203 protein-coding genes and 10 pseudogenes (1 of these 213 running past the window's edge) are annotated in these 225,956 nt (G+C 62.4%); 88 read left to right on the plus strand and 125 right to left on the minus strand.

Annotated elements, in window-relative coordinates; translation table 11 throughout:
• From AC3WWH_RS19285 to AC3WWH_RS19320, 8 genes are all read right to left on the minus strand, one after another.
• Positions 1 to 215 (minus strand): transposase (locus tag AC3WWH_RS19285; protein WP_492377170.1); only part of this gene is annotated, 215 nt, incomplete at its 3' end.
• A gap of 158 nt (positions 216 to 373) precedes the next feature.
• Positions 374 to 1,891: an FAD-dependent monooxygenase gene (locus AC3WWH_RS19290; RefSeq protein ID WP_492377171.1), complete on the minus strand. Its 1,518-nt coding sequence runs from the start codon at positions 1,889 to 1,891 to the stop codon at positions 374 to 376.
• Between the two features lie 144 nt (positions 1,892 to 2,035).
• Positions 2,036 to 2,764: a FadR/GntR family transcriptional regulator gene (locus AC3WWH_RS19295; RefSeq protein ID WP_492377172.1), complete on the minus strand. Its 729-nt coding sequence runs from the start codon at positions 2,762 to 2,764 to the stop codon at positions 2,036 to 2,038.
• Positions 2,765 to 2,782: 18 nt separating this feature from the next.
• Complete coding sequence (gene yjfF, locus AC3WWH_RS19300; protein WP_058324423.1) at positions 2,783 to 3,751, minus strand: galactofuranose ABC transporter, permease protein YjfF; 969 nt, start codon at positions 3,749 to 3,751, stop codon at positions 2,783 to 2,785.
• Positions 3,748 to 4,773: an ABC transporter permease gene (locus AC3WWH_RS19305; protein WP_058324424.1), complete on the minus strand. Its 1,026-nt coding sequence runs from the start codon at positions 4,771 to 4,773 to the stop codon at positions 3,748 to 3,750. Before AC3WWH_RS19305 ends, yjfF begins: the two co-directional genes overlap by 4 nt.
• The gene (ytfR, locus tag AC3WWH_RS19310; RefSeq protein ID WP_058324425.1) at positions 4,770 to 6,284 is read right to left on the minus strand and encodes a galactofuranose ABC transporter, ATP-binding protein YtfR; all 1,515 of its coding nucleotides are present in this window, start codon (positions 6,282 to 6,284) and stop codon (positions 4,770 to 4,772) included. Before ytfR ends, AC3WWH_RS19305 begins: the two co-directional genes overlap by 4 nt.
• Positions 6,285 to 6,419: 135 nt before the next feature.
• Positions 6,420 to 7,382, minus strand: a complete 963-nt coding sequence (gene ytfQ, locus AC3WWH_RS19315; protein ID WP_058324426.1) for a galactofuranose ABC transporter, galactofuranose-binding protein YtfQ — start codon at positions 7,380 to 7,382, stop codon at positions 6,420 to 6,422.
• A gap of 215 nt (positions 7,383 to 7,597) precedes the next feature.
• Complete coding sequence (locus tag AC3WWH_RS19320; protein ID WP_058324427.1) at positions 7,598 to 8,497, minus strand: EamA family transporter; 900 nt, start codon at positions 8,495 to 8,497, stop codon at positions 7,598 to 7,600.
• A 91-nt stretch (positions 8,498 to 8,588) separates the two neighbouring features.
• Here AC3WWH_RS19320 and AC3WWH_RS19325 point away from each other — a divergent pair, with 91 nt between their 5' ends.
• The 7 genes from AC3WWH_RS19325 to AC3WWH_RS19355 all read left to right on the plus strand — a co-directional run bounded on the left by AC3WWH_RS19325 (position 8,589) and on the right by AC3WWH_RS19355 (position 17,173).
• Positions 8,589 to 9,476 carry a LysR family transcriptional regulator gene (locus AC3WWH_RS19325; protein WP_162752549.1) on the plus strand — a complete coding sequence of 296 codons (888 nt, stop codon included), beginning with the start codon at positions 8,589 to 8,591 and terminating at the stop codon, positions 9,474 to 9,476.
• A 136-nt stretch (positions 9,477 to 9,612) separates the two neighbouring features.
• Positions 9,613 to 10,641: a LacI family DNA-binding transcriptional regulator gene (locus AC3WWH_RS19330; protein WP_058324429.1), complete on the plus strand. Its 1,029-nt coding sequence runs from the start codon at positions 9,613 to 9,615 to the stop codon at positions 10,639 to 10,641.
• A gap of 126 nt (positions 10,642 to 10,767) precedes the next feature.
• Complete coding sequence (locus AC3WWH_RS19335) at positions 10,768 to 12,036, plus strand: ABC transporter substrate-binding protein (protein ID WP_058324430.1); 1,269 nt, start codon at positions 10,768 to 10,770, stop codon at positions 12,034 to 12,036.
• 82 nt (positions 12,037 to 12,118) lie between these two features.
• Positions 12,119 to 13,018, plus strand: coding sequence for a carbohydrate ABC transporter permease (locus tag AC3WWH_RS19340; RefSeq protein ID WP_057255556.1), 900 nt, complete (start codon positions 12,119 to 12,121; stop codon positions 13,016 to 13,018).
• A complete protein-coding gene (locus tag AC3WWH_RS19345; RefSeq protein WP_058324431.1) occupies positions 13,015 to 13,836 on the plus strand; it encodes a carbohydrate ABC transporter permease in 822 nt (273 codons plus the stop codon). Before AC3WWH_RS19340 ends, AC3WWH_RS19345 begins: the two co-directional genes overlap by 4 nt.
• 8 nt (positions 13,837 to 13,844) lie before the next feature.
• Complete coding sequence (locus AC3WWH_RS19350) at positions 13,845 to 16,109, plus strand: glycoside hydrolase family 2 protein (RefSeq protein ID WP_058324433.1); 2,265 nt, start codon at positions 13,845 to 13,847, stop codon at positions 16,107 to 16,109.
• Positions 16,106 to 17,173 (plus strand): ABC transporter ATP-binding protein, encoded by a 1,068-nt coding sequence (locus AC3WWH_RS19355; RefSeq protein ID WP_058324432.1) that lies wholly within the window; start codon positions 16,106 to 16,108, stop codon positions 17,171 to 17,173. Before AC3WWH_RS19350 ends, AC3WWH_RS19355 begins: the two co-directional genes overlap by 4 nt.
• A gap of 161 nt (positions 17,174 to 17,334) precedes the next feature.
• Here AC3WWH_RS19355 and AC3WWH_RS19360 read toward each other — a convergent pair whose 3' ends face one another.
• From AC3WWH_RS19360 to AC3WWH_RS19370, 3 genes are all read right to left on the minus strand, one after another.
• On the minus strand, positions 17,335 to 18,198 hold the full coding sequence (locus AC3WWH_RS19360) for an alpha/beta fold hydrolase (protein WP_058323107.1): 864 nt from the start codon (positions 18,196 to 18,198) through the stop codon (positions 17,335 to 17,337).
• A gap of 152 nt (positions 18,199 to 18,350) precedes the next feature.
• Positions 18,351 to 19,238, minus strand: coding sequence for a LysR family transcriptional regulator (locus tag AC3WWH_RS19365; RefSeq protein ID WP_058323106.1), 888 nt, complete (start codon positions 19,236 to 19,238; stop codon positions 18,351 to 18,353).
• A gap of 7 nt (positions 19,239 to 19,245) precedes the next feature.
• Positions 19,246 to 20,037, minus strand: a complete 792-nt coding sequence (locus AC3WWH_RS19370; protein ID WP_492377173.1) for an SDR family NAD(P)-dependent oxidoreductase — start codon at positions 20,035 to 20,037, stop codon at positions 19,246 to 19,248.
• 197 nt (positions 20,038 to 20,234) lie between these two features.
• On the opposite strand from AC3WWH_RS19370, the gene AC3WWH_RS19375 reads away from it, so the two are divergent.
• The 3 genes from AC3WWH_RS19375 to AC3WWH_RS19385 are packed head-to-tail and all read left to right on the plus strand — an operon-like array spanning position 20,235 to position 22,236.
• Positions 20,235 to 20,825 carry a serine hydrolase domain-containing protein gene (locus tag AC3WWH_RS19375; RefSeq protein WP_197417366.1) on the plus strand — a complete coding sequence of 197 codons (591 nt, stop codon included), beginning with the start codon at positions 20,235 to 20,237 and terminating at the stop codon, positions 20,823 to 20,825.
• The gene (locus AC3WWH_RS19380; protein WP_197417365.1) at positions 20,822 to 21,388 is read left to right on the plus strand and encodes a serine hydrolase; all 567 of its coding nucleotides are present in this window, start codon (positions 20,822 to 20,824) and stop codon (positions 21,386 to 21,388) included. The genes AC3WWH_RS19375 and AC3WWH_RS19380 overlap by 4 nt, the downstream gene beginning before the upstream one ends.
• A 2-nt stretch (positions 21,389 to 21,390) precedes the next feature.
• Positions 21,391 to 22,236 (plus strand): arylamine N-acetyltransferase family protein, encoded by an 846-nt coding sequence (locus AC3WWH_RS19385; RefSeq protein WP_058323104.1) that lies wholly within the window; start codon positions 21,391 to 21,393, stop codon positions 22,234 to 22,236.
• A 20-nt stretch (positions 22,237 to 22,256) separates the two neighbouring features.
• On the opposite strand, the gene AC3WWH_RS19390 is transcribed toward AC3WWH_RS19385, so the two are convergent.
• From AC3WWH_RS19390 to queC, 4 genes are all read right to left on the minus strand, one after another.
• Positions 22,257 to 22,607 carry a DUF488 domain-containing protein gene (locus tag AC3WWH_RS19390; RefSeq protein ID WP_058323103.1) on the minus strand — a complete coding sequence of 117 codons (351 nt, stop codon included), beginning with the start codon at positions 22,605 to 22,607 and terminating at the stop codon, positions 22,257 to 22,259.
• Between the two features lie 98 nt (positions 22,608 to 22,705).
• Entirely contained in the window at positions 22,706 to 23,443 is a 738-nt protein-coding gene (gene queE / locus AC3WWH_RS19395) for a 7-carboxy-7-deazaguanine synthase QueE (protein WP_058323102.1), read from the minus strand.
• Complete coding sequence (gene queD, locus AC3WWH_RS19400; protein WP_058323101.1) at positions 23,440 to 23,796, minus strand: 6-carboxytetrahydropterin synthase QueD; 357 nt, start codon at positions 23,794 to 23,796, stop codon at positions 23,440 to 23,442. Before queD ends, queE begins: the two co-directional genes overlap by 4 nt.
• Positions 23,796 to 24,506: a 7-cyano-7-deazaguanine synthase QueC gene (queC, locus tag AC3WWH_RS19405; RefSeq protein WP_058323100.1), complete on the minus strand. Its 711-nt coding sequence runs from the start codon at positions 24,504 to 24,506 to the stop codon at positions 23,796 to 23,798. The genes queD and queC overlap by 1 nt, the downstream gene beginning before the upstream one ends.
• A gap of 598 nt (positions 24,507 to 25,104) precedes the next feature.
• Here queC and AC3WWH_RS19410 point away from each other — a divergent pair.
• The 4 genes from AC3WWH_RS19410 (at position 25,105) to AC3WWH_RS19425 (ending at position 28,502) form a co-directional block, all read left to right on the plus strand.
• Positions 25,105 to 26,217 carry an ISL3 family transposase gene (locus AC3WWH_RS19410; protein WP_210173017.1) on the plus strand — a complete coding sequence of 371 codons (1,113 nt, stop codon included), beginning with the start codon at positions 25,105 to 25,107 and terminating at the stop codon, positions 26,215 to 26,217.
• 134 nt (positions 26,218 to 26,351) lie between these two features.
• Positions 26,352 to 26,708: a transposase gene (locus tag AC3WWH_RS19415; RefSeq protein ID WP_492377217.1), complete on the plus strand. Its 357-nt coding sequence runs from the start codon at positions 26,352 to 26,354 to the stop codon at positions 26,706 to 26,708.
• Between the two features lie 95 nt (positions 26,709 to 26,803).
• Positions 26,804 to 27,478, plus strand: coding sequence for a YecA/YgfB family protein (locus AC3WWH_RS19420; protein WP_058323099.1), 675 nt, complete (start codon positions 26,804 to 26,806; stop codon positions 27,476 to 27,478).
• A gap of 325 nt (positions 27,479 to 27,803) precedes the next feature.
• Positions 27,804 to 28,502 carry a hypothetical protein gene (locus AC3WWH_RS19425; RefSeq protein WP_156433132.1) on the plus strand — a complete coding sequence of 233 codons (699 nt, stop codon included), beginning with the start codon at positions 27,804 to 27,806 and terminating at the stop codon, positions 28,500 to 28,502.
• Positions 28,503 to 28,531: 29 nt separating this feature from the next.
• Here AC3WWH_RS19425 and AC3WWH_RS19430 read toward each other — a convergent pair whose 3' ends face one another.
• Positions 28,532 to 29,014, minus strand: coding sequence for a hypothetical protein (locus AC3WWH_RS19430; RefSeq protein ID WP_058323097.1), 483 nt, complete (start codon positions 29,012 to 29,014; stop codon positions 28,532 to 28,534).
• 87 nt (positions 29,015 to 29,101) lie between these two features.
• Positions 29,102 to 29,523 (minus strand): annotated as a pseudogene (locus AC3WWH_RS19435) (hypothetical protein).
• A 395-nt stretch (positions 29,524 to 29,918) separates the two neighbouring features.
• Between AC3WWH_RS19435 and AC3WWH_RS19440 the strand changes: the two are divergent.
• A complete protein-coding gene (locus AC3WWH_RS19440; protein ID WP_058323096.1) occupies positions 29,919 to 30,278 on the plus strand; it encodes a helix-turn-helix domain-containing protein in 360 nt (119 codons plus the stop codon).
• On the opposite strand, the gene AC3WWH_RS19445 is transcribed toward AC3WWH_RS19440, so the two are convergent.
• The 20 genes and pseudogenes from AC3WWH_RS19445 to AC3WWH_RS19540 form a co-directional block, all read right to left on the minus strand.
• Complete coding sequence (locus AC3WWH_RS19445; protein ID WP_058323095.1) at positions 30,275 to 31,309, minus strand: hypothetical protein; 1,035 nt, start codon at positions 31,307 to 31,309, stop codon at positions 30,275 to 30,277. The two genes, AC3WWH_RS19440 and AC3WWH_RS19445, sit on opposite strands and share 4 nt — an antisense overlap.
• A 281-nt stretch (positions 31,310 to 31,590) precedes the next feature.
• Positions 31,591 to 31,848 carry a hypothetical protein gene (locus AC3WWH_RS19450; RefSeq protein WP_156433131.1) on the minus strand — a complete coding sequence of 86 codons (258 nt, stop codon included), beginning with the start codon at positions 31,846 to 31,848 and terminating at the stop codon, positions 31,591 to 31,593.
• Between the two features lie 501 nt (positions 31,849 to 32,349).
• Positions 32,350 to 32,660: pseudogene (locus AC3WWH_RS19455) on the minus strand (hypothetical protein).
• Positions 32,661 to 32,678: 18 nt separating this feature from the next.
• Positions 32,679 to 32,798, minus strand: a pseudogene (locus AC3WWH_RS19460) (transposase domain-containing protein); the annotation flags it as partial.
• A 463-nt stretch (positions 32,799 to 33,261) separates the two neighbouring features.
• A complete protein-coding gene (locus AC3WWH_RS19465; RefSeq protein WP_082640897.1) occupies positions 33,262 to 34,398 on the minus strand; it encodes a YdcF family protein in 1,137 nt (378 codons plus the stop codon).
• 297 nt (positions 34,399 to 34,695) lie between these two features.
• On the minus strand, positions 34,696 to 35,442 hold the full coding sequence (locus AC3WWH_RS19470; RefSeq protein WP_058323093.1) for a sensor histidine kinase: 747 nt from the start codon (positions 35,440 to 35,442) through the stop codon (positions 34,696 to 34,698).
• Between the two features lie 381 nt (positions 35,443 to 35,823).
• On the minus strand, positions 35,824 to 36,180 hold the full coding sequence (locus tag AC3WWH_RS19475) for an SPW repeat protein (protein ID WP_058323092.1): 357 nt from the start codon (positions 36,178 to 36,180) through the stop codon (positions 35,824 to 35,826).
• A 310-nt stretch (positions 36,181 to 36,490) separates the two neighbouring features.
• The gene (gene ggt / locus AC3WWH_RS19480) at positions 36,491 to 38,233 is read right to left on the minus strand and encodes a gamma-glutamyltransferase (RefSeq protein WP_058323091.1); all 1,743 of its coding nucleotides are present in this window, start codon (positions 38,231 to 38,233) and stop codon (positions 36,491 to 36,493) included.
• A 259-nt stretch (positions 38,234 to 38,492) separates the two neighbouring features.
• Positions 38,493 to 40,106 (minus strand): GMC family oxidoreductase, encoded by a 1,614-nt coding sequence (locus AC3WWH_RS19485; protein ID WP_058323110.1) that lies wholly within the window; start codon positions 40,104 to 40,106, stop codon positions 38,493 to 38,495.
• A 22-nt stretch (positions 40,107 to 40,128) separates the two neighbouring features.
• The gene (locus tag AC3WWH_RS19490) at positions 40,129 to 41,346 is read right to left on the minus strand and encodes a mandelate racemase/muconate lactonizing enzyme family protein (RefSeq protein ID WP_058323090.1); all 1,218 of its coding nucleotides are present in this window, start codon (positions 41,344 to 41,346) and stop codon (positions 40,129 to 40,131) included.
• 5 nt (positions 41,347 to 41,351) lie between these two features.
• On the minus strand, positions 41,352 to 42,629 hold the full coding sequence (locus AC3WWH_RS19495; protein WP_197417364.1) for an MFS transporter: 1,278 nt from the start codon (positions 42,627 to 42,629) through the stop codon (positions 41,352 to 41,354).
• 112 nt (positions 42,630 to 42,741) lie between these two features.
• Positions 42,742 to 44,166 (minus strand): aldehyde dehydrogenase, encoded by a 1,425-nt coding sequence (gene aldA, locus AC3WWH_RS19500; protein WP_058323088.1) that lies wholly within the window; start codon positions 44,164 to 44,166, stop codon positions 42,742 to 42,744.
• A 194-nt stretch (positions 44,167 to 44,360) separates the two neighbouring features.
• On the minus strand, positions 44,361 to 45,239 hold the full coding sequence (locus AC3WWH_RS19505) for a LysR substrate-binding domain-containing protein (RefSeq protein WP_113398733.1): 879 nt from the start codon (positions 45,237 to 45,239) through the stop codon (positions 44,361 to 44,363).
• 265 nt (positions 45,240 to 45,504) lie between these two features.
• Entirely contained in the window at positions 45,505 to 47,529 is a 2,025-nt protein-coding gene (locus AC3WWH_RS19510) for a beta-N-acetylhexosaminidase (protein WP_058323086.1), read from the minus strand.
• 82 nt (positions 47,530 to 47,611) lie between these two features.
• On the minus strand, positions 47,612 to 48,553 hold the full coding sequence (locus AC3WWH_RS19515; RefSeq protein ID WP_058323085.1) for an ABC transporter ATP-binding protein: 942 nt from the start codon (positions 48,551 to 48,553) through the stop codon (positions 47,612 to 47,614).
• A complete protein-coding gene (locus tag AC3WWH_RS19520; protein WP_058323084.1) occupies positions 48,550 to 49,365 on the minus strand; it encodes an ABC transporter ATP-binding protein in 816 nt (271 codons plus the stop codon). Before AC3WWH_RS19520 ends, AC3WWH_RS19515 begins: the two co-directional genes overlap by 4 nt.
• On the minus strand, positions 49,362 to 50,264 hold the full coding sequence (locus AC3WWH_RS19525; protein ID WP_058323083.1) for an ABC transporter permease: 903 nt from the start codon (positions 50,262 to 50,264) through the stop codon (positions 49,362 to 49,364). The genes AC3WWH_RS19520 and AC3WWH_RS19525 overlap by 4 nt, the downstream gene beginning before the upstream one ends.
• A complete protein-coding gene (locus AC3WWH_RS19530; RefSeq protein WP_058323082.1) occupies positions 50,261 to 51,244 on the minus strand; it encodes an ABC transporter permease in 984 nt (327 codons plus the stop codon). The genes AC3WWH_RS19525 and AC3WWH_RS19530 overlap by 4 nt, the downstream gene beginning before the upstream one ends.
• 19 nt (positions 51,245 to 51,263) lie before the next feature.
• The gene (locus AC3WWH_RS19535) at positions 51,264 to 52,877 is read right to left on the minus strand and encodes an ABC transporter substrate-binding protein (RefSeq protein WP_492377218.1); all 1,614 of its coding nucleotides are present in this window, start codon (positions 52,875 to 52,877) and stop codon (positions 51,264 to 51,266) included.
• Between the two features lie 289 nt (positions 52,878 to 53,166).
• The gene (locus AC3WWH_RS19540; RefSeq protein ID WP_492377219.1) at positions 53,167 to 53,394 is read right to left on the minus strand and encodes an EamA family transporter; all 228 of its coding nucleotides are present in this window, start codon (positions 53,392 to 53,394) and stop codon (positions 53,167 to 53,169) included.
• 188 nt (positions 53,395 to 53,582) lie between these two features.
• On the opposite strand from AC3WWH_RS19540, the gene AC3WWH_RS19545 reads away from it, so the two are divergent.
• Positions 53,583 to 54,380 (plus strand): C1 family peptidase, encoded by a 798-nt coding sequence (locus tag AC3WWH_RS19545; RefSeq protein ID WP_058323080.1) that lies wholly within the window; start codon positions 53,583 to 53,585, stop codon positions 54,378 to 54,380.
• 45 nt (positions 54,381 to 54,425) lie between these two features.
• Here AC3WWH_RS19545 and AC3WWH_RS19550 read toward each other — a convergent pair whose 3' ends face one another.
• The 3 genes from AC3WWH_RS19550 to AC3WWH_RS19560 all read right to left on the minus strand — a co-directional run bounded on the left by AC3WWH_RS19550 (position 54,426) and on the right by AC3WWH_RS19560 (position 59,501).
• Positions 54,426 to 57,584 carry an efflux RND transporter permease subunit gene (locus AC3WWH_RS19550; RefSeq protein WP_058323109.1) on the minus strand — a complete coding sequence of 1,053 codons (3,159 nt, stop codon included), beginning with the start codon at positions 57,582 to 57,584 and terminating at the stop codon, positions 54,426 to 54,428.
• 30 nt (positions 57,585 to 57,614) lie between these two features.
• On the minus strand, positions 57,615 to 58,760 hold the full coding sequence (locus AC3WWH_RS19555; protein ID WP_492377174.1) for an efflux RND transporter periplasmic adaptor subunit: 1,146 nt from the start codon (positions 58,758 to 58,760) through the stop codon (positions 57,615 to 57,617).
• Positions 58,761 to 58,916: 156 nt separating this feature from the next.
• The gene (locus AC3WWH_RS19560; RefSeq protein WP_286161463.1) at positions 58,917 to 59,501 is read right to left on the minus strand and encodes a TetR/AcrR family transcriptional regulator; all 585 of its coding nucleotides are present in this window, start codon (positions 59,499 to 59,501) and stop codon (positions 58,917 to 58,919) included.
• A 266-nt stretch (positions 59,502 to 59,767) separates the two neighbouring features.
• On the opposite strand from AC3WWH_RS19560, the gene AC3WWH_RS19565 reads away from it, so the two are divergent.
• On the plus strand, positions 59,768 to 60,736 hold the full coding sequence (locus AC3WWH_RS19565) for a DUF808 domain-containing protein (protein WP_058323078.1): 969 nt from the start codon (positions 59,768 to 59,770) through the stop codon (positions 60,734 to 60,736).
• A gap of 212 nt (positions 60,737 to 60,948) precedes the next feature.
• Positions 60,949 to 61,140 (plus strand): hypothetical protein, encoded by a 192-nt coding sequence (locus AC3WWH_RS19570; protein WP_156433130.1) that lies wholly within the window; start codon positions 60,949 to 60,951, stop codon positions 61,138 to 61,140.
• A gap of 104 nt (positions 61,141 to 61,244) precedes the next feature.
• On the opposite strand, the gene speB is transcribed toward AC3WWH_RS19570, so the two are convergent.
• The gene (speB, locus tag AC3WWH_RS19575) at positions 61,245 to 62,198 is read right to left on the minus strand and encodes an agmatinase (protein WP_058323076.1); all 954 of its coding nucleotides are present in this window, start codon (positions 62,196 to 62,198) and stop codon (positions 61,245 to 61,247) included.
• A gap of 241 nt (positions 62,199 to 62,439) precedes the next feature.
• Here speB and AC3WWH_RS19580 point away from each other — a divergent pair, with 241 nt between their 5' ends.
• Genes AC3WWH_RS19580 through AC3WWH_RS19595 form a run of 4 tightly spaced genes read left to right on the plus strand, consistent with a single transcriptional unit; the run spans position 62,440 to position 66,363 of the window.
• Entirely contained in the window at positions 62,440 to 63,546 is a 1,107-nt protein-coding gene (locus tag AC3WWH_RS19580) for an extracellular solute-binding protein (RefSeq protein ID WP_492377175.1), read from the plus strand.
• Positions 63,519 to 64,643: an ABC transporter ATP-binding protein gene (locus tag AC3WWH_RS19585; protein ID WP_063891502.1), complete on the plus strand. Its 1,125-nt coding sequence runs from the start codon at positions 63,519 to 63,521 to the stop codon at positions 64,641 to 64,643. The genes AC3WWH_RS19580 and AC3WWH_RS19585 overlap by 28 nt, the downstream gene beginning before the upstream one ends.
• Positions 64,644 to 64,652: 9 nt before the next feature.
• Positions 64,653 to 65,555, plus strand: coding sequence for an ABC transporter permease subunit (locus AC3WWH_RS19590; RefSeq protein ID WP_058323073.1), 903 nt, complete (start codon positions 64,653 to 64,655; stop codon positions 65,553 to 65,555).
• Positions 65,556 to 65,565: 10 nt separating this feature from the next.
• The gene (locus AC3WWH_RS19595) at positions 65,566 to 66,363 is read left to right on the plus strand and encodes an ABC transporter permease (protein WP_058323072.1); all 798 of its coding nucleotides are present in this window, start codon (positions 65,566 to 65,568) and stop codon (positions 66,361 to 66,363) included.
• A gap of 57 nt (positions 66,364 to 66,420) precedes the next feature.
• Here the strand turns inward: AC3WWH_RS19595 and AC3WWH_RS19600 are convergent, their stop codons facing one another.
• Positions 66,421 to 67,305 (minus strand): helix-turn-helix transcriptional regulator, encoded by an 885-nt coding sequence (locus AC3WWH_RS19600; RefSeq protein ID WP_492377176.1) that lies wholly within the window; start codon positions 67,303 to 67,305, stop codon positions 66,421 to 66,423.
• A gap of 384 nt (positions 67,306 to 67,689) precedes the next feature.
• Between AC3WWH_RS19600 and AC3WWH_RS19605 the strand changes: the two genes are divergently transcribed.
• Together AC3WWH_RS19605 and AC3WWH_RS19610 are read left to right on the plus strand one after the other, a co-directional pair.
• Positions 67,690 to 68,067, plus strand: a complete 378-nt coding sequence (locus AC3WWH_RS19605) for a cupin domain-containing protein (protein ID WP_057255390.1) — start codon at positions 67,690 to 67,692, stop codon at positions 68,065 to 68,067.
• A 14-nt stretch (positions 68,068 to 68,081) separates the two neighbouring features.
• Positions 68,082 to 69,476, plus strand: coding sequence for an NAD(P)/FAD-dependent oxidoreductase (locus AC3WWH_RS19610; RefSeq protein WP_058323070.1), 1,395 nt, complete (start codon positions 68,082 to 68,084; stop codon positions 69,474 to 69,476).
• A 108-nt stretch (positions 69,477 to 69,584) separates the two neighbouring features.
• Here the strand turns inward: AC3WWH_RS19610 and AC3WWH_RS19615 are convergent, their stop codons facing one another.
• The 8 genes and pseudogenes from AC3WWH_RS19615 to AC3WWH_RS19650 form a co-directional block, all read right to left on the minus strand.
• Positions 69,585 to 70,523: a LysR family transcriptional regulator gene (locus AC3WWH_RS19615; RefSeq protein ID WP_058323069.1), complete on the minus strand. Its 939-nt coding sequence runs from the start codon at positions 70,521 to 70,523 to the stop codon at positions 69,585 to 69,587.
• A 100-nt stretch (positions 70,524 to 70,623) separates the two neighbouring features.
• Positions 70,624 to 71,340: a GntR family transcriptional regulator gene (locus AC3WWH_RS19620; protein WP_058323108.1), complete on the minus strand. Its 717-nt coding sequence runs from the start codon at positions 71,338 to 71,340 to the stop codon at positions 70,624 to 70,626.
• A gap of 109 nt (positions 71,341 to 71,449) precedes the next feature.
• On the minus strand, positions 71,450 to 72,064 hold the full coding sequence (locus tag AC3WWH_RS19625; protein WP_058323068.1) for a serine hydrolase domain-containing protein: 615 nt from the start codon (positions 72,062 to 72,064) through the stop codon (positions 71,450 to 71,452).
• Positions 72,009 to 72,440, minus strand: a pseudogene (locus AC3WWH_RS19630) (ABC transporter ATP-binding protein); the annotation flags it as partial. The gene AC3WWH_RS19625 and the pseudogene AC3WWH_RS19630, both read right to left, overlap by 56 nt.
• 450 nt (positions 72,441 to 72,890) lie before the next feature.
• A complete protein-coding gene (locus tag AC3WWH_RS19635; protein ID WP_058323067.1) occupies positions 72,891 to 74,594 on the minus strand; it encodes an amidohydrolase in 1,704 nt (567 codons plus the stop codon).
• 108 nt (positions 74,595 to 74,702) lie between these two features.
• On the minus strand, positions 74,703 to 75,470 hold the full coding sequence (locus AC3WWH_RS19640) for a DUF899 family protein (protein ID WP_058323066.1): 768 nt from the start codon (positions 75,468 to 75,470) through the stop codon (positions 74,703 to 74,705).
• A 116-nt stretch (positions 75,471 to 75,586) separates the two neighbouring features.
• Positions 75,587 to 77,059, minus strand: coding sequence for a ComEC/Rec2 family competence protein (locus AC3WWH_RS19645; RefSeq protein ID WP_156433129.1), 1,473 nt, complete (start codon positions 77,057 to 77,059; stop codon positions 75,587 to 75,589).
• 235 nt (positions 77,060 to 77,294) lie between these two features.
• Positions 77,295 to 77,705: a hypothetical protein gene (locus AC3WWH_RS19650; RefSeq protein WP_057255380.1), complete on the minus strand. Its 411-nt coding sequence runs from the start codon at positions 77,703 to 77,705 to the stop codon at positions 77,295 to 77,297.
• 340 nt (positions 77,706 to 78,045) lie between these two features.
• Here AC3WWH_RS19650 and AC3WWH_RS19655 point away from each other — a divergent pair, with 340 nt between their 5' ends.
• The 5 genes from AC3WWH_RS19655 to AC3WWH_RS19675 all read left to right on the plus strand — a co-directional run bounded on the left by AC3WWH_RS19655 (position 78,046) and on the right by AC3WWH_RS19675 (position 82,758).
• Complete coding sequence (locus AC3WWH_RS19655; protein ID WP_082640892.1) at positions 78,046 to 78,747, plus strand: RNA polymerase sigma factor; 702 nt, start codon at positions 78,046 to 78,048, stop codon at positions 78,745 to 78,747.
• Positions 78,748 to 78,836: 89 nt separating this feature from the next.
• Entirely contained in the window at positions 78,837 to 79,358 is a 522-nt protein-coding gene (locus AC3WWH_RS19660) for a DUF4142 domain-containing protein (protein WP_058323063.1), read from the plus strand.
• Between the two features lie 53 nt (positions 79,359 to 79,411).
• Positions 79,412 to 79,681 carry a cupredoxin domain-containing protein gene (locus AC3WWH_RS19665; protein WP_058323062.1) on the plus strand — a complete coding sequence of 90 codons (270 nt, stop codon included), beginning with the start codon at positions 79,412 to 79,414 and terminating at the stop codon, positions 79,679 to 79,681.
• Between the two features lie 175 nt (positions 79,682 to 79,856).
• Complete coding sequence (locus tag AC3WWH_RS19670) at positions 79,857 to 80,879, plus strand: LLM class flavin-dependent oxidoreductase (protein ID WP_058323061.1); 1,023 nt, start codon at positions 79,857 to 79,859, stop codon at positions 80,877 to 80,879.
• Between the two features lie 148 nt (positions 80,880 to 81,027).
• Complete coding sequence (locus AC3WWH_RS19675) at positions 81,028 to 82,758, plus strand: adenylate/guanylate cyclase domain-containing protein (RefSeq protein ID WP_058323060.1); 1,731 nt, start codon at positions 81,028 to 81,030, stop codon at positions 82,756 to 82,758.
• Between the two features lie 98 nt (positions 82,759 to 82,856).
• Here the strand turns inward: AC3WWH_RS19675 and AC3WWH_RS19680 are convergent, their stop codons facing one another.
• From AC3WWH_RS19680 to AC3WWH_RS19700, 5 genes are all read right to left on the minus strand, one after another.
• Positions 82,857 to 83,234, minus strand: a complete 378-nt coding sequence (locus AC3WWH_RS19680) for a hypothetical protein (RefSeq protein ID WP_057255374.1) — start codon at positions 83,232 to 83,234, stop codon at positions 82,857 to 82,859.
• Between the two features lie 121 nt (positions 83,235 to 83,355).
• Entirely contained in the window at positions 83,356 to 84,126 is a 771-nt protein-coding gene (locus tag AC3WWH_RS19685) for an ABC transporter ATP-binding protein (protein ID WP_057255373.1), read from the minus strand.
• A gap of 9 nt (positions 84,127 to 84,135) precedes the next feature.
• The gene (locus tag AC3WWH_RS19690) at positions 84,136 to 85,119 is read right to left on the minus strand and encodes an ABC transporter substrate-binding protein (RefSeq protein WP_492377177.1); all 984 of its coding nucleotides are present in this window, start codon (positions 85,117 to 85,119) and stop codon (positions 84,136 to 84,138) included.
• 40 nt (positions 85,120 to 85,159) lie between these two features.
• On the minus strand, positions 85,160 to 86,023 hold the full coding sequence (locus AC3WWH_RS19695; RefSeq protein WP_058323057.1) for an ABC transporter permease: 864 nt from the start codon (positions 86,021 to 86,023) through the stop codon (positions 85,160 to 85,162).
• A gap of 9 nt (positions 86,024 to 86,032) precedes the next feature.
• A complete protein-coding gene (locus AC3WWH_RS19700) occupies positions 86,033 to 87,385 on the minus strand; it encodes an LLM class flavin-dependent oxidoreductase (protein ID WP_058323056.1) in 1,353 nt (450 codons plus the stop codon).
• A gap of 562 nt (positions 87,386 to 87,947) precedes the next feature.
• Here AC3WWH_RS19700 and AC3WWH_RS19705 point away from each other — a divergent pair.
• From AC3WWH_RS19705 to AC3WWH_RS19715, 3 genes are all read left to right on the plus strand, one after another.
• Entirely contained in the window at positions 87,948 to 89,309 is a 1,362-nt protein-coding gene (locus AC3WWH_RS19705; protein ID WP_058323055.1) for a dicarboxylate/amino acid:cation symporter, read from the plus strand.
• A gap of 269 nt (positions 89,310 to 89,578) precedes the next feature.
• Positions 89,579 to 90,043: an SRPBCC family protein gene (locus AC3WWH_RS19710; protein ID WP_058323054.1), complete on the plus strand. Its 465-nt coding sequence runs from the start codon at positions 89,579 to 89,581 to the stop codon at positions 90,041 to 90,043.
• Positions 90,044 to 90,521: 478 nt separating this feature from the next.
• Positions 90,522 to 91,520 carry a YeeE/YedE thiosulfate transporter family protein gene (locus tag AC3WWH_RS19715; protein WP_492377178.1) on the plus strand — a complete coding sequence of 333 codons (999 nt, stop codon included), beginning with the start codon at positions 90,522 to 90,524 and terminating at the stop codon, positions 91,518 to 91,520.
• Between the two features lie 321 nt (positions 91,521 to 91,841).
• Here AC3WWH_RS19715 and AC3WWH_RS19720 read toward each other — a convergent pair whose 3' ends face one another.
• From AC3WWH_RS19720 to AC3WWH_RS19740, 5 genes are read right to left on the minus strand one after another with little or no spacing between them, the layout of a single operon-like run.
• Entirely contained in the window at positions 91,842 to 92,858 is a 1,017-nt protein-coding gene (locus AC3WWH_RS19720; RefSeq protein ID WP_113398736.1) for an ABC transporter ATP-binding protein, read from the minus strand.
• Complete coding sequence (locus AC3WWH_RS19725; RefSeq protein ID WP_058321455.1) at positions 92,855 to 93,850, minus strand: ABC transporter ATP-binding protein; 996 nt, start codon at positions 93,848 to 93,850, stop codon at positions 92,855 to 92,857. Before AC3WWH_RS19725 ends, AC3WWH_RS19720 begins: the two co-directional genes overlap by 4 nt.
• A complete protein-coding gene (locus AC3WWH_RS19730; protein WP_113398737.1) occupies positions 93,843 to 94,751 on the minus strand; it encodes an ABC transporter permease in 909 nt (302 codons plus the stop codon). Before AC3WWH_RS19730 ends, AC3WWH_RS19725 begins: the two co-directional genes overlap by 8 nt.
• A complete protein-coding gene (locus AC3WWH_RS19735; protein WP_058321216.1) occupies positions 94,742 to 95,677 on the minus strand; it encodes an ABC transporter permease in 936 nt (311 codons plus the stop codon). Before AC3WWH_RS19735 ends, AC3WWH_RS19730 begins: the two co-directional genes overlap by 10 nt.
• 12 nt (positions 95,678 to 95,689) lie before the next feature.
• A complete protein-coding gene (locus AC3WWH_RS19740) occupies positions 95,690 to 97,267 on the minus strand; it encodes a nickel ABC transporter substrate-binding protein (RefSeq protein ID WP_492377179.1) in 1,578 nt (525 codons plus the stop codon).
• A 457-nt stretch (positions 97,268 to 97,724) separates the two neighbouring features.
• Between AC3WWH_RS19740 and AC3WWH_RS19745 the strand changes: the two genes are divergently transcribed.
• Both AC3WWH_RS19745 and AC3WWH_RS19750 read left to right on the plus strand, forming a co-directional pair.
• Positions 97,725 to 98,000, plus strand: a complete 276-nt coding sequence (locus AC3WWH_RS19745) for a metal-sensing transcriptional repressor (RefSeq protein WP_058322157.1) — start codon at positions 97,725 to 97,727, stop codon at positions 97,998 to 98,000.
• 54 nt (positions 98,001 to 98,054) lie between these two features.
• Positions 98,055 to 99,377 (plus strand): MFS transporter, encoded by a 1,323-nt coding sequence (locus AC3WWH_RS19750; protein ID WP_058322156.1) that lies wholly within the window; start codon positions 98,055 to 98,057, stop codon positions 99,375 to 99,377.
• Positions 99,378 to 99,388: 11 nt separating this feature from the next.
• On the opposite strand, the gene AC3WWH_RS19755 is transcribed toward AC3WWH_RS19750, so the two are convergent.
• Positions 99,389 to 100,369 carry a TetR/AcrR family transcriptional regulator gene (locus tag AC3WWH_RS19755; RefSeq protein ID WP_306341291.1) on the minus strand — a complete coding sequence of 327 codons (981 nt, stop codon included), beginning with the start codon at positions 100,367 to 100,369 and terminating at the stop codon, positions 99,389 to 99,391.
• Positions 100,370 to 100,438: 69 nt separating this feature from the next.
• On the opposite strand from AC3WWH_RS19755, the gene AC3WWH_RS19760 reads away from it, so the two are divergent.
• Together AC3WWH_RS19760 and AC3WWH_RS19765 are read left to right on the plus strand one after the other, a co-directional pair.
• Positions 100,439 to 103,582 carry an efflux RND transporter permease subunit gene (locus AC3WWH_RS19760; protein ID WP_058322154.1) on the plus strand — a complete coding sequence of 1,048 codons (3,144 nt, stop codon included), beginning with the start codon at positions 100,439 to 100,441 and terminating at the stop codon, positions 103,580 to 103,582.
• 15 nt (positions 103,583 to 103,597) lie between these two features.
• On the plus strand, positions 103,598 to 104,749 hold the full coding sequence (locus AC3WWH_RS19765) for an efflux RND transporter periplasmic adaptor subunit (protein WP_058322153.1): 1,152 nt from the start codon (positions 103,598 to 103,600) through the stop codon (positions 104,747 to 104,749).
• A gap of 53 nt (positions 104,750 to 104,802) precedes the next feature.
• Here AC3WWH_RS19765 and AC3WWH_RS19770 read toward each other — a convergent pair whose 3' ends face one another.
• The gene (locus AC3WWH_RS19770; protein WP_492377180.1) at positions 104,803 to 105,699 is read right to left on the minus strand and encodes a DMT family transporter; all 897 of its coding nucleotides are present in this window, start codon (positions 105,697 to 105,699) and stop codon (positions 104,803 to 104,805) included.
• A 157-nt stretch (positions 105,700 to 105,856) separates the two neighbouring features.
• On the opposite strand from AC3WWH_RS19770, the gene AC3WWH_RS19775 reads away from it, so the two are divergent.
• Complete coding sequence (locus AC3WWH_RS19775) at positions 105,857 to 106,318, plus strand: Lrp/AsnC family transcriptional regulator (RefSeq protein WP_492377220.1); 462 nt, start codon at positions 105,857 to 105,859, stop codon at positions 106,316 to 106,318.
• Positions 106,319 to 106,335: 17 nt separating this feature from the next.
• Here AC3WWH_RS19775 and AC3WWH_RS19780 read toward each other — a convergent pair whose 3' ends face one another.
• Positions 106,336 to 106,794, minus strand: coding sequence for an SRPBCC family protein (locus AC3WWH_RS19780; protein ID WP_058322151.1), 459 nt, complete (start codon positions 106,792 to 106,794; stop codon positions 106,336 to 106,338).
• Between the two features lie 152 nt (positions 106,795 to 106,946).
• Between AC3WWH_RS19780 and AC3WWH_RS19785 the strand changes: the two genes are divergently transcribed.
• Positions 106,947 to 108,005, plus strand: coding sequence for an adenylate/guanylate cyclase domain-containing protein (locus AC3WWH_RS19785; protein WP_113398767.1), 1,059 nt, complete (start codon positions 106,947 to 106,949; stop codon positions 108,003 to 108,005).
• An 18-nt stretch (positions 108,006 to 108,023) separates the two neighbouring features.
• On the opposite strand, the gene AC3WWH_RS19790 is transcribed toward AC3WWH_RS19785, so the two are convergent.
• Positions 108,024 to 108,971 (minus strand): AraC family transcriptional regulator, encoded by a 948-nt coding sequence (locus AC3WWH_RS19790; RefSeq protein ID WP_113398742.1) that lies wholly within the window; start codon positions 108,969 to 108,971, stop codon positions 108,024 to 108,026.
• A gap of 94 nt (positions 108,972 to 109,065) precedes the next feature.
• Between AC3WWH_RS19790 and AC3WWH_RS19795 the strand changes: the two genes are divergently transcribed.
• The 4 genes from AC3WWH_RS19795 (at position 109,066) to fabF (ending at position 113,551) form a co-directional block, all read left to right on the plus strand.
• Positions 109,066 to 110,091, plus strand: a complete 1,026-nt coding sequence (locus AC3WWH_RS19795; RefSeq protein ID WP_113398743.1) for an oxidoreductase — start codon at positions 109,066 to 109,068, stop codon at positions 110,089 to 110,091.
• A 208-nt stretch (positions 110,092 to 110,299) separates the two neighbouring features.
• Entirely contained in the window at positions 110,300 to 110,899 is a 600-nt protein-coding gene (locus AC3WWH_RS19800; RefSeq protein ID WP_113398744.1) for a TetR/AcrR family transcriptional regulator, read from the plus strand.
• A gap of 59 nt (positions 110,900 to 110,958) precedes the next feature.
• The gene (locus AC3WWH_RS19805; RefSeq protein ID WP_058322147.1) at positions 110,959 to 112,152 is read left to right on the plus strand and encodes an acetyl-CoA C-acyltransferase; all 1,194 of its coding nucleotides are present in this window, start codon (positions 110,959 to 110,961) and stop codon (positions 112,150 to 112,152) included.
• A gap of 130 nt (positions 112,153 to 112,282) precedes the next feature.
• Positions 112,283 to 113,551, plus strand: coding sequence for a beta-ketoacyl-ACP synthase II (gene fabF / locus AC3WWH_RS19810; protein WP_058322146.1), 1,269 nt, complete (start codon positions 112,283 to 112,285; stop codon positions 113,549 to 113,551).
• A 24-nt stretch (positions 113,552 to 113,575) separates the two neighbouring features.
• Here the strand turns inward: fabF and AC3WWH_RS19815 are convergent, their stop codons facing one another.
• Positions 113,576 to 114,031: an Lrp/AsnC family transcriptional regulator gene (locus AC3WWH_RS19815; RefSeq protein ID WP_058322145.1), complete on the minus strand. Its 456-nt coding sequence runs from the start codon at positions 114,029 to 114,031 to the stop codon at positions 113,576 to 113,578.
• Positions 114,032 to 114,147: 116 nt separating this feature from the next.
• On the opposite strand from AC3WWH_RS19815, the gene AC3WWH_RS19820 reads away from it, so the two are divergent.
• Positions 114,148 to 115,059 (plus strand): DMT family transporter, encoded by a 912-nt coding sequence (locus AC3WWH_RS19820; RefSeq protein WP_058322144.1) that lies wholly within the window; start codon positions 114,148 to 114,150, stop codon positions 115,057 to 115,059.
• A gap of 25 nt (positions 115,060 to 115,084) precedes the next feature.
• Positions 115,085 to 116,296 (plus strand): amino acid aminotransferase, encoded by a 1,212-nt coding sequence (locus AC3WWH_RS19825; RefSeq protein WP_058322143.1) that lies wholly within the window; start codon positions 115,085 to 115,087, stop codon positions 116,294 to 116,296.
• Here AC3WWH_RS19825 and AC3WWH_RS19830 read toward each other — a convergent pair.
• On the minus strand, positions 116,280 to 116,762 hold the full coding sequence (locus tag AC3WWH_RS19830; RefSeq protein ID WP_058322142.1) for a methyltransferase family protein: 483 nt from the start codon (positions 116,760 to 116,762) through the stop codon (positions 116,280 to 116,282). The two genes, AC3WWH_RS19825 and AC3WWH_RS19830, sit on opposite strands and share 17 nt — an antisense overlap.
• Positions 116,763 to 116,919: 157 nt before the next feature.
• Here AC3WWH_RS19830 and AC3WWH_RS19835 point away from each other — a divergent pair, with 157 nt between their 5' ends.
• A complete protein-coding gene (locus AC3WWH_RS19835) occupies positions 116,920 to 117,345 on the plus strand; it encodes an OsmC family protein (protein ID WP_058322141.1) in 426 nt (141 codons plus the stop codon).
• 67 nt (positions 117,346 to 117,412) lie between these two features.
• On the opposite strand, the gene AC3WWH_RS19840 is transcribed toward AC3WWH_RS19835, so the two are convergent.
• The 5 genes from AC3WWH_RS19840 to AC3WWH_RS19860 all read right to left on the minus strand — a co-directional run bounded on the left by AC3WWH_RS19840 (position 117,413) and on the right by AC3WWH_RS19860 (position 121,472).
• Positions 117,413 to 117,793, minus strand: a complete 381-nt coding sequence (locus AC3WWH_RS19840) for a VOC family protein (protein ID WP_058322140.1) — start codon at positions 117,791 to 117,793, stop codon at positions 117,413 to 117,415.
• 53 nt (positions 117,794 to 117,846) lie between these two features.
• Positions 117,847 to 119,409 (minus strand): adenylate/guanylate cyclase domain-containing protein, encoded by a 1,563-nt coding sequence (locus AC3WWH_RS19845; protein ID WP_058322139.1) that lies wholly within the window; start codon positions 119,407 to 119,409, stop codon positions 117,847 to 117,849.
• Between the two features lie 137 nt (positions 119,410 to 119,546).
• The gene (locus AC3WWH_RS19850; protein WP_058322138.1) at positions 119,547 to 120,518 is read right to left on the minus strand and encodes an aldo/keto reductase; all 972 of its coding nucleotides are present in this window, start codon (positions 120,516 to 120,518) and stop codon (positions 119,547 to 119,549) included.
• Between the two features lie 129 nt (positions 120,519 to 120,647).
• Positions 120,648 to 121,064 (minus strand): hypothetical protein, encoded by a 417-nt coding sequence (locus tag AC3WWH_RS19855; protein WP_058322137.1) that lies wholly within the window; start codon positions 121,062 to 121,064, stop codon positions 120,648 to 120,650.
• Positions 121,065 to 121,196: 132 nt separating this feature from the next.
• Positions 121,197 to 121,472 carry a hypothetical protein gene (locus AC3WWH_RS19860; RefSeq protein WP_058322136.1) on the minus strand — a complete coding sequence of 92 codons (276 nt, stop codon included), beginning with the start codon at positions 121,470 to 121,472 and terminating at the stop codon, positions 121,197 to 121,199.
• A 559-nt stretch (positions 121,473 to 122,031) separates the two neighbouring features.
• Here AC3WWH_RS19860 and AC3WWH_RS19865 point away from each other — a divergent pair.
• A complete protein-coding gene (locus AC3WWH_RS19865; protein WP_058322135.1) occupies positions 122,032 to 122,655 on the plus strand; it encodes a hypothetical protein in 624 nt (207 codons plus the stop codon).
• Positions 122,656 to 122,759: 104 nt separating this feature from the next.
• Here the strand turns inward: AC3WWH_RS19865 and AC3WWH_RS19870 are convergent, their stop codons facing one another.
• The 4 genes from AC3WWH_RS19870 to AC3WWH_RS19885 form a co-directional block, all read right to left on the minus strand.
• On the minus strand, positions 122,760 to 124,100 hold the full coding sequence (locus AC3WWH_RS19870; RefSeq protein WP_058322164.1) for an HlyD family type I secretion periplasmic adaptor subunit: 1,341 nt from the start codon (positions 124,098 to 124,100) through the stop codon (positions 122,760 to 122,762).
• 6 nt (positions 124,101 to 124,106) lie between these two features.
• Positions 124,107 to 126,569: a type I secretion system permease/ATPase gene (locus tag AC3WWH_RS19875; protein ID WP_058322134.1), complete on the minus strand. Its 2,463-nt coding sequence runs from the start codon at positions 126,567 to 126,569 to the stop codon at positions 124,107 to 124,109.
• Between the two features lie 20 nt (positions 126,570 to 126,589).
• Positions 126,590 to 128,626 carry a type I secretion protein gene (locus AC3WWH_RS19880; protein ID WP_245299109.1) on the minus strand — a complete coding sequence of 679 codons (2,037 nt, stop codon included), beginning with the start codon at positions 128,624 to 128,626 and terminating at the stop codon, positions 126,590 to 126,592.
• Positions 128,627 to 128,756: 130 nt separating this feature from the next.
• Positions 128,757 to 130,511 (minus strand): hypothetical protein, encoded by a 1,755-nt coding sequence (locus tag AC3WWH_RS19885; RefSeq protein WP_058322132.1) that lies wholly within the window; start codon positions 130,509 to 130,511, stop codon positions 128,757 to 128,759.
• Positions 130,512 to 131,041: 530 nt separating this feature from the next.
• On the opposite strand from AC3WWH_RS19885, the gene AC3WWH_RS19890 reads away from it, so the two are divergent.
• From AC3WWH_RS19890 to AC3WWH_RS19900, 3 genes are all read left to right on the plus strand, one after another.
• Entirely contained in the window at positions 131,042 to 131,524 is a 483-nt protein-coding gene (locus AC3WWH_RS19890; protein ID WP_058322131.1) for a hypothetical protein, read from the plus strand.
• 165 nt (positions 131,525 to 131,689) lie between these two features.
• Complete coding sequence (locus AC3WWH_RS19895) at positions 131,690 to 132,637, plus strand: DUF817 domain-containing protein (RefSeq protein WP_082640775.1); 948 nt, start codon at positions 131,690 to 131,692, stop codon at positions 132,635 to 132,637.
• Between the two features lie 76 nt (positions 132,638 to 132,713).
• Positions 132,714 to 135,752 carry an AsmA family protein gene (locus AC3WWH_RS19900; RefSeq protein ID WP_058322130.1) on the plus strand — a complete coding sequence of 1,013 codons (3,039 nt, stop codon included), beginning with the start codon at positions 132,714 to 132,716 and terminating at the stop codon, positions 135,750 to 135,752.
• Between the two features lie 63 nt (positions 135,753 to 135,815).
• Here the strand turns inward: AC3WWH_RS19900 and AC3WWH_RS19905 are convergent.
• Positions 135,816 to 136,254, minus strand: a pseudogene (locus AC3WWH_RS19905) (dihydrodipicolinate synthase family protein); the annotation flags it as partial.
• Between the two features lie 317 nt (positions 136,255 to 136,571).
• Here AC3WWH_RS19905 and AC3WWH_RS19910 point away from each other — a divergent pair.
• The 6 genes from AC3WWH_RS19910 to AC3WWH_RS19935 all read left to right on the plus strand — a co-directional run bounded on the left by AC3WWH_RS19910 (position 136,572) and on the right by AC3WWH_RS19935 (position 143,388).
• Positions 136,572 to 137,561, plus strand: a complete 990-nt coding sequence (locus AC3WWH_RS19910) for a GlxA family transcriptional regulator (RefSeq protein WP_058322163.1) — start codon at positions 136,572 to 136,574, stop codon at positions 137,559 to 137,561.
• A gap of 161 nt (positions 137,562 to 137,722) precedes the next feature.
• Entirely contained in the window at positions 137,723 to 138,787 is a 1,065-nt protein-coding gene (locus AC3WWH_RS19915; RefSeq protein ID WP_058322162.1) for a hypothetical protein, read from the plus strand.
• Positions 138,788 to 139,078: 291 nt separating this feature from the next.
• Positions 139,079 to 139,675 (plus strand): hypothetical protein, encoded by a 597-nt coding sequence (locus tag AC3WWH_RS19920; RefSeq protein WP_058330014.1) that lies wholly within the window; start codon positions 139,079 to 139,081, stop codon positions 139,673 to 139,675.
• A gap of 184 nt (positions 139,676 to 139,859) precedes the next feature.
• Complete coding sequence (locus AC3WWH_RS19925; protein ID WP_058322128.1) at positions 139,860 to 141,575, plus strand: type I secretion system permease/ATPase; 1,716 nt, start codon at positions 139,860 to 139,862, stop codon at positions 141,573 to 141,575.
• Between the two features lie 19 nt (positions 141,576 to 141,594).
• A complete protein-coding gene (locus tag AC3WWH_RS19930) occupies positions 141,595 to 143,022 on the plus strand; it encodes an HlyD family type I secretion periplasmic adaptor subunit (RefSeq protein ID WP_058322127.1) in 1,428 nt (475 codons plus the stop codon).
• Between the two features lie 96 nt (positions 143,023 to 143,118).
• Positions 143,119 to 143,388 (plus strand): transposase, encoded by a 270-nt coding sequence (locus tag AC3WWH_RS19935; protein WP_058322126.1) that lies wholly within the window; start codon positions 143,119 to 143,121, stop codon positions 143,386 to 143,388.
• On the opposite strand, the gene AC3WWH_RS19940 is transcribed toward AC3WWH_RS19935, so the two are convergent.
• Both AC3WWH_RS19940 and AC3WWH_RS19945 read right to left on the minus strand, forming a co-directional pair.
• Entirely contained in the window at positions 143,357 to 144,130 is a 774-nt protein-coding gene (locus tag AC3WWH_RS19940; RefSeq protein WP_058322125.1) for a LuxR C-terminal-related transcriptional regulator, read from the minus strand. The two genes, AC3WWH_RS19935 and AC3WWH_RS19940, sit on opposite strands and share 32 nt — an antisense overlap.
• Before the next feature lie 312 nt (positions 144,131 to 144,442).
• The gene (locus AC3WWH_RS19945; protein WP_113398752.1) at positions 144,443 to 145,009 is read right to left on the minus strand and encodes a methylated-DNA--[protein]-cysteine S-methyltransferase; all 567 of its coding nucleotides are present in this window, start codon (positions 145,007 to 145,009) and stop codon (positions 144,443 to 144,445) included.
• Between the two features lie 185 nt (positions 145,010 to 145,194).
• Here AC3WWH_RS19945 and AC3WWH_RS19950 point away from each other — a divergent pair, with 185 nt between their 5' ends.
• Positions 145,195 to 145,380, plus strand: coding sequence for a hypothetical protein (locus tag AC3WWH_RS19950; RefSeq protein ID WP_492377181.1), 186 nt, complete (start codon positions 145,195 to 145,197; stop codon positions 145,378 to 145,380).
• A gap of 102 nt (positions 145,381 to 145,482) precedes the next feature.
• On the plus strand, positions 145,483 to 145,971 hold the full coding sequence (locus tag AC3WWH_RS19955) for an RrF2 family transcriptional regulator (RefSeq protein WP_058322122.1): 489 nt from the start codon (positions 145,483 to 145,485) through the stop codon (positions 145,969 to 145,971).
• Here AC3WWH_RS19955 and AC3WWH_RS19960 read toward each other — a convergent pair.
• The 4 genes from AC3WWH_RS19960 to AC3WWH_RS19975 form a co-directional block, all read right to left on the minus strand.
• Positions 145,954 to 146,964 (minus strand): mechanosensitive ion channel family protein, encoded by a 1,011-nt coding sequence (locus tag AC3WWH_RS19960; RefSeq protein WP_058322121.1) that lies wholly within the window; start codon positions 146,962 to 146,964, stop codon positions 145,954 to 145,956. The two genes, AC3WWH_RS19955 and AC3WWH_RS19960, sit on opposite strands and share 18 nt — an antisense overlap.
• A gap of 74 nt (positions 146,965 to 147,038) precedes the next feature.
• Positions 147,039 to 147,443 carry a cupin domain-containing protein gene (locus tag AC3WWH_RS19965; protein WP_058322120.1) on the minus strand — a complete coding sequence of 135 codons (405 nt, stop codon included), beginning with the start codon at positions 147,441 to 147,443 and terminating at the stop codon, positions 147,039 to 147,041.
• Positions 147,444 to 147,497: 54 nt separating this feature from the next.
• Positions 147,498 to 148,250 carry an SDR family oxidoreductase gene (locus AC3WWH_RS19970; RefSeq protein ID WP_057255313.1) on the minus strand — a complete coding sequence of 251 codons (753 nt, stop codon included), beginning with the start codon at positions 148,248 to 148,250 and terminating at the stop codon, positions 147,498 to 147,500.
• Between the two features lie 58 nt (positions 148,251 to 148,308).
• Positions 148,309 to 148,788 carry a carboxymuconolactone decarboxylase family protein gene (locus AC3WWH_RS19975; protein ID WP_492377182.1) on the minus strand — a complete coding sequence of 160 codons (480 nt, stop codon included), beginning with the start codon at positions 148,786 to 148,788 and terminating at the stop codon, positions 148,309 to 148,311.
• A 129-nt stretch (positions 148,789 to 148,917) separates the two neighbouring features.
• On the opposite strand from AC3WWH_RS19975, the gene AC3WWH_RS19980 reads away from it, so the two are divergent.
• The gene (locus AC3WWH_RS19980; RefSeq protein WP_113398756.1) at positions 148,918 to 149,826 is read left to right on the plus strand and encodes a LysR family transcriptional regulator; all 909 of its coding nucleotides are present in this window, start codon (positions 148,918 to 148,920) and stop codon (positions 149,824 to 149,826) included.
• 14 nt (positions 149,827 to 149,840) lie between these two features.
• On the opposite strand, the gene AC3WWH_RS19985 is transcribed toward AC3WWH_RS19980, so the two are convergent.
• Positions 149,841 to 150,326 (minus strand): Lrp/AsnC family transcriptional regulator, encoded by a 486-nt coding sequence (locus AC3WWH_RS19985; RefSeq protein WP_492377183.1) that lies wholly within the window; start codon positions 150,324 to 150,326, stop codon positions 149,841 to 149,843.
• Between the two features lie 130 nt (positions 150,327 to 150,456).
• On the opposite strand from AC3WWH_RS19985, the gene AC3WWH_RS19990 reads away from it, so the two are divergent.
• A complete protein-coding gene (locus AC3WWH_RS19990; RefSeq protein WP_058322117.1) occupies positions 150,457 to 150,873 on the plus strand; it encodes a DUF2000 domain-containing protein in 417 nt (138 codons plus the stop codon).
• 307 nt (positions 150,874 to 151,180) lie between these two features.
• Complete coding sequence (locus AC3WWH_RS19995) at positions 151,181 to 152,359, plus strand: MFS transporter (RefSeq protein ID WP_058322116.1); 1,179 nt, start codon at positions 151,181 to 151,183, stop codon at positions 152,357 to 152,359.
• 84 nt (positions 152,360 to 152,443) lie between these two features.
• Here AC3WWH_RS19995 and ycaC read toward each other — a convergent pair whose 3' ends face one another.
• The gene (gene ycaC, locus AC3WWH_RS20000) at positions 152,444 to 153,070 is read right to left on the minus strand and encodes an isochorismate family cysteine hydrolase YcaC (RefSeq protein WP_492377184.1); all 627 of its coding nucleotides are present in this window, start codon (positions 153,068 to 153,070) and stop codon (positions 152,444 to 152,446) included.
• Between the two features lie 145 nt (positions 153,071 to 153,215).
• Between ycaC and AC3WWH_RS20005 the strand changes: the two genes are divergently transcribed.
• Both AC3WWH_RS20005 and AC3WWH_RS20010 read left to right on the plus strand, forming a co-directional pair.
• Positions 153,216 to 154,133: a LysR substrate-binding domain-containing protein gene (locus AC3WWH_RS20005; protein WP_058322114.1), complete on the plus strand. Its 918-nt coding sequence runs from the start codon at positions 153,216 to 153,218 to the stop codon at positions 154,131 to 154,133.
• A 244-nt stretch (positions 154,134 to 154,377) separates the two neighbouring features.
• Positions 154,378 to 154,671, plus strand: a complete 294-nt coding sequence (locus AC3WWH_RS20010) for a hypothetical protein (RefSeq protein ID WP_057255307.1) — start codon at positions 154,378 to 154,380, stop codon at positions 154,669 to 154,671.
• Positions 154,672 to 154,778: 107 nt separating this feature from the next.
• On the opposite strand, the gene AC3WWH_RS20015 is transcribed toward AC3WWH_RS20010, so the two are convergent.
• On the minus strand, positions 154,779 to 155,477 hold the full coding sequence (locus tag AC3WWH_RS20015; protein ID WP_058322113.1) for an aspartate/glutamate racemase family protein: 699 nt from the start codon (positions 155,475 to 155,477) through the stop codon (positions 154,779 to 154,781).
• A gap of 272 nt (positions 155,478 to 155,749) precedes the next feature.
• On the opposite strand from AC3WWH_RS20015, the gene AC3WWH_RS20020 reads away from it, so the two are divergent.
• From AC3WWH_RS20020 to AC3WWH_RS20040, 5 genes are all read left to right on the plus strand, one after another.
• Positions 155,750 to 157,279 carry an ABC transporter substrate-binding protein gene (locus tag AC3WWH_RS20020; protein WP_492377185.1) on the plus strand — a complete coding sequence of 510 codons (1,530 nt, stop codon included), beginning with the start codon at positions 155,750 to 155,752 and terminating at the stop codon, positions 157,277 to 157,279.
• A 121-nt stretch (positions 157,280 to 157,400) separates the two neighbouring features.
• Positions 157,401 to 158,342, plus strand: a complete 942-nt coding sequence (locus tag AC3WWH_RS20025) for an ABC transporter permease (RefSeq protein ID WP_058322111.1) — start codon at positions 157,401 to 157,403, stop codon at positions 158,340 to 158,342.
• Entirely contained in the window at positions 158,342 to 159,211 is an 870-nt protein-coding gene (locus tag AC3WWH_RS20030; protein WP_058322110.1) for an ABC transporter permease, read from the plus strand. Before AC3WWH_RS20025 ends, AC3WWH_RS20030 begins: the two co-directional genes overlap by 1 nt.
• 3 nt (positions 159,212 to 159,214) lie before the next feature.
• Entirely contained in the window at positions 159,215 to 160,426 is a 1,212-nt protein-coding gene (locus tag AC3WWH_RS20035) for an amidohydrolase/deacetylase family metallohydrolase (RefSeq protein WP_058322109.1), read from the plus strand.
• A gap of 22 nt (positions 160,427 to 160,448) precedes the next feature.
• The gene (locus AC3WWH_RS20040; RefSeq protein ID WP_058322108.1) at positions 160,449 to 160,964 is read left to right on the plus strand and encodes a RidA family protein; all 516 of its coding nucleotides are present in this window, start codon (positions 160,449 to 160,451) and stop codon (positions 160,962 to 160,964) included.
• 15 nt (positions 160,965 to 160,979) lie between these two features.
• Here AC3WWH_RS20040 and AC3WWH_RS20045 read toward each other — a convergent pair whose 3' ends face one another.
• On the minus strand, positions 160,980 to 161,786 hold the full coding sequence (locus AC3WWH_RS20045; protein WP_058322161.1) for an IclR family transcriptional regulator: 807 nt from the start codon (positions 161,784 to 161,786) through the stop codon (positions 160,980 to 160,982).
• Positions 161,787 to 162,003: 217 nt separating this feature from the next.
• Between AC3WWH_RS20045 and AC3WWH_RS20050 the strand changes: the two genes are divergently transcribed.
• Together AC3WWH_RS20050 and AC3WWH_RS20055 are read left to right on the plus strand one after the other, a co-directional pair.
• Complete coding sequence (locus AC3WWH_RS20050; protein WP_492377186.1) at positions 162,004 to 163,203, plus strand: aminotransferase class V-fold PLP-dependent enzyme; 1,200 nt, start codon at positions 162,004 to 162,006, stop codon at positions 163,201 to 163,203.
• 49 nt (positions 163,204 to 163,252) lie between these two features.
• Positions 163,253 to 165,088, plus strand: coding sequence for an ABC transporter ATP-binding protein (locus tag AC3WWH_RS20055; protein WP_492377187.1), 1,836 nt, complete (start codon positions 163,253 to 163,255; stop codon positions 165,086 to 165,088).
• A gap of 92 nt (positions 165,089 to 165,180) precedes the next feature.
• On the opposite strand, the gene AC3WWH_RS20060 is transcribed toward AC3WWH_RS20055, so the two are convergent.
• Positions 165,181 to 165,657: an Lrp/AsnC family transcriptional regulator gene (locus AC3WWH_RS20060; RefSeq protein ID WP_057255298.1), complete on the minus strand. Its 477-nt coding sequence runs from the start codon at positions 165,655 to 165,657 to the stop codon at positions 165,181 to 165,183.
• Between the two features lie 143 nt (positions 165,658 to 165,800).
• On the opposite strand from AC3WWH_RS20060, the gene AC3WWH_RS20065 reads away from it, so the two are divergent.
• From AC3WWH_RS20065 to AC3WWH_RS20075, 3 genes are all read left to right on the plus strand, one after another.
• The gene (locus AC3WWH_RS20065; protein ID WP_058322105.1) at positions 165,801 to 166,820 is read left to right on the plus strand and encodes a 1-aminocyclopropane-1-carboxylate deaminase; all 1,020 of its coding nucleotides are present in this window, start codon (positions 165,801 to 165,803) and stop codon (positions 166,818 to 166,820) included.
• A gap of 49 nt (positions 166,821 to 166,869) precedes the next feature.
• Positions 166,870 to 169,257: a thiamine pyrophosphate-binding protein gene (locus tag AC3WWH_RS20070; protein WP_058322104.1), complete on the plus strand. Its 2,388-nt coding sequence runs from the start codon at positions 166,870 to 166,872 to the stop codon at positions 169,255 to 169,257.
• Between the two features lie 195 nt (positions 169,258 to 169,452).
• The gene (locus AC3WWH_RS20075) at positions 169,453 to 170,169 is read left to right on the plus strand and encodes an alpha/beta fold hydrolase (protein WP_245299112.1); all 717 of its coding nucleotides are present in this window, start codon (positions 169,453 to 169,455) and stop codon (positions 170,167 to 170,169) included.
• A gap of 58 nt (positions 170,170 to 170,227) precedes the next feature.
• On the opposite strand, the gene AC3WWH_RS20080 is transcribed toward AC3WWH_RS20075, so the two are convergent.
• The 10 genes from AC3WWH_RS20080 to AC3WWH_RS20125 form a co-directional block, all read right to left on the minus strand.
• Entirely contained in the window at positions 170,228 to 171,073 is an 846-nt protein-coding gene (locus AC3WWH_RS20080; RefSeq protein ID WP_113398757.1) for a sugar phosphate isomerase/epimerase family protein, read from the minus strand.
• Positions 171,070 to 172,380: a DUF6005 family protein gene (locus AC3WWH_RS20085; protein ID WP_113398758.1), complete on the minus strand. Its 1,311-nt coding sequence runs from the start codon at positions 172,378 to 172,380 to the stop codon at positions 171,070 to 171,072. Before AC3WWH_RS20085 ends, AC3WWH_RS20080 begins: the two co-directional genes overlap by 4 nt.
• Complete coding sequence (locus AC3WWH_RS20090; protein ID WP_058322101.1) at positions 172,377 to 173,657, minus strand: AMP-binding protein; 1,281 nt, start codon at positions 173,655 to 173,657, stop codon at positions 172,377 to 172,379. Before AC3WWH_RS20090 ends, AC3WWH_RS20085 begins: the two co-directional genes overlap by 4 nt.
• A complete protein-coding gene (locus AC3WWH_RS20095) occupies positions 173,654 to 175,390 on the minus strand; it encodes an IucA/IucC family protein (protein WP_492377188.1) in 1,737 nt (578 codons plus the stop codon). The genes AC3WWH_RS20090 and AC3WWH_RS20095 overlap by 4 nt, the downstream gene beginning before the upstream one ends.
• Positions 175,374 to 177,068, minus strand: a complete 1,695-nt coding sequence (locus tag AC3WWH_RS20100; protein WP_492377189.1) for an IucA/IucC family protein — start codon at positions 177,066 to 177,068, stop codon at positions 175,374 to 175,376. The genes AC3WWH_RS20095 and AC3WWH_RS20100 overlap by 17 nt, the downstream gene beginning before the upstream one ends.
• 193 nt (positions 177,069 to 177,261) lie before the next feature.
• Entirely contained in the window at positions 177,262 to 177,552 is a 291-nt protein-coding gene (locus tag AC3WWH_RS20105) for a DUF2218 domain-containing protein (RefSeq protein WP_058322099.1), read from the minus strand.
• Positions 177,553 to 177,666: 114 nt separating this feature from the next.
• Positions 177,667 to 179,976: a TonB-dependent receptor gene (locus AC3WWH_RS20110; protein WP_058322098.1), complete on the minus strand. Its 2,310-nt coding sequence runs from the start codon at positions 179,974 to 179,976 to the stop codon at positions 177,667 to 177,669.
• A 119-nt stretch (positions 179,977 to 180,095) separates the two neighbouring features.
• Positions 180,096 to 181,097, minus strand: a complete 1,002-nt coding sequence (locus AC3WWH_RS20115; protein WP_058322097.1) for a FecR family protein — start codon at positions 181,095 to 181,097, stop codon at positions 180,096 to 180,098.
• A gap of 206 nt (positions 181,098 to 181,303) precedes the next feature.
• Positions 181,304 to 181,807, minus strand: coding sequence for an RNA polymerase sigma factor (locus AC3WWH_RS20120; RefSeq protein ID WP_058322159.1), 504 nt, complete (start codon positions 181,805 to 181,807; stop codon positions 181,304 to 181,306).
• 398 nt (positions 181,808 to 182,205) lie between these two features.
• The gene (locus AC3WWH_RS20125; protein WP_058322096.1) at positions 182,206 to 183,123 is read right to left on the minus strand and encodes a LysR family transcriptional regulator; all 918 of its coding nucleotides are present in this window, start codon (positions 183,121 to 183,123) and stop codon (positions 182,206 to 182,208) included.
• Positions 183,124 to 183,219: 96 nt separating this feature from the next.
• Between AC3WWH_RS20125 and AC3WWH_RS20130 the strand changes: the two genes are divergently transcribed.
• Positions 183,220 to 184,635 carry an aldehyde dehydrogenase family protein gene (locus AC3WWH_RS20130; RefSeq protein WP_058322095.1) on the plus strand — a complete coding sequence of 472 codons (1,416 nt, stop codon included), beginning with the start codon at positions 183,220 to 183,222 and terminating at the stop codon, positions 184,633 to 184,635.
• A 17-nt stretch (positions 184,636 to 184,652) separates the two neighbouring features.
• Here the strand turns inward: AC3WWH_RS20130 and AC3WWH_RS20135 are convergent, their stop codons facing one another.
• Together AC3WWH_RS20135 and AC3WWH_RS20140 are read right to left on the minus strand one after the other, a co-directional pair.
• Positions 184,653 to 185,837, minus strand: coding sequence for a GGDEF domain-containing protein (locus AC3WWH_RS20135; protein WP_058322094.1), 1,185 nt, complete (start codon positions 185,835 to 185,837; stop codon positions 184,653 to 184,655).
• Positions 185,838 to 185,904: 67 nt separating this feature from the next.
• Positions 185,905 to 186,369, minus strand: coding sequence for a winged helix-turn-helix transcriptional regulator (locus tag AC3WWH_RS20140; protein ID WP_058322093.1), 465 nt, complete (start codon positions 186,367 to 186,369; stop codon positions 185,905 to 185,907).
• A gap of 106 nt (positions 186,370 to 186,475) precedes the next feature.
• On the opposite strand from AC3WWH_RS20140, the gene AC3WWH_RS20145 reads away from it, so the two are divergent.
• Complete coding sequence (locus tag AC3WWH_RS20145) at positions 186,476 to 187,741, plus strand: MFS transporter (RefSeq protein ID WP_058322092.1); 1,266 nt, start codon at positions 186,476 to 186,478, stop codon at positions 187,739 to 187,741.
• 109 nt (positions 187,742 to 187,850) lie between these two features.
• On the opposite strand, the gene AC3WWH_RS20150 is transcribed toward AC3WWH_RS20145, so the two are convergent.
• Positions 187,851 to 188,687 carry an oxidoreductase gene (locus tag AC3WWH_RS20150; protein WP_058322158.1) on the minus strand — a complete coding sequence of 279 codons (837 nt, stop codon included), beginning with the start codon at positions 188,685 to 188,687 and terminating at the stop codon, positions 187,851 to 187,853.
• A gap of 116 nt (positions 188,688 to 188,803) precedes the next feature.
• Between AC3WWH_RS20150 and AC3WWH_RS20155 the strand changes: the two genes are divergently transcribed.
• On the plus strand, positions 188,804 to 189,775 hold the full coding sequence (locus AC3WWH_RS20155; RefSeq protein WP_063891466.1) for a LysR family transcriptional regulator: 972 nt from the start codon (positions 188,804 to 188,806) through the stop codon (positions 189,773 to 189,775).
• Between the two features lie 43 nt (positions 189,776 to 189,818).
• On the opposite strand, the gene AC3WWH_RS20160 is transcribed toward AC3WWH_RS20155, so the two are convergent.
• The 3 genes from AC3WWH_RS20160 to AC3WWH_RS20170 all read right to left on the minus strand — a co-directional run bounded on the left by AC3WWH_RS20160 (position 189,819) and on the right by AC3WWH_RS20170 (position 192,744).
• Positions 189,819 to 190,760 carry an MYG1 family protein gene (locus AC3WWH_RS20160; RefSeq protein ID WP_492377190.1) on the minus strand — a complete coding sequence of 314 codons (942 nt, stop codon included), beginning with the start codon at positions 190,758 to 190,760 and terminating at the stop codon, positions 189,819 to 189,821.
• 145 nt (positions 190,761 to 190,905) lie between these two features.
• Entirely contained in the window at positions 190,906 to 191,688 is a 783-nt protein-coding gene (locus tag AC3WWH_RS20165; protein ID WP_156433071.1) for a hypothetical protein, read from the minus strand.
• 27 nt (positions 191,689 to 191,715) lie between these two features.
• A complete protein-coding gene (locus AC3WWH_RS20170; RefSeq protein WP_156433070.1) occupies positions 191,716 to 192,744 on the minus strand; it encodes a COG3904 family protein in 1,029 nt (342 codons plus the stop codon).
• A 293-nt stretch (positions 192,745 to 193,037) separates the two neighbouring features.
• On the opposite strand from AC3WWH_RS20170, the gene AC3WWH_RS20175 reads away from it, so the two are divergent.
• Positions 193,038 to 193,481, plus strand: a complete 444-nt coding sequence (locus AC3WWH_RS20175) for a hypothetical protein (RefSeq protein WP_057255277.1) — start codon at positions 193,038 to 193,040, stop codon at positions 193,479 to 193,481.
• Positions 193,482 to 193,569: 88 nt separating this feature from the next.
• Here the strand turns inward: AC3WWH_RS20175 and AC3WWH_RS20180 are convergent, their stop codons facing one another.
• The 12 genes and pseudogenes from AC3WWH_RS20180 to AC3WWH_RS20235 all read right to left on the minus strand — a co-directional run bounded on the left by AC3WWH_RS20180 (position 193,570) and on the right by AC3WWH_RS20235 (position 208,044).
• The gene (locus AC3WWH_RS20180; RefSeq protein ID WP_058322088.1) at positions 193,570 to 194,682 is read right to left on the minus strand and encodes an ABC transporter permease; all 1,113 of its coding nucleotides are present in this window, start codon (positions 194,680 to 194,682) and stop codon (positions 193,570 to 193,572) included.
• 2 nt (positions 194,683 to 194,684) lie between these two features.
• Positions 194,685 to 197,471: a ribosome-associated ATPase/putative transporter RbbA gene (rbbA, locus tag AC3WWH_RS20185; protein ID WP_058322087.1), complete on the minus strand. Its 2,787-nt coding sequence runs from the start codon at positions 197,469 to 197,471 to the stop codon at positions 194,685 to 194,687.
• A complete protein-coding gene (locus AC3WWH_RS20190) occupies positions 197,471 to 198,541 on the minus strand; it encodes an HlyD family secretion protein (protein WP_058322086.1) in 1,071 nt (356 codons plus the stop codon). The genes rbbA and AC3WWH_RS20190 overlap by 1 nt, the downstream gene beginning before the upstream one ends.
• Before the next feature lie 267 nt (positions 198,542 to 198,808).
• A complete protein-coding gene (locus tag AC3WWH_RS20195; protein ID WP_058322085.1) occupies positions 198,809 to 199,624 on the minus strand; it encodes an ATP-binding cassette domain-containing protein in 816 nt (271 codons plus the stop codon).
• 53 nt (positions 199,625 to 199,677) lie between these two features.
• Positions 199,678 to 200,397 (minus strand): siderophore-iron reductase FhuF, encoded by a 720-nt coding sequence (gene fhuF / locus AC3WWH_RS20200; protein WP_082640772.1) that lies wholly within the window; start codon positions 200,395 to 200,397, stop codon positions 199,678 to 199,680.
• Positions 200,394 to 202,358: a Fe(3+)-hydroxamate ABC transporter permease FhuB gene (fhuB, locus tag AC3WWH_RS20205; protein ID WP_058322083.1), complete on the minus strand. Its 1,965-nt coding sequence runs from the start codon at positions 202,356 to 202,358 to the stop codon at positions 200,394 to 200,396. Before fhuB ends, fhuF begins: the two co-directional genes overlap by 4 nt.
• Positions 202,355 to 203,236, minus strand: coding sequence for an iron-siderophore ABC transporter substrate-binding protein (locus AC3WWH_RS20210; protein ID WP_373419863.1), 882 nt, complete (start codon positions 203,234 to 203,236; stop codon positions 202,355 to 202,357). Before AC3WWH_RS20210 ends, fhuB begins: the two co-directional genes overlap by 4 nt.
• A gap of 19 nt (positions 203,237 to 203,255) precedes the next feature.
• A complete protein-coding gene (locus tag AC3WWH_RS20215) occupies positions 203,256 to 204,242 on the minus strand; it encodes a TonB-dependent siderophore receptor (protein WP_058322081.1) in 987 nt (328 codons plus the stop codon).
• Positions 204,243 to 204,402: 160 nt separating this feature from the next.
• A pseudogene (locus tag AC3WWH_RS20220) lies at positions 204,403 to 205,328 on the minus strand (fatty acid desaturase).
• 207 nt (positions 205,329 to 205,535) lie between these two features.
• Entirely contained in the window at positions 205,536 to 206,342 is an 807-nt protein-coding gene (locus tag AC3WWH_RS20225) for a phosphate/phosphite/phosphonate ABC transporter substrate-binding protein (RefSeq protein WP_058322347.1), read from the minus strand.
• 111 nt (positions 206,343 to 206,453) lie between these two features.
• Entirely contained in the window at positions 206,454 to 207,296 is an 843-nt protein-coding gene (locus AC3WWH_RS20230; protein ID WP_058322346.1) for a type 1 glutamine amidotransferase domain-containing protein, read from the minus strand.
• 49 nt (positions 207,297 to 207,345) lie between these two features.
• Complete coding sequence (locus AC3WWH_RS20235; RefSeq protein WP_058322345.1) at positions 207,346 to 208,044, minus strand: type 1 glutamine amidotransferase domain-containing protein; 699 nt, start codon at positions 208,042 to 208,044, stop codon at positions 207,346 to 207,348.
• Between the two features lie 119 nt (positions 208,045 to 208,163).
• On the opposite strand from AC3WWH_RS20235, the gene AC3WWH_RS20240 reads away from it, so the two are divergent.
• Positions 208,164 to 209,051 carry a LysR family transcriptional regulator gene (locus tag AC3WWH_RS20240; RefSeq protein WP_058322344.1) on the plus strand — a complete coding sequence of 296 codons (888 nt, stop codon included), beginning with the start codon at positions 208,164 to 208,166 and terminating at the stop codon, positions 209,049 to 209,051.
• Positions 209,052 to 209,106: 55 nt separating this feature from the next.
• Here AC3WWH_RS20240 and AC3WWH_RS20245 read toward each other — a convergent pair.
• Positions 209,107 to 209,421 (minus strand): annotated as a pseudogene (locus tag AC3WWH_RS20245) (phosphohydrolase); the annotation flags it as partial.
• Here AC3WWH_RS20245 and AC3WWH_RS20250 point away from each other — a divergent pair.
• A pseudogene (locus AC3WWH_RS20250) lies at positions 209,401 to 209,733 on the plus strand (helix-turn-helix domain-containing protein); the annotation flags it as partial. The pseudogenes AC3WWH_RS20245 and AC3WWH_RS20250 overlap by 21 nt on opposite strands.
• An 18-nt stretch (positions 209,734 to 209,751) precedes the next feature.
• On the opposite strand, the gene AC3WWH_RS20255 reads toward AC3WWH_RS20250, so the two are convergent.
• The 3 genes from AC3WWH_RS20255 to AC3WWH_RS20265 are packed head-to-tail and all read right to left on the minus strand — an operon-like array spanning position 209,752 to position 210,744.
• The gene (locus AC3WWH_RS20255) at positions 209,752 to 209,967 is read right to left on the minus strand and encodes a hypothetical protein (protein WP_058322342.1); all 216 of its coding nucleotides are present in this window, start codon (positions 209,965 to 209,967) and stop codon (positions 209,752 to 209,754) included.
• Positions 209,968 to 210,013: 46 nt separating this feature from the next.
• The gene (locus tag AC3WWH_RS20260; RefSeq protein ID WP_058322341.1) at positions 210,014 to 210,424 is read right to left on the minus strand and encodes an SRPBCC family protein; all 411 of its coding nucleotides are present in this window, start codon (positions 210,422 to 210,424) and stop codon (positions 210,014 to 210,016) included.
• Positions 210,421 to 210,744 carry an ArsR/SmtB family transcription factor gene (locus tag AC3WWH_RS20265; RefSeq protein WP_058322340.1) on the minus strand — a complete coding sequence of 108 codons (324 nt, stop codon included), beginning with the start codon at positions 210,742 to 210,744 and terminating at the stop codon, positions 210,421 to 210,423. The genes AC3WWH_RS20260 and AC3WWH_RS20265 overlap by 4 nt, the downstream gene beginning before the upstream one ends.
• A 303-nt stretch (positions 210,745 to 211,047) precedes the next feature.
• Here AC3WWH_RS20265 and AC3WWH_RS20270 point away from each other — a divergent pair.
• Positions 211,048 to 211,801 (plus strand): annotated as a pseudogene (locus AC3WWH_RS20270) (glycine cleavage T C-terminal barrel domain-containing protein); the annotation flags it as partial.
• Between the two features lie 152 nt (positions 211,802 to 211,953).
• On the opposite strand, the gene AC3WWH_RS20275 reads toward AC3WWH_RS20270, so the two are convergent.
• From AC3WWH_RS20275 to AC3WWH_RS20290, 4 genes are all read right to left on the minus strand, one after another.
• The gene (locus tag AC3WWH_RS20275; RefSeq protein WP_373419869.1) at positions 211,954 to 214,155 is read right to left on the minus strand and encodes a TonB-dependent siderophore receptor; all 2,202 of its coding nucleotides are present in this window, start codon (positions 214,153 to 214,155) and stop codon (positions 211,954 to 211,956) included.
• Between the two features lie 185 nt (positions 214,156 to 214,340).
• A complete protein-coding gene (locus AC3WWH_RS20280) occupies positions 214,341 to 215,225 on the minus strand; it encodes a helix-turn-helix domain-containing protein (protein ID WP_058322338.1) in 885 nt (294 codons plus the stop codon).
• Positions 215,226 to 215,332: 107 nt separating this feature from the next.
• Positions 215,333 to 215,755 carry a GNAT family N-acetyltransferase gene (locus AC3WWH_RS20285; protein WP_058322337.1) on the minus strand — a complete coding sequence of 141 codons (423 nt, stop codon included), beginning with the start codon at positions 215,753 to 215,755 and terminating at the stop codon, positions 215,333 to 215,335.
• Positions 215,748 to 216,206, minus strand: coding sequence for an Rrf2 family transcriptional regulator (locus AC3WWH_RS20290; RefSeq protein ID WP_058322336.1), 459 nt, complete (start codon positions 216,204 to 216,206; stop codon positions 215,748 to 215,750). The genes AC3WWH_RS20285 and AC3WWH_RS20290 overlap by 8 nt, the downstream gene beginning before the upstream one ends.
• 124 nt (positions 216,207 to 216,330) lie before the next feature.
• On the opposite strand from AC3WWH_RS20290, the pseudogene AC3WWH_RS20295 reads away from it, so the two are divergent.
• Positions 216,331 to 217,303, plus strand: a pseudogene (locus AC3WWH_RS20295) (alpha/beta fold hydrolase).
• 51 nt (positions 217,304 to 217,354) lie between these two features.
• Here AC3WWH_RS20295 and AC3WWH_RS20300 read toward each other — a convergent pair.
• Positions 217,355 to 218,092 carry a glutathione S-transferase family protein gene (locus tag AC3WWH_RS20300; protein WP_058322335.1) on the minus strand — a complete coding sequence of 246 codons (738 nt, stop codon included), beginning with the start codon at positions 218,090 to 218,092 and terminating at the stop codon, positions 217,355 to 217,357.
• A gap of 293 nt (positions 218,093 to 218,385) precedes the next feature.
• On the opposite strand from AC3WWH_RS20300, the gene AC3WWH_RS20305 reads away from it, so the two are divergent.
• The 7 genes from AC3WWH_RS20305 to AC3WWH_RS20335 all read left to right on the plus strand — a co-directional run bounded on the left by AC3WWH_RS20305 (position 218,386) and on the right by AC3WWH_RS20335 (position 225,054).
• Entirely contained in the window at positions 218,386 to 218,859 is a 474-nt protein-coding gene (locus AC3WWH_RS20305) for a VOC family protein (protein ID WP_058322334.1), read from the plus strand.
• Between the two features lie 242 nt (positions 218,860 to 219,101).
• Positions 219,102 to 220,016 carry a glutathione-dependent disulfide-bond oxidoreductase gene (gene yghU, locus AC3WWH_RS20310; protein ID WP_058322333.1) on the plus strand — a complete coding sequence of 305 codons (915 nt, stop codon included), beginning with the start codon at positions 219,102 to 219,104 and terminating at the stop codon, positions 220,014 to 220,016.
• A 10-nt stretch (positions 220,017 to 220,026) separates the two neighbouring features.
• Complete coding sequence (locus AC3WWH_RS20315) at positions 220,027 to 220,404, plus strand: hypothetical protein (protein ID WP_057255252.1); 378 nt, start codon at positions 220,027 to 220,029, stop codon at positions 220,402 to 220,404.
• Positions 220,405 to 220,863: 459 nt separating this feature from the next.
• On the plus strand, positions 220,864 to 222,204 hold the full coding sequence (locus tag AC3WWH_RS20320; protein WP_492377191.1) for an ABC transporter substrate-binding protein: 1,341 nt from the start codon (positions 220,864 to 220,866) through the stop codon (positions 222,202 to 222,204).
• Positions 222,205 to 222,272: 68 nt separating this feature from the next.
• The gene (locus AC3WWH_RS20325) at positions 222,273 to 223,304 is read left to right on the plus strand and encodes an aldo/keto reductase (protein ID WP_197417327.1); all 1,032 of its coding nucleotides are present in this window, start codon (positions 222,273 to 222,275) and stop codon (positions 223,302 to 223,304) included.
• On the plus strand, positions 223,301 to 224,242 hold the full coding sequence (locus AC3WWH_RS20330; protein ID WP_058322330.1) for a carbohydrate ABC transporter permease: 942 nt from the start codon (positions 223,301 to 223,303) through the stop codon (positions 224,240 to 224,242). The genes AC3WWH_RS20325 and AC3WWH_RS20330 overlap by 4 nt, the downstream gene beginning before the upstream one ends.
• Entirely contained in the window at positions 224,239 to 225,054 is an 816-nt protein-coding gene (locus AC3WWH_RS20335; RefSeq protein ID WP_058322329.1) for a carbohydrate ABC transporter permease, read from the plus strand. Before AC3WWH_RS20330 ends, AC3WWH_RS20335 begins: the two co-directional genes overlap by 4 nt.
• An 80-nt stretch (positions 225,055 to 225,134) precedes the next feature.
• Here the strand turns inward: AC3WWH_RS20335 and AC3WWH_RS20340 are convergent, their stop codons facing one another.
• Complete coding sequence (locus AC3WWH_RS20340) at positions 225,135 to 225,698, minus strand: TetR/AcrR family transcriptional regulator (protein ID WP_058322328.1); 564 nt, start codon at positions 225,696 to 225,698, stop codon at positions 225,135 to 225,137.
• Positions 225,699 to 225,840: 142 nt separating this feature from the next.
• Between AC3WWH_RS20340 and AC3WWH_RS20345 the strand changes: the two genes are divergently transcribed.
• On the plus strand, positions 225,841 to 225,956 hold the start of the coding sequence (locus tag AC3WWH_RS20345) for an MFS transporter (RefSeq protein WP_058322327.1). 1,087 nt of this gene lie beyond the right edge of the window; only the first 116 of its 1,203 coding nucleotides appear in the window; the start codon lies at positions 225,841 to 225,843; the stop codon falls past the right edge of the window.

Here is a 225,956-nt window from a genome sequence, read left to right on the forward strand (position 1 = left end):
TAGAGCGCCTGCAGCACCAGGATCTTGAACATCAGCACCGCCGGAAACGGCGGACGTCCGCCCTTCGATCCGTCGGATCGCTTCAACGCCTTCGCCAACGGCTTCTCGAACACAGCCCAGGGAATGATGCTGTTGAGTTTCTCCAGAGGGTCGCCGACGGCACTCAGGCGCTCGTAACGCTCGTCCAAATCCCAAAAGCCTAGCTGTCCACGCATCATCCGTTCCCTGCAAATCACGCAGGCCGGATTGAATCACGAAAACCGGCTGAAGGGGAGGTTTTTAGAGGCATCCAATCGGCGTTGGATCCGCCTGCCCCGCAATCCCAACAGGAACTGCCTTCGGGGTTGCCAGGCCCCTGTTGCGACGGCGCGCGTCAGCAGAGGGTGATCCCCTTTTCCGCCAGATAGGCGTCGAACACATCGGGCGCCCGCTCCAAAGCGGCAACCGCCACGTAGGTATCGGGGCGCAAGAGATAGGCGGCATCGATGGCCAGGCCCGCGGCCGCGTGCTCCTCGGTCCAGGGAAATACGTGGAGCGGCACGCCGCGCGCCCCGCACCATTGCTTCAGTGCGCCGGACGCCGCACCATAGACATGAACTTGCCAGGTGATGGCGGCAAGGGGCGCGTAGTTGTCGAGACCTTTGACCAAGACCCAGGGAAGCCGATCTCCGCCGTCCACCCGGCCGGCCTTGCCGCGGCTTAAAGGTCCGCCACGATAGTTCAGCTGGGTTTGCGAGAGGATCCGGAACAGAAATGCCCTGATGCCACCTATGCGGTCGGCGACACCTGCCAGAACCGGCGCAATCTCGACCCGCAAAAAGTCCGCGAAGCGGCCCTCTGCCGTCACGAAGGTGAACAGTCGATCGGTCGTCTCCACGAGCTGGTGTGCGAAGCCGGTGCGTTCGCGCTCGTAGCTGTCGAGAAGACCATCGGGCGCTCGTCCCCTCAGCACCGCCGCGAGCTTCCACGCAAGATTGATCGCATCGCCGATCCCGGTGTTCATGCCCTGCCCGCCGACAGGGCTGTGCACATGCGCCGCGTCCCCCAGCAGGAAGGCACGCCCCTCCCGAAAACGGTCAGCCACACGATGATGGACGCGATAGGTCGAGAACCAGTTTACCTTGTCGATGGTGAGCCGCAGGCCCTCGATCGCCCGGTGGCTGACATCTTCGAAGGTGAGCTTGTGCGCGTCCGCGCGCTCGTCACGGACCAGGCCAATAAGGCGTCCTCGCCCCTTGGCATAGGCGAGAAGCGCAACGAAGTCGCCGCTTTCGAGCGATATGTGCGCCTCGCCGTTGGCGGTGGGGCCGCTCGCCTCGACGTCGGCCACGTAGAAAGTCTGGTTATAGGTGCCGCCCTCAAACCCGATAGCGAGCTTGTGCCGCACCGCTGAACGGGCGCCATCGCAGCCAGCGAGGTATCGCGCAGCGCTGACCTCCTCGCTGCCGTCAGGCAGCCGAAGGCGCGCGCGGACCGCGCCGCCCGCGTCTTCGAAGTCGACCAGCTCGGTCTGCCGCTCGACGGTGACGCCCATGGTTTCCAATCGCTCGGTCAGCAAGCGCTCATGATGATCCTGCGGATAGACCAGGACAAAAGGGTAGGGCGTCAGCTCCCCACCGGTGGGGCCAAAGGGGATATGTGCCCTGATCCTGCCCTTCGCCCAAAGGTTGACCGACGGGTTGCGGTGTCCGGCCGCGATCATCGCTGTCGCCAGATCTAGCTGGCGATAGAGTTCGAGCGTGCGGGCATGCACCACCATCGCCCGCAACGTCGGGCCAGGACCGGTATTCTTGTCGACGATGCGGACCTTCACCCCCTGGGCGGTCAGCCAGAGAGCAAGCACCAGCCCCGTCGGTCCAGCGCCGACGATCAGAACGTCCTGTTCCGTCACCCTGCTCTCCGCGCGCCTTCGCCGGCGGCAAAAGTTGCGCCGGCATCTTCGCCGACCCTACGCCCACGCGACGGACAAAGCCAAGCTGCGCAGAAAGTGCTTTGTGGCAACTCGTCTGCGGAGCGTCCGGCGCTCACCTCCGGATCAGCCGCGCGCCCTCAAATTTGCGATCAACTGTTGCTGCCCAACGCGTATCACATGCTCCATCGCGCTTCGTGCACCTTTTTCGTTGCGCAGGCGGATTTCCTCGACGATGCGGATATGCGCGACGGCGACACGATCGATCTCGGCGCCATCGGCCGCCGAGTTGCTCAACCGGAAAACGCCGATCAGCGCCGCCTCGATCAGGCTGCCAACGGTCTGCATGAACGGATTGAGCGAAGCTTCGAGCAGGCGGAGGTGGAATTCGAGATCGGCAATGGCCAGCGTCTGAGCGCTGTGGTCGGCGTCGCCCATGGCAACCGCCAGCCGCATCATATGGGAGATATCGGTGTCCGTGGCGCGGCGCGCAGCCAGCCCAGCCGCATAGGGCTCCAGAGCGAGACGGACCTCGGTGACATGGCGCAGGAACTCCTCATCGACACCGGCCCGGAAATGCCAGGAAAGCACGTCGCCGTCGAAGAGATTCCAGTTCGCCCGCGGCATCACGCGTGTGCCGATGCGGGCGCGCGCGACGACGAGCCCCTTGGCGGCGAGCGTCTTCATTGCTTCCCGCAGAACCGTGCGGGAGACGTTGAATCGTGCCGCAAGCTCCACGTCTCCGGGCAGGATGGCGCCGACGGCGAATTCCCCTGCGACAACCGCCTGGCCGAGCTCTTCGACGACGAGCCGGTGGCTCGTCCTTTTACGCGGCGGCTGGAAGAATGGCCACATCGCCCGGTCCTTGCCAGATCACGCCGGCTGTCGGCGATGACGCGAGACGTAGATGATGCCCTTCTGCAAGAGGATGAAAGCAAACAGCAGAAGGCCGATCAGGATCTTCGTCCACCAGCTCGACAGCGATCCGTCGAAAGTGATGTAGGTCTGGATCAGGCCCTGGATGAGGATGCCGACAAATGTACCCGCAACGAAACCGGAACCGCCGGTCAGAAGCGTCCCGCCGATGACGACCGCAGTAATCGCGTCCAGTTCGACGCCGACGGCCGCAAGGGAGTAGCCGGCGGACGTGTAGAGCGAAAAGACGATGCCGGACAACCCCGCCAGCAACCCCGAAAGCGCGTAGATCCGCACGGTCGTCGCTGCGACCGGCACGCCCATCAGCCGCGCCGTCGCCGCGCCGCCGCCGAGCGCGTAGATATTGGTGCCGAAGCGGGTTCGATGCGCCAAGAGAATGCCAATCGCAAAGACGAGCAGCATCAGCCCACCGATCAGCGTGATGCGTCCGCCGCCCGGCAGCTTGAAGTATAGGCTCTTCAACGTCGCGTAGAATGGATGCTTGATCGGGATGGAATCGATCGACAGCACGAAGGCCAGACCGCGCGCGAGAAACATGCCCGCAAGCGTGACGATGAAGGCTGGCATCTCCAGATAGTGGATGATCGCCCCCATCGCGGCGCCAAAAAGCGTCGCGATCGTTAGAACCATGGCGAAGGCGATGAGCGGGTGAACGCTCGTGTGTTCCAGCACGACGGCCAGGAAAACGCCGGTGAACGCGATGACCGAACCGATGGAGAGATCAATGCCGCCCGAGAGGATGACGAAGGTCATCCCGACGGCCGCGATGCCGAGGAAGGCATTGTCGGTCAAAAGGTTTCCAATCACCCGCGTGGAGAGGATGTTCGGATACTGCGCGACGCAAAGCGCATAGCCGAGAAGAAAGATCACGAGCGTAGCGATCAGCGGAAGATATTTAGGCTTCATTTTGCAGCTCGCTCGCTCGCTTTGCTCGCGCCACGCGCCGGCACCAAGAAGGAAAAGGCGGTGCGGAACCGCGGCGACTGAAGCACCAGGATGAAGACGATGATCGCGGCCTTGATGATCAGGTTGAACTCCGGCGGGAAGCCGGAAAGAAGAATGCCGGTGTTGATCGCCTGGATGATGATCGCACCGAGCACCGATGCGGCAATGCTGAAGCGGCCGCCGAGCAGGGATGTGCCGCCGACCACGACCGCGAGAATGGCATCGAGCTCCAGCCAGAGCCCGGCATTGTTGGCATCGGCGCCACGAATATCGGCGGCGGCAATGATGCCGGCAATGGCCGCACAAAGGCCGGAAAGAACATAGGCGGCGATCAGCAGCACGGGCGTTAGCACGCCGGACAGCGTACTCGCCTGACGATTGACGCCGATCGCTTCGATCAGCATGCCGAGCGCCGTCCGTCGGACGAGCATGGCGATCAGCACGCCGAAGACCAGCCAGATCACGACCGGCATCGGCAGGCCCGCGAAGGAACCGCTGCCGATGAAGGCGAGGCCGGGATCATTGAAGGTCAGGATCGCGCCCTCGGTGATGAGCTGGGCAATACCGCGCCCGGCGACCATCAGGACCAGTGTCGCGATGATCGGCTGGATGTCGAGCACCGCCACCAGCACCCCGTTCCACAGACCGCAAAGGATACCGACGGCAAGCGTGATCAGCAGGGTTGCGGCGACCGAATGCCCCGACGTGATACAAGCCGCCGCGGTAGCGCCGCAGATCGCCATGACCGCGCCGACCGAGAGGTCGATGCCCTTGGTAGCAATGACGACGGTCATGCCGATTGCCAGCAGCACCACAGGGGCGCCGCGATTGAGGATGTCGATGAGGCTGCCATAAAGCCGGTCGTTCTGGATTTCCAGGTTGAGGAAGCCGGGAAACACGAGCGAAACCGCGACGATGATGATGCCAAGCGCGATCAGTTGCGGCAGCAACCGGTTGAAATAGAGCCTGAGGAACGACGTCACGACGTCCTCCTTTCATTGGTTGCGGCAATCGCCTCGACGATCTGATCGGCAGTGATCCGGTTGCCGTCGAGTTCTGCGACATGGGCGCGGTCCCGAAGCACGATGACCCGGGTGCTGTAGGCGACCAGTTCCTCGATCTCCGAGGAGACGACGATCAGCGACAGCCCCTTCTCGCGCAGCGCCTCGATGAGCTTGACGATCTCCGCATGGGCGCCGACGTCGATACCGCGCGTCGGTTCGTCGAGAATCAGGAATTCGGGCTCGGTCGCGAGCCAGCGCGCCAGGATCGCCTTCTGCTGGTTGCCGCCGGACAAGAGCTTGATTGGCTTTTCGCGATCGGCCGTGCGGATATCGAGCGCGCGGATGTAGTGGTCCGCCAGCCGGTTCTGTTCCGCCCGGGCGATCGGCCGCGTCCAGCCACGGCGCGCCTGCAGCGCGAGCACGATGTTCTCGCGTACCGAGAGGTCGCCGATGATGCCTGATGTCTTACGATCTTCCGGGCAGAAACCGAATCTGTGGCGAATGGCGGCACGCGGCGATGAGAGATCGACCACACGGCCGTCGATCTCGGCCTCGCCGCTGTCGGCACGATGGGCCCCGAAGAGAAGCTCCGCGGTTTCCGTGCGACCGGAACCGAGCAGGCCAGCCATGCCGACAACTTCGCCGGCACGCACCTCGAGGTCGAAGGGACGGACGCGACCCTTGCGACCGTAATTGCGAAACCGGTAGCGCAACGGTCCTTCCTGGGCCTGCGCGTGCGGCGCGTGGATTTCCGCCGCCAGTTCACGGCCGATCATCATCGCGATCAGTTCGCGCCGATCAAGATTGGCAGTTTCACGGGTTCCGACGAGTTGCCCGTTCCTGAGCACCGTTATCCGGTCGGAAATCTCATAGACCTGTTCAAGGAAGTGGGTGACGAAGATGATGCCGAGCCCACGCGCCTTGAGGCGCCGGACAATGCGAAACAGCATCGCCACCTCGTGCGCGTCGAGACTTGCCGTCGGCTCGTCGAGGATCAACACCTTGCCTGAGAGATCTACAGCACGGGCGATGGCGACGACCTGCTGGATCGCGACCGAATAGCTTGCAAGATCGCGGGTGACGTCGATGTCGAGTTCATAGTCGGCAAGCAGCTCCTGCGCGCGCCGGTTCATGGCGCTAACGTCGACCATGCCGAAGCGCCGGGGCTGGCGCCCGAGGTAGAGATTTTCGGCAACCGTCAGGTTCGCCAGCAGGTTGACCTCCTGGTAGACGGTGCCGATACCGAGCGTCTGGGCCTCGAACGTGTCGCGCGGATCGACCTCCGTGGTTTCGAGCAGGATGGCGCCGCCGTCGCGGCGGTAGGCACCGGTCAGGCATTTGATGAGAGTAGACTTGCCGGCGCCGTTTTCGCCAAGCAGCGCATGAACTTCTCCGCGCCGCAGGTGAAAATCGACCTTGTCGAGGGCCCTCGTTCCCGGGAAGGTCTTTTCGATCCGGATCGCCTGGAGAATGTGGTCACTGGTCTGCATCGGTACCGTCTCCGCGATGCTGGTATCTGTCGGACGAGAAGCACGGCGCCTGTCTGCGGCAAGCAGCGCTTCTTCAGCCGGAAACTTGGAAAAGAGCGTGGCCCGCGCGAGAAGCAGCGCGGGCCACTGCCGACATCAGTAGCCGAGGCCCTTCTTTTCCTCGTAGACCTTCAGCGGCTCGTCGGCTTGAGTGTAGAGTTTCGATTCCGTCTGGATCCACTTCGGCGGCGCCGTGCCATCCTTCTGGTACGCGGCAAGCGCGTCGAAGGCGGGGCCGGCCATGTTCGGCGTCAGCTCGACCGTGGCATTGGCTTCGCCGGCGGCCATCGCCTGGAAGATGTCCGGAACCGCATCGATCGAGACGACAAGGATATCCTTGCCCGGCTTCAGGCCGGCTTCCTTGATCGCCTGGATGGCGCCGACCGCCATGTCGTCGTTGTGGGCATAGAGCGCGCAGATGTTCTTGCCGCCGTCCTCGGCTTTCAAGAAGCTCTCCATGACTTCCTTGCCCTTGGTGCGGGTGAAGTCACCGGTCTGGCTGCGGACGATTTTCAGGTTGTCGTGGCCGGAAAGCGCCTGCTCAAAGCCCTTCTTGCGGTCGATTGCCGGCGAGGAGCCGGTCGTGCCCTGAAGCTCGACGACGTTGCAGGGCTTGCCTGCCGTGGCGTCGACCAGCCATTTGCCGGCGACGTTGCCCTCATGCACGAGATCGGACGTCACGGCCGTCAGGTAGAGGTCCTTCGAGGCGTCGACGGTGCGGTCGAGCAGGATGACCGGAATTTCCGCGTCCTTTGCTTCCTGCAGCACCTCGTCCCAGCCGGTAGCGACAACCGGGGCGACGAGGATGGCGTTCACGCCCTGCGCGATGAAGGAGCGGATCGCCTTGATCTGGTTTTCCTGTTTCTGCTGCGCATCTGCGAATTTAAGGTCGATGCCGCGCTGCTCTGCCTGCTGCTTGGTCAGCGTCGTCTCGGCGGCGCGCCAGCCGGACTCCGAGCCGATCTGCGAAAAGCCGACGACCAGATCGGCCGCGGAAGCACTGCCGAACGTGCAGGCAGCAAAGATCGTTGCACTCGCAAGTGCCTTGGCGATTTTCATGATGTCCTCCCAAAGAAAGCTGCCTCCACGCAGCCATCGAGAAAAAATCATATAATATTACTTTTGTAAACGGGCACTTTTCATCTAACGCGCAAGACGTCGATGAAATTCATCGGAGGTCGCAGAAGGCTGAACGCGGGCAGGCCGACCCCGACGCGGGAGCGTCGGAACGTTCAGAGGATTGGCGGGTGAGAACAGGCGCCTGCCGCTAAGCGCTAGGCTTTCGCCAGCAACGTGCCGGCGGCGCTGGCGGTCATCACGAGAACCACGCCGAAGATCTGGTTGAGGGAGAGCGCCTGCCCGAGAACGAGGAAGCCGGCACCGGCCCCCATCGCCGGTTCCAGGCTCATCAGGATGCCGAAGGCGGACGGCTGCATGCGACGCAGCGCCATGAACTCGAGCGCGTAGGGGAGCAGCGGCACGAGGATGGCGAGCCCAGCCGTCATCAGCAGCATGTCGAAGGAGAAACCGGATTGAACCTGATGCAGCCCGAACGGCGTCGCGAAGACTGCAGCAAACAACAGCGAAACGGCAAGCCCCTCCAATCCCCTGAAGCGCTGGCCGGCCTGTTTCATCAGCACGATGTAGCCGCCCCAGCCGATCGCCGCGCCGAAGGCGAAGAGCAGCCCACGCGTATCCGCCACCCAGGCGGTACCGTCCCAGGAGAGGCAGACTACGCCGGCAGCGGCGATACCGGGGCAAAGCAGGCGCCAGCCACGGCCACCGAAAATCGCAGCGACCGTCAACGGACCGAGAAACTCGATCGCCACCGCAAGGCCGAGCGGGATGCGCGCGATGGCCGCAAAGAAACAGAGCGTCATCACGGCCATCGTGGCGCCGAGCGAAAGCGCCGAGAGCCACTGCGCCCGGGTGTAGCTGAGGAAGGCGGGCCGGACGAGGAGCAGCAGGAATGCCGCCGCCCAGGAGAGCCGCAGCCAGGTCGCGCCAAAAGCCCCGACGCTTTCCATCGCCGGCTTGGAGAGTGCAGCGCCGAACTGCACACTCGACATGGAGAGCAAACAAAAAACGATCGCGACAGAGACACGCCCTGGGGAATCGTCCGTCCTACCCTGCGCGCTCCAGCCGCTATCCGCAGTCGTCTCCGTTTCCGCCATGTCCGTTCTCCCGTTGGGCTTGAACAGACATAGCAATCCCGGCACAATAATGAACGCTAATAGTTGTGATGTCGTCATAAGGGATCGTTATATGCATGATCTGGACATCGGCCTGCTGCGCGCCTTCGTCGTGACCGCCGAATGCGGCAGCGTCAGCGGTGCTGCCCAGCGGTTGGCACGGACTCAAGCCGCCGTCAGCATGCAGTTGCGCCGGCTGGAGGACGATGTCGGCGCCAGGCTTTTGAACCGCAGCACCAGGGGCATGGACCTGACCGAAGCCGGGCATGTGCTGTTTCCCTATGCCCAGAAGATGCTGGGGCTGAGCGAAGGAGCCCGGCGAGCGCTCGCCGGGCAGGCGCTCCAGGGCCCGATCCGCTTCGGCATGATCGAGGACATCGCCGTCGGCTCGCTGCCAAGGGCACTGCAGCGCTTCGCCGAATATCATCCGAACGTGGCGCTCGAACTGACGGTCACCGAAAGCACCGTGTTGTCGGAGAAGCTGTCGCAGGGTCAGCTCGATGTCGCGATCGGCGATCCGGCCCTGATCCGTGGTGAGCCGATCCTCACCTGGCGGCTGCCGCTGCGCTGGGTCGCGGCGCGCGGTTTTGTGCTCCCGCAGGAAGGGCCTTTGCCGCTCGTCACCTTCGACGGGGTCTGCACCTGGCGCCACAAGATGATTGAAGCGCTGAAGGGCGGGGATCGGCCTTGGCGCACGGTGCTGACGAGCGCCAGCCTCTCCTCGATCCAGTCGATGATCGAGGCAGGGCTCGGCATCGCCGTTCTGCTGGATCTCAATATCCGCGCCAACACGATGCGGGTCCTCGGGACCGAAGAGGGCCTGCCGCCCGCCCCGGTGATCGAACTCGGGCTTTTCGCGGCCAATGACCAGGGCCTGTCATCCCGCCCGGTCTCAGCACTGTGGGCGTTCCTTTCCGAAGAGCTTCAGGCGCAGGCATTGGCAACCGGCCGCGCAGCGTGATCTCGACCGCGGTTGCGTCACGCTCGACGAACGAAATACAACGCCCAGAGATTGAAAAAACCCGAGCAAAATTTTACTAAATAAAGATTGCGCCGCGCCCGAAGCCTGGGTTGTGGCGGCGGGCAGGACGTTGGACATGGTAACAATCAAGGAAATCGCTTCGGCTGTCGGGGTTTCTTCGGCGACCGTCTCACGGGTGCTGAATTACGATCCGACGCTTTCGATCTCCACCAAGAAGCGACAGGCGATCATCGAAACGGCCGAGGCGCTGAACTATGCGACGCCCCGCAACCGCGGGCGCGGCGCGGGACCGATGCAGGGCCTGAAATTCGCGCTGGTGCATTTCCTCCAGCCCGCCCAAGAGCTGATCGATCCCTATTATGTCGGCGTCAGGCTCGGCATCGAAAACCGTTGCCAGGCGCTGAAGATCGAGGTGGTCAAGGTCTTCCACAACGGCAACCTGCCGGAGGCGGCGATCCTGCAGGGCGCCAACGGCGTCGTTGCCGTCGGCCACCACTACGGCGAAGAGGTCCACTGGCTGCGGCGGCACAGCCGCCACCTGGTCTTTGCGGATTTCGCCCCCGACGACGATGTCGACGACAGCGTGATGAGCGACGTGTCCGTGGCCATGAACCGCCTGCTTCAAGGCATATACGGCATGGGGTACCGCCGAATCGGCTTTCTCGGCTGGATCGACGCCTTCCGCGACAAGGACGACATCCATTCGGAGCGCCGCTGCCGCGCGTTCATCCACTGGATGACGAAGGCCGGCCTCTACGATCCGGAACTCTGTATGGTCGAGAAGCTGACGCCGGACAGCGGCTATACGCTCGCCAAGGCGATGCTGTCGAAACCCAACCCGCCCAAGATCCTGGTCACCTGCAACGACAACATGGCGATCGGCGCCTACCGGGCCATTCACGAGATGGGCCTTCGAATCCCTGACGATGTCGCCGTGGCAAGCTTTAACGACATCCCGGTCGCGCAGTTTCTCGGCCCGCCGCTTTCGACGGTCAAGATCCCGGCCGAAATGATCGGCGAGACTGCCGTCGACCTATTGATCGAGCGCCTGACCGGACGCGACGTCGCCAAGAAGGTGATCCTCGGAACAGAGATGGTCTGGCGCGGCAGCACGGCCACGACGGGCTCCGTTGCTGGCCCGTAATACAGCCGGTAAAAAACACGGTAGTAAAAATTTACTGAAATATTGCCTTCTTCAGAATTTTGCGAAATACTCCGCGCCGAGACCAGGAGGAACGTCTCGGGGAACGAAATTCAAGGGAGGAAAACAATGGACATGCGTATCTATCTGCCGCGCTTTAGCGCCATCGCGCTCGCCGGCGCCAGCCTCTTGGCGGTGACTGCGGCGCAAGCCAAGGAAATCACCGTCTGGTGCTGGGATCCCAACTTCAACGTTGCGATCATGAAGGAGGCTGGCGCGCGTTATACCAAGACGCATCCTGACGTCACCTTCAACATCGTCGATTTCGCCAAGGCCGACGTCGAGCAGAAGCTGCAGACCGGCCTTTCGTCCGGCACTGCAGACGCGCTGCCCGACATCGTGCTGATCGAGGATTATGGCGCGCAGAAATATCTGCAATCGTTCCCCGGCGCCTTCGCGCCGCTCTCCGGCACGGTCGATTATTCCGGCTTCGCTCCCTACAAGGTCGAGCTGATGACGCTGGATGGCCAGGTCTATGGCATGCCCTTCGATTCCGGCGTCACCGGCCTCTATTATCGCAAGGACTATCTGGAGCAGGCCGGCTTCAAGCCCGAGGACATGCAGGACATCACCTGGGACCGCTTCATCGAGATCGGCCAGCAGGTCGAAGCCAAGACCGGCAAGAAGATGATGGGTCTCGACCCGACCGACGCCGGCCTCGTGCGCATCATCATGCAATCGGCCGGGCAATGGTACTTCGACAGGGAAGGCAAGGCAAACATCACCGGCAACGCCGCGCTGAAGGGAGCGCTGGAGACGGTCGGCAAGATCATGTCTTCCAACATCTACAAGCCGGCCGCCGGCTGGGCCGACTGGGTCGGAACCTTCACTTCCGGTGACGTCGCCACCGTCATCACCGGCGTCTGGATCACCGGCACCGTCAAGGCGCAGCCGGACCAGTCGGGCAAGTGGGGCGTGGCGCCGATCCCGGCCCTTTCGATCGACGGCGCGACGCACGCCTCGAACCTCGGCGGATCGAGCTGGTACGTGCTCGAAAGCTCGGCGGAGAAAGCCGAGGCGATCGACTTCCTGAACGCGGTCTACGCCAAGGACGTCGATTTCTACCAGACGATCCTGCAGGACCGCGGCGCCGTCGGCTCGCTGCTCGCTGCCCGTGGCGGGGCCGCCTATGGCGAGGCCGATGCCTTCTTCGGCGGTGAAAAGGTCTGGCAGAACTTCTCCGACTGGCTCGCGAAGGTTCCCTCGGTCAACTACGGCGTCTTCACCAACGAGGCGGACACCGCGGTCACCGCGCAATTGCCGGCGCTGCAGCAGGGAACACCTGTCGACGACGTGCTGAAGGCGATCGACGCCGAGGTCAGCGCACAGGTCCAGTAATCGCTACGGCGATTGTCTGCACCACTCCTGGCCGTGGCGATTGCGCCGCGGTCAACGGCTCCTGCTATCCATGGGGATGATGATGGCTCTCGCGCGCCGCGGCGGCATCGGCCGATACTACAACGTCAATGGCTGGCTCTTCGTTGCGCCGGCGCTCGGGCTGATCGCCCTTTTCATGATCTATCCGATCGTCTGGTCGCTCTGGATGTCGTTCCAGTCCGGCCGCGGCATGATGCTGAAATTCGCCGGCTTCGCCAACATCGTCCGTCTCTGGAACGACCCGGTCTTCATCAAGGCGCTCACCAACACGCTGACCTATTTCGTCGTGCAGGTGCCGATCATGATCTTGCTGGCGCTAATCCTGGCGTCATTGCTCAACAATCCGAGGCTCGTCGGCCGCGGCTTCTTCCGCACCGCCATCTTCCTGCCCTGCGTCACCTCGCTCGTCGCCTATTCGGTGCTGTTCAAAGGCATGTTCGCGCTCGACGGCATCGTCAACTCGACGCTTGAGGCGATCGGCATCATCGCCTCGCCGATCCCGTGGCTGACGCATCCCTTCTGGGCGAAGGTGCTCGTCATCATCGCCATCACCTGGCGCTGGACCGGCTACAACATGATCTTCTACCTGGCGGCGATGCAGAACATCGACAAGTCGATCTATGAGGTGGCCCGTATCGACGGGGTGCCCGCCTGGGCGCGCTTCACCCACATCACCATCCCGCTGTTGAAGCCCGTCATCCTGTTCACCACGATCATCTCGACCATCGGCACGATCCAGCTCTTCGACGAGGTCTACAATCTGACCGAGGGCAAGGGCGGACCGTCCAACGCGACGCTGACGCTGTCGCTCTACATCTACAACCTGACCTTCCGTTTCATGCCGAACTTCGGCTACGCGGCGACGGTCTCCTACGTGATCGTCGTGCTCGTCGCCCTGCTCGCCTGCCTTCAGTTCTTCGCGGCACGGGAGCGCGACCGATGAACAACGGATCCGCACGCATCGCAACCGCCATCGTCACCTACGGCTTCGTCGGGCTGATGGCCTTTCTCTCGATCTTCCCCTTCGTCTGGATGCTGCTCGGCGCCACCAATTCGTCGATCGACATCATCAAGGGCAAGATGCTGCCGGGCAGCGCGCTCGCCACCAACATCACCACCTTCTTCACCCAGGTGAACGCGCCGCTGGTCTTCTGGAACTCGGCCAAGATCGCCATTCTGGCGACGGCGCTGACGCTCGCCGTCTCGTCGCTTGCCGGCTATGGCTTCGAGATGTTCCGCTCGCGCAACCGCGACCGGATCTACAGCGCCTTACTGTTGACGATGATGATCCCGTTTGCGGCGCTGATGATCCCGCTCTTCATCATGATGGGCAAGGCGGGCCTCATCAACACCCACCTCGCCGTCGTCTTGCCGTCGATCGGCTCGGCCTTCATCGTCTTTTACTTCCGCCAGTGCACCAAGGCGTTCCCTTCGGAGCTGCGCGACGCGGCCAAGGTCGACGGGCTGAAGGAATGGCAGATTTTTCTCTACATCTACGTGCCGGTGATGCGCTCGACCTATGCGGCCGCCTTCATCATCGTCTTCATGACGGCCTGGAACAACTATCTCTGGCCGCTAATCGTGCTGCAGTCGAACGAGACGAAGACAATCACTCTCGTCGTCTCCTCGCTCGCCTCCGCCTACTACCCCGATTACGGCGTCGTCATGGTCGGCACCATTCTCGCGACGCTTCCCACCCTCGCGGTCTTCTTCTTCATGCAACGCCAATTCGTCCAGGGAATGCTGGGCTCAGTCAAATAGGAATGATGATGCGATCTGTTACCTCTTTCAACGATTCCTGGGTCTTCACCGAAGGCTTCGCCGCCACTGAAGCCGCCCGCCTGCAGGCGGGCAGGCCCGTGAGTCTGCCGCACAATGCGGTGCAACTGCCGTTCAACTATTTCGACGAGGCCGCCTATCAGCGCGCTTTCACCTATCAGAAGCCGCTCGCCTGGCGTCGGGAGTTCCATGGCCGCGAGGTCTCGCTCGTCTTCGACGCTGCGATGGCCGATGCCGTCGTCTACCTCAACGGCGAGGAGATCATCGCGCATAAGGACGGCTATACGCCCTTCGAAGCGCGCCTGACCGACAGGCTGCGGGAGGGCGATAACCTGATCACCGTCAAGATCGACGGCAGCGAGAACCCGGAGATCCCGCCCTTCGGCGGCCGCATCGATTATCTGACCTATGCCGGCATCTATCGCGACGTCTGGCTGAAGGTCACCGACGCGGTTTCGATCGCCAACATCAAGATCGAGACCCGCGATGTCCTCAGCGACGCCAAGTCCGTCACGGTCCGTTGCGATCTCGCCAATCCGCAAAGCTTGACGTTAGCCGGAACTGTCACGGCACTGCTCAAGGACACGAACGGCAAGGTGCTGGCGGAAGCCATCGGCGAGACCCGCGGTGAGAGCGTCACATTGGAGATTACCGGTCTCAAGGGGCTTTCGCTCTGGGATATCGACAGTCCCGTCCTCTACGAGGCGGAGGTGCAACTGCGCAGCGATCGCGGCAGCGACCGGCTCTCGTCGCGCTTTGGCTTCCGTACTGCAGAGTTCACCACGGAAGGTTTCAAGCTCAACGGCCGGCCGCTGAAGATCCGTGGTCTCAACCGCCACCAGACCTTCCCCTATGTCGGCTATGCCATGGGCCGGTCGGCCCAGGAGCGCGATGCCGAGATCCTGAAGAACACGCTACATTGCAACCTTGTCCGCACCTCGCACTATCCGCAATCCAAGTGGTTTCTCGACCATTGCGACCGCATCGGCCTGCTCGTCTTCGAGGAAATCCCCGGCTGGCAGCATATCGGCGGTGAGGCCTGGAAGCAGGAGGCGATCCAAAACGTCCGCCGCATGATCGAGCGCGACTGGAACCACCCGTCGATCATCATCTGGGGCGTGCGCATCAACGAGTCGCAGGATTCCCACGATTTCTACGTCGAGACCAACCGGCTGGCGCGTGAACTCGACCCGACGCGGCAAACCGGCGGCGTGCGCTACATCACCGACAGCGAGTTCCTCGAAGACGTCTACACGATGAACGACTTCATCCTCGGCAACGAGGAACTGCCGGGGGCAAACCGCCCGCGCACGGCGCTGCGCCCACAGCAGGAGTGCACCGGGCTCAATCGCAAGGTGCCCTACCTCATCACCGAATTCGGCGGCCACATGTACCCGACGAAGATTTACGATCAGGAGCAGCGACAGGCCGAGCATGTGCGCCGGCACCTGGAGGTGCTGAACGCCGCGCATGGTGACCCCAGCATCTCCGGTGCCATCGGCTGGTGCATGTTCGACTACAACACCCACAAGGATTTCGGCTCCGGCGACCGGATCTGCTATCACGGTGTCATGGACATGTTCCGCCAGCCGAAGTTTGCAGCCTATGTCTACGCCAGCCAATGCGAGCCGTCCGAGGACGTGGTTATGAAGCCGGTCACTTTCTGGGCGCGCGGCGAGCGCAACATCGGCGGCGTGCTGCCTTTGATCGTGCTCACCAATTGCGACGAGGTCGAGCTGAAATACGGCTCGCTGGTGAAGCGCGTCGGTCCGGACCGCGAGAACTTCCCGCATCTGCCGCATCCGCCTGTGGTCATCGACCACCGCCACTTCACCAAGGACGAACTCGGCGTATGGGGCATGAAATGGGAAGATGCCGCGTTCACCGGCCTCATCGACGGCAAGGCCGTTGCCCGCCTGCGCATGGTCGCTGACCCGGTGCCGACGACGCTCGAGGTCGTGGCAGACAACGCGACGCTGCGGGCCGAAGGGCGTGACAGTGTTCGCGTGATCGTGCGCGCGCTCGACCAGGCCGGCAACGTCCTGCCGTTCCTCAACGATGCGGTCGACGTCACCGTCACCGGCCCTGCCCGACTGCTTGGGCCCGAGCGCCTCGTCTTCCAGGGTGGTTCGACCGGCTTCTGGCTGGAGACGACGGGTGCTGCTGGCGGCATCGCCGTCGCGGTAACCTCGACACGGCTTGGATCCGTAAGACTGGAACTTTCGGCAGTGGCAAGCGAGGCAGCGGCTGCATGAGCGAACTCCAACTCAGCGACGTTAGAAAGTCCTACGGCAACTTCGAGGTCATCAAGGGGGTCGACCTCGACATCAAGACCGGCGAGTTCGTCGTCTTCGTCGGCCCATCCGGTTGCGGCAAGTCCACCCTGCTCAGGATGATCGCGGGTCTCGAGGAGATCACGTCGGGTGATCTCACGATTGACGGCGAACGCATGAACGATGTCGACCCCTCGAAGCGCGGCATCGCCATGGTCTTCCAGTCCTACGCGCTCTATCCGCATATGACGGTTCGGGAAAACATGGGCTTCGCGCTGCGCTTTGCCGGCGTGCCGAAGGCCGAGATCGAACAACGGGTCGGTGAGGCTGCGAACATCCTGGAGCTGGGTCCGCTGCTCGATCGCAAGCCGAAACAGCTTTCCGGCGGCCAGCGCCAGCGGGTGGCGATTGGTCGGGCAATCGTGCGGCACCCGAAGATTTTCCTCTTCGACGAGCCGCTCTCCAATCTCGATGCCGAACTGCGCGTCCACATGCGCATCGAGATCGCCAGGCTACACAAGAAGCTCGCGACCACGATCATCTACGTCACCCATGACCAGGTCGAGGCAATGACACTTGCCGACAAGATCGTCGTCATGCGCGGTGGCGTGGTCGAACAGGTCGGCTCGCCGCTCGACCTTTACGACGATCCGGCCAATCTCTTCGTCGCCGGCTTCATCGGCTCACCGAAAATGAACTTCTTGAAGGGGATCGTCGACGCTGGCGGAACGCAGGTACGTCTGCCCGACTTCGGCAACGCGACTATTCCAGTGGCCATCAAGGAGGCTACGCCTGGGAGCTCCGTGACCATCGGCATCCGGCCCGAACATTTCGGCGACAGCGGCTCGGCAAGCCTCGATCTGACGATCGACATGCTGGAACACCTCGGCGGCGAGACCTTCGCCTATGCCCGCCATGGCGACGGCGAATTGATCATCATCGAGACCAAGAATGGTCGCGGCCTGAAGTCCGGTGATAGCATCGCCGCCCGCTTCGATCCGGCCGCCGTTTTGGTGTTCGACGCCGACGGAAGGCGTCTGCGGTAGGAAAATTCCAGGAAAAGTGCGAAACGGTTTTCCGTCCAGAATTGCGTAATTTCAAAGACTTAGATCACTTCAGTGTTTCGATGAAACAATGAAATGATCTAGGCAGCCCGCGCGTGTTGTTGCGCCGGCGCCATCCCTCTGGAGATGGCGCCGGTCGAATCCTACTGGAACATGCCCTTCGGCGTCTCGCCCTTCAGGAAGGGCTCGGCGAAGGCGTAGAGCAAGTCCGTCTGGTTGATGACTGCGGTGTGCGACGTCGCCGGCAGGATGGCGAGCCGCGAGGCAGCCAGAGGCTTGCCCATGTCGCCCATCGCTCCGCCGCCAAGCAGACGGAAGAGCGCGACATTGTGTTCGAGCGTCGCCACGTCCGCATCGCCGGCAATGATCAGGACCGGTGCCTTCAGCGCCTTGACGTCCGCCTCCCAGGCCATCGGCTCCTTTTCGAGCTGGATCAGCTTCTTCACGAGATCAGGAAAGCCGTCAGGGTTGGCGGCAAGCTTGCGATAGTCCTCGGCAAACGGCAGGCCGACAATCATCTCGACGGTCATCTGCGGGATGACCGCCTTGAACTCCGGCTGCCAGCCGTCAGCGTCATAGGCGACGGATGCGGCAGCGAGCTTGTTCACCTTTTCCGGGTGGCGGATCGCCAGTTGCAGACCGGCGGCCGCACCCATGGAGTAACCAAAGACGTCAGCCTTCTTGAGATCAATCGCATCCATGAAGGCAGCGATGTCATCGGCGAGGTTCGGATAAGTGATCGGCCGGTCGATATCGGTGGTGCGGCCATGGCCCTGCAGCTCGACCGCATAGACCTTGTGGGTCTCTGCAAGCTTCGGGATGATCGCGCCCATCGACGGAATGTTCATGTAGGCGCCGTGCAGCACGACCAGCGGTTCGCCTTCGCCCGAGATCTCGTAATACATCTTCATGCCGTTGACATCGACGCGATTGCCCACCGGCTCGGCGTCGGCAAATGTGGTGCCGGAAATCAGCAGAGCGCCAGCAATGAAACCGGTGCGGAACATGCATATTCTCCTTGTAGTCAGCGCGGTCCAAAACCGCCGTCGAGCTTAAGACGTGCAGCGCTTTCCCATCCCGACGTCGACAATCAAGAAAATTTCGGCCTGCATTGCGGCGCGCCGAAAGGGTCTAACGCAGCAGTCGCCGCTACAGGCGTTCAGCTCGGCGGATTGAGCTTCGGCCGCAGGCCCGCGAACTGCGAGACGGCGAAGTCTAAGAGTTTTCGCACCCGCGGGAGATTGCGCGTCTCCTGGTGCACGCCGAGCTTCAACGACAGGACTGGTGCGGCAACGCCGACATCCACGGATACAAGGCCGTCCCGGCCGGCCGCAAGGAAATGCGGAAGCGTCGCGAGCGCCGCGCCGGTTTCGACAGCACTCAGTTGCGAGCGGATCGAGTTCGCGCGCAACATTACCCTCGCATCCGGCAAGAGGTCCTTCAGCCAAGTCGAGAGTGACACCCGCACCGGCACCTCGGCCAGTTCGACAATGGCGTGACCGTCACCGGTGGCGTTTGGATGGCCGAAGCGATCGAGGTAGGCCTGCATGGCAAACAGGCCATAGCGGATATCGGCAACCTTGCGCTCGACGATGTCGCTCTGATCGAAGCTGCCGAAGCGGAAGGCGATATCGGCGTCCCGCCGGGACAGATTGAAGCGCCGGGCGTCGTTCAACAGGTGAATGGTGACGCCGGGATGGGCCGCGGCAAATCTCGTCAGGATCGGCGCCAGCAGATAATCTCCGAGCCAGTCGAGGCTGGTGACGGTGATGGTACCCGCCAGCGCATCGTCCTGCGCCGCCAGGCGTCGCTCGACCGCAAGCGCATTCGCCTCCATCTGCTCGAGCGCCGACAGAATGGACAGGCACGCCGCAGTCGGCACAAGGCCGCTTGTTTGCCGCTCGAACAGCTTCTGCTGCGTCTTCTGCTCGAACGCGTCGAGGCGACGGCTGAGTGTCGGCTGGGTCGTGCCCAGAGCCCGCGCCGCCGCGCTCAGCGAACCGTGGCGTGCCAGCAGCTGAACAAGATGGAGTTCTTCCCAGTCCACAAGCACCTCAGGGTTCAGCCGGTCGAGGCGGCTCGCCTCGACGGTAATTCATAGGCACTTTCGTGCCCGCCGTCATGCCCCCGTCGATCGGCAGCACCACACCGGTGATGTAACTCGCCTCATCGGAACAGAGCCAGAGGACGCTTGCGGCCACCTCCTCCACTCGGCCAAGCCGGCGCATCGGCGTCGAAAGTGCTGCGTGCCGCTGGATTTCGGCGCCTGCAGCTTCGAGATGGTGGGTGAGGATCGGCCCGGGCGCGACGACATTGATCCGGATTCCCTGGTCGGCGTAATCGAGCGCCGCGGCCTTGGTCAGCCCGATGATCCCTGCCTTTGCACTGACATAGGCGGAAAGCCCGGAGGTACCGTTGATGCCGGCGACGGAGGCCATGTTGACGATCGCGCCGCCGCCACGCGCCATCGCTTCGATCTGATAACGCATGCCGAGAAAGGTGCCGCGAACATTGGTGCGAATGCCACGATCGAAACCTTCGATATCGAGATCGGCAAGCGGCGCCGGCATGGTTCCATCCGTCGCATTATTGAAGGCGGCGTCGAGCCGGCCATAGTGCTTCATCACGCTCGCAAGCGCCTGCTTCATGGCAATCTCGTCGCCGACATCGGCCGCGATCGCCAGTGCATCTCCGCCCGCCTCACGGATGGAGACCACCAGCGCCTCGAGAAGGACGACGGATGCTCCGGCCTGCGCAAAGGCGCGGGCAGCGGCCGCGCCGATACCCTTGCTGGCGCCTGTGACCAGGGCGACCTTCCCGGCGAATCCAAGATTGTTTGTGTTCATCAACCCGACTCCATCTGACGCTGTCGCACGGTTTCTAGCGTCGGACGGCGACGGCTGCTTCGTGCAGGCGCGTATGCCTCCCATACGTGGAGAGACAATCGACTTTCGGTGCGAACTGGATTGCCTATGTCCGGGAGCCCGTCTTTCGCCCTGAAGCGTCGATCGGGCCGTAGTTTCGAGAAGCACAGGAGGCGACAATGGATGCAATCGCGACAAGGCAAGGAAGATCGGAGCGCCGGAAGCGGCTGAAGGCCGAACTCGACCGGGTGATTGCGGAAGCCCTGGATGAACAGCGTATCGTCGGCACGGTCGTCGAGGTCCTCGTCGACGGCGAGCCCGCCTACCAATGTGCCGCAGGCTTCGCCGATCGCGAAGCCGACCGGCCGATGACCGAGGACAGCATCTTACTGCTCTCCTCGGTTGCAAAGCCGATCGTCACGGTCGCCGCTCTCAACCTGGTGCAAAGCGGCACCATCGGTCTCGACGATGCCGTGTCGGAATGGCTGCCCGCGTTCAGGCCGCGGCTACCGGACGGCAGCGTACCTCGGATCACCGTCCGTCAACTCCTGACGCACAGCGCCGGCTTGAGCTACGTGTTCATGGAAGAGGGCGATGGTCCCTACCACCGGCACCCCATCAGCAGCGGCCTTGATGGCAGCGACGATGATCTCCCTGCCCTTATCGGCAAACTCACCGCCATCCCGCTGTCCTATCCGCCCGGACGCGGTTGGGGTTACTCGATGAGCTTCGATGTGCTCGCGCGGTTATCGAGCAGGCGACGGGATTGAAGCTGCCGGAGGCGATCACTGCGCTCGTCACAGGCCCGATGGGGATGGGCGACACCGCCTTTTCCGTGGCTGATACACGCAGGCTCGTGGTCCACTATGGCGACGCGTCGCCGCGGCCGCGGCGGCTCACTGGCGACGGCAATCCCGTGCGCCTCTCGCCCGGCCGGATCTTCAACGCAGGGGCCTTTCCCTCCGGTGGTGCCGGCATGGCAGGCCCCACCGGGGATGTAATTCGCCTTCTCGAAAGCCTCAGGACCGGGCAGTCGCCGGTGCTCGACGCCCCTACCACCCGCTCGATGTTCGATATTCAGGCACGGACCGGCGGATTGGCCGCCGGCGCCGGGTGGGAGTTCGGTTTCGGCGGTGCCGTCCTTGTCGAACCCGAGACGGCGGGAACGCCGCAGTCGCGCGGCACGCTGCAATGGGACGGCGCCTACGGCCACAAGTGGTTCATCGACCCGGTCCGCGGCCTGACCGTCGTTGCGCTCACCAACACCGCCTTTGAAGGCATGAACGGACGCTTCCCGGTCGATCTCCGCGACGCCATCTATCGGAGCCTCTAACCATGCGGAACGCCTCGTTTCCCGTCGACCTCGGCCGTTACTTCGCCCGCATCGGTTACTCCGGGCCGCAATCGCCCGATCTGGCAACGCTCGGCGGCATCATTGCTCGCCATGCGGCGTCGATCCCCTTCGAGGCCATCGATGTGCTGCTTGCCCATCCGGTCGAGTTGTCGCCGGCGGCAATCGACAGCAAGCTCATCGACCGCAAACGCGGCGGCTACTGCTTCGAACAGAACAGCCTTTTGCAGCGTGTACTCAGCGCGCTCCGTTATCCGGTAGAGCCCTTGATGGCCCGCGTCCTGTGGATGCGCGAACCCGATGCGCCGCCGCCGGCATGGTCGCATATGGCGCTTCGCGTCTTCGTGAACGGTGTCGGCTATCTCGTCGATACCGGTTTTGGCAGTTGCGTGCCGACCGCGCCTCTGCGTTTCGACCGGACCACGCCACAGCCGACGCCACATGAGCCATTCCGCCTCAGCCGGACGATCGAGGGCTTCTTGCTCGAAGCCCAACTCGGTCGCGATTGGGTACCGGTCTACGAAGTGTCGCCAACGATTTGCGGGGAGGAAGCGTATCGGATCGCGAATATCGTCACATCGACCCATCCGCAGTCGCTTTTCCGGCAGAACCTGTTGGTGGCGTTGACCACCGAGGAGGCACGCAAGATCCTGTTCGGAAACCGGCTGACGATCCGTGACAGGAACGGCACCGTCACACGCCGTGATCTCGATGCGCCTGCAATAGAAACTGCCCTGACAGGCGTCTTCGGCCTACCCTTCCAGGACGATTGGCGCCGGATCACTGCGCGCATCGGCAGCACGTTCGAAGTATCCACCGCAACGACATGACGTGAGCCCGACGCCCCCGTCTATCGGTGTGTCAGGATGTAGTCCTTGAGGATCTCTGCATGGTTTCGAGCCTCATCCTTCACGCTGTAGAGCAAGGTCACGGGGGCCTCACCAATGTGCTGCCGCAACACGTCAACTGCCGCCGGATTGTTGTCGAGCTCACCAATGTAGCGCTTGCTGAACTCGTCCCAGGTGCCTTGATCCCCGTGAAACCAGCGACGCAGTTCCGTTGTCGGCGCGATCTCCTTGAGCCACAGGTCGACCGCCGCTTCCGCCTTGGTAAGTCCACGCGGCCACAGGCGATCAACCAGGACGCGCATGCCGTCCCCATCCGCCTTCGGCTCATAGACACGTTTCGTCTTCAGCTGCATGAACGCCCCTCACACGGTCTCATTGCTTGGACCATAGCCGCCCGCCGCTGTCCGACCAAGCCCGGAGGATTTGCAGGCAGACAACAAGGGCGCGCCCGCTATACCCCGCGTCTGTTGCCCCAGAGCAGAACATGCAGTTGCGGCAGCACCCGAGCCTCGAACCAGCGATCTTCCGTCACCTTACCGACCAGCCAGAGCATGCGGTCGATGATGCCGTCGATATCGACGGTGGCATCGTCGTCATCAGGGGGCGGCGGCGTGTGGTTGCCGGGCTGCAGATAGAGCGGCAGATGCGGATTACGGGCCGCCGCATCGCGGGCATAGGCATAATCGCGCTCGTCGAAGACGACGATCTTCAGCGCCACCTCGGGCCGGCCTGCCGCCATGCGAAGACAGTCGTCGAAGGCGTTCCAGTCGGTCTTCATGCCGCTCGACGGCGGCTTCGGGCTCAAGACCAGCACGTCGAGATCGGCAAACCAGTCCTTGGCGATGCTGCCCTGCGTCTCCAGGGCAAACCGGTAGCCTTCCTCTCGCCCACGCGCGATCAGAGGTCCAAGCGGCTGGATCGCCGGATTGCCACCGGATAGCGAGACCGTGAGCGGCTTGCTGCCGGATAGCCGGCTGACTTCGCTCCAGATCTCCCCCACCGTCATCGGCAGCCATTGGTCGCGATATTCGCTGTCGACCGCATGCAGCGTGTCACACCAGCTGCAGCGATAATCGCAGCCGCCCGTGCGCACGAACACGGTCGGCAGGCCGATCAGGATGCCCTCGCCCTGGATCGTCGGCCCGAAGATTTCGCTGATCCGGATGCGCGTTTCGCCAGGCCCGGTCATGGCCGGTATTCCGCCCAGGTCTTCGGTGTTTCGCTGACGCGCACAGCCGAGGTTTCAGGGAGCCTCACCTTGCACCAATCGTAGAAATGCTTTGCCAGACATTCGGCCGTCACCTGGTCATGGCCGAGGACGTCATTGAGGTGACGATGGTCGAAGCTCTCGTCGATGTAGCGCTTCAGTGGCGCCAGCTCGTGATAGTCGCGCACGAAGCCGTGTGCGTTGAGTTCCGCACCGGCAAGCTCGACTTCAACGACGTAGTTATGCCCGTGCAGCCGGGCGCACTGGTGGTCCGCCGGCAGGCTCTTTAGCTGGTGCGAGGCGGAGAAATGGAACTCCTTGGTGATCCGGAACATCACTTCACCTCCTCGGCTGAAAAAGCAGACGTCGCCGCCACCCAGAAATCCGGATCCTCATAATCGGTCGGGTCCGCAACACCGGCAAGATGGAAGGCCTCGCGCCGCTCGACGCAGGTGCCGCAGCGGCCGCAATGGCGTGCGCCACCCTTGTAGCAGGACCAGGTCTCTTCGAAGGGTGTCGCATGGCTTGCGCCGTCGGTGACGATATCCGCCTTCGATACGATCACATAGGGCGCGTAGAGTGCAACGTTGGCATAGCCGTCGAGCGCCTGGTTCTGCATCGCCTGGAAGGCCTCGATGAAACCGGGGCGACAATCGGGGTAGATGAAATGATCGCCGCCATGCACGGCGACCGCCACCGCATCCGCCTTCTGCGCGGCAGCAAGCCCGAAGGCGATGGCGAGCATGATGGCGTTGCGGTTCGGAACCACCGTCGCCTTCATGGTTTCCTCGGCATAGTGGCCGTCGGGCACGTCGACATCGTCCGTCAGCGCCGATCCGGTGAGGTGGGCGCCGATGGCGCGAATGTCGATCATCTGATGTGGAACGCCAAGCCGCCTCGCACAGGCGGCGGCAAAGTCCAGTTCCTTGCGGTGTCGTTGTCCATAGTCGAAGGAGAGCAGGCCTATAAGCTCCTGCTCGGCTGCGACCTTGTGGGCAAGCGATACCGAGTCCAATCCGCCGGAGCAGATGACAATCGTCTTCATGATAGGTGTCCTTGTTTTGACCGGGTAGGCTGCGACCGGATTACGGGGTGCCTTCTAGGACAAAGCAGGGGCGATGGGAAGCTTAATGTTGATGTGGGAGGACAAGCAATTTGTCCCGAAGACACGCATCCGTCCCAAGCACTACAATGAATACACAGGAATGCTCTTCTAGTGAACGCATTATTTCAACCGCTAAAATGAAATGTTTTTACCGTAACAAGTAATAATTTGACTATTTACCTCGATATATGACGTTATATGCTATCGCATAATACATATTTATGATTTAATATTAAACTAATCGATACTATAAAAGAATTCGTTATCATTTTTGAAACTTATCTCGGTACCACGCAAGTAAAAATCACCACGCAACGACGCTGCCGATGAGACTTTCGGCTCGAAAGTCGCCTTCAAAGGTTTCGAAATGCCGTGACAAAGGCGTCGGATAGGCGCCCCTGATCACTATAGCGCGGCGATCAGGATGAGACGAATCTCACCTTGATTGGGTTCTTCCGCATATTTGGTGCAGGAGGATTCGCGTGCGGCGCGAATACGGTCATAGATTCGGAATCGTAGTCTATGCAGTGATTTGCTCGTGCTTCACTTTTTCAACTCGTTGCTTCCGGAGACTTTCGAGGTCGAGGAGGTCGAGCGCCAAGGTGGGGCAGTCGTTATTTCGGCGCGGTCGATTTCGGCCTCGGCAAATTGCCCCAGTTGCGACCGATCCAGCGGGCGCGTTCACAGCCATTACCTGCGCCGGCTTGCCGATCTGCCTTTCCAGGATCAAGCTGCGGCGATCCGACTTCGTGCCAGGCGTTTTCGTTGTGTCGACACACAATGCGTGACGCGTATCTTCACCGAACGATTTCCGGGATTGGTTTCTGCCAAGGCCCGTCGAACCAGCCGCCTCAGAGCGGCGCAAACAGCGGTCGGGCTTACGGCAGGAGGCGAGCCCGGCGGTCGCTTATCGCAAAAGCTGACCATTCCTGTGAGCGGCGATACACTCCTGCGAATGGTGAGCGCATCGGTGCACGAATCCTATCCTGCCCCTCGTATCGTTGGTATCGACGATTGGGCCTGGCGCAAGGGCCAGCGTTACGGCACGATTGTCTGCGATCTGGAACGCAACCGCGTTCTTGATCTGCTTCCCGAACGAAATGCTGATGTTGTAGCCGAATGGCTTGCCCGGCATCCTGGCGTGGAAATCATCGCCCGCGACCGTGCTGGCGTTTATGCAGAAGGGGCACGACGAGGCGCCCCTGATGCCGCTCAGATCGCGGATCGATGGCATCTTCTCGCGAATTTGGGGGAGGCTCTTCGTCTGGCGGTCGGTCGTCATCGCAAAGCTGTCCGTCTTGCCGGCGTCGCCGCGATGCATGAGATCGCCGCAGGCAGTCATGAAGGCCCCGAACACATATCGCAGAAGCCAACGTCGCTGCAAAGCTTGCGGCACCAGCGAAAGCGGCAACGTCGTGATCTGTATGAGGAGGTGATGCGCCTGCGTGATGCGGGGATCACCTCTGCGAGGCAGATTGCGCCACAGGTCGGCATGAGTGTGCGTACAATTGAACGGTGGCTGGCAGCGGGCGGCGACCCGAACACCACCGCCCTTCGGTTCACCACCATACCCTCCTGCCGTTCGAGGACTATCTTCTTCGACGTTGGAACGACGGATGTCACAATGGTCGACAGCTTCTGTCCGAGATAAAAACCCAGGGATTTAAAGGGAGCCGTGCCACCGTTTACCGATGGATCGCAGCCCTGAAGAAGCAGCCACAATCATCTAAAGGCGAAAAGAGCCGACCCTGGCGACCGCCATCTCGGCGCGCATGCGCATGGCTCCTGGGCCAGGACCCTCAATCCTGTGACACAAAGACCGAGTGTTTCCTGAAGCATGTTTACGAACATGCGCCGCAGCTTTCGGTTGCCGGGCATCTTTCTCGCCGATTAGCAGCAATATTGCAGGGTGATGATGCCTCCCTCCTGGAGGGATGGATCGCCGAGGCCGGGGACAGCGAACTGGCCTCTTTGGCTGCCGGAATTAGCCGCGACATCGAGGCCGTCCGCGGCGCGATCAAGCATCGATGGACGACCAGCCCCGTCGAGGGCCAGATCAATCGCCTGAAGACGCTGAAGCGGCAGATGTATGGCCGGGCCGGTTACGCGCTGCTGCGCAGTCGCGTTCTAATGGCGGCATAGCTGATACTCAGAATGCCGGGGACGGGAACCATTCAGCATTGCCTGGGGCGGAGCGTCGGCCTTAGATTTGTTCGAAGCTCTACAAGGATTGCGATATGACTGCGCATCAGACGTCCTTCACCGAAGCAATGAGCCTTGATGATCTCGAAGCTTATCTCATGTCCGACAGTTCTCCAGCGGAGAGTATGCTGCTGTCCGATCTGGATGGCTTTTTGACCGACATCGCCGTCGGGCCGGAGGCAATCCCGCCCGACGAGTGGTTGCCGGTTATTTGGGGCGGGTCTGCGCCCCAGTTTGACGATGAGAGCCAAGCGCAGGCTGTCCTTGGGGCCATTATGGGCCGTTACGACGAGATCGTCCGGCAAATCGACAACGAGACCGTCGAGCCTATTTTTTGGCAATCCGGCGACACCGTCATCGCCTGGGACTGGGCTGACGGCTTTGTCGAGTCCTTCGCGTTGCGCCAGCGTCACTGGACGAAGATGCTCAAGTCTGAAGCCGCGATGCTGCTCGTTCCCATCATGATGCTCTGTGATCCCGAAAATCTGCCCGATGACCTTGCCATCGAGGAAAAAGAGCAGGTGATTGACGACGCGATTGAGGCCCTGCCGGACACCGTTTTGGCAATTGCGGCCTATTGGCGTATGTCCGAACTCGAAAAGAAAGGCGTCTCTGCCGGCCTGCGCTCGTTTGCCAGTCCCGGCCGAAACGATCCCTGCCCGTGTGGATCAGGCAAAAAATTCAAAAAATGCTGTGGGACTGGCTCCTGAACAACCATAGCGAAACCGCAAGCAGGCGGAGACCCTGACCTGCACCAAATATGCGGAAGAACCCTTGATTGCCGCCGCGCACTGATCACGTTTCAGCTCTCGGCAGCGCCGCCAATTGCACACTCCGCCGCTGGCATCCGGAACCAAAATTAGGCGCTGGCGAAGAAGAGCCCGTTGCCGATAGTGCCTGGCACCGGCCTGAGCTCCCTTTAGCGAGCCTTCTTTAAGCGGACCTTTGACCGACATGCCGTCGCCGGCTCGATCGCCCACCGTTTTGTCCCATGCACCGCATGCCACAAGGCTTGTAAAAAATGGGAGGCAAGAAGTGAGAAAGAAGTTTGACCCAATCGCGCACGCTGAAGAAGCTTGGAGAATGCTGGCGTTTCCCGTGCAGATCACCGCAGCAGCAAAAGTGTTCAGACGAGAGGCGACCGGTACCGGATCGAGCACGAGGTACATTCGAGCGATCCGCTACGAAGAGAATGGCGTGGAACATAACGGCGCATTCGTGGTGAGGATCATTCACGGTTCCGGCATAACCCCACCTTACTGGATTGATAGCGCACGGCATATCAGAGGCGGTCTCGAACACGCTCCAAGCGACGCCGCGTTGGGCCTCGCCAATGGCTGGGAGCCTTTCGATGCGGAAGAGGCCGTTGAACGTATCGCAATTTGCCTTTGGAGAGCGATGCGCCCCGCAAAAGGTGTCGATATCCGCTCTGGCAATTCCTACAGGGTTCGGGTTGTAGACGGCGCCGCGGTTGCGGAATGCCGCGTTAGATACTGGTTGCCCGCGAAGAGTTCCGGGGAGGAGCGGTACAGCGTTCTACCCAAGTTCGGAAACTTCAGAGTAGCAATTGATGCCGAGACCAACCAGTTGATCTCCGCAGAATGCAACAGCAGTGATCGAGCCACAGTCTTGGCAACTATCGACGCAGAAAGTCTCAGGAGCGTCTATGAGCGCGCTGGAGTCCGATTGAATAAGCGGGGACCAGTCAGTGCGACCAGGGCGCTCGCCATGTGAAGGCCAACGCTCTTCTCAACGCACCAGAATCATTCATTGGCTACCTGTTCGAATGCAGAAGGTAATCCCACAAGAACCGGCCCGAGCGGAGGTTTTAATTTCGCCCAGCCGCCCTTAAATTTGGGGACCTTACTGATTGGAAACCAGTGCTTCTTGTCCATCTCCTCGAGTTCCGAGACGTGCCAAAACGTCATCCAAGTGGGCGAGTCGGTGAGGGCAGTCGATGGACGAAACTTCTGTTCGGGATGCCGACCATCATCATTCCATACCTGGCCAACATACCAACCCCGCCACTTCACCATAAAAGTCGGTTGCGCGGCCACCCCCTCGTGCGAGGCATAGATTAGAACCCGCACGGGGTTGCCATCCCTAAGTTCATCCACCTTGTTAAATACCCTGTAGCTGCTGGTACCGAATGCGACTGAGGCCTCGGTGGCCAGTACGGCAGCACTGGCCGCCAGATGAACCAAGGGTACAGGCGCAAGGATGGCGAAGGGCTGCGGTTCCGGCATCACATACTCCTGAAATGAGGATACGTTTACGAGAACAACAACAACCGTTTGAGGCTTGCGGGCCGGTAAAGACCCTGAGAACACTGCTTAACGGTAGATGTCGAGCGTGCGGTTTCGGTGGTTCGGATGCGTGCTGTAGACGAAGATGCGGTTGAGGTCGCGATCGGTTAGCAGCCGCAGGAATCGCGCTTCGACGACGTTGTTGGCATGCACTCGCTTTAAGAGGCAGCCGATCATCTGGATGCGCGCGCTCGGGATATCTAAGTAAAAATTCTGCGGCAGCCGAAACTGGGTCGCCGCGCAGTCGCGATGCTGAGAACGGCGCCGCTTCTCGACAGCTTGAGAATCTCGCATCGACGCGAGCTCAGTTGTGTCATGCCCTTCTCGGTATATTCGATGCGCGCCTCGTTCCGGGTGTCCTCCATCGGAAAGCTTGCCTCCCGATCGTACATGAAGGACTCTTCCTTGTTCAGGAAGTGCTGCTGCATTACCGGCGCCGCGCCTCTCATCGATGTGCCTTTCTTATCCTATTTTGGCACACATTAGCGGCATGGAATTAACAGAGGGTTGGTGCCGGAATCCGGCTGTTTCGGACCTGGAGAAGGAAGTCCATCTAGGGCGAGAGTCCACTTAGAGTCGCGCATCCAGCTCAAACGGATGCAAAGGCGGGCCCTCCCGCTGTCGCGTTTCAGGCACCAGTGCTCGTATCATTAAGCATACACCACAATAGGTTGTGACTTCTCGTGGTTTCGTCTTTGGCGAACATGAAGCATCGCTTATTTGGCTGTAGTCTGGACTTCGGCCGTAACACCAACAGTCCGAGAGGGCGCCGCGACGAGGGGCGACCAAGTTTGGTTTCGAGTGATCCTACAACATCAACCGACCGTGGAGACCTCAAGCCTCAATGTTGTCCGCGGGGGATCGTCTGAAGATCGCGTTGGAAGCCAGAGGGGTCAAAAAGCAGATGGCATTCGCAGCGCAAATTGGCGTCGACGACAGCGTAGTCAGCCGGTGGAAGCGGGGAAGCCGCCTTACCCTTCAGCACGCGGTCAGGATTTGCGAGGTTCTGGATATCTCTCTCGACTGGCTGGTGTTAGGCCGCGGGACGATGGATTCACACCGGCTTTCCAAGGGCTTGGATGTGCTTTCCCGATTGGCGGACTCTGCTGACGGGCTGCCGGAACCTATAGTGGCAGCACTGCTCACGGTTAGTGAGGCGATCCGGGCCGAGTTCGACCCGGATCGTAAATTCCTTCGTCCCTAGATCGACACGAACCACAGTTCACCATCGGGCAAGGTGCAATTCAGAAGGAACCCGAGTGTTTGCCGTACGCCATCGAGGGCGAAGGAGACCAGGTACTGGTTGCCGTCGTACAGCGGATTGACGACATTGGGTTCCGAGGCCATCACCTGAACGAGCGGGTGATCGTTAGTGTACAGGCCGGTTGCGGCCGTTGCGAAAGTCTTCGTTTTTGCCCAGTTCGTCACGACGATGTCGGTGATCGGACGGGGTTCAGCCAGCAGATCGGCGCTGCCCGAGCGCGTACCGAGCCGGCGCGCCGATTGAAGTGCGTTCGCACCAGGTGACTTGGGGAAGAGAAGCTGGCCAACCTTCATCGTATCGAGTTTGACCGAATAGGTTTCCTTGTCTTCGACGGTGATGAAGAGAACGCGCTCGTAGCTGACGTCCACCTCGATCTCCAGTGACATGGGCAGAGCAAACATGAGCTTCCCGGTCGTGCTGTCCTGAAACGCGAAAAGGATCGCGTAGCTGTAGGTAGTCTTGTTGCTCGTCTTCTTTTCCCAGAAGATCCAGGCATCCCCCGACTGCTCGTCGAGGTTGGTGAACGCATCAGTTACTGCTGCGGTCATCTGCGCGACCGAAGAAGCGCCGAGGGCGACCCCCATCACGCGCTTCAAGGTTTCGAGAATCTGGCTGATCATCGCCGACACAGCACTGTTTTGCTGGGTCAGCGTGGTCTGGTGGGTGTTGAAAATGCCGATCTTGTAAGGCTGGCTGTTAGCGTCGAGGCTTTCGTTGTAGTTGGCGATCAACTCGCGGGCCTTGCCGGGAATGAAGCGACCGGTTGTATTGTCAATGGCGCCGTTAAACAGCGCCGTCAACGCGATCGCCTGGGTCAGATAGTCGATATCATCGATGGCGACGATTTCCTGAAACTGCTCCGCCTCTTCTTGAGTGGTGTTTATGAATACGACGGGCGAGCTTCTCGGGCGCAAAGCCCGCTTGGAGATGTGAGAATGTTGCCCAACGGAGTTCCTCAGCACTTCATTCATTGCAGCTTCTCCTTGTTTTTCGACCGCTTAATTGCAGCCAAAACGAGTATAGGAGAGTGCCGCGTCGCGTGCTGCGCCGTTGACTTTCATACCGAGCAAATAGATTGCCGCCCACGCAACCAGTTAAGGTTGACCACGCTTCAGAACTGTCCTCAAGCCCAAGGATGCGAAGATCCCCGGTAGGTTCCTGATCGCTAGGATCTGCCGATTTATCGGGACGACTTAGCCGAAGAGCTCGCTGCAGCCTTCTAGCTCGACTGCTGAAAGAAGGAGATCAGGAGCTAAGGTGCGTCGAGAAGAAGGCGCTCCGGGGTGGTTTCTTCCGGCCTGCCCAACTGAAGCAGCAGCCCCTCGATCGACAACTCGGCCGCCCGCCCCGCGAGCTTGGGTATATCTTTGTCCGCGGTCTGGTAGCGGGCTCGAAGTTCCGAGAGGTCATCGATCTGCGATGCCGCCTCTAAGGCTGCAGCGTTCACGACGATCCGCGAAATCTCATCTTCGACGGTCCGCACCGAGTTCGACACGTCCTGCAGCTTCACGCGCAGCTCGATTTCCTGCCGCCGGAGCTCGGGCACTTCCCGCCGCTAGGCAGCCGACGGTTCGCGGACGATTTCAAGCTCGCCAAGTCGGTTCCTGAGCGTTGCAAGGCGTGCCATGATGGGCAGCGCGTTCAGGATACGCCATGCGTTGCATCATTTTGTTCGCGGAACGCGCTTTGCCGCTCCGGAATCGCGACGTCCAACGGTTGAAGGACATAGGAGCTTGATTACGGATAGATGTTATAGGTCCTGCGCTTCGAACTAGCGTAGGCCACGACCTGGCGTCTCCGATGTCCTTAGACACGGGCTAGCTTCTGTCGACGCGAGGGATTGTCCTCATGAGATCGTTCGAGGGCGCTCAAACGCCGGTGCGCAACGTCAGCGAGCCGGAAACGGCACAGCGATCGAACTCCCGATTGATTGACCGTCAGGCGCAGCGGAAAATCTGGAATACGGCTTTGAAATGAGCCGGTCGCTTCGACAAATGTAACCGGCCGAGTGTTACCGCGGAGATTTCGCCTTGACGCGAGCGATGACTTCTTCGTCGTCGACGAAGCAGTCGAGGAAATCGTTCCAGGTTTCGGGCGACCGGCGCGCATCGGCAAGCTTTTGCCTCAGCTCATCGATGCCATCGTCGGACGTGCGGTGATTGTCTCTGCGGTGATTGCCTCATCGTCACCGTGTACGACGCTGATGATACTTCCATAGGTCAGATTGTCGGAATTGCTGACGATCGCCTCAAGGAGCTCCCGGTCTTCGCCGAGCATTTCGGCGACATGGTTGATGGTGAAGACATATGTGACCGTAGCCATTAGGCGGCCTCGGCGCAGATAGTTCCACGGCATGAGGGCATCGATCTCGCTGCTTGGCCAACCATTCGCAAGGCGCTCAAGTGTCTGGGTAAGCCAGGCTTGCGGATCGACGGCATTCATCTTTGCTGTCTGCAGGAGCAGGAACCGAAACCGGTGCAGGGCTTCGTGCCAACGCAGCTCCGTCGAAAGTATGCGTCTGCCGAGGACGGGTTCCATCCAGAAGGACGAAGTCTCAAAATATTCCGCAATAAAATCAGCTGCTTAGGAGTACGGTCAAATCACTCTGTCAATTCGGACATTTTTCGGTGACGCAGGCCGGGATAACTCTCTGAAATTGTTATTGTGGTTGGGTCAAACTCCGTGTCTTTCTACATTGTTGTCGTCAATGTCGGGAGATTGTGGCGAACAAATACTGTTTCGACGACCGAACATCGGCGCTGTGGCACAAGGCCATAGAGAAATTTTCGATCACCAAGGGGAACGGGAAGCGTCTGCAAGCGTTGCGGCGTGAAGGTCGCCGATGCATTGGTCAATAGCTCGCGCGCCCATAATGGCGGAACTGGGCGCGCGGGTTTCGATGATTCTTGAGATGCGTCAGTGGCTACTGCTGAAGCCCCGGATACGCCCATACGCCCGAAACACGCATCAGATCGCGGTAAATTACCAACCTCTCGTCAGACCCGACCTTTGCCGCCTCATCCTGGGATGGTGCGTCCAGCGCATTCAGCGGCACCACTGCCGTCAGCAGGTCGCGCTGTTTCAATGCGTCTTCCATTACTGTGCGAGCTCGGCGCATGTGGCTTGAGCTGGTCACCAGGATCACAGTGTCGGCCTGATGCCGCACCAACAGATTGGCAGCATTGATCACATTGCCGATCGTGTCTTTCGACTTGTCTTCAATGATGATGCGATCGCGGCTGACACCCTTGTCGACCAGCCACTTGGACATCACGTCGCCTTCAGTAACGCCATTCTTCGGCACGCCGCCACTCACCATCACCAGTGCTGTCGGGTTCGCCTCTGCAGCCTTCAACGTCACGTCGAGGCGGTCGAGCAAAGTCTGCTGCGCCGTGCCGTCATCCGCCAGCGCGTAGCCCAAGGCGACGACCACGACCTTGCCGGGCACCGTTGGGACATCGAAGTTGGGCTTTTCGGCCATGATCTGTTCTGCGCGAACAAAGCGCTTGCGATACTCCTCCGCGCGTTCGCGATCGAGCCCTGCGAGCGCTTGATGGGCGAGTGCCGCGCCGGTCTCATCGCCACGGATGCGGGCAATTGCTTCCAACCAGCTTTGAGCGTCAAATGCGGTCGGCTCCTTGTCAAGGATACCCTGGAACGTCGTCTGCGCCTCGTCGAGCTTCTTCTGGATGATCTGCGTTGAGGCGACGGCATACTGAAAATCCAGCCGCTCTGGTGCTAACGTCGACGCTTCCTTGAAGGCCGCTTCCACGACATCGTACTTGCCGTGCAAGGTAATGCCCTTGAAGACTTCGGCTTCTGCTTTTTTGACGTCGCCTCCCGACCAGTAATACTGCATGCCAGTGTCCACCAGCTGCTTGATACGGCCAGCGCTGGTCTGATCGAAGGCCACGGCTGGAGCGACCGAGATAAGACACGCTGTTGCTGTCAACACTGCCAGGAGTCGGCGTCTCGCGCCGCCCGCCTTCGTCCGATGCGGAACATCCGACGCAAAAACGATCGAGCCCGTCAAAAGGGCAAGAATGGAACTCGGCTTCATTTGATATCTCCCAGTTTTCCGGTTGCCCACAGGCTTGCTCGCCCTCGGGCCGATAAGCGTTCCGTAATCACTTCCGATCTGGCCCAATCTATATGCGGCCAGCATTAGCAATACCAAAACATGACCACCTGTCTAGTGCGCGATGTCAAAACGGACCGCGACTGCGACCAGATTCGGAATAATTCATATTACATTTCTTACAGATAGCGCACACAAGTTGCGTCAGCATTCAGAGACAGTTGCTAGTTGGTATGATATTGGTATTATCCAATTGTGCGGCTTATGGGAAGGCAAAGCCTATTCGGCGGCCTCGCTACCGAAGTCCATGCGGAAGCATGCGCCGCCGCCTAGCGAATTCAGAACGGTCATTTGCGCACCATGCCTTCGCGTAATCTGCAGCACGAGATTGAGACCGTGGCCCGCGCCTCGATGCCGCGGCTTCAGCCGGTAAAATGGCTCGAATATTCGCTCGCGCTCTGCCTCGGGAACGCCGGGACTATCGTCGCAGATCTCGATCACGCCGTTACGCTCGACCCGAACGACAATCGCTCCCCTTACCAGGTTGATGATGGCACGCCTGAGAGAAGGCGAGCCCGCCTGAACGAGCGAGCGCTGCGCCGCCCGCTCATATGAAAACTCGTAGCCTTCATCGATCGCCAGCGGTGAAATGTCCCGGCTCGCCCGATTGACGATCCATGGCACGCCGGCGACCGTCACCAGGGCCAGCAAGACCAGCATCGGCGCGAGGGAAAAGCGCGAAAACTGCAGGATAAGGGCAGACTGGCTCATCAACTCGCCTTGCCCGAATACCGTGAAGTCCCCGTCAGGATTCGACCGGCGCCGGAGAACGGCAAGATAGGGTGATGGTTCACCTGCGTCGCGAATGTCCGAATAGGTCATCCTGCCGAGATTCTCGGTCATGCCCCGGTAGATCGCGGGGATGTTGCCGACCCGCACGATCTCTCCGTGATCGTTGCGCGCGATGAACCAAAAGTCTGGGTGCCTGGCATGGACGTCCCCCATTTCCTCGGTCTTTGCCAGCACGAGTTTGCCCTCCGGACCTCTCCGGATCGCGTCGAATGCCGCCTCGCACACCGCCTTCGTCGGCAAGGACCAGGAGGCTTACGAACGAAAGTCCGAAAGCCAGCAGTATCGCCAACTGGAGAACGAGAAGCTGGGCGATCAGCCGCTGTTTGAGAGATCGGGGCCACATTAATGCGCGGTGCATCGTCGGGCCTCGCTCGGACGCCTTCGATGGGAGCTAACTTTTTGAAATCACGCAAATCTGAAAGAAGATCGTTCTACACGGTTTCAGGATTTGCTCTCAATCCGGGTGAAGCTGCAAACTCGAGATTGCACCGACATTACGCCAACTGTTCGCGGCCCGGAGCTGCGGCGCCGGACCGCGACCTTCACTGCTCGTCATCATGCATGCGCATGCGGGTGCTGCCGTTCGTCCCAGACCGACCAGATCGCGAGCGCAGTCACCAGTGCCCCGAGGACGACGTGCGTCCACATGGGACTGGCGCTGGTCGAGAAGCCGAGCAGCCAGGGGGAAGCGATCAGCCAGAGCCCGACGACGAGGCTTGCCCATTCCTCCCATTCCGCAAACATGGCAAGTGTTGCGATCGCCAGAACGCCGAGCACGACGGCGGCGGCCCAAGCGTTCCAAGCCGGAACGCTCTCGACAACGAAGCCCATGATCCACGGAGAGATGAACAGGCAGACGGCGAGAACCAGATTGATCCAGTCCTGCGCTTTCTTTCCTTCCATCAGTGCCATGACAACCTCCACGAATGAAGTTTGACCAAAGCGCACGACCGCGTGCGGCGCACGCTCTGGAAATCATAATAAATTCAATCGAAAACGCTTTCAAATCTTTTTCGCGCGAGCACCCGGTGATCGCACATACGAAAGCGCGCAGCGAACCGGCAATCCGCTGCTTTCAAAGGGTGTCAAAGCACCGACTGGCCACCCGTTATCTCGGGCTCTAGATCATTTTATTGTTTCGTCGAAACACTGAAGTGATCTAAGTCTTTGAAATTACGCAATTCCGGACGGAAAACCGTTTCGCACTTTTCTTGGAATTGCTCTAGTAACCGCGCGCAGCACCTGCGCCGATGCGGCTGTCGACGGCGCCATTGTAGCGGGCGCCGCCGCCGGCCTCGATGTCGGAGAGGCTCTCGCCGCCGACGAGGATGCCGGTCGCCTGCCCCCAGATCGTCCAGCTTTCGTCGATCTGAACGTTATGGCCCATCGCCGACAGCAGCTTGCGGGTGTCGGGCGAGAGCGCATAGGGCTCCATGAACACCTTGTCCGGCAGCCACTGGTGATGGATGCGTGGCGCGTCGACGGCTTCCTGTATGTTCATGCCGTGATCGATGACGTTGAGGATCGCCTCGAGCGTGATCGTAATGATGCGGGCGCCACCGGGGCTGCCGATCACCATGAACGGCTTGCCGTCCTTGGAGATGATCGTCGGGCTCATCGACGACAGCGGCGTCTTGCCGGGCGCGATCGCATTGGCCTCGCCCTGGATCAGCCCATAGAGATTGGGCACGCCCGGCTTCGAGGTGAAATCGTCCATCTCGTTGTTGAGCAGGATACCAGTTCCAGGCGCCACCACGCCGGAGCCGAAGGAGCCGTTCAACGTATAGGTAACGGCGACCGCGTTGCCCTCGTCGTCGATGATCGAATAGTGGGTCGTCTCCTTGCTTTCGCCGAAGCCCTTGGGGATCAGCGTCGCGGAGACGCCGGCGCGGAACGGATCGATCTTGGCGCGGATTTCCTTCGCATAGGCCTTGTCGGTGAGCTTGGCGACCGGGTTTTCGACGAAATCGGGATCGCCGAGCGACGTGTTGCGGTCGACATAGGCATGGCGCATCGCCTCGATCATCGCGTGAACCGTGTCCGCGGCGCCATAGCCCATGTAGGAAAGCGGATAGCCTTCGAGCACGTTGAGGATTTCACAGATGATCACGCCACCGGAAGACGGCGGCGGCGAGGAGACGATGTCATAGCCGCGATAATTGCACTTGACCGGCTCCAGTTCGCGCACCGCATAGCGCTCGAAGTCCGCCTTGGCGAGCACGCCGCCCTTCTCCGAGCTCGCCTTGACGATCTGATCGGCGATCGCGCCCTTGTAGAAGGCGTCCGGGCCTTTTTCGGCAATGCTCGAAAGCGATGCGGCAAGGTCCGTCTGGACGAGTTTTTCGCCGGCCGCAAAGGCCTTGCCGTCGGGCTTCAGGAAGATCGCGGCCGCGGCCGGATCTTTCGCCAGCCTTTCGGCCCTGCCCTCGAAGGTACTGACATCGCCCTCCTCCAGCACGAAGCCATCCTTGGCTAGCGCGATCGCCGGCGCGATCAGTTCGGCAAGCGGCTTCGTGCCATAGCGGCTCCGCGCAACCTCGAAACCCATGACCGGCCCCGGCACGCCGACGGCGAGATAACCATCGGTGCTCAACCCTTTAATGACATCTCCCTTCCCGTCGAGATACATGGTCTTGGTTGCCGCCTGCGGCGCCCGCTCGCGGAAATCGAGGAAGGTCGTCCTGCCGTCCTTGAAGCGGATGGTCATGAACCCGCCACCGCCGATATTGCCGGCAGTCGGATAGGTGACGGCGAGCGCATAGCCGACTGCAACCGCCGCATCCACCGCGTTGCCGCCGCTCTTCAGGACCGCGACACCTACATCCGAGGCCAGGTGCTGGGCAGTCACCACCATGCCATGCTCGGCCTTAACCGGTTCCGGCGAGGCGGCTCGGCCCTCCGGCGGAGCCAGGCTCAGCGCAAGAAACAAGGTGACGGGCAGGCTCTTCAAGCGAAAACTCAGCATGCGTCTCTCCCTCGCAGGCGTTGCTCGCAGTGCCTTGCCGGCGGCCGCGACGCGGACGCCCGCCACCGCGTTCAACGCGGCGGCAACAATCTTTTGGCCAGGCAAGCACTGATTGTGGGCAGCTATGAAGTCAGCGGAGTATAGCCACGCCCGGTCGGCGATGGCAATTCACACCTGACCGATGGCAGCGTTTGAACGCGAGGGGCTGTCTTGGGGCGGGCTCCCCCCGCAGGCAACGTGGGGAACCATACGGCTCTCTTCAGGCGGCATCCGCCAGGATGAGAGCCGCGCCCTTTTCCGCAACCATCATCGTCGGAGCGTTGATGTTGCCAGCCGTAATGTTCGGGAAGATGGAGGCGTCGACGACGCGCAGACCCGGAACGCCATGAACCCGCAAGCTGCTGTCGACGACGGAGCTCGCCTGGTCCGGCCCCATCGCGCAGGTGCCGCAGAGATGGTAGATCGAGCCTGAGTTTTCGCGAAAATAATCCATCAGCGCGTCGTCGCTCTGAACGCGCGGCGCGGGCGAGATTTCTTCCGCGGTCAGTGAGGAGAGCGCCGTGGCCGACGCGATCCGCCGCACCAGCCGGCTTCCCTGCAGCACTTCGTCGATGTCGCGGTCGGTCGTCAGGTAGTTCGGCCGGATCAGGGGCTTTTGCGCGGGGTCGCCGGATGCGATCTGGATGCTGCCGCGGCTGGTCGGCCGGCAGGAGTTGAAGCAGATCAGGTAGCCCGGATAGGGCTCCGGTTTCAGCCCAGCCTTCGGATCATTCGGGATCCGATAAGACAGGGGATTGAAGTAAAGCTGGATGTTCGGCCGCTCTTCGTCAGGTTTGCCGCGGAAGAAGCCACCGGCCTGATTGACGCTCATCGAGAACGGACCCTTGCCGGTGAGCAGATATTGCAGGCCGAGCCGCATCTGGCCGAACAGGCTGCCGAACTCGTCGTTGAGCGTCGGGATGGTGGCACGATAGTAGAAGCTGGCGCAGAGGTGATCCTGCAGGTTCTGGCCAACCGCCGGCAAATGCCGCTGTGTCTTAACCCCGAGCGAAGACAGCGTCTTGCCGTCGCCGATGCCCGAGACCTGCAGCAGCTGCGGGCTGCCGACGGCCCCGGCGGCAAGGATGACTTCGCGGCCGGCGGTAAAGCGCCGGCGGGCACCGTTCTGGACGACATCGACGCCGGTCACGCGCCCGTCATCCGCAAAGACCAGCCGCTCGGCCTGGGCGTAGCGCTCGATCGTCAGGTTGGGCCGTTTGAGCGCAGGGCGCAAATACTCGGCGCTCGAATGCGAGCGGCGGCCGTTGTTGGTGTTGACGTCGTAGACGCCAGCGCCTTCGAGCGAGGCTCCATTGAAATCCTCGTTCAACGGCAGTTGCAGCGATCCGCAGCTTTCAAGAAAGGCGTCGGTGATCGGATGCGTCATGCCGCGCATCGGGGTGATGTGGATCGGGCCTTCGCCGCCATGCCATTCGGACGATCCGCGCGCATGGGTTTCGAGCCGGCGGAAATAGGGAAGCACGTCGTCATAGCCCCAGCCCGCATTGCCGGCGGCTTTCCAGTCGTCGAAATCGTCGCGCGCGCCGCGCACGTAGATCATCGCGTTGATCGATCCGGAGCCGCCCTGGACCTTGCCGCGCGGCACGTAGATGCTGCGATCCTGAAGCGCGGCTTCCGGCTCGCTCGAATACATCCAGTTCACCTGAGGGTTATAGTAGCTGCGGGCGTAGCCGACCGGGATCTTGAACCAGAAGGAATTGTCGTTGCCGCCGGCCTCGATCAAAAGCACCTTGTGGCGACCGTTCTCGCTGAGCCGGCTCGCAAGGATGCAACCCGCCGACCCGGCGCCGACGATGATGTAATCGTAGATCATCTCGTGTCCCTGATATCCGAATTCACCCGCGCGCGGGGGCAAAGGCCTTCACGTCCGCCGGCTGACTGTCCATCTGCAGGTGCAGGCGCTCCCCGGCGTAGGGCGTATGCTTTTCCACGACATCCATGTTGAGTTCGATGCCGAGGCCGGGCTCGCGCGACGGGATGAGATAGCCGTCCTCGACGGTAAGCTTGGTCTTCAGCACATCGGCGTGGAAGCCGGAGAAGTCGAGGATCGCCTCGTGGATGAGGAAGTTCGGCGTCGCAGCCGAAAGCTGGATGCTGGCCGCCGCTCCCACCGGACCATTATAGAGATGCGGCGCGATCTGGGCGTAATAGGCCTCAGCCATGCCGGCGATCTTCTTCGCCTCGAGCAAGCCGCCGACGCGTGCCACGTTCATCTGCAGGATCGACGCGGCCTTGAGTTCAAGCACGCGCTGGAACTCGTATTTGGTCGTCAGGCGCTCTCCGGTCGAAACGGGAATCGAGGTTGCGCGCGCGACCTCGGCCATTGCCGCCTCCTGTCCCGGAGGCACTGGCTCTTCGAACCAGAGCGGATCGTACTTCTCCAGGCGCTTGGCAAGGCGGATAGCGGAGGACGGAACCATCTGGCCGTGGGTGCCGAAGAGCAGATCCGCACTGCTTCCGACCGCGTCGCGGATCTTGCGGCAGAATTCCTCGCAGCGGTCCATCACGCCAAGCGAGAGCTGGTGCCCGGAATAGTTGGTGTAGGGCCCGGCCGGGTCGAACTTGACGGCGGTGAAGCCCATCTCGACCATCTCGACCGCACATTCGGCGGCGAGATCCGGATCGTTGAAATCGAACTCGCCGGCGGCGTTCTTCGGGTAGAGATAGGTGTAGGCGCGGAGCTTCTCGTGCACCGTCCCGCCCAAGAGGTCCGAGACCGGCCGGCCGGCGGCCTTGCCGATGATGTCCCAGCAGGCGATTTCGAGGCCCGAGACGATGCCCATCATCGTCGGATCCGGGCGCTGGGTGAAGCCGCTCGAATAGGCCGAGCGCCAGAAGCGCTCGATCTGGTGCGGATCATGGCCGAGCAGGTGCCGCTCGAAAACATCCTCGATCAGCGGCGTCATGGCGCTCGGATGGAACGAGGTCGCATAGATCTCGCCGATGCCTTCGATGCCGCAGGCGGTCGTGAGACGCACGAAGATCCAGTACATGCCGCCAACATGCGGCGGCGGGACGGCAACGGCATAGGTCTTGAGAGACGCGATCTTCATGGGTGTCATCCCTTTTTCTTGAGGCGAGCCATCAGGGCCAGGGTGGCGATGGCGCCGAGGACGCAGACGGCGGCGATATAGCCGAAATAGAGCTGGTAGCCGGTGATGCCCGGATAGCGGTCCGAGAGGTATCCGTTGACCAGCGGCAGGTAGGTGTCGGGCGCGTAGCCGACCAGCGAAATGATGCCGATGGCGAGACCGGTGATGTTCGCCGGCACATGGCAATCGTCGAGGATCGCCCAGTAGAGCCCGCGGATCGTATAGGTGATGAGGCCAACGAGCAGCACCAGCCCGACGAAAAGGACGGTCGAGCCGATGCCAGGCAGGGCGATCATTGCCACGAGACTGGCGGCCGCGACTATGAAGCTCAGGAGCAGGATGCCGGTCTTGCCGTAGCGGTCGCCGAGCAAGCCACCGCCGATACCGCCGACCGGGCGCAGCCACAGCTTGACCGTGACGATCAGGCCGGCCATGGCGGCGGAAATTCCGAAGCCACCTTCCTGCAGATAGGCCGAGAAGCTGTAGGTGGCGAGAAAGACGTGGTAGCCGCAGAAGATGATGGCGGCGACCAGCCAGACCTCGGGAATGCCGAGCAGCGTCCTGATGTCGGCGACAAGGCTGCCCTCGCGCTTGCGCGCGGACCTGTCCGTGGCAACCGGCTGCGACACCGCGAAATAGGCGATGCCGACGACGATGCAGAAAATGGCATAGAGCAGCACGACGTCGCGGAAGCCGGTGGCAAGTCCGGCGCCGCGCGTTTCCGTCGTGAAGACGAAGAGCGCGATGGCGACGCTTGCGAGCAGCGCTTCGACGAGGCCCCGGCCGCCATCGAGGATGCCGAAGAAGCGTCCCTGCTCATTGGCACCGGCGATCAGGTTCACCTGCTTGAGCGTCGCCGCCCAGAATGTGAGACCCGTGGTGACGCCAAAACCGCAATAGATGACGAGGAGCGACGAATAGCCCGGCAGCGTCGCATACCAGAGACCGAGCAGACCCGTGCCGACCATGGAGATGAGGATCAGGATGCGCGGTTGGACGCGGTCGGCAAGCCACCCGCTCGGCAGGTAGCCGACGAGGAAGCTGGTACCGAGAATGGAATAGAGGACGCCCAGTTCGGTGTTGGTGAGCTTCAGCACCTCCAGCATCGTCGTCTGGTAGGACTGACGAAGATAGAGGATCGGATAGATCGCACCGGCGGCGATCACGATCAGCGCCAGCTGAAGGTAGCGGCTGCGGGCCGACACGGATGGTGCGGCGATTTCGGTTTCGGCAATTGAGCTCACGGGCAGTCTCCTCCCTGGCCGACAGCGAGAGCATTGCCACCGGCCCGGTATTGATGTTGGTGGTGTCGGAGCAATTCCGGCTTTCCGTCGGGATTGCTCAATCTCAAAGGGTCTAGTGTTTCAGGACGACGAGGCGCGTCTGGGTGAATTCCAGCATGCCGTGTTTGCCGTCGTCGCCGCCAAGGCCCGAACGTTTCCAACCGGCATGAAAACCCTGGTAGGGATCGGCCGGGAAGCGGTTTACGTAGAGTTCGCCGGCCTCGATCGCATCGCTGGCGCGCATCACCGTGCGGTAATTCTCGGTGAAGAGCACCGAGCTCAGGCCGAACTGATGGTCGCTCGCCTTCGCCAGCGCTTCCTCGAAGGTGGAGTAGCGGAGAACGGCGAGCACCGGGCCGAAGACTTCCTCGCGAACGATCTCCATGTCCTGCCGGCAGCCGGAAATCAGCGTCGGCGGGTAGAAATAGCCGTCTCCCTCAGGCAGATAGCCGCCGGTCTCAACGACGGCGCCTTCGGCCTTCGCCTGCTCGACCATCTCGTGCACGCGCTTTTGGGCGGCGACATTGGCGAGCGGCCCCATACGACCAGCATCCTCGGCGCGGTCGCCGAATGTGCGGGCGGTAAAGCCTTCGCGCAGCTTGGCAAGCAGCCGATCATGGACGCTTTCATGAACGTAGAGCCGCTCGGCGCTGGTACAGACCTGGCCGCAATGGGTGGTCTTGGCGGCGATGATCATCTGCGCCACGGCATCGAGATCCGCGTCCGGTTCGACGATGACGGGCGTCTTGCCACCGAGTTCGAGCGACGGCTTGGCGATGTTTTCCTTGCAATATTCGAGCACGATGCGGCCGGCCGAAACGCTGCCCGTCAGCGTGATCATGCCGACGCCGGGATGGGTGCAGAGCGTCTTCGCGACATCGTGCGACATGGTGAGGATGTTGACGAGGCCGTCGGGCAGACCCGCTTCGACGGTTGCCTCGGCGACGGCGAAAGCGGAAGTCGGCGTGTTGTTGCTCGGCCGCACGACAACGGCGTTGCCAGCAATCAACGCCGGGGCGATCTTCCGCACGAGCGTATAGATCGGATAGTTGAATGGGATCAGGCACGCCGCGACGCCGATCGGCACGCGCTTGAGGATCAGGGTTTCGCCGGGATTGTCGCTCTCGATCACCTCGCCCTCGATGCGGCGGGCCCATTCGGCGTGGTAGCGCATCAGCTCGGCGCCGTAGATCACTTCGGCGGTCGCATCGGCAAGGCTCTTGCCCGACTCCTTCGCCAGCGCGGCACCGATGCGTTCGGCCCGGCTCTCCAACACCGCCGCCAGCCGGCGCAGCGCGTCACCGCGCTGGATTGCCGGCAAGGCACCCCAGACGCGCTGCGCCTTCACCGCGGCATCGACCGCTGCCTTCGCCTCGTCATCCGTTGCCGCCGGCACGGAGGTGAACACCTGGCCGGTCGCCGGATTGCGCACGTCGATCACAGTCGTAGAGGAGCTTTCGATGAAGCGGCCGCCGGAGAAGTTGCGATAGGGGCTCATGGCATCTCGGAATTGTTCGGCGCGATCCGCACGCCGATGGCGGTGCGGGAGGCGGACTAGCCGGGAGAGAGCTTCACGAGCGACGATCCGGCCTCTCTCCCTGACCGCAACCGTCAGGAAAATTGATGCGACGATGCGGAAAAGGGCACAAGCGAGTAATTTTCGGTGAGAGCATTCCAAAAAGGAATGCTTGCTCACTCGGCCCGGTCGGCGGCGGCCTCCGCCAGCAACCAGGCGCGGAAGGCATCGACCTTGCGGTTGCCTGCCGATTGCGGCCGTGTCACGAACCAGTAGGATTCATGGCCCTCGACTTCAACGTCGAAGAGCTGCACCAACTGACCCGACTGCAATTGGTTGCGGACCATCGAGCGGTCGGCAACGGTGACACCGAGCCCGGCGCAGGCTGCCTCGATCGCCAGATCGAGCAGGTCGAACTCCAGTCCGCCGCGGGTATCGACGTCCTGAAAACCGGCCGCATCCAGCCAGTGCCGCCAGGTCAGATAACGCCGGTCGGGCGAGGCGAGCACATGCAGGAAAGTGAAGCGCTGCAGGTCGGACGGACCTTCGACCTTCGCCCCCTCAAGCAAGGACGGCGCGCAGACGACGACGTGCCGTTCCGTCATCAGAATGCTGGCATCCAGCATCGGCCACTCGCCGTCGCCGAAACGAATGGCGCAGTCCAGAAGCCCGCGCTCGGCAAGCGTATCCGTGGCTTCCGTGCTGAGGCTGATATCGACGTCGGGCAGAGCCTCGCGCAACCGGGCAAGACGCGGCAGCAGCCAGCGCTTGGCAAAGGTCGGCGGCACGTTGATCCTGAGCCGGTTCTGGTTGCTCTTCTCGGTGATGCTGCGCAGCGAAACCTCGATGCTGTGAAACGCCTCCTGGATCGTCGCCAACAGTTCGGCGCCGGCCGGCGTCAGTTCAAGATGATGGTGGCGGCGGATGAGAAGGTCTTCGCCAAGCTCGTCCTCGAGGTTACGCACCTGCCGGCTGACGGCGCTTTGCGTCAGGTTGAGGCGCTCGGCCGCGCGCGTGAAACTGCGGGTCTGCCCGACCACCTCGAAGACCTTCATCGCCGACAATCCTGGAAGTCTTCGCATCGATATTTTGGCCCCAGAAAGCTTTACACTCACATCTCCGCGACCGTCGTCGCGGGATCGATGCGCACTTTTGCGTGCCACGCTCCAGCGTACAAGCACGAAAATCCAAATCGCTCCAGGCTGACCGCAAGCACGCGCCCGGCTATCTCCGAACGACAAACGGCGGCTTTCGCCGCCGCTTGCCTATCCAATCAATCGCCTGGCCAAGCCCAGACGAAACTTGGAAACTCACTCGCTCCTACTCCGCAGCGTAAAAACCGTAAAGCACCGGCATCAGCCCGACCAGCGCCTCGAAGCGCTTGAAGGACTTGCGCTCCGGTCGCGTCCAGCCGGTTTCGGCGAGCGCCGACAGCCGCGGGAAGACGAGGCGGTCGAAGACGGCGCGATCGGTCATCGGCTCCGACCATATGCAGCATTGCACGCCGAGCAGGTGTTTCTTCTGCGCGTCGGTCCAGCCCTCGACCGGATCAAAGGTGTAGAGCCTTTCCGGATCCGACCAGCCGGCCCAGCTGGCGCCAGGCTCCGACCAGGCCGGGCTGTTGGCCATGTCGAGATAGTAGACCTGACCGGGGCAGACGACGATGTCGTAGCCTTCCTCGGCAAGGGCTGCCGACGCCTCGACCGTGCGCCAGCCGAAAAGCAGCGACTTTTTCTTGTCGATGACGTTGCCGTGCGCTGCCTCCTGCCAGCCGCCGGTGACGCAATCGCGGCTCGCGAGAAACGCCTGCACGCGCGCCAGAAATTCGCCCTGCAATACGGCAGCACCCGATCCGTCGATCTCGTCGGCGCCGTGGGTGTTGGTGACGACGTTCAGCCGCTTGGCATGGGTTTCGGCAACCTCGTCTCCGGCAAGCGCCCGAAGCCGTGTGAGCGCCTCGGGCGAGCCCGACCAGGCGCCGAGCGGTACCTCGTCGGCGCCGACATGAATGGCCCGCATCGGGAACAGTTCAATCAGTTCGTCGAAGATGATCTCGAGCACCCGGTAGGTTTCTTCTCGTGCCGGATTGAGGCAATTGTCCGGGAAGCCCTGGACCGAAAAATAGCTGCCCTGCTCCTCGGGGTCACGCAGTTCCGGGATCGCCTGCAGCATCGCAAAGGAATGGCCCGGAATGTCGATCTCCGGCAACACCTCGATGCCGAGGCTTGCGGCGAGCGTCACGATCTGACGGATCGCTGCCTTGGTGTAGTAACCGCCGGTCGGCTCAGGACCGGAGCCGAGCAGCGGCGGGATCTTGCGACCATGGCCGCGCCAAGCGCCGATTTCCGTCAGGGCCGGATAGGCGTCGATCTCGACGCGCCAGGCCTCGTCATCGGTCAGGTGCCAGTGGAAGCGGTTGAGCTTGTTCCAGGCCATCAGCCGCAGGAAACGCTCGACTTCCGCCGTGCTGTAAAACTGCCGGGCCACGTCGAGATGGGTGCCGCGCCAGGCAAGTGCCGGCTCGTCCTTGATCTCCCCGCCCGTCGGAAATACGAACGTGCCCGGATGAAGCCGCGCGCCGCGCAGGACCTGTCCCAGCGTGATCAGACCATAGAGGATGCCGGTTTCGGTGCTGCCGGAAACGGCGACACCGGCGGGGGAGAAGCGGATAATGTAAGCTTCCGGGCCAAGATCTTCTGCTTTCGACAGGGCTACCGGGAAGCCGCCCTCCGACGCCGGACGGACGATGCCCTCGACCGGAAACAGGTTTGCCGTCAGATCGGCGAAGGCTTTGGCAGCGCCGGAAGCCTCGTTGCCCTCGGGTTTCAGATCCAGGCCGGGAGGCGCCACCAGTTGTCCGGAAACGGAAACGGCCTGCGGCCACGGCACGATCGAGACCGGCACCGGTGCCACCTTCGGCACCGGATAGACGGCGGCACCCCGCTTCAGTTCGGCATTGTCGCCATGCGCCCGCGAGGCACGCACCGCCACCGGTGCCATCGTGTCGTCGGACAGCACCAGGAAGGCAGCGTTGGCGCCATCGGTCCAGTGGCGCGGCTCATAGCTCATGCCGTGTGCCTTCAGCGTCCAGGTGGCGCCCGGCGGCACTTCGAGGCCTTCCGGCGGTGCGAACTCCGCATAGTTGGAGAGGCGGATCAGGAGCCGGCCACCTTCAATCTCGGCAGCTGGGTCGATACGAGCCGGGCCGGAAACGCCGAGGCGAAAACCCTTGAGCACTCGATCCGAGTTGTTGGTCAAGGTCAGTGCATAGACCGACCTGTCAGCTGTGCCGACCGGCACCCAGAGGGTTTCCAGCAGGAATTCAGATTTAGCGGCAAACGTCATCAAACGGCTCCATGAATGTTAGTTTCTGCGGCCGGCCGAAGGCCGGCGGAGTTCTCGGGGGCTTGACCTCGGTTCACATAGCTCACGCCGGAGCTTGGCCAAGGGCGCGGACGAAATGGTTTTCGGCGGCCTCCTCGACCGTGTTCGAGGCCGGACGGCTCAGGCGCCGCACCTCGTCGGCATGCGCCAGAAAGCGGGCACTCTGCCCCGGCACGAACGGGCGATCCGGATCGGGCACGGCCGAAAGAAGAAGCTGGGTATAGGGATGGCGAGGGTTGCCGATGACGGCGGCCGTCTCTCCCCATTCGACCATCTGCCCGGCAAACATCACGACGATCTCCTCGGCAATGTGCGCGGCGGTGGCGATATCGTGGGTGATGTAGAGCATCGCGAGGTTCCGTTCGCGTTTGATCCGCGCGAGAAGTTCCAGGATATCGAGCCTGATTGAAACGTCGAGCATCGATGTCGGCTCATCGGCGACGAGCACGTCCGGCGCAACAGCGAGCGCCCGGGCGATGTTCGCGCGTTGGCGCTGGCCGCCGGAGAGCTCATGCGGAAATTTCCGTGCCGTCACATTGGGATCGAGGCCGACATCGGAAAGCAGGCGCACAACCGCGGCTCTCGCCTCGGCGGCATTCTTTGCGTGGCCATGCAGCAGCAGCGGTCGCGCGAGGTGATGGTAGATGGAGAAGACCGGATTGAGCGACGCGAACGGATCCTGGAAGACCATCTGGATGGCGCGGCGACGCGCCTTCTCCGCGGAGCGATCACCCGCCTCGGTGACATCGGCGCCGCGAAACTGCATCGTTCCGGCACTCGGCGTATCAAGCCGCGCGACGATGCGAGCGCAGGTCGTCTTGCCGCAACCGGATTCGCCGACGAGGGCCAGAGCCCGGCCAGGCTTCAAAGACAGGGATATTCCTCGCAGCGCCTCGACAGCGCCGAAGCTGCGTCTGATATCCTTCAGACGGACGATGGCGGCCTGATGGTCAAGGATTGTGCTCGATACCGGCATGATGTTCATTCGACGACCCCCAGGCTGCGGACCGATGACGGCAGTTGCGGGATCGCGCCCCAGAGTTTTCGCGTGTAATCGTGTTGCGGCGCACCGCTGATCTGATGAGTATCGCCGACCTCGACCAGTTGACCCTTCAGCATAACACCGATGCGATGGCAGAGCTGCGCCATCAGGTGCAGGTCATGGGTGATAAACAGCACCGAGAAGCCGAGGCTGCGCTGCAGATCGACGAGCTGCTCCAGGATTTCCCGCTGCACCACCACGTCGAGCGCCGTCGTCGGCTCGTCCATGATGATCAGCTCCGGCTTCAATGCCAGGCAGATCGCGATAACGATGCGCTGCCGCATGCCGCCGCTGAACTGGTGCGGATAATCATCGAGACGACCCGCCGGAATGCCGACGAGCCGGAACATTTCTTCCGCCCGCGCCCGCGCCTGTGGCCGCGTCGCGCCGGTGTGTTTGCGCAGCACGTCGAAGAATTGCGCCTCGACCCGCATCAGCGGGTTGAGCGAGTTCATGGCGCTCTGGAACACCATGCCGATCCGCCGCCAGCGGACATACTGCAAGGCGGATTCCGGCATCTTGAGAAGGTCTTGCCCATCGAGCAGGATTTCGCCGCCGGCGACCCAGGCCGGGGCTTTCGACAACCGGGTGATCGCGTAGGCGATCGTGCTCTTGCCGCAGCCGGATTCGCCGGCAAGGCCGAAGAGCTCACCGCGCCTAACCTCGAACGAGACGTCGTTGACGGCACGGAAAGCGCCGTCGTCGAGCAGGTAATCGACGTTGAGATTGCGGATCTGAAGCAGTGCGTCGCTCATCGTGCCGCCTCCAGCTCGCGGCGGCGCAGCCGCGTGAGGCGCAGCCAGCGGCTCAATGCCGGACCGGAGCGAAGCTGCGGATTGGCGATCTCGTCAAAGGTGAAATTGATGAGCGCCAGGCCAAGACCGACGAGGGCAATGCCTGCGGCCGGTACGGCGATGTCCCACCAGGCGCCGACGATGATCGCCGAGGAGTTCTGCGCATTGTAGAGCATGGTGCCCCAGGTCACCCGCAGCGGATCGCCGAAGCCGAGATATTCGAGCGTCGTCTGCGCGACGATCGCGTAGATGATGCTGCCGACGACGTTGATGCCGATCAGCGGCACCAGATTGGGCAGGATTTCCACGAAGATCACCCGCCAATGCGGCTCGCCGACCATACGCGCCGCCACCACGAATTCGCGCTGCCTGAGCGCCATGGTCTGCGACCGGGTCATGCGCGCGCCCCAGGGCCAGGAGGTGAGAGCGATGATCGCCATGATCGCCAGCGGCCCAACGGTGCCGGCAAAGGAGGCGAGCAGGATCAATAGCGGAATGTTGGGGATCACCAGCACGGCATTAGTCGCGAGGTCGAGTGTCGCGTCAGTGCGCCCGCCGAAATAGCCGGCGACGAGGCCGACGATGGTGCCGAGCGCGGTAATGGCAAGGCCGGTGGCAAAGCCGACGGCAAGCGATGGCCGCGCGCCCCAGACGAATTGCGAAAAGACGTCGCGGCCCATCTTCGTCGTGCCGAAATAATGCTCGACCGTCGGTGGCTGGTGCGAGCGGCCGACGCGCTCGCTCGGATCGCCGGGCGCCAGAACCGGTGCGAACAGCGCCATCAGACAGAGCGTGAGAATGATGATAAGGCCGGCGACGGCTTTTTTCTGCCGCCAGAACAAGGAGACGCCCGCATTCATGCCCTGCCCTCCCTTATGCGCGGATCGACCACGCCATAGATGATATCGACCAGGAGATTGGCCCCGAGCGTCGCGATCGTCATCAAGAGCAGCTGTCCCTGGATGACCGGATAATCGCGGGCGACACTCGCGGTATAAAGCGTCAGGCCGAGGCCGGGATAGTTGAAGACGATCTCGGTGACGATCGAACCGCCGAAGACCGCCCCCAGCATCAGCGCCAGGTTGGTCAAAACCGGCAGCATGGCATTGCGCGCCGCATAGCCGAACATCACGGCCGCTTCGGACAGGCCCTTGGCGCGTCCCATGGTGACATAATCTTCGCCAAGCACCGAAATCATGCTGGAGCGCATCGTTGTCTGGAACTCGCCGATGAGATAGGGCGAAAGCGTCAGCACCGGCATGATCGCATGCAGGAAGACGCTGCCGAAGAAGGTAAAGTTCAGCCCGGGATCAAGGCTCGGATCATAGGCGTAGCCGACCGGCAGCAGCCGCAGCGTGACGCCAAAGGTGAACAACGTCGCGAGCGCGATGATCACCGGCGGCACGGCGATCAGCACGACCGAGAAGGGCGAGACGAAGCTGTCGAAACGGCCACCACGACGCCAGGCGGCGATCGCACCCAAGAGCACGCCGATCGAGAGCGAAAAGGCAATCGCCGTGACGACCAGGAACGCGGTCCAGCCGGCCGACCGGCCGAGAACCTCGACGACGGTCTGCGGGTAATATTTGACCGAAACACCGAGATCGAGATGGGCCAACCCGACGACATAGTCGACGAATTGCTGCCAGATCGGCTGCTCGATCGCGCCGAAGCGCGCCTTGATCGCCTCGATGGCCGCGGGCGTCGCCCGCGGTCCGAGTTGGGCGATCATGCTGTCGACGGGGCTCCCCGGCATCAGCCGGGGAACCGCGAAATTCATGACGATCGCGAATAGGAACGCCACGCAATAGACGGCAAGCCGTCGACGGGAAAGTCGCATGGTTGGGGCCTGTTGTCGCTTATTGCACGGGCTTGAGGCGGAGCAGGTGCACCAGCCGCATCCGGTTGTTGTCGTGATCCTCGGGGTTCATGACAGGTTCGTCCTTGGTGACCCAGCCGGTAAAGCGCTTGGTCGAGAATTGGTACCAGGTCGGGCCGTTGAAGACGGGAACGACAGGCAGGTTGTCGGCAACGATCACCTGCACCTGGTCGAACAGCTTCTTGCGCTCTTCGTCCGTCGCGGCGCGGCGGTACTCGTCGAAGACCTTGTCGAGCTCGGGGTTGGAGTAACGCGACGGCGCGCTGGTGATGCGCCCACCGAAGCCGGTCGACAGCGACTGGAAGTAGCCGCGGAAGGGCGTCGGTCCGTCGGCGCGCGAATTCATCACCGCTTCGAAGCTGCCGTCGAGGATCTGCTTCTGCCACTGCTCGTATTCGGGCGTGGCAACCGACGCATTGACGCCGATCTTGCGCAGGCCTTCGGTCGCGATCTGCACCGCGTCGATCCAGTCGGTCCAACCGTTCGGAACGATGATCGGGAAAGCGATCGGCTTGCCGCTCGGCGTGGTGCGGAAGCCTTCGCCGTCCTTTTTGTAGCCGGCATCGTCGAGCAGCTTGTTGGCCTTGTCGATGTCATAGGCCAGCCATTCATCCTGCGCGCCCTCGGCTGCCTTGTTGCGCCAGCTGTCGAAGCGCGGCGGCAGGCCGCTCGCAAGGGTGTTGACGACGGGATAGCCAAAGCCGGCGATATCGACCATCGCGGTGCGATCCATCGCCAGGCTGAAGGCGCGCCGGAAGGTCATGTCGTTGAAGGCCTCGGCGTTGCCGGAGTTCGACGACTTGAAGTTCATCTGGAAGGCAACGGTTTCCGCCGGCGGCTGCCAGTAACCGTTGTGCTCGGCGTCAAGGCCGACATAGGTCTTGTCGATCTGCGGCAGGAACGAGCCGAACCAGTCGATCGAGCCTTCCGGCAAAAGCGCCAGCATCTGGTCGTTGCCGGAGATCTGCGGCAACTTCAGGCAATCGACCTTGAGCGATGCGGCGTCCCAATAGTTGGGGTTGCGGCATTGTTCGTAGACCTGCGGCGTGAAGCGGCGGATCTCGGTCATCGGGCCGGAGCCGACAGGCGTTTCGTTCTTGAAGGCCAGCGGATCCTTCACGTCCTTCCAGATGTGCTCGGGCACCACGGGAAAGTCGGCGAGCGATTCCGGGAAATGTGTGTCGACGCCCTTGAGATTGATCTTCACTTCGGTCGGTGATGGCGCCTCCACCGAGGCGACGGTCTCGCCGACACCGACGGTATCGACGGCCGGGTTCTTCAGCATCATCTCCAGCGTAAACTTCATGTCGGCCGAGGTCAGCGGCTTGCCGTCCGACCATTTCACACCGTCACGCAGGGTATAGGTGATCGACTTCAGATCGTCGGCGAACTTGTAACCTGTTGCCAGCCGCCAGACCGGCTTGCCGCTGTCATAGTCGTTGAAGATCACCAGCGGTTCGTAGACGAAATCCATGGTGCTCTGCCGCCGGCCGCCGAGGTCGAACGGGTTGAAGTTCTGCACCCAGCTCGTTTGTTCCTCGATGTGCATGGTGAGCACCGCTTCGGCCCGGGCCTCGGCGGCCGCGACCATCATCAGCGCTGCGGCGACCGGTCCAAGACGCCATCGCGCCGCTGTCACCCTCTTCCTCCCGGCCTCCGGAGCGTTACCCAAAAGCCGCATTTCCTCGACTGCCGTCATGACGAATTCCCCCTCAGGCTTCGTTGATCGATCTATTAAGTCAAGTAATTTGACTTAACGATAAGTCTGCCAAAGAGGCGCTGTCAATCGGGCTAATTCGCCCCGCCTAAAGTTTCGGGAAAAGAGGGTGAGTGGTATTTCTCATTGCAATACCAATTGCGGAAATCGAGCCTCGGGGATCGGTTCAGCCGCCCGATTTTGATCGCAGAACAACCTGGCTCAGCATCGCAGAGAGAATCACGGCGCAGCCCAGGATCTGCGAAAGGCTCAACGGCGTCCCGAGAAATGCCACCGTGAAAAGCAGCACCCAGACCGGTTCGCAGCACATGATGACCGACGCTCGCGCCGCCGAGATCATCTGCTGCCCACGAAACTGGAGAACTTCCGGAGTTACCCCGTTAAAACTCAGGATACCTAACGTGTAAGATCATGATAAACTCTACCATTGCGTGTATCAATTCGAAACATAGCGAACTGCGATCCTTGGCCGGAGCGTGGTTTAGCCTGAGCACGCCTCGAAATACCGGCGGATTGCCGGAACCTGCCCAGTGACATCATTCCTTCAACCTACGCAGCTGGAGCTGCTGACAGGAGGCCTCCATGTCCGTGCATGAAGCAATTCTCGATCTCGGCTATGATCCCACCATCAGAGAGGATGGCCCGCTCGTCCGGCCGCCGGTGCCTGCGGCGCTGCCGACCACGGCCACCGTCGACCCACAATATCTCCCGCCTCCGAAGGCGCAGGGGACGCCACGCCATGTCGGCAGTCCCGGGAGTTGCGCCGCCTGGGCTTCGACCTATGGGCTCGCCACCTACACGGCGGCCGCAGCGGCGAGCCAGTCCCCATCGAGCACGGCGCTGCAGGCAAGCCCAGCCCATATCTATATCGAAGTCATGAAGAGCTACGGGCAAAAGGGCTGTGCGGGATCGCGGCTTGCATCCTACCTCAATCTGCTCAAGCAGAGCGGAACGCCGAACTGGCAGACCGCCCCCTATTATGCGAACTGCCCCGAGCTCTGGTCGAGCTACGATCCCAACGCCGCCACCGATGGCAGCTTCCAGATTCCCGACTGGGCCATCGTCGAAACCAGCGATCTCGACGCGATCAAGGCGGTCATCGCCGCCGGCGGTGCGCTTTGTTACGGCACGTCGCTCAACGAAGGCTTCATGAAATACGAAGGCCCCGGCCCGATGACCGGCCCCCTCAACAAGGTCCCGAATGTCGGCCATTGCATGCTGATTATCGGCTACGACGACGAGCAGCAGGCGATCCTCATCCAAAACAGCTTCGGACAGAACTGGGGCTGCGAGTGGAACGGACGTCGCGGCTACATCTGGATGAGCTATGAGCTGTTCCAATATCTGGCTCAGGGCCAGGCCATGTATGTCACGGCCTGACCCCAGACAGTTCTAGCCCGAATTGGCTTTGAAAGGGCCGTGGCGTTATTCCGCCGCCACGGCCGGCGGATAAGCGAGCGGCTCATCAAGTTCGGCATCCGCATGGACCTCTTCCGCCTTCTCCGGTTCTGCGGCACCCTTCTTGGGTTCGCGTCCGAAGAACAGGGCATAACCCGCGGGAAGCACCAGAATTGTCAGCACCGTTGCGACCAGGATGCCGCCCATCATGGCGTAGGCGAGCGGTCCCCAGAAGACCCCGCGGGAGATCGGGATCAGCGCCAGCACCGCCGTCAGCGCCGTCAGCGTGATCGGGCGGAAGCGTCGCACGGCCGATCCGATGATCGCCTCGGCGCGATCCATGCCGGCGGCAATGTCCTGGTCGATCTGGTCGACCAGGATGATCGAGTTGCGCATGATGATGCCGAGCAGCGCGATGACGCCGAGGATCGCGACGAAGCCGAAAGGGGCACCGCTGATGAGCAGTGCCGCCGCCGCACCGATGATGCCGAGCGGCCCGGTGGCGAGAACCAGCATCGCCTTGCCGAAATGCTGGAGCTGGATCATCAACAGCACGACGATGACCCCGAGCATGATCGGCGCCTTGGCGGCGATCGAGGCCTGGCTTTCGGCTGAATCTTCGGCCCCGCCCTGAATGGCGATCGAATAGCCGGCGGGCAGGCTGTCGCGCAGCGGCTGCATCTCACCGAACATCTTCATCGCCACGTCGTTCGGTTGCACGCCATCCGGCAAGGTTCCACGCACGGTGATTGTCGGCAGGCGGTCGCGGCGCCATTCGATGCCCTGCTCGAGCACCGGCACGACCTTGGCGACCTGCGAGAGCGGCACGAAGCCGCCAAAGTCGGTCGGGATGTAGATCGAGTCGACAGAGCTCAGCAGTTTGCGGCTTTCGGCCGGCTCGCGGGCGACGATCGCCACCGTCTCCTCGCCGTCGCGGAAGTTGTCGAGCGGCGCACCGGTGACGCTCGCCTGCAGCATCTGGCGGATGCGCTGGGATGTGACGCCAAGCGCGCGGGCGCGGTCCTGGTCGATAACCAGCTTCATGCCCGCTACCGGCTCCAGCCAGTCGTCGTGAACGGCGCCCAGAAGCGGGTTCTCGTGGAACTTCGCCTTTACCCGGTCGGCAATGCGCCTGACCTCTTCGCGGTCCGGACCCATGACGCGCATCTGTACCGGCCAGCCGGTCGGCGGCCCCAGGAACAGGCGGTCGACCTTGGCGCGGATCGACGGGAAGTCGGCGGCAAGGATCGCACGCATCTTGGCAATCAGCCGCTCGCGCGCCGGTTCGTCCTTGGCCATGACAAGAAGCTGGGCAAAGTTCGGATTGCGTAGTTGCTGGTCGAGCGGCAGGAAGAACCGCGGGGCTCCCTCGCCGATATAGGTGGCGATGAAGCGCTTGTCCTCATCATCCATCATCCGGGCTTCAAGCGCCTTGGCCTGCTTTTCGACCTCCTTGATGCTGGTGCCCTCGGGCAGCCACAGATCGACCAGGATTTCCGGACGCGACGACTGCGGGAAGAAGTTCTTCGGAATGAACTGGAAGGCCCAGAGGCTGACGAAGAAGATGGCGAGCGTGGTCGAAAGTACGATAATGCGATGGCGCACGGCCCAGGCAACCGTCGAACGCAGGTGACGATAGAAGCGCGTGTCGAAGACGTCGTGATGGTTTCCGGCGTGGCTCCGCTGCTTCAGGAGCATGTTGCCGAGCCAGGGGGTGAAATAGACCGCAACGAACCAGGAGACGACCAGCGCGATGCCGACCACATAAAACAGTGAACGTACATATTCGCCGGCGGTCGAGGCGGCAAAGCCGACAGGAATGAAGCCGGCGGTGGTGATCAGCGTGCCGGTCAGCATCGGGAAGGCGGTGGAGGTATAGGCAAAGCTTGCGGCTTCGACCTTGACCAACCCCTCTTCCAGTTTTCTTTCCATCATCTCGACGACGATCATGGCGTCGTCGACCAGGAGGCCGAGCGCAATGATGAGGGCGCCGAGCGAGATGCGTTGCAGATCGATGCCGAGCTCGTACATGATGGCAAAGGTTGCAGCCAGCACCAGCGGGATGGTGATCGCGATCACCAGGCCTGAGCGCCAGCCGATCGACAGGAACGACACGACGAGCACGATCGCCAGGGCCTCGCCGAGCGCCTTCATGAATTCGCCGACTGCTTCCTTGACGACCTCAGGCTGGTTGGAGACCTGGTCGACATTGACCCCATAGGGCAGCGACGCCTCGAAGCGCTGATAGGTCTCTTCGACCGCCTTGCCGACGTCGGTCACCTTGAAGCCCTTGGCCATGACGACGCCGATCTGGACGCTGTCCTGACCGTTGAAGCGGAATTTGCGCGAATAGGGATCCTCGAGCCCGGAGCTTACCGTGGCGATATCGCCAAGGCGCGTGACCTGGCCGCCAGCGCGAAGCCGGAGGTTCTTCAGGTCCTCGACCTTGTCGAGGCTGCCTTCGACCGAGATGCGCACCGAGCGGGAACCGGTATCGACGGAACCGGCCGGATCGATGTTGTTCTGGCCGGAAATCGTGTTGCGCAGATCGTTGAGCGTCAGGCCGCGTTCGGCCAGCACCTTCGAGGAGACGTCGATATAGATCTTCTCCGGCTGGTCGCCGATGATCACAGCCTTTTCGACGCCCGGCGTCGTCAGGAGCATGTCGCGCGCCTGGATGGCGAACGTCTTCAGTTCCGGATAGCTGTAGCCCTCACCGCTTAGTGAATTGAGCGTGATGAAGGTGTCACCGAACTCGTCGTTGAAATAGGGACCGAGCAAGCCTTCGGGCAGTTCGTTGGAGATGTCGCCGACTTTCTTGCGCACCTGGTAGAAGGCGTCCGCCACCTGCTCGGCATTGGTATCGCCTTCAACCTGCAGCGTAATGATCGCACTGCCGGCGCGGGTATAGGAGCGCACGAAATCGAGGTGCGGCGTTTCCTGCAACTTCCGCTCGATCTTGTTGACGACCTGGTCCTGCATTTCCTCGATCGAGGCGCCTGGCCAGAAGGCTTGCACCACCATGACGCGGAAGGTGAAGTCCGGATCCTCCTTCTGCCCCATGCGCATCAGGCCGAAGGCACCGGCGAGAATGATGAGGCCGAACAGGAACCGCGCCATGCCCGGATGCGCGATCGCCCAGCGCGAAAGGTTGAAAGGCCGCTTTTCTTCGGAAGAGGAGGTCATCATCGGCTCGGTTCCGCTATCCTGGTGACGTCAGCGCACAACGGTTTCGGCTGCGGCAGCAGCCTGGTGCGTCGTATCGTTGGAGATCGTCACCTTGAGATCGTCCGTCATGAACTGCGTTCCGGCGGCAACAACGAGATCGCCGACTTTGAGTCCTTCGGTGACCCGCACACCATTGGTGGTGAAGTCTGCAAGCGTGACCGGGCGGCTGCGGACGGTTTCCGTACCGCGGTCGACGACCCAGACGATCGGATAGCCATCCTTCTCAGCCAGCGCGCTCAAGGGTACCGAGACGAACGACACGCCATTGCCGGCAGAAGCTTCGATGGTCGCGGTCATGCCGAGCAGGACGCGTTGGTCGTTCGGCAGACTGACACGCACCGAGAAGGTGCGCGATTGCTGGTCGGCGCTGCCGGCAACCTCGCGCACCGTGCCATCGAGCGACAGGCCCGCATCGGACCAGATCCCGACCTTCACCGGCAAGCCAGCCTTGAAATTGCTGATCTCCGTTTCGGGTACTGCGACCTGGACTTCTTTTTCGCCTTCGACGGCAACCGTTGCGACCGGCGTGCCAGAACCGACGACCTGGCCGACATCGGCGTTGATCGTGGTCACGATGCCCGGCCGGTCGGCGACGAGGCTGGTATAGACCACCTGGTTCTTCGCCTGTGACAGTGCCGACTTCGCAGCATCGCGCGTGGCGACAGCCTGGTTGTAGCTCAGCACCGCCTGGTCGAACTGGGCCTGCGAGGCGAATTTCCTGGCAAGCAGCTGCTTGGCGCGGTCGCGCACCAGCTCGACCGTTTCGACCTGACGCTCGGCCCCATCCAGATTGGCAGACGCGCTGCGGACTGCGAGTTCGTAATCGGTCGGGTCGATGCGGGCGAGAAGATCGCCAACCTTGACGCGGTCACCGACATTGACGATACGCTCGACGATCTTGCCGCTGACGCGGAAGCCGAGATTCATCTCGGTCCGTGCCCGAACGGCGCCGGAATAGCTGAGCTGGCGTACATTGTCGGCCTGGGCGATCTCGACGACCTTGACCGGGCGCACGACTTCAGCGGTTTCGGACTTTTCTTCCGAGCAGCCGGCAAGCGCCGCCGAGAGGGTCGAAATCAGCGCAATGGTGGCAATGAATGAAATACGGCGGCGAAATTCAATCGGCATAAACATAGTCGCACTCCCGAAAAATAGGCCGACGCCGCATTGGCGCCGGAAGCAGTCCGGCTAGAGCGCCGTGCGTTCAGATGAACGCGCAAAGGACGCTCTAGCACTTTGATTCTAGAGCATCTTTCCGCTTCGAGTGTTTCCACTTGAAAGCGGGATGCTCTAGACCTTCAGTCCCTTGATCGCGAATTCGACCAGCTCTTCCGGTGCCGCGCGGTTTGTCTTGCTGAGACACTGCGCAACCATTTGCGGATGACAGAGCGTGACGGTCGCCGCACCGAAACAGCGCGACGCCGCATCGGCGTCCTGCTCCGGGAACTCGCCGGCGGCGATGCCTTCGCGAATGACGTCGGCGAGAAGCGCGTCGAGCCTGTCGATATGCTTGTCGATGACGTGCCACTCGCGTTCGATGGCAACGACCACCATTTCATGCACCTTGGTATCGTCGAGCATGAGCTCAACGGTCATCTGATGCTGCGCGTGTACGTAACGGCGCAGCCGCTCGGTCGCACTCAATGGCAAGGCGCAGATCTCCTGGGCCATCTGGTAGCTGGCCGCCAGCATGCGGCCGCAGATCGCCTGATGGATCTCCGTCTTCGAGGCGAAGAAGCGGTAGATGTTGGCCGGCGACATGCCGAGTTCCTTGGCAATGTCGGCGACATTGGTCTTGCTGTAGCCGAAATGCCGGAACAACCGCTCCGCTGCGTCGAGGATCCGCGTGATGTTGTCCTGACGCGCCTGATCCATGACGTTATCGTTGCTCACCGGCATCGTTTGCCTTTCGATTTACGACTGACGAATTTTGTATTTCGTCAGTCGTAAATCGAAATGAGACACTCGTCAACGAAAGAATGCGCTCGCACGTTCACGATTTGATAATCAAGATTGAGTTCGCCGCGAGAGGCCGACGACCTTTCAATGTCACCCGGCTGTCGTTGACTCGACACGCTATGGTGGTTACTGGCGCTTCTGGAGCCGCGTTTCTCGGATTCTTCTCAAGGGGTTAGCTACTTATGGCCACAGGTCTCATCGCCCTCCTCGACGACATCGCGGCCATCGCCAAGATGGCGGCCGCATCGCTGGACGACGTGGCGGCCCAGACCGCGAAGGCCAGCGCCAAGGCAGCCGGCGTCGTGATCGACGACGCCGCGGTGACGCCGCGCTATGTGGTGGGGCTCACGCCTGAGCGGGAGTTGCCGATCATTGCACGGATCGCGCTCGGTTCGCTGAAGAACAAGTTGCTCTTCCTGCTGCCCGGCGCACTGCTGCTCGGCTATTTCGCGCCCTGGGCGATCACGCCGCTGCTGATGCTCGGCGGCATCTATCTCTGCTACGAGGGTGCCGAGAAGCTTTACGGCGCAATCTTTCCGCATGCCGCCCACGCGCACGAGGAAGCGGTGCTCGGCGAGAAGAGCGATCCGCTGGCGCTTGAAAACGAGAAGGTTGCCGGCGCCATCCGCACCGACTTTATTCTCTCTGCCGAGATCATGGCGCTGACCCTGTCGGCCGTCGCCGATGCCGGCATCTACATGCAGGGCGCTGTGCTCGCGGGCGTCGGCATCCTGATTACGCTCGCCGTCTATGGGGTCGTCGCCCTGATCGTCAAAGCCGACGACGCCGGCGTCGCGCTGGCGAAGAACCCGCTGTCCGCCCTGCGCGTTCTCGGCCGCGGCCTCGTTCTCGGCATGCCCGCGTTCCTGAAAGTTCTTGCCGCGATCGGCACTGCGGCCATGCTCTGGGTCGGCGGCAGCATCCTCGTGCATGGCATGGCGCAACTGGGCCAGGCCGAGCCGGAACACTTCATCCACGATGTCTCCGAGAGCGTCGCCCACACGCTGGCGGTCGCCCCGGCGGTCGTCGGCTGGTTCACGACCTCGGCGCTCCAGGCGCTGCTTGCCATCGCCGTCGGCGCTGCCACGATCGTCGTGATGGGCAATGTCGTCGCGCCGATCTGGAGCCGCCTGCGGCCGGCAAAGCACTGATCCGGCTTCCCGCACTCGGCCGCACCGCCATTGGCTTCCCGGCTGGTTCGCAACAACCTTGTCCCGAGAGGTTTGTTCGTGACCCAGGCGACGAGCCCCTACTTCGCCCCGCAAGCTTTTGCGAGCATCGCGAACACCGTCGAAGCCGCGGGCTTCGGCAACGTCTATCCCTATCACGCCAACGTGCCCTCGTTTGGCGATTGGGGTTCGTGGTGGCAAGCGACACGCCGCTCGAAACCGCGCGCCCGGCGCTCAGCGTCACGACGCGCTACCTCGATGACGCCAATGTCGCAAAACATTTCCTGTTCGAGAAGGATATCGTCGCAAGCGGCGTCGAGACCAATACGCTCGATCGCCCCGTGCTGCTCGACTATTACCTGGCCGGCTGGAGGCACTACCGCTAATGCGTCGCGCTGGTTGACTCGCAGAAGCCATGGATGAGTCCCACCGCGTGATGGAAGGCTCTTGCGCCTTCCATCACATCGATGATCGACGTTCTTCGGTCGATCTACCGCTTGTACTTCACGCCCGGCAGCACGCAGAGCATTTCGTAGAGCAGGTTCGCCGCGGTGATCGCCGTCGTTCCCGTCGTATCGAAAGGCGGGCTGACCTCGACGAGATCGGCGCCGACGAGATTGAGACCGCGGCAGCCGCGGATGATTTCGATCGCCTGGATGACGGTCAGACCCCCGATCTCGGGCGTGCCGGTGCCCGGAGCATAGGCCGGGTCGAGGCTGTCGATATCAAAGGTCAGATAGGTCTTGTGGTTGCCGATCTTCGCACGGATGCCGTCGATCAGCGGCACGAGTGACTTGTGCCAGCATTCTTCTGCCGGGACGACGGTGAAGCCCCTGTCGCGCGACCAGTCGAAATCGTCGGACGCATAGCCGGTTCCGCGCAGGCCGATCTGGAAGACGAGATCGGGCTTGAGGCAGCCGTCCTCGAAGGCGCGGCGGAACGGCGTGCCGTGCGCGATCTTTTCGCCGAACATCGTGTCGTTGATATCGGCATGGGCGTCGACATGGATGAGCGCCACCGGTCCGTGTTTCTCGGCAATCGCCTTCAGGATCGGATAGCTGATCGTGTGATCTCCGCCGAGCGTCAGCGGAATGCAGTCATGCTTGAGGATCTCGCCGATGTTGCGGGTGATGATCTCCATGTTGGCCGGCAGGTTGAAGGTGTTGATGGCGATGTCGCCGATATCGGCGACCTGCAGACTTTCGAAGGGTGCTGCCCCCGTCGCCATGTTGTAGGGACGGATCATCACCGACTCGGCGCGGATCTGCCGTGGCCCGTAGCGCGTGCCGGAGCGGTTGGACGCGCCGATATCCATGGGGATCCCAACGAAGCACGCATCGAGGCCTTCAGCCGACGTCGCGGTGGGAAGGCGCATCATCGTGCCTGGGCCACCGAAGCGGGGCATGTCGTTGCCGCCCAGCGGCTGATTGAATTTCTCATCCATCGAAGCTCTCCCTTTTGATTTCGCCGGAACCCTATCAGGCGCTGCAGGCCGAGAAATGCCCATTGATCGAATGTTACTTCGATCGCGATCAAACCAACATGTTTGACGCAGCGAAGGCAGGCGTCGATTGCCATTTACGTCGACACCTGGCTCGCCGCACCTAGCCAAAGGGAGTGTTGCCCTCTTCGGACCCGCCAATCACTTTGGTGAAAACAAAAATACGATGTCCTTGGGAGGAACCATGCAAAACTTACGTCGCACCGCACTGCGCTCCATGTTTGCGGCATCGCTCGCCGCTATCTCGGTCTCAACGACTGCCCAGGCGCAGGACAAACTCTTCATCTACAACTTCTCCGACTACTTCGCCGAAGACACGGTCTCGAACTTCCAGGCCCGCACCGGTACCGAAACGCGCGTGGACTTCTACGATTCGCTCGAAGTGCTCGAAACCCGACTGCTCGCCGGCGGCAGCGGCTTCGATGTCGCCTTTCCAAGCGCCACGGTCGGTGAACGCCTCATCCAATCCGGCGCACTTAAGCCGATCGATGTCACAGCGCTCAAGAACTACGGCAATCTCGACAAGGACCTGTTGAAGCTCGTTGCGGAGCACGACCCCGACAACAAGTATCTGGTTCCCTATATGTGGCTGACGACGGGCGTCGCCTACAACGCCAAGCTCGTCGGCGAACGCCTGGCCGATGCACCGACGAACAGCCTCGACATGTTCTTCAAGCCCGAGGTTGCCGCGAAATTCCAGGATTGCGGCATCGGCATCGTCGACGCGCCGAACGAGGTGATCCCGATCGCGCTGAACTATCTCGGCCTCGACCCCTATTCCACCAAGCCTGACGATCTCGACAAGGCGAAGGAACTCCTGCTCAAGCTGCGTCCATTCATTCGCCACATGCAGAGCGGCCAGCTTGTGGCCGACATGGCCTCCGGTCAGCTCTGCCTGGCGCTGATGTGGAGCGGCGATGCCGGCATTGCGGCGGCTCGCGCCGAAGAAGCGGAAACCGGCGTCAAGGTCGACTATTCGATCCCGAAGGAAGGAACGATCATCTCCTTCGACACGATGGCGATCCCGGCCGATGCGCCGGATCCGGAGCAGGCGCTGGCCTTCATCGACTATATCCTCGAGCCCAAGACGGTCGCGGCGATCAGCAACCACGTCTTCTACGCCAACGCCAATGCCGCGGCGACCGCCGAGGTCGATGCCGGGATCCGCGACAACCCGAACATCTATCCTCCTGCCGAGGTCCGTTCGAAGCTCTTCGTCGACAAGTCGCTGCCGCCGCGCCAGACGCGCGAGCGCACCCGCGTCTGGTCGGCGTTCAGGGCCGGCCAGTAAGCGATCCGTTAACAGCAGGACCAGACCCCGTGCAATCCTATATTTCGATCGAGAACCTGGCGAAGTCCTATGGCGTCGTCACGGCCGTCAACAACATCAACTTGGGGATCGAAAAAGGCGAGTTCTTCTCGCTCCTCGGTCCCTCGGGCTGCGGAAAATCAACGCTGCTCCGGATGATCGCCGGCTTCGAGACGCCGACATCCGGCACCATCAGGCTGGAAGGGGCCGATGTCACCGATGTTCCGGCGCACCGGCGGCCGACCAACATGATGTTCCAGTCCTATGCGCTGTTTCCGCACCTGACGGTCGGCAAGAACATCGCCTTCGGATTGCAGCAGGACGGCCTTGCCAAGAGCGAAATCAGGAAGCGCATCGACGAGGTTGCGGAGAAGCTGCAGCTGACGGCGCTGCTTGATCGCAAGCCGGCGCAGCTTTCCGGTGGCCAGCGCCAGCGCGTGGCGCTCGCCCGGGCGCTGGTAAAACGGCCGAAGGTTCTGTTGCTCGACGAGCCGCTCGGCGCGCTCGACAAGAACCTGCGCACCGAAACGCAGCTCGAACTCGTTCGCCTGCAGAGGGAACTCGGCCTCACCTTCATCATCGTCACCCACGATCAGCACGAGGCGATGACCGTCTCCACCCGCATCGCCATCATGAAGCAGGGGCAGGTGCTGCAGGTCGGCTCGCCTTCGGAAGTCTACGAAACGCCACAGTCCCGCTATGTCGCCAAGTTCCTTGGCGAAACGAACGTGTTTGCCGGTAGCCGCGCGGATCGCAGTGGCAGCGAGCTGCAGATCGACAGCGACGAAGCCGGCGGCCGGCTGCATGCGGCCTTTACCGACCGCGTCGCGCTCGATGCGCCGTTCTGGGTCTCGGTCCGCCCCGAGCGGGTGGAACTCGCGACTTCGGGCAGCGGTCTCGAAGGCACGGTTGAACAGCTCACCTATACCGGTGTCGAGCGGCACTACCGCGTCCGGCTGAAGTCTGGTGCGACGCTCGACGCACGCCGGGTCAATCTCGGAGCCGAGAGCGATCTCGGCGTCGGCGATCGGGTGTTTGCGAGCTGGTCGCCGCAGGCAAGCCGGCTCTTGGCCGAATAGGAGGTTTCCATGCTCACGGCAGCGTCATCGTCCGCAAAGACGAACTGGGGCAAGCGTCTTCTGATCGCCATCCCCTATGCCTGGCTTCTGGTGCTGTTCCTGGCGCCCTTTGCACTGGTTGCGGGCATCAGCCTCTCGACCGTACGACTCGGCATGCCGCCCTTCGAGCCGCTGACTGCCTGGGACGGATCGATCCTGAACCTCCGGCTGAATTTCGAGAACTTCCTCTATGTTCTCACCGACGACACCTATCTTCTGGCCTATCTGACGAGCCTCAAGGTCGCGGCGATTTCGACCGCCGCCATGCTCTTCATCGCCTATCCGCTCGCCTATGGCATTGCGTCCTGCTCGCCATCCTCCCGCTCTCTCCTGGTCTTTCTGGTGATCGTTCCGTTCTGGAGCTCGATGTTGATCCGCGTCTATTCCTGGATGAGCATCCTCAGGAACGACGGTCTCCTGAACGCGTTGCTTTTGAAGATCGGCCTGATCAGCGAACCGCTGCGCATCCTCAACACCGAGACGGCGATCTATATCGGCATCATCTACACCTACCTGCCGTTCATGGTGCTGCCGATCTACTCGAACCTGAGCAGTGCCGACCGCACCTTGATCGAGGCGGCGCGCGACCTCGGCTGCTCCCGCATCTCTGCCTTCTGGCGGGTCACCTTCCCCTTGAGCCTGCCCGGTGTTTTGGCCGGTTCTGCCCTGGTCTTCATCCCCGTCGTCGGCGAATTCGTGATCCCGGATCTCCTGGGTGGGGCCGATACGCAGATGATCGGCCGCGCCATCTGGCTCGAGTTCTTCAACAATCGAGATTGGCCGATGGCCGCCGCCGTGACGATCGTGCTGCTCGCGCTGCTGGTCGTGCCGATCGTCTACTTCCAATCGCGCCAGTCGCGCGAACGAACCTGAGGAGCTGGCCATGACGAAACCAAGCTGGTTCAATCGGCTGTCGATCTTGTTCGGCCTCGCCTTCCTCTATCTGCCGATCGTCGTTCTCGTCATCTACAGCTTCAACGGCTCGAAGCTCGTGACGGTCTGGGGCGGCTTCTCGACCCAATGGTACGCGACCGTTCTAAACAACCCCTCGATCATTGAAGGTGCGAAAGTCAGCTTCCTGGTCGCTGCGGTCTCGGCAACGGCTGCAACCATTCTCGGGACGCTCGCGGCCGTTGTGATGGTGCGGCTGCGTCGTTTCCGCGGCCGGGCACTGTTCAACGGCATGCTACTTGCGCCCATGGTCATGCCGGAAGTGGTGATGGCCGTGTCGATGCTCCTGATGTTCGTGACGCTCGGCATCGATCGCGGGCCGCTCACCATCACCCTGGCGCACACGACCTTCACGCTCTGCTTTGCGACCGTCGTGCTGCAATCGCGGCTGGTCGAGCTCGATCCCGCGCTTGAGGAGGCGGCGCGCGATCTCGGCTGCCCGCCGGCCAAGGCATTCGTCAGTGTCGCCTTACCCAACATGATCCCGGCGATCGTTTCCGCCTGGCTCTTGTCCTTCACCCTGTCGCTGGACGATCTGGTCATTTCGAGCTTCACCACGGGACCGGGCGCCTCGACCCTGCCGATGAAGATCTATTCGCAGATCAAGTTCGGCGTGACGCCCGAAATCAATGCGATCTCGACGATCATCCTCGGCATCGTGGTTTTGGGACTGGTAGCCGCTCAACTGGTCTCGCGGCGCTCGGAACAACGGGTGGGCGCCGCGGCTTGAAGCAATTCCAGGAAAGTGTGAACCGGCTTTCCTGGAATTGGGCCGTAAAGAAGGAAATCAGTGCGGCAGAAGCGCGCCGCCCGGCGACAGGTACGTGGCCAGCGGATCCTCGAAGGCATTGCTCGCCGACGATACGGCGTCGATGAACAGCGAGAAGAGGGCGGTCTGCGAGGAGATGTCGAGCTTGGCGTAGAGGTTGCGGCGGTGCAGCTTGACGGTCGCCGGTGAGATGCCGAGCTTTTCAGCGGCCCCCTTGACCGAATATCCGCGCAGGATCATCTGCGCGACCTGGCATTCGCGATCGGTGAGGAGGCTGCGGCCAAAGTTCCGGATTGCCTGCGCCAATGCGCTCTGGAGGGGCGAGCCTTCATCGCCGAGACTTTCGGGCCTGAGGTCGCGATAATGCCGGAGCACGGCCATGCTGAGCAGCGGCGCCGCGCTCTGCAGGAAATCCTGGTCTTCCCCGCTGAAGGCCGCGTGGGAGTGGCGTCGCGCCAGCGAGATCGCGATCTTCGTATCCGCATCGATACCGATGAAGACGTTGAATTCGTCGTGCAGGCCCGAATGCCGGTAGTAGTCGCGGTAATACTGCGACCGGTCGAAGGACGGATCGATCTGCCTCAGGCGATAAAGACCATCGTCGCCATTGTCGAGCGCCAGCCGGTAGAACGGGTCGAGCCGATACGGGCCCTGCAGATAGGCCCGAATATCGGACAGGCCCCTGTCCGTACGCCAGTCGTTGAACAGGATCTTCGGCGCTGCATTTCGCCGATAAAGGAGCATCAGACCGGCATCGATTGCGATGTGTCGCTTGAGCGACTGCGCCAGACGATCCTGGAAATCCGAACGGCCAACCCCCTCCATCAGGGACAGCGCCAGATCACCCACGCCGGGCACCCGCTGCGTCGCCGCGCAGACTTTGATGATCGTATTGTCGTTCATGTTGTTCTCCTCCACGCGCAGATTAGGCGAAGGTTCAGTTCGTCGCAAGTAACGGATTTTCACTGCGGGATTTCCAAAACTATCGTTTGGCCAGCCAAAACAACGGCATAAGCGATGAGAACTCGGCACAGCAGGGGCTGGCGGCGCACCGGGATCCGGCTCTCATCCCCAAAACCTAGCCCTTTGGCGTATTCCGGAGAGAGTCTCCAGCGCCTAGAAAAGCGGGGCAAGCTGCACAGTGGATCGACGGCGGGCAAAGCGGCACGCGACCGTCGAGACGGACATTGATCTCGGACACCACGTCGTTCCGCAGGAATTGGAAGCAACGAAACCTTGAGGGGCGGCCGATGTACTTGCCGCTCGTCTTTCTGAACTGGAGTGAACATGTCGAAGGTCATCAAACTCGGGCGCAACGGTGTCGGCCTGCGCGAGCTTGAGAAATGCAGCGTCGTCCCGCCGGAGGCGATCCTGTCCGGTTTTGCGGATGAGCTCGGCGATGTTCATTTCGAAAGCCCCGACAAGGCCGTTGTGATCGGCACCTGGCAGTCGACGCCCTACGCAGAAATGCTCTCCTACCCCGATGGCAGCGAATACAGCGTGATCCTCTCGGGCAAGGTCGCAATCACCAACCCGGACGGTTCCATCGAGACCTTCGAGGCCGGCGAAAGCTACGTCCTGCCTGCCGGCGTCGAGGTGCGTTTCGAAGTGCTCGAGACGATGCGCAAGGTCTACGTCCTCTACACCGCACCCGCCGCGAAATGATGTGAGGCGCCCCCATGACCAAGGTAAGAAGCAAAGCCCTTGCAGATGTGACGATGACGCCCTTCTGGCTCGACCGGCCGGACGCGCCCGAGCCGAAAGAGCGACTGACGCGCCATCTGAAGGCTGACCTGCTCGTCGTCGGCGGCGGCTTTACCGGGTTATGGGGTGCCATCCAGGCGAAACAACGCCAGCCCGAAATCGACGTCGTGCTGATCGAAAAGGGTTCGGTCGCCAACGGCGCCTCGGGCCGGCCGGGCGGCGTCGTCTCGACTTCGGTCATGCACGGACTTTCGAATGCCGTGCGCATCTTCCCCAAGGACATCGCCGCGCTCGAGCGGCTTGGCCAGGAAAACATGCACGGCTTCCTGCAGACCCTCGAGGAACACGCCGTCGACTGTCACGCCGAATGGGGCGGCGAGCTGACGGTAGCCGTCGACGATGCCCATATCGAAGCGCTGCACGAAGAGCACGAACTCCATCTCAAATATGGCCACCAGGCCGTCTTCCTCGACCAAGGCGCCGTCCGCAGCGAAATCAATTCGCCGCGCTACAAGGCCGGTGTCTGGTCGAAGCACATCTGCGGCACGGTGCATCCGGCGTTGCTTGCCTTCGGGCTGAAGCGGGTTGCGCTCACCCTCGGCGTTGAGATCCTCGAAAGCACCGAACTGACCGGTCTTGAAGATCTCGGCGACCGGATGAAGGCCATGACGCCCTCAGGAAGCGTCACTGCGCCGAAGGTTCTTCTCGCCACCAATGCCTTTGCCTCGGGCCACAAAAAGATCAAGCACCGGGTCGTCGCCGTTCGCGACCGGGTGCTGGCGACGGAGCCCCTGTCGGCCGAGCGCATGGCGTCGATCGGCTGGAGCCACCGGCAGGGCGTCTACGATACCCGCACGCAGATGAACTACATGCGGCTCACCAAGGACAATCGGATCATCTTCGGCGGTCGTCTGGCTTACGCCTTTGCCGGCAACCCCTTCCCTTCGGTCGACAAGGAACTCGAAACCTACGAGCCTCTGGCATCCGCCTTCTTCGACACCTTCCCGCAGCTCGAAGGCCTGCGCTTCACCCATGCCTGGAGCGGGCCGATCGATCTCAGTACCCGCATGGCCGTGCACTTCCAGCGCTACTACAGCGAGAAGGTCGTCTATGCCGGCGGCTATTCCGGTTTCGGCGTTTCGGCCTCCCGCTTCGGCGCGCGTATCGCGCTCGATATTCTCGACGGTTCGAAGACGCCGGAGAGCCGGCTGGACTTCGCCACCAGCCTGCCGAATGCCATTCCGCCGGAACCGTTCCGCTGGCTCGGCGCACAGGTCACCATGTATGCGCTCGATACGGCGGACAAGTCCGGCGGCTGGCGCAAGCCCTGGCTGAAAATGGTCTCTGCAATGGGCTTCCCGCTCAGCTGACGCCTCTCGCCAAAAGGCATTTTGATCGCCTGACAAAGGCGGGGCCGGGATACCGGCTCTGCCTTTGCTTTTCGCCAGCTGGCGCCGGGCCGGTCAGGAATGCGGGTCCTATCGACCAGCGCGCAAACGCGACGCGCTTTTCCCGACCTGTGAGACGCCAAATTCGCTAACGAGCAGCTTCACGAAAAACGGGATCAGACCCGACTTTGCACGCGTCTTGTCGAAGGTCGCCTGGAACGGCGCCTTGTAGCTGAAGAGATCCGGGCGGATTGGCCGCAGCAAGCCCTCGCTCACATAGCGACTGGCAAAGTGGTCGGGCAGATAGCCGAGATAGCGACCGGAGAGGATCAGCCGCGCCTCGGCCTCCATGTCGCTGACCGTCGCGCGCGGATTGGCAATCGAGAAAATCTTGAGGTCACGGGCGTTCCAATAGGAGCGACCGATCAGATTGTAGGACCGGATATCGTCGATCTCGATCTCGCTGTCGCCACGGGAAAACAACGGGTGCTCCGCGCCGCAATAGAAGCGCTGCGTCTCCTCGTAGAGATCGACATATTCCAGCCCCAGCGTCGTGCGCGGAAAACTGGCGATCGCGATGTGGAGCTCTCCTGTTATCACATCGCGCAGCAGTTCATGCGGCGGCCGCGTGACGATCGAAAGCGCCACTTCCGGTGCCTCGTCCGTCATCCGGGCAAAGACGCGGTTGAGACGGGAAGACGGGTCGGACAGCGTGTTGTCGATGAGGCCGACGGAGAGCGTGCCATTTAACTGATGCTGCAACCCCTTCATGCGGATGTCGAACTGGTCGATCGAGCCGAAGAGGCGCTTGGCCTCCTCGTAGACGGCGCGCCCCTCTTCCGTGAGGCGAAAGCCGGACCGGCCGCGCTGGCAGAGCGTTAGGCCGAGCCGGCTCTCCAGCGCGGAGATATGGTTGGAAATCGTCGAGAGCGAGAGATTGAGCTCTCCCTGCGCAGCCGCAAAACCGCCCGCCTCCACGATCGTGACGTAGATGCGCAGCAGCCTCACATCCAACGAGTCCAAAGCCATGCAAGGTCCGCCCTTACCTTGATCAAGATCCAAGTGAAGCGCGATTATTATGCATTTTCATGCACTAAGCTAGGGCAGACGTGAACGAAACCCAGTCCGTTTATATGGCCGGCCGTACGTCCTCGTCCGAGAGGAACTTCGCGTATTTGAGCATGTAGTCTGCGGCATCGCGGATATCGTGGGCAACGGCCTCGCGTGCCCGCTGCGGGTCTTTCGCCTCGAGAGCCGCAACGATCTTGTCGTGAAAATCGACGTCCAGCACTTCGGTCGCGGTAAACGGCGTACCCTCGACGAGCTTGCGCAGGAACGGTCCCGCCTGGAGCCAGAGCATTTCGATGATGTAGATCAGGTGCTCGTTGCCGCAGTGGCGGTAGATCGAGAACTTGAAGTCGAAATTCGCCTGCAGATAGCGGTCGATGTCACCCGCCTTCGCCGCTGCAGTACGCTGATTGCAGTGGTGGCGCACGGTGCGCAGGTTGTTGCCGTTGAGGCGGCTTGCCGCGAGTTCCGTTGCCGTGCCTTCGATGGCGATGCGCGCCTCCGTCAGGCTGACGAAGGATTTGACGGTCAAGAGCGGCACCTCGACGCTGCCGTTCGGCAGAAGTTCGAGGCCCTTCAATGCCTGCAGCCGCTGAAAGGCGGTGCGCACCGGCATCGGGCTGGTCCCGAACTGCTCGGCAACCTTGCGATAGGTGAGCTTCTGGCCCGGTTCGAAATGCCCGGCCATCAACGCCTGCACGATCTGCTGATAGACCTGCTCATACATCGGAACCGGTGTTTCGATGCTGGTGATTTTTGGTGTCTTCTTCGTCGCCATGCTCGAAACCTGGGGCTGCATCGAGGTTGCAGCCAAAAAAGAGAGGGTTTGCTTTGGTAGGAGATTCCGCGACATCAGCGCAAGACCCTCCCGGATCGGCCGGTATCTGTCACACCAGCTTCGCCAAGGCCTTCATGAAAGCGATGTTGTCGTAGTCGAGCGCTTCCATCACCGGATCCGGCTGGCACGACATTCGGACCACCACCAGTTCGTTCTGCGGATCGACGAACAGCCATTGGCCATGGATGCCGATGCCGCAGAAGCTGCCCTCGCCGGTCTGGTACCATTTGTTGCGATAGCGCCCCTTCGGGAACAGCGGCGCGAAATCGCTGCGTTGCCACGCCTCGTGGCTGCCAGTGGTGAGCGTGTCTTCGACCCAGCTTGCCGAAACGACCCTCCGGCCGTTCGCCATGCCTCCGTTGCGCATCATCTCGCCGATGCGTGCGAGATCGCGCGGCGTCAGGGATATGCCAGCCGAAGCGCGACTGGTTCCCTCGCGATCGACGGTGATCGCGATTTCCCCGGTGGTCCCGAGCGGGGTCCAAAGCTTGTCCCGCATCAGATCGGCGATGCGCCTGCCGGACGCGCGCTCGAGCAGGATGCCCAGCAGGTCGGTGTTGGGCGAGCGATATCGGAAAACCTCGCCGTGCGGCGTCGGCAGACGCTTCAGCGTGCAGAGGAATTCGAACAGCCCCTCGTCGCCACCACCAGGGTTCCAGAGCATCGCGCGCCCTGACCTCGGCGCGGGGCTTGCCGAGCGCTTCCAGGCCGAAGGCCACGTTCTCGGCCACCGTCATATGCGGAAACAGCGCATAGCTCTGGAAGACGGTGTTCACCGGCCGCTTGAACGGCGGCAGGCTGGTGATATCCGAACCATTGAGTAGGATCTCGCCGCTCGTCGGATAGTCGAAACCGGCGATCATGCGCAGCAACGTCGTCTTTCCGCAGCCGGATGGACCGAGAAGCGTGAAGAACTCGTTTTCCCGAACCGAGACGGTTGCGTTGTCGAGGGCGACGAAGGCGCTCTCCCCCGCCCCGTAGGCTTTGCGCACGGCGCGGATATCGACCGCATAGTCATCGGATTTCGTTGTGTTTTTCATGTTTCCTCCCGACGAAGTCGAGCGCTCGCCGCAGCATGGCGATGCCGCAACCACGTCCGTCCTCCGACATCAGATCACACAATAGGAATTATATTTGCGAGTGCTGAATCTTGGTTGCGAAGCGAAACGAGAGGCGATTTATGATTTAAAATCAATATTATGGAGCAAAACGCCGGAAGCGCGCACCTGCGTGAAAAGATCCGCAAGGGACACCGAAAGGCCCCGAAAACTCGTTTTCGTGGGAGCCTGTAATCGGATCAGAAAAGGGGGATGCAGCTTTGCCGGAAGGAAGGCAGGCTCCCTCAAAACACAGCATGAACCGGCAACGGTTCATGCCAAATCGGCCGGCGCCACAGGCACCGGCCGATAGTGATCTAGATTCCCAGAAGACAGAAAGTTGCCGGTGCCCGTAGGCGATCGACAATAGCAATGGGTCCTTCCGCTCCAGAGTTACGGCTGGCGATAGACCTCGCTTCCGGCGAGATAGGTCGCCTCGACCTTGCGCTCCCGGATGGAGCGATCGAGCGGGTCCGGCAGCGTTCCGTCGATCACCACGAAATCCGCCCACTTGCCGACACTGATCGAGCCGATCTGAGCGCCCCAGGGCGTCATGTCCGCCCCCGCCTGGGTGAGACCGTGCAGCGCCTGATCGAAGCTGACCGCCTGCTCGGGATGCCACGGACCATCGCCGAGCCCGAACGGGCTTTCGCGGAAGACGGCGTCGTTGATCTGGGTCAGAGGGCTCAAGGGCGAAGTCGGCCAGTCCGAGCCGAAGACCAGCGGCACGCCAGCGTCGAGCATCGAATGCCAGACATAGGCCCGCGGCTCGCGGTCCGTGCCGATGCGCTCGGTGATGTATTTGCCGATCGTCCCGGTCGCATGGTTCGGCTGCATCGAGGCAACGACGCCCAGCTCCTTGAAGCGCTGGATGTCCTTGGTCTCTACGACCTCGATATGTTCGATGCGGTTCGGCTGCGGTCGCGGAACCGACGCCTCGGCGAAGGCATCGAGTACGAGGCTGACGCCACCGTCGCCGATCGCATGCACCGCCGTCGGGAAGCCGTTTTCGTTGGAGGCCTTGATCGCGGCTGCAAGCTGTTCCTTGGTTTCGAACGGTTTCCCCTTCAAGCCGTGCTGGTCGGAATAGTCCTCATGCATGTAGGCGGTACGCGTCGAGAGCACGCCGTCGATCACCGACTTGGTGTAACCGAGCTTGAGCATCGGCCCCTTCATCTCCTGCTCGCCGGAGTCTGCGGCGACCTTGTCGACCTCGTCGCGATCCTTCACGGCGGCAGCGATCTTCTTCGGGTCGCCCTCGAAGAAGCCGTACCAGACGCGAAGCGGCATCTTCTTTTCGGCAAGGATCGCCGCGTAGTCGTGCACGGCGGCGAGATCGGACATGTCGTTGACGCCGGTGATCCCGAGGCTGTTGGCAAATTTCATCGTCTGCAGCAGGGCCCCGCGCCGTTCCGCATCGGCGACCGCCGGCCGATGTTTCTCGACGAGGTCGCCAGCGCTCTCGAGCAGAATGCCGCTCGGCTCGCCCTTGTCGTTGAGCACGACCTCGCCGCCCTCCTCGACCTTGGACGTCGCGGTCACGCCGCCCACTTCGAGCGCCTTGGAATTGACCCAGTAGGAATGGAAATCAATGTCGCGCAGGATGACGACGCGATCCGGCACCACGGCATCGAGATCCTCCTTGGTCGGCAGCTTGCCTTCGCCGAGCGTGTAATCCCAACCGCCGCCCATCAGCCAGACGCCCTTGGGCAGGCGCGCATCGGCTTCCTTGATCTTTTCGAGCCAGGTCTTCTTGTCCGGAATGTAGGAGAGATCCACACCGGTCACCATGTCCATGCCGGATGTGAGATGCGTATGGCCGTCGATGAAGCCCGGCGTGACGGTCTTGCCTGCGGCGTCAATCACCTTTGTTTCGGCGTCGGCCAGCCCCCTGATCTCGTCATTGCTGCCGATCGCAATGAACTTGCCGTTCTCGACGGCGAAGGCCTGAGCCTTCGGCGTGCTCTGATCGACCGTGCGCACGTCGCCATTCAGTACGATCAAATCCGGCGCCGCCCAAACCGGCTGCGCTGCGCAAATCATGATCGCCAGGACCGAGGTCGCGCTCAGCGCCCGGGTTACTGCTGCCAATGTCATGAAATTCTCCTCCCGCGGCTGCATCCCTCCACCCCCGGCGAGCCGCGCGACACCGGCGTTGAATGGATGATGCTGCAAGTCGGGAAGGCGGCGATATACTCCCTCGGGCTAGGTTTGCCGTTCGTCCATCTCGGCCCGATAGGTTTCGGCATCGAATTGTTCGTTGACGTCGGGCCGCCCGCCTGGCGTCAGGTCGAGCAGGGTCCACATCGGCTCGACAGTGCCAAGATGCCGCGGATCCTGCCCGGGATCGGCTGGTTCGAACAACAACTCCGAAGCCCAACTCAGCCTGATCGGCCCATCGCCATCCTTGTGGAATACGGTCAGGATCGGGACCTGCTGTCCATCTTCACTCTCACCATGGTAGTCGCGCTTGAAGCTGTTGTTGGCGGCCGAAAGCAGCTTCAAATGCCGCCAGCCGCGATCGGCGGCGAAGGCCGAAACCCTTTCGATCGGCGCCTTGGCGACGGCGGCGATGTTCACGCCGAAGCCTTCGACATGCCGCACGACGCCCTCCCAATTGTCGAGCAGGGCGGTACAGGAGGGACACGGCCCGTCTTCGAGGGCACAACCTGCCATCGGGCCGCTCCGCGGTCCGGGGCGCATGTCGGATTGGTGGCGCGGAAACATGTAGTGATAGAGGATCAGGGTATCGGTGCCGGGTCGAAACAGCGCGGAAAGCCGCACCTTGGCCGGAGCGCCCGTCTCATCAATATGGTCGAACTCATAATCCTCAAGGACATGCCCGCCCGGCGGGAGCGCACGGATTTCGGCGGCGACGCTCTCCATTTCGCGCCTGAGTGCTGCCTCCCGTTGCAACAGCCTGTTGCGCGCATCGCGGTAGCTGGGGCTTTCGTTCGGAAAGGTCACGCTCATGGATACCTCCATCAAAGCGGATGTGCAGGCATCATAACATAGTCCGTTGCGCGCCGGGTCGCACCTGACGTGAGTCACCCACTCCGAGCGCACCTTGCGAAGAGGCACGATCGCTCCTACGGCGCTGCGGGCGCCGATCGTTTGACCACGCTCTTTTGGAAAACGACATCGCCCGTGGGCGATACGTTGAAGCGATAGGCCTCGTTCATGAACCTCTTGCCGGAATGGGTGAAGGCGAGAACCCGCTCGCCGTCGGTCCGCACATGCGAAATCCCGAAATTCGTGCGCTCGAACGCGAAGACTTTCTTGCTGGCGTCAGTCGGATCCTGCACGTAACCCAGCGTTTTGAAGAATGCGGCCAGCTCCGTGCAGAAAATGATCGCCGGCGTGGTGCGCGCAGCTTTCCCAAGCGCCGCCATCAGCGTTGCGCGAGGGTGGATGTATTCCTTGGCTTCACTCTCATCTCCCGATGAAATCAGCGAAACGACGGCGCCGATTTCCTTGAGAAATTCCATGTCGAAATCGGCAGAGCCATGATGAGGCGCCTTGAGGATTTCCGATCGCAGGGCGGCCGACGGCAAGGCCTCGCGCAAGCGCTGGCTTGCTTCCTGGTTCATATCCCCGGTGAACATGAACCGCACATTGCCGAACCGCAGCCGAAAATTGATGGAGTGGCCGTTGATCGTGTGCGACGCGGAATAGGCGCCCTGGCCGCTCGCCGCCACGGTGCCGAGCATCAAGTTGGCGTCGTCGGGCGGCGAGCGCAGAAAGCGCAACGCAGGCTGGCCGCCGACAGTCTCGACGATTGGCCCGAGAATATCGACGGCGATCGACTCATCCTGAAGAAAGTCGAAGGCGCCGGCGGAAAGGTGGTCGATCCGTCGACGCTCGATGCCGTTGCCGGTAACCGTCTGAACCCGCCCCTCCCAGGCGGCAAGCGTGTCGACCCATTTGTTGAAGGGACGATTCCTCTCTTCGCGCGGCACGGCCGCCTGGTCGTCGACGAGGCCGACGATGAATACACGCTCGTCCACCGCTACGGTCTGCCCGAGCAGCTCAGTATCCTTGCGCCGTTTCTGATCGCCGTCTTCGCTCGACCGTTTGACGATACCGTTGTGATAAACCCGCCTCGGCGCGATGAAGATCCGCTTGTTCGGGCGGCTGTCGGTCTCCGACTTACGCAGTTCCACCAACCCCTCGAAGTGGTCGGCATCCCCATGGGTGATCAGGATCAGGTCGACCACCAGTGGATCGGTGTCGCTCGTATTCGGGAAGCGGGCATTGGCGTGACGGGCAAAGAGCTGGTTGTCACCGCCATCGATGAAAATCACCTTGCCTTCAGGGGTCTCCAGAATGAGACCATCGCCCTGCTGCACGTCCACCATCGACAGCCGCAGCAAGCCCGTGTCGCGCAGCCTGGTCTCGGCCCGGATGAAGCCTTCGTCGATTTTTCCGCGTGCGCCGAGGATTTCGACACGCATACGACTGCCTTCGGTCGAGAGCACGTTGCAGCGATCGCCCCAGTAATACTGCCCTTGACTGCCATCGGCACGGCGGAGATTTACGACGTCATCATCAAGATATCGCATGAGCGCCCCCGTCATTGGACAGGGACAGCTTATGGTAGCATTTTGTCATATTCAATCGACAACTCGATCGGCTTCGCGCCAAATCCGGTGGTCGCAGGTCGCCAAAGCTGGCTGCCCGATTTCACCGCAGCCCACCCCCTCCGGCGATCGTGTTCCTTTCGCCGGCGTCAAAGACGGGGGTGAGGGAAGCTTCCGGCTGGCGCCCTGGCTTCCCCTGGGGTGAAGCCGATCTGGCTCAGCTAAAGAGCGCCTTCAGTCGCGGCCAGAGGCCGATGGCCGAGCGAACCCGCCGGGCGGCATAGGCAGCACGTACCGAGCTGCCGAAATTGCAGTCGCAGACGATGTCGTGCAGTTGGTGGTCCGATATTTCAAAGAACCGTTTTGCTTCGCCGTAGCTGTCATCGGCAAGACCCACGAGCCGCAATTGCGGATCCTCGAATGCGACGGTCATGGGGGAACCGTTGACCTGCATGGCTTGCCGAACGGCAGCGGTCGCACGTTCGGTACCGGAAAGCGTGCCCAGCCGGCGATCGGGATTGCTTTCCAAGAGTTCGGCCCAACGTTGGAGCCGTTCCGTTCTCGTCATGACGGGAGCGGGACGGATTTCGGCGAGCGCTTGCAATTGTTCAATCGATTGATGCTTCATAGTCGTCTCTCCTGGTCCGAAGATGCGACCTCGGTGTGCGCCCCTCCACACGGAGATCGCCGCTTCACCAACTCGCCAGCGGGAGCCACAGTTCCCTTGCCAATAAAAAAAATATCGTCGACGCGTACCTCTGCGCGAAGCGCGGCTTGGCCCCCAACTTTCGCTGGCAAAAGTGCCCAAATTCTCCGCCCTCAGCCGGCGGAACTACACGCGGCAGGTGCCGAAAACAGCGGGCGCTCGTTTTCAATATCCGTCCCCCTCAGCAGCGGGTATTCTTTCCTTCAACCGATTGGGAACGATTTTGCCGGATCCGCATCAAACGGTGGTTTGGAGGTGGATGATGAAGGATGTTCTCTTGCAAACAACACCGCTCGCGCTCGACCCCGATCATTTGACGGACCACGATCTCGTCCAGGGTGCGCTCGCCAATGATCCCGAAGCGTTCCGCACCATCATGCGCCGACACAATCAGCGGCTCTTCCGCATCGCACGCGCCGTGGTGCGCAACGACAGCATCGCCGAGGATGTGGTGCAGGAAGCCTATCTCCGCGCCTTCGAACACTTGGAAACGTTCCGCGGCGACGCCAGCCTTGCCACCTGGCTTCATCGCGTAGTGCTCAATGAGGCGCTCGGACGTCTGCGCAAGTCGTCCACCCGACGGGAAGTTCCGCTGGCAACCGAGCAGGCAAGTGCCGACATCGTGCCGTTTCCCAACGCGGCAAGCTCGGAGGATCCGGAACGCGCCCTTGCCCAACGGCAGATACTGCGTCTGGTGGAAGAGGCGACGGACGCTTTGCCGGAAGCGTTTCGCCTGGTCTTCACCGCCCGCGTCATAGAGGCCATGAGCGTCGAGGAAACCGCCGCCCTGCTTGGCATCAAGCCGGAAACGGTCAGAAGCCGCCTGCACCGCGCCCGCCAGCTCCTGCGCCGGCATATCGACCGCAAGATCGGACCCGTGCTGATGAATGCCTTCCCCTTCGCCGGTCGCCGTTGCGAAAGGCTGACGGCGGCCGTCATGAGCCGGCTCGGGCTCGTCAGGTGAAAAATTCGGGAACCTCCGCCGCCAGCCCGCATCCAATGGGTGTCATCCACAGAGACCGGCGGTAACGCTCCGCCGGAGAGGAGTTCCCGATGTATGCCCGCCTGACCTCCGCCTTCGCCCTCGCCTGCCTCATCAGTGGCGCCAGCCTTGCAGCAGGGAGCAAGATCAGCGATCCGCAGATCGCCCATATCGCCTACACCGCCGGCGCCATCGATATCGAGGCGGCCAAGCAAGCCCTGAAAATCTCCAAGGACAAGGACGTCATCGCCTTCGCCAACGACATGCTGCGTGACCACGAGGCTGTGAACAAGCAGGCCCTCGATCTCGTCAAGAAGCTCAACGTGAAGCCCGAGGACAACGACACCAGCCGCGCGCTGACGAAGGCCGCCACGCAAGAGCGCGAAAAGCTGGCCAAACTGAGCGGTACCGATTTCGACAAGGCCTATGTCGCCAACGAGGTTGCCTACCACAAGCAGGTCAACGGCGCGCTCGAAACCCTGCTGATCCCGTCAGCGAAGAATGCCGAACTCAAGGATCTGCTGGAGACCGGCCTCAAGCTGTTTCAGGGCCACCAGCAACATGCCGAGCATGTCGCTGCCATGATGAAGTAGGCTGCGCCGTGATCTCGAAACTGAGCCTTGGTGCTCTTTGCGGTCTGGTCCTTATGCTGCCCGGACCGCCGGTGCGGGCCGAAACCATCCGGGTCACGATCGAAAAGCTCGTCTTTTCGCCCGCCGAGATCAGCGCTGTCGTGGGCGACGTGATCGAATGGCAGAACAAGGACGTCATGGCGCACACGGCAACGGCCAAGGACGGTTTCGACGTGGTGATACCGCCCGGAAAAACGGCGACGCTCACCGTCACCAAGGCCGGCGTCTTCGATTACTATTGTCGCTTTCATCCGAACATGAAGGCACGCCTGCAAGTGCGGTAGAAGCGGAGGGCCCTCTTTTGCGGTTGGGGTGAGCGGGGCCCACTCCCGGCCACGACGGCGGCGCAACATCATCAGAGCGCGCCGCCGTTCACGGCGAAGTCACCGAACGCCGTCTGTATCCAAAACCGGAATCATGCGATGAAGCGGTCGGTTTCATTCGACAGGCGGCACGAGCATGAAGACGATCGGTTTTCTTTCCTTCGGACACTGGACACCTTCGCCCCAGTCGCAGACGCGATCCGCGGCCGACGCATTACTGCAGTCGATCGATCTCGCCGTCGCGGCCGAGGAACTGGGCGCTGACGGCGCCTATTTCCGCGTCCATCACTTCGCCCGCCAGCTCGCCTCGCCGTTCCCGCTCTTGGCGGCGGTCGGCGCCAAAACCAGCCGGATCGAGATCGGCACCGCCGTCATCGACATGCGCTACGAAAACCCGCTCTACATGGCCGAGGATGCGGGTGCCGCCGACCTCATCGCCGGCGGACGCCTGCAGCTTGGCATCAGCCGCGGCTCGCCGGAACAGGTGATCGACGGCTGGCGCCACTTCGGCTGCCAGCCGGCCGAAGGCGAAACAGAAAGCGACATGGCAAGACGGCATGCGGAGGTTCTGCTCGACGTCCTGCGCGGCGAAGGTTTCGCTGCGCCCAACCCGCGGCCGATGTTCCCCAATCCTCCCGGCCTGCTGCGCGTCGAACCGCACTCCGATGGTCTCAGAGAGCGCATCTGGTGGGGCGCCAGCTCGAACGCCACCGCTGTCTGGGCCGCCAAACTCGGCATGAACCTGCAGAGCTCGACGCTGAAGGACGATGAGACCGGCCTGCCGTTTCATGTCCAGCAGGCCGACCAGATCCGCGCCTACCGGGAAGCGTGGAGGGCGGCTGGTCACGCGCGTGAGCCGCGCGTTTCGGTCAGCCGCAGCATCTTCGCGCTGGTCGATGATCGCGACCGCGCCTATTTCGGCGGCGGAAACCAGCACGAGGACAAGATCGGTTTCATCGACGACAAAACGCGAGCGATCTTCGGGCGCAGCTACGCCGCCGAACCTGACGTGCTCATCGAGCAACTGGCCAAGGACGAAGCGATAGCGGAAGCCGACACTCTGCTTTTGACCGTCCCGAACCAGCTCGGCGTCGACTACAACGCCCATGTGATCGAGGCGATTCTGAAGCACGTCGCACCCGCTCTCGGCTGGCGCTAAGGCCGGCAGCCCGCCTCGGCCGAAGCAGACAGGGTTGTCGCCATTGGAGCTCTGATTGCCGTCGATCGAGCCCATAAGCATTCCCTCATAGACATTTCCGGCGGACGTCCTACAATTCCGTGCACCCCATTCTGCGGAGGGGCGCGATATGGCTGAAGAACGCGCTCAACGGCGTCTCGCCGCTATCGTGGCTGCGGATGTCGTCGGTTACAGCCGGCTCGTCGAACTGGACGAAGGCGGTACACTTGCGGCGTTGAAAGAACGCCGCAAGCAGATTCTCGATCCCCTTGTCCGCGAGCACAACGGCCGCATCGTCAAGACGATGGGCGATGGTGTGCTGGTGGAGTTTGCCAGTGCCGTGAATGCGGTCACCTGTGCGATCGATATTCAGAAGGGCATGGCAACAGCCAATCAGGGCCTTGCCGACGACCGCCGAATTCTTCTGCGCGTCGGCATCAATCTCGGCGATGTTGTCGTCGAAAGCGGCGATCTTTACGGCGACGGCGTCATTGTCGCCGCGCGGCTTCAGACCATGGCTGGTCCCGGCGAAATCTACGTCTCCGGCAACATATACGACCAGGTGCGGCGGCGCCTCTTTTGCGATTTCGACGCGCTTGGCCCCCACGCGATCAAGAACATAGTCGAGCCGGTTTCTCTCTATCGCATCAGCACGGCGACCTTGAGCCAAGGCAGCGGCGCCAAGGCCTCCTTGCCGTTGCCCATCAAGCCCTCCATCGCCGTCCTTCCCTTCACCAATATGAGCAACGAGCCGGAGCAGGAGGTCTTCGTCGACGGCTTGACCGAAGACCTGATCACCGACCTCTCCAGGGCCGGCGGGCTGTTCGTCATCGCCAGCAATTCGGTTTTCGCCTACAAGGGCCGGCATGAGGATGTGCGCCGCATCGCACGCGAACTCGGCGTTCGCTACGTGCTGGAAGGCAGTGCCCGACGGGCGGCCGGGCGTGTTCGCATCAACGCCCAACTGATCGACGCCTTGCAGGGTGATCACCTGTGGGCGGAGAGGTTTGACCGCAGCCTGGAGGATATGTTCGCCGTTCAGGACGAGGTGACGAGCAGGATCGTCGAAGCCCTGGTCGGGCGCCTAACCGACGCGCCGGCCCGGAACCGCCCATCGAACCTCAAAGCCTACGACTATTGCGTGCGAGCGCGCTCGCTCGGTCTGCAGACCGCAGGGGCAGCAAGAGAGGCGATCTTCCTTCTCGAGCGGGCGCTCGCACTCGATCCGGACTATGCGGAAGCGCATCGACTGCTGGCGCTGAACCTCTGGATGAGCTGGGAGTTCTGGGACCAGCCGATCGTTCCCTATCGGCAGCGCGCCGTCAGCGAAGCACAAAGGGCGGTAACGCTCGACCCCCACGACGCCGGGAACCGCTGGGTCCTTGGCATCATTCTCGGTCACGAGCGCCGTTGGGAGGAATCCGATACCGAGTTCGACCTAGCCCTGACGCTCGATCCGAACCACGCCGATGCCTGGGCGATGCGCGCCGACCTCATCGTTCTTTGCGGTCGACCGGCGCAGGCGATTGAGCATGTTCACAAGGCGCTTCGCCTCAACCCGCACCCACCGGGCTGGTACTATTGGATGCTTGGTCAGGCTCAATATGCAATTCGGGACTACGAGGCCGCGGTCCGAACCTTGCGTCGCCCTGAAACCTACCGAGCGACATCACGCCGTCTGCTCGCTGCCAGTCTGGCGCGGCTCGGTCGCCTGGACGAGGCACGGACCGAAGCGCAATTGTTTTTGATGAACAATCCGAACTTCACGATCGGCCAATGGGCCGCATCGCAACCGTTCCGGGACGAGACGATGCGGCAGCACTTCGTGGAAGGCTACCGCCTGCTGGACCTGCCCGAATAGGCGGCCCCATTCGGGAGACGCGCCAACCGACAGACGCGTCAGATCGCTATACCACGCGTCGCCTCTAAGCATTGTCGGTTGGATCCGCGGCAGCGGGCTTAAGGAACCTGTGGCGGATGCGCGACACCGAGATAGTAGTCGCCCTCGCCGCCGCTCTGATACTCACCGGTGTAGCGCTGGCGGGCGTCGCCCAATGTGCGTGCCGGCGGGCGATAGACGTAGCCTGGCGCTGGATCCATATAGATACTGCCTGTTGGCATCGGATCCACATAGACCGCCCCTGGCGCCGGCTCCACATAGACAGGCCCAGGTGCGGGCTCGAGATAATACGGACCCGTCGACATCAACCTATTCTGGGTGCCTGGCGGATTGTGCGGATCGATACCAGTATAAAAGCCGTTGGCCAGCACCGGACCAGCTGCCCCACTCAAGGCAAAGACGATTGCGGCGAATGACATCCTCTTGGAAACTCTCATAGCGTTGCTCCTGTCTCGGCTTCGCATCCGGCCCCGCGCAGGAGGCCCAGCAGGCTGCGCCTCCTGTCGGATGCTGCCCGAGAGATAAACGCCTGATCGCTGCAACCGTTCCGCCGCAGCCTCAATGCAGACCGAAGAGATTGAGCAGTTCTTCGCGGTGGCGGACAAATTCGGGCGCGCTGCGATCGCGGGGTCGCGGCAGATCGATCTCGATCAGCCTTGGTTCGCCACCCTTCTCGCGTGGCAGGATCAGGATACGGTCGGCGAGGTAGATCGCCTCCTCGAGATCATGGGTGACGAGAACGGTCGTCACATCCTCATCCCGCCAGATCCGTGCCAGTTCCTGCTGCATGCTGATCTTTGTCATGGCGTCGAGCGCGCCGAGCGGCTCGTCGAGCAGCAGGATTTCGGGCTGGACCGCCAGCGCACGAGCAATGCCGACGCGCTGCGCCATGCCGCCGGAGAGTTGCCGGGGATAGGCGCTTTCAAACTGCTGCAGGCCGACGAGCTGGACATAGCGTCGTGCCCGGTGCCTCGCCTCGCCGCGCGAGAGCCCCTGCGTCTCCAGCCCGAAGCCGACATTGTCGAGCACCGTCAGCCAAGGCAGCAACCTCGGCTCCTGGAAGATCACCGCGCGGTCGGTGCCGACGCCTTTCGTCAGCTTGCCGTCGATCAGCACCTCTCCGGCATCCGGATCCTCGAGCCCTGCCAGAACCCGCAGCAAGGTCGTCTTGCCGGAACCGCTGGCGCCGACGATCGCGAGCGTCTCACCTGAGCGGATGTTGAGGTTGATATCCCTGAGGACGGGCAATGGCGCGCCGTTCAGGCGGTAGGACTTGGAGAGATGGCGGATCGCCACCTCTCCACGACGAAGGTTCTGGGCAACGCTCATGGCCGGTCCTCAGTTGCTGGCCGATGCGCCGTCGACGGCGAAGAGCACGTCCTTTGGCGTCAGCTGGCCTTCCTTCAGCTTGCCTTCACGCACCAGAACGTCGATCCAGAACTGAAGGTCACGCTCGACGGGCAGGCCGCCCGCCCGCACGCCGTAGCCACGGAAATACTGGGCGATGTCAGGATTTTCGCCACGCGCTTGCAATGCCTTTGCGAGGATTTCCTTGGTTTCCTCGGGATGCTCACGCGCGTAGTCCAGCGCGCGGGCCGACTGCAGGACGAAGGTCTTGGCGGCTTCCGGATGTTCCTTGATGAAATCCCGGCGCAGCACGACGAAGCCTCCGGCAATCTCGCCAAGCACATCGGTGTCGTCGAAGATCGCACGCAGGCCACCCTTCTTGCGGGCTGCCCCTTCGAAGGTCGTCTGCCAGTAGCCGAAAGCGGAAATATCCACCTGGCCGGAGCGCAGAACCTGCTCCAGCTGCGGACCGGGGACGACAACCTGGTTGGCAGCGTCTGTCGGCAGGCCGACCGAATGCAGGGCTTCGCGGATCGTATAGTCGAGGTGAGCGCCGAGCGTGTTGACGGCAATGCTCTTGCCGGCGATGTCCTTGATGCTCTTGATCGGGCTGTCCTCGAGCACGTAGAAGATCGACTGCACCTCGTCGTTGATGCCGTTCGAGGGATAGGCAGCGACGAAATCGTTGCCGCTGATGAACGAATTCAGGACGGCGGACGTCGCGGCACCGCCGATCTCGACGTCGCCCGAGGCAAGCGCGATCAGCGAGGCCGGGCCGCCCGTGGCGTAGCCGATGTTCTCGATCGTGATGCTGGTGCCCTCGAAGTATCCGAGTTCCTGGGCAAGCTCGTGCGCCGACAGGCCACCCTGGCTCGCGAGATAGCGCAGCTTCACTTCGTCAGCGGCGGCCGCCGGTGCGGCAAGACTGAGGGCGACCGCCGCCGAGAGAAGAAGATTACGGGCATGGAAGGTCATATCGATATCCTTTCGAAGGAGAAATCTGGCAAAGAAACGATCAGGCGTTGGGTTGCGACCAGCGGCAGAGGTTACGCTGGAGCAGAACGAGCAGCGCGTTGGCGGCGAGCCCGAGCAGGGCGAGCAACAGGATCGCCGCGAACATCAGCGGGATCTGGAAGTTGTATTGGGCGTTCATGACCTGGAAGCCGATGCCCTTGTTGGCGCCAATCATCTCGGCGGCGATCAACAGCAGAAGCGCCGTGGTGGCCGAGAGGCGCAGGCCCACGAAGATCGCCGGCACCGAGGCCGGCAGCACCACGCGGCGGAACACAGTGAGCGGTCCGGCACCATAGGTTCGGGCCATCTCGATCAGCTTCTTGTCGACCTCTTTGACGCCGCCGATCGTCGAAAGCAGGATCGGAAACAGCGTCGCCCAGAAGATCACGAAGACCTTTGAGGTCTCGCCGAGGCCGAGCAGCAGGATGAAGACCGGATAGAGCGCCAGGGCCGAGGTCTGGCGAAAGAGCTGCAGGATCGGGTCGAGCGCCTGTTCGACAAGCCGTACCTGGCCCATGAACAGGCCAAGCGGGATGCCGACTACGACAGCGGCCGCAAAGGCGATGCCCGACCGCTGCAGGCTGATGGCGATATCATCCAGCAGCGCACCGCTGGCAAGACCGCCCCAGAGCGCGGACAGGATCACATCGAGGGGCGGAAAGACCGCCGGATTGACCCAGCCGAATGTACTGGAAAGTTGCCAGAAGGCGAGAAACCCGAGCACGACGCCATAGCGTGCGACGATCGAGCCAAGCAGGGCGCGCCAGCGGGAGACGATGGCCGGGACGGCTGTAGAGACCTGACCGTCAGCGCGGCCCAGTCCAAAGCTCGCTGCAAGCGACGTGTTGACGTGTTCGTAGGACATGATCGTACCTCACTCTGCTGCCTGAACGGCCGATCGCACGGCGGCCCAGCGGTTGACGGGAATGGGCAGACCGAGATTTTCCCGGAGCGTCCGACCCTCATAGGCCGTGCGGAAAAGCCCACGGCGTTGCAGTTCCGGGATGACCAGCTCGACGAAATCGTCAAGCGCCGTCGGGAACCAGGGCGGCAGGATGTTGAAGCCATCGGCGGCTTCGTTTTCGAACCACTCCTGCAGGGTGTCGGCGATCTGCTCGGCCGAGCCGACAATCGTGTAGTGGCCACGCGCTGACGCAATCCATTGATAGAGCTGGCGAATGCTGAAGTTGTTTTCGTCGGCGATCTGGCGGATCAGCGCCTGCCGGCTCTTCATACCCTCGGTTGGCGGTGCCGGCGGCAGCGGCCCATCGAGATCGTAGCCATGGAGATCGAGCGTGCCGCCGGTCAGGCCATTGAGCAGACCTATGCCATCCTCCTCGACGATAAGCGATGTCAGGCGATCGTACTTTTCGCGCGCTTCGGCCTCCGTTCTGCCGACGAAGGGGGAGACCCCGGGCATGACCAGAATGTGGTCCGGGTTGCGGCCGAGACCGCGCGCACGTGCCTTGATGTCCCGGTAAAATTCCTGCGCCGTCTCGATGTGCTGATGGGCGGTGAAGATCACCTCAGCCGTCGCGGCTGCCAGCCCGCGACCGTCATCAGACTGGCCGGCCTGGACGATGACAGGATGGCCCTGGGGTGAGCGCGAGATGTTGAGCGGGCCGCGAACCTTGAAATGTTCGCCGCGGTGATCGGTATCGTGCAGCTTCGCCGGGTCGAAGAAGACGCCCGTTTCCTTGTCGCGAATGAAGGCGTCGTCCTCAAAACTGTCCCAGAGTTTCTTGACCACGTCGACATGTTCGGCCGCGCGCCGATAGCGCTCGGCGTGCGGAAGCTGCGTCTCGCGGTTGAAGTTCTGCGCCGTCGCATCGCCCGTTGTCGTCACTACATTCCATCCGGCGCGGCCGCCGGAAATGAGATCGAGCGAGGCGAACTTGCGTGCGGTGGTGTAGGGCTCTTCATAGGTCGTCGACGAGGTCGCGATAAAGCCGAGATGGGTGGTGAGCGGCGCCAGCGCCGAAAACAGGGTCACCGGCTCGAAGCCCGCCACCCGGGCGTTTCCGCCCTCGCGCGCCCCGCCGAAGCCGATCGCCAGCCCATCTGCCAGGAAATAGGCGTCGAACAGACCGCGTTCCGCCGTCAGCGCCAGTTGCTTGTGAAATTCGAAACTGGTCGCCCCGTCGGCCGGCTGGTCGGGGTGGCGCCAGGCGGCGATATGCTGTCCGCCACCGGGAAGAAATGCTCCAAGCCGGATCTTGCGTGTCATCTCAATCCTCTCCTCTTCTCGCTGTAAATTCTTGGGCGTCAAGCGCCCCAGCGGCACGGATGAAGGGCTGTCTGCGACCAGACCCACGACCTTGGCTGCCAGAAAGACAGGCTACATTATCCATAATATTTATAGAGAAAGAGTATTTCCCGTGCGCCCGAGGCAAGTGAAAAGATTTTCGACACAGGCGCAGAAAGCGAGATCAATCGCCGTGTACCGGGGGACTGAGAGCTTGGGAGAGAAAGGCTGGTTGCGCCGTGACTTGTTGCGAGGCGAGCGCAGTGAGCCGAGCAATCCTGAGGACTCTCCACGGCTGTGGCCACAGCCTGGAACGCGCGATATCGCCGCAGCGCATACCGCTTCGGCCGAAATACCGTCGCTCCGCGAGACCCGGGCGGTGCCTGGACAATCAGCCAATCGCACCGGAGAAATTATTCTACTCTGAGTGGTTTTCGAGCCAAAGGGTTTCTTATTCTGAATCGGGCACTCGACTATTTTTTGGGCACTTGCGGCGGCCGTTGCCAAAAAATGCGGCCACCGCCATCCAATGAGAGTAGAAGACGTGTCCCAAGCAACCATCAAATCTCCCCCGAAACCGATTTACGCCTCCTTCGGCTTTCAAGTCCTGGCTGCCATGCTGATCGGCCTGCTGCTAGGCCTCATCGCCCGCAACATGGGCGTCGATGCCAGCGGCAACCCGAACTGGCTGACCGTGACGCTCCAGACGATCGGCTCGATCTTCGTCCAGCTTCTGCGCGCCCTCGTGCCGCCGCTCGTCTTCACCGCCATCGTCGCCTCGATCGCCAATCTGGCGACGCTGCAGAATGCCGCGAAACTCGTCTGGCAGACGCTGCTCTGGTTCGCGATCACATCGCTGATTGCCGTCGTCATCGGCATCGCCCTCGGACTGATCCTTCAGCCGGGCGTCGGCTCTGCCGTATCGCAGGAAGCCGCCAAGGCGCCCTCCTACGCCGGCTCGTGGCTTGATTTCCTGAAGGGCCTGGTGCCCGCCAACGTGCTCGGCCTCGAAGCCAGCACCAAGGTCACCGATACGGGTGCCACCACCTCGCTCAATTTCAATGTCTTGCAGATCCTCGTCGTTTCCATCGCCGTCGGCGCCGCCGCGCTGAAGGTCGGTGATGCCGCCAAACCGTTCCTCGCCTTCAACCAGTCGCTGCTCGCCATCGTCCGCAAGATCCTCTGGTGGGTTATCCGCCTGACGCCGATCGGCACGATCGGCCTGCTTGGTCGCGCTGTCGCCCAATATGGCTGGGAAACGCTGGCGCAGCTCGGCTGGTATGCCGCGGCCGTCTATATCGGCCTTGCGATCGTGCTCTTCATCGTCTACCCGGTGCTGCTCATCGGCCACGGCCTGAAGCCTTCACGCTTCTTTGCCGGCGCCTGGCCGGCGATCCAGCTCGCCTTCGTCTCGCGCTCCTCCGTCGGCACCCTGCCCGTCACCGAAACGGTGACCGAAAAGAGCCTCGGCGTGCCGCGCGAATACGCCGCCTTCGCCGTACCGCTCGGCGCGACCACCAAAATGGACGGCTGCGCCGCGATCTACCCGGCCATCTCGGCGATCTTCATCGCGCAGTTCTTCGGCCTGCCGCTCGGGATCCAGGAATATGTGCTGATCGTCTTCGTCTCGGTGCTTGGCTCCGCTGCCACCGCCGGCCTCACCGGTGCGACCGTCATGCTGACGCTGACGCTCTCGACGCTCGGTCTGCCGCTCGAAGGCGTCGGCCTGCTGCTCGCCATCGACCCGATCCTCGACATGGGCCGCACGGCGGTCAACGTCGCAGGCCAGGCACTAGTGCCGACGATCGTCTCCAAGCGCGAAGGCATTCTCGACGAGACCGTCTACAACGGCGACAAGGTCGTCGACGACCTTGAGCCGCTCGCGGCTGCGGCCCGCGCGGCCTAGCGCTCCGCGCAAACGAAGAGCATGCGGGCCAACGGTCCGCATGCTCCGGCTCGGCTCGACGTACACCGGTGCCGGCAGACGCCGATCGGCAGCCGGGGCTTCGAAGTTGCATCCATCGATCCAGCAGAGCTTGCAGAAGCAAGCCGACAGGCGGATCTTCTTGCGAGACTATTGAGTGTCGGATCGGATCGAGCGCGCAGGCGAGCATCGTGCCCAGCCGAACGCAAGTGGCGTCATGTTTCCCGCCCGACTGCTGAAAGGGACCAGCGATGTCTCTCACGGAATTCCATCTTGTTACGCAGTGGACCATCGATGCTCCGGTCGAAGACGTGTGGCGGGAGCTGAGTACGCCAGAGGTCTGGCCTGAATGGTGGCCATCGGTAAAGCGGGTTTCTCTTGTGCGCGAAGGGGACGAGCGCGGGGTGGGCTGGGTTCGTCGTCTCGAATGGGTGACGGCGCTGCCCTATGAACTGGCTTTCGACATGGAGACGGTAAGGGTCGAACCACCGTCGATCATCGAAGGCAGGGCCTTCGGCGAACTTGAGGGCGTCGGCCGCTGGACGTTGCTGGGCGAAGGCCCGCGTTGCCATGTCCGTTACGACTGGATCGTCAAGGTCACCAAACCCTGGATGATCACGCTCTCATTCATCCTGAAGCCCATCTTCCGTTGGAACCATGGGGTGGTCATGGAGCGTGGCCGGCGCGGTCTCGTGCGTCGCCTCGCCCGCGTCTAAACGCTATTTTGAGCACACCTTTTCCCAAAGACAGGAAGAGCACAGCCCGTCCGGGCGACGCCAAGATCGGGGCACTGCTCCAGCGCGCCAAGAGGTTGCGCAATCGCGCCCTTCTCTCAGACGACTACCGCCCCAAGGCCCACGCCTCCCTTACGTTGACAGAGCGTTTCCGATAGCGGCCGTACTTGTCGTTGCTCATTTAGTCAGATCAAATTAGTCGCAGCTAAACGACGCGCCTCTAGTCATCGCCGCAGAACCCGCCTCCGCTGCGGAGGCAACTGGCTAAACGGCAATGGTCTGGCTTGAAGTCGCCCGGGGAGATCGCCCGCTCTTGCGAAGCGATCGTTCTCATCGAAACCACCGAAGTGCTGTCCGCCCAAAAAGATTTGAGGCACAATTGGGCGCCCGCCGGAGCGGAGAACCTCACCGCTGGGGTCGCTGAAATGTCAGCGACGGCGATCAATATGAATCTCTGGATGTGTCCGAAACTGGAGCAGGACGCGAGTCCGTTTGCCGCATGAGTGAATTTATCCCTAACATATCAGGCACGGGCCCTGTCGCCACGAGCTTGGAGATCTGGGTAGGTATGGCCTTGATCGGGGCGCTCGGATTTGTTCTCGGCTTCGCCATGAATCGTGGATCGATCTGCACCGTCATCGCCACGAAGGAGTTGGTATCGGAGAAGAGGCCGGCACGTTTCATCGCTCTGGTCGAATGCGCCGTCTGGGCGGCCCTCGTCTACGCAATCCTCGAAACGGCACCGATGATGCAGGAGGGCTGGTCGCCACTCGGCTACCTCGTTCCCGCTGCCATTTTGCTTGGGATCGGCAGCTATGTGAACGGCGCTTGTGTGTTCGGGTCTGTTGGGCATATCGGAAATGGCGAAATCGGATTCGCATTCACGTTTCTCGGGATCTATGCGGTCCTCTATATTGAATCCGTGTTTGATCTGCTTTCGGATCAGCCGCCGATAATTGCTCCCCCGTCGCTGGAGGCGGCGCTTCTGGCGCTTGCATTGTTGGCGATCATGGCTCTGAGGCTCGGCGTTTCACGCAGATCCGAGTCAAACTTCCGGCGGCTGACGATAGCGATGGGAGCGATCGGCATCACCTCTACGGTCCTGACGCTTCTTGCGCCCGGGTTCTCAATCACCGCATCGGTCGGAGCGATCGCTTCGATACCTGTCGCGGGAGCCGTGATTTCGGTCTGCATGTTCGGCGGCAGCCTCGTTTCCGCAAGACTTCGGAAGCATGGATTCATGCTGAAACGGCCGACAGTGAAGACCATAGTCAAGAGAACGCTTGCGGGCATCCTTATGGGACTGGGTGCACTACTCATTCCCGGTGGGAACGACACGCTGCTGTTGATCGGTCTGCCCGCAGGGGCCTGGCAGGCGGCGCTCGCCTACGTGCTGTTCGTTGCGACGCTTGCCGCGCTCATTGTCAAAATCGGTTCGGTGGCAAAACCTTGGTCATGACGCTGCTACACCGGCAAGATGCTTGTCCGCCTCTAGAGCATCCAGCTTTCAAGTGGAATCATAGAAAGCGGATAAGATGCTCCAGAATCAAAGTGCGAGAGTGTCCTTAGTGCGTTCGTCTGAACGCACGGCGCTCTAGTCCCATCCATGTTGATCGGGTCCGCGACACCGCGGTGCGGTCCACACGTCTATCCGAACAAAAAAATGCCCCGCTCGATGGCGGGGCAGGCGCGCATCCCCAGCTTAAAGGATGCGAGGGAACTTGGGATTCGAAGCAGGCAACGTCCTGACCGGTGGCTCCGAGGCGAGCCGCTCCCGGCTCTATGCCGCCGACATCTCCTGTTGAACGAGAGCCGTTCGATTGCCGCGGTGGAGATCCGCGGCGAAGGCGCAAGCCGCCGTATGGCCCGCCGAAAGCACCCGCGATGGCGGCATCGCCTTGGCACAATCGTCGACGACAAGAGGGCAGCGGGTCCGGAACCGGCAGCCGGACGGCGGATTGGTCGGGCTGGGCACCTCCCCGATCATCAACGGTCCCCTGCGGTTCTTTTCGATCCGCGGATCCACCTCGGGCGCCGACGCCAGCAGCATCTGCGAATAGGGGTGGCTCGGATGATCGTAGAGTTCCCGCGACGAGCCATGCTCGACGATCTTGCCGAGATACATGACGTAGACACGCGACGCCGCCTGCCGCACCAGCGCAAGATCATGGGCAATGAACAGGCATGCAACGCCCAGATCCTTCTGCAGCCGCAGGAAGAGGTTCATCACCTGCGCACGGATCGAAAGATCGAGCGCGCTCACCGGTTCATCGCAGATTAGCACCCGCGGGTTCACGGCGAGCGATCTGGCAATCGCCACGCGCTGGCGCTGGCCGCCCGAAAGCTCGCGCGTGTGACGGTCCCTGACCGCAGATGCCAGACCGACCTGGTCCAGGAGCTCCTTGGTGCGGCGATCCCGCTCCTCCGGCGATCGGGTGCCGGCGATCACCAGCGCTTCGTCGATCGCCTCGCCCACCGTCTGTCGATCGTTCAGGGACGAATAGGGATCCTGGAAGACGTATTGCAGCGCCCGGCGGCTGTCGCGCAGGGCCGCTCCGGAGAGAGCGCTGAGATCGACGCCGTCGAGAAGCACGCGGCCGCTGCTTGCCTTCTCGAGCCCGACGATGGTGCGCCCGAGGGTCGACTTGCCGCAGCCGGATTCGCCGACCAGGCCGACGATCTCGCCCGGATAGAGTTCGATCGAGACATCGTCGACGGCATGGACAAATTTGCCCCGCTGAACGCTCTTGAAGCGCGTCTGCAGGTTTTCGACCTTGAGAACAGGTGCTTGTGTCATGCGGCAGCCTTTCCTTGATTGATGACGGGGCAAGCCACGAGCACGGCGCTGTCATCCGACCGGACTAACGGCGGCCGGCTGTTGCCGCATGCGGGAACGGCGAGCGCGCAGCGCGGCGCAAGGGCGCAGCCCTTGATCGGTGCACCGAGCGTTGGCGGAATGCCGGGAAGCCCCCGGAACTCCGATCCGATCGGGTCCTCTCGCCGCGGTATCGCGTTGATCAGGCCCTGCGTGTAGGGGTGACGCGGGCTCAGCAGAACTTTGTCCACCGGACCGCATTCGGCAGCGCGCGCCGCATACATGACGACGATGTTGTCGGCTGCACCGGCGACCACGCCCATGTCGTGGGTGATCAGCACCATCGCCATGTTCAGCCGACGCTGCACGTCCTTGAGCAAGCGCAGGATCTGCGCCTGAACCGTCACGTCGAGTGCGGTCGTCGGCTCGTCGGCAATCAGAAGCTTCGGCTCGCCGGCAAGCGCAATGGCAATGACGATGCGTTGCCGCAAGCCGCCGGAGAGCTCGTGTGGATATTGCCGAAGCCGCGCCAGCGGGTCGGAGATGCCGACGAGCTTCACGAGTTCCAACGCGCGTGCCTCGGCGGCCCTCGGCGTCATGTCGAGATGCAGTTCGGCCATCTCGGCGATCTGCCGCCCGATCCGGCGGACCGGGTTGAGGGCGCTCATCGGGTCCTGGAAGATGAAGCCGACGGACTTGCCGCGCAGCTTCTGGATCTCGGGTTCCGGCAGGCCGATCAACTCTCGGCCCTCGAGCTTGACGGAGCCGGAGAGCATCGTCGTCACGCCGGTCGGCATCAGGCCGAGCGGCGCGAAGTTCATCACCGTCTTGCCGCTACCGCTTTCGCCGACGATGGCGAGACATTCGCCCTGCCGGACCGAATAGCTGACGCCATCGACGGGGCGGACCGCCGATTTCGCGGTCAGCAAGTTGACCGTCAGGTTGCTGACATTCAGGAGCGGTTCGTCATGCATCGGAATTCTCCTTGCCCCAGCTTGCGACCTCGGCCCGACGGATTGCGAGCATGCGTCGGGTGAGCGGTTTCGGAATGCGGTTGAGCGCGATGGATTCCCCCAGCGTGTTGAAGCCGATGACGGCGGCTGTGAGCGCGAGGCCCGGCAGCAGAACCTGGCGCGGGTCGGACTCGAGATAGGGCAGCGCATCCACGAGCATCTGCCCCCATTCCGGCGTCGGCGGCTGGATGCCGAGACCGAGGAAGCTCAGCGTCGCGACCGCGAGCGCAGCCGTGCCGGCGTCTGCCGTCGCATAGACCATCACCGAACCGATCGTCCCTGGCAGAAGGTGACCGAAGTAGATGCGCCAGGGGCTGGCGCCCAGCACCCGCAAGGCCTCGATATGCGGCTTGCTCATGATGCTGACGGCGACCGCCCGGCTGATGCGGCCGCTCATCGGCCACCAGGCAAGCGCCAGCGCCAGCACCATCGTCCAGTATCCGGGGCCGACGATGCCGATGACGGCGAGCGAGATGATCAGGCTCGGAATGGAGAGACCGACATCGACGACGCGCATCAAGAGGTCATCCACCCAGCCGCGATGATAGCCGGCGATCGTTCCGAGCAGGATGCCGATGGTCATGGCGACGCCGAGAACCGAGCCCACGCTGACGAGCGAAGTGTTCGCGGCGATGATCAACCGGCTGAAGGTATCGCGTCCGAGGTGGTCGGTTCCGAGCCAGTGAGCGGTTGACGGACCGAGCCCGGCATCGAGCAGGTTCTGGGTGCTCGGATCCTGGGGTGCAAGCCAGGGCGCGAAGGTGCCGAGAGCAACGAATAGGCCGATGGTGATCAGTGCCGCGCGCGGCATCTTGTTCAATCGGGCAAAAATGGGATTGAGCATGTTCATGGTCAGCTCCATTGGCGACGAATGCGCGGATCGGTCAGCAGGACTGCCAGATCGACGATCAGGTTCACCACGATGAAGAAAGTGAGGAAGATGAGCAGGCACGCCTGCACCACCATGAAATCGCGGAAGCGGACGCCGGCGAGGAAATAATCTCCCAGGCCCTGCCAGGCGAACAGCGGTTCGACGATGATGGCGGTCGCGGTCATCAAACCGACCTGGGTGCCGAGCGCGTTGATGAAGAGGGGTGTGATGTTGGGCAACGCCTCACGGAACAAGATGGCGGTGCGGCCGAGGCCCTTACTTTTCGCGGTCAGAACGAAGGGACTCGTCATCGCCTCTTCCAGACCCACCCGCACGACACGACTGAGGACGGCAGCCGGCAGAACGGCGACGGTGAGCCATGGCAGGATCCAGCTTTTCGGACCATTGAAACCGAACGATGGCAGGAGCTGGAAGGTGACGGAGAAGGCGTAGATCATCAGCGCGCCGACGAAGAACGTCGGGGTCGATGCGCCGAGGAGCGCCAGACCGCGCGAAACGCGATCCGGCAATTTGTAGGGCCAGAAGGCACCGAGGAACCCCAAGGCCAGGCTGATGAGGGTGGCGATCACGGCCGAGCCCGCAATCAGCGTTCCCGTCACGAACATCCGGTTCGCGAGGTCCGCGCTGACATCCGTTCCCGTTCTGTAGGAGATGCCGAAATCTCCGCGAACCGCATCGCCCAGCCAATCCACGTAGCGCATCAGCAATGGCTTATGCAGTCCTATCTCTTCGGCAACCTGTTCGACGTAACCCGGTGTTGCGACCGCCCCCCGAAGCTCGGCAATCAAGACTGCAACATTACCGGGTGCCGAAACCACGAGGGTGAAGCAAACAAGGGACGCCATGAACAAAAGGACCAGGGAATGCTTCAGCCGCTTGCTGATGAAGTGGATCAAGGTACTCTCCTCTTACTCGGCCAGCAGAACGTTTTCGTAGGGCATGTCGTATTCGGTGACCGGGCTCGAAAAGCCGTGGATCCGCTTGGAATGCGCCCAGATGCTTGGCACGTAGACTAGCGGCGCAATCGCGTCGTTGTCCCTGAGCCAGTCGTAGACCTTCTGGATAGTCGGCTGAATCTGGTCCCCCGTTGCCGCCATCGCCGCGTTGATCAATGGATCCAGATTGGTCGGATCGGTGACCAGCTTGCCCTCGACGTCATTGTGGAAGGTCGACAGGCACAGCCCCACGATCGAGCCGAATGGATCGTATGGCGCACCATAGGTCAGGAAGAAGCCGAGATCGTACTTCTGTTCCAGCATGTCGGTGTGCTTGGAGGCGTGATCGACCGAGCGGATCACCAGGTCGATGCCGATCTCCTTCATCTCCGACTGGATGACTTCGGCGATCACACGCGATCCCGGCACGGCGTCCGGGCTGACGACCAGTTCGAGCGTCAGCGGCTTGCCGTCCTTGGATCTTATGGGGCTTCCCGTCCAGCCGGCCTTTTCGAGCAGGGCCGAGGCGGCCGCCGCATCGCGAACCGGTGCATCCCTCTGCGTTCCAGCATAGGGCAAAGCGCTGGAGAACATGTTGCCCGCGGGCTTGGCGTACCCGTGGTAGAGCACCTTGGAGATCGCCGCGCGATCGATGCCGATGCTGACGGCCCTTCGCACCGCCGGATCCTTGAGCGCCTCGGCGCGGTCCGGATTATAGGCCATCACCAGCGTGACATTGCCCGGATCGACGACAACATTGAAGCCCGCCGCCTCGAGCTGCTTGCCTTCTTCCGGGGTGAGCGGCGCGATCCAGAAGCCGCCGATCAGGTCAAGTTCGCCGGCACGCAGCGCTGCAACCCGCGACCGTGCATCGGGGACGACCTTGGCTTCAAGGCGTTCATAGGATGGCAACTCGCCCCAGTAACCTTCGTGATGCTCGAAGACGCTCTGCGTATCGTCGGCGCTGATCTGACGCCACGGCCCGGTGCCCACAGGCTCCTTGAACTTGCCATCAGCGCCAACCGATTTGGGCGAAAGAAAGCGCGTCGGCCGGGTGTAGGAAAGCTCCTGCATCAGCGCGAGAACCGGCTCCTTGAAATGCAAGGTGATGTGGTAGTCGTCGACCACCTCAAGCGACTGGAAGTGTTTTGAGCAATTCATCCAACTGAACTGGTCGAGCCCCATCCAGCGCTCGAGATTCCATTTGCACGCGGCAGCGTCGAACTTGGTGCCGTCCTGGAACGTCACGCCCTGGCGCAACGTCAGATGCAGCGTCTTGCCACCGTCCTCGATCTTCCAGTCGGTCGCTAGGCACGGTTCGATCTGGCCGCCCTTGCCGTATTTCACGAGCGGTTCGAACATCAGATCCTGGATCGCCCAGATGGCATAGTGGCTCTGCGGATCGAGATTGCCGGCAGGCTTGGCGATGGCGACCCGGAGCGTGCCGGCTGCACCCTGCGCATAGACGATTTTCGACAAGGCACCCTGTGCGATGGCCAAGCCGATAGCGCCGGCCGCCCCTTGCAGGAACGTACGTCTCTTCACTGACATGAATTTTCTCCTCCTTGTGGGCGCTCCTCGCGCCGTCGATACAAGCGGCCTCCACACCGTTTTGTATAGACAAAAGAACTGTCTCACGTATGCAATCTTTGGTCAATATCGTATTTTGGATTGTAGGCATTTTGAACATTGAGTGAAAAACCACCAGGTCTGGCGCATCGAAGTTGGCAAGAAATCTCCCACTTCTCGGCTCATTTGATCAAACAATGGATTCTGCAACGGGAATTTATCAGCCAAAGCGGCCTTCGTCGGCTTGAAATCTCCGAAGATCGCCGAATTCAAATTGTATGCAATATGAAGAAAGCCGCGTCACTTGTCGTTGCGTTCGCGCGAGTTGAATAGCGCCAAGGCGATACCCGCGCTTCCAAGGCGTTACGCGCGCCTGAGGGCAGCGCTATCTCCGCAAGCATCCCTTGATATATCCCCTCCAGGGGGATAGGTTACGAGCATGAACGAACACAGACACGATACCCATCCCGAGATCGTCAAGCGGCTGAAGCGCGCCGAAGGGCACCTGAAGAGCGTCATTGCCATGATCGAGGGCGGCCGCCCCTGCCTCGACATCGCCCAGCAGCTCCACGCGGTGGAGAAGGCGATCAGCCAGGCGAAACGAACCCTGATCCAGGACCATCTGGACCATTGCCTGGAAGACACGATCGGTGCGCTTCCGCGTGACCAGCGCCACTCCATCGACGAGTTCAAGGCAATCACAAAGTATCTCTGAACGACCACGCCCGCCCCGACTGCAACCGCCACCGAACGAGCGAGCCCAAACATCATGCTGCAGATCCTCGCAAACCGCACGTACCGCCATCTGTTTCTGGCGCAGGTGATCGCACTGGTCGGAACCGGTCTTGCGACCGTTGCGCTCGGGCTTCTCGCCTATGATCTGGCAGGCGCCGAGGCGGGCGCCGTCCTGGGCACGGCACTCGCGATCAAGATGATCGCCTATGTCGGCGTGGCGCCGATCGCCGCCGCCTTTGCGGAGCGGCTTCCGCGTCGCGCGATGCTCGTCTGCCTCGATCTGGTGCGCGCTGCCGTTGCGCTCTTCCTGCCGTTCGTGACCGAGATCTGGCAGGTCTATGTGCTGATCTTCGTGCTGCAGTCGGCGTCGGCCGCCTTTACCCCCACCTTCCAGGCAACCATTCCAGATGTGCTGCCGGATGAAAGGGAATACACGCGCGCCCTGTCGCTCTCGCGGCTTGCCTATGACCTCGAGAGCGTCGCAAGCCCCATACTGGCCGCAGCGCTGCTCACCGTCGTCAATTTCCACGACCTGTTTGCCGGCACGGTCATTGGCTTCCTTGCCTCCGCCGCACTCGTCGTCTCAGTCGCGCTTCCAAGTCCGAAGGCGACGGAACGGCGCGGCATCTACGACCGGACGACGCGGGGCTTGCGCATCTACCTGGCAACGCCGCGGCTCAGGGGGCTGCTCGCGCTCAACCTCGCGGTCTCGGCTGCCGGGTCGATGGTCATCGTCAACACGGTGGTGTTGGTCCAGGCCAAATTCGGGCTCACCCAGACCGACACAGCCATCGCACTCGCCGCCTTTGGCGGCGGCTCGATGATCGCCGCGCTGCTGTTGCCCCGCCTGCTCGATAGGACCCCCGATCGCGTCGCCATGTTTTCGGGTGCAGCGGTTCTCACCGCCGGCCTGTTCATCGGCGCTCTTGTCCCAAGTTTCGTTTCGCTGCTGCCTCTGTGGCTCGCCATCGGTCTCGGCTATTCGCTGGCACAGACACCATCCGGCCGGCTGCTGCGCCGCTCGGCGCAACCGGAAGACAGGCCCGCGCTCTTTGCCGCGCAGTTCGCCCTTTCGCATGCCTGCTGGCTGATCACCTATCCGCTTGCCGGCTGGCTCGGCGCGACGGCCGGGCTCACGCCGACCTTTGCAGCGCTTGGCCTCATCGCTGTAGGCGCCATCGTCGCGGCGGCCCGGCTCTGGCCGGCGCAGGATCCGGACGAAATCGAGCACGTCCATCATGAGCTTGCCGACGGTCACCCTCATCTCGCAGGTGCAACACGCGTCGGCGGCGGTCACCGGCACACCCATGTGTTTGTGATCGACAGCCATCACCCGGACTGGCCGGCCGAGAGATAGGCAAACGACCGCTACTTGAAAGCGTCACCGCTGCCGACAAAGGACAGGATCGCCGCGTCGGCGATCTCCGCAAAACGGGCGCTCGGCCCTTCGGCACCGCTGCTTTGCTGAGCGGCGCGCGCGCCCTCGATCAACAGCAGCAGCGTGTCGCAAAGCAGTTCCGCATCGGCGACGCCAGCCCTGCGGCAGAGCTCAACGACGCGGTCACGTTGCGCGTCCTTGAACATGCGGATCACCGAGCGCCCGGGATGATCCTCGTCGGTCAGTTGCACGGCCGCGCTCATCATTTCGCATTGGCACTTGTCGTCACCGAGATGGTCGGCGATCCGCCGGACCCAGGCCCTGAGCTGCCCCAGTCCGTCGCCAGGGTACGCGTCTTCCAGCTCTCGCCAGAAGCCGTCCATCTCCATTCCCGCATGGCGCAGGCATTCGACGATCAGTTCATCCTTCGAATTGAAATGGCGATAGAGCGTCATCTTGTTGCTGCCGGCGGCATCGGCGATCGCATCGACGCCGGTTCCGCGAATGCCGTGCCGGCGAAAGAGGTCTCGCGCAGCCTCGACGATGCGATCGCGCGGCGAACGACGGGATGGCTTGCAGAAATCCGTTGTCATCGCATTGGCCCGGCGTGGTCGGCGTGAAAAATCTTGCCCTTGACGCCCTGTTATTGGTCGATAACATGCAACGCTGTTACCGACCAGTAACATTTTCGCCAACGCGGCACAGAAGAGTGGCCGCTTGCCGCGAAGGCCTTCTGGAGACGGCGGTAACCGCAGAATAATTTCTAGCCCAGTGTCGGTGAGCGCGGTCGTCAGGCGTCTTTTAGCCAGAGCGCACACCGCAGAGACTTTTAAGATTCGATAACGCTCGTGTTTTGGGTCGATCCGGCCCATCAGGATCTCGTGCTGGAGCCTTACGATGCGCATGCTGGATGGGCCGAAAGCTGAGGAGAACGTCGCGGACCGGAAGGTCGACGCGGCGGGCGTGCGCATGCACAGGTTCGAAATGCTCCGTTATGCCGCCCGCCACGATGGCAGCGCCTGCAAAGGATCGATCCCGCCATGATCGACTTCTTCATTCACCGGCCGATCTTCGCATCGGCCATCGCGATCATCATGACGCTTGCGGGCGCCATCTGCTATTTCCTGCTGCCGATCTCGCAGTTTCCCGATGTGACGCCGCCGCAGATCGTGGTTGCCGCCAATTATCCGGGCGCCAGCGCCCAGGTGGTCGCCGACACGGTGACGACGCCGCTCGAACAGCAGATCAACGGCGTGCCGGGCATGCTCTACATGACCTCGACGAGTTCGAACGACGGCTCGTCGCGCATCATCATTTCCTTCGAAGTGGGTTATCCGATCGACGTCGCGGCACTCGACGTCCAGAACCGCGTCTCCCAGGCGGCCTCCTCGCTTCCCGCGCTCGTCAACCAGACCGGCGTCACGATCGCCAAGCAGATCCCCAATTTCACCGTGCTCGTCAGCCTGGATTCGCCGGACAATTCTGTCGATTTCGCCTCGGTCAGCAATTACGCCTACCTGCAGATCCTTGATCCGCTGAAGCGCCTGCCGGGCGTCGGGGACGTGCAGCTTTTCGGTGAGCGCCGCTATTCGATGCGCGTCTGGCTCGATCCGGATCGCATGGCCAATCTCGGCATCACCGCCGTCGACGTCCAGAACGTCATCGCCGAGCAGAATATCCAGGTCGCAGGCGGCAAGATCGGGCAATCGCCGGCGCCAGCTGGCACGCCCTTCGAGATGCAGATCAACGCACTCGGGCGATTGAGCGATCCCTCGCAGTTCGGTGACATCGTGCTTCGAGCCGACCTGACGACCGGCGCGACAACCAGATTGCGCGACATCGCACGCATCGAGCTCGGCGCCCTTCTCTACTCGTCATCGGTCACCTTCAACGGCAAGGAGAGCGTCGTGCTTGCCGTCTTCCAGGCGCCGGGCTCCAACGCGCTCGACCTGCAGAGCCGCGTGCAGGCGAAAATGGACGAGCTGTCGCAGCGTTTCCCCGCCGGCATCGCCTATCACATGTTCTACGACACCACGCGTTTTGTCTCGGCGGCGATGAAGGATGTGGTCTTTACCCTGCTCGAGGCGCTTGCCCTCGTCGTTTTCGTCGTCTTCATCTTCCTGCAGAACCTGCGCACCACCATCATTCCGACGATCGCCATTCCGGTTTCGCTGATTGCGACGCTCGTCGTCATGTATCTCTTCGGCTTCTCGCTCAACATGCTGAGCCTGCTCGGCATGGTGCTTGCCATCGGTCTGGTGGTCGACGACGCGATCGTCGTCGTCGAGAACGTCGAGCGCCAGCTCGAGGCCGGCTTGCCGCCGCTTGCCGCCACCAAAAAGGCCATGCAGGAGGTGACCGGCCCGATTATCGCCACGACAGCCGTGCTGCTCGCCGTGTTCATCCCGGTCGCCTTCATTCCGGGCGTCGCCGGCAGCCTCTACAACCAGTTCGCCCTGACGGTTGCGATCTCCGTCGCCTTCTCCGCCTTCAACTCGCTGACCCTGAGCCCGGCCTTGAGTGCCGCGTTCCTTCGCTATCGCGGCGAGCCGCGCTTCGCCCTCTTCCGCTGGTTCAATTCGGGCTTTCATGCGCTGTCGCACGGTTATGCGCGCAGCGTCGCGGGGCTCGTGCGCTGGCGCTGGGCACTGTTTGCCCTTTTCCTCGTCGCGATCGGGTCCACCTATGCTTTGTGGCAGCGCATACCGTCGACCTTCCTGCCGGTCGAGGACCAGGGCTATTTCTTCGTCGTCATCCAGCTGCCGGACGGCGCCTCGCTCGAACGCACCGAGGCCGTTGCAAGGCGATCCGAGGAGATCCTGCGCGGCACCGCCGGCGTGGATTTCGTCGGCTCCGTCGTCGGCTTCAATTTCCTGTCCTTCGCCGCCCAGTCGAATTCCGCGGTGCAGTTTGCCGTCTTGAAGCCATGGGACGAACGTCCCCCTGAACAGGGCGCCTCGGCGCTACGCGAGGCCGTAATGCCGCAACTGCTGCAGATCCCGGATGCGCTGGTGCTTGCCTTCGATCCGCCGTCGATCCAGGGGCTCGGCGCGACCGGCGGCTTCGAATTCCAGGTCGAGGATCTCGGCGGGCGCAGCGCCCAGGCACTGAACGACGCTACCCAGGCGCTGATCGCTGAAGCGCGCAAGCAGCCGGAGATCAATCCCTACCAACTCTTCACCACCTTCAGCACCTCGAGCCCGCAATTCGACTATGACCTCGACCGCGACAAGGCGAAGCTGCTGGGCTTGAGCCTGCCGGATATCTTCAGCACGCTGCAGATCTATTTCGGCTCGCTCTATGTCAACGACTTCAACATCTTCGGCCGCACCTTCCGCGTGACGCTACAGGCCGACCAGGGTGCGCGGGCGTCGGCGACCGATCTTTCCCGCCTCTATGTGCGCAACACCGAAGGCGAAATGGTGCCGCTCAACACGCTCGGAACCTTCAAGCCGACGGTCGGCCCCGAGACCATCACCCACTACAACAATTACCCGTCGGCGCTGGTTAACGGCGCGGCAGCGCCCGGATTCAGCTCGAGCCAGGCGGTTGCGGCGATGGAGCGCGTCGCCCGCACGACGCTGCCGCGGGACTACACATTCGAGTGGACCGGCATTACCTATCAGGAGATCCGCGCAGGCTCGATCGCTGCGCTCGTCTTCGCGCTCGCGCTCGTCTTCTGCTTCCTGATCCTGGCCGCCCAGTACGAAAGCTGGTCGATGCCGTTCATGGTGCTGCTTTCGGTGCCGCTCGCGCTTTTGGGTGCGCTTTCGGCGCTGTGGCTGCGCGGACTGCAGATCGACGTCTATTCGCAGATCGGTTTCGTGATGCTGGTAGGACTTGCCGCCAAGAACGCCATCCTGATCGTCGAGTTCGCAAGACGACGACGCGAAGAGGGTCTCGACGTGGTCGCGGCCGCAGCGGAAGCGGCGCGCCTGCGCCTGCGGCCGATCCTGATGACGGCCTTTGCCTTCATCCTCGGTGTACTGCCGCTGATGTATGCCAGAGGCGCGGGTGCTGCCAGCCGCCAGTCGATCGGCACCACCGTCTTCGGCGGCATGTTGGCAGCGACCATTCTCACACTCATCTTCGTCCCGGTGTTCTACGCGGTCATCGAGCAATGGCGCGAGCGTACGTCCTCGAAGCCGATCGGCCAGAGCCGCGAGCCGGAGGCGGCAGAATAGGAATTGGAGCCTGACATGCGTGGTTCGAGACTGGTCCTTGCCGCAGCGGTCGTGATCGCCGCCCTCGCTGCAGCCTATCACTACAAGAACGGCGGCTTTGAGCTCAAAGGCGGCGATGCCGGCGCGGCGGTGGGTCCGCCGCAGCAGGCGATGCCCGTTCCGGTCGCGGCGGTGATCAAGAAGACGATCCCGATCTATCTCGACTATTCGGCGCGCACCGAGGCGATCCGCAACGTGACGCTTCGCGCCAAGGTCACCGGCTACATCGAATCGCAGGCGGCTCCCGACGGTTCGGATGTGAAGGAAGGCGACCTGCTCTACCGGATCGACGCCCGCGACTATCGTGCAGAACTCGATCAGGCGAAGGCCCAGGTCGAGCGCGACCAGGCATCGCTTGACTATCTTCGGTCCAACCTTACGCGCGGCAACGAACTCGCGACCACGGGCTATCTGGACAAGGACAGTTTCGACCAGCGCCAGAGCGCCGTGCATCAGGCGGAGGCGGCGCTGGCGATGTCGCGAGCGGCGGTGCGCACGGCCGAGATCAACTTCGACTACACCGAAATACGAGCGCCCTTCGCCGGCCGGCTTGGCCGCAACCAGGCGCCCGAGGGAACGCTCGTCAGCAATACCACCGGAACGCCCCTCAACAACCTCGTGCAGCTTTCGCCGATCTATGTCTCGTTCAACCCGAGCGAAATGGAACTCGCCGACATCCAAAAGGCTCGGGCAAAGGGCAAGGTGGAGGCGGAAGTGCTTCTTCCCGGCGACGAGGAGCCGCGCTATCGGGGCGACCTCAGCTTCATCAACAATACGGTCGAGGGCAATACCGGAACGGTCATCGCGCGCGTGACGATCGACAATACCGATCTGACCCTGCTACCCGGCCAATATGTCCGCGTGCGGCTGAAAGTCCGCGACGAACCAAATGTGCTGATGGTGCCGGAAACGGCGCTCGGCTCGAGCCAGCTCGGCAAATACATCTATGTCGTCGGCAAGGGCGACACGGTCGAGCAGCGGCTCGTCACCCTCGGCCCGACAAGCGGCGACCTCATCGGCCTGACGTCAGGCGTTTCGGAGGGCGATCAGGTGATCGCGGGAAACCTGCAGAAGATTTTCCCGGGCGCGCCGGTCAAACCGATACCCGCCGAGCAGGCACAAAAGTAGGCGTTTTACGGCACCCCGTGGAAGCCGAAGCATCCTTTCCATCCGGAAAATCGCTACGCTCGCATCAGGATCGGGAAGATCATTCCAACCGTGATGACCGCGATTGCCGCAAATTGCAGAGGCGCCGGTATTTCGCCGAGCGCCACCATGCCGACCAGAGCCGTGGTCACCGGAATGAACGGCATGAACAGCGAAGCCGGCTGCGGCCCAAGCTGGCGCACCACGAAGGTGTAGAGGACGACAGCAGCAGCGCCGGCAAGGAACCCCTGGATCACCAGCTGCGTTGCGATTTCTGCCAGCGACGCGGCACCGAGCCCGCTCGGTGCAAGGATGTGCAGCAGCGGCAGCGGCAGACAGGAAAAGAAGACCACGGCGATGGTCGCCGTGACCGCGCCGACCGACCAGAGCCTCACCAGCACCGCATAAACCGCGAACATGATGCCCGAACCTGCAAAAAGAAGATCGCCGCGCAAGGTGTCGCCGGAACCGATGCCGGCGTGAAAGACGAACAGCGCGAGCCCCGCCATGATCACGGCAATGCCGATCACCCGTTGGCCGGAAACCCTGTCCCTGAACGCGATGCGCGAGAACAGGAACGAAAAGAAGACGATAAAGGCGGGAGAGAGGGCCGCGGCATGGGCGGCCGGCGCCTGGGTGAGCCCCTGATTGATGATCAGCGGATAGGGTAGCCCCGTCAGCAGGGCCAGCAAACCAGCCTTCCGCCAGCCGAGTGCCCTCAGCCTCGCAGCCCCGGTCTTCCAAACGACCGGCAGGAAGGCGAAAGCAGCGCCCGCAAACCGCAAACTGACGATATCGGTGGCGGTCAGATGTTCGCGCAGGCTGAAGCGGGCGGCAACGAACTGGACAGTGGTGATCGCAACGAACACCACGCCCGCCAGGATCGCCAGCCTCTTGCTGCCGGCATCTTGCCCGGCCAATAGAACACGCACGTTTGCCTCCATGACGACGAGATCGGTCCGGCCAGAAACGGTTGTCGGACTGCGGAAGCCGCATGCTATTGCTGATATGAGCGTGCCTAAATATAATGATTTCGCAAAATGTAAGCGAAATACACTCTATAGAGGATCAATTTGCGTGAATCAGGAAATCGCAGGTCTCGACACCATCGATCGCAACCTGCTGAGGCTGCTGCAGGAAGACGGCCGGCGCACAACGCTTGAACTGGCGAACCGGGTGGGGCTCTCCCCGACCGGCACCAGCCAGCGCGTCAAGCGCCTCTTCCGCGAGGGTTTTGTGAAAGCGGTGCGAGCAATCCTCGATCCGAAGAAGATCGGCCGGGGCACCGTCGTCTTCATCCAGGTGCGCCTCGACCACACGGCTCCGCATATCTTCGAGCGGTTCTCCGAGGCGATCGCAAAGGCGCCGGAGGTTCTCGAATGCCACATGGTGATCGGCGGCTTCGACTATCTTGTGAAGGCGCGCATTGCCGACATGTCGCTGTTCCAGGACTTTCTCGAACGGGTGATATTGCCGCTTCCCGGCGTCAGAGAGACCCATACCTACGCATCGGTGGGCGACGTGAAGCCGGATGCGCTCCTGCCGATCTGAGCAATCAGGCGAGGTCGTCAGCTGCTGCTGCCGTCACGGCCGAGCCAGGGATCGGGCCCGGGATCGTACCCCGACGCAACCTGTCCCAACCGCTCCAGATAGTGCGCCCAGCCTTCCGCGTGGCCGGCGCATTGTTCGGAGTTGGGCAATCCCGTGTGGGTGAGACGCAGCAAGGTTCCATCCAGCTGTTCGATCAGGTCGATCTCGATTAGGCTGGAGCCGGGCGGGACGATGTCACTGCCCTCCCAGCCGAAGCTGTAGGCGAGCCGATGCACCGGCACCACCTCACGAAAAGACCCACGGGCGAAACGCGCTCCGGTTACGTTGACGAGATAGAGACCACCGGGTTCCGCCTTGGTGTCGGCCTCCGTTCCCATCCAGCGGAGGATCTTTTCCGGATCGGTCAGGAGAGCGAACACTGCGGCGGGCGGCGCCTGGATCCGCGTTTCGCGGCGGACGACGAGGGCTTCTTGCATCGGTCTTCCCTTTGCTGTTGGGCCTGCCCGCCGGTTCAGGAGAGGTGAAGCACGGAACCCGGGCTGCCGCGATCATAGCCCCGCGCGCCCTTTGGCGCCACCTTGCAGGCAAGGCCCTTGCCGGAATGGGCCCCGGCGCTATCCTCTTCGCCATGGATTTGTCTGCGCCCCTCGCCTGGCTCGTGGATGAAGCGAGCGCCTCGCCCGAGCCGGACTGGTTCCTGTCCGGGCTTGGGCGCCTGCTTGTCGCCGACGACCTGCCGCTTGCCGGCGGTGCGCTCAGCCTGGCCGTGCCGCATCCGATCATCGCCCACCGCACCTGGTTGTGGCGGGCCGAGACCGGCGTCGTGATCGAGAGCCTTGGCTTTGCGGGCGCGGCCTCCGGCCGTGCAGGACATGACTGGCTGACCGGTCTTGGACCCGTGTTGGAACAATCAACCGGTTCGGGGACGGACCGAGCGACGCTCGGCTGGGCTGGAACCCGCCCTTTCGACCTGGACGAGACCGCAAAGCTTCGTCAGGTCACGCGCTTTGCGGCTGCGCCCTTGGCAGCGCTGGCCGAGCGGGCAGCGCTCGCCGCCCTGCTCGAAGCCTATCTCGGCCGTCGCAGTGCCGCCCGCGTCCGAGCCGGGGAGCTGACCCGCGGCACCGGCGAGACCATTCGCGCCGCATTGTTCTACGCCGATCTCCGCAATTTCACGGTTTTGTCGGAAGCGACGGAACCCGCCTTGGTGATCGCGGCCCTCGACGCCTGGTTCGATCAGGTGGCCGGTGCGATCCACGCCTTTGGCGGCGAGGTGCTGAAATTCATCGGCGACGGCGTCCTGGCGATCTTTCCGGTCAGCGGTTCGCCGACCGAGGCCTGTGACGCGGCCTTGCGCGCGGTGACCGCCGCCCGCGCCGGCATGGCGCATCTCGATGCGGCACGGCAGGCCGAGGGTCTGCCGCCGCTCTCCTTCGGCGTGGCGCTGCATCTCGGCGACATTCTCTGGGGCAATATCGGCGCAGCCGACCGGCTCGATTTTACCGCCATCGGCGCGGCGGTGAACCTCGTCAGCCGCCTGGAGGGCCTGTGTCGGCCGCTTGGCCGGTCCGTATTGATCTCAGGCGCCGTCGCCAACGTCACGACGACGCCGCTCCTACCCCTCGGCGACCATAAATTGCGTGGGATCGCAGCGCCCTGCACCGTCTTCACCCTGCCGGATGCCTGACGGCACTCCGGCCAAGGGTCAGAGCGTGACCGACAACAGCTGATCGGGCGAGACCTGACGTCCAGTGTTCGCGCGCTGCCGTGGCGAGCGGCCCATGATGCGCTTGAACGCGGTGCTGAAGGCGGCTTCGGAGGCGTAGCCGACGGATTGCGCGACCATCGCCACCGACTGACCACCATCCTGTAGCTTTCGCTCCGCCAGCCGCATGCGCCATTCGGCGAGATAGCTGAGCGGAGCAATGCCCGCGACGGCCTTGAAATAGGTGGCAAAGGCTGTGCGAGACATGGCCGCAGCGCGCGCCAGTTCCGGCAGATGCCAGTTGCGTGTCGGGTCGCCATGCATCAGTGAGAGCGCCGGCGCTAGCTTCGGATCGCATGCGGCGCGCAGCCAGCCGACATCGACGCCACGCTCGCGTGACAGGTACCCCCTGAGGATCTGCAGGAACATCAGATGGGCAAGGCCCGAGCACGCGGCATCTGCACCGGGCGCTGCAGCCATGGTTTCCTGCACCAGCTCGCGGATGAGCCATTGCAACTGGTCCACCCCGGCATCATCGCGGCGCAGGTGAATGACCGGCGGCAGATTATCGATGAGCAGGCGGCTGCTTGCGGTGCCGAGGTCGATATGACCACCCATGAACAGGAAGTCGTCCCCCTGCCCGAGGGACGCCATGCGCTTGCCTTCGGTATAGAGCTCATAGGCATCAACGGGAGAAATTGCATCTGCGCTGGCGATCGTGAACGGAGCCGGCGCCGACAGTAGCACGACATCGCCACAATCAAGCTGAAGCGGATCGCCGAGGCCATCGACAGCCAGCAGGCAGGCGCCGCGGGCAATGGCGAAGAACTTGATCTTCTCCGGCGGCGGAAAGCGGATTGCCCAATCGCCGCCGGCACTGAAGCCGCCGGCATAAACCGCGCGGGCTTCGATCAGCGACAGAATGGAGGAAAGCGGATCTTGGTCCATTTCTGAACTATGGCGAAAGAACTACGGATTCTCAAGCATTCATAATCCGCGAGATGATGAATATCTCCAAGGGGCATCAACTGGAGATCCCGCCATGTCCACACTGCAACAGCCCATCAACTCCGGCTTCACCGCTGCCTCGACCACAGCGGATGTCATCCGCGGCATCGACCTCAAGGACAAGGTCGCCATGGTTACCGGCGGTTATTCCGGCCTTGGCCTTGAAACGGTACGCACATTTGCGCAGGCAGGCGCTAAGGTGATCGTGCCGGCCCGCGACGTCGACCGCGCCCGCAAGGCCATCGGCGCGGTGGCCGCGGGCATCGAAGTCCGGCAAATGGACCTTGTCGATCCCGCCTCGATCGACGCTTTCGCCGAAGACTTCCTTGCCTGCGGACTTCCGCTGCATATCCTCGTCAACAGTGCGGGCATCATGGCCGTCGATGAACTGACGCGCGACGCGCGCGGCAACGAACTGCAGTTCTCCACCAACCATCTCGGCCATTTCCGGCTGGTTGCGCGGCTCTGGCCGGCGCTGCAGCGCGCGCAGGGCGCCCGCGTCGTTTCCGTCTCTTCGGCCGGGCACCGCTTCTCGCCCGTGGTGTTCGACGACATCAATTTCGAGCGCCGCGCCTACGATCCATGGCTGGCCTATGGCCAGTCGAAGACGGCGAACGTGCTCTTTGCCACCGGGCTCGACGCGCGCGGCAAGGAGGATGGCATCCGCGCCTTTTCGCTGCATCCGGGCGGCATCGTCGCAACCGGGCTCGCCCGACACCTCCCCGCCGGCGCCCTTGAGGCGCATGGCGTGCTGGACGATAAGGGCGAACCGATCCTCGACCCGTCGCGTGACCTGAAAACCCCGGAGCAAGGGGCCGCCACCCAGGTCTGGTGCGCAACCAGTCCGCAGCTTGACGGAAAGGGCGGGGTCTTCTGCCTGGACTGCGATATCGCACCGCTGCTTCCCCCGGACATGCCTTGGTCGATCGCGCGCCATACGACATCCGCGTGCGTCTCTGGCGTCGAGGCCTATGCCGTCGATCAGGAGGCAGCCGAGCGGCTCTGGGCCATCAGCGAGGCGATGACGGGCGTTCGGCTGGAGCGCCGTGCATTCAATTGAACGCACAAAGGACGCTCTATCACTTTGATTCTTGAGCATCTTTCCGCCTCAAGTGATTCCACTTGAGAGGAGGATGCTCTAGGCGCCTGAGCCTCCTCGTCGCAACCACTCAAACCGCCATTAAGATTTCGACCACCATCTATACTTGACAATTAGATGGTGGTCGCAATATAATCTCTTTGTTGCATGTGCCTGATGGGAGCAGACAATGAGAGTAAGCCGCGCACAGGCGGAGGAAAACCGCCGAACGGTCATCGAGGTCGCAAGTCGCCTCTTCCGCGAGAGAGGCTTCGACGGAATCGGTCTGAACGACCTGATGAAGGGCGCCGGCCTGACCCAAGGCGGTTTCTACAAGCAATTCGAATCCAAGGACGACCTCATCGCTCAGGCTTCTTCCAAGGCGCTGGAGAGCGGCGTGGCGAACTGGGCCGGGGTCATCTCCAAGGCGGCCGGAAAGCCGCTTCGCGCCCTGCTCCGCTTTTACCTGTCGGATGCGCATCGCCACGAAAAGGCCGACGGATGCGCGCTGGCCGCGCTCGCAACGGAAGCCGCCCGCCGCAGCCCTGCTTTGCGCCAGGCGTTCGAGGCCGGCATCAACAGTCATCTCGACATTCTCGATGGGGTGGTTCCACCCGAACCAGGCAAGGAAGTGCGTGACCAATCGATCGTCGCGCTCTCGACCATGGTCGGTGCGCTGGTGCTTTCGCGCGCAGTCGATGACGAGCAACTCTCGAACCGGTTCCTGAAGGCGGCGGCCGAGAGCTTGCTTGCCGACGAAGGGGCGTCGCAGGCGTCGCCACTGCAGTAGCAGGCAAAGATCCCCCACGAAACGTTCAGGGTTTCCCTCCAGCCGGAAAGGACCGGACCATGTCCAGCACATCCGACCCCATCGTCATCGTATCGGCGGTGCGCACGCCGCTTGGCCGCTTCCTCGGCGATCTTGCGCCGGCCCAGGCGAACGCGCTCGGCGCCCACGTCATCCGTGCCGCACTTGAACGGGCACACCTCTCGTCCGATCGCCCGGACGAGGTGCTGATGGGCTGCGTGCTTCCCGCTGGCCAGGGACAGGCCCCGGCCCGGCAGGCAGCCCGCGGCGCGGGTCTGCCCGATGCCGTCGGCGCCACCACGATCAACAAGGTCTGCGGTTCCGGCATGAAGGCGACCATGCTGGCGCATGATCTCATCCTTGCCGGGTCGATCGATGTCGCGGTCGCCGGCGGCATGGAGTCGATGTCGAACGCGCCCTATCTGCTCCCCAAGGCACGAGCCGGCTATCGCGCCGGGCATGACCGAATCTTCGACCACATGATGCTCGACGGGTTGGAAGATGCCTATGAACCCGGCCGGCCGATGGGCGATTTCGGCGAGGCAGCGGCCGAAGCCTATGGGTTTACCCGCTCCGATCAGGACGCCTATGCGGTCGAAACGCTGACACGCGCCCGCACCGCGATCGAAACTGGGGCCTTTGCCGACGAGATCGCGCCGATCACCGTCGCGGCCAAGGGCGGAGACACGGTCATCGATACCGACGAACATCCGCGGAAGGTGTCGCCCGAAAAGATCCCGAACCTGAAGCCCGCTTTTCGCGCCAATGGCACGATCACGGCCGCTAGCGCGTCGGCCAATGCCGATGGTGCGGCGGCGCTCGTCCTGACCCGCCGCTCGATCGCCGAGCGCGAAGGCATGCCGATCCTCGCCGAAATCAAGGCGCATGCGACGCACAGTCAGGAACCCGCCTGGTATACGACGGCACCTATTCCTGCGATCCGCAAGCTGCTGGAAAAGACCGGCTGGAGCGTCGACGACGTTGATCTCTTCGAAATCAACGAAGCCTTCGCCGTGGTGGCAATGGCCGCGGCCAAGGATCTCGGCATCGCCCGCGACCGGCTGAACGTCAACGGCGGCGCCTGCGCGCTCGGCCATCCGATCGGTGCGACCGGCGCGCGGCTGATCGTGACCCTGCTTCACGCACTGTCGCGGCGAGGGCTTTCGCGCGGCGTCGCTGCCCTGTGCATCGGCGGCGGCGAAGCGACCGCGATTGCCATCGAGCGCCCACGCTAAGGACCATGCACATGAGAGAGGTCATCCGTGCTGCGGCCGTTCGCGCCTTGCGGCTCGGATCCGCGAGCAATTGCAGGAACAACACGAGCGGCTTTCCGTTCGGATTGCATAACCCAGGTCAGGAGAACCGATGCGTCGCATCGTCGTAACGGGAATGGGGGCGATCAGCCCTTTGGCAGCGGGCGTAGAGGCAAGCTGGTCGCGGCTTCTTGCCGGAAACTCGGGGCTTCGCCGTCTGCCGGAAGAGGTCGTCGCCGAACTCGGCAGCAAGATCGGCGGGACGGTGCCTACCCCCGCGGACGACGCAACGGCTGGCTTCGATCCCGATCGGATCATTCCGCCGAAGGACCAGCGCAAGATGGATCGCTTCATCCTGTTGGCACTGGCCGCGGCGGAAGAGGCAATTGAGCAAGCGGGCTGGAAGCCCGCAACCGCGATCGAACAGCAGCGCACGGCCACGGTGATCGCGTCCGGCATCGGCGGTTTCCCGGCAATCTCGGAGGCGGTCCGAACGGTCGATCAGCGCGGCGTACGGCGGCTCTCGCCCTTCACGGTGCCATCGTTTCTCGTGAACCTCGCCGCCGGCCAGGTTTCGATCCGTCACGGTTTCAAAGGGCCGATCGGCGCGCCGGTGACCGCTTGCGCCGCAGGCGTCCAGGCGATCGGCGACGCGGCCCGGCTGATCCGCGCGCAAGAGGCGGATATTGCGATCTGCGGCGGGGCGGAAGCCTGCATCAACACCATCAGCCTCGGCGGTTTTGCCGCTGCCCGTTCCCTGTCGACCGGTTTTAACGAGACGCCCGATCGCGCTTCGCGGCCCTTCGATGTCGATCGTGACGGCTTCGTCATGGGCGAAGGCGCAGGCATCGTCGTGATCGAGACGCTCGAGCATGCATTGGCGCGCGGCGCCACACCGATCGCCGAACTCGTCGGCTATGGCACCACGGCCGATGCCCACCACATCACCTCAGGTCCGGAGGACGGTGCAGGCGCCCGGCGGGCAATGGAAATTGCCATCGCCCAGGCCGGCATTAGGCCAAGCGATATCCGCCATCTCAATGCTCATGCGACCTCGACGCCGGTCGGCGACATGGGCGAAATCGAAGCGATCAAGTCGGTCTTTGGTCGTAACGGCGAAATAGCCGTCAGCGCAACGAAATCCGCAACCGGGCATTTGCTGGGTGCAGCGGGCGGTCTGGAGGTGATCTTTACCGTGCTTGCGCTGCGCGACCAGATCGCACCACCGACCCTCAATCTCGAAACGGCGGATCCGGCTGCGGACGGTATCGACTTTGTCTGCGGCGCGGCACGAAAGCTGTCGCTCGACTATGCCATCTCCAACGGCTTCGGGTTCGGTGGCGTCAATGCCAGCGTTGTCTTCCGACGTTGGGCGGAGTGACGAGGCGCGGCATTCGCTGGCCGCTCACAGGCGCGGAAAGACGGTCGCGCGCTTGACCGTGCCATAGGCAAAGCTGGTATCGATCGCGGCAATGCCCTCGATATTGTGCAGTTGCGTGCGGACGAACTGCTCGTAGTCCTTGAGGCTCGTCACCAGGACCCGCAGCAGATAGTCGGCTTCGCCGGTCATGACGTAACAATCCTGGATGTTGTCGATCGTTCTCACCTTGCGCTCGAAGGCAGCGACGGAAGTCTCGGAATGGCGCTCGAGCCGGATGCGGACAAAAGCCGTGATCGGCAGACCATAGGCCTCCTCGTCGACGATCGCCGTATAGCCCTTGATGATCTTCGCCTCCTCGAGCAGACGCAGCCGTCTGAGGCACGGAGACGGAGACAGCGCGACCTTCTCGGAGAGATCCTGATTGGAAAGGCGGCCGTCCTTCTGCAGCGCCCAGATGATCTGCATGTCCTTCTCGTCCATTCGCCGCTCCCCGATGGCAGATTCTGCCAAACTCTATGCAAACGGCGAGTGAAATAGCAAGATATCGACTGCGCGAGAAGCATATCATGTGAGCCATCCTAGCGATGAGGCCCCGCATGACCGACGTGACGTCAGATTTCCAGCAATCGAGAAGCGGATGGCTGACACCGACGACAGTCGGCTACATCGTGCTGTCCATCGTCGTGCTGGTCTGGGCGGGCTTCGCGCTGACCATGCGGGCGATCGGGGCCTCGCCGCTTGCCACCGCCGACGTCGCCCTCATTCGTTTCGCGATCCCGATCCTCGCCCTACTGCCGGCCATCCCCCAGCGCCTTTCCGCACTTCGCAAAGTCAGGCCGTTGGATGCGGCCCTCGTCTTGCTCGGCGGGGTACCGTTCTTCTTCATCGTCTCGGAAGGTGCCAAGGCAACCTCCGCGGCCTATGTTGGCGCACTCGTTGCCGGAACGACGCCGCTATCCGTTGCCTTGCTCGTCCTTCTGCTTGATCGAAAGGGTGTGCCGAGGAAGCGCTGGCTGCCACTCGCCCTGATCCTTGCCGGCGTCATCGGCATTGTCGCCGGGCAGCAGCATGCGGTGACGACCGAAACCCTCCGCGGCGTCGGCCTGCTGCTGATCGCAAGCCTCATCTGGGGCGCCTATACGATCGGCCTGCGCCGCACCGGAGTGGATGCGATCAGTAATGGACTGCTGCTCTCCATCGGCTCGCTCGTCATCCTCCTCCCCCTGCTCCTGACCGGCGCCGTCACCACGCAAATCGGGCAATTTTCCTGGCACCAGGCGTTGCCCTTCATTCTGGTGCAGGGGCTCGGTGTCGGTCTCGTTTCGACCGTCGGCTACGCCTTCGCGATCTCGCGGCTCGGCGCTGCCAGAAGCGCGACCATCGGCTCGCTCGCGCCGGCGCTCGCAAGCCTGATGGCCATTCCGATCCTTGGCGAGGCGCTCGCCTTCGCGACCGCCATCGGCATCCTCGTCATCACGACGGGCGTGATCCTGGCAAACCGCCACTAGTTTCAAGAACGATAGGGAACCCAGTATGCTCGCTGCTCTGCCAATCGCCGAACCCGATCCGTTGTGGGCTCTCATCAGCTCGTTCCGGCAGGATCGTCGCACCGACAAGATCGACCTCGTCGTCGGCGTCTATCGCGATGCTTCGGGTCAAACACCTGTCATGCGAGCGGTCCAGGACGCTGAGGCGCGTCTCGCCTCCGCCGCTGTGTCCAAGTCCTACAGGGCACTGTCCGGGAACCCGGCATTCAACGACGGAATGTCCAGGCTCCTTCTCGGCGAAGGTGCGGAAGCGCTCGACCGCCAGTGCACGATCCAGACGGTCGGCGGCACCGGAGCGCTCCGGATCCTCTCGGATTTCATCGCGCTCGTCTCGCCGCACGCGACGGTCTGGAACACCAGCCCCGGCTATGTGAACCACCGCCCGATCATGACGGCCGCGGGCCTCGCCGTGCGGTCGTTCCGCTGGCAGGAGAACGAGGCTGGCCTCGATCTCGACGCCGTCGTCGCGGATCTTGGGGAGGCCCGCCAGGGAGACGTCGTTCTCCTCCACGGCTGCTGCCACAATCCGACCGGCATCGATCCGACGCCGGAGCAGTGGCGGCGCCTTGCCAAACTCTGCGAAGACAAGCGGCTGATACCGCTGATCGACATGGCCTATCAGGGCTTCGGCGACGGGATCGAAGAGGATGCCGCGGGCCTGCGGCATTTCGCTCAAGAACTCGACACGGTGCTCGTCGCGGCAAGCTGCTCCAAGAACATGGGTCTCTATTGCGAACGTACCGGCGCGGCGATGGTGATCGCACCCGATCGGGGCCCGCTCGCCAATATACGCGCCACGGTCGAGCGGATCACCCGGGCCAACTACTCCATGCCGCCGGAGCACGGCGCCGCGATTGCCGCGCGCCTCTTCGAAAACCCCGGGATGTGGCTTGCCGAACTGAAGGCGAGCCGCCGCCGCGTAGCCGAGATCCGCAGCGGCCTCGCCGATGCGCTCGCCGGATGCGGCGCTCCGAAGAAATTCCAGGCGTTGCGCCGGCAAAAAGGCATGTTCTCGCTGCTGCCGCTCGACCAGCGCCAGATGAACCGGCTCCGCGAGGACTACGGCGTCTACGGAACGGCGAACGGACGCATCAACATCGCCGGTCTACTGCCGCGCGACGTCGAGCGTCTGGCCGATGCGCTCCGGGCGGTTTCAAGCTCTCCGTCCTTCGTCCGCGCCGCTAAAGCCAGCGCCTGACGCGCGTCTTGTAAGCCCGATAGACGTCACCGAACTTACGCTCGAGATAGGCCTCCTCGCGCGCCACCACGCCATAGCGGATGACGAGGTAGAAAGGGACCAGCAGGATCAGCAGCCACAGGCTATCGAAGACGACGGAAAAGCCGATCAGGCCGAGGAACATCCCGATATAGATGGGATTGCGGGTGAAACGGTAGGGACCTGCTTCGACGATCGTTGACGTCGGGCGGTTGACCGGTATGTCGGTTCCTGCACGGCCGAAGGTCATCGCTGCCCAGACGAGCAGCGCGAGACCGGCCAGAAACACAAGTCCTCCAACCAAAGCGCCAGGCACCATCTCCGGCACGAACGGCAACGGGTAAAGCCGGTCGAGCACGAGACCGCCACCCACCGCCAGCACCCAGGCGATCGGCGGGTGCACCACCGCGCCGGAACTGTCGGGCGCATTTCCGGTCGTCTCGTTCATCCGATCAATCCTCGCCTGTTTCGCGCGCACATGGCGCAGGCTTGGCATTTTACCGGAAGCGAGGCATTTGCGAAAATCGTTCGAAACGGTATGTGAACTGGAGGTCATCGGCCGCGCGGGTCAATGATCCGGACATTGCTGCAACAGGACGAGACACATGAAAGCACGCGTCAAATGGGTGGAAGACCGGACCTTCGTCGGAGAGTCCGGAAGCGGCCACAAGGTCGTATTGGGAACCGCCTTCGGTGAGGAAGGGCGCACGCCGGGTCCGAGCCCGATGGAATTGGTGCTGATCGGCACCGGCGGCTGCTCGGCCTATGATGTCGTCCACATCCTGGAAAAGGGTCGCGAGCCGGTCGAGGATTGCATCGTCGAACTCGATGCGGACCGCGCCGAGACGGAACCGCGCGTCTTTACCCGCATCCACATGCATTTCATCGTCAAGGGACGTGGGCTGGCGGTCAACAAGGTCGAACGCGCCATATCGCTCTCGATCGAAAAATACTGCTCGGCCTCGGCCATGCTCGCCAAGACCGCGACGATCACGCACGATTTCGAAGTGGTCGACACCAGCGCCGCCTAGACCAGATCCGCCTCTCGCATTTCCAACGGTACGCGCGGCGTCAAGGAACGTGTCCAGGGCGCCAGAGTTACCGGCGCGCCGGCTGAAACAGTTCGACGACATTTCCGGAGGGGTCGATCAAAAGGATCTGCGCCCCTCCGGGGCCTGTGACGATGTCGTTGCGAAACCTGACGCCGGCGCGGCGCAGCCGCTCTACCTCGGCGTTGAGGTCATCGACAATGAGGTGAATGCGGTTCCAGCCGCCGGGCCCCGGCTTCTCGCCATCCGCCATCGGCCTGCCCGCCGAGCTCGTCGGCCCGCTGAGCAGCAGCCGCAGTGCACCTCGCTGTACATCCGCGAAGGCCGGCGCGTAGCTCGACAGCAGCGAAAAGCCGAGATGGGCCGTGTACCAGGCGACCGCCGCCTCGACGTCGTCGACCATGTAACGGACATTGACCGTTTCCGACATTGCATTCGCTCCAACTGAATCGGCTGATGCGGCCCCCTGACGCTGATTGGATCTCAAGCCGGCAATCCGGCCAGCCGCAAGCCTTCAACATATCGCGCGAGCAGCGTCGTGTCCCGGTAAGGCGCGCGGGCACTGTATCGTTCGATCGAGAATTCCGGATTGAGTTTCAGGAGTTCGGCGGCGGCACGACGTGCGCCCTCCAGCCGCCCAAGTTGCGCGTAGGTTGCAGCGAGAAGACCGAGATAACCCAGAGCATCGCAATATTCCGCGAGCAAATCGCAATTGTTGGGCGCAAGTTCGCGACCGCGCTCGTAGCACCCGATTGCCCGCTCAGCCTCTCGCCTCCACAGATGCACGACGCCGAGCGCCCAGTGGACGTCGGCGTCATGGGGGCTACGCTCCAGCGCCTTGCCTGCCCAGGCGAAGGCATTGGCGAGCGTCGTTTTCATGTCAACGCGCTCGTTCCACTTCAGCTTGCGTATCTCCAGCCAGGCCAGCCCGAGATATCCGCGCGCATAAGCCGGATCAGCATCAATCGCTGCCAGGAACATCTCCTTCGCCAACCTGACCTCATTCGGTTTCAGGCTCTTTTCAATATGCCGGCCGCGCAGATAGAAATCGTAAGCGCTCGACCCTTTGAGCGGTTCGGCGAGAACCCTGTATCGTTCGGCTTCTTCGATTTTGACATTCAAGGCGGCCGGAATCGAGCGGGACAACTCGTCCTGGACGTCAAACACGTCGATGACGTCGAAATCGTGTTTCTCCGCCCAGATGTGTTCGCCAGTGGCGTTCGTCAGGTTGGCATTGACCCTGACGCGGTCGCCAACGCGCCTGACGCTGCCTTCAAGCGAGTAGCAGGCGGCCGCGTGGTGTTGCGGTTCGACACGCGGCGCCCGAACAATCACGTTCAAGCCGGAGAAGCGCGACAATGCCGCGACGACATCCTGCGTTATGCCGGCAGCGAAATACTCCTGGTCGGGATTGCCGCTCAGATTCGCGAAGCGTGACACATGGAGAAGCGTCCGGCCCGACTTGACCGGGGGATTTTCTCGAACCTCTTGTGATGGTGGCGCCATGAGCGCGGCAGGCCCAGACCCGGCGGTGTCGATGAAGACATTGTAGATATGGACGGGGCGGCCGATGTTCTTCAATGCCTGCTCGCCCGCATCCTCGAAGCGGATGCCCAGGCGACCGCCCAAGGTGTCGTGGACCGAGGAGGAGACGGATACCCCACCCGGTTTGGCGAGGCCCTCGATGCGCGCCGCCACATTGACGCCGTCGCCATAGACGTCGCCGTCTTCAAACAGGATGTCGCCGATGTTGATCCCGATGCGAAATTCTATCCGGCGATCCGGGCGTATGCCTGCGTTTCTGCCCCGCATACCGCGCTGGATCTCGACAGCGCAGAGAATTGCGTCTTCCACCGCACGGAACTCCACCAGCATACCGTCGCCGATGAGCTTGACGATACGCCCATGATGCGCGGCGACCTCGACATCCCAAAGCTCCTGTCGATGAGCCATCAGGGCCGCAAGCGTACCCTTCTCGTCGATCTCCATCAGCCGGCTATAACCGGCAACGTCCGCGGCCATGATGACGGATAGCTTTTGTTCCATCGGCGCCCCCAGGGCTCCTGCAACCATATGGATAGCACATCCAGGCGCGCGGGGGCACCGAAAGAGCAGTCGCCCGACGGCAATGATCCCTTGGGGGAGTGTCTAAACAGCCAGGCAGCCAATGCCCGCCGGGCCGCTCAATCCCGATAGAAGTTGCGCCGCCAGTGGTGGGCGCTCAGCTTTGCCCGTTGAGCGTCCGGCAAGCCAAGGCCGTCACCGATGGCGCAGTTGCGCTCGACGTTGCGAACCGAGCGCATGCCGGGGATAACCGTTGAGACCGCGGGATGGCTGAGCACGAAACGCAGCGCCGTTTCGGCGAGCGCATCGGGCGCGATCTCCAGGTCTTCGACGATCTTCTGCGTGCGTTCCTCGACCTCGCGCTTGCGCTCGCCGCGGAAATAGGTCTCGCGAAAATCGCCCTCGGGGAAGACAGTGTCGGAACAGATCTGGCCGGTCAGACCGCCTTCGTCCAGCGCCACGCGGACGATGACGCCGACATTGTGCTTTAGGCAGGCGGGCAGCAGCTTTTCCTCTGGCGCCTGTTCGAAGATGTTGTAGATCACCTGCACGCTGTCGACCACGCCGCTTTCGATCAGCCTCAGCGCGTTGTCGGGTTCGTAGTCATTGATCGAGACGCCGAAGAAACGGATCTTACCGTCGCGCTTCAGTCGCTCGACCGCCTCCAGCCAGTCGCCACGGCCGACCCACTCATCCGACCAGACATGAAACTGCTGCACGTCGATCGTCTCGACGCCGAGATTGCGCAGGCTCGTCTCGGTACAGGCGATCACATGATCGGCCGGAAAGGTCTGCTCGGCCGGCGTGCCGGCGTGGGCAGGCCATTGCATGTTCTGTGGCGGGATCTTGGTGGCGACATGGATCGTCTCCGACCGCTCGCGCAGCAAAGCCCCGATCAGCTTCTCGCTGTGGCCTTGGCCGTAGCCAAGCGCGGTATCGATGAAGTTGAGGCCGAGATCGACGGCGCGATTGAGGGCGCGGGCGGACTCGTCATCGCTCGCTCCCCGCCAATGGCTCTTGCCGATGCCCCAGGCACCATAACCGATTTCGGAAACACGAAGGCCGCTACGGCCGAAGGTTCTGTAGTGCATGATGAGCTCGCTGGCGTTGGAAGGAGGCGGGATGTCGCCGGTAATCTAGGGTTCGGCCTTTGGTCGTCAACCGTGGCGGCGTTGCGCGATCGGGTGACTTCCAGTCACACCACGCTCGTTTTCGTCGTCCTACGCAAGAAACCAGAAAAAGACTGCGGACAGGAAGATAAAGGCGAGCACCAGCCCCATGAACTGTCGCATGGCTTCGCTGGTATTATCGCCGAGCACGGCCAACCAGACCGGCCCGCCGGCGCCATCTTCGTCGCGCATAGCCTGGGTGGAAAGCAGCTTGCCGATCTTCGTCGCGGGACGACTGTAGTCGTGTGGAGGCGGTTGGCGGTTGCGATCGGGTACGGGGGTGGCTGCAAGGTCCGGCGCTACCAGGCCGCCGTCGCCCGCGTCGACGATCTGCTCACGCTGCCCTTCAGCGACCAGTCGGCTGCCTGTATCGTCACTTTCCGCCCGGCGGAGACGTCCCGCGCCATGGTGGAACGCCCACCGCGGCGATTTCTGCTCCACATTGGATTTCAAGTGCCGGATCGACATTGGAACCTCCCGGAGGTTCAACTATCTAGCCGGCACTTTGTTCCGCAGAGTTGGTGCCTGTCATCATCCGCCGTCGCGTCAGGTCCATGCTGCGGACGACGCGGCGTCCGGAGAGGGAGTAAATAGCATCGCTCAGGTGCGGGGCCGCTCTCCCTTCGCCAGCCTCTGTTCGATTTCATCGAGAACCGGCAGGAGGTCAGCGACAGTATCGATGATGTAATCCGGCCGATGTCTCTTCAGCACCGCCGAGGCCTTTTCCCGAAGCGCATTCTTTTCAACGTCCGATATCCTGGCGAGCTCATCAGGCGTCACCCCAGCCTCGTTGCCGCTCAGGCTGAGCCCGACGGTCCAGCAGCCGGCCTCGCGCCCCTCGTCGATGCCGACGCCGGTATCGTCGACTTTGACCACCGCCAGCGCCGGCCAGACGCCGAGATCGAGGAAGCATTTGTATGTTCATCGGGGTCGGGCGTGCGTGCAGCAGGTCGCCTGCACAGACCAGATTATCGGCCTCGTAGCCCTGCGCCTTTGCAAGCGGCAGAACGCGATCCATGATCGAGCGGGTGTAGCTGCCGCTTCCGAAGAAAGCGACGTGCGCAAGCTGGCGTCCCATCCGGTGAAAACAAAAGAGCCCGCCGCGGGAGGAGCGGCAGGCTCTTAGAAAACCGATCAGCAACCTTGGGAGGAGGAGTGGCGCTGATCTCGCAAACGACCTTTGGGAGGAGGAGAAGGTCGTTTACCTGTCGAAGCTTTGCGGGAGGAGGTGCATCGCTTCGATGATTTGAATATACAGCGACCGCGCCGAAATCGTAGATGGGATTTCGCAAGCCAGCCATGCGCCCCGCGCGCAACACGATGCCTGGCGCATGCGTTTCAGAGGGGCACTTCCCCTCGTTCATCACGCCATTTCGATTTTACTCCGCCAGGCGCGATCGATAGGCTTCTCGAAAACCTGATGGGAGAGAGACCAATGAGAAGCAGACTTGCAGCTCTCGCATTCGTCCTGGCCTGCTCCGGAGCGGCCCATGCCCAGGACACCAGCATGAGTTTCTTCGTCACCAGCGTGAACCCCGGAAAGGGTGGCGATCTTGGCGGGCTTACGGGCGCAGACGCCTATTGCGACACCCTGGCAAAGGTGGCCGGCTCGACCGGCAAGACGTGGAAAGCCTATCTGTCCACCGACGGCGAAAATGCCAAAGACCGGATCGGCAAGGGGCCATGGTACAACGCCAAGGGCGAGAAGATCGCCGACGACGTGGCCTCGCTCCACAGCGACAAGAACAACCTCACCAAACAGACCGCGCTCAATGAAAAAGGCGAGGTCATCAACGGGCGTGGCGACACACCCAACCGTCATGACATCCTGACCGGCTCGAAGGCCGATGGCACTGCGGCGCCGGATACCTGTGGCAACTGGACGATGGGCGGCGCCGACGGCGCGGCAATCGTCGGTCACAGCGACCGTGCGGGCCTGAACGATTCCGCCGAGGCCAAATCCTGGAACTCGTCACACACGACGCGGGGAGGCTGCACCGTCGAAGCCTTCAAGGGTACGGGCGGCGAAGGCCTCTTCTATTGCTTCGCCGCGAACTGAACCAGAGGGGAGAAGCTGACGGCCTCCTCCCTCCCCGAGTTCGTCATCAATCCCGTGAGAAAGCCCCCAGCCAGGCTCAGCGAATAGCCTTCGAAGAGCCTCTGTCAGTTTTCCATAAAGGCGCGGGCCATGCTGTCGCGGATCGGCTTGGTAAGATAGTCGAAGAAGGTCCGTTCAGCGGTCTGGATCAGGATTTCCGCCGGCATGCCCGGCGTCACGGCAAAGTTATGCACCCTTGCAAGCTCGCTTGTCGGCAGGCTGATGCGGGCGACGTAAACCTCGCGCGTCCCCTCCTGAGTCTGCACCGGCAGGGCATCGGCCGATACATAGAAGACCTGGCCGTTCAGCACTGGCGTCGTGCGCTGGTTGAGAGCCGTCAACCGTACGGTTGCCTTCTCGCCGACCTTGATGTTGTCGATCTCGGTGCGCAGCACCTGGGCCTCTATGATCAGCGGCACGTCAGCTGGCAGGATCTCCATGATCGGTTTGCCGCTTTCGATAACGCCGCCGGACGTGTGGTAATGCATCCTGATCACGGTACCGGTCACCGGTGCGTTGATCGTGGCACGGCGAAGAACATTGGTGGCCCCGCGCAACTGTTCGCGCACCGTGTCCAGTTCAGCCTCTGCCTTCTGCAAGTCGTCCTGCGCCGCCTCGCGGTAACTCTGTTCGGTCTGGTTGACCTGCTGTTCCTGCTTGAGGATCTGGGAGCCCGTTTCGGAGACTTCGGACATCAGCCTGCCGATCTGACCTTCTGCGTCGGCGATTGCCCGCTGGATGGTCTTGATCTCCGTCTTGCGGATCAGGTCTTTCGCAAGCAGCGTCTTCTTGCCTTCATATTCCTCCTGGAGCAGCCGGCGCTGCTCCCGAACCGACTTCAGTTGCTCCGAGAAGCCTTGCGACCGGAATTCCAGGCTCTCGATGTTGCGTCTCAGCAAGCCGAGATCGCTTTCCAGCTTGCTCCTCCAGGTCTGGAAGCTGAGTTGCTGGCTTTGCACGATCGGGCCGATCTCCGGGTCATTTTTCAGGTGCGGGGTCAGGATCTCGGGCAAAACGATCGCTTTCAGACCGTGCGTCTGCGCGTTGAGGCGGGCGACGATCGCCTCCAGCCGTGCCCGCCGCAGAAAGAACTGACGCTCATTGGCGAGCGCCGCCGTCTCGTCCAGCAGCACCAACGGTTGGTCGACAGTCACGTGATCGCCCTCGCTGACCAGGATGTCCTTGATGATCCCGCCTTCGAAATGCTGGATCACCTTGTTCTGGCCGGTGGCGACGAAGCTGCCTTGCGCGATGATGGCTGCGGCCAGCGGGGCGGTGAAGGCCCACAGGCCGAAGCCGCCGACCGTAGCCACCATCAACACCATGCCGATCATGGTGTGCCTCCAGATCGAGCGCGGCACCTCTGCGTACCAAGTCAGGTCATGTACTTTGGCTATGTCCGTCATCATCGCCTACGGAAGCTGGGGTTGGTCGATCGGGTTGCCTTCAGTATTCACGCCGCGGGCAGCAAGCGCCTTGAGAACGTCCTGTCGGTGGCCGAACAGGGCAACCGTGCCGTTCACCAGGAGCAGGACCTTGTCGACGCTGTTGAGAAGAGCGGGCCGCTGGGTAATGGTGATGACCGTGATCTTCTCGCGTTTGGCATGCGCGAGCGCCCGGGTCAGCGCCGCTTCGCCTGACGTGTCCAGATTGGAATTCGGCTCATCCAGCACCACCATGCGCGGATTGCCGAAGAAGGCACGGGCAAGCGCCACGCGCTGCTTTTGTCCACCCGACAGGGGCGAGCCGTCAGCGGCAACGACGGTCTCATATCCATGCGGCAGCATGGCGATCATGTCGTGCACGTCGGCGAGCTTGGCAGCGGCATAGATCTCCGCGTCCGTTGCATCCTCGCGCATGCGGGCGATGTTGGCCTTGATCGTTCCGGGGAAAAGCTGCACATCCTGCGGCAGATAGCCGATGCTCTCGCCGAACTGACGCTGGTCCCAGTTCCTCAGGTCCATGAGGTCGAGCCGGACGTTGCCAGAGGTCGGCAGAATGGAGCCAACGAGCATCTTGCCAAGCGTCGTCTTGCCAGCACCGGAACTGCCTATCACGGCAAGAGAGTCACCGGGTTCGAGCGCAAAGGTGATGCCGTTGAGAACCACACGTTTGGTGCCCTGTGGGACGAAGAGCAACCGCTCGACGTCGAGGCGCCCTTCCGGACGCGGCAGTTTCAACCGCTCGAAGTTGAGCGGCGACGTCTGCAGGAGCGAGGCAATGCGCCCGTAGGCGGCGCGCGACTGGATAACCTGGCTCCACCCCTCGATCGCGCCTTCAATCGGGCCGAGCGCCCGGCCGGCAATGATCGAGGCGCAGATTACCATGCCACCCGTCAGTTGACCGTGGAGAGCAAGATTGGCGCCCCAACCGAGCATCGTCACCTGGGTGAGCAGTCGCACGGCCTTGGAGAGTGACGCAAAGGCGATGTTGCGGTCTTGCGCCAGAACCTGCGCTTTCAGCGAGCCGGCCATGTCCTTACCCCAGAGGTGGACGGCTTCCGGGATCATTGCCAGCGCATTGATGATCTGCGAGTTGCGGGACATCGAATCAAGATGAAGGTTCGCCTTCGTCTGGAAAGTGGTGGCATCGCCGAAGGCGGCGGCCGTCGCTCTCTGGTTCAACAGCGTGACGATCAGAAGCAGAAATGCCGATGTGATGACGATGGCGCCGAGATGCGGGTGAATCAGAAACACCGCAACGACAAAGAGCGGCGCCATCGGGGCATCGAGAAAGGAAAGCAGCGTGCCCGACACCAGGAAGGAGCGGAGCTGCTGCAGATCGCCCAGCGTCTGATACTCCCGCCCATTGCTGTGGAGTGCTGCCCTGGCTGCCGCGCTAAGGATCGGAGCCCCGAGCTGGGCAGCGACCTCAACCGCGGTCCGCATCAGGATCATGCGGCGAATGCCGTCGAAAATCGCCTGCAGCAACACCGCACCGACGATCAGGGCGGTCAGCATCACCAGCGTGTCGAGCGAGCGGCTGGTGAGCACCCTGTCCGAAATCTGGAACAGATACACCGGGATGGCGAGTACGAGGATGTTGGTTACGATCGTGAAGATCATCACGATCATCAGGTTCTGCCGGATCGCCTTGACGCCGGCCCTGAGGCTTGCGGAAAAATCGACCGGTCCGAGGCGTTTGTGGAAGACGCCCCCTCCGCCTCCGCCGCCGCCATTGCCGCTCGACGAGCCGCCGCCATTGCCGGGGGACCGCTCGTCGGCCTTGATGGGACCGCGATCGCCATCGATCACGACCATGCCCGACGGCGAGCTCTTCTCCTTCATCTCGGCCGTCGGCCAGATAACCGGCCGCTCAGCGCGTCGCTCCGGCTTTTGCTCGCCCTGAGACGGTTGCCGTTCCACCGATATCCGATCGCGCAGTGCAAACAGGGGTTCCGTCTTGGCCGGTGTCTCGTTCTTCGGAGGCGTCTCGACCCGGGAATTGGGCTCGGCTCTTGGAGGCCAGGCCCGCGATGTGACGCTGGCTGCCTCAGTAGCTGTTGATGCAGGCGGGGATTTCACTGTCGCGGGTGCGATGTTTGTCGGCGGGGGGGTAGTGTCGATGGGCGCGGGCGTGACGCTCGCGACCCTGGCGCCCGGTCCCAGAACCGGGACTGCTGCCTTATTGGCCCAGTTCTCGTTTTCATTGGCGCCGTTTGCCGCCGCTCTTCGCAGTTGGTCCGCCACCCCGTCGATCTCCTTAACAGCGCGATCCAGAATGTATTCCTGTTGGTCAAGTCTGCGGAGGAACTGCTGCCGCGCAGCGTCCGCATCCGGCGTCTCCGGCTGCCGGCCCGCGTCATCGCCATTCGGAGAAAATGTGTCGTCGGCGTCAGTTCGTACCAGCCGGACGGGATTGATGCGGTCGGTCATGAGTATCCCCCGCGCCCCGATCAAGCGACCATGCTATGCATGGGATCGCAGCTCGCCGTCTCTATCGTGTGTGATGTCGGGTTCGGCGACGCATCGTCCTGCGTCTGATCACCGGTGTCCGGGGAGAGCATGCCTTCGCCGAGGAAGACCACCGCTTCGCTCGCGAGCGCATTCGGATCCTGCCCGCCGAGGAAGGGGTCGTTCTTCACCAGCTCAGCCTGGATGAGAACTTCATCCGAATAGACCTCACCGCCCGCATAAATTGTCTTGCCGGTATCGACATCGACGATCCCGGCATAGTTCAAGAGGGCGTTCGAGCCGGTTGAAATGGTCCAATCCGCATCCGGGAGTGCCGTCAGCGCGTTCATTGCCAGCGTCACCTGGTCGCTGTCGCCGAGGATGTTGGTCTGCGAAATGTAGTTGAGACTGAGCAGATCGCCGGAAATATAGAGCACACGCAGCCCCAGCAGTCCGGCAAATGCGGCGTCGTGCATGAAATCCTTCGACGAAGGGTTCTTGCCTTCCGCAAAGTCTTGCAGGGCCGACAGGTACCCTTCCGACATCGGGTTGACAGTGCTGGCGCCACCGGCCTCGACGATGTTGGCATGGTTCCACAACAGGTTTCCGCCGGTCGAGACGGATCCGTTGCCGCTCATCTGGAATCCGCCGACGGCGCCGATAAAATCGTTGTCGAGCAGGATGTTCGTCTGGTGGATGATGTTGGCGTCGAAGACGTTTCCGCCGACAAATATCAGGTCGTAGCGGAACCCCAGTTCAAGCAGCGACACCTGATTGGCGGACGTGTTGTCGCCGGCGATGATCGAAAGCTTGGAGCCGGAGGCCGCCAGGATAGCGGTGTCGTGGTCGGACATGAACGTGAACTGCTGGAGCCAGTTCACCATCATCAGGTCGCCCTTGACCTCGGTGATCGCCCATGCCTTTGGGAAAACACCCGACTCGTTATGTGTCGTTCCCGTGGAAGCGACGTGCTTGAATGACGCGATGTTGAGCGCTTCGGTCGCCTTGTCCGCCGCCAGGCTGCCGCCGCAAAGCGCGGAGCTTACCAGATCGCTGTCGTAGTAGGCATTGGTCTGGACGATGGCGTTGAGCTGAACATGGTCGCCGGCAACGGCGAGGACGTTCGACTGCAGCCAATTGTTTGTGATGACAACCTCGTTGACCAGCGTGTTGCTGCCGGCCTCCAGTTCGACCGAGGTTGAGATCGGAACGGCGCCTTCGCCGTGCGCAACGGCACCGCTCGCCTCCTTCGGGCCCTCCGTCAGTTTAGGTTCCGGCGTTTCCTCGGTTTCGTCCTGGTTCGGCAAATGGTCGTTGAGAACGGGTGCGGTCTCCACGAGTTCGCCGTTGACATAAACGCCTTCAAGCGTTCCTGCCTTCGCGACGAATGTGCTGGCGGCCAGCCCGCCCACCTGGCTTTCACCGCCGGCAGAGTAGGCATCGAGCGTCGCAGCGGTGGTCGTCACCAGGCTGGCGACGGTTTCGGCAGAGCCTGCGGGATCCTCGAGGCCTAGCGGTGAAATCTGCAGCGAGCCTTCGATGAGTTCGGCCATGACTGCGCTGCTATCGATGTGCAGGACGGATTTCAGGCCGTGTCCGCCCATGTTGACATAGTCGTTGTCCGAGAGTTCGGCGGTCTGCTGACTGTAGACCACGACCGAGCCGGGCGGCTGAATTTGCGGGGTACTGAAGTAGGTCGACTTGAACGACGTGTTCTGCACGGCGCCATCGGTTTCCGGACGACCGTACATCCCTTCAGAGGGTGGGTACTCCGGGAAGGGCAAGCCAGCGTATCCGTAGGGCTCGGGCATATAAATGTCCGTATCGAGCGGCCGGTAGGGAACGTCGGGATTGAAGTCGTCGAGGTCGTAGGGCGCCGTCACCTTGACGGGCGCGGTTTCAAGGTCCTTCGGATCCTTGTGAACCTCTCGGTCGGGGTCGAACTTCTCGTGTGCCTCGCGCATGCGGGCGTCTTCGATCGAGAGTTGGAAGAGACCGATAAAATGGGCAATCGTTTCGGTGATTTTTGCGGAATACAAGGTCAGGGCCTCCTTTTTGCCGCCGGTAGTGCCCCTAAGCGCATCGGGTCATGACGGGCTGCGCGGGAGACCCGCGCAGCCCTGTTCGAAGCCGATTGCGAATGATCGCAACCGGCCGCGTCGACTACAATCAAGCGTTGTCGTCGTGACCGATTACGTCGGCATGGTAGTCGCCACCGACGACTGTCATGTCGATGGTGTTGCCCTGCAGGTTCGCGCCGAGCACGATCTGCTGGTTGAAGGCGTTGGTGTCGATCACGGCATCTGCCGTCGCCTGGGAGAGCCCCTCGACCACAGAGTCGCCGCCATTGAAGGAGCCCCAAGTGCCGGCATTGCCACCTGCACCACCGTCGCCATTCGTGGCAAAGCCGCCGTTGCCGCCGGCACCACCGTCTCCGCCCCAGGCGTCGCCGCCATAGGCAGCACCGCCTTCACCGCCACTGGCCCACGAACCCGTGAGAGCAAGACCGCCGAGGCCATGGCCACCGGCCGCCGCGCCACCGGTTCCGTCACCGCCATAGGCATCACCCGTGGCTCCACCGTTGGCGCTGGCACCGCCGCCGGCACCGCCGTCACCGCCGTAGCCAACGCCTGCGCCGTAGCCGCCACCAGCCCCGAGGCCTGCGCCGAAAGCATTGCCGCCGTCGCCGGCATCGCCCGATTCGCCACCGTCAGCGCTGCCGGTCTTGCCGAGTGCAACACTGTTGCCATCGCCGCCGTCGCCGCCGTCGCCGCCGTCGCCAGCGAAGTTCAGGATCGGCAGGATGAAGCCGCCAGCGTCGCCGCCGTCACCAGCATCACCGCCGTCACCGCCGTCACCATTCCCACTTTGGACGTTGCCAGACTGACCGCCGGCGCCGGCTGTGCTGTCGCCACCATCACCGCCGCCTGCTGCGCCGACACCGAGGCCAAGACCGAGGCCAAGACCTACGCCGAGACCAGCAGCACCCTGACCACCGGCACCACCTGTGGCGGCACCACCGTTCGCGTCACCGCTTGTGCCATCGGCGCCGACGCCAACGCTGGCTGCAATACCACCAAGGCCGTGCCCGCCAGTTGCGTCGCCGTCGTTGTCGGAATCACCGCCCTCACCCTTACCGCCAGCGGCAAAGCCGCCGACCGTGTGACCGCCGTCACCACCGGCGCCACCATCGGCATAAGCTTTGCTTCCGCCGTCGCCGCCGTCAGAGCCGGAGCTAATTCCGTCGCCAGACTTGGCGGTGCCACCCCAGGCGCTGCCGTTCTGGTACAGCTTTCCGCTGTTGTGGATGTTTTCAGCCTTGTCGTCGTCCGACATGATGGCGTTCTGGCTGAAGACATTGGCAACGTTGTTGTTGCCGTTGAGCGAGTCATTCAAGATGTCCTTGAAGCTCGTGCTCGCCATGCCGTCGATCTTGGAATGGTCGATGTCGTTGAAGTCGTCGTCCGACGGCTTGTAGCCGTCGAGGTCGATGTCCACATCCACGTCGACTTTGGTCTTGCTGTCGACGTCGACGTCAACGTCGGTCTTGTTTGCGTTGAAGTTGGCGTTCAGGTTACCGTTGGCGTTCAGGTTGCCGTTACCGTTCAGGTTGGCGTTACCGTTGCCGTTCAGGTTGCCGTTACCGTTCAGGTTGCCGTTGCCGTTGCCGTTCAGGTTGCCATTGTAGGATTCGCTGTATTGCGACTGATCCTGACCTTGGCCTTGGCCCTGATCTTGTCCTTGACCCTGGCCCTGATCTTGGCCTTGTCCCTGGCCTTGTCCCTGACCTTGTCCCTGACCTTGGAGCTGGGCCTGGAGCTCAGCTTGCAGTTGCCCTTGACCCTGGCCTTGACCCTGGTCCTGGTCCTGGCTTTGATCCTGGCTCGGGTCCCATGGGAACAGAATATTCTTGTCCTTGCTCATGACATATCACCTCAAGTTGAGGCCGCCATAGCCGAACCGCATTCTTCTCTTACGCGGATTTGGGCCATTGGCGGGCTGCGGTTGGATTTGATGAAAGCTTGGATCCTCCGAGGCGCTTGCGCGCCTATATGCTCTAATATGCAATCAATTTAATATTGAGCTGACTCTCCCTTCACTTGGTGGAGAGCAGCGGTTTCAGGTTCTGAAAAGGGCATTCTCCAATTCGCTGCAGTACTAGCCCTCAAAGGCCTGAACACGTCCTGCTCGCCGATTACGGAGGCAGTCTGTCGCAAACAGACATGCGTTGTAAGCTGCCACTTCGGGCTAGCCTTGCCGGGGTAGCATTGACTTAGCCGCCGGTCCGCCCAATGTAGTACCTATTAGAAATTGCTTTTAAACGGATTCCTTGCACAAAGCTCAACGGCACCGAATGCGTGCGCCGCATAGCCTTATTGGGAGAATGTACTGACGAGGGGAATGCGCTATTCTGAAACACTATGGTTCTTGAACAACAAGCTCGGCAGGTGCCCATGGCGAGATTTCACGACATCCTTCTCCTGATCGGACAGCTCAACTACACCTGGACCAACACGGAAAGCCTGCTCATCTATCTGATCGCCGGTCTTGCACGCGTGGACAAGGAAACCGCGATCATCATCTTCCTGACGTTGAATACGACGCGGGCTCGGATCGAGCTGGTCGAGCGATTGGCCAAAATAAACAAGACACCTCTGAACCAACGGCAGGAAATCCTCGCGCTGACCCAGCAGCTCGGCCGGCAAGCGAAGCTTCGCAACAAATACAGCCACTGCATCTATTCTTTCGACGAGACCGGAGACCAGGCAAGCACCCAGCTGATGGCGATCTTCGACAGCAAGGACACGATCAAATACGGCAAGATCGAGCAGATCAACGATGCGGAGATTTCGCGGATCAACGAAGTCATCGAGCAGTTGCAGGGGGTCAACAGGGAAATCTGGTCGATCGTCGAGCGCTATTCCTTCCCCCGTTGAGGCGGCTAACCGCAAGGGCCACTGAAACACCAGAAGGCGCCCATGCCATAAAACGGGCCGGCCGCATATCCGCCCACCCGGCAGTTGTCGTCCATCCTTAATTCAACCGCATTGTCCCGGCATCGCGTCCCCAACGGCGAAGCGGAGGCGGTACTGATGGCTCGAATGTCGGACGATAGGCGTTTCACGAGCCGGGAAGCGCGCATCGACGCTGCGGCGCACCGCCTGCTCGATCGGCTGCCGGCGGCCGGCCTCCTTGGCGGCCTGACGGAGTTCCTGGTGTTCGGCATCAAGCAGTCCTTCGCCTGCCTTTTCGGCGGCGCCATGCTTACCCTGATCCTCGCGACAAAATTGTTCTGGCCAGAGGACATGGGCTTTGCCCGCTATGATTTCCTTTTCGTCGCGGCCCTTGTCATCCAGATTTCGTTGCTCGTCTTCAAGCTTGAGACCATCGCCGAAGCCAAGGTCATTCTGATCTTCCACATCGTCGGCACGGTGATGGAGATCTTCAAGACGTCGGTCGGGTCCTGGATCTACCCGGAGCCAAGCATCTTCCGCATCGGCGGCGTTGCGCTGTTCTCGGGCTTCATGTATGCCGCCGTCGGCTCCTATCTCGCCCGCGTGACCCGCATCCTCGACATGCGCTACAGCAACTATCCGCCGCTTTGGGCGACGATGCTGCTCGCCTTGGCGATCTATGCCAATTTCTTTACGCACCACTTCGTCATCGACCTGCGCTACGCGCTGTTTGCGATCACGGCGGTCCTGTTTCTGCGCACGACAGTGCACTATCGCGTCTTCCGGTTTCGGCACCGCATGCCGTTGCTTCTCGGCTTTCTACTCGTCGCCCTGTTCATCTGGTTTGCCGAAAACATCGGCACCTGGTCGCGCGCCTGGATCTATCCCTCGCAGCACAATGGCTGGACCCCGGTCTCTCTCCAGAAGCTCGGCGCCTGGTACCTGCTGATGATCCTGTCCTTCGTGCTGGTCACGCTCGTCCACCGCCCGCGAAACTACGTGGCAGCGGCTGGAAACCTATCGACAACGAATACCGATGCACAGACGACGACGGACCTCACCTTAGGTGCGGGAAGTGCCGTGGCATCCAAGTGATCACGCCGCAAGAGTTGCAAAACACGCCTCCGTGGAAAACGATACCGAATCAATTGCTATCGCAACGGAGAGACACATGCGGCGTTTCTTTCTCGGCCTGCTGGCGCTCGGGGTTCTCGCAGTCGTCTCTCTCATTGTCCTGCCGAGCTTTGTTTCCAGCGACTGGATGCGCGCCGAGCTCAGCCGTCAGCTCTCGAGCGCGACGGGCAGTTCGATCGCGCTGAAGGGTCCCGTCCGGCTCTCCGTCATCCCCCATCCGGCTGTTGTGGCCGAGGATGTTTCGCTCGACGCGCAAAGCGATGGCGTGACGGCGGAGATTGGCGAGGTTGCGGGCTCCGTGACGCTCTCCTCGCTGTGGTCGAACCGCCTGCACGTCAAAGAGGTCAGGCTCACGCGGCCGGTCGTGGTGATACGGCAGAAACCGGAGAACGCATCGACGGCGGAAGACGGCGACGGCGGCAATGGCGAGGCCAAGCAGAACGACCCACTCGCGGCCCTGGTCGCCTTCCTCGAACGAAGCGCCATCGATACGATTTCGATCACCGAGGGCACGCTGAGGCAAGAGAATGCAGCCGGGGCGGCTGACGTTGTCAGCGATCTCGACCTTACACTCCAAGCCCCTGATATCGACGGCGAGCTTTCGCTTTCGGCCGGTGCCCGGCTTGAAGACCGGCGCTACCAGATCGCTCTCTCCGTCTCCCCGCTTCGCCCTCTCCTCGAGCGCAAGCCCGCCGACCTCAGCCTCTCGGTGGAAGCCGACCCGCTGCTTGCCCCGGGCCTGACCGAGCTCAAGGCCAGCGGGCAGGTAGCGCTCAACAGCAACGGCAGCTACCAGATCCGCGGCGGCAAGCTGCTCGTGGGGGACGAAGAGCTCAGCCTCGACGCGCTGTTCATTCCCGGTGACAGGCCGCGGTTCCTGGCCGACCTCAGTGCCGATCAGCTGGATTTCAGCGCGTTTGTCGGAACCAGCGCCTCGGGGTCGTCACAACCGGCAGGGCAATCGGAAAAGCAGTCGGCCTCGACCGGCTTGCAGGCACTCGCCGGCTTCGATGCCGATGTCAGCGTCACTGTGGGTGCTATTACCGTCAACGATATTTCCGCCTCCGATGCGGCACTGACGGCAACGCTGAAGGATGGGCTGCTGACGACCCGGCTTGAACATCTCGGCATAGACGCCGGCGGCATTTCGGCCGAAATCACCGCCGACGTCCGCAAGAGCGAGCCGACGTTCAAGGGACGCGTCGCAAGCAAAGGGCTCGACATCTCCAAGCTCGCGAGCCTCGCCGGCCAATCGATTTCACTGTCGGGAACGCTTGCGATGGATACCGGGTTTGCGTTCCGCGGGCTCGGCGGAGATGCGTTCCGAAAGACCGTCAACCTAAGTGGCACTGCGGGCCTGCGCGACGCCACCTTCGTAGCACCCGGTGTCACCGACCCATCGATGGGCGAAGTGACGATCAAGAAGCTGGCGGTCAAGATCGAAGATCTTACCAAGCCCGTGCTCCTATCCGGCAACCTGGTCTGGCGCGGGAAAGCAGCCGATGTCGATTTGCGACTGCCGGTCCGCGAACTGCTCTCGGGCTCGGTCCCGAGTGAGCTGCCCCTGAAGCTCGATCTGCGCATGCCAGAAGCGACACTCTCCCTTGACGGCAAGGCGGCGCTCGCGGGCAGCTATGCCGGCAAGGTGAAGTTCGCGGCCACGGATCTGCGCGCGCTTCTTGCCTGGATCGGCCAGGGCGGCGGCGACAGCATCGAGCAATTCGCCTTCAAGGGCGATGTCAACGCAAGCCCCACCGGCGTTGCGTTTCAAAAAGCCACGTTGTCCGTCAACGGGGTCGAAGGAACCGGCAACGGTTCCGTAGAGCTGGGCACGCCCCTCAAGATATCCAGTGCGCTCCATTTCGCCGAACTGGACCTCGCGCGGCTTGCCGGTGCACGCCCCGCATCGCCGCAAGCGAAGGGCAAAGCAGGCAGCCCCACTCCCGACGCGCCGCTGGACCTGTCGTCGCTTCGAACGATCGATGCATCCATCAAGGTCGATGCGGAGAAGCTCGGCTATGGCCGCGTCTTTGCCGGACCGGTAGCAACCACCCTGGTGGTCTCCGAGGGTGTGGCCAGCCTCGACCTTCCCGAAAGCCCGTTCTATGGCGGGCGGATGGCCGCGAACCTTAGAGCTGACGGCACGGGAGAAGAGGCCTCGATCGCCTTGAAGGCCTCGATCGCGGGCGCTTCGGCCGCCCCGCTGCTGATCGACCTTGCAAATTTCAAGCATCTCGAAGGCGCATTGCAAGCCCAGTTCGACATCACCGGCGCAGGCGCTACGGCCGGAGCGCTCAAGCGCGCGCTTCAGGGGTCGGCGAACGTCCGCTTTTCCGACGGCGCCATCCGCGGCATCGACGTCGCCGATGTCTACAACAACCTCGTCGGCCTGATGTCGTCTGGCTTCAAGCAGAACGAAAACAAGGCGACCGGCTTCACCGAGCTTGGGGCATCCTTTGCCATCGAGAACGGTGTCGCGCGCACCGAAGATATCAAGCTCGTCGGCCCGCTGGTGCGTATGAGCGGCAGCGGTGAGGCAAACCTTCCGAACGACCAGCTGAACTTCCGCCTGGATCCGCGCGTCGTCGCCTCGCTCGAAGGTCAGGGCGCCGATATCGCGACCGAAGGCATTGGCGTGCCTGTGATGATCGAGGGTTCCTTTGCTGCCCCGCGCATCTATCCCGATCTCTCAGGCCTGCTGAAGAACCCGGACGCCGCTCTCTCGGCGCTGAAGAAGCTGGGATTGCCGACCGGGAAGCTGAAGCTCGATGAGCTTCTCTCCGGCGAAGGAAAGGCCGGATCAATCCGCGACATCATTGGTGGCGCCATCGGCAAGCCAGCGAAAGACGGGGGCGATCAACTCTCCATCGAAGAGATCATCGGTGGCAAGGCGACCGAGGGCGGCGAGACGCCACCCGCTCCACCGGCTGAAGAACAAGCCGTGACGCCCGACGTTGCCGCCGAGCAACCGGCGCCGGAGGGGCAGCAGCCCGACCAGCAACCAGCCGCTGGCACGGAGCAGCCTGCCGAGGAAAGCGGCACCTTGGGAAAACTGTTCAACCAGCTTCTGCAGTAGCCGGCGCGTGAATAGCCTTCCATCGCCGATCCGGCGGTCGTGCGGTCGCCGGCTTTGGTGGCATCACCCCAGAAGTTCGTATCTGCGGAGGATTGCCGCGATCTGGTCGTCCTGCTCGGCGTTCGGCAGCAGGGCCGGCTGGCGGCTGGCGCCGATGGAGGCGTCCTGCAGGAAGAGCGCGCGCTTGAGCATGGCCGGGGCGAAGCCCAGCGCGTAGAGGTCGGTGCGAAAAGCGGTAAAGATCGCCTGCTGCTTTTTCGGCTTCGCCGATCTCCCCCGCATTGAACGCCTTCAGGATGCCTACAAGTACATGCGGCATGGCGTTGCCGAGGCCCGAAATGCAGCCGGCCGCGCCGTTCTGCAGCGCCCAGAGCACGAGGTGGTCTGGGCCGGAATAGACCTGAAAACCGTCGCCCCCCTTGGCAACCTGCAGATAGGCCTCCAGCCTCTCCTTTGCACCGCCGGAATCCCTGATGCCGGCAATGTTGCCGTGGCCGGCGAGCGTGCGCCGTCGTCATGCGACATGGTGCCCGTTGCAGGTCTGCTTCATCCCACGATGAGCAACGGCCAGCAGGGGACCGAAAAAACAGAGCGCATAGGGCGCCGGCTGATCTTCGTGGATGATTGTGATCCCCTGGCACGCAGATTTCAGATAGGATAACGGATCGGGACCCGGGTCGGCGGAACCGGAGGCTTGCGGTTCCTGTTATCGGCGCTTGCAAAGTCGCGCGACGACCGTCGGGACGCGTCTTGGTCGCGACAAGTGACCTGCGCGCCAACCAAAGGGCATGACGAGTTTAAAGTGGGTTCGCAATGACGATGAACACGAAATCCAACGATGCTGCAGCCAATCGCCTCAAGATCGGTTTCGTGCTCGCCCGGTCGTTCACACTCTCGGCCTTCGCTCTCTTCATCGATACGCTTCGGCTGGCAAGCGACGAGCTCGATAAATCGGGCCGCGTGCGTGCCGATTGGCAGGTGCTTGGCAACACCCGCCATCTGATTGCATCCAGCTGCGGGGTACAAGTGGCGCCCACGTCGGACCTCGTCGATCCCGGCCAGTTCGACTACATCGTGATGGTCGGCGGCCTGCTTAAGAACGAGCACCCGATCGACGACGAGACGATCGCTTTCCTGAAGAAGGCAGCCGCGAAGAAAGTGCCGTTGATCGGCCTGTGCACCGGCACCTTCATCCTGGCGGAAGCCGGGCTGATGGCGGGGCACGTCGTTTGCGTGAGCTGGCTCCACTACCAGGCGTTCCGCGAGCGCTTCCCGGATCTGAAGGTTCGCTCGGACCGCCTGTTCAACCTCGACCGCACCCGCGGGTCTTGCGCCGGCGGCAGCAGTGCGGCCGACATGGCCGCCCACATCGTGCGCCTCCACATCAGCAGGGAGGCGGAGCGCAATGCGCTGGAAGTTCTGCAAATCGACAAGGCCCGCTCCCATCTTCATGTACAGCCGAGAAAGCCGCTCGCGATCGAGAGCAACGACCCTCGCTTGAACGCCGCGCTTATCATCATGGAGCAGAATACCGAGAACACGATCTCGATCCCTGAACTGGCGGCCTCCGTCGGTCTGTCGCGCAGGCAGCTCGAACGCCTGTTCATGGAAAAAGCGAAGATGTCGCCCGCGCACGTTTACAGGAAATTCCGGCTGGATCGCGCGAAGCACCTTCTTACCCAGACCGATGCCTCGCTTATCGAGATCGCCCTCGAAGTCGGCTTCGAAAGCGCGGGGCATTTCTCCAGGACGTTTGCCAAGACCTTCGGCCAGTCGCCGCGCCAGATGCGCGCGACACTGCCGAAGTGAGCCGGCCACGATAGCCGATCGGCTAGCAACCTCCCCGAACGGACGTAGCCGAATTGCAGGCTCACCTTTTGCCGCAACCGCCTTCAAAATAGCTCGCGATGCGCGCTCGTACACGTCGCATGATCGTGCTGCGAGGGATGAAGTCTATGGGAGTGATGGCGATGGCGGAAACTCGTCTTTTGTCGGAAGAGGCACCGAACGCGAACTCCAATCAGAGCACAGTTGCCGGCGGACATCTCGCACTGGTGCCGACGTGGCTTCCACTCGACATAGCGCCGGCGCAGAACTCCGCCGGAAGCGGCGGCGACGGCACAAGCCTGGGTACGATCGGCAGCAACACGCTGGCAATGTTCACACCGTCGAACGCGGCAATCGCCGGCTCGCACACGGACGCCGATGCGCATCAAGGCAATACCGCACTGATGAATCAGCACGTCACCGAGATGGCGGGCATCGGCGGTGAAGGCGGGAATGGTAATGTTGCCGGCGGCCATGGCGGCGGCAGCGTGGCCGGCGGTGGCGGCGATGGTACCTTTTTCGGCGGCCTCGTCAGCACCGACACCGCGGTGTTTGCGCCTTTGAACCTGGCTGTCGCGGCCGGTCCGGGTTCGACCTCCACGGCCGGACAAACAAACAATGCCGCCTTCCTTCAGGGCGCCACCCAGATCGGCGGTGTTGGCGGCTCCGGCGGGGATCATAACGTTGCCGGCAATACCGCGCCGGCCCAGCCGCAGGGCGCAACGTTCATTTTCAATGGCGACGCCTATGCGGGCCATGGCGGCGATGGCACTTTCATTGGCAGCATGGTTGACGTCAACGTCGCGGTGTTCTCGCCCATCAACATTGCTGTCGGCGCCGCCGGCGGCGACGCCCACGCCACGCAGACGAACAACGTGATCTTCGACCAGGGCGGCGTGCAGATCGCCGGCGTCGGCGGCAAGGGTGGCGGCTTCAACCTCTCCTCGGACACAATCTTCACCGGAAGCGGGGTCGCTGGCGGCGGCGGTGACGGCTATTCGAACGGCAGCGCCGTCGACGTCAACATCGGCTACTTCCACCCGATCAACATCGCCGTGCCCGCAGGCGGCACCGCCGAGGCGGACCAGCTCAACCACCTGCTCGTCGACCAGCATACGCTGCAGATCGGCGGCATCGGGGGAGCTGGCGGCGAAGGCAACATCGCCGAGGCCAATGCCGCGCTAATCGACGACGTCCTGCACGGCTGACCCCCCGCATTCCCGCTCAAGCGCAGCAAGCGCGCCCTGGCGCCGCGGATTCATGGCGTTCCGCTGCCATCCCTCACAATCTACTCCCTGAATCGAGCGCCTCCGGGTCCGCCTGACGCCGGCCAAGCTGAAACGCGGGCAGACCCTACCCAAAGGAACGTCTCCGAATGTCCGGCTGGTTCGCCCCGGTGATCACGCGCACCATAGCTTTGCGCTGACCCCCCGCTGCGGCGGTGTGCTGTGGCATCGAACCGTCCAAGACTACGGGGCAACAAGTAGAGGAGCGACGCTATGCCTATTACCTTCGCGACATCAGACACGATTAACCTGACCAATCCCATTGCGGGCGACGCGAATGCAGGTAACGGTGGCGACGGCACCAACTCCGGCGATATCAACTTCAATCCCACTGTCACCGTAGCGCCGACGCAGACCGTCATCGGGTCAATCCCCACTGTCGACAACGGCGATGACGTCGGTCAGGGTGCGGCCTGGGGAACCGGCAGCGCTGACGGCGGCGGCCTTGTCCAGGTGCCGATCGCTGTCCTCGCCTCGCTTACCAACAGCGGTGCTGGCGGCGCCGGCGGCAATCCGACCTCGAGTGGCGATCAGAGCAGCACGAGCGGCGGTAACACCGCAAGCGTAGACGCGAGCACCACTGCCACGCAGACGACGACGTTGCTCGCCGACCAAGGTGCGACGATCATCTCGGGCATGGGCGGTGCCGGCGGCAGCGGCAATGCGGCCCTCGGTGGCGATATTTCCGCCGCTCTGGTTCATTCGAACCCGATCTCGGAAACCACCACGACGACCACCACCACGGCGGTCTCGAATGTTCTCGACAATTTCGACAACACCTTAGGCAACATCAGCGACATCGGTATCTGAGTCGCTCGACAAGGATCGCCGGCCATGGCCGGCGATCCTCCTTTCACCTGTGTCGCGGCGTGCAAGAACGCTACGGGACCTTTGAGTTGCATTTGGCCACGGATCGAGCCCGAGCAAAAGAAGCCTGAAGCAGCCAAGCCGACCGCATCAGCATCGATCATGCCGATCCGATCGAGATCCGATAATGACGACGAATCCGACAGGGGCGCAGCATCCTCCAACCCATCTGGTCCTGGCTCTCAAGGCCTGCACGGGAGCCTTCCTGCTGGTCTTTCTCTATAGCTGCGCCTATAACCTGTTCCTGCTGGCTCCCTCCATTTACCTGTTGCAGATTTACGATCGCGTCCTGTCGAGCCGCAGCGCCGACACGCTGCTCATGCTGACGCTCATCATCGCGGCAGCGGTGTTGGTCGGCTCGATTCTGGATATCGTGCGGCGCGCCGCGCTGTCGCGGATCGGCAGCTGGCTCGATCACCGCTTGCGGCCCGTCGTGCTGACGGCCTGCTTCGAATATGGAGCCCATACCGAAGCGGGCCTCGCCAACGACTGCTACCGGGACCTATCGATCCTGCGCCAGTTTCTCGACGCACCGGCCAGCTCGCTGCTTTTCGACGTTCCCTGGGCGCCAATCTTTCTGCTGCTTCTGTTCCTGGTCCATCCGTTGCTCGGAACCATCGGGCTATTCACCGCGCTCACCTTGCTGCTGCTCGCCATCGCGACGGAATTCTCGACCCGGCAGCCATTGATGAAAGCCAACCTGGCGCTCTCCCGCAGCCACATGCGTTTCGCAACTGCATTGCGGTATATCCAAGTCATCCGCGCGATGAATATGCAAAACGGCGCCGCCCAACTCGTCTATCGCGACGCAGAGACCGCACGACAAGCGCAAGACGAAGCGATGAAGCGCACCGAAACCATTCTCGGGCTCTCGAAATCGGTGCGCATGCTGGCGCAGATCCTGATGATGGGGTCCGCAGCCTGGCTCGTCCTGGAGGAAAGCGGAAACCCCGGCATCATCTTCGTCTCCAGCCTGCTTCTCGGTCGCGGGCTTGCCCCGATCGAGGGCGCGATCGGCGGGTGGCGCGCCGTGGCCTTCGCCTATGCCGCATTCAATCGCATCAACGCGATGCTGATATCGATCGCGTCGCAGGAGAGCGCACGCACGATACCGATGCCCGAAGCGGGCGGGCTCGTGCTCGACCGCGTCGGTTACATGCTTCCTTCGGGCAACCGTCAGATACTGAATGCCGTTACTTTGCGGCTGGCACCGGGCGATTGTCTTGCGCTGATCGGTCCATCCGGTTCCGGAAAGTCGACGCTTGGCCGCATCATTGCGGGGGTTCAGCCGACGACCTGCGGCAGCGCCCTGCTCGGCGGCGTTGATATTGCCACCCTCCGGCTCGGCGGCGGCATGCGTCATGTCGGCTACCTGCCGCAGGACATCGAACTCTTCGGCGGCGCGGTGAAGGACGTCGTCGGCCGGCTCGACGGAACCGACGTCGGCAAGGTCATCGAAGCGGCAAAGCTTGTCGGGCTGCACGATGCGATCATGCAACTGCCGCAGGGCTACGAGACGGATGTCGGTGATGGCGGCGCGACCCTGCTTCGGGCCCAACGCCAGCAGCTTGGACTGGCGCGCGCGGTTTACGGCAATCCCGCCCTCGTCGTCCTCGACGATCCCAATTCCAGTCTGGACTATGACGGCGAACGCCGATTGTTTGCAGCAATCGCCCGCATGCGCGCCATGGGGATGATGATCATCATCATCACGCACCGCATGGGCATTCTCCCGGTGACCAACAAGATCGCGATCATGCGCAATGGCACGATCGAAGCCTTCGGCGACAGCGACTGGGTCTTCGATACCTATCTGCAGCCACCGGCCCGAGCGGGCACCTGAGGAGGGAGGCGAGAAAACGATGGAGCTCATCAAATCCGACCTGACCCGACGCGGACCGGAAATCGATGGCTACGCCTGCGACGCCAAAGGGATAGCCGGGCCCCAGCCCTCCACAGCGGTCTCCACACGCCTTCCGGTGACGCTTGCCGAAGCCTCGCCGATGTCGCGGCTGCGCCATGTGGCATGGACGGGAAACCTGCTTATCGGCGTCTTCGTCTTTGGTCTGGGGATCTGGTCGGTTCTCGCCCCGCTCAGCAGCGCCGCGATCGCGTCCGGCGTCGTCGAGACCGAGGCGAACCGCAAGACCATCCAGCATCTCGAAGGCGGGATCGTCAGGCGGATCCTTGTTCGCAACGGCGATGCCGTGTCCGCCGGCCAGGTGCTGATCAAGCTCGACGATACGAAGCCGCGTTCGGAACGGGACAGCCTTCGCGGCCAACTTTGGGATGCCGAGGCGCGACAGGCGCGGCTCACCGCCGAGCAGAACGGTTGGGATCACGTCGCCTTCCCCCCCGATCTCGTGGAGCAAGCCGGCAACTACCGGGTGATCCACGACATTCTCGACGGTCAGCAGAATATATTCGATGCCCGTCGCCAGGTGATGCAGTCCGACATCGTGATCACGCAGCAGAAGATCAAGGAAGTGCTGGAGGAAGTCGCCGGACTGAGCGCCCAGAAGGCGTCCCTGATGGAGAGGAGTGCCATTTCACGCCAGGAGCTTGAGACGGTTTCGGCGCTCACCGCGAAGGGTCTCGAACGCAAGAGCCGGGTTCTCATCCTGGCGCGGGAAAGGGCCGACATCGGCGGTCAGATCGGCGAAGTCTCCGCGCGCATATCCCGCGCCCACCAGGTCATCAGCGAGTCACAGTCCTATATCGTCAAGCTGCGCAGCGACCGGCTGAATGAAGTCGCGCTCACGCTGCGCGATACGGAAAACCAGCTGGCGCAGTTGCGTGAGCGTTTGAACGCCATCGATGATCAATTGGCGAGAACCGAGATCAGGGCGCCCGACGACGGAGTGATCATGGATCTGCGTGTTCATACGACAGGCGGCGTCATCGGCGCCGGAGAGCCGCTGGCCGACCTCGTGCCGGACGCCGGCGCACTGGTCGTCGCGGCGCGGGTGAAGCCGGAGGATATCGCCCAGGTCCATGCCGGGCTCGAGGCACAGGTTCATCTCATTCCTTACAACCAGCGGCGGGTTCCGCTGTTGAAGGGCACGGTCGCCTATGTGTCCGCCGATCATCTGGTCGACCGGCAAACCGGCCACACCTACTACGCGGCAACGATCCGCGTTACCGATGAGAGGCTAGGCCATATGCCGGGCGTGGAGATGGTACCGGGCATGCCGGTGCGGGCCATGATAGAGACCGGTACGAGCAGCGTGGCGCTTTACGCGCTGCGTCCGTTGCTTGACAGTTTCAACACCGCATTTCGCGAGAACTGAGGCGTGCCGCGCGGAACACCGTGGGCGTACCACATGGGCTCTGTTATCCGGCCCCGCGATCACATGTGCCAGTCGGTTCCCGGAAGGACAGCCGCAATGGGCAAACGTAAGTTCAATGACGACGAAGTCCTGGAGATCCTCAAGGAGCATCAGTACGGTGCGACCGTCGCCGATGTCTGCCACCGGCATGGCATCAGCCAGCCGACTTTCTATCGCTGGCAATCGCTGCAAAGCAGGGGCCCCAACTTCGATGCGGAGCGCGTAAAGGCGCTCGAACTGGAAAATCAGAAGCTCAAGAAGCTACTGGCCGAAGCCATGCTGACGGCCGCAACGCTCAGCGAGATGCTCGAAAAGACATCACGTTGACGACGCTGCTGCCGTTGGTGGCGACGCCATGACCGTTGCCGGCGGTTCCCCGGTCTGCAAGCAAGGCGACGACCTCGGTGCGGTTCTGCACCTGCAATTTGCGCATGATGTGCTGCAGATGCATTTTCACCGTATGGTCGGAAAGATTGAGCTTTCCAGCGATCACTTTGTTCGAAGAGCCGCATCGCAACTCCGCGAGCACATCCGCCTCGCGCGGCGTGAAGTCGGCGAGCGCAAACTCGCTTCGATAAGCGCTGATCGGCACCCTTTCGCTATGACGAGCGGCAGCCGTACAATCGGTGAGCGCGGCAAGCGGGTCTGGACAGAAGACGCCGCCGGCAAGGACCAGCCGCAAGCCGGCAAGCGCAAGCTCGATCCGCAAGGACGTCGTGAAGAAGCCGCGAACTCCAAGCTTGAGGACATCGGCAGCGGTCGTCCTGTCGTCCGTGTCCGAGAGCACCGCAACCGGCACGTCCGGAAAGCGCTTGCGGATTTCCGCAAGCTCATCATGCAAGTTGCACCCGCCGTCGTTGCGAGCGCTCAGGTCCAGCACGATTAAACGCACGTCGTAGCCGAGCGCCTGGTCCAGGCTGTCGGTCGAGACCATATCGATAAAATTCCAACCGGAGAGTTCGTATTCGAGAACGGCAACGATGACGCTGCGCACCAGCGTCTGGTGTTCTATCACAATCCCGGTCGGCGTACGGTCCTTGCGGCACGGCGTTCCTGAACTGATGGACATGCGTCACCCCCAGGATTCGTTCGCGACAAGTTGCGGTGCCTAAAATATTTCCGTTCTGATAGTCTGTCATGAGAAAATCAGAATTAATCCGATCGGGCTGCATCAGCAACAGATTGAAATTACTATATATTTCTCGAAGCACCGATAAAGCTTGTAACATATATTGAGCAGCGAGCCTGAGAACCTCTCGGAAAGAAGGCAGCAACGCGCAACCCTCAGTCAACATTCACGCGCGCACGCACGCGGGCCGCGTACAATTGTTTGAGCAAAAGCGCTTTGAGTCTCCAGTCGGCCTGACGATTGTCGATATCTTTAAAAACCGAAGGACTGTTGCGTCGGTTCGGGCGCCTGCCCCACATGTATGCCTTCCAGCTCCAGCATGCGGGTCTTGGTGGTGGAACCGCCAGGCGCCGAGAACCCACCGATCTTGCCGCCGGCGGCAAGCACCCGGTGACAGGGGATGATCAGGGACACCGGGTTCTTGGCCATCGCCTGACCGACGTCGCGCGCGACTTCCGGGCCTGCGCCCAGTTCCTTTGCCAGCGCGCCATAGGTGGTCGTCTGCCCCCAGCGCAGCTCGCGGGTCGCAGCATAGATGCGCCGGAAAAGCTCATCCTGCCCTTCCAGATCGACCGCAAAGCCTGTGAAGTCGACCTCCTTGCCATCGAAGTAGCGTTGAACGGCCTCCACTGCCTCCCGGATTTCGGGTGTCGGCTGGGAAGCCTCGGCGGCCGACAGACGCCGCAACAGCAGCCGCTCGGTTGCCTGTGCCGCCGGGGTCGGCAGTTGGAATCGCGTGATGCCCACATCGTTCCAGGCGATGCCGCAGAAGCCGGCCGCAGTCTCGAAGATGAAATAGCGATGTCCTGCCTGGCCCATCCGTATAGCCTCCCTGTGTCTCTACTATCAAAATCGTGCCGGAGAGCTGCGAATTCAACCCGTTTCCTGCCTCGGTGGCCGCCGCTTACTGGCTGCTCAATATCAAGCGCAGGTCGAGAGCGCAGCCATTTGCGAAAGCTTTACGGTTGTCGGGCAAGGTTCCGCACCAACATCAGGAGACGACGGTGGACATCCTGCATACCCCGACGATCATGCTCAGTTCGTTCGCGACGCTGGTGGTCTTCGCCGTTTTTTTCGGCCTTGCCTGGCGGCAGGAACGCAAGAGCCTCGAACTGCTTCTGTGGTCCTCGGCCTTCTCCATCGGCGCGGTCGGCTTCGTCCTTTTCCGCGTCGTGCGTACCGCACCATGAAGACGGGACCGGCCGCATCGGTTTGACACTGTTTACACAGCAGAAAAATAGGGATATTTGTTATCCTTAATAGATGCGCATTGGCATCCGCCGGACGAAGACATGATCCTCAAAAGCCAAGTCGAATGGGCGTTGCATTGTTGTGCCATTCTCGCCGGCCTGCCTGAAGGCCGCTATCTCTCAACCAAGGCGCTGGCGGAGTTCCACGGGCTGCCCAAGGAGTATCTGTCGAAGGCGCTGCAGAGCCTTTCGCAGGCCGGTCTCGTCCACACGACCCTCGGTCCATCGGGCGGATACCGGCTGGCAAAAGCGCCGGCCGAGCTGACCTTTCTCGAAATCGTCGAGGCGGTCGAAGGCAGATCGAGAACCTTCGTCTGCACCAATATCAGGGCCAACAATCCCTGTCGCGCACCCGGCTACTGCGAAGAGACGCCGTGCGCGGTGGCGCGCATTATGTGGGAGGCCGACGAAGCCTGGCGCGACAAGCTGCGCAGCGTGCGCCTATCCGACCTGATCGAGATCCTCTCGCAGGAAATTCCCTCGGATCTCTGGAAACGGAGTTTCGCGTGGGTTCTAGAGCGCGCCGGTTGAGCGAAACCCGGCGTCTGTGCCTGAAGGCGGCACGTAGAAATAGGCCTGAGCCGGCGGCGCAAGCGAGAGACCCTCGAGACGGCATTGCTCATGAACGCGGTCGATCACCTCGTTGCGTGCCGGCGTCCGCTCAGCCGGGTTCTTGACGCGGAACTGCAGCTCGACCTCGACGGCCACGGCGTCGATCGCCTTGAGGGAGACGACCGGCGGCGGCTCGCGCACGATCAGGCCGCACCCTTGCAGAGCTCTCTGCATCGTTTCTTCGATCCGGCGTGGCGGATGATCCGCGGCAAGACGGATCGACAAAGCGATCTGGTGCGTCTCGTCCGGACGGCTGAGATTGGTGAGCCCGACCTTGGCGAGCGCGCTGTTGGGCAGCACGACGACATTGTGCGCTCCGGTGAGCAGAAAGGTGGAGCGCCAGTTGTTCTCGATGACACGGCCTTCGGTGCCGTCGCCAAGCACGATCCAGTCGCCGATGGCAAAGGGCCGCCCCAGTATCAGCGCGATACCCGAGAACACGTCGCCGAGCGTATTTTGAAGCGCGAGACCGAAGATGATGGCAACCACCCCGGAGGTCGCAACCAGCGTGCCGATCGGCGCCCGGAAGACAAAGCCCAGTATCGACAGTGCGACGCCGAGATAGACAATGGCGACGATGAGGTCCTGCAACAGGCGGGCCTCCTGCGGCCGCCTTTCAAGGACGATGTAGAGACGCACGAAGCCGATAAGCGACCAGGCGAGGTGCGTCCACCACAGCACCCGCGCCGACGTCGCCAGGAAGGCGAGCGCTCCCTGAAGATGCTGATCGTCGCTCCGATGCGGCATGATCCCGGAAAGGAGGAGAACCGTCGTCATCATGCAGAAGAAGAGGATCTGGACAATCAGCCTGGCGAGCGGGCGACGGCGCCCCTGCACATGCCAGACAACAATGCCGGTGATGCCGAGAAGATTGATCAGCACGAGCGGCAACGGCAATTGGTCGGCGAACATGGCAGGCTCCAACGATTGCAGGCAAATTGCAGGACCGGGCGCTTGTGCAGCCGGTGCCCCCGGTCCTGCCAGGATCATTTCATCGGATAGGTCAGTTCCTTTTCGGCGGTATCGACGACGAAGACCGCGAGCAGCTTGGCGGGCTCTGTCTCGCTGCCGTTGGCGCTGACGCCGTGACGGTCGCCGGGCATTTCCGAAAAGTTCTCGCCGGCCTTGTAGACCTTGACCGGTCCATCATTGACCTGGCTTCGGATCGAGCCTTCCAGCACCGTCGCATAGATGAAAGCGGTGCTTGGATGGGTATGCGCCTCCGAAGAGCCGCCGGGCCCATATTCCACAAGAACGCCCTTGATGCTCTTGCCCGGCACGTTCGGCAACTCGTGCTCATAGACCAGGGTGACCTTGGCAGCGTCGCCGGCAGCGGCCGTGCCGAACAATGCGGCGGTGACCGCAGTGGCGGTGATGAGAGACTTGATCATGTCGGAAGTCCTTTCAGGGGGCTGGGGGTGCGCCGCCGGCGCAGCCGTATGTGCTCACTTACGGGGAGCCGTGGCGAACCATTCTTCGAAGGTGATCCGGCCGAGGCGGGGATTGTTGTCGGAGACCAGCGAGCCGTCTTGCAGCAGCGCGCCGAAGTAGCGAGCCTCCCGATCGGCCTCGACCTTGCGGTTGTCGCCGCTTGCCTTGAGGTAGCGGGCGACGAGATCGCTGAGGCGTGAGCGCTCCGGTCCGGCAATCTCGATCGTGCCGTTGACCGGGGCGGCAAGCGCGACCGCGGCCATGGCATCGGCGACGTCATCGGACGCGATCGGCTGCACATAGGCCGGCGAGAGGTGCACGGTGTCGCCGACAGTCCCGGATTGGGCGATGCCGCCCAAAAACTCCATGAATTGGGTCGAATGCACGATCGTATAGGGGATACCGCCGGCCTTGATCAGTTTCTCCTGGGCGAGCTTGCCGCGGAAATAGCCGCTTTCCTGCAGACGCTCGGTCCCGACGACCGAAAGCGCGATATGGTGTTTGACGCCGGCAGCCTTTTCCGCCGCAAGCAGGTTGCGGCCGGAGGTCTCGAAGAACTCGAGCACCGCCTTGTCCTCGAAGGAGGGCGAGTTGGCGAGGTCGATGACCACCTCGCAACCGGAAAGCGCCTCGGCGAGACCTTCGCCGGTGATGGTGTTGACGCCCGTATTCGGAGAGGCGGCAACCACCTCATGGCCTTGCTTGCGCAGGCGTTCGACCGTCTTGGAGCCGATCAGGCCCGTTCCGCCGATAATGACGATTTTCATGAGATCCTCCAATCGTTGCGGCGACTGGCCGCGTTGTTCGATCACTCAGGAACAGGGTTTAGTTCAGTCCTGCCTTGTCGAGGCCATAGAGCTTGTCGGCCGAGCCCGGCACGGCGTTGAAGGCGACACTGACGCGGTTCCAGGCATTGATGACCATGATGGAGAAGGTGAGATCGGAGATCTCCTTCTCCGAAAGCTGGCCGCGTACACGCTCGTAAAGTTCGTCCGGAATGCCGCCTTCGGGCAGTTTCGTAACCGCCTCGGCCCAGGCAAGCGCTGCGCGTTCGCGCGGGATGAAGAGGTTCGATTCACGCCAGATCGCGACGTGGTAGAGACGCAGTTCGCTCTCGCCGTGAATCTTTGCCTCCTTCACATGCATGTCAACGCAGAAGGCGCAGCCATTGATCTGCGAGGCCCTTATGTTCACGAGGTCGCGGATCTTCTGTTCGATGACGCTGTCCCTCAGGCTGAGGCTGAGGTCGGAGATTTTCTTGAAGAACTCGGGGGAATGCTGTGCGTAGTTCAGGCGCTGTGTCATGGGTTCGCTCCACAATTAAGGACATTTGTTATCCTTATGGATACAAGATATCCGTAATTACTGGACAGTAAAGCGCAACGGTCATACACTCGGCGCATAAGGCTTATGCCGAAACGTTTGAGGGACCGGATGGATATTGTCTCAGCGCTGAGAGCCTTCCTGCGCGTGGCGGAGACGGGCTCGTTTTCCGCCGCAGCACTCGATCTCAACCTGACGCAGCCGGCGGTCTCGCGGCAGGTATCGGCTCTCGAGGAGCACCTGAACACGCGCCTTCTTCACCGGACGACGAGCGCATTGGCGCTTACCGCCGAGGGCGAGCACATGATCCCGATGGCGCTCCGGGTAGTGGAAGCGGTCGACGCCCTGAACGAAGCCTCGTCTGCCGAGACTGCCTTGGTCTCCGGTCGTGTCCGGCTCACCCTGCCCGCACCCCTCGGGCTTTATGTCAGCGATCGGCTCGCCGCCTTTCTCGAGCGGCATCCCAGCCTGTCGGTCGAGTTGATCTTCCGGGAAGAGCCGTCGGATCTGGTCGGCGAAGGCATTGATCTCGAAGTGCGCCTCGGTCCGGTGTCGGACAGCAGCCTGATGTGCCGGCGCATCGGCTGGACGACCGCCTTCCTCGTTGCCGCACCGAGCTACCTTGAACAGCGGGGTGCGCTCAGGACGCCCGATGATATCAGCGGCCACGAATGTATCTGCTACAGTCGCGCCGGTGACGGACGCTCCTGGTCCTTTTCCGATGGATCCGACGACATCTTCGTGCGCATCGCCCCGCGTCTCGTCGCCAACAATGCGGTGGCCGTGCACCGTGCGGTGCTTGCGGGAAGCGGCCTGGCGATCCTGTCGCACATCCTCGCCTGCCCCGACATCGAAGCTGGCAGGCTGGTGAACCTGATGCCGGACTTTCCGCCAGCGCGGCTGCCGATCAGCGTCGTCTATCCGTCGCGCCGGAACATGCCGCTGCGTGTGCGAACCGTTCTCGATTTTCTTGTCGAGGCAGTGAAGGAAGATCCGTTGATGGCGTCCGCCTCCTCCTAACAGCGGAACGCCGCTCAGCGTTGTCCGGTCGTTGCGCGCAACGGGAGTCCGTTGAAGGCCTTGATCTCCTTCAGCACGAAGGTCGTCTGCATTTCCTTGATGCACGGCAGCCGCCGCACCACTTTCATGGCGAAATCCGAATAGGAATCGAGGTCGGATGAAACGACCTGCAGAAGGAAGTCCGCGTCGCCGGCTATGCTGTAGCAGGCGACAACGCTGTCGAGCTTCATCACTTCATCGGCGAAAGCATCGGCTTCCGCCTTCGTATGGCTGTCGATCTTCACCCGGATGAAGGCGAGCACTCCCAAGTCGATTTCCTTCCGGTTCAGGACAGCCATATAGCCCTGAATGACGCCATCATCCTCAAGCTGGCGCACGCGCCGCCAGCAGGGCGAGGTCGACATGCCCACTTCCTCCGAAAGCGCCTGGTTGCTCAGGCGCCCGTCATTCTGCAGCGCGGTCAAAATCTTCACATCGGCGGGCGTCAAGATCGCAGGCATGTCCTACCTCATTCTTTGTCAATACAGGTAGAACCTACCGCATATTCGTAAATCTCCGCAACATCCGAAAGAACTTACCTCAAGGCCTGCTCTATTCTCCCCATCGACAAACAGAGAGGAATAGACCACCGTGCTTCAGGACATCCGCCTCGCCATTATCATCAATCCGGAGCTGCCGCCGGGTCATCTCGCCAACACCATCGCGGCGATTTCCATCGGCATCGGCGCGGCCATGCCCGTTCTTGGCAATCAGCACCTTACCGACAGCAATCAAAATACGATCGACATCAGCTCCAACCGACCCATCCCGATCCTGCAGGCCGACAATAGGACGATCGGCGCGTTGCTCCTGAAGGCGCTGCCGAAAGAGGAAGACCGCATCATCGTGCCGTTTCCGGCTTTTGCGCGCTCTCTGCACAGCTATGCGGACTACGAAACGCAATTCCCCGTGCGTGATCTCTCGGAGGAAACGATCGACGGCATTGGCCTGGCCGGTGCCTCCAAGTGGGTCAAATCGCTGACGGGATCCCTGAAATTGCTGCGATGAAGCGAAAGTCCCGCAACGGCGCGGAAGGCAAAACCTCACCTCCTTGTCCAGCATGTACATTTTTTTCATCGCGACCAGACCAATGGCGGAATTGGTGGCGACACATCCGCAACACTTCCGCCCATTCGACCGAAAGGACATAGCTTTCCGGCTTGGCGACTTTTTCTAGCCTTGACGACTCCTGTCGTGCGCGACAAGCTCTGAAAACGATTTTCAGAATATCAGAATATCATCATAGACCACATCACCCCGGCCGCCGCTGCCGTGGTTGATCGCGCGATGCGATACCTGTTGGGGACCAATGCGCATGACCAATCAACGTCTCATCATGCTGATCTTCTTCCTTCAGCCGATCGCCTTCGGCGCTTGGCTGCCGCGCATCCCCGATGTGCAGCAAAGGCTTGGCCTCGGACCGGCGGAACTGGCAATCGCATTGCTCGGAATGCCCGTCGGCATTCTCTTGACGCTGCCGTTTGCCGGACGCCTGGTCGCCCGGGTCGGCGGTCGCGCCACCATCCTCTACGGCTTCATTGTGTTTCTGGCGCTCGTCTGGCTGCCGACATGGGCCTCGAATATCGAGATCCTCTTCGTGACGCTCGCCATCGTCGGTGCGGCCCTGACGACGCTCGAGCTCGGCCTCAACATCGAGGCGGATGCGATCGAGAAGCACTCCGGACAGTTGATCATGAGCACCTGTCACGGCTTCTGGAGCCTCGGCATCATGACCGGCAGCCTGATCGGCGTCGGTTTCGCCGCGGTCCATGTTGCGCCGGAATGGGCAGTGCCGCTGGCGGCCGCGGTCATGTTGCCGATCAGCGTCTTTTTCGCCAGAATGCTGCCGCTCCTCCAAACCGGCGAGGCCGCGGCTGCGGAGGCGGCGCCGTCCAGGCGACGGCTGCCGAGCTTTGCGCTTCTCGGCGTCTGCTTCTTCGTCTTCGGCATCACCATGACCGAAGGCGCTGTGGCAGACTGGTCGGCCGTTTTCCTGCGCGATGTCTTCGGGCTCTCCAGCGCCAGCGCCGGCTTCGGCTATTCGATCTTCGCCTTCATGGTGGCAGCCGGCCGTTTTGCCGGTGACCGGCTGAAGGCGAGTTATGGTCCGGTGGCGGTTGCGCGCGCCTGTGGCATCGCCAGCATTGCCGGGCTGCTTCTGGTCGTTGCAAGCCCCGCCGCCTGGGCAGCGCTGCTCGGCTTTGCCGCCATGGGCTTCGGGGTATCTGTCGGCTTCCCGCTCGCCGTCACGGCGGCCGCCGACCAGAAGGACCGACCGGCCGCAGCCAGCGTCGCCATCCTGTCCTTCATCGCTCTGCTCGGCTTCCTGCTCGGACCACCACTGATCGGCCTGATCGCCGAGCACAGCGACATGCGCTTCGGCCTCGGCGTGCTCGTGCCCTTCCTCGCCGTCAGCCTGCTTTTGACCGGCCGTTTGAAGCCGGCCAACCGCGCGAGCGCGCAGGACGCCCAGCAAGCCGCGAGCCGCGCGTAACAGCCAAGGCGATAGATCCATGGAACCGTGAAAACCCCGGCCGATTTTCGGCCGGGGTTTTCGTCGTTTATCGGCAGACGTGGCTTACTTGCGCGCCGCCATCGTGTTGTAGCTGGTGATGAGGTTGCGGTAGTCGGGAATGTGGTTCGAGAACAGCGTGCCAAGCCCCTCGATATCGTTGCGCCAATCGCGGTGCAATTCGCAGGCAACGCCGAACCAGGTCATTAGCTGAACGCCGGCGGCGGTCATGCGCGACAAGGCGGAATCCCTGGTCACCTCATCGAACGTGCCGGAAGCGTCGGCGACCACGAAAACCTCGAAGCCTTCCTCGATCGCCGAAAGCGCCGGAAACGCCACGCAGACCTCGGTCACCACGCCGGCAATCAAGAGCTGCTTCTTGCCGGTCGCCTTCACCGCCCTGACGAAATCCTCATTGTCCCAGGCGTTGATCTGGCCCGGACGGGGAATGAAGGGCGCATCGGGAAACAGTTTCTTCAGTTCAGGCACCAGCGGGCCATTCGGACCATCTTCAAAGCTGGTCGTCAGGACCGTCGGCAGCTTGAAGTATTTGGCGAGGTCGCCGAGCGCCAGGACATTGTTCTTGAACTTGTCCGGATCGAAATCGCGCACCAGCGACAGGAGGCCGGTCTGATGGTCGACGAACAGGACGGCAACATCATCCTTGTTGAGACGTACGTAGGGCTTGGTCATCGGAAGTCCTTTCTTTCGTTTAGTTCCATCACGGCCGGCAACGTCCTTGTTGCTGTCTGATCCGCTGTGATTGAACGTAGGCTACTTCAGGACCACGCATGCAAAAAGATTGTGGAATCCGACGCAGTGTCCTATCAATAGAACGATGCAAGACCTGAACGACCTCTATTATTTCGTGCAAGTCGTCGAGCATGGCGGTTTTGCGGCAGCGGCACGGGCGACGGGAACGCAAAAATCCCGACTGAGCCGGCGCATCGCGATGCTGGAGGACCGGATCGGCGTCCGGCTGATCCAACGCTCGCCGCGCCGGTTCTTTGTCACCGATGTCGGCCGCGAATATTACCAGCGGTGCGTCGCCGTGTTAATCGAAGCCGAAGCGGCAGATGCCTTTATCGCACAGCAGCAGGGAGAGCCTCAGGGGACTATCCGGGTGAGCTGCCCGACGGCGCTGATCTCCTTCCAATTCGGCAGGCTTTTCGCCCGGTTCATGACCGCGCATCCGAAAATCAGCCTGCAGCTCGAAAGCACCAACCGCCGCGTGGACGTGATCGCCGAGGGTTTCGACGTCTCGATCCGAGTCCGGTTTCCGCCGCTGGAAAGAAGCGAGCTGGTCATGCGCAAGCTCGACGACAGCTCGCAATATCTCGTTGCCAAGCCGGGGTTCCTGAAGGAACCGGTCCAGACGCCCGAGCAACTGACGGGGCTCGCAAGCCTTGCCTGGACTTCGGCCACACACGCTTACGAATGGCGGTTGGAAAGTGCCACGGGAGAGCAGGCGGTCGTCCGGCACGAGCCACGCTTCCTGACGGACGATATGGCAGCGCTGCGCGAAGCGGTGCTCGACGGAGCCGGAATCGTGCAATTGCCGACGATGATGATCTGGAAGGACCTGGCGGCCGGAACCCTGGTGCCGGTGCTGCCGCAATGGCGGCCTGCATCCGGCATCGTGCACGCCGTCTTTCCCTCAAGGCGCGGGCTTCTGCCGTCGGTTCGCACCTTCATCGACTTTCTCGCCCAGGAATGCGCTGCCGATCGCCTGACGGTGAACGAGAGTCTGGCATAACCGACGAACACCACCCATATGAGCGTTTAGTGCGTCTCGAAGGCACCTCTTCGCCTTCGATCCGCAGACCCATGCGCAGGGCGCATAGTAGCCATTCCTTGCATCCCGCGCCGGTTTTCACGATCTTAATAATGAAGCCGCGTTCGACGCCGGCTCCCTTCAGCACTCCATCCCAGTCGTAGACTTTTCCCCCGGCCACTGGCCGGCGCGGCCAATTCCGGCTTGAACAATAGGGAAGGTAATCATGCAGACTTCTGCCAAGACACTTGACGCCAAGACACTGGACAAGATGACGCTCCACGAGCGCTCGGACATGATGGCGCTCGTCGCAGACGCACTCGAAGCAACGGCCGAGAAGGCCTACGAGATCGGCGATGACCGGTTTGCAGAGAATTCGATCAGCCTCGCCAACATCATCATCAGCTGTGCTGACGACCTGGTCGTTGGCGATCTGCCGGCGGCCGAACTTCTGTTGCAGCAGGGTATCGCGTTGATCAGCCTGTTTCAGGGCGAGCCCCGAGAGTTCACCTTGCACTAAAGCTTACGACCACGGCCGGCGACCAGCCGGCCGTTGCCACTTTGCACCGGTCGATGATGATTATCCTCGACCGGCCGCGGCGGCTGCTCAGCGGGCCATTAGGCGTCTCACGCGCCTTCGAGCGCGAGGTCGACCGCGGCCAGCGCATGAATCTCAGTGGTATCGAACACCGGAACCGGGCTGTCGGCCTGCGAAATCAACAGCATGATCTCGGTGCAGCCCATGATGATCGCTTCCGCGCCCGCATCGACCAGCCGCGCGATGACGCCGCGATAGGCGTCGCGCGAGCTGTCCTTGACGATGCCGGCGACGAGTTCTCGATAGATGATCTCGTGTACCTTGGCGCGGTCGTCCGCCTCCGGCACCAGCACCTCGAGACCAAACGTGTCCTTCAAACGGCCCTTGTAGAAATCCTGCTCCATGGTGAAGGCGGTTCCAAGCAGACCGACCTTGCTCAGGCCTGCGGCCTTGATCTTCTCCGCCGTCGGGTCGGCGATGTGAAGCAGCGGAATGGAAACGGCTGCCGAAACGTCGGCTGCCATCTTGTGCATCGTGTTGGTGCAGATCATCAGGAAATCGGCGCCGCCGGCCTCCAGGCGACGCGCCGCCGCAATCATTTCCTCTGTCAGAGCCGGCCAGTCGCCATGATGCTGAAGCCGTTCGATTTCGCCGAAATCCATCGACCACATCAGCGACTTTGCCGAATGCACGCCGCCCAGGCGGCCGCGAACCGTCTCGTTGATGATGCGGTAGTACTCGGCCGAGCTCTCCCAGCTCATGCCGCCAATCAGGCCGATGACCTTCACTTTGCGCGCTCCATTTTCGAACCGGACTCTGAGCTAACAAATCGTGAGCCATCGCGATAGCTCCAGCGACCGCAAGCGCCCGGCGCAGAAGGCAATTGCGGGGCTCAACGCCGGTCTCCGACGAGCCCCTTTCCCGCCCCCATCAACGGACTTTTCCGCGAAGCTGCGTGACGTGACGACGACAACCGATTGACATTTCCGGTTTCGTGGACTTTTATATTCCAAAATAAAGAACGACATAGCACAATTATGGAATAAGAGGAGGAGCAAATATGAAATCGACCAAACTTGCATTGCTTATCGGAACCGCGCTCGTGGCATCGGCAACCCTTGCCTTTGCCCAGGAAAAGGGTGGCGTCATCAATGTCGCGACGGTCGGCGAACCGCCGACGCTCGACCCGATGGCGTCGACCGCCGACCTCGTCGGCATCGTCTCGCAGCACATCTTCGAAACGCTCTACACCTTCGACAAGGACTGGAAGCCGACGCCGCTTCTGGCGAGCGCCCTTCCGGAGATCAGCGCTGACGGCAAGACCTACACGATCAAGCTGCGCTCCGGCGTCAGGTTCCATGATGGCACCGACCTCGATGCCAAGGACGTGGTCGCCTCGCTCGAGCGCTGGACGAAGGTCGCCTCGCGTGGCAAGCAGACCGCAACGACGATCTCGGGCATCGAGGCGGTCGACCCGCTGACGGTCAAGATCTCGCTCAACACCCCTTACGCGCCGCTCGTCTCGCTGCTCGCCTTCAACAATTCCGCGGCGATCGTGCTTCCGTCGGAAAAGCAGGCTGAACCGATGACCGATTTCGTCGGCACCGGCCCCTACCAGCTGAAGGAGCGCAAGGCGGACCAGTATATCCAGCTGACCCGCTACGACGCCTACACGTCGCCGGAAGGCGACGCCAACGGCTACCGCGGCGCCCGCCACCAGTATGCCGACGAAATCCGCTTCGTGCCGGTGCCGGACCCGAACACCCGCGTCGAGGCCGCCGTCTCCGGCCAGTATGACTATGTCGATTCGCTGCCGGTCGAATCCTTCGACCGCGTGAAGGGGTCCAGCGCCTCCGATCCTGTCATGCTGCAGCCCTTCGGCTGGCCGGTCTTCGTGCTGAACTCCGGCAACGGCATGACCAAGAATGTCGATCTGCGCAAGGCGATCCGCGCCTCGCTCAGCATGGAAGACATGATGGCGGCCGCCTTCGGCACCACCGACTTCTATGCGCTCGATGCCGCACTTTATCCGTCGCAATTCACCTGGCGCACCGATGCCGGCACCGAAGGCGCCTACAACATCGCCGACCCGGAAAAGGCTGGCGAACTCTTGAAAGCCGCCGGCTACAAGGGAGAGCCGCTGCGCATCCTCACCAGCCGCCAGTACGAGTTCCACTACAAGATGGCGCAGGTCGCGGCCGAATATCTGAAGCTCGCCGGCTTCACCGTCGATCTGCAGGTGGTCGACTGGGCGACGCTCACCCAGCGCCGCGCCGACCCGACGCTTTGGGACATCTACATCACCCACAGCCCCTTCCTGCCGGAACCGGCGCTCATCGGCATGATGTCGACCAAGGCCCCCGGCAACTGGGATACCCCGGCGCGTGCCAAGGCGGTCGATGCCTTCAACGCCGAATCCGATCCGGCCAAGCGCGTGGCTCTCTGGGCCGATGTGCAGAAGGTGATCTTCGAAGAAGTGCCTTTCATCAAGATCGGCGACTTCAACGCGCTCTCGGCAAAGTCGAAGACGCTTGAAGGCGTGTCACCGGCGCCATGGCCGTATTTCTGGAACGCTTCGATCAAGAAGTAAGCTCCCACCCTCCCAGGGACTTCGGCGGACGCCCAGCCACTGGCCTGGCGTCCGCCGGAAGGGCGCGCCGTTGTTCATTCACACCAGTGGGCAAGGTGCACAGGAAAGGTTCGAGGCCACCATGTTACGCTACATATTCCAGCGGCTGATGGGCATGATCGTCGTCATGGCGATCGTCGTCACGATCGTCTTCGTCATCGTCCGCGTGACACCGGGCGACCCCGCTGCCGTCATGCTCGGCCCGGAGGCGACCCAGGAGGACATCGCTGAACTGCGCACCCGGCTCGGCCTCGACCAGTCGCTCGGCCTGCAATATGTCTACTATATCGGGCAGTTGCTTCAGGGTGACCTCGGCCAGTCGATCTTCCTCAACCAGCCGGTGACCTCGGCGCTTGCGGAACGCGCCGAGCCGACCTTCTTCCTGACGCTGTTCTCGATCGTGATCGCCTGCGCCATCGCGCTGCCGATCGGCATCTACGCCGCCTATAGGCGCGGCTCCTTCGTCGACCAGGCGGCAACGACCCTCGCCATGCTGGCGGCGAGCATACCGAGCTTCTGGCTCGGCCTGATCCTGATCCAGGTGTTTGCGGTGCGCTTTGGCTGGTTCCCGGTTTCCGGCTATGGCGGGCCCGGCTCCTCCTTTACCGAGCGCATGTATCACCTGACCTTGCCGGCGATCGCGCTCGGCGTCGTTTCCTCCGCGCTGATCCTGCGCTTCACTCGCGCTTCGATGCTCGATGTGCTCGGCGACGATTTCATCCGCACAGCCCGCGCCAAGGGCCTCGGCGAGCGCAAGGTGGTGATGAAACACGCGCTGAAGAATGCGCTGATCCCGATCCTGACGATCATTGGGCTGACAGCCGCGGTGCTGATCTCGGGCGCCGTCGTCACCGAAACCGTCTTCGGCCTGCCGGGCGTCGGCAACCTCGTCGTCTCCGCCGTGCTTCGCCGCGACTATCCTGTCATCCAGGGTGCCCTGCTGGTGATCGCCGCGCTCTATGTGCTGATCAATTTCGCGATCGATATGCTCTATCTCCTCGTTGATCCAAGGGTACGTTACTGATGGCTATCACCGTATCTGCCCCCTCCGAGAGCGAGGGCCGCAAGTTCATCCGCCGGCTGCTCAAGCGCAAGACCGTTGCCTTCGGCCTCATCGTGCTGACCGTCTTCGTGCTCTTGGCCGTCTTCGCGCCACTGATCGCGCCCTATGCGCCCGGCAAGCTGTCGATCGTCAACCGTCTGTCGCCGCCGAGCCCGCAATGGTTCTTCGGCACCGACGAATTCGGCCGTGACGTCTTTTCCCGCACCATCTATGCCGGCCGGCTGTCGCTCCTCGTCGGTGCGGCCGTCGTCACGCTCGCAACCGTGATCGGCGTCGTGCTCGGCCTGCTCGCCGGCTTCTTCCCGAAGCTCGACACACCGATCGCCCGCGTCATCGACGCGATGATGGCCTTCCCGGATATCCTGCTTGCGATCGCGCTCGTCGCCGCCCTCGGACCATCGCTGACGACCGTCATCATCGCGCTCAGCATCGTCTATGCGCCCAGGCTTGCCCGCGTGGTGCGCGCCTCGACGCTGGTGATCCGCGAGCTTCCCTATGTCGAGGCGGCGTGCGCGCTTGGAATCTCGACCCCGCACATCATGACGCGCCACGTGCTGCGCAACCTGCTCTCGCCCGTCCTGGTCCAGGGCACCTTCCTCTTTGCCCATGCGATGCTTGCCGAAGCCGGCCTCTCTTTCCTTGGCGTCGGCGTCAGCCCGGAAATTCCCACCTGGGGCACGATGATCGCCTCGGGTCGCCAATACATCGGCCAGGCCGACTGGGTGACGCTCTTCCCCGGCATCGCCATCGTGCTCTCGGTCCTGTCGCTGCAGATGGTCGGAGACGGCCTGCGCGACATGCTCGATCCCCGCCTCAGAAAGGACCTGTAAGTCATGACGAACGCAACCACCAGCGCAGGTCCGGTGCTGATCCGGCAGGTGAAACCCGTCGCCTTCGGCATGGCCGCAGCGGCCGAAACGATCGATATCCTCGTCGATGGCGAAGGCCGCATCGCAGCCCTCGGTCCTAACCTGGAGGCATCAGGCAGCGTGCGCCGCATCGAGGGCAATGGCGCCTGGATCTCGCCCGGTTGGATCGACCTGCATGCCCATGTCTGGCATGGTGGCACCGACATTTCCGTGCGCCCGCAGCTTTGCGGCATGGAGCGTGGGGTTACCACCATCGTCGACGCCGGATCGGCCGGCGAAGCCAATTTCCACGGCTTTCGCGAGTACATCATCGAGCCCTCGCGCGAGCGCATCAAGGCATTCCTCAATCTCGGTTCGATCGGTCTCGTCGCCTGCAACCGCGTCAGTGAACTCAGCGACATCCGCTCGATCGACATCGACCGCATCATCGCCTGCTACCAGGAAAACCGCGAGCACATCGTCGGGCTGAAGGTCCGCGCCAGCCATGTGATCACCGGCTCCTGGGGCGTGACGCCGGTCAAGCTCGGCAAGAAGATTGCCAAGATCCTGAAGATCCCAATGATGGTGCATGTCGGCGAGCCGCCGGCGCTTTACGACGAGGTGCTCGAAATCCTCGGTCCCGGCGACATCGTCACCCACTGCTTCAACGGCAAGGCCGGCTCCAGCATCATCGAGGACGAGGACCTGTTCGAGCTTGCAGAACGTTGCGCCGGCGAAGGCATCCGCCTCGACATCGGCCATGGCGGCGCCTCCTTCTCCTTCCGCGTCGCCGAAGTCGCGATCGCCCGCGGGCTCCTGCCTTTCTCGATCTCCACCGACGTACATCTGCGCAGCATGAACCAGTCCGTCTGGGATCTCGGCACCACCATGTCGAAGCTGCTCAGCGTCGGCATGCCCTTTGAAAAGGTGGTCGAGGCCGTGACCCAGGCGCCAGCCTCGGTGATCCGCCTGCCGATGGACAATCTCTTGAGCGTCGGCGCCCGCGCCGAGTTCACCCTCTTCGATCTCGTCGATAGCGAACTCAGGGTCTTCGATTCACTCGGTGCTGAGGCGCATCTCAACCGCCTCTTCGAGCCACGCTACGCGGTGATGGGCACCGAGGTGGTCGCGGCCAACCGCTATCAGCCGCCGCATATCGAGTGCCCCGATCACAGCCAGGGTTACGTCTATCGCTGACTCGAGACGACAGAATACAGCAATGACAGGACATCGCGTGAACAGTCTGGACCAGAATAAAGACAGCCCTGCCGCCGCCTCGCCTTATCAACGGCTTCAGGCCCTCGGCATCAACCTGCCGCCGGCGCCGCCGCCGATCGCGAATTTCGTGACGCATGTGCGCGAAGGCAACATCCTCTACCTCTCAGGCCAGGGCCCGCGTGAAGTCGATGGCCATCTGCATGCCGGCAAGGTGGGCGCCGATGTCGATATCGACAGCGCCTATGATCACGCCCGGCTGACCGGCATCAACCTGCTTGCCGTCATGCACGATGCACTGGGCGACCTCGGGCGGGTCAAGCGCATCGTCAAAATCCTCGGCATGGTCAATGCCGTTCCGGATTTCGCCGAGCACCCGCGCGTCATCAACGGCTGCTCGGACCTGATGATGGATGTCTTCGGCGAGGCCGGCAGCCATGCGCGCTCGGCGGTGGGTTTCGGGTCGCTACCCGGCAACATCACCGTCGAGATCGAAGCGATCGTCGCTCTGCACGATTAACGACGGGAGGTTGGATCAATGGCTGCGCCAGCCCATCATCTTCTCGATCCGCTCGGCGGATACCCTGACGTGATCGGCGTAGAACGCCCGGTCGTCGAGGATCTTCTGCTCCGGCAGAACGATCGAGATCGTCGCGGCGCAATTGCCCTTGTCGTCGAGAATGGGAGCGGCAACGCAAGCGACCGCATAATCGGATTCGCCGGCCTGGATCGACAGCCTTGCTTGAAGCGCGCTGCCGGCCTGGTCGGAAAGTGCCGCCGGATCGATGTCGGCGCGGCCGGTGGGCGAAGTGCGGGCGCAGCGGCGGAAAAGCTCGAGCCTTTCCTCGGCCGGCAGATGGCCAACGAGCAGGCGACCGGATGCCGTCCAGTTGAGCGGCACACGGGTGCCGACGCGCGAGGTCACCTGGAAATGGCCGGGACCGTCGGCCATGGCGAGCACCTGCATGTAGTCGCCGTCGCGACCGCACAGCTGGATCGTTTCGGAAACCTCGCGGCCGAGATCGTGCATCTCGCGGGTGGCAACACCCAGGAAATCGAGGGACCGGGCATAGGCGAGACCATAATGGTAGAGCCGGTCGCCAAGCCAGACGAGGCCATCGGCATCGCGGCTGAGCAGGTTCTTCTCGACCATGTCGTCGACAATCACATAGGCCGTCGACAGCGGCGCGCCGACCGCCTTGGCAATCGCGTAGACGCCGCTCGGGGAACCCGTCTCGTAAAGGAAATCGAGCACCTGCAAGGCGCGGTCCATACCGCTCACGCGCGAACGGCGCGGCTTGCCGGTCGTTTCAATATCATCGTTCGGCTCGACGCCGGTCATCGTCTTGTCCACTGCTCAACTCCTGCGCGGCTCGAATTGCGCACTGCCGGGAAAGTGTCGGCTCCCCCTGCTGACGCGCCCTCCATGGCGGCTGTGACAGATGGCGGAAGGCCTCACGCATACTTCATTACTATGGTAGATATTCCGCGAAAACGGAATAGTCTATCCGTTTCGACTGCCAGAAAATCGCCTGCCAGAAAATTACATGGAGACCACTATGCCTGACCGTGACATTCGCGAAGCTCTCGGACTTCGTCCCGTTATCAACGTCTCCGGCACGATGACCGGGCTCGGCGCGTCGATCGTGGTCCCGGAAGCGATCGCCGCGATGACAGGCATACTGCCGCAGTTCGTTGAGATCAACGACCTGCAGCGCAAGGTGAGCCCAGTGATTACGCGGCTGACGGGTGCCGAAGCCGGTTTCGTCACGGCCTCCTGCTCCGCCGGCATCAGCCTCGCCGTCGCAGGCTGCATGACCGGCAGCGATCTGGCCGCGATCGAGCGCCTGCCCGATACGAACGGCCTCAAGAACGAGGTCCTCATCCAGATGGGCCATGTGGTGAGCTACGGCGCGCCCGTCGATCAGGCGATCCGCATCGCCGGCGCAAAGCCGGTGCTGGTCGGCCAGGCGACCTCGGCTTACCGCTACCATCTGGAAGGCGCTATCAACGAGCGCACGGCCTGCGCTGTCTACGTCGTCTCGCATCACGTTGTGCAGTATGGGCTCATTGGCCTCAAGGAATTTGCCGAGGTCTGCCATTCGAAGGGGGTGCCTGTCATCGTCGATGCCGCCTCCGAATACGACCTGCGCATCTTCCTCGATGAGGGCGCCGACATCGTGCTCTATTCCGGCCACAAGTTCCTGGGTGGCCCGACATCGGGCATCGTCGCCGGAAAGAAGGAATTGGTGCGCAACACCTTCCTGCAGAACCTCGGCATCGGCCGCGGCATGAAGGTTGGCAAGGAAAGCATGCTGGGCGTGATGGCGGCACTCGAAGCCTGGGAAAAGCGCGACCACGCCGGCATCCGCGAGCGCGAAACCGGTTACCTGAACCTCTGGCACGAGACGCTGAGCGGCCGCCCCGGCATCAAGCCGGTGATCGAGGCCGATCCGACCAACAACCCGCTCGACCGCCTGCGCGTCAACATGAACCCGCAGGAAGCCCACATCACCGCCTGGGACCTCGCCGACGCGCTCGCACGTGGCACACCGCCGATCATCGTGCGCGACCATGAGGCCGAGCACAATTACTTCTACCTCGACCCCTGCAACCTGCACCCCGGCCAGGAGAAGGTGGTCGCAAGCCGCCTTGCCGAGGAGCTCGACAAGGCGCGCGCCTCGAACGAGATCATCTCGACCTCGCTCAGCGAGCGCAACGCCCGGCGCTTCGCCGGCCTGCTGCGCTGGCCTGACTGACCGGACACCGAAAACGACAAGACGCATAGCAACAGGCGGAGGAGCCGACATGACCGACACCGCAATCGCAGAGGCCCGCTCGACGACGCCTGTTCTTTCCGTCGAGAACCTGACGACTTCGTTCCTGGTCGATGGCGCATGGAAGCCCGTCGTGCGCGACATCTCCGTCCAGGTGGCGCCAGGAGAGACCGTCGCGATTGTCGGCGAATCCGGTTCGGGCAAGAGCGTCACCTCGCTCTCGATCATGCGGCTCTTGCAGAAGGAAACGAGCCGCGTAGAGGGCCGAGTGATGATGGGCGGGCGCAATATCCTCGACCTACCCGAATCCGAGATGCGCCATGTACGCGGCAATGATGTTGCGATGATCTTCCAGGAGCCCATGACCAGCCTCAATCCGCTGTTCACCATCGGCGACCAGATTTCAGAGGCGCTGCTCTGCCACAAGCCCATGTCGAAGGCCGAGGCCCGTGCGGAAACCATCCGCCTGCTCGAAAAGGTCCGTATCCCCTCGGCCGCGTCACGCTTCGACGAGTACCCGCACCGCTTCTCCGGCGGCATGCGCCAGCGCGTGATGATCGCCATGGCGCTTGCAAGCCGTCCGAAGTTGCTGATCGCCGACGAGCCGACGACGGCGCTCGACGTCACCATCCAGGGCCAGATCCTCGACCTGATCAAAGTGCTGCAGGAGGAGGAAGGCACCTCGGTGCTGTTCATCACCCACGACATGGGCGTCGTCGCCGAGATCGCCGATCGCACCGTGGTGATGTTCCGCGGTGACGCGGTCGAAACCGGTCGCACGGAAGACATCTTCCTCAGGGCGAAACATCCCTATACCCGCGCGCTTCTTTCGGCGGTGCCGATGCTCGGGGCGATGAAGGGCGAGCCCCAGCCGATGCGCTTTCCGGTCATCGATGCGGCAACCGGTCTTCCGGGTACCGTGGCTGAAGCGACCGACACGGTTCAATCCGACCGCAAGCCGATCCTTGAGGTGAAGAACCTCGTCAAGCGCTTCGACATTCACGCCGGTCTGCTGGGCAAGCTCAAGGGCCGCGTGCACGCGATCGAAGACGTCTCCTTCAGCCTGCAGCCGGGCGAGACGCTGTCGCTCGTCGGCGAATCCGGCTGCGGCAAGTCGACGACCGGCCGTGCCATTATGCGGCTGATCGAGCCGGAAAGCGGCTCGGTGATGCTTGACGGAAAGGACGTGCTGGCGATGAACCGCAGGGGCTTGCGCGACATGCGCCGCACCATGCAGATGATCTTCCAGGATCCCTTCGCGAGCCTCAATCCGCGCATGACGGTGGGGGCCGCGATCGCCGAACCCTATCTCGAACACAAGCTCGGCACAGCGCGCCAAGCCCGCGAAAGAGTTGCCGACCTGCTCGAACGCGTCGGCCTGCAGGCCGACATGGCGGCGCGCTACCCGCATGAATTCTCCGGCGGCCAGCGCCAGCGCGTCTGCATCGCGCGCGCCTTGGCGCTCGACCCGAAGGTGATCGTCGCCGACGAATCCGTTTCCGCACTCGATGTCTCGATCAAGGCACAGGTCATCAACCTGCTGCTCGACCTGCAGGCGAGCCTCGGCCTCGCCTACCTGTTCATCTCACACGACATGGCGGTCGTCGAGCGCGTCAGCCACCGTGTGGCGGTCATGCATCTCGGCGAAATCGTCGAGATCGGTTCACGCGCACAGGTGTTCGAAAACCCGCAGCACCCCTATACCAGGAAGCTGATCGCCGCCGTCCCGATCGCCGACCCGACCCGCCGCCACACGCGCCGTGGCGTTGTGAGCGACGAGCTCAAAAGCCCCTTGCGCGCGCCCGACTACGTTCCGGTCGAGCGGCGCTATCAAAAGGTCGCCGAGGACCATTTCGTCCAGGTCTAGGCGGACTGCGTCAAGCCGGCCGCATCCTTCTCGATCGAGACAGGTGAGCCCCGCGCACCTTCCTGCGCGGGCGGCCAACCGTATGACGGCCGTCAGAACGGCAGCCGCGCGTTCTCCTTGACTTCCTTCATCACGAAGAACGTCCGCGTCTGGCGCACTCCGGGCAAGGCGATCAGCTTCAGGCCGTGCAGTTTGTTGAAATCGGCCATGTCGCGGACGCGGATCTTCAGGAGATAGTCGAAATCGCCGGCCACCAGGTTGCAGTCGAGCACTTCCTTCATCTCCATCACCGCGCCTTCGAAGGCCGCAAAACTTTCGGGCGTCGAACGGTCGAGCACCACGCCGACCATCACCAAAGCGCCGAGACCGACAGCAGCGGGTGCGATTTCCGCCCGAACGCCGGTAATGTAACCCTCGTCGAACAGCCTTTGCGTCCGCCGGTGGCAGGTGGCCGGACTGACATTCACCCGCTCGGCCAGGTCAGCATTTGTCAGCCGGCCTTCTGATTGCAGGGCGCGCAGGATCTTGATGTCGATCCTGTCGAAATCTTCGTTGGAAGAATCTTTCATTTCTGAGCCACAATCTTGAAGAACAACGAAATCGTTTGAGAACTCTATCTCATCTGCAAAAATCAGAACAGGAAATTAGAGAGCACCTTTCACGCGACTTCACCTATCCTTCGCTCACAATTTTCACACGGAGGCCTGGAACAATGTCACTGCTCGAAAAGTTCGAACGCTACCCGCTCACCTTCGGCCCGACGCCGATCGAGCATCTGCCGCGGCTGACGGCAGCACTTGGCGGAAAAGTCGAGATCTATGCCAAGCGCGAAGACTGCAATTCCGGTCTCGCCATGGGCGGTAACAAACTCCGGAAACTCGAATACATCGTTCCGGATGCGATCGCCTCCGGCGCTGACACCCTGGTCTCGATCGGCGGCGTGCAGTCGAACCACACCCGCATGGTCGCTGCGACCGCAGCGAAGATCGGCATGAAATGCGTCGTCATCCAGGAAAAATGGGTGCCGCACTATGATGCGGTTTATGACCGCGTCGGCAACATCCTGATGACGCGGCTGATGGGGGCGGACAGCCGGCTGGTCGATGACGGCTTCGATATCGGCATCCGCAAGAGCTGGGAGGACGCGATCCAGTCGGTGAAGGATGCGGGCGGCAAACCCTATCCGATCCCGGCCGGCGCCTCGGTGCACAAATATGGCGCGCTCGGCTATGTCGGTTTTGCCGAAGAGGTCGCGGAACAGGAGAAGGAACTCGGCTTCACCTTCGATTACATCGTCGTCTGCGTGGTCACCGGTTCGACCCAGGGCGGCATGATCGTCGGTTTTGCGGCGCAGGACCGGGCCGAGCGGGTGATCGGCATCGACGCATCGGGCACGCTCGAGCAAACCCGCTCCCAGGTCCGCAACATCGTCGATTCCACAGCCGAATTGGTCGGGCTCAACCGGGCGATCCGCGAAAACGAGATCGTCATCAATCCCGATTACGCCTACCCCGCCTATGGCGTACCATCTCAGGAAACGAACGCGGCGATCCGGCTTGCGGCGCGAACCGAAGCGATGATCACCGATCCGGTGTATGAGGGCAAATCCATGCAGGGCATGATTGATCTCACCCGCAAGGGCTTCTTCCCCGAGGGTTCGCGCGTGCTCTACGCTCATCTCGGCGGCGCGCCGGCTCTCAACGGCTACAGCTACTACTATAAGGACGGCTGACGCGCCGCCTGCACTCCATCACCTTTCGTCTCTCCATCGGAACACGGCGATGACCGACACCAGCCATCTCAAGACGATCGAAAAGCGCCTGCTCTGGCTCTCCCACTGGATGATCCATCACGCTAACCATATCCGTCCGAAGGTCGACGGCATCAAGACCGGAGGACACCAGGCAAGCTCCGCGTCGGTCGTCGCGATCATGACCGCGCTCTATTTCTCGGCGCTCCGGCCGGAAGATCGCGTCGCCGTCAAGCCGCATGCGGCCCCGGTGTTCCATGCGATGCAGTATCTGATGGGCAGGCAAACGCGCGAGAAACTCATGAACTTCCGCGGCTATGGTGGGGCGCAGAGCTATCCGAGCCGGACGAAGGATGTCGACGACGTCGACTTCTCCACCGGCTCGGTCGGGCTCGGCGTCGGCATCACCGCCCTCGCCTCGATCGTCCAGGATTTCGTCCGCGCCAAGGAATGGGGAGAGGGCAAGCTCGGCCGCATGGTGGCGCTCGTCGGCGACGCCGAGCTTGACGAGGGCAATGTTTACGAAACGCTGCAGGAGGGCTGGAAGAACGACCTGCGCAATTGCTGGTGGATCATCGACTACAACAGGCAGTCCCTTGACGGCATCGTGCGCGAGGGCCTGTTCGAGCGGGTGGAAAAGATCTTCAGCGCTTTCGGCTGGGACGTGGTGCGGGTCAAGTATGGCGTGCTGCAACGCGCGGCCTTTGCCGAGCCCGGCGGCGAGAAGCTGCGCGACTGGATCGACCGCTGCTCCAACCAGGAATATGCGGCGCTTACCTTCATGGGCGGTGCCGTCTGGCGCAAGCGCCTCGCCGACGATCTCGGCGACCAGGGCGACGTCTCCGCGCTGATCGACCGGCGCAGCGATGCCGAGCTTTCAGCGCTGATGGAAAACCTCGGCGGCAACTGCGTCGAGACGATGGCGGAGACCTTCGCCGCCATCGACCACGACCGGCCGACCTGCTTCCTCGCCTATACGATCAAGGGCTGGAACACGCCGATCGCCGGCCACAAGGACAACCACGGCGGCCTGATGACAACAGCGCAATTTACCGAATGGCAGGCGCATATGGGCGTGGCACAGGGCGAGGAGTGGGAGCCGTTCGCCGGCGTGCGGGATCAGGGCGCGCTCAAGGCGTTCCTCGCGTCCGCCCCCTTCTTCGCCGAGGGTGCACGGCGGCATGCCGACCGTCGGCTAGAGGTGCTGCCAATCGCCTTCGAGACGCAACGCGAAATCTCGACCCAGATGGCGTTCGGCAAGATCCTCGACGATCTCGCCAAAGGCCAATCCGAACTCGCCGAGCGCATTTTGACCACATCGCCGGATGTGACCGGCACCACCAGTCTCGGCGGCTGGGTAAACCGGCGAAAGCTTTTCGCCCGAAAGCCGCTTGCCGATGCCTTCATCGAACACCGCATCGCCTCGACGGCGAAGTGGGAATTCACGCCGGAAGGTCAGCACGTGGAACTCGGCATCGCCGAGATGAATCTTTTCCTGCTGCTCGGTGCCGCGGGCCTCAGCCATTCGCTGTTCGGCAGAAGGCTGATCCCGATCGGCACGGTCTACGACCCGTTCGTCTGCCGCGGCCTCGATGCGCTGAACTACGCCTGCTACCAGGATGCCCGCTTCATGATCGTCGGCACGCCCTCCGGCGTGACGCTCGCGCCCGAAGGCGGCGCGCATCAGTCGATCGGCACGCCGCTCATCGGGATCAGCCAGGATGGTCTGGCGGCCTTTGAGCCCGCCTTTGCCGACGAGCTCGCGGTCATCATGGAATGGGCCTTCAACTACATGCAGCGCGACGGCGACAACGACCCGGACGAACGCACGTGGCTGCGCGACGAGACTGGCGGCTCGGTCTATCTGAGGCTCACCACCAAGCCGCTCGAACAGCCGCTGAAGCGGGTCGATGACGATTTCCGCCAGGGAGCGATCGACGGCGCCTATTGGCTGAGGAAACCCGGGCCCAACTGTGCTGTCGTCATCGCCTATCAGGGGGCGGTCGCCGACGAGGCGATTGCGGCGGCCGGCATGATCGGAGAGGTCCGCCGCGACATCGGCGTGCTCGCCGTCACTTCCGCCGACCGGCTCAATGCCGGCTGGACGGCGGCGCAGCGCGAACGTGCCCGCGGCAATCCGCAGGCGCGAAGCCATATCGAACGACTGCTCGATCCCCTGCCGGGCCATTGCGCCATCGTCACCGTCATCGACGGCCATCCGGCGACGCTTTCCTGGCTCGGTGCCGTCGGCGGCCACCGGACGATCCCGCATGGCGTCGAACATTTCGGCCAGACCGGGACGATCGGCGATCTCTACCGGCATTTCCGTCTCGACCGCAGCGCCATCGCCGCATCGGTCATGGCGCTGACCGCGGGGCGGCGGACCGCCGCCGGGCAAGAGGCACTCCTCTTTCCGTAGCGCCGGCTGAACACCAACCTTTGAAGACGAATGGCCTCGCGTTGCCTGTCCGGCAGCGAGCGGTCGCCTGCGTCTTCCAAAAACAGAGAAGCGTCACCGTCCCGGAACAGACGCCGTACCAGGGGAAACCGCACCCAACAGGAAAGGATTTTCGAAATGCGAACAATAAGAATTCTGGCAGCCACTCTCTTGGCAATGGTGGTTGCCCCGCTCGGACAGGCTTTTGCCGATCCCATCAGGAACGTCGTCATCGTGCACGGGGCACTTGCCGATGGCTCTGGCTGGCGCAAGGTCTTCGACCTCTTGAGTGCCAAGGGTTTCAACGTCTCCGTCGTCCAGCCGCCGATGACCTCGCTTGGCGACGATGTCACTGCAACCAAGCGCATCCTCGACCTGCAGGCCGGTCCGTCCATTCTTGTCGGCCACAGCTATGGCGGCATGGTGGTGACCGAAGCGGGAAGCGCCGACAACGTCGCGGGCCTCGTCTACGTGGCGGCGTTCCAGCCGGATGCAGGCGAGACCCTGCTCGACCTCGCCGCCCGGACACCCGCGGCAACCAAGAGCATCGCGGCGACGAAGGACGGTTATCTCTACCTCGACCCGAAGGCTTTCGCTCAGGATTTTGCCGCCGATATCCCCGCGGACGAGGCTCGCTTCATGGCGCAATCCCAGGTCTTCCCCGCGAAGACCGCCTTCGAGACCAAGATCACGGCACCGGCGTGGAAAAGCAAGAAGAGCTGGGCGCTGATCGCCACCGACGACCGGGCCATTCATCCCGATCTGATGCGGGAGATGGCGAAGCGCGCCGGAAGCGAACCGGTCGAAGTCAAAGCCAGCCACGCAGTCTTCATGTCCCAGCCGGCGGCTGTCGCCGCGCTGATTGAGAAGGCCGCGGCCACGCTTTCCGACTGACGCATTACCTTGGTGGCGGAACGCTGCGGTCCGCCACCAAGGCCCTCTTTACGTGTCGTTAGACGTTTGCCGTTCGCAGCGGGCGCTCGCCGCCTTCGATCGCCTGGCGCACCTGCCTGCGGTCGCGCCTTAGGGTGTCCAGGCAATCATTGCCGAACCACTCCAGCGATGCATCGGCCAGGGGATCGCCGGAAATCTCCCGGAGGAATCGATCGTAGTCGACGGTGCCCTCGAACAACGGTGTCATACCGCGCCTGCTACCGGCGGCGGCATAGACATTGGCCGGTTCGAAGACGGACAGGTCGACCCGATCGACAATGTTCTTCAGGTGGTAGTGGCGGATATGCGGCTTCATGGCCCGGTGAACCGTGACCGGATCGTCACCACCCTCCCAAACATGCAGCGTGTCGAAATTAACAGCGAAATGGGAATGGTCGACCTCTTCGATCAATTGCATGGTCGAGGCCGCCGTGTCGGCCAGTGTCTTCGGGTGCGTCTCGGCAAGCAGGTGAATGCCGTAGCTGGCGGTAATCTCACAGATCTCCTTCAGGCGAGCGATGATCTGCCGCCGCTCGTCCGCCCCGACGGCCAGACTGCCGCGGCTTCCGGCGAAGGTGCGGATCTTGCGGGTGCGCCAACGGCGGGCAAGCCTGCAAAGCTCCACCGTCTTGTGCCGCAACGCTTCGGTATCGCCATCAAGCGGCAAGTAGTCGCTGATCATCGGCACGGACAAGCCGTAGCCGTCGAGCCATTCGGCGTTGCGGTCCGAGCGCGGCGCCAGGTTGCGCGCATGCGCGCCCCAGAGTTCGATGCCCTGGAAATCGTTGGCCTCGGCCCAGGTGGCGATCTCGTCGAGCGAGATGAGATGATGCCGGAAGGTGATGGTGCAGAGCGAAACTCTCATCGTGCGACCCTCTTCAATGGGAGAACTTCTGCGGGAAGGACGAGGTCGGACCAGAGATCGAAGACCTCGGCGAGCTTTGCCTTAAGCTTCGTCTCCAACCGGTCCGCTTCGTCGAGCCGCTCGAAGACTGCTCCGGCCAGGGCGCGATCTTCCGCCTGGGCCAGCTTCATGCAGGCGTAGTGCAGGGTCTTCAGCGCCCGAACCAGCGCCTCGATTTCCTCGCACCATTTCTCGAATTCCGCCGCCGGTAGCTTCAGTGCCCGCCAGTAGAAGGCAAAGCCATGCTCATAGGCATATTTGCGGATGGTGATGACGGGCAGTTCGCGCACCGCGGCGCCAAGATTCGAGAGCGTGAGCCCGTCTCGTTCGTCGAGGTGCGCGGTGACGATTTCGCGGACGGCATCGACAAACGGGTTCCGGTCACGAACGAAGCATGCTTCGAAATAGGCTTTCAGGTCTTCCGCATACGGCGCGCGCGCTTCGGCGTTATCGAAGACATAGCCGCCGCCGACTGTCGGCTGCATGATCGCGTGAATGACCTTTTCCTTGGCGATCTCGCCTTCCCAACGATAGTCGGGGTCGTGCACGAACCAGGTCTCGGGATCGGCGGTTTCCTGCAGCATGAGGTAGTGCGGGAAGGGGTTCTGATTGAACTTGTTCTCGCGCTCCGGCAGATGGAACATGTCGAGCATGACCATGACCGAGCCGGTTTCGCTGCGCTGTTTGAGAAGACCGAGCAGCACTGCAAGGTTGTCGAGCTTGGTGCGCGCCGGATCGTACCATTCGACGACGGAGACACCGTAGAGCCGCTCGAACCAGCCGCGGAAGAACTCCTGGGTAATGTCGGGTGCGTGATAGAGAAGCTCGAATCGGTCGCTGACAGCAAACTTCGCGTCCCAGACGCCGAAATAGAACGGCCGTTGGTCCAGTCCTTGGCACTTCAATCCATCGGAAACGCAGCTGACGAAGCAATGGACCTTGATGTCGTAATAGGCCTCGCCATGAACACCCTCGTCGGTCGCCCCTCCGGTCAGCGGGAAGGCCGGAACGACGGTACCCGTTGTCTTCGGCAGATAGAGCGAGACGAGATCGCCGACCGTCTCGATCTCCTGTTTCGCGATCGCCTCCTCTGGCACCGATAGCCCGTATTCAAGTTCGAGATTGAGGAAGATCTCCAGGATCAGCACGGAGTCGAGATAGAGGTCTTCGTTGAGGCGGGCATCCAGGCCAAACCCCTCCATGTGGCCATGTGCCATTTTTTCGGTGAGGACGGTCTCGATTGCCGCCAGGATTTCGTTCTCGCTCATGATGCAGCTCCCGCCATCGGGCCGTTGAACTCGCCTGCCACGTGGCGCGCCGCGACATCTCGACGGCTGATCTTGCCGTTCGCCTGACGGGGAACCGCGTCGACCTGCAGGATCTCCATCGGCAACTGGTGGCCGGCGAGATGGCGGCTGCACCATTCGCGTACCGCCTGCGGCGCCACCGGTGCCTCGGCGCTGAAGAGCAGCGCGACGCGCTCCCCGGCAAAACGGTCGCTCTTGCGGAAGGCGACCGCATCGGTGATCGCGGGCATGGCCATGACGGCATCCTCCACGTCCTTCGGGTAGACGTTGAGGCCGGAGACATTGATCATGTCGTCCAAACGCGAGACGAAGACCAACATGCCGTCGGCGCGGCGATAGCCGAGATCGCGCGTGTGGATCGGCGCGCCATCGCCATTCCTGACGACAATCTCTCCGGCGTCTTCGACACTTCTGCCCGTTTCCGCGAAAAGATGCGGCAGCACGAAGCCCATGTCGCCAGCGGCGGCGACATCCGGATTGATGGCGATGCAACCGGATTCGGAGCAGCCATATTGCTGGAACATGAACCGGCTCTTGGCGCGGATATCGGCAAACCACGGATCGGGGAGCAGGGTGCCGGACGTCATCGTCGCGTGGATCTGTTCGCCCTGGGGCAGAAGCCGCGCAAGCGTGTGCAGGATCGCCGGCGACGAATAGAGCAACGGCCGCTCCGTTTCGCGCAGTACCTTCAGCAAATATTTCGGGTTCCCGGTGTTGACGATCACGGGCGTCTGGCCGCGCTTCAGCGCCACCAGAATGCCGCAGATCAGCCCGTAGGAATGGGTGGTCGGGCAGGCGATGACCGGCGTCATGTCCTCCGGCTGGCGGAACGTGCGCACATAGCTTTCGATTTCGGCGTCGATTTCCGCCCAGCTTCGCGCCACGCATTTCGGCGCGCCTGTCGTCCCGGAACTCATCTGCAACAGCGTGCCCTGCGGCGACCCCAGCTCGGGCTTCTGGAGAACTTCGGCTGTCAGGCTGTTATAGAACAGCCGGTCGCAACCGGCGCCGATCGCGAGCTTGCGTGCGGCCGCATAGGGCGTACCTGGATGGATCGGCAGCACGCTTGCACCCGCCTTGCGGATGGCGAAAAACAGCGCCAGCCAGTCGACGGTTTCCGGAAAGCAGACGGCGTAGCGGCCGGTGTCACGGTCGGAGAGGCCGACCTCGGCGGCCAATCGTGCCGATGTTTCGCTGAAATAGGACTCGTCGTAGAGCCTGTCATCGATGCGGATCATGACTTTCTCCTTCGTTGAAGCGCTTTCGCGGCCAAGCTGTTCGGCACCGTGTGGTGGTATTCCGGCTTCGCCGCAAGGAGCTTCCTCGTCATCAGGGATTCGGTGAGAATGCGGGATTGGCCACAGCCGAGCTGGCTCAGCCGCTCGGTCGCCCCATGCTCGCTCTCATAGGACGCAAGCACGGTTTGGACCCGCTGCCAGAAAAGCGTTTCCGGCAGGTCGTAGCAGTGGTCGAGAAGATGGGAGATCTCGCTGAGATTGTAGACGAACAGCGTGTCCATCACCAATTCGCGCAGCGAATCCAGATTGTCCGTCCAGTAGAACTGGTCCGGCTCGGCATCACGGTAGGCCGGGTTCAGTGCCAGGAAGTCCGGTGCCTTTTCCGGCTCGCGCAGAAAGCCCGGCGAGAACTCGATGCTCTCGTGGAAATCGCGCAGGATGAGCCTGACCGGCCAGCCGTCGCGGTGAACGAGCAGCATATTCTGCCCGTGCGCCTCGACCGCCAGGCCATGGTGGACGAGCAGATGCCAGACCGGAAGGATGGCGATCTCGATCAACCGGTTGATCCAGGGCATGAGGCCGAAACGGCGGATCCAGTCGTCGGCGAACGGGCGCCCGTCCACTTCCACCATCATCAGGGCATTGAAGGGAATGGCAGCCTCGCCTGTTGCAAGGGTGGCTTCAGCGCTCTCGCGCCAGATCGCCGCCACCTGGCCCGCCAAAGGTCCGTCGCGACCGGCGATAATCCCGGCATATTCCTGCAGGATCGTGAGCGGATAGCGTTCGCCAAAGGCCGGATCGCTCTCGACGATCCCGGCAATCCAGCGCGAGATCACCGGCGCCGTGCAGACCGAATGCGGCTCAAGCGTTCGCCGCGACGAGGTGTTGACGATGTTGAGCGGCAGCTTGATGCTTGCCGCAAGAGGCCTGTCCTGGTTCAGAAGCGAGCGCACCGACTGTGTTGCCGTGTAGCGGTCGCCGGCCGGCCCCAGATAATGGATGCCCCCCGATGCGATCCAACCGGCAAGCGCAGTTTCGCGCAGTTCGCGCCACTGCCAGGGGTGCAGCGGGACAAGCCCGAAATCTTCCGGCGAGACGCCGCGTTGCTGCTGCTTCGCGAGCAGCTCGACCCACACCTCACGTCCGAGTTCCGCGCGCCAGAATGCATCCTCGTCGCCGGGCATTGCCTGGTGAAGATGTTTGCGCGCCACCAGCAGCCAGACGAGCTGGAATGCCCGGCCCGTTTCCGGTCCGTAGGCCGCATGGTCGGCGAAGGAAAAGCCGGTGCGCGCCTTGTAGCAGGGATGGTACGGATGCCCTTCATCAAGTACGCCTTCCAGTTCGGCGAAGGACATCGTGCGCCGCAACCGCGCAGGGAGGTGCCGTTCGTTCCACTGGCAGAAGGCGATCGTCTGGGTGAGCTCGTCGAGCAGCTTTCCGCGCGTCGGGCCGCTGCCCGGCAAGGCGGCAACCAGTTGCGCCAGCGGCGGCGCGACCCAGCTGTCCGTGTCCTCGCGCATCTCCACCGAACCCGGCATCAAGCGAAGCCGTCCAAAGGGGCCAATGGCGCCGCGGCACCGGAAATCCCGGCCGCCGAGCGACCAAGAAAAATCGACCGCATCCCCGTGGGCGTGCTCACTGGCATCGACGATGTCTTCGTATAGGAGGGCGGCGGCGAGCTGGCGAAGCACGCGTTCGTCCGGCCGTCCCTTGAGATCAAGAGGCAATGGCATGATCGGTCCTCGGCACTGTCAGGACGGCCGGCGCCCGCAACGGGTTTGGCACGGGGCGATACAGCGTCGGCGCGTGATTGGATTGCAGCTCGTCCACGTCATAGAGGCGCGTCGTCAGATTGGCCTTGGAGGCGATCGTCGGCAGGTCGAGGACATGACGCGCGAATTCGCGTCCGGCTCCGGTCATGCGGGCGGCATAACCCTCGAGATGCAGGCGCAGTTCGCGCAACAGCAGGCTCTCGTCACAGACGCAGTCATGGCCCATGCGACTGACGACCGAGAAGACCTGATTGACGATCAGGTAGTAGGCGAAGCGGTCGCGGATTTCGCTGTCGGCAAAATAGAGTGAGGCGATCGTTTGCGTCTCGGGAACATGGCTGACGATCAGGCTGCGATGGCGTTCGGAGAGATAGAAGCCCTGATTGTCGCGATAATAGCTGGCAGAGGGATAACCGTTGGCGATGTCCAGCAGACTGTTCTGCTGGTGCGCCTCAAGGGCGATGCCATAATCGTCATAAAGGCGGATCAAAGGCTCGACGGCGCAATCGAGATAACGTCGGAACCACAGCAGGGCCGCGCCCGGCAGGCTTTCACCCGTGCGCGCGGCGAGGGCTCGGACGAGGCGCTCCAGGCGGGAACCCTGGCCCGGAAGTGGATCGGCCGTCAGGGCGGCAACCGTCACAACGCCCCTGCCCTTCGCGCCCGAAAACGGGTTCTCCCGCAGGATGACTTCGAAGCCGCTTTCGCTCCGGCCGGGCAGGTCGAGCGTGATGTAGGCGGGGTCCTGGATGATCCGGAAATTTGGGGACCGCGCGGCAAAGCCGATGCGATCGATCAGCTTCGCCATGGCGACGCCCGCCTCGAGCTCCTGGCGCCGATTGAGACGCACCGAGTTGGTGATGCGGACAGGCAGGGAGAACTTGAGCATCCAGTCGGCATCGGCGTCATAGACCGTGCGCACCGATGAGGTCGCCGTAAAGGCACGGCCGGCAGGCCCCAGGTGGCGCAACTGCCCCTTCTCAAGCATTGACCGAATGTCGGGATCAAGCAGCAGCGCTTCCGCCTGGAGCGGATGCATCGGCAGCAGGCATTCATCGTTATCGAGCCTGATGTCATCCGCATCCGGCCCCACCAGCGAACGGACAATTTCGTCGGCCGCTGTCGAACGGGCGGAAGCGTGCCGCACGCGATCCGCCTTGGCGACAAAATAGTGCAATCTGAACCCACCGCGCAGTTCCGGCGCGTAAGATTCCTGCTGCCAGTAGGTCATGCCCTGCCGGCTCTTCGGCGTCGGATGCTGCCAGTGACCAAAGACCAGCGACTGCTCCGCCTCGATGAAATGGCCGCCGCTTGCCGGCTCGGGCTCCGCCTTGTCGATATAGAGTGCGGTCTGCTGATAGCTTTCGAGCACCCGCATCAGCAGTTCGAGTTCGAAGCTGCGCAAGGCATCCGCCTGGTTTTCATCGCCCTGGCGGTAGCACTCGTGGATGAGGATATGCAGCGCCGAGATCAGTTCGATCTGGCGCCATGTCCCGTCGGAAACGCCCCTGCCCCAGACCCGGCCGAAGTGATGCGGACCGCAGAGGGACGGCGACGTCACCTCGACGCGCAGGATCATGTGCTGCCTCGGGAGCGACCATTCCACACAGTCGAAAGCGCCGCCGGCGGTTCGATGCATGACCCGGATACCCGGGTTCACTTCGCGTAGATAGCAGTTGGCGAAGCTTTGAAAGGTGGCGATTTCTGCGATTTGCCTAGACGATTGCATCCTGTCGATCCTCGGCACGCGACGCATAGCCGCGCAATGGCGTTGGACGTTTTCGACCAACACATTGAATTTTCTTATTGAGAGCGTTGTCAGCCAGTGGTGCTCAGCCGGCGGCCTGCCAGTGGAGCGATCCCGGCTCCTCGCGGAACGCGAAGCGCAGAAGATGGCTTTCGATGACCGATTTCGTATCGTCGAGATCGGCCTCGCCAGGCGAGCGGGCGCGGATGCTCAGGCCATCCGGTGTGGCCTGGAGATAGCCGGTCCCGCAGGAAAACCGGAGTTCGGCGCGATCGCCCGTCTGCTCGACGTCGATCTTGTGGGCGAAGTGCTTGCAGAGCTGCGTCAGGTATTTCTGGCCGTCGTCCGTTGCAAAGTGGGTGGTCGCTTCTTGCATCTGGAACTCCTGTCATCAGGCTTTTTGTTGCCCAGTCGGCCCGGGATGACCGCCTGAGCGTCTTGGGCGACCGCCGTGGGGAGGACACGGCAGCCGCGATCGCGGACCGTCGGCCTAGAAAGTCGCTCTTGCGGTCAGGATGAAGGAACGGCCGGGCTCGTAGAGCGGCGTCACGTTCCCGAACTCCTGGCCGTAGGTCGCCCGGTCTGAATAGGTTTCGTCGAAGATGTTCTTGAGCTCGGCCCGCAGCGTCAGGTTCGGCCGTTGCGGCGGTACATATTCGACAAAGGCGTTGAAGACCTCGTAGCCCTCGAAGGGCTTGCTGCCGGCAGCGACGTCGTCGTAGTCGAGCGCAATCTCGGCGTCGGCACCGAAGGTGACGCCCCAGTCGGCCAGCGTGTGGACCGCCTGCAGCGTGATGATCTGGCCGGCGGGTGCTGCGAGATAGGTGCCGAGATCGGAGTCGGCGGGCTTACCGTCGATTTCGACGTCGATATTGGCGTACTTCACCTTGAAGTAGCCATCACCCCAATTGTAGCCGCCACCGATTTCGAAGCCGCGCGAGCGAACATCATGGGCGGCGATACCGAGGTCTGCCCGGAAGCGCGGTGCGCGCGCATCATCGAGATCGGTCTGGAAGACACTGCCCTCGACTATGAAGCCGTTGTAGTTGGCCTCCAATCCCAAGACGTAATTGTCCGCCGTTACCGGCTTCGGACCGTTGCCATAGTCCCAGTTGGGATTGATGATGAAGTTCTCGGCAAGCGGAATGCCCGCCCAGACATGCGAGTACCCGGCCTTGGCCGTCAGAAGATCCTCGATGAGATCATATTCGCCCGAGACGTTGCCGCTGAAGCCCGAGTTGGTCCATTTCTCGCCCGTCGTTCCGGTAAAGTGCTGGTTGTCCCCTCTTGCGCCAAAGGAAAGGCGCGTCCTCTCCCAAGGCTCAAGCCTCGCCTGCGCGTAAATGCCGACATTGCGCGCCTTCTCGGTGCCGGGATCGTAGAGATCCTCAAGCTCCGCCTTGTCGCTGTAGAAGTCGATGCCGGCGATCACATTGCCGATATCGAAAGAGAACTTGTTCTCGAACTTGCCATTGAAACTATCCGACGTGCCGAGAGCGTCATAGGTGGTGGGAACGCCCGGTCCCGGCTTCGGGAAGATCGGCAGATCGACCTCTGTCTTGCTGTAGGCAACCAGGAGCTTCGGGTCCCACCACCCCTCCGGCGTGCTGTCGGTATAGGTAAAGACGGTGTTCTGCCGGTCGAGCGTGTAATCGCGGATGCGCGGCTCCCACGGCTTCGGATTCGAAATCGACCCCACATTGGCGCGGAACGGCCGAGGCGCATCGTCATTGATACGGTCGTGGCTGATCTCGAAACGGTCGCCGCTCTCGAACTCGTAGGCGAGCTTTCCGAGGCCGCTCAGCAGATTGGTGCTGGTGCCTTCGACCTCCTTGCCGTTGCCGGCGGTGAAATCGTTGCCCTTGCCGAAGTTGAAGTAGCCGAGGAACTCAAGCCCTTCATGCATGCCATAGGCGGAGAGCCCCGTGGTCACCGTGTCGCTGTTGAAATTATAGCTGGATGTAACGAAGCCACCGAAACCGTCGGCATCCAACAGATCGCGCGGATCAATCGTTTCATAGGCGATCGCACCGGCGAGCGCCCCCGGGCCGGCATCGGCCGGGGCAACGCCGGCATCGACGTTGACGGCCTTCAGGAGGCCCGGATCGATGAGGTTCGTGCCATTGTGGTGGAAGACCTTGTTGTTCTGGCGGCCGCCGTCCATGGTCACGGCAAGGCTCGTTTCCTCGATGCCATGAACGTAGACCTTCTGCGACATCGGCAAGGAGCTGCCGACGGCGATGCCCGGCTCCCCTGAAAAGACGTCGGCAATGTTGGCGGGGTTCTTCAGCTTCAGGTCCTCCGACGAGATGACGATCTCGCCGGCGCCGAGCGGTCCGCTGCCAAAGGCGGAAATCGGGTCGAGAACCGTGGCGCCGGATGCATCCACGCCCTCGCTGCTGCCGGCCGCCGTGGCCGAGCCGATCAGCGCCGTTCCGCCCGATACCCGGTAGGAGATGCCGGTGCCTGAGAGCAGCTGTGCCAGGGCCTGCTGCGGCTCCAGCGTGCCGCTGACGGCGGTCGAACGAATGCCCTTCGACGTCGCTGCAGCCAGGGTCACCTGCAGGCCGGATTGCCGCCCAAAGGCATTCAGGGCACTTGCAAGCGGTTGCGACGGAATGTTGAACGTGCGGGCCGTGCTGACACGCGATGTCGTCTCTTGGGCGGAGGCGACGGAAAGGGGCATGAAGGCAAGGGAGGAAAGCCCGACGATCGCCGTCGTTGTCAGCAGGCGCAGACCTGCATGGCTATATCCTGCGTTGAAAGAAAGATGTCCCTTGCGGCATTTCGGCGAACTCATTTTACCCCCGTCTCGATGATCCGCGCGCTGCCTCTCGGCAGGCGCTTCGGACCAAAGACGACGGGCTCCGGATTTTTTTTCACCGGTCCGCGATTTTTTCTTGAATTTTTGAGTCCAAATTAAAATTGCGTCAGAACGCGGCCATAGGATGTCACCTCGCGCACCTTGCCACCAAACGGCTGCACCAACGCCTGAAGAGCGTGATCGGGATCCGTGAGGTCATAAACGCCCGTTACCCGTCGCGCCGCGAGTTCGGATTGCGGGATGGAGATCCAGGCGGAATGGTAACGTTGCAGCCGCTCGGCGGCAGCGGCAACGGTGACGTTGTTGACGAACATCTTGCCACTCCGCCAGGCGCCGATCTCTTCGGCCGCGATCGCGCTTCGGGTGACAGCACCCGTCGCATGCGCCACCGTCGCCGTTTCTCCCGGCGCGAGTTCGAAATTCTGCTTATGGTTTTCCCCGCTATACGAAACGGCCACCGTGCCGTGGGCGAGCTCGACCGTTGTCTCCGTACTCGCAAGCTGCACGTCAAAAGACGTGCCGAGAACCGAAACCTCCACGCCGCCGGCATCGACGACGAAGGGACGCGACGGGTCGCGCGCGACATTGAAATAGGCCTCGCCCTTGAGAAGCCGGACGTGCCGGGCCGCGGTGTTGATCTCGGTGGCGATGGCACTGCTGCCGCCCATCTGAATAGTTGTGCCGTCCTCCAGCGTGATCGTCCTGCTCTGCGCGGTCTCGGTCACATGATCGGCCTGCCACCACACCAGCAGCGACGGGAGCGCGACGAACAGCACCAGGCAGGCGGCAAGCGCCATCACTGCGGTGCCGGCAACTAAGGTTCTGGCCGCCCAACGCTTCGGCTGGCGGGTGGTTGCCGCAGATGAGACTAACGGCGTCGCCCCGCGCCAAAGCTGCTCATGAACCGGCGGCACTTCTCCCAGCAATTGCCAGGTCTTCAATGCCGTCTCCCAGGATCGGACATGCAGTTCCGACCTGCCCAACCAAGTGCGGAACGCGGCTTCCGTCTCCCGACAGTTCGGACGCGCCTTCAGTTCGAGGAACCAGTCCATGGCCTCTTCGAGCAACACCTCCGGTATGTGGTTGTCCTTGGTCAAAGCTCTGCCTGCTGGTTACGTGTTCGACGAGACACTACAGCGCCGCGCGTCTTATCAGACGCGCAAAGGTCGCTGTAGCACTTTGAATTGCTGCATGTTTTCATCCTTTAATCGGGTACGATTCAAGGAAACATGCACAAGCGGAATCATTCGGTCTGTCACAAAGACGAATTGCTTTGGATTTTTTTTCACGCCGGCCCAAAATTCTAGGAGGCATCGCCCGCCAGAATTGTCGCCACCCGCATCATGGCGGTGCGAACATGGCGATGTACGGTTGCGACCGAGATGTTCAGGTGGGCGGCGATTTCTTCCAGGGTGTATCCACCGAAGCGGTGCATCTCAAGGGCAACACGAACCTCCGTAGGAAGATCGTCGAGGACGCCGGAAATGCGCCGGATCTCGTCGGTCACCACGGCGATGTCTTCGGGCGTCGGCATCTCGATCGGCATCGACCAGAACGGCGGCTCGTCCTGTTCCTCCCGCGCCTCTATCTTCCGGCGCTTGAGAAGATCGAGGCACAGATTGCGGACGATCCTGTAGAGATAGGCAGGCGAGAGGCCCTGGGAACCATTGTCGGTATTGGCCGGCGCGAAGCGGATGAACGCCTCCTGCACGATGTCTTCGGCCGTCTCACGCGACCCGACGATGCGCGTCGCATAGGCGACCAAAGCGGTACGCTTGGCGAAATAGACCTGATGGCGCGTTTCCATGTCGACCAAGGCGTCTGATCCGAACAAAACAACTTTGATGTGGCGTCCAGCGTCGTTCGCACTGCCTGCCGCGACGCGATCGGTGGACCGGATGGCCAAACGAACGCGACGTCTCTTAGCACGCGTAAATAAACTTGTCTGTAATAGTCATGTTATTTTTCCAGCCAATAGCCTCGACGCCTGGCCGCCGAGCCTGAGCGTCCTTGGCCGGAGACCGTATCCCGTTGCAGAAGCGGAACTTTTCGCTCCGAGGACGATTACCCATCTGAGCGCGAACCGTGTCAACCGGACGCGGCAGGGATGGCGAACATGGCGGTTTTTCCGGTTTCTCGCCATGGCCAACGAAACGGCAGTCGAGCGCCCAACCTGTCCGGTTCGTCTCACTTTCTCATCGAGATTCAAGGCGCAACGCCCGCGCCCCCGCCCTCGACACGCAACTCTCTGACGAGCTCGATCAACGCCCGGAGTTTTGCCGGCACGTGTCGCCGGCCGGAGAAATAGAGGCACAGGCCGTCATAGGGTGGCGTCCACTCATCGAGAACCCGCACCAGCCGTCCGGCAGCGACATGCTCCTGGACCGCATAGTCGGAGAGATAGGCCAGCCCTGCGCCACACAGTACCGCCTCAAGCATCAGCCCGCTCTCGTCCAGAATGAGCCGTCCGGGCACATCGATCTCCACGCTCTCGCCATGACGCGAGAACTCCCAGTGATAAATCCGGCCGCTCGCCATGCGCGCCCGAATGCAAGTGTGATTCATGAGATCAGCCGGTCGCTGCGGCGCCGCCCTCTCCCGGAAATAATCCGGCGATCCGACGACGATCATGCGCGACTGGCGCGTGACTGGCACTGCGATCATGTCCGGCGGCACTGCGTCTGTCAGCCGGAAGCCGGCATCGAAGCCTAGGGCGACGATGTCCACCAGCGCGTTGTCGGTCGCTACCTCCACCGCCATGCCCGGAAAACGCCGGAGATATTCCATCAGCAGCGGCTGCAGTACCATGCGTGCCGCACCGGGCGAGGTGTTCAGCCGAAGCGTCCCCGTCGGCCGCGCCCGGGATTCCGTCACCCTCTCGACGGCACCGTCGATCGCGGCGAGAGCCGGCAGAACCTCGGCCACGAAGGCCTCGCCCGCCGCAGTGAGTGCCACCGACCGGGTTGTCCGGTTGAACAGACGGACATCCAGCCGCTCCTCCAGCGCCGACACGGCATGGCTGAGCGCAGAGGACGACACGCCGAGTTCGCGGGCAGCGGCGCGGAAACCGCCGAGCCGCGCGATCGTCGTCACCGCCTCGAGTTCGGACAGACTGGGTCTCATTGCGCTATTTTCCTCATCAACCTGTCTATGATTGATGATCTTATCCTGGCGACCCTTCCGGCGCATATCCCCTTCATCACAACAGGAAACCGAACGATGAAGATAATCGAGCAGATCTATGTCGACGGCGCTTTCGTGACCCCTGAGGGCAGCGAGCGCTTCGAGCTTTTCAATCCCGCCACCGAAGAGAAGATCGGCGAGGTCCGCCTCGGTGATGCGGAAGACGCCCGCGCGGCGATTGCAGCCGCCAAGCGCGCCTTCCCGGCCATGCGGCGCACGACACCGGCCGAGCGCATCGCCATGCTGCAAGCGCTGCGCGACGCGGTCGCAGCGCACGCCGATGCCTTGCATGAGGCCATGGCGACCGAGTACGGCGCACCGCAGTCCTTCCTCGCTTTCTCGGTGCCGCATGCTTCGCACGTTTTCGAGGTCGCCGCGAAGACCGTGGCTGGCTATACCTTTACCCGGCAGATCGGCAACGCCGCGGTCGTCATGGAACCGGTTGGGGTTGCCGCCGCCATCACCCCCTGGAACAGCAACATCGGCTTCATCTGCACCAAGCTCGCCACCGCAATCGCGGCCGGCACGACGATCGTGATCAAGCCGTCGGAAATGAGCGCCATCCAGACCCAGACTCTGCTGGAAGCGCTGCACGAAGCCGGTCTGCCCCGTGGCGTGCTCAACCTCGTCAACGGCTATGGTCATGTCGTCGGCGCGGAGCTCAGCCAGAACCCTGGTATCGCCAAGATCACCTTTACCGGCTCGACCACCACCGGAAAGACGATCCTTCGAACCGCTGCGGAAAGCTTCAAGCGCGTGACCTTGGAGCTCGGCGGCAAGGGGCCGCAGATCCTGCTCGACGATGCCGATCTCGATCACGCCATTCCGCACGTGCTTGCTTCCGCCTTCCGCAACAGCGGCCAGGCCTGCATTGCCGGCACCCGGCTTCTGGTGTCGGAGCGGAGGCTAGCGGAAGTGACCTCGCGTCTCGCCACCGCCGTCTCGGCATTGAAGATCGGCCCTTCGAGCGACCCGACCTCGGATATCGGCCCGATGGTCAGCGCCAGACAATGGCAGCGCGTCCAGTCCTATATTCGTCTCGGTCAGGAGGACGGCGCAAAGCTGCTGGCCGGCGGCGAAGGTCGCCCGCAGGGGCTCGATCGTGGCTGGTTCGTTCGCCCCACCGTTTTCACCGATGTCACCAACGACATGCGGATCGCGCGGGAAGAAATCTTCGGCCCTGTCCTCAGCGTTCTTTCCTATCGCGGCGAAGACGAGGCGATCGCCATCGCCAACGACACGGATTATGGCCTGCAATCGTACGTTCTCGGCACCGATGCGGAACGCATGCGCCGCGTGGCCGGCCGGCTCGAGGCCGGACGCGTGGTCCTCAATGAGGCGCCGGCAGATGCACAGGCTCCCTTCGGCGGCTTCAAGCATTCCGGCATCGGTCGTGAATTCGGGCCCTTCGGCCTCGAAGCCTTTCTCGAGCCGAAGGCGATCATTGGCTGAGCGATAATCCCCGTGTTTCAGGCGACCTGCGCGCCGACCTTGGGCGCGCTAGCCAACGCGACGGTATTGCGGCCCATGTGCTTCGCCTCGTAGAGAGCCGCGTCTGCGTTTTGCAGCAGCTTTTCAAGCGTCGTCTCAGTCGCAAGCGCCGAAGCGACGCCCAGGCTTGCCGTCACGCACCCATTGCCAAGTCCGCGATGTGCAATGCCGAGCCGTTCGATCGCCGTGCGGATACGCTCGGCCATCGCCAACGCCTGCAGCGGCTCCCGATCCGCCACGAGCACCAGCATCTCCTCACCGCCGAAGCGGAAGACGAAGGAGGCTTCATCCACCGTGTCGCGCATGCATTGCGAGACGGCGCGGATGCAGGCGTCGCCCTCGATATGGCCGTGAACGTCGTTGAACCGCTTGAAGTGGTCGATATCCAGCAGGATCGCCGAAACCGGCGCCAGGCGAGGCGCGTCGTTCCACAGCATCTCGCCAACCCGCGCCAGCGAGCGACGGTTCAACAGTCCCGTCAGTTCATCCCGTTCGGCATTACGCTCAAGCTGGCGGTAGAGAAGGCTGCCTCTTAGCTGGTTGAGGAAATTCTGCCTGTCCTTTTGCTCCAGAAAATAGGCGCTGACCGCCAGGAAGATCGACAGTGTCAGATAGAAGGTGATGATGCCGGAATAGGTGACATCGTCGAAGGCGCCGGTCAGGCGCGTGGTGGTGAAATGGGAAGCGCACAGCAGCGCGAGCCCGATCACGACGGCAAAGAAGCGTGGCCGCAAGGCAATGACGAAGAACAGGAAGGCGGCGGAGTTGCCGTTCTGATAGACGAACAGGTAGGAACTGGCGCTCTGCGTGGCCGCAGCCATCGGCAAGGTGACGCCCAGCACGGCGATCGCCACCGCCAGAACGTCGTAGAGAAGCGCATCCGGCCAGCGGCGCACGGCCAGGATACAGCCGATGACGAAAGGCGTGAACACCAGGAAGCGGACAACGAGCAGCTCGTTGAACACGTCGGGCAGCATCGTACGATCGCCGAAATAGACCAGATCGTAGATGAAAACGCCGATCACGCCCCAGATCACCGCGAGCCGCACACGCTCGGCCGCATATTCCTTGCGGAACAGCGCCTCGATCTCCGGCGAGAATTGCAGATAACGAAAGCCGCGCGCGATCTGGTTCTCTACCTGGTCTAGCGTGGCAACGCCCATTACCAAATTCCCCGGCTGCGGAAGGACTCCAGCAAACTTGCAGAGAAAACTGAATATTCGTCTAAAGTTAGATCGGTTCGCCGCTGTCTTCGGGCACCTTGATCAGGACCGTCTCGTCGGCCTCGATCGGCCTGCCATCCTGTGTGCGGATGTCGAGCTTCACAGGCAGTCCTGTTTCTTTTTCGACCAGCAGGGAATGCTCCTCGCCGGGCTGAAAGAGGTGCCTTTCGCCGAACTGGCGCAAGGCGACCATCACAGGAAAGAGGTCCCGGCCCATCGCCGTCAATTGATACTCGACCCGCGCTTTCGCCTCTCCGACGGGAACCGTCTCCAGAATGCCGCGATCGACGAGCGTGCGTAGGCGCTCCGTCAGGATGTTCTTGGCAATGCCGAGGCTCTTTTGAAAATCGCTAAAACGCCGGAGCCCGTCGAACGCATCGCGCACGATCAGCAGCGACCACCAGTCGCCAATCGCGTCCAGAGATCGCGCGCTGGGGCAGTAGTCTCCCTTGAGGCTTCTGCGCGCCACCATACGAACTCTCCTCTCTCGCGGCCACGAGATTTTGGTTGCATTATGAAACCAAATCGGTATCCATAAATTTGGTTTCATTATTAAACCGAAATAAGGAAGAAGTCCAATGGATGGTGGAGCTGCTGCGGCGTCGATCGACGCCGCAAACGACGCTGCGCGCCCAAATGCCGGAGATGCCACGGCATCACTGTTGACGCGCCCGATGATGACACTCTTTGCCCTCGCCTCTGGCCTTGCGGTCGCCAACGCCTATTTTGCCCACCCCCTGCTGGATGTGATGGCCGCGGATCTCGACCTTTCGCAGACCAGCGCCGGCTTGATCGTCGGCGCGACGCAGATCGGCTACGCGCTCGGCCTGGTCCTGCTTGTTCCTCTTGGCGACCTTTTCGATCGCCGCAAGGTCATCATCATTCAATCCCTGCTTTCAGTGGTCGCACTCAGCTTCGTCGCCCTTTCGGCCAACGCCGAAATGCTGATGGCCGCGATCGCAGCCGTCGGCATGCTTGCCGTCCTGACACAGGCCCTGGTCGCCTACGCGGCCAGCCTGGCTCAACCGTCGGAACGTGGCCGGGTGGTGGGGTTTGTCACCAGCGGCATCGTGATCGGCATCCTCTCCGCTCGCACCGTCGCAGGCCTTCTGACGGATCTCTCCGGCTGGCGATCGGTCTATCTTGCATCCTGTGTCGCAACGCTCTTGATCGCCGGCCTGCTATACAGGTTGCTGCCGCACCAGAGACGGGAAACGAGCAAGCTCAGCTACCCCCGCCTGGTCGGCTCCACCTTCAAGCTGATCTGGGAAGAGCCGGTGCTGCGCACCCGCGGCGTGATCGCCATGCTGATCTTCGCGAACGTGACGACCCTGCTCACGCCGCTTGTTCTGCCGCTGAGCGCACCGCCCTTCTCCATGTCGCATACCGAGGTCGGCCTCTTCGGTCTGGCAGGGATCGCCGGGGCTTTGGCCGCTTCGCGAGCGGGCCATTGGGCCGATCGCGGGTTCGGCCAGACGACGACGGGGATTGCACTCGCGCTCATGCTCATCGCATGGCTGCCCATCTCATTGCTGGATCACTCGATCCTGTGGCTCATCGCCGGTGTGCTCGTCCTCGACTTCGGGCTCCAGGCGGTCCACGTGACCAACCAGGCCTTGATCTATCGTGTCCGTCCGGAAGCCCAGAACCGACTGACGGCAGCCTACATGCTCTTCTATTCGCTCGGCAGCGCGATCGGATCCTCTCTCTCCACGGTCGCCTATACGCATGCGGGATGGAACGGCGTCTGCCTGATGGGCGCGGCGATCAGCCTTACCTCGCTGCTCTTCTGGCTGGCGACAAGACCTACGGGATCCAAGCATGCGGAAGACGCGCAGCGTTGAACGGTTGAGTGAGCTGCGACAGCGCGGACCGAGGTTGGCTCAGCCAACGAGAAGGCCCCGCACGATGGCGGGGCCTCTGAGGGAACGGTCGACCGCCGCTCCTCGACGCTTATGCGGCCGGTTCAAAGTCGGTCGAGAGGGACACGGCACGCCATTGGGCAAGGATTTCTGCGTCCGATGCGTGCTTGGCTTCGATCGTGGCCACCGTGTCGCTGCCAAGCGGCAACCGCACCGGCGGATTTTCGGCATCAGCGAACGAGATCAAGACCTCTGCCAGCCTGTCGGGATTGCCCGGCTGGTTATGGCTGATCTCCTTCGCCTTGCTGCGAACGAAGCCGGCCGTCTCGGCATAGTCCTCGATCTCGATCGGGCTGATGCCGAGTGAGGTCGAGTCGAGAAAGTCGGTGCGGAAGTAACCGGGTTCGATCGCCGTCGCATGGATACCGAGCGGGGCAAGCTCTGCTGCGAGCGCTTCGGTCAGGCCTTCAACGGCAAACTTCGTCGAGCAATAGACCCCGAAGCCAGGGCCGCTGCGATAGCCGCCGATCGACGAGAAGTTCAGGATGCGTCCCGAACGCTGGCGGCGCATGTGCGGCAGCACGGCACGGGTGACGGCCAGCAGGCCGAAGACGTTGGTGCGATACAGGGCCTCGATCTCGGCACCGCTTGCCTCTTCGACCGCACCGAGCAGTCCGTAGCCGGCATTGTTGACCAGAACATCGATCCGGCCAAAGCGGGCGATCGCCTGCCCGACGGCCCGATGCGCCTGGGACTCGTCGGTAACATCGAGCGCCACGGCCAGAAGGTTGGGCTGTTTGCCGAAACGCTCGGCGATCGCCTTCGGATTGCGCGCCGTCGCGACGACCTGATCGCCCTTGGCGAGTGCCTTTTCCACAATGAGGGCGCCAAATCCACGGGATGCCCCGGTAACGAACCATGTATGCATGTGAACCTCCTGTTTGTTTCGCCGCTCCATCGTCGGCGGCTGAGAAGGTTTTACCGCGCTCCATCTGCTGAGATAATCGACTGGATTCTCCTTGAGCTGATGAGTAAGATTCATCAATGAGAACCGTATCGCCTTCCGACCTGTCCTCCTTCCTGGCTTTGGCCCGGCACCGAAGCTTCCGCCGCGCCGCTGACGAGGTCGGCTGCACGCCATCGGCACTCAGCCATGCCCTGAAGGCACTTGAGGAGCGGCTTGATCTTCGCCTCTTCAACCGAACGACCCGCAGCGTCGCGCTGACGGAAGCGGGCGAACTTCTGCTCGCGCGCGTCGCACCCGCCTTCCGCGACATCGAGGATGCGCTTGACGACCTCAACAACTTCCGGGGCGCACCTGTCGGGCGCTTGAAACTCAATGCGGCGCGCGCCTCCGCGAAGATGGTGCTTCTGCCTTTGGTCGCGCGTTTTCTCGAAGCCTACCCGAAAATCAGCATCGAGATCGTCACCGACAACGACCTCGTCGACATGGTATCGGAGGGTTTCGACGCCGGCGTTCGTTTCGGCGAGGTCATCGCGCAGGACATGATTGCCGTCCCGATCGGGCCGCGCCAGCGCACCGCAATTGTGGCAACGCCTTCCTTCTTCGAGCGCTTTCCAAAACCGACCGCTCCCGATCACCTGAGGGAACTCCCCTGTGTCGGACTGCGCTTCGGCAGCGGCCGGCTTTACGCATGGGAGTTTGAGCGCGGCGGCGTGGAACTTCAGGTCGAAGTGAGCGGCCCGCTGATCGTCGACGACCAGGACATGATGGTGGACGCTGCCCTTGCGGGCGCCGGCGTGACCTTCACCTTCGAGGATCAGGTGCTGTCGCTGATAGACGAAGAGAAACTTGTTCGGGTGCTCGAAGACTGGTGCCCCTACTACGGCGGCCTCTATCTATACTACCCCAGCCGACGGCAAATGCCGGCGGCGCTACGCGCCTTCGTCGATTTCATCAGGACTGCGGGTACCGCCTCACCAAGAGTTAACGCGAAGCTGCTTCAGCGACCGACCGCGCCACGGTCGGACCATGACGCCGCCGCTTCCGGCTAAGGCCGGAACAGGCGAAGGTGCCCGACGCGGGACATCCCCTGGCCTACGCCTTGGTTTCCATTGCGGGCGAAATAGCCTCCGCGACGGCCAGCTCGGCCATGGCAAGGGCAGCTTCGCGCGTTGCGGCAGCCGCGATGAAGCGGCCATTGTGGCAGAAGCTTGCGCCCGCGACCCCGCAAGCCGCTTCCAACTCGCCGTTGGTCAGGCCGGCCCAGGCTGCGGGCAGGTCTGCGCGAAGCTCAAAGCCCTCATCTGCCTTGCGGATGCCCGTCAGGCACCAGTCTTTGTCGCGCGGGTGAACGACGAACAACAGGTGATCGGCGCCGGCCTTCACGACGGCCGGACGGAAGGGCATGCCCATCGGCAGCTCGAGAACGCGACCATCCCCGGCTCTAGCGATTTGCTGAAGGACGAGTGCCTCGGCTCTGAGCTTGGCGGTGCGCTGGGCTACGCCGGCCTCGACGAGCGCACGGGCAACCGCCAGGGCGGCCTGAAAGCCGCGATCGTCAGCCTCCTGGCCGGCCTCGTCGAAAACCGGCTTCAAGGTTTCCAAAAGCGCCGGCAGGGTGAGCCCTGCGAGCGGCCCGGCAACGGAAGGGTCGAGCGCACCATTATCCACCAGGTCGACCGGAAGCACGAAGCGTGCATCAAAGGCCGCATGGACCGCCTCGATATGGTCTTCAGGAACGCCTGAAGCGGCGAGATAGTCGCGGCCGTAGTGCTTCCAGATCAGCCCGAACGAACTGTAGGGCTGGCCGTCCTCTCTCAGCGGCGCGCCGCGCTGGTGATGATCGAAAATGCCGGCAGCAGGGTCATACTGGCCACCCACATCGTAGACGATACGGTCTGCACCGGGCCTGATCCATTCCGGAGCCCGACTGCGGATCAGACGAGCCTGCGGGAAAAGCCGTGTGAGGATGACGGTGGACAGCAGTTCGTCGGCATGGAAGCCACCGGAATGGGTAACGAGAAACTCTGGGATCATCCCGATTGGCCTTATGGTTCGTTGAATACGGAGCGCACCACATAGCCATTGCTTGCTGCCACCTCAACCCACCATCGCTCCTTGCCCCGCCTGGAGACCCGCCTGCGTCGCCCGGAGATCTTGGCGGGGGAGGCCCCGAGCGCAGCTACTCCAGATCCATCGTGGTGAAGACCCGGCAGTTGTCCGGCGCAGGCGTAGCACGGCAAATTTCCGCATCGACCAGTTGGCCGACGGGCAGCTGGCCCGTCAACATCAGCTCTAAGGACAATTGATAGGGGTGGAGTTTGCCAGCCGCGTTGCGCAGGCGTTCGGCCAGAGACTGGTAACGGACGCCCATTTCGTAGTAGTAGGCCACGAGCTTGCGGGTATCGGTCTCGTTTCCGGCCAGCATCGGAATGTCTTCGACGATCGTCCCTTCTCCCGCCAGCCGTCGAATGCCGGACGCAAGGACGAGCGTGCATGCCTGCGAGCAGGCTCCAAGCGAAACCGCCTTGCCGATATAGGCGGCCCCCTTGTCGTCGTTTGCGGTACAGTTCTTCTGATCGCGCTGACATCCGAAGAAAATGGTCGTACCCACCGCCACGCTCAGCTTGCTCTTGCGGATGAGGCGGCCGAGTTCCATCGCAGCAGCCATGTCGCCACCGGGCGATCGCAGGACCAATGGCAGCTTGCGGCCTGCGAGCCTCTTCAAGGTTGCCTTCAGCAGGGCCGGCGTCTTCGGACCGATGGTGCCTGCGGCGGAAATCCATTCCGGACATGTCGGCTCGCAACCGGCCTGGTTGGAGCGCACGACGACAAACCGCATCTCCTGCTCAGCCGCCATTGCCGGCCGCTCCATCAACAGGCTTGCGGCCAGCAGACAGATTACCAGCGCAACCCGTAGCAGGCGGGGCGTGGCTGCGCCGACGGGAGAACTCCATATTCGCATTCCGGTCTCCAACCCAAATCCCCTGGTCTAACGCTTCAGGTCCGACATGACGAAAACCCGACAATTGGCGGACGCCGGTACCGTTCTGCAGGTCTCGACCGAGGTCAGCAATTCGACCCCGCCCAGCTGCGTGATCAATTTCATCTCGGTCATCGCGACGGGTTCGATCTTGCGCATATCGGAGGCGGGCGTGATCTTCATCAGATCGATAACCGTGCGGCCGATGCCCATTTCCGCGAGGTAGGCGGTCAACTCGCGCTCCTGCGACTTGGTCATCTCGTAGATCTTGCGGCTGCCGACATTCTTGCGGCTGACGACCTTCTTGCTGGTCACCTTCTTCTTGCCGTTGACGATACGGTACTCCTCCCGATACCGCGTCTGGGTCTGAACGAAGACAGTGGTGATCTGGTGAACGCCGAGATAGGCCCATTGCCCGGCCACTCGGCGGGTTCCGCCGGCGAACATCAGCGGACAGGCCGAATTGCAGTAGGCTCCGCCCGAATAGGCGGTACCGATATAGCGGGCGCCCTTGCCGTCGTTGTCGCGGCAGTCCTTCTGCTGCGGCTGACAACCAATGAAGCGGGTCTTGCCGACCGCCACTTCAAGCTTTCGTGTTCTGATGATCCGCCCCAGCGCCAGGGCAGCGTCGACGTCTCCCCCGGGTGACGTCACCACGACGGGCAGGCGGCGTTTGCCGATGGTTTTGAGCAGCTTCTTGAAGTGCGCGGGGCTTTCGCGAACGATCGTCCCCTCAGCCGATATCCACTCCGGACAGGTTGGCTCGCACCCTGGCTGACCGCTGCGAACCACGAAGAACTGCATGTCAGCGCCGCCGGCCGGCGCCGCTCGAACCGTCGCGGCGGAGGCCAGGAGCCCAACCAACAGACAGACAATGACCACTGAACGCGAGAATACTTCTCGTGGAAATGCCATGCCGATCAAAAAACTGTCCCTCGCCCGACTGTCCCCGCCCCGGCGTTCCAGGTTGGAGCGATCTCGCCCGATCCCTTTTCGCATCAGCGCGGCGCGCGGCCCCCCGCAAATTTCATGCTGCAAATATGACTATCAAAACAAACAGTTCTTTCGCACCTATTGCTGAGATCGTGCGCGGGATGGCGAAAGAAGAAAGAAAGTTGCGTCAGACAATAATGAAACCAACGATAGCATGGAGCCTGAATATAAGGCAACAATCATGGACGCGGAAACGGCTGTCGGCGCGATGCGATCGACCCACCTAAGCCATTGCAGCGAGACGATAGTTGTTCGCGCGGCAGCGATCAGACGCCGAGGGGCTGGATACACCGTCGACGCTTTGACAACATAGGCGCTCAAGGCAGGATTGCGATTCGATGACGATTTTCTTTAAGGCAGCAATTTCCGACGACGTAGCATTCGGAATGATCGAGCGGTGTTTTTCCGATCCGGACGACTATGACGGCTATCTCGATATCTTTGGCGATCACACCGAGCGGACCGTTTCATGGAGCAAGGGCAGGTCGGTGGACGAGTTCAAGGCGGAGATAACCGAAGCATTGCGATCGGCCTGGGAAAGCGCGCGTTTCTGGCAGGTATACGAACGGCGGGAAGACCGGGACGATGCCGGAACCAATGAAATCCGGCGCGCTGCCATCAATCTGACGCGCACCTATGGCGGCGTGATCGTGATCACGTTGAGCCTGCTTGGCAGACGCAGCAGCACGCACGATCTCGAACTGGTGTTTGTCTGCTTCCAGGAAGATGCCCAACGCCGGAATTTTCGCGTGCGCTACGACGGAAAATTCATTCCCGCCTGACGCCTTGCGTGGTGCAAAAAATAGCGTTTCTCCGACCAGGCCCTGATCGGCCGGCGGCACGCTTGCCGATCAGCCACACCTGGCAAGCCTACTTCAGGAAAGCCCGGAAGCGCCGCATGGCAAAGGCGAAGAGGATGGCGCCGATCAGCAGCAAGGCAAGAAGCTGCGGCCAGACTACGTCCAGACCGGCATCGCGAAAGAGAACCGCCTGCGCCAGAATGACGAAGTGGGTGTTCGGCGCCGCCAGCATGATATTCTGGATGATCTCGGGCATGCTTTCGCGCGGCGTCATGCCCCCGGACAGGGCCTGTAGCGGCAAGAGCACAAGCATCAGCAGCAGACCGAACTGCGGCATGGAGCCGGCAATCGTGGCAAGCAGGATGCCCATGGAGGTGGTCGCAAAGAGCTGCAGGGCCGTTGCCAGCAGGAACAGCGCGAACGAGCCCTGCACCGGAACCGCAAGCGCGCCCTTGACGACGACGATCAGCGAGACCGCCGAGGCGAGCAGCACCACGAGCCCCATCGACCAGACCTTGCTGACCATGATTTCGAACGGGGTCACAGGCATGACCAGGAGGTGCTCTACCGTCCCGTGCTCGCGCTCGCGGATGAGGGCGGCACCCGTGAGCACGATCGACAGGATGGTGATGTTGGTGATGACGTTCATGACTGCGCCGAACCAGCCCTTGTTGAGCTCCGCATTGAAGCGGGCACGCAGAACCAGATCGACCGGCAGTTTCTGCTCGCTGCGGTGTCGGTCAAGGAAGCCCGCGACCTCGCCGGTGACGATCTGCTGGATGTAGCCGTTGCCGGAAAAGGCCTGGCTCATGCGCGTCGCGTCGACATTGAGCTGGATGGTCGGCGAGCGACCGGCCAGCAGATCCGTCTGGAAATTCGGCGGGATATCGAGCGCGAAGGTCTCGAGCCCCTGGTCCATGCGGCGGTCCATTTCCGCCGGCGTGATCATCTGCGGCGGCACGAAATAGGGCGGATAGAAAGCCGTCGAGATCCGCGTCGAAACCGGCGAGCGGTCCTCGTCGACGATGGCGATTGCCGCACGGTTCAGCGTTTCCGGCATTGCGGTCGAGCCCGTATAGACCGAGAGCGTGAAGGAATAGACGATCAGGATCAGCAGGATCGGATCGCGCCAGAGCCCCCAGAGTTCCTTGATGCCGAGATGGTAGATATGGGACAGGCGCATCGTTACCTCGCCTGTTTCTTGAGGGATAGCGTGCCGATCGCGAGCAGCACGGGCACGGCGATCAGCATCGGCACGAAGGCGCCACCGAGATCACCGAAGCCCAGAGCCTTGGAAAAGGTGCCGCGGGCGATCGTCATGAAATGTGTGGTCGGGTAGATCTGGCCGATGAAGGCACCCGCCCCTTCGAGCGAGGAGACCGGATCGATCATCCCGGAATACTGGATTGCGGGAATGAGCGTCAGGATCGCCGTGCCGAAGATCGCAGCGATCTGGCTCGACATGAAGGTCGAGATGACGAGCCCCATGGCCGTTGCCGCCGAAACGTAGATCAGCCCCGCGGCCGTCCAGGCGAGCAGACTGCCGGTAAACGGCACTCGAAAGACGAAGATCGCGAATGCCGTCAGCAGCACGAAATTGAGCATCGCCAGGGCAACATAGGGGATCTGTTTACCGATCAGGAATTCGAGCCGCGTCACCGGCGAGACATAGAGGTTGACGATCGACCCCAGCTCCTTCTCGCGCACGACGCTGAGCGCCGAGAGCATCGCCGGGATCAGCATCAGCAGGAGCGGGATGACCGCCGGCACCATCGCAACGATGCTCTTGACATCAGGGTTGTAGCGGAAACGCGTCTCGATCTTGAAGCTGCCGGTGGTCGCAGCCGCCCCATAGCGTTCGCGGATCTTTCCGGTCAGCCAATGGGCGTGCAGTCCCTGCACATAACCCTTGACCGTTTCGGCACGGCTCGCCATCGCACCGTCGATCCAGGCGGCAATTTCAACCGTATCGCCGCGCGCCGCATCGCGGGCAAAGCCCGGCGGGATCTCGATTGCCAGGCTCAGTTCGCCGTTGCGCATGCGCCGGTCGAGATCGGCATAGTCGGTGATCGGATCCTTCTCGATGAAGTAGCGCGAACCGGCGATTTCGAGAATGTAGTCGCGGCTCGTCGTCGTCTGGTCGCGGTCAAGCACTGCGAAGGTCAAATCCTCGACGTCCATGTTGATGCCGTAGCCGATGACGAACATCAGGATGACCGTGCCGATCGTGGCAAGCGTCGCGCGGATGGGATCGCGCACCAGTTCCAGCGCTTCGCGGCGGGTATAGCTGAACATCCGCCCGACGTCGAAAAACCCTGACTTCGGAGGCCGTTTGGTCTCGGCCGATCGTTCGGCGACCGGCTCCAACGGCGCCTTAGCCCTGACCACGGCGGGCGCCGGCTGCTTTGCCCCGGCGATCGCCTCTTCCAGATAGGCGATGAAGGCCTCCTCCAGCGTCGAGGCGGACCGGCTTTTCATGATGCCGGCCGGCGTATCGCTGACGAGCACCTTGCCCGCATGCATCAGCGACATGCGATCGCAGCGCATCGCCTCGTTCATGAAGTGGGTGGAGATGAAGATCGTCACCCGATCGTTGCGGGAGAGATCGACGAGGATCTGCCAGAAACTGTCGCGCGCCACGGGATCGACGCCGGACGTCGGTTCATCGAGGATGAGGATATCGGGTGAATGGATCAGCGCGACCGCAAGCGAGAGCCGTTGGCGCACGCCGAGCGGCAAGGCGTCCGGCAAGGCCTCCATCACATCCGAGAGATCGAAGCGCTTCGCCAGTTCCTCGATCCGTTTGGGAATGCTGTCCGCCGCCATGCCGAACAGCTTGGCATGCAGCTCGAGGTTCTGCAGAACCGTGAGCTCGGTATAGAGCGAGAAGGCCTGCGACATGTAACCGACGCGGTGGCGTACCTCCATGTCACGCGAGTCGACCTCGCGGCCAAAGAGTTTGGCCGTCCCTTCGCTGGCGGCAAGCAGGCCCGTCAGCATCTTCATCGTCGTCGTCTTGCCGCAGCCGTTGGAGCCGAGGAAGCCGAAGATCTCGCCGCGGCCGATGCGGAAGCTGACATTGTCGACGGCAACGAAATCGCCAAAACGCATGGTGAGGTTGTTCGCCTCGATGGCGATGTCGTCGCTCGCACCTTCGGGGCGCGGTGGAATGACGACGTCGTGGTGTTCGCCCCTGATCTCCTCGGGAAGCAGCGCGATGAAGGCGGCGTCGAGCGTGTCGACGCCGGCCTTTTCCAGCAGTTGATCGGGCGTGCCCGTTGCCAGCACCCGGCCCGCATCCATTGCCACCAGCCAATCGAAGCGCGCCGCTTCTTCCATATAGGCGGTCGCCACGATGACGCTCATGCCCGGCCGCTCAGTGCGGATGTCGTCGATCAGTCCCCAGAATTGCCGCCGCGACAGCGGATCCACGCCGGTCGTCGGCTCGTCGAGGATCAGGAGATCGGGATCGTGGATCAGCGCGCAGCAAAGCCCGAGCTTCTGTTTCATGCCGCCGGAGAGCTTGCCCGCCGGACGGTCGGCGAAAGGGGCAAGCCCGGTGCTTTCAAGCAGGCTGGCGATCCGCCTCTCGCGCTCCTGGCGATCGTGGCCGAAGAGCCGGCCGAAAAAGTCGACATTCTCAAAGACGGAAAGGGTCGGATAGAGGTTCTTGCCGAGGCCCTGCGGCATGTAGGCAATACGCGGGCAGGTCCGCCGCCGATGGCCGGCATCGGCAATGTCACCGCCAAGCACCTCCACGCTGCCCGCCTGTACGGCGCGTGCGCCGGCGACGAATGACAGCAGGCTCGATTTCCCAACGCCGTCGGGCCCGATCAGCCCGGCCATGCAGCCCGAGGGTATGTCGAGCGTCACGTCATCCAGCGCCTTCGTCTTGCCATAGGAAAGCGTGACGGTGCTTAAGCGAACCACGGGCTCTGCCGGCGGCAGGCCGGCCCGATCGGGGGCTGCCATCACTGCACCAGCGTGCCGGTCTGGCTCGCCGGCCACTCTGCATTCGGATCGACTTTCACATAGGCGACGCCCGGAAGACCGGTCTTGACCATGCGGATATACTTCTTCAGCAGCTCTTTCGGGATCTGCGCCTTGATCCGGAAGGTCAACTTCTGCCGCTCTTCGGCCGTCTCGACCGTCTTCGGCGTGAACTGGGCGACATCCGCGACATAGGAGACCTTTGCGGGAATGATGTATTGCGGCGCCGCGTCCAGCACCAGCCGGACATCGCTGCCGATCGACAGGCGGCCGGCCTGATCCGTGGGCAGGAAGAACGTCATATAGACATCGCCGAGATCGACGAGATTGAGCACGCGACCGCCGGCCGCCAGCACTTCGCCCGGCTGGACCACACGATACTGAATACGGCCGTCGCGCGGCGAGACCAGGGTGCTGTCGTTGATGTCGGCGATGATGCTTTCGACCGAAGCCTTGGCCGCTTCGACCGAGGCTTCGGCATCGACGACCTGGGATTTCGCCGAATTGATCGCGGCATTTGACGCGGCCAGTGACGCTTCCGCGGCACTGGCCGCAGCGCGTGCGCCCTCGGCGGTCGCCCTGTCGTCGTCGAGCACCTGTTGCGAAACGGTGCTCGTCTTCACGAGTTGCTCGGACCGGGCGAGCCGCCGTTCGGCAGCGTCCAGTTGTGCGCGCCGCTGCGCGAGGACAGCCTCGGCCGCGGCCTTTTCCGCTTCGCGCTGCGTGACCAGGTTCTTCGCCGCTTCGACGCTGATGATCGCACGCTGCTGCTGCGCTTCGGCCTGCCGCTTGTGCGCTTCCAATTGCACGGTATCCATCTGGGCGAGCACCTGGCCGGCAGTGACGAAATCGCCCTCATCCACCAGGATCTCCTTGATCCTGCCTGCCGTCTTGGTCGAGATATCGATCTCAACTGCTTCGATGCGTCCGTTGCCGCTCGCGATCCCGGCGGGCAGCGCATTGCGATCCATGTTCTGCCAGACATAGTAGCCGCCCGCGAGCGCCAGAATGACCAGACCAACCAGGAGCCAATTCTTCCGGGCTTTTTCCATTTCAGCGTCCCACCATCAAAACGGACCACGAGAATAGCCCGCGACCACTCAAACACAACCGGGAATAGGCCCGAAGGACGAAGCTGCCGCATTGACTCATGTCAATTGCGGGTCAGGCGCCTTGGTGCCAAATGCCGGGTTGTTATTGGGGATCTGCGGCGGTTGATCGCTTGGGATGGTGAGGCCCGTCCTCGCCGTTCGAGCAAACGGGACCTCTGTTCAGTACGCGCTCGGTCGGACTATCGGCCAGTGCCGTGGCCGTGTGGCCTACCGCGCCAGCGCCACGCGACGTCCGCTGACGGGCTGTTCCAGAACATCCATCTGCACGTCGTAAATCCGCGCCAGCTCTTCCGGCGTCATCACATCGTCGGGCGTGCCTTCGGCGATGAGGCGGCCGGAATGGAGCGCCATGATGCGGTCGCAGAAACGCGCGGCCATATTGATCTCGTGCAGTACCGAGATGATGGTGAGGCCCTTGTCCCGGCAGAGGTCGCGGGTCAGTGCCAGCACCTCGAGCTGGTGGCCGATGTCGAGGGCGGAGATCGGCTCGTCGAGCAGCAGGCAGGTGGCATCCTGGGCGACGAGCATGGCAAGCCAAACGCGCTGGCGTTCCCCGCCCGACAGACTGTCGACCTCCCGGTTGACAAACGGCTCGATGCCGGTGACCTCGATCGCCTCTTCGACCTTCGCCTTGTCGGCCGCCCCGAAGCGGCCGAGCGCGCCGTGCCAGGGATAGCGGCCAAGTGCGATCAGTTCCCGGGTAAGCATGCCGGGCGCTGGCGGCGTATTCTGCGGCAAATAGCCGAGCCGGCGGGCGAAGGCCCGCGTTCCCCAGTCCGCAAGCGGCTTTCCTTCGAAATCGATACGCCCCGCGGTCGGCGCGAGCTGTCGTCCGATTAGCTTGAGCAGCGTCGATTTGCCGGAACCATTATGGCCGATCAGCGCGATGGAATGCCCGGCCAGGATCTCCAACGTCAGCGGGTGCAGCAGGTTGCGCCCATCGATCGCAAAGCTCACATCATGGAGCGCCAGAACGGCCTGGTCGCGGGCGATGGGTGGAGTTTCAGTCGCGTGGTTCTGCATCTTTTCGTTCCGGGCAGGATCGCTGGACCTGCTGTTCGTCTCATCGATAGATATCATTGACGGCAAAAGGTCGAGGCATTGATCGGGCAGGCTGTGCCGCATTTCTTCAGGCCGTCGAGCTTATAGCGGATGCAGCAGACCTTTCGCTGGAGACAGGCACCGCCCTCGGCATCCGGGACCGTCTGCGTCAGCCGAAAAAGGGGATGGTCCGCAGCCATCAGCGCCTCTATCTCGCGCAAGCGCGCCGCGACATCGGAGGGCATGGCCTCCTGTGACCAAAGATCATCAACATGACGGCAGGCGCGGCAAAACGCGAAGGACGCATTACTCCAGTGCACCCGTTCGGACGTGCCCGTCACTTTCGCCATCCGCACGATCAAAGGTCGCACATTGTCGTCGACAATCCGCCGCAGGCGCGCGCTCAACGGAGCGGGAGCCGCGCGTTTCAGCACGAACCGGACGGGCGTCGCCATATCGGATAGGCCGACCTGAACGTCCGACAACTTCATCGAAAACCAGATGTCGTGAACGAGGCCATAGGCGATAACGGGTCTGAGCAGCCGGCCGAAATAACCCTGCGTCCATAGCGACGCCGCGGCCCGGCGATCGCCCGGCCCCCACCGCCGCAACAGTCCATCCAGTGCGTTCGCAACCGGCCCTGGCTCGAGAATGCTGTCCAGGCTGACGAGATCATCGTCTTCAGCCGGCACAGCGTGGCACAGGGCTGCATCCGCGAACGGAATCGGAAGCACCGGAAGCTGGTTCACCATCATCTGTGCCGTCCCAGAAGCCAGATGAGGTAGGGCGCGCCGACGAGGGCAGCAAAAAGGCCGAGCGGCAGTTCGTAGGGGAAGGTCGCCGTGCGGGCGCCGAAATCGGCAAGGGCCATCAGGATCGAGCCGAGCAGGAACGAGCCCGCCAGGTGCTGCGGCGCCGTGACAAGACCGGCGCGCAGGACGATATGCGGCGCGACCAGCCCGACAAAGCTCAAGGGCCCGACAAGCAGGGACGCCGCGCCGGTCGCAGCACCTGAAAGAAGCAGGAGAAGCACGCGGCTCAACCGCACCGACAGGCCGAGCGACAGGGCGATCGACGGCCCGAACGGCAGGATCGTCAGCCAGCGGCTCAACAGCAGTGCGGCGGCCAGGACGAGCAAAGAGAAAATACCGAGGAATATTGCGGTCGCCGGCGTTGCCGTGGATGCCGAACCGCCGAGCCATGAGAGAATTTGCCAAGACCGCTGATCACCGATCGCCAGCAGCGCCGACAGGACGGCCGAGCTGAAGGAACCGACCGCCACGCCCGCAAGCAGCAGCTTTTCCGGCGGCAGATGCCGGCGGCTGGCAAAGACCAGCACCGCCAGCATGGCAATGAGCGCGCCGAGCCCGGCGCCAGTGAAGACGACGACCGTGCCGCCATCGGGCGCGAATGTGAGCGCTGCGGCAAAGCCAAGGCCGGCACCGCCGCTGACGCCGACGACCTCGGGGCTGGCCATCGCATTACCGGTCATGCGCTGCAGGATCGCGCCGGTCACGGCGAGCAGGCCGCCGGCCGCTGCAGACGCCAGGAGCCGAGGCCATCTGAGCGGTGCCAGGTCGAGCGTTTCCGCCCAGCTCAGGAACTTCCAGCCATGTCCGGACGGCCCGACGAAGAATGCGATCGCGACCAGGACCGGCACGAGAACCAGAAAGGCGGCAAATGCTGTTTTCAGATTGCCGCGATGAACGTTTTCGCGCCCCTCATGCGGTACTTCCATGCTGCGTACCCGAGGCAGAAGCCAGAGAAGCAAAGGACCACCAACGAGTGCGGTGACCGCGCCCGTCGGGAAGTTTTCGCTCGAGGCGCGCGCAAGTGTTTGCACGATGCCGTCGCAGAGCCAGAGGAAAAGCGCTCCCGCAAGCGGCGACAGCGCGACGATCGCCGCCGGTCGGCGGGCGCCGCAAGCGCGCACGAAGGCCGGGGCGGCAAGACCGACGAAGCTCACCAGGCCAACCGCTGAAGCGACGAAGCCGGCAAGCGCCGTGGCGATCGCGGCAATCGCAAATCGGATGCCGCCGAGATTGACACCCAGGCTGCGCGCGCTCGTGTCGCCAAGCCTCAACACCAGCAACGGGCGGATCAATAGGCCGGCAAGCAGGCCAAGGAGCACCAACTCCAGGCCAAGGCTTTGGAACACTGACCAGTCCTGCTGGCTGAGCGATCCGCCGTTCCAGGTCACGAGCGACATGAGGTACTCGCCCCGCGCGAGCGTCATCGCTGCGGACAAGGCTGCGGCTGTCACCCCCACAAGCAGGCCGGAGACCACCATCGTCACCGGCTCGAAAGCCCGGCGCCAACCGAGCGCGAAGACGATCGCCGCTGCCCCGGCGGCGCCGGCGAGCGCGACCAAAGTTCGGTGGCCATCGACGATCTCAGGCACATAGAGCGTCGCCGCGACGATCGCGAGCTGGGCGCCTGCCGAGATGCCGAGGGTCGATGGATCGGCGAGCGGATTGCGCAGCAATTGCTGGAGAAGCGCGCCGGATAGGCCGAGTGCGGCGCCCGCGACCAGCGCGACCGCCGCCCTCGGGAACAGGCTATAGGCCAGGATGATCTTGTCGAGCGTGAGTTCGGCGGGAGGGGCCAACAGGTCTCCCCATTGCGCAAACGGGACCTGGCTCGATGCGGCCAGCGCGAAGAGCATGAGGCCGGCGAGCAGGCTGGCCGACAGGAAAGACCATGCCCGCATCGTCATCCGCGCCGGTCCCCCGCAAGCATCGCCTCGACAAACAGGCGCGCAAACCGCAGGCCCGCAGTAACACCGCCATAGGGATTGACGTTGGCGAGCTGGATGACCCGCCCCTTGCGGACCGGCTCCAGCGAATTCCAGATGATGCTCTTTCGAAGGCCGCTGCGCGCCTCCACCGGCACCTCGGACACGATGACGATGCGCGCATCGGGATCAGCCGCCAGGTTTTCGATCGGGACGGGTGCCGCAAAGGTGAAGCGCGAACGATCCGTCCAGGCATTCGGCAGCCCGAGCCGGGCGAGCATGTCACCGAACATGCTGTCGAAACCAAAGACGCGGACATGCCGCGCGTCGCCGATGTTGACGATATAGGTGGACCTGTTCGCGAAGGGAGCGATCGCATGCCTGGAACCTTCGATTTCGCCGGCTATCTCCTTCAGCAGCGCCTCCGCCCTGTCGGAGCGTCCGAGACGCTCGCCGAGTGCCTTGACCGCTACGAGCGCCTTTTCGAAAGGCGGCTCGCCCCGCACGTAGAATGGCAGGGAGAAAAGCGGCGCGATCCGGCCGAGCGCCGCCTCGTGGCGCACATAGAACGGCGAGATCAGTATGAGATCGGGCTTCAGGAGGTGAAGCAGTTCGAAATTGGGCGAGCCGCGCAATCCGAGATCGACGACATCTGCAGGTAAGTCGGGCTCGACGGCATCGCTTCGAAACTGAATGAGCTCCGTCGCGGCGACCGGGGTAAGGCCGAGCGCGCACAGCGTCTCCAGCATCGCCCAGTCGATCGCGGCTATGCGCAAGGGCGCGCCGGCCCTGGCCGTCGGCGCGGCGAGCAAAAGCGCCGCGCCGAGAAGCAGCTCCCGGCGACTGACAAAAGGACCCAATGTCCGCTCTCTCAATTCGCTACCAGCTATAGGTCAGCTTCCCCATGAACGTGCGGCCGTCGCCGTAGTAGCAGCCGAAGGAACTGCAGTTTGCGACATAGTCCTTGTCGAAGAGATTTTGAACGTTGAGCGACGCCTTGTAACCATTCTTCTTATAGGTGAGCGCGAAATCGGCGAGTACGACCGAGTCCAGGTTGAAGGTGTTGGCGCTGTTGCCGTAGCGCTGGCCGACATAACGCACGCCCGCCCGGACGCCGAGACCTTCGAGCGCCGTATCCTCCTGGAAAGTGTAGTTCGCCCAAAGACTCGCCATGTGTTCCGGCACGTTTTCGACGCGATTGCCGTCGTCGGCGCCCGCAGCGATGCGAGCATCGGTGTAGGTGTAGGCCGCCCGCAGATCGAGCCCTTTCGTTATGCTCGCCACGCCTTCGAGTTCCAGGCCGCGGACATTGACCTCACCGATCTGCGACGAAATGCCGGCGATGGTGCGCAGCACATTCTGCTGCTTGAGGTCGTAGACGGCCGCCGTGAAGAAGCGGTTCCAATCCGTGGGTTCGTATTTCACGCCGAGCTCGACCTGCTCGCCCGAAGTCGGCTCGAAAGGCCTGCCGTCCAGAGCAGCGCCGATCACCGGCTCGAAGGACGTCGAGTAGCTGACATAGGGCGCAATGCCATTGTCGAAGATATAGCTGAGGCCGGCCCTGCCGGTCAGTTCGTGATCGTCCTGGTCGAGCGGACGGGAAACGCCTGTCAGTCCATTGAGCGACGTGCCCGAACTGCTGGTCCAGTCCTGCCTGAGGCCCAATGTTGCCCGCCAGCCTCCGAGCGCCAGTTCGTCCTGAACGTAGACACCAAGCTGCGAAAGTTCGCTGTCGACAGTCGTATCGAGCGTCGGCGCGATCAGCCGGATCGGTCCGCCGTAGCTTGGCGAACGCACGTCGAGCGGTGTCGCCTGGAAGAAGGTCGCTGCAATGCCTGCAGCTTCCCGGCGTGCGCTATGTTTCACTGGCGCGAAACCGCGTCACGTCGGACCTCGCGGTCGCCTCTCGCAAGGTCGAAGGCTCGGCGGCCGTGCGCGCCTTCGTCGCCCACCACCGGGCGCGCTACGCGCGAGGCGCCTAGGGCTTCGCGCAGGCCTTCGCGGATGGCGGCGCGCGTCCGCAACATCAGAGATGCTGCGGATGGCGCGGATCATCATGCGGCTTCAGAAGGAAGCGACGAGCCACGTCGCGATAGCCGCGATAGACGAGGCCGCCGTTGATCGCCAGCAGCGCACGTCTGTGCCGGCGATAGAGCGCCGGGATCTGGTACCACGGAATACCCGGCCGCTGGTGATGCAGCACATGCAGGTTGTTGTAGAGAAACAAGAGACCGAAAAGCGGCGTGTCTTCGACGATCGCCGTCCGTTCCTCGTGATGGCCGGCATAACGATGTTCCGCATAGGAGCGAAGCCGCGTCAGTGCGGCACCGACATAGACGAAGCCGAAAAGGTAGAGCCAGAGCGGCATGCCGCAGACCGCGACGACCCAGGCGAGCACGATGGCGACGCCTGCCCCGTGCGAGAGCCAGATCCTTGCCCGCTCCCTGTCACCCCGCACGATCAGCACCAGTTCCTGTGCGAGGAAGCTCAGGATCATGACCAGCGGCCCGAGCGTCAGCCGACCGAGCAAAGTCGTGTTCCACTCTGCAAGCTTCCGCCCCACCTTGCCCATGCCTTCCCGGCGGCCCGGGTGAAATAGGAGGACTCCGGATCCTCGATCGGATCCGTCAGATGTTCGTCGCGATGGTGGACGAGGTGGCCTTCCAGATAGATCGCATAGGGCAGCCAGAGAGACAGCGGCGGCCATCCGATCGCATCGTTGATACGCTGATTGCGCGTCGGGTGCCCGTGAATGACCTCATGCTGCAGCGAGCCGTGCCAGGCAATCAGCCAGCCGCCAAGACCGATCACGAGGACAATCGGAAGCGACTGCCAGAACCAGGTCAGAGCGAGAAAGCCACCATAAATAGCCACGACCAGCGCTATGGTCTGCCATTCGACGCGGGCGATGGCAGTTAGGTTCGATTGTGGGGGCAGTGCATCAGTCGACATGCGGTCTCCGGCCGGAAAAGCGATAGATTTCAATCGCCAATATAAAAAGCCGGCCAATGGGAACGCGCCGCATGGCTTTGCGGCGAAGCGCGCAAACGGGAATACTGCTTGCGCCAAACGCCGCAGCGGTAAAATATTTATTCTATGTAATTTATGTTCTATTTCGGCCGTTGTGTTCGCGACAGGTCGCCATGTGCCGATGAACCGTCAGGCGATCGTCGGGTATCCTTGACCGGCAGCATCGCGATCAAGCGCCGCCAGGGCCTCGTAATCACTGTCTCCGAGCAGGCTGATACCGCGCAGCGATAGCGTATCGCAGATCTCAGCAAGCGCCGGATCTGCGATGGCTTCCGCAAGCACGCGGCGCAGCAGCACGAGATCCTTTGCCGGCGTCGATGCCGCGGTGATGAAAGGCAATCCCGGACCCTTTTTCGTTTCCGCCAGGATGCGCACGCCAGCGACGCGATCGGGGTCGAAGCGCAAGGTGTTGCCGAAGGTCACGCAGTCGATCGCCGCGATGTCGGCGACCCCGCTGGAAACCGCGTCGATGCTCGCCACATGGCCGCCGGTCTGAAGCACCGACGAGAAGAACCGGCCGTCGATCGCATGGGGCGCCACAGAGGCGCGGAACAGGTTGTAGCCGGAATTGCTGCCGGGATCGTTGATCGCCGCGCGTGCCCCCCGTAGATCTTCGATCGAGCGCGCGGCGGACTTGGCGTTGACGATGATGAAGCTGCATTTGAGCGGACCATCGCAGCCCGGCAGTCCGTAGACCGGCGTCGCCACCAGTTGCACCTGACCGCGCAGGCGCTGGACATAGGGATAGCCGCAGGTCTGGCCGAACAGGAGGTCGGGACGAAGCCACGCCTCGTCATAGCGCATATCCTCTTGCAGAGCCGTGGGCGCATCGACCCCCACGGCGCGAAGGCGGTCCGCCAGCGCCTCCCAGAACTGCCGCGTCGCGTCCTTCAGCGGCGCGGGACTGACATACATGGCAAGACTTGCGATGGGCATGGGCGACCTCGGAGCAACCTCGTGAAGGCGATCAAAAACCTATGCATTGCATAGACTTAATTCGCAAACGAGATCTAAGCGAGCCCCGAAGGCCACCGCGACAATAAGAGACTATTGCACGCGCTTCAGGATCTCAGCCGCAACCTCCGTTGCGCTCGCCGGATTCTGGCCGGTGATCAGTTCACGGTCGACGATCATGTTCGGCTGGAAGGGCGTATCACCGTTGGCGATTGCGCCGCCAGCCAAGGCTAGCGCATCCTGCGGATAGAACGTCATCTCGCCGCCCTTCAGCAGCGGCTTGGCCATTTCTTCCTCGCCATTGCTGAAGACCGTCATCCGATAGCCGGCATAGATCCAGCCGGCATCGGCGGCAGCCTGACGGCCCGCTGCCAGTTCGCCGGTAAACGCAAACGGCTCGGACAGTGTCGACAGAAGCGCGATCGGCCCGTGGCACATCAGGGCGGTCGTCTTGCCGCTCGCGTGAAAATGCCGAAGCAACTCGCCGAGGTCCGCGTCGACAAGCAAATCCTGCATCGGCGCATGCCCGCCCGGAACATAGACGGCATCGAAATGGTCGTAGCCGATCTGTTCCACCCGCGACAGACTGACAACCGGTGTCTCGGCCGGCGAGGTGATCTTGAGCTTGCCGAGCAGTGCTTCGCTTTCCCGCATCGCCGTTTCATCGCCGCCGAAATACATCCTGTCGATCGACGTACGGTCGACGCTGGGGGCCATGCCCTTCGGCGTCGCAAAGGTCACCTCATGACCGGCGTCCAGAAACGCCTTCACCGGCTGCATCAATTCGTTGAGGTAGAAGCCGGTCTCGAAAACCTTGCCATCCTTGAGGTCCAGGCTGTTTTCATCCGAAAGCACTACCAGGATATTGCCGGCATGCGCGTGCGTGGCGCCGAGGACGATTGCCATCGTGGCTGCCAGGTTCATCAGCATTTTCATCTCTAAGTCTCCGAATGGAGGTCTCACGGCCTCCTGCAACTGGGGTGCTTCAGGCGACGAGAACGTCGCGCAGGGCCTCGCCGACGCCTGTGGCGGACTGCGGATTCTGGCCGGTGATCAATCGGCCATCGACGACCACCTTCGACGTCCAGTCCGGCGCCGGGTGATGCCGCGCGCCGCGCTCGACGAGCATGGTGGCGAGCAGGAAGGGCACGGTCTTGTCGAGACCGACGGCGCGTTCTTCTGAATCGGTGAAGGCGCTGACATCGCGATCGGACACCAGGTAGCTGCCGCCGGAAAGCTTGACGTTTACGAGCGCCGCCGGGCCATGGCACACCGCCGCGACAGCACCGCCGGCCTCGAAGATCGAACGGGTCACCCGGTCGACCGCGCCGCTTTGCGGCAGGTCCCACATGGCGCCGTGGCCGCCGGCGAAAAAGATCGCAGCGTAGCGCGAGGGGTCGACCTCATCGAGCTTGGCGGTCGTGCGGATCGCGGCGCGAAACGCCTCGTCGTTCCAGTAGCGCTGGTTGATCTTATCTTCGAGATCGAGACCGTCGATCGGCGGTTCACCCCCTTTGATCGACGCGAATTCGACGGAGATCCCGGCCGCGTCGAGCACGGCCAGCGGGTGCGTGACCTCACCGAGATAGAAGCCGGTCGGCTGGCCGCCGTCTCCCTTAGCGCCGTGGCTGGTGAGAACGAAAAGCACTGGTTTTCCGGCTATCGGGGCTGTCTCCGTCATCATCACTTCCTTTTTGGGAATGGGCCCGACGTCGCGGGCGTTGCTGATGGCGTCTATTTATTGTCTCCGATTCAGGCGATAAATTCGCCTTCAGGGAAATGATTTGGTCTTGAAAGGCAAAGATGCGCCGCTTCGATCACCTCGCCGACGTCGAGGCTTTCATCACGGTCATGGACAGGGGTTCGATGACCGCCGGCGCCGTGGCGCTTGGTACGACGCCTTCGGTGTTAAGCCGGGCGATCACCCGGCTGGAAACGAAGCTCGGGACCCAACTGATGCGGCGAACGACGCGGCGCATCAGCCTCACCGAAGCGGGACGCACCTATCTGGAACAGGTCCGCTCGGCCTTCGAGACGATCGACCAGGCGGAGCGGGCCGTTCAGGGCGAGGGCGTTCTGGCCGGGCGGGTCCGCCTCAGCGTTTCCACCACCTACGGCCATTTCCGCCTGCCGGAAAAGCTGACGCGCTTCGCGCTGAAGCACCCGTCAGTCATCGTCGAACTGTCGGTTGCCAACCGCAATGTCGATCTCGTCGCGGAAGGCTACGACCTCGCCATACGACTCGGCCAACTTCCCGATAGCGGCATGATCGGGCGAAAACTCGAGGACGCACCGCTAAGGTTGGTGGCATCTCCCGCCTATGTGGCGCGGCGCGGGCTGCCGCGCTCGATCGGCGATCTTACGGCACATACGTGCCTGCCCTTCATCATGCCGAGAACCGGCCGTCCCGGGCCGTGGCTGTTCCGGGTCGATGGGAATGACATCGACTGGGTGCCGCACGGTCCTGTCCATATCGAGGATGATGTGCTCGGCACCGTATCCCTGGCAGAGGCGGGCCTTGGCATTTGTCAGACCTATGACTTCGTCGTGCGCGATCGTCTGGCGCGGGGAAGCCTGGTCGAGCTTCTTCCTGAATTGGGCGGCCGGTCGCGTCCCTTCTCCCTCATCTACCCGCCGCATCGCCATCTCTCAGCCGCAACGCGAGCGTTGATTGACTGTCTTTTGGAGTAAGCTGATAGGCGCGGGGCTGCCGCAGGACATGCGTTAGCCCCGCGCATAGGATGCCTCAGCCGTGCCAGTGCGAGCAGCGGATCACGCTGCAGAAATTGCCGCGGTGGAAGTGCGGATCCTTGTCGGCGATGACATCGGCCTTGACGTTGCCGAAGGTCGTTTCGGGCTTGTGCTTGATGCCATCGTAGAAGGCCTGGATGATATCCTCCTTGAAATCAGGCGTGCGCGGGAAGGCATTGACGACCGCTTCGCGCTCGGCGTCGGAATATTGCTTGTAGGTGAGACCGAGCACGTCCATCTCGACACCGGCGGTCACGAGCGCCACGACCGGATGCATGTGCTCGGGCACGCCCGGCGTGGTGTGCAGCGCTGGGTCGCGGCCAATCCCGCGCACGATCACAGCGCTGCAAGCCTCGCCAGCCGGATGGATCTCAGCCCGCGCCATTTCTCCCGGCTCTTCCGCAGCGAGGTCGGCATCACGCCGGCAACCTGGGTCGAGGAGGCGCGGGTCAACGCTGCCCGCCGCCTTCTCGAGCAGGGACACGAAGCCCCCAAGCAGGTCGCGGCGCAATGCGGCTTTGCCGATGCCGATACGCTGCGCCGTGCCTTCATGCGCCATGTCGGCGTGACGCCGGCAGAGTACCGAAAGCGCTTCGCCAGCCCGGCTCTTCCGGCCGGATAAACTGGCAGGCTGCCGCCCCTACTCGGCCGCCTGAACCCTGCCCCGCTGTGTGCCCATATAGGGAAGCGCGAAGAGATAAAGGCCGGTCGGCACAAGCACGGCAAGCGGCGGCAGTGGCATGAGATAGACCCATTCGGGAAGCGTCGTCAGAGCCATGCCGGCAAAGATCGCCGCAACGGCCAGGGAGAAAAGCACCGACGTCCAGCGATGGATTGTTCGGATGAGAGCGGTCATTTCTGGCACCTCGTTGTTTGAGAAGGGTCCTGAAGCCGGGAGATGGTCAATCGAGCTTTGCGACAACTTCGGCCAGCTGGTCGATGAAGCGTCGCCACCCGACGGTTGCGCCCTGGTAGTAAGACTTCTGATCCGCCTTGAAGCCGCGCTGCTCCATGCGCAGACTGGTGCCGCCGTTGGTGGGAACGAGTGTCCAGGTGACGACGCTGGTGAGATCTTTTGTGTCCCAGCGATAGGCGAGCGAGCGGTCCTTCTCGATCGTTTCGACTTCGCAATCGACCTGTCCCCAGTCGGCCGAGAGCGTGAAGCGACGGCCCACTTCGGGCACGAAATCGTTCCGCATCAGCCATTCGGCAATCAGATGGGGCTGGGTCAGCGCGCGCCAGATCTTTTCCGGCGCATGAGAAAATTCGCGTTCGACCACGACAGAGCGTGTTGTTTCGGTTGTTTCGTTCATTGGTCCATTCTCTTTAGTAAATCATCGAGATCATCGAAACGCTCCTGCCAGAAGCTGGCCATCTCGGTCGTCCAATCGACCAGGGTGGCAAGAGCTTCGCGCTTGGCGCTGTAATAGGTGTAACGGCCTTCATGCCGATCGTGCACGAGCCCTGCCGCCTTCAGGATCTTCAGATGTTTGGACACGACCGGCTGCGAAACCCCGGCATCGGCCAACAATCCGACGACCGTCGTATCTCCTTGGCGGCAGAGGTGTTCGAAGAGCCCGCGACGTGTGGGATCTGCAAGCGCCCGAAATACCGCATCCTGTAACTGCGACATGTCTCATACCCGATTGGCTATGAGATGACATATAGCCAATTGGCTATGTGTTTGTCAAATGCTTTGCGGAAACCCGTTTTCCAGGTCGGTCCGTCCGCGGAATTGGAGCAGGTAGGCGAGAGAGCAACTACTTCGGGGAGACGTCGATCGCCTCGCCGATCGCGTGGAAATGCCCGCCCGCGACATAGTGCAGGCTGCGCAAGGCCGGGTCAGCGGTCTCGAACATCCAGTGCCCATCGCGAAACACGCGATCATCCGCCCAGGCTGCAACGACTTCCGCAACGAACAGATCGTAGCGGCTTCGACAGCACCGCTGGCTTTTCGGTCGAGATCGCCGAGGAGACGAGCGACATCGCAGCGGTGGCGCCGCAGGACCCAACATCCTTTGCCGTTCTCGAAGCGGCGGGCTTTGCAGACGTGGAGAAACTGAAACCGTTTCAGCTCGCCGCCTTCCCGCACCTCGGCGGCAGCGTGACCATCTCGCGCACCGGCTTTACCGGCGACCTTGGCTACGAACTCTTTGTCGACGCCAAGCAGGCGCTCAGTCTTTGGGACCGGCTGTGGCTTGAAGGCGATCGGTTACGGCGCGCTCAACCGTGCCCGCATCGAGGCCGGTTTCATCGTCGCCAATGCCGATTTCATCACCGCCGAAGCGGCGCTGCGGGCCGACCGCGAACGTATGCTGGACGAGGTCGGTCTCGACTGGCTGGTCGATACGGAAAAGCCCTTCTTCAACGGGCGCGACGCCATCTTCCGGGCGCGCGAGAAGAACACGCTGAAGCATGCACTCGTCGGCCTCGAAATCGATGGCAACATCCCGGCCGAGGGTGCGATCGTCTATCACCGCGGCAAGAAGGAAGTCGGCCTGGTTACGGCCGCCATCTGGTCGCCGCTTGCCAAACGCAACATCGCCATCGCCAGCCTTGCGCGCCCCTTCGGCAGCCGGATCGTCGAAGATCTCTGGGTGGAGATCTATGCACTGCGCGAGTTGCAGTATCAGAAGCTGATGAAACGGGCTCGTGTCGTCGCAAGACCCTTCGTCTCGCTACCGGATCGGTTCGGAGTGGCTGGTTCGGCCGGAGGGCAATGGCGCCTCTTGAGGCAGCCGCGCCGTTCCCCGAACAGTGGTGGAAGCGCAGAAACGACGTTCAGGTCCGACCCCGAAGTCGCGCGGGACCGGTTAGCTCCGGCCCCGCCCATGGATTCAAACTACCAAGTCTTGCTGAGCTTGAGCGTGACGGTCCGGGCGTCGCCATAACCGCACACGAGCACGCCACTGCAGCCGCTCACATATTCCTTGTCGAAAAGGTTGGTGACGTTGAGCGCGGCACCCCAGCCATCCTTTTCATAGCGCAGCCCGGCATCGAACACCGTCGTGGAAGGCACCTTCGCCGTGTTCTCCTTGTCCGCCCAGCTTTCGCCGCGGTAGCGAACGCCGGCACCGAGGCTGACGCCCTCGAGCGCACCCTGCTGTACCGTATAGTCGACCCACAACGAAGCCTGCGCATCGGGGACGAGATAGGGCGACTTGCCGACCAGTGCCCGGTTCGCGTCCTCGGACACCTCGATATCCATGAAATCGAGGCCCGCGATCACCTTCCAGCTCTCGTTGAGATTGACCTTGCCTTCGAGCTCGATGCCGCGGGAGCGCACCTCGCCCGTCTGGGTGGAAATGCTCGTCAACGGGTCGGTCACGAGAGCGTTGCGTTTGGTCAGCTGATAGATGGACGCCGTCAGCACACCATCGAAGAAGGTCGGTTCGTACTTGACCCCTGCCTCGAACTGTTCGCCCTCCTCGGGCTTGGTGTTGCCGGTCGCCGTTACCGCCACGATCGGATTGAAGAAGGTGGCAACGCTGACATAGGGGGTCAGCCCATTGTCGAATTCATAGGCAAGCCCGGCCCGGCCGCTGACGGCGCCCTCGCTGTAGTCGAAGCTCGAGTTCTGTGTCGGAGCCCAGAAAGTGGGGCCGTTATCGGTCTTGGTGTCGACATAGTCGTATCGGCCATTGAGCGTGACGAGCCAACCGTCGCCGAAACGAATCTGATCCTGTGCGTAGACGCCAAGCTGCTGCTGGGTGATCACCTGGTTGATATAGATGGCGTTGGCCGGCTGCGGTGCGCCGTAGACCGGATCCGTGGCGCTGATCGGCGTTCCCGCCGACGATGCCTGAACGTGGTCCAGGCGGAAGAGCTTGTAGTCCAGCCCGACCAGCAGCGTATGGTCGAGCGCGCCGGTCTCGAATTCGCCCTCGATACGATTGTCGACGCTGAACGTATCGACCTTGGAGGTCGCCTCGAAGCCGAGGCGATAGAGCAGATTGTCAGGCGTGGCCGGCGTCGACGAAACCGGGAACGGCAGGCTCGGATCATAATAGCCGTAGGTATACGGGCCGTTCTCATGCTTGAAGAGATGGCCGTAGCGCAGGTTCTGGCTGAACTGCCAACCGCTATCGAACTCGTGCTTGAACTCGTAGCCGAGCATCTGCTGCACATAGGTGCCGGTATCGATTGCCGGTTCGCCGAAGAACGCCTTGCGATCGATCTTGCCGAACGGCGCATCGACGACCGTACCGACATAGGGCAGGAAGCCGCCGCCGGTATGGACCTGATCAAGGCCCTGTAGCAGGCCGTAGACCGTCAGGTTGGTCGCATCGTCGGGCTGATAGGTGATCTGCGGCAGGATGAAGCCGCGCAGGTCTTCCGAGTGGTCCGTGTAGTTGTTGCCGCCGGAGACCTTGCCGGTGACGCGGTAGTTGATCGCATCGTCCACTGGGCGGTACACGTCGATGCCAAGGAAGGCATTGCCATTGTTGTTGTTGCCGGTCTCCACATAGGTGGCGCTCCCATCACTTGGCCGCTTGCTGATGAGACTGACGATGCCGCCCGGATTGGCGCCACCATAGAGCACCGAAGCCGGCCCTTTCAGCACCTCGACGCGCTCCAGCATGAACGGATCGATCTGAAAACCGCCGAAACCGTAGGAGAAAAGATTGAGACCATCGAGGAAGACGCCGGTCTGCGTCGCATCGAAGCCGCGGATGTAGAACCAGTCGGTATCCGGATCGACGCCGAAGGGCTCGGCCATCACGCCAGGCGTATAGCGAAGCGCCTCGTCGATCTTGTTGACGACGCCGCGATCGTCCAGCTCGTCGCGGCCGATGACCGATACCGACTGAGGGATTTCGTTGATCGGGGTGGCAGACTTCGAGCCGGTGGTTGTCGCCTTGGCGACATAGCCGTCGACCGGACCGGTTGCGTCGTCTGCGGTCGCTCCAGCCTGGACCTCGATCTTTTCCAGCCGGGTCGCCGGCGCGTCCTGCGCCATCGCGGCACCCGCTGCCAGAATTGCAATGCCGGCTACCCCACCTGCCAGCCATTCGGCGAAACCTGCCGCCCTGCCACTCACCATCATCTCTTCATCGCCCCGAGCCGCCCATCGCGCCAATCCCCGGGGCGATATGCAGCGTTAGAAAGTAATCCCTATAAGATGAGTATTTATATCAACTATTATGCCGACGCTTGGAGCGATCCGCGACAATTGAACGATCCTGGGCAATTTGCGGCGAACAATCGCCCGTGCGCGCGGCGATTTGCTCAGGCCAATCGGCTCCGCTTCCATTGCGCCGGCGTTGTGCCGACAACCTTGCGGAAGACCCGGGTGAAATGCGCCTGGTCCGAAAACCCGGTCTCGACGGCAATCGCCGTCAGCGACGCGTCATTCTTGAGCAGGAGTTGCTTGGCCCGTTCGACGCGCGTTTTCGTCTGCCACTGATGCGGCGCCATGCCGGTCGAGGCCTTGAACGCGTGGCTGAAATGCGATTGCGACAACCCGGTAAGCGTTGCCAATTCCTCGAGCCGGATGTTGCGGCCGAAGTTCTCCTCGATGTAATCGGCCACGCGGCGCATCTGCCAGGCAGCAAGCGGACTGCGCTTGCGCGGATTGGCGCGGTTGAGCTTCATCAGGTCGATGAACAGCGCGACCGTAAGGCCGTCCCCGTAGAGATCATGCAACGGCTGCGGATTGAGGCACTCCGCGGCGATGAGCCGCGCGAGTTGCAGGAAACGCTCATCATGAAACATCAGCCGGGGCGCGTCGCAACGGCTGGCGTCGAGGTCTTCCATCAGCCGGCGGCTGAGGACATCGAGATTGAAGTGCAGATCGAGATGGCGGATGTATTGCACATCGACGACATCGGCCCAGATTTCCATTCCCGCCGGGATGTAGGAGAGACCTTGTTCGCGATAGTTCTGCACCGTCCCGGGGCCGCCGGGCGAAAGCTTGACGTTGCAGCGGCTCCCGCCTTGGGCATCGAGAACGATGAACATGCGCGGATCATCGGACACGTAGTGACCGCCCGCCAGCGCCTCGCATTCGACATCCCAGACGTCGGCGATGATCCCGTTCCATTCCCGGCGGCGCAAACCGCCGAGAACCTTGAAGCCGGAGATCTTGTTCTGCATCCGTGGCTGGAACGTCATCAATTGCCCAATGCTCGGGGAAATCAGAGGCCGCGCCTCGATCTAATTCCTTCCTTCTTTACTCATCTTTAATTCGCAACGGAAGCCCCGATCGGGGCTCGCATTCGCTAGTCCTGGCGAAGGCGGATCAGGCCGGCATCCGTGGGAACGAACCCGCAGGCTTCAAGGTAAAAGTCGCGAAGATGCGCATCAAAGTCGACATGCAGCCACTCGCAACCCGACAGCCTTGCATTTGCCACCGCCTCTTCGACGAGCCGGCGCGCGTAACCCTTTCGCCGCCTGGGCGCTGAGACCATGGTGTCGAGCAGAAAAGCGTGCACACCGCCATCCCAGGCGACATTGACGAAACCGGCAAGCTTGCCCGAGAGACGCAAGCAAACCCAGCCGAGGCTGAAGGTGTTCACCTGTTTCCACCAATCGTCACCGGCAAGCGCGTGCTCGAAACACTCGGCATGCAGGCCATTCAACTCGGCATTCGCGAAGTCGCCGCGCCATACGAAACGCGGATGGTCAGCGCTGTTGTCAGCCATCATTTCTTCCGTCTTGGTGCCGTGTCAGCTGCCTGTCCGCCGACAGGGCATGCTCCGCGATGATCGATAGCCTGAGCTTTGCGAACTCGTCCAGCAGAGTGCTCTCCGCCTTGTCGAAGGCCTGCACCAGGGCGGCGTTCGCCGCCCGTTCCACCGGACAGGTTGGATGATCTTCCGAAACGCCGGCGGACAAAACCTCGCCTTCGTCGAGCGCTTTCTGGATGTCCAGGACCGTCAAGTCGTCCAGAGACCGCAGCAGCACCCATCCGCCACCTCGCCCTCCCTCTGAACCCACCACGCCCTTGCGCTTCAACGCCGCCATCGTGCGGCGCACGACCACGGGATTGGTGTTCAGCATCTTCGCGATGGTTTCCGAGGTCTCGCGCCCGCCCAAAAGCCCCATATGGATGAGCACGTGGATCATGCGCGCCAGCCGGCTGTCTCGTTTCATATGCCACCCCTAAAGCGTAACTTTTATTGTTACGCATACTTGACCTCACCCAATTCTGTAACTTAGATAATTACGGAATCAAGGACCCAGGGATGCGAAGACGTCAAGAGCGGAAGGACCGAAAATGCCTGCTCGCACCATCGAAACGAGAACGATCCGGATGAATATCGTTTGAACAGGGAGAGGGGCCACTCGTGCTCTTCTGTCACGGCTTTCCGGAAACGGCCCACGCCTGGCGTCATCAAATCGCGGCGCTGGCCAAGGCCGGATTTCGTGGGGTGGCACCGGACATGCGCGGATATGGGCATACGGAATGCCCCTCTGCGATCGACGAATACACCCTGTTTCACCTTGTCGGGGATATGGTCGCGCTCTTGGACGCCCTCGGCGCAGAGACCGCCCTCATCGTCGGCAACGACTGGGGCGCGACGGTCGCGTGGCAGGCGGCGCAGATGCGGCCGGACCGCTTCCGCGGCGTGGTCGCGATCAGCGTGCCGATGATGGCTCAGCCGCCCGTGCCGCCAACCCGCATCTTCCCGCAGACCGATGAGGCACAACTCTACACACTCTACTTCCAGGAACCCGGCATCGCCGAGGCAGAACTGGAACGGGACATTCGACAGACACTGCGGAAAATCCTCTTCGCGGCTTCGGGAGATGCCGGCCCGCGGCAAGCCGGAGACCAGACGCCAAATCCGTTCGGAATGGTCTCGCGGCGCGACGGGCTGCTCGCAGCCCTTCCCGATCCGCAGCAAATGCCGGACTGGCTGACCGCTGCCGACCTCGACGCCTATGCGGCGGCTTTCGCTCGCTCCGGTTTTCGCGGTGGGCTGAACTACTACCGCAACCTGGATCGCAACTGGCAACTGCAAGCGGCGCTCGCCGGCGTCATGGTCGATGTACCGGCCCTGTTCATGATCGGCGAGCGGGACACCGGGCTCAGCATACCGGGGATGCTCGATATCATCAACGCAATGCCCGGCCTCGTCCCCCAACTCAAGGGCAAGATCGTCGTGCCCGGCAGCGGACATTGGCTCCCGCAGGAGCGTCCGGACCTCGCGAGCGACGCGATCATCGATTTCGCGCGGCGCCTCTGACAGCGTGGCAGGTCGCGCGCCGCGACCATCGGCGCGCAACACTCCGGCGGCTCAGACCGCAATCGCGCCCGTCAAACGCAATACGTCCTCCAGCGGAACGAGCCCTTTCATCGAACCATTGCCGGCGGTAGGTTCTCCGTCTTCAATCGCCAATGCAAAGCGGAATGCGGGATCAGCCTCGATGCGTTTGCGCAGCGCATGGATGCGCGGGTAGTTCCGCTCATAGTCCTCAGGCTCGATCGCCTCGTGAAAATCCACCCAACGGGCGACGCCAGCGAACACGGCATCGGCCAGCGTCGGCCGGTCATCCAGCAGATATTCGCCGTCGCCCATCATCGCCTCGAGCTGCGCATGGCGCTTGGCGACAAACTCACGGCCGAAGACGCGGAGCGTTTGGCGATAGTCCTCCGTAGCCTCTTCCGCCTCCAGCGCCACCCACATGGGGAAGAAGGCACCGGTGAAACCGGTGTTGAGGAAGGCGATGAACTGATGCATCCGGTCGGCTTCGTAGGTTCCGGGCGTAAAGCTGATGCGGCGCTCATGGTCCCGCCCCTCGAGCCACAGCGCGATCGCCATCGTTTCCGTAAGGACACGCCCTTCGTCGGTGACCAACACGGGCGTTTCGACCCGGCCGTTCAGCCGCTGATAGGCCTCGGTGCGCATTTCACCGAGCATGTCGACGCGGGTGAGGCGGTAGGGTTGGCCGAGCCATTCAAACGCGGCGACCAGTCCGGCGGAACTGCCGAGCGGAAAGCCCGCGGTGAAGATCGGTTCAGCGATAGTGTGCATGTCGGTTTCTCCATGGTTGATGCCATGGATATATCCGCGTGGACGCTACCTCTGTAGACTGCCGAAAATAGACTTATCGTTCACATATGTAGACGATAGATCTTGCGACGAACGGAAATCAGATCGTACGCGATCGAACCGACGCGTAGAAGCCGCAAGCGGTGGCGTCGTCATCATCTGCGCTCAGCAAAGCGCACTAGCACTTTCGGGCTGGAGAAAACCGGGCTGCTACCTATTTCGTATGAGACCCCATGGAGAGGGCCGCAAGCCTTCAACGCTAAAGGAACAAGACTATGGCAAAGAACACGATCTGCCTCTGGTATGACAAGGACGCCGAAGCCGCTGCGCGGTTCTACGCCGAGGTCTTCCCGGACAGCCGTCTGACCGCAGTGCACCGGGCGCCCGGCGACTATCCGTCCGGCAAGGAGGGCGATGTGTTGACGGTCGAGTTCACCGTTGCGGGCGTCGCCTGTCTCGGCCTCAACGGGGGGCCGATGTTCAAGCACAACGAGGCCTTCTCGTTCCAGATCGCCACCGACGATCAGGAAGAGACCGACCGCTACTGGAACGCCATCGTCAACAATGGCGGCGAGGAAAGCGCGTGCGGCTGGTGCAAGGACAAATGGGGGATCTCCTGGCAGATCACGCCCCGGGTCCTGATGGAAGCGCTGGCGGCCGGCGGCGGCGAGGCGAAGCGCGCTTTCGAGGCCATGATGGACATGCGGAAAATCGACGTTGCCGCGATCGAGGCGGCACGCCGCGGTTGATGCTCCACCGCGGCGGGCGATCTGCCGCTGGTGTTCCCGCTGGCCAAAGCGGACATGCGCATGTCGAAAAAGTCGCACGTCTCCGAAACTTGCTTGCTAGCGCGCGGGCAGGAAGAGAAACCGTTTTTCTGGCAGGCACCGAAAGGACGGTATAGAACTGCGCGAAGCAGCTGGCCGACATCGCATGTTTTGTGACGTTGCTTGCCCGTTGGATATGCCTTTAGACGACAAGGACAGATTTCATGACCGAAAAATCCCCTGCTGACAATTTCCCTGCCGGCTACCAAGTTCCCAAGGTCTGGACCTGGGACAAAGGCAACGGCGGCGCGTTTGCCAGCATCAACCGCCCGATTGCCGGACCGACGCACGACAAGGACCTGCCGGTCGGAAAGCACCCGCTGCAGCTCTATTCGCTCGCGACTCCGAATGGCGTGAAAGTCACGATCATGCTCGAAGAGCTTCTGGCGGCGGGCCATTCGGGCGCCGAATATGACGCCTGGCCGATCCGGATCGGCGATGGCGACCAGTTCGGTTCCGGTTTCGTCGACGTCAACCCCAACTCCAAGATCCCAGCGCTGACGGACCATCAGCCGAAGGGCGGCGGCGAGCCGGTCCGCGTCTTCGAGTCGGCCTCCATCCTCACCTATCTCGCCGAAAAATTCGGCGCCTTCCTGCCGAGCGAGCTTCGCGCCCACACCGAGACCTTAAACTGGCTGTTCTGGCAGATGGGCTCGGCACCGTTCCTGGGCGGCGGCTTCGGTCATTTCTATGCCTATGCGCCGATGCAGATCAAATACGCCATCGATCGCTACGCCATGGAAGTGAAGCGCCAGCTCGACGTGCTCGACCGTCATCTTGCCGACCACCGGTTCCTGGCCGGCTCCGAATACACCATCGCCGACATGGCGACCTGGCCCTGGTATGGCAACCTGGCCCTTGGCCAGGTCTATGGCGACGCCGGCACCTTCCTCGAGGTTCAGAGCTACGAGCACGTCCAGCGCTGGACGGCCGAAATTGCCGCTCGCCCGGCGGTCAAACGCGGCCGCATGGTCAACCGGTTGAGCGGGGATCCGGCCGAGCAATTGCATGAACGTCACGACGCCTCCGACTTCGACACGAAGACTGAGGACAAGATCGTCGAGAAGCAGACCGCGTAAGGAGAACAGAATGGCCAAGCTGGCTGATATGACGAAACATCGGGGTTTTCCCTACGCCATGCCGGGCACGGGCATCCAGTTCGTCATCCGTCGGGCCAATCCCAAGGGGGCAACGCCGATCAAGGCGCTGCCTCGCCATGCGCGGCCGGGATCTGGGGCGCACCGTATCGATGCGGCCTTCCTCCACGCCCTCTGGCATCATTTCGGTGCGGAACCTTTCGAGCGCGGCAATCTCGATGCCGCCCGGCTGAACCTCCTGTTCGGACGCGAGGTGCTGCCGGTCGACAAGGATTTCGATCCCGTGTCCTATGAAGCGTTGCTCATCATCAACGAGAAGGTTGCCCGCCAGAGCTTCCCGGAATCGTTCGAGGACGTATTCGAGGTATGACCGATGCGATTGGGCCCTGAGCGTCTGATCGCCTACAGCGCTGCGCGTCTTATCAGACGCGCAAAGGTCGCTGTAGCACTTTGAATTGCTGCATGTTTTTGTCCTTTAATCGGCTACGATTAAAGGAAACATGCGGTAGGCCCAATCGGCTTCCTCCGCCTCCTCCACGGTTTGGCGCGCTCCGTTCCCGCATCCCCAATGCGCTGACGGGAGCGCCTTTCGGCTCTCCAACTGCATTGGTGCGGCGATCGGGTCGCCTGAGAAATTCCTACCCCGACCGGCGGCTCACCGCAGGAAAATCGTTCCCATATAATCCATAAAATATATGTATTATATGTATGTAAGATTCCTCTTCTCCCCCATGATGCTGAAGCAAGGTCGCACGGCGCAGACCATCGGCCAACGGATTGGCGCACGCCATCGCCGACCGCCAGAACTCAGATCTCGACGGAGGATCCCATGTCCAGTTCCATTTTCGGCCAGGCCTATCGCCGCCGCAGCGTGCTGAAATCGCTTGCGGCCGCCGGTACCCTGCCCTTCATCGCCCCACTTGCCTCGTCGACGGCCCTTGCTTCCGGCAACAACTACGCCGGGCGCACGATCAATCTGCTGATCATCCAGCCGCATGTCGTCACCGGCAAGAAGATCGCCGAGGATTTCGAGAAGCTGACCGGCGCCAAGGTCAACGTCACGGCGGTGCCTTATGACCAGGTCAGCGTCAAGGCGACGCTCGACGTGCAATCGGGCGCCAACCAGTTCGACGTCATCGACTATTTCTACACCTATAAGGGTCAGCTCGCCGAAGATGGCGTGATCGAGGACGTGACCGACCTCATCGAACGCGACAAGGTCGAGATCCAGCCGGAAGATTTCATCCAGACCATCTACGACCAGTACACGCTGCATGATGGCCGCCGCTATGGCCTGCCCTATGATGGCGACAGCCACCTGCTGTTCTACAACCGCGAGCTCTTCGACCGCTACGGCCTGAAGGCACCCTCCACCTGGGACGAATACAACGAGAACGCCAAGGTGATCACTACGGCCGAGGCGAAGAACGACATCTATGGCGCAGCCGTCCTGGGCGCCAAGATCCCGGTCATCATCCTTTCGACCTATGCCAACCGCCTGACCGGCTTCGGCGGCAACTTCCTGAAGGCTGACGGCACCTCCTCACTCGACAGTGCCGAAGCCGTCGAGGCCCTGAAGTCGCTGCTCGCCTCTGCACCCCATGCGCTGCCGACGCCCCTCGAAACGCGGTTCGAGGAAGGCCTGCCCGCCTTTCTCAACGGCAAGGCGGCGCAGATCGATTTCTGGACCGATCTTGGCGGCTATGCCCAGGATCCCAAGGGCTCGAAGATCGTCGACAAATGGGGCGTCGCCCGCATCCCGACCGGCGGCAGCAACAAGACGCCGCGCCTCGCTTTCAACGCCGGCTTCGGCTTTGCGATCACCAGCGGATCCAAGAACAAGGATGTCGCCTGGGACCTGATCAAGCTCGCCACCAGCAAGGACTATCACGAGCAGCTGTTGGCGCTGACCGGCTCGGGCATCGACCCGGACCGCCAGTCCGGCCTGAAGTCGGAGAAGTTTAGGGCGTTCCAGCCGCTCGTACAGCCGCTGCTGGACGACGGCGCCTTGGAAAACAGCCTCGCCTGGCCGACGGCCGTCTATGCGCCGAAACTCGAAAACGCGCTGACCGACGAGCTGGCGCTGGCGCTGGCCGGCACCAAGAGCGCAGAACAGGCGATCGCCGATGCCCACCAGGCCTGGACCGAAATCATCGAGACCAACGGCTGATTGCTTGCGGGGCGTGCTCGCTTCCTCCCAGCGCCGCCCCGCCATTTTTCTTAACAAGGCGAAAGATCATGAGCGAAAAATCCTTGCCGAAGCGCAAGCTCGGCCGCACCGGCTTCGACATCACCCCCGTCGGCTTTGGCGCCTGGGCGATCGGCGGCCCCGATTGGGGATGGGGCTGGGGAAGCCAGGACGACAGCGAGTCTGTTGCAGCTATCCGTCATGCGGTGCAGCGCGGCATCAACTGGATCGACACGGCACCGGTCTACGGTCTCGGTCATTCCGAGGAGATCGTTCGTGAAGCGCTCTCGACAATCCCGAAATCCGAGCGCCCGCTGATCTTCACCAAGGCCGGGCTGGTCTGGGATCCGGACGATCGCAACGCCCTTCCGGCCCGCATCGGCAATGCCAAATCGCTGCGCCGCGAGGTGGAGGCTTCGCTGAAGCGGCTCGGCGTCGAGGTCATCGACCTTTACCAGATGCATTGGCCGACCAATGACGGCACACCGGTAGAAGACTATTGGGCAACCTTTGCCGACCTCAAGAAAGAGGGCAAGGTCCGGGCCATCGGGCTTTCGAACCACGACCGGGAACTGCTGGAGCGCGCTGCAACGGTCGCTCCCGTCGACGTGGTGCAGCCACCTTTTTCCGCGATCAAACGCACGTTCGCCGAGAACGACCTGCCCTGGGTGCGTGCGCATGGCAGCGGCGTCATCGCCTATAGTCCGCTGCAGTCGGGCCTGCTTACTGGCGCTTTCACGCCGGCCCGCGCCCGGGCGCTTCCGACGAACGACTGGCGGTCGCGCGACGAGGAATTTTCCGGCGAGGCGCTGCACCGCAATCTCGCCTTCGCCGAGGGACTGAGGTCCATCGCCGCGCGGCATGAGACGACAGTCGCCGCGATCGCCGCCGCCTGGGCGCTCTCCTGGCCCGACGTGACCGGGGCGATCATTGGGGCACGTCAGCCAACGCATATCGACGGCTGGATCGAAGCGGCAACCGTCGCGCTCACGCCCGGTGACCTCGATGACATCGAGGACATGCTGGTCGCCACGCGAGCTGGCAGTGGGCCGACGCGGCCGGTTCTGGCAGAGGCCGCATGACCGCCTTCACCCTCGACGCTTTTGGGCCGGACACCGATCGCCATTCCGCGCGACGAGGCGTCCTTGCAGCGCGTCTCGGCCGCGCGTTGTGGATCGCTCCCGTCGTGTTCGCACTGGCCGTCACGACGCTCTATCCGACGGTCTTCCTGCTGGGGCTTGCCTTCAGCAAGAGCACGCTTGGAAAACCGTTTCGCGGCTTCGTCGGCGTCAAGCACTTCGCAACGGCGCTTCAGGATCCGATCTTCCTTTCGGCAATCGGCAGAAGTGTCGCCTACGCGCTCTCGACGTCGCTGCTGCAGCTTGCGCTCGGTTTCCTGATCGCGCTTCTTTCCACGTCGCTGCTGAAAGGCGGCCGCTTCCTGATGAGCCTCGTGCTGCTGCCATTGATGACGCCGCCCGTCATGGTCGGCATCGCCTGGAAGCTGATCTTCGCGCCGGCGGGCGGGCTCTTGAATGGCACGTTGATCAACTACGGCGTGATCTCCCAGCCGATCTCTTTCCTCGGCCACCCGCTATTGGCCTGGCTGGCGATCGCCGTTGCCGACCTCTGGCAATGGACGCCCTTCATCGTCATCCTCTGCTTTGCAGCGCTTTCGACCATCCCGGAGGGCGTGCGGGAAGCGGCACTCGTCGATGGCGCGAATGGCTGGCAGCGCTTCTGGCATATCACGCTGCCGCTCGTCGCCGCACCGCTCTCGTCGATCTACCTTTTGAAACTGATCCTCTCGTTCAAGCTGTTCGACCTCGTCTACATCCTCACTTTCGGCGGGCCGGGTTTTGCGACGACATCGGCCGGATTTTCGATCTACAGGCGGGCGATCGAGCAGTTCGATGTCGGTCGGGCGGCCGCCGAGACGATCGTCTATGCGCTGGTCATCGGTCTGGCGACGCTACCGGTCGTGCGCCTGCATCAGCGTTTCGAAAGGCGCGAACTATGAGGCTCGTCGGACGCGATCTCTGGCTGGGTCTGGCAACCGCGCCGATCGTCGGCTTTTTCGCCCTGCCCATCCTCTATCTCCTCGCCGTTTCCCTGAAGACGAAGGACGACGTGCTGAACGGCTCCTTCTGGCCGACGGCGCCGACGCTCGCCAACTGGCCCGCAGCCTTCGAGGCCGCCAACGTCGTCGGCTTCATCATGAATTCCGTGACCGTATCGCTGCTGGCGGGGCTGCTCACCATCGCGCTCACGCTGCCGTCTGCCTACGCCGTCCTGCGGTTGAAGATCGGTGGCCAATGGCTTTCGGACGTGACGCTCTCGAGCTACATGGCGCCGCCGATCGTCGCACTGATCCCGCTGTTCTTCCTGCTGAAGACGAGCGGCCTGCTCGACACACGCGCTGGCCTGGTTCTGATCTACGGGCTTGCCAACGTGCCCGTCGCCTTCTGGCTGCTGACACCGTTCCTGCGCCGGATGCCGCTCGAGATCGAGCAGGCGGCCGCCATCGACGGGGCGGGGCCGCTACGCATTCTGCTGCAGATCGTGGTGCCGATCATTGCGCCCGGCATCGTGGCGACATTCATCATCGTCACGGTGTTGTCCTACAACGAGTTCCTCTTCGCCTCGGCCTTCACCTTCTCGGATGCCACGCGAACGCTGCCGGTCGGCATCTCTCTTTTCCAGGGCGACAGGCTGGTGAATTTCGGCCAGATGGCCGCAGCCTCGCTCGCGGGCATCGCTCCGGTCTACCTGATCGCGTTGTTCATGCAGCGCTATCTGGTCAGCGGACTGGCCCATGGCGCAGTGAAGTAGCGGCAGACGGCCTCGATTGGCGGTCGCTTGCCGCAAGACGGCCTAACGGGTTCGATGGGTGAGCGCTCGACCGGGCGCCCTCACAGCGCCGGTTTCGCTGCCAGAGATGCCGTCACCAGACGCTCGACATGCGCCGCGTCCGGCGCACCGCCAAAGAGGATCCGATACATGATCGGCGCGACGACGCCGTCCATGACGGCCTCGACATCCGGAAAGACTTCGCCGCGCTCTTCGGCGCGTTCGGCGATCACTTCGATTTGCTGTCTGGTGAAGTTGCAGCATTGGTAGGCACCGCTGCCATCCTGCGCCGCGAGCACGTCACGGATCATTTCGCGCCCCGGCCCGGAGGACATTTCCTCGGCATATTGCTCGGCCCAGGCCATCAGGTCACTGCCAAAACTTCCGGTATCGACCGGCACCATGTCGGGACGCAGCCGCTCGACCGCGACGTCGGCGAGCAGTTCCTGCAGGTCGCCCCAGCGGCGATAGATGGTCGAAGGCGTGACACCCGCTTCCGCCGCGATCAGCGGAACTGTGACATCGGTGCGCTCGAGCGTCGCCAGCAAGGTCTGCACGGCCTTGTGAACCGATGCCTGAACCCGGGCGCTTCGTCCGCCCGGACGCGGGCTTTCCTTTGTCGCCATTCGCTCCAACCCCGTCTTTCTTCGGCCGTGCGGCCGATGCTTCAGAAATTCTCACAACAACATAAAAGCAAATTATTTGCTTTTAGCGCGAAGCATACCTAAATCTGCCAAACGCAACGATTTAGCTTTAAGGGTTATATAGATGTCTTCATCCTCCGAATCCAGAGAGAGCGCTCGCCCGGGAAGTCCCATTGCCTTCTACGCCGTCACGCTCGCGACATTCTTCGGCGCCTCCTCGGCCCCAACCCCGCTTTACCG

This window comes from Ensifer sp. EB106-03-01-XG145 (assembly GCF_058792075.1).

What these genes read in the sequence shown, in the direction of transcription:
- AC3WWH_RS19295 (WP_492377172.1), bottom strand. Translation starts at nt 2,764, where the DNA reads ATGTGGCCATTCTTCCAGCCGCCGCGTAAAAGGACGAGCCACCGGCTC.
- yjfF (WP_058324423.1), bottom strand. Translation starts at nt 3,751, where the DNA reads ATGAAGCCTAAATATCTTCCGCTGATCGCTACGCTCGTGATCTTTCTT.
- ytfR (WP_058324425.1), bottom strand. Translation starts at nt 6,284, where the DNA reads ATGCAGACCAGTGACCACATTCTCCAGGCGATCCGGATCGAAAAGACC.
- ytfQ (WP_058324426.1), bottom strand. Translation starts at nt 7,382, where the DNA reads ATGAAAATCGCCAAGGCACTTGCGAGTGCAACGATCTTTGCTGCCTGC.
- AC3WWH_RS19320 (WP_058324427.1), bottom strand. Translation starts at nt 8,497, where the DNA reads ATGGCGGAAACGGAGACGACTGCGGATAGCGGCTGGAGCGCGCAGGGT.
- AC3WWH_RS19325 (WP_162752549.1), top strand. Translation starts at nt 8,589, where the DNA reads ATGCATGATCTGGACATCGGCCTGCTGCGCGCCTTCGTCGTGACCGCC.
- AC3WWH_RS19330 (WP_058324429.1), top strand. Translation starts at nt 9,613, where the DNA reads ATGGTAACAATCAAGGAAATCGCTTCGGCTGTCGGGGTTTCTTCGGCG.
- AC3WWH_RS19335 (WP_058324430.1), top strand. Translation starts at nt 10,768, where the DNA reads ATGGACATGCGTATCTATCTGCCGCGCTTTAGCGCCATCGCGCTCGCC.
- AC3WWH_RS19340 (WP_057255556.1), top strand. Translation starts at nt 12,119, where the DNA reads ATGGCTCTCGCGCGCCGCGGCGGCATCGGCCGATACTACAACGTCAAT.
- AC3WWH_RS19345 (WP_058324431.1), top strand. Translation starts at nt 13,015, where the DNA reads ATGAACAACGGATCCGCACGCATCGCAACCGCCATCGTCACCTACGGC.
- AC3WWH_RS19350 (WP_058324433.1), top strand. Translation starts at nt 13,845, where the DNA reads ATGCGATCTGTTACCTCTTTCAACGATTCCTGGGTCTTCACCGAAGGC.
- AC3WWH_RS19355 (WP_058324432.1), top strand. Translation starts at nt 16,106, where the DNA reads ATGAGCGAACTCCAACTCAGCGACGTTAGAAAGTCCTACGGCAACTTC.
- AC3WWH_RS19360 (WP_058323107.1), bottom strand. Translation starts at nt 18,198, where the DNA reads ATGTTCCGCACCGGTTTCATTGCTGGCGCTCTGCTGATTTCCGGCACC.
- AC3WWH_RS19370 (WP_492377173.1), bottom strand. Translation starts at nt 20,037, where the DNA reads ATGAACACAAACAATCTTGGATTCGCCGGGAAGGTCGCCCTGGTCACA.
- AC3WWH_RS19375 (WP_197417366.1), top strand. Translation starts at nt 20,235, where the DNA reads ATGGATGCAATCGCGACAAGGCAAGGAAGATCGGAGCGCCGGAAGCGG.
- AC3WWH_RS19385 (WP_058323104.1), top strand. Translation starts at nt 21,391, where the DNA reads ATGCGGAACGCCTCGTTTCCCGTCGACCTCGGCCGTTACTTCGCCCGC.
- AC3WWH_RS19390 (WP_058323103.1), bottom strand. Translation starts at nt 22,607, where the DNA reads ATGCAGCTGAAGACGAAACGTGTCTATGAGCCGAAGGCGGATGGGGAC.
- queE (WP_058323102.1), bottom strand. Translation starts at nt 23,443, where the DNA reads ATGACCGGGCCTGGCGAAACGCGCATCCGGATCAGCGAAATCTTCGGG.
- queD (WP_058323101.1), bottom strand. Translation starts at nt 23,796, where the DNA reads ATGTTCCGGATCACCAAGGAGTTCCATTTCTCCGCCTCGCACCAGCTA.
- queC (WP_058323100.1), bottom strand. Translation starts at nt 24,506, where the DNA reads ATGAAGACGATTGTCATCTGCTCCGGCGGATTGGACTCGGTATCGCTT.
- AC3WWH_RS19420 (WP_058323099.1), top strand. Translation starts at nt 26,804, where the DNA reads ATGACTGCGCATCAGACGTCCTTCACCGAAGCAATGAGCCTTGATGAT.
- AC3WWH_RS19430 (WP_058323097.1), bottom strand. Translation starts at nt 29,014, where the DNA reads ATGCCGGAACCGCAGCCCTTCGCCATCCTTGCGCCTGTACCCTTGGTT.
- AC3WWH_RS19440 (WP_058323096.1), top strand. Translation starts at nt 29,919, where the DNA reads ATGTTGTCCGCGGGGGATCGTCTGAAGATCGCGTTGGAAGCCAGAGGG.
- AC3WWH_RS19445 (WP_058323095.1), bottom strand. Translation starts at nt 31,309, where the DNA reads ATGAATGAAGTGCTGAGGAACTCCGTTGGGCAACATTCTCACATCTCC.
- AC3WWH_RS19465 (WP_082640897.1), bottom strand. Translation starts at nt 34,398, where the DNA reads ATGAAGCCGAGTTCCATTCTTGCCCTTTTGACGGGCTCGATCGTTTTT.
- AC3WWH_RS19475 (WP_058323092.1), bottom strand. Translation starts at nt 36,180, where the DNA reads ATGGCACTGATGGAAGGAAAGAAAGCGCAGGACTGGATCAATCTGGTT.
- ggt (WP_058323091.1), bottom strand. Translation starts at nt 38,233, where the DNA reads ATGCTGAGTTTTCGCTTGAAGAGCCTGCCCGTCACCTTGTTTCTTGCG.
- AC3WWH_RS19485 (WP_058323110.1), bottom strand. Translation starts at nt 40,106, where the DNA reads ATGATCTACGATTACATCATCGTCGGCGCCGGGTCGGCGGGTTGCATC.
- AC3WWH_RS19490 (WP_058323090.1), bottom strand. Translation starts at nt 41,346, where the DNA reads ATGAAGATCGCGTCTCTCAAGACCTATGCCGTTGCCGTCCCGCCGCCG.
- aldA (WP_058323088.1), bottom strand. Translation starts at nt 44,166, where the DNA reads ATGAGCCCCTATCGCAACTTCTCCGGCGGCCGCTTCATCGAAAGCTCC.
- AC3WWH_RS19505 (WP_113398733.1), bottom strand. Translation starts at nt 45,239, where the DNA reads ATGAAGGTCTTCGAGGTGGTCGGGCAGACCCGCAGTTTCACGCGCGCG.
- AC3WWH_RS19510 (WP_058323086.1), bottom strand. Translation starts at nt 47,529, where the DNA reads ATGACGTTTGCCGCTAAATCTGAATTCCTGCTGGAAACCCTCTGGGTG.
- AC3WWH_RS19515 (WP_058323085.1), bottom strand. Translation starts at nt 48,553, where the DNA reads ATGAACATCATGCCGGTATCGAGCACAATCCTTGACCATCAGGCCGCC.
- AC3WWH_RS19520 (WP_058323084.1), bottom strand. Translation starts at nt 49,365, where the DNA reads ATGAGCGACGCACTGCTTCAGATCCGCAATCTCAACGTCGATTACCTG.
- AC3WWH_RS19525 (WP_058323083.1), bottom strand. Translation starts at nt 50,264, where the DNA reads ATGAATGCGGGCGTCTCCTTGTTCTGGCGGCAGAAAAAAGCCGTCGCC.
- AC3WWH_RS19530 (WP_058323082.1), bottom strand. Translation starts at nt 51,244, where the DNA reads ATGCGACTTTCCCGTCGACGGCTTGCCGTCTATTGCGTGGCGTTCCTA.
- AC3WWH_RS19535 (WP_492377218.1), bottom strand. Translation starts at nt 52,877, where the DNA reads ATGATGGTCGCGGCCGCCGAGGCCCGGGCCGAAGCGGTGCTCACCATG.
- AC3WWH_RS19545 (WP_058323080.1), top strand. Translation starts at nt 53,583, where the DNA reads ATGTCCGTGCATGAAGCAATTCTCGATCTCGGCTATGATCCCACCATC.
- AC3WWH_RS19550 (WP_058323109.1), bottom strand. Translation starts at nt 57,584, where the DNA reads ATGACCTCCTCTTCCGAAGAAAAGCGGCCTTTCAACCTTTCGCGCTGG.
- AC3WWH_RS19555 (WP_492377174.1), bottom strand. Translation starts at nt 58,760, where the DNA reads ATGTTTATGCCGATTGAATTTCGCCGCCGTATTTCATTCATTGCCACC.
- AC3WWH_RS19560 (WP_286161463.1), bottom strand. Translation starts at nt 59,501, where the DNA reads ATGGATCAGGCGCGTCAGGACAACATCACGCGGATCCTCGACGCAGCG.
- AC3WWH_RS19565 (WP_058323078.1), top strand. Translation starts at nt 59,768, where the DNA reads ATGGCCACAGGTCTCATCGCCCTCCTCGACGACATCGCGGCCATCGCC.
- speB (WP_058323076.1), bottom strand. Translation starts at nt 62,198, where the DNA reads ATGGATGAGAAATTCAATCAGCCGCTGGGCGGCAACGACATGCCCCGC.
- AC3WWH_RS19580 (WP_492377175.1), top strand. Translation starts at nt 62,440, where the DNA reads ATGCAAAACTTACGTCGCACCGCACTGCGCTCCATGTTTGCGGCATCG.
- AC3WWH_RS19590 (WP_058323073.1), top strand. Translation starts at nt 64,653, where the DNA reads ATGCTCACGGCAGCGTCATCGTCCGCAAAGACGAACTGGGGCAAGCGT.
- AC3WWH_RS19595 (WP_058323072.1), top strand. Translation starts at nt 65,566, where the DNA reads ATGACGAAACCAAGCTGGTTCAATCGGCTGTCGATCTTGTTCGGCCTC.
- AC3WWH_RS19600 (WP_492377176.1), bottom strand. Translation starts at nt 67,305, where the DNA reads ATGAACGACAATACGATCATCAAAGTCTGCGCGGCGACGCAGCGGGTG.
- AC3WWH_RS19605 (WP_057255390.1), top strand. Translation starts at nt 67,690, where the DNA reads ATGTCGAAGGTCATCAAACTCGGGCGCAACGGTGTCGGCCTGCGCGAG.
- AC3WWH_RS19610 (WP_058323070.1), top strand. Translation starts at nt 68,082, where the DNA reads ATGACCAAGGTAAGAAGCAAAGCCCTTGCAGATGTGACGATGACGCCC.
- AC3WWH_RS19615 (WP_058323069.1), bottom strand. Translation starts at nt 70,523, where the DNA reads ATGGCTTTGGACTCGTTGGATGTGAGGCTGCTGCGCATCTACGTCACG.
- AC3WWH_RS19620 (WP_058323108.1), bottom strand. Translation starts at nt 71,340, where the DNA reads ATGGCGACGAAGAAGACACCAAAAATCACCAGCATCGAAACACCGGTT.
- AC3WWH_RS19625 (WP_058323068.1), bottom strand. Translation starts at nt 72,064, where the DNA reads ATGCTCTGGAACCCTGGTGGTGGCGACGAGGGGCTGTTCGAATTCCTC.
- AC3WWH_RS19635 (WP_058323067.1), bottom strand. Translation starts at nt 74,594, where the DNA reads ATGACATTGGCAGCAGTAACCCGGGCGCTGAGCGCGACCTCGGTCCTG.
- AC3WWH_RS19640 (WP_058323066.1), bottom strand. Translation starts at nt 75,470, where the DNA reads ATGAGCGTGACCTTTCCGAACGAAAGCCCCAGCTACCGCGATGCGCGC.
- AC3WWH_RS19645 (WP_156433129.1), bottom strand. Translation starts at nt 77,059, where the DNA reads ATGCGATATCTTGATGATGACGTCGTAAATCTCCGCCGTGCCGATGGC.
- AC3WWH_RS19650 (WP_057255380.1), bottom strand. Translation starts at nt 77,705, where the DNA reads ATGAAGCATCAATCGATTGAACAATTGCAAGCGCTCGCCGAAATCCGT.
- AC3WWH_RS19655 (WP_082640892.1), top strand. Translation starts at nt 78,046, where the DNA reads ATGAAGGATGTTCTCTTGCAAACAACACCGCTCGCGCTCGACCCCGAT.
- AC3WWH_RS19660 (WP_058323063.1), top strand. Translation starts at nt 78,837, where the DNA reads ATGTATGCCCGCCTGACCTCCGCCTTCGCCCTCGCCTGCCTCATCAGT.
- AC3WWH_RS19665 (WP_058323062.1), top strand. Translation starts at nt 79,412, where the DNA reads ATGCTGCCCGGACCGCCGGTGCGGGCCGAAACCATCCGGGTCACGATC.
- AC3WWH_RS19670 (WP_058323061.1), top strand. Translation starts at nt 79,857, where the DNA reads ATGAAGACGATCGGTTTTCTTTCCTTCGGACACTGGACACCTTCGCCC.
- AC3WWH_RS19675 (WP_058323060.1), top strand. Translation starts at nt 81,028, where the DNA reads ATGGCTGAAGAACGCGCTCAACGGCGTCTCGCCGCTATCGTGGCTGCG.
- AC3WWH_RS19680 (WP_057255374.1), bottom strand. Translation starts at nt 83,234, where the DNA reads ATGAGAGTTTCCAAGAGGATGTCATTCGCCGCAATCGTCTTTGCCTTG.
- AC3WWH_RS19685 (WP_057255373.1), bottom strand. Translation starts at nt 84,126, where the DNA reads ATGAGCGTTGCCCAGAACCTTCGTCGTGGAGAGGTGGCGATCCGCCAT.
- AC3WWH_RS19690 (WP_492377177.1), bottom strand. Translation starts at nt 85,119, where the DNA reads ATGACCTTCCATGCCCGTAATCTTCTTCTCTCGGCGGCGGTCGCCCTC.
- AC3WWH_RS19695 (WP_058323057.1), bottom strand. Translation starts at nt 86,023, where the DNA reads ATGTCCTACGAACACGTCAACACGTCGCTTGCAGCGAGCTTTGGACTG.
- AC3WWH_RS19700 (WP_058323056.1), bottom strand. Translation starts at nt 87,385, where the DNA reads ATGACACGCAAGATCCGGCTTGGAGCATTTCTTCCCGGTGGCGGACAG.
- AC3WWH_RS19710 (WP_058323054.1), top strand. Translation starts at nt 89,579, where the DNA reads ATGTCTCTCACGGAATTCCATCTTGTTACGCAGTGGACCATCGATGCT.
- AC3WWH_RS19720 (WP_113398736.1), bottom strand. Translation starts at nt 92,858, where the DNA reads ATGACACAAGCACCTGTTCTCAAGGTCGAAAACCTGCAGACGCGCTTC.
- AC3WWH_RS19725 (WP_058321455.1), bottom strand. Translation starts at nt 93,850, where the DNA reads ATGCATGACGAACCGCTCCTGAATGTCAGCAACCTGACGGTCAACTTG.
- AC3WWH_RS19730 (WP_113398737.1), bottom strand. Translation starts at nt 94,751, where the DNA reads ATGGAGCTGACCATGAACATGCTCAATCCCATTTTTGCCCGATTGAAC.
- AC3WWH_RS19740 (WP_492377179.1), bottom strand. Translation starts at nt 97,267, where the DNA reads ATGTCAGTGAAGAGACGTACGTTCCTGCAAGGGGCGGCCGGCGCTATC.
- AC3WWH_RS19745 (WP_058322157.1), top strand. Translation starts at nt 97,725, where the DNA reads ATGAACGAACACAGACACGATACCCATCCCGAGATCGTCAAGCGGCTG.
- AC3WWH_RS19750 (WP_058322156.1), top strand. Translation starts at nt 98,055, where the DNA reads ATGCTGCAGATCCTCGCAAACCGCACGTACCGCCATCTGTTTCTGGCG.
- AC3WWH_RS19755 (WP_306341291.1), bottom strand. Translation starts at nt 100,369, where the DNA reads ATGCGCACGCCCGCCGCGTCGACCTTCCGGTCCGCGACGTTCTCCTCA.
- AC3WWH_RS19760 (WP_058322154.1), top strand. Translation starts at nt 100,439, where the DNA reads ATGATCGACTTCTTCATTCACCGGCCGATCTTCGCATCGGCCATCGCG.
- AC3WWH_RS19765 (WP_058322153.1), top strand. Translation starts at nt 103,598, where the DNA reads ATGCGTGGTTCGAGACTGGTCCTTGCCGCAGCGGTCGTGATCGCCGCC.
- AC3WWH_RS19780 (WP_058322151.1), bottom strand. Translation starts at nt 106,794, where the DNA reads ATGCAAGAAGCCCTCGTCGTCCGCCGCGAAACGCGGATCCAGGCGCCG.
- AC3WWH_RS19785 (WP_113398767.1), top strand. Translation starts at nt 106,947, where the DNA reads ATGGATTTGTCTGCGCCCCTCGCCTGGCTCGTGGATGAAGCGAGCGCC.
- AC3WWH_RS19790 (WP_113398742.1), bottom strand. Translation starts at nt 108,971, where the DNA reads ATGGACCAAGATCCGCTTTCCTCCATTCTGTCGCTGATCGAAGCCCGC.
- AC3WWH_RS19795 (WP_113398743.1), top strand. Translation starts at nt 109,066, where the DNA reads ATGTCCACACTGCAACAGCCCATCAACTCCGGCTTCACCGCTGCCTCG.
- AC3WWH_RS19800 (WP_113398744.1), top strand. Translation starts at nt 110,300, where the DNA reads ATGAGAGTAAGCCGCGCACAGGCGGAGGAAAACCGCCGAACGGTCATC.
- AC3WWH_RS19805 (WP_058322147.1), top strand. Translation starts at nt 110,959, where the DNA reads ATGTCCAGCACATCCGACCCCATCGTCATCGTATCGGCGGTGCGCACG.
- fabF (WP_058322146.1), top strand. Translation starts at nt 112,283, where the DNA reads ATGCGTCGCATCGTCGTAACGGGAATGGGGGCGATCAGCCCTTTGGCA.
- AC3WWH_RS19815 (WP_058322145.1), bottom strand. Translation starts at nt 114,031, where the DNA reads ATGGACGAGAAGGACATGCAGATCATCTGGGCGCTGCAGAAGGACGGC.
- AC3WWH_RS19820 (WP_058322144.1), top strand. Translation starts at nt 114,148, where the DNA reads ATGACCGACGTGACGTCAGATTTCCAGCAATCGAGAAGCGGATGGCTG.
- AC3WWH_RS19825 (WP_058322143.1), top strand. Translation starts at nt 115,085, where the DNA reads ATGCTCGCTGCTCTGCCAATCGCCGAACCCGATCCGTTGTGGGCTCTC.
- AC3WWH_RS19830 (WP_058322142.1), bottom strand. Translation starts at nt 116,762, where the DNA reads ATGAACGAGACGACCGGAAATGCGCCCGACAGTTCCGGCGCGGTGGTG.
- AC3WWH_RS19835 (WP_058322141.1), top strand. Translation starts at nt 116,920, where the DNA reads ATGAAAGCACGCGTCAAATGGGTGGAAGACCGGACCTTCGTCGGAGAG.
- AC3WWH_RS19840 (WP_058322140.1), bottom strand. Translation starts at nt 117,793, where the DNA reads ATGTCGGAAACGGTCAATGTCCGTTACATGGTCGACGACGTCGAGGCG.
- AC3WWH_RS19845 (WP_058322139.1), bottom strand. Translation starts at nt 119,409, where the DNA reads ATGGAACAAAAGCTATCCGTCATCATGGCCGCGGACGTTGCCGGTTAT.
- AC3WWH_RS19850 (WP_058322138.1), bottom strand. Translation starts at nt 120,518, where the DNA reads ATGCACTACAGAACCTTCGGCCGTAGCGGCCTTCGTGTTTCCGAAATC.
- AC3WWH_RS19855 (WP_058322137.1), bottom strand. Translation starts at nt 121,064, where the DNA reads ATGTCGATCCGGCACTTGAAATCCAATGTGGAGCAGAAATCGCCGCGG.
- AC3WWH_RS19865 (WP_058322135.1), top strand. Translation starts at nt 122,032, where the DNA reads ATGAGAAGCAGACTTGCAGCTCTCGCATTCGTCCTGGCCTGCTCCGGA.
- AC3WWH_RS19870 (WP_058322164.1), bottom strand. Translation starts at nt 124,100, where the DNA reads ATGACGGACATAGCCAAAGTACATGACCTGACTTGGTACGCAGAGGTG.
- AC3WWH_RS19875 (WP_058322134.1), bottom strand. Translation starts at nt 126,569, where the DNA reads ATGACCGACCGCATCAATCCCGTCCGGCTGGTACGAACTGACGCCGAC.
- AC3WWH_RS19885 (WP_058322132.1), bottom strand. Translation starts at nt 130,511, where the DNA reads ATGAGCAAGGACAAGAATATTCTGTTCCCATGGGACCCGAGCCAGGAT.
- AC3WWH_RS19890 (WP_058322131.1), top strand. Translation starts at nt 131,042, where the DNA reads ATGGCGAGATTTCACGACATCCTTCTCCTGATCGGACAGCTCAACTAC.
- AC3WWH_RS19895 (WP_082640775.1), top strand. Translation starts at nt 131,690, where the DNA reads ATGTCGGACGATAGGCGTTTCACGAGCCGGGAAGCGCGCATCGACGCT.
- AC3WWH_RS19900 (WP_058322130.1), top strand. Translation starts at nt 132,714, where the DNA reads ATGCGGCGTTTCTTTCTCGGCCTGCTGGCGCTCGGGGTTCTCGCAGTC.
- AC3WWH_RS19910 (WP_058322163.1), top strand. Translation starts at nt 136,572, where the DNA reads ATGAACACGAAATCCAACGATGCTGCAGCCAATCGCCTCAAGATCGGT.
- AC3WWH_RS19915 (WP_058322162.1), top strand. Translation starts at nt 137,723, where the DNA reads ATGGCGGAAACTCGTCTTTTGTCGGAAGAGGCACCGAACGCGAACTCC.
- AC3WWH_RS19920 (WP_058330014.1), top strand. Translation starts at nt 139,079, where the DNA reads ATGCCTATTACCTTCGCGACATCAGACACGATTAACCTGACCAATCCC.
- AC3WWH_RS19925 (WP_058322128.1), top strand. Translation starts at nt 139,860, where the DNA reads ATGACGACGAATCCGACAGGGGCGCAGCATCCTCCAACCCATCTGGTC.
- AC3WWH_RS19930 (WP_058322127.1), top strand. Translation starts at nt 141,595, where the DNA reads ATGGAGCTCATCAAATCCGACCTGACCCGACGCGGACCGGAAATCGAT.
- AC3WWH_RS19935 (WP_058322126.1), top strand. Translation starts at nt 143,119, where the DNA reads ATGGGCAAACGTAAGTTCAATGACGACGAAGTCCTGGAGATCCTCAAG.
- AC3WWH_RS19940 (WP_058322125.1), bottom strand. Translation starts at nt 144,130, where the DNA reads ATGTCCATCAGTTCAGGAACGCCGTGCCGCAAGGACCGTACGCCGACC.
- AC3WWH_RS19945 (WP_113398752.1), bottom strand. Translation starts at nt 145,009, where the DNA reads ATGGGCCAGGCAGGACATCGCTATTTCATCTTCGAGACTGCGGCCGGC.
- AC3WWH_RS19955 (WP_058322122.1), top strand. Translation starts at nt 145,483, where the DNA reads ATGATCCTCAAAAGCCAAGTCGAATGGGCGTTGCATTGTTGTGCCATT.
- AC3WWH_RS19960 (WP_058322121.1), bottom strand. Translation starts at nt 146,964, where the DNA reads ATGTTCGCCGACCAATTGCCGTTGCCGCTCGTGCTGATCAATCTTCTC.
- AC3WWH_RS19965 (WP_058322120.1), bottom strand. Translation starts at nt 147,443, where the DNA reads ATGATCAAGTCTCTCATCACCGCCACTGCGGTCACCGCCGCATTGTTC.
- AC3WWH_RS19970 (WP_057255313.1), bottom strand. Translation starts at nt 148,250, where the DNA reads ATGAAAATCGTCATTATCGGCGGAACGGGCCTGATCGGCTCCAAGACG.
- AC3WWH_RS19975 (WP_492377182.1), bottom strand. Translation starts at nt 148,788, where the DNA reads ATGACACAGCGCCTGAACTACGCACAGCATTCCCCCGAGTTCTTCAAG.
- AC3WWH_RS19980 (WP_113398756.1), top strand. Translation starts at nt 148,918, where the DNA reads ATGGATATTGTCTCAGCGCTGAGAGCCTTCCTGCGCGTGGCGGAGACG.
- AC3WWH_RS19985 (WP_492377183.1), bottom strand. Translation starts at nt 150,326, where the DNA reads ATGCCTGCGATCTTGACGCCCGCCGATGTGAAGATTTTGACCGCGCTG.
- AC3WWH_RS19995 (WP_058322116.1), top strand. Translation starts at nt 151,181, where the DNA reads ATGACCAATCAACGTCTCATCATGCTGATCTTCTTCCTTCAGCCGATC.
- ycaC (WP_492377184.1), bottom strand. Translation starts at nt 153,070, where the DNA reads ATGACCAAGCCCTACGTACGTCTCAACAAGGATGATGTTGCCGTCCTG.
- AC3WWH_RS20005 (WP_058322114.1), top strand. Translation starts at nt 153,216, where the DNA reads ATGCAAGACCTGAACGACCTCTATTATTTCGTGCAAGTCGTCGAGCAT.
- AC3WWH_RS20010 (WP_057255307.1), top strand. Translation starts at nt 154,378, where the DNA reads ATGCAGACTTCTGCCAAGACACTTGACGCCAAGACACTGGACAAGATG.
- AC3WWH_RS20020 (WP_492377185.1), top strand. Translation starts at nt 155,750, where the DNA reads ATGAAATCGACCAAACTTGCATTGCTTATCGGAACCGCGCTCGTGGCA.
- AC3WWH_RS20025 (WP_058322111.1), top strand. Translation starts at nt 157,401, where the DNA reads ATGTTACGCTACATATTCCAGCGGCTGATGGGCATGATCGTCGTCATG.
- AC3WWH_RS20030 (WP_058322110.1), top strand. Translation starts at nt 158,342, where the DNA reads ATGGCTATCACCGTATCTGCCCCCTCCGAGAGCGAGGGCCGCAAGTTC.
- AC3WWH_RS20035 (WP_058322109.1), top strand. Translation starts at nt 159,215, where the DNA reads ATGACGAACGCAACCACCAGCGCAGGTCCGGTGCTGATCCGGCAGGTG.
- AC3WWH_RS20040 (WP_058322108.1), top strand. Translation starts at nt 160,449, where the DNA reads ATGACAGGACATCGCGTGAACAGTCTGGACCAGAATAAAGACAGCCCT.
- AC3WWH_RS20045 (WP_058322161.1), bottom strand. Translation starts at nt 161,786, where the DNA reads ATGACCGGCGTCGAGCCGAACGATGATATTGAAACGACCGGCAAGCCG.
- AC3WWH_RS20050 (WP_492377186.1), top strand. Translation starts at nt 162,004, where the DNA reads ATGCCTGACCGTGACATTCGCGAAGCTCTCGGACTTCGTCCCGTTATC.
- AC3WWH_RS20055 (WP_492377187.1), top strand. Translation starts at nt 163,253, where the DNA reads ATGACCGACACCGCAATCGCAGAGGCCCGCTCGACGACGCCTGTTCTT.
- AC3WWH_RS20060 (WP_057255298.1), bottom strand. Translation starts at nt 165,657, where the DNA reads ATGAAAGATTCTTCCAACGAAGATTTCGACAGGATCGACATCAAGATC.
- AC3WWH_RS20065 (WP_058322105.1), top strand. Translation starts at nt 165,801, where the DNA reads ATGTCACTGCTCGAAAAGTTCGAACGCTACCCGCTCACCTTCGGCCCG.
- AC3WWH_RS20070 (WP_058322104.1), top strand. Translation starts at nt 166,870, where the DNA reads ATGACCGACACCAGCCATCTCAAGACGATCGAAAAGCGCCTGCTCTGG.
- AC3WWH_RS20075 (WP_245299112.1), top strand. Translation starts at nt 169,453, where the DNA reads ATGGTGGTTGCCCCGCTCGGACAGGCTTTTGCCGATCCCATCAGGAAC.
- AC3WWH_RS20080 (WP_113398757.1), bottom strand. Translation starts at nt 171,073, where the DNA reads ATGAGAGTTTCGCTCTGCACCATCACCTTCCGGCATCATCTCATCTCG.
- AC3WWH_RS20085 (WP_113398758.1), bottom strand. Translation starts at nt 172,380, where the DNA reads ATGAGCGAGAACGAAATCCTGGCGGCAATCGAGACCGTCCTCACCGAA.
- AC3WWH_RS20090 (WP_058322101.1), bottom strand. Translation starts at nt 173,657, where the DNA reads ATGATCCGCATCGATGACAGGCTCTACGACGAGTCCTATTTCAGCGAA.
- AC3WWH_RS20095 (WP_492377188.1), bottom strand. Translation starts at nt 175,390, where the DNA reads ATGCCATTGCCTCTTGATCTCAAGGGACGGCCGGACGAACGCGTGCTT.
- AC3WWH_RS20100 (WP_492377189.1), bottom strand. Translation starts at nt 177,068, where the DNA reads ATGCATCGAACCGCCGGCGGCGCTTTCGACTGTGTGGAATGGTCGCTC.
- AC3WWH_RS20105 (WP_058322099.1), bottom strand. Translation starts at nt 177,552, where the DNA reads ATGCAAGAAGCGACCACCCACTTTGCAACGGACGACGGCCAGAAATAC.
- AC3WWH_RS20110 (WP_058322098.1), bottom strand. Translation starts at nt 179,976, where the DNA reads ATGAGTTCGCCGAAATGCCGCAAGGGACATCTTTCTTTCAACGCAGGA.
- AC3WWH_RS20120 (WP_058322159.1), bottom strand. Translation starts at nt 181,807, where the DNA reads ATGGAAACGCGCCATCAGGTCTATTTCGCCAAGCGTACCGCTTTGGTC.
- AC3WWH_RS20125 (WP_058322096.1), bottom strand. Translation starts at nt 183,123, where the DNA reads ATGAGACCCAGTCTGTCCGAACTCGAGGCGGTGACGACGATCGCGCGG.
- AC3WWH_RS20130 (WP_058322095.1), top strand. Translation starts at nt 183,220, where the DNA reads ATGAAGATAATCGAGCAGATCTATGTCGACGGCGCTTTCGTGACCCCT.
- AC3WWH_RS20135 (WP_058322094.1), bottom strand. Translation starts at nt 185,837, where the DNA reads ATGGGCGTTGCCACGCTAGACCAGGTAGAGAACCAGATCGCGCGCGGC.
- AC3WWH_RS20140 (WP_058322093.1), bottom strand. Translation starts at nt 186,369, where the DNA reads ATGGTGGCGCGCAGAAGCCTCAAGGGAGACTACTGCCCCAGCGCGCGA.
- AC3WWH_RS20145 (WP_058322092.1), top strand. Translation starts at nt 186,476, where the DNA reads ATGGATGGTGGAGCTGCTGCGGCGTCGATCGACGCCGCAAACGACGCT.
- AC3WWH_RS20150 (WP_058322158.1), bottom strand. Translation starts at nt 188,687, where the DNA reads ATGCATACATGGTTCGTTACCGGGGCATCCCGTGGATTTGGCGCCCTC.
- AC3WWH_RS20155 (WP_063891466.1), top strand. Translation starts at nt 188,804, where the DNA reads ATGAGAACCGTATCGCCTTCCGACCTGTCCTCCTTCCTGGCTTTGGCC.
- AC3WWH_RS20160 (WP_492377190.1), bottom strand. Translation starts at nt 190,760, where the DNA reads ATGATCCCAGAGTTTCTCGTTACCCATTCCGGTGGCTTCCATGCCGAC.
- AC3WWH_RS20165 (WP_156433071.1), bottom strand. Translation starts at nt 191,688, where the DNA reads ATGCGAATATGGAGTTCTCCCGTCGGCGCAGCCACGCCCCGCCTGCTA.
- AC3WWH_RS20175 (WP_057255277.1), top strand. Translation starts at nt 193,038, where the DNA reads ATGACGATTTTCTTTAAGGCAGCAATTTCCGACGACGTAGCATTCGGA.
- AC3WWH_RS20180 (WP_058322088.1), bottom strand. Translation starts at nt 194,682, where the DNA reads ATGCGCCTGTCCCATATCTACCATCTCGGCATCAAGGAACTCTGGGGG.
- rbbA (WP_058322087.1), bottom strand. Translation starts at nt 197,471, where the DNA reads ATGGCAGCCCCCGATCGGGCCGGCCTGCCGCCGGCAGAGCCCGTGGTT.
- AC3WWH_RS20190 (WP_058322086.1), bottom strand. Translation starts at nt 198,541, where the DNA reads ATGGAAAAAGCCCGGAAGAATTGGCTCCTGGTTGGTCTGGTCATTCTG.
- AC3WWH_RS20195 (WP_058322085.1), bottom strand. Translation starts at nt 199,624, where the DNA reads ATGCAGAACCACGCGACTGAAACTCCACCCATCGCCCGCGACCAGGCC.
- fhuF (WP_082640772.1), bottom strand. Translation starts at nt 200,397, where the DNA reads ATGATGGTGAACCAGCTTCCGGTGCTTCCGATTCCGTTCGCGGATGCA.
- fhuB (WP_058322083.1), bottom strand. Translation starts at nt 202,358, where the DNA reads ATGACGATGCGGGCATGGTCTTTCCTGTCGGCCAGCCTGCTCGCCGGC.
- AC3WWH_RS20225 (WP_058322347.1), bottom strand. Translation starts at nt 206,342, where the DNA reads ATGCCCATCGCAAGTCTTGCCATGTATGTCAGTCCCGCGCCGCTGAAG.
- AC3WWH_RS20230 (WP_058322346.1), bottom strand. Translation starts at nt 207,296, where the DNA reads ATGAAAATGCTGATGAACCTGGCAGCCACGATGGCAATCGTCCTCGGC.
- AC3WWH_RS20235 (WP_058322345.1), bottom strand. Translation starts at nt 208,044, where the DNA reads ATGATGACGGAGACAGCCCCGATAGCCGGAAAACCAGTGCTTTTCGTT.
- AC3WWH_RS20240 (WP_058322344.1), top strand. Translation starts at nt 208,164, where the DNA reads ATGCGCCGCTTCGATCACCTCGCCGACGTCGAGGCTTTCATCACGGTC.
- AC3WWH_RS20255 (WP_058322342.1), bottom strand. Translation starts at nt 209,967, where the DNA reads ATGACCGCTCTCATCCGAACAATCCATCGCTGGACGTCGGTGCTTTTC.
- AC3WWH_RS20260 (WP_058322341.1), bottom strand. Translation starts at nt 210,424, where the DNA reads ATGAACGAAACAACCGAAACAACACGCTCTGTCGTGGTCGAACGCGAA.
- AC3WWH_RS20265 (WP_058322340.1), bottom strand. Translation starts at nt 210,744, where the DNA reads ATGTCGCAGTTACAGGATGCGGTATTTCGGGCGCTTGCAGATCCCACA.
- AC3WWH_RS20275 (WP_373419869.1), bottom strand. Translation starts at nt 214,155, where the DNA reads ATGGTGAGTGGCAGGGCGGCAGGTTTCGCCGAATGGCTGGCAGGTGGG.
- AC3WWH_RS20280 (WP_058322338.1), bottom strand. Translation starts at nt 215,225, where the DNA reads ATGACGTTCCAGCCACGGATGCAGAACAAGATCTCCGGCTTCAAGGTT.
- AC3WWH_RS20285 (WP_058322337.1), bottom strand. Translation starts at nt 215,755, where the DNA reads ATGGCTGACAACAGCGCTGACCATCCGCGTTTCGTATGGCGCGGCGAC.
- AC3WWH_RS20290 (WP_058322336.1), bottom strand. Translation starts at nt 216,206, where the DNA reads ATGAAACGAGACAGCCGGCTGGCGCGCATGATCCACGTGCTCATCCAT.
- AC3WWH_RS20300 (WP_058322335.1), bottom strand. Translation starts at nt 218,092, where the DNA reads ATGCACACTATCGCTGAACCGATCTTCACCGCGGGCTTTCCGCTCGGC.
- AC3WWH_RS20305 (WP_058322334.1), top strand. Translation starts at nt 218,386, where the DNA reads ATGGCAAAGAACACGATCTGCCTCTGGTATGACAAGGACGCCGAAGCC.
- yghU (WP_058322333.1), top strand. Translation starts at nt 219,102, where the DNA reads ATGACCGAAAAATCCCCTGCTGACAATTTCCCTGCCGGCTACCAAGTT.
- AC3WWH_RS20315 (WP_057255252.1), top strand. Translation starts at nt 220,027, where the DNA reads ATGGCCAAGCTGGCTGATATGACGAAACATCGGGGTTTTCCCTACGCC.
- AC3WWH_RS20320 (WP_492377191.1), top strand. Translation starts at nt 220,864, where the DNA reads ATGTCCAGTTCCATTTTCGGCCAGGCCTATCGCCGCCGCAGCGTGCTG.
- AC3WWH_RS20325 (WP_197417327.1), top strand. Translation starts at nt 222,273, where the DNA reads ATGAGCGAAAAATCCTTGCCGAAGCGCAAGCTCGGCCGCACCGGCTTC.
- AC3WWH_RS20330 (WP_058322330.1), top strand. Translation starts at nt 223,301, where the DNA reads ATGACCGCCTTCACCCTCGACGCTTTTGGGCCGGACACCGATCGCCAT.
- AC3WWH_RS20335 (WP_058322329.1), top strand. Translation starts at nt 224,239, where the DNA reads ATGAGGCTCGTCGGACGCGATCTCTGGCTGGGTCTGGCAACCGCGCCG.
- AC3WWH_RS20340 (WP_058322328.1), bottom strand. Translation starts at nt 225,698, where the DNA reads ATGGCGACAAAGGAAAGCCCGCGTCCGGGCGGACGAAGCGCCCGGGTT.